Source organism: Commensalibacter melissae (genome assembly GCF_009734185.1).
GTDB lineage: Bacteria > Pseudomonadota > Alphaproteobacteria > Acetobacterales > Acetobacteraceae > Commensalibacter > Commensalibacter melissae.
On record NZ_CP046393.1, the window covers coordinates 302501 to 533186 of the forward strand.

Below are 230686 nucleotides of genomic sequence, written 5' to 3' on the forward strand. Positions count from 1 at the left end.
TTACTGCAACTTTGTAGTGGCATCAGGAAAACGCTGTGTAGGATAGGTGGGAGGCTTTGAAGCATGGGCGCCAGTCTGTGTGGAGCCATCCTTGAAATACCACCCTGAGTTTTTTTGATGTCTAACCAGATCCAGTTAGCCTGGATTGGGACCCTGCATGGTGGGCAGTTTGACTGGGGCGGTCGCCTCCCAAAAAGTAACGGAGGCGCGCGATGGTGGGCTCAAGCCGGTCGGACATCGGCTGTTGAGTGCAATGGCATAAGCCCGCCTGACTGCGAGAGTGACAGCTCGAGCAGAGACGAAAGTCGGCCATAGTGATCCGGTGGTTCCACGTGGAAGGGCCATCGCTCAACGGATAAAAGGTACTCTAGGGATAACAGGCTGATCTCCCCCAAGAGTCCACATCGACGGGGAGGTTTGGCACCTCGATGTCGGCTCATCACATCCTGGGGCTGGAGCAGGTCCCAAGGGTTCGGCTGTTCGCCGATTAAAGTGGTACGTGAGCTGGGTTTAGAACGTCGTGAGACAGTTCGGTCCCTATCTGCCGTGGATGTCGAGACTTGAGAGGATTTGCCCCTAGTACGAGAGGACCGGGGTGAACATACCTCTGGTGTACCAGTTGTTGCGCCAGCAGCACCGCTGGGTAGCTAAGTATGGACAGGATAATCGCTGAAAGCATCTAAGCGAGAAACCCCCCTCAAAACCAGGTCTCATTACGGGCCGTGATAGACCATCACGTCAATAGGTCGGGTGTGGAAGTGCAGAAATGCATGCAGCTAACCGATACTAATAGCCCTTGCACTTACTTGATATAACACATATACACTCATATCGGTCATGTTATGCGGTACTGTATGAAACAGGCCGAAATATCCGCTCTTAACCAACCAATCACATACCAATACAACCCTGCAGGGTATATTGGATGACCTGGTGGCAATGGCGGGGTATGAACCACCCGATCCCATCCCGAACTCGGCCGTGAAAAACCCCAGCGCCCATGATACTATGTCTTAAGGCATGGGAAAGTCGGTCGCCGCCAGGTCTTCCAATATACCCCCATGCAATCCCTTGCAATATTCGACAAAAAACTTTCAGTTCCCGCTGAAACATGCACCGCGAGGGAGCGTAGCCTCCAAGTCTGGTCACCACTTGTCATCCTGACATAAGTCCTGGCAGATCACCATACGCCTTGAATACCGTCAGAAAAAGGCATCCTTGTTATACTAGTGCGGGGTGGAGCAGCCCGGTAGCTCGTCAGGCTCATAACCTGAAGGTCAGAGGTTCAAATCCTCTCCCCGCTCCCAATAACTTCCACTCAAAATCGCTATATCATCACTTAAACGAATTTTACTCGTTATATCAGTTTAAAATTTAATTTGATATTTATATATTGCTTGTTAATTGCTTTTAATTTGCAGGTCTGGTTCATTAAAAGAAATATTATTTTTCTGCAATGTCAATTCTATGAAAGGAGATTATGACGCAAAAAAAAACTTACAATTCTATTAATCAGACTTGGTTTAAAATTCTTTTTTTGTTTCATTTTAGTTTTTTTTACAGTGTTTACTATTCTAAATGCGTTTTTTCACAGACTTATTCTGATCATGAAATTGATACATTAGACCAAAATGGTAAAAGTGTACCTTACGATTCAGATGGTGAATTATTTTTTCATAAATTAAATGAAAAGTTGGATCCTCATGGTGTGCAGTTTGCTTTAAGCTGGACAGGTGAAACAGCAGGTATTGTAAGGGGAGGACGTAGAAAGGGTGTCGATTATGCACATCAGATTGCTTTTTCAGTTGATATGGATTGGGAGAAAATTGCAGGTTTTAAAGGGTTTTCTACTCATGCGATGATTTTAAATCTAGCTGGGCGCAATGCCAGTTCCGATTATGTTGGGGATTCACAAATTCAGGCCCAGGAAATATATGGGGGTGGATATGACCGATTATTTCATATGAATTATATTTATATTGAACAACAGTTATGGAAAGATCAGGTTAATATTCGTGCAGGACGGTTAAGTGTTGGAAATGAATTTGCATCAAGTCCATTCGCATGTCAGTTTATGTTAATTGCAACTTGTGGTCAACCCAGGAGTATTCAGTCCCAACAAGGTTTCACACCCTGGCCTGGAACTGTTTGGGGGATTAGATTTTTATTTCATTTAACAAAACAAAGTTACTTCCAATTGGGTGCTTATGAAAGTTCTCCATGGGGAACCGGTAAAGGGGGTGTCGCAGGTTTTGACTGGAGTACGAATGCTGCAACAGGTGTTTTTATACCAATTGAATACAGTTATAACTCTGAATTTGGTAAAGATAATTTAACGGGATATTATCATATAGGTGCTGGTCTTGATACCAGTCGTTTTCAAACCTGGTCTGCACAGGCTGTAAAAGGAAATAAAAGAGATAATCGCAGTCAATTTTGGGTTATGATGGATCAGATGATTTTTCGTAATGACCCCAAGAAAGATCATGGATTATATTTAATTTTGAATTATGGACATGATTCAACAACAACTTCTACATTTAAGGATCTTTATAATGTAGGTTTTATTAATAAGGGATTTTGGAAGAAAAGACCCTATGACCAAATAGGTTTCATGTTTACCTATTATACAGTGCCTAAGAGTTTAAAACATGCACAAAAATATCAAATGACGCAATTGTCTTCCCCTTTTAATGCAAAGGTTTTGTCATTATTGAATGGTGCACCCGCAGCACAGACAAATTCTGCTTTGTTTGAATTGAATTATGGTATTTCTGCTTATCGTGGTGTTATGGTCATGCCAGTTGTCGAATATTTTCATCATGTTGCTGCCACTAAAGCCTACAAAGATGCTTTTGTTATTGGATTAAAAACCAATATTAATTTTTAGAAAATTTATTCAGAGGTTTTTGTTCAATCTATACTTAGTAAGATGTGAAATCCTTGTATCGTTTCATTATATTGTAAATTAATGAATAAATAGGTAATAATTTGTAGTGCGTATTTTTATTTTCCCTTTTATATAATGTATAATTAATACAATTTAAAAATTTATTGAAAAAAGGTGGTTTTTCTTTAATGAAACAAAAAGGAAATAGATTGATTTTGGGGATAATTGGGGGATTGATGGTAAATTCAATGATTCCGTTCTTATCTTGTTTCGCACGTCACCACCATCATCACCATGTTCCCCCTCCAAAGACGGTTGAAAAAAAAGAAGATGAAAACACGCCGCAACAAACGATTAAAGACGCGGATTCCATTCCTTCAACCATCAGGCAAAAAATGCAGGAGAATCAAAGGGTTGAACATTATCAATCTTTAAAACAGGAAAACAAGCCCGCCTTGTTACTTCCCAATCATTATACAAGGGGTGATAAAGGCCATTTAAATGCTGAACAAGGTTGGGTGAACAGTAAACGTCAACGTGGTCATCATGATATTGGTATTAATGCACCGCTTCCTCAAACAGCGGACCCAACTCAAAATAAAACACGTAACGTTTTTCGTAGAGCAATGCCGATATATGAACCAAATTATTAAACGTTCATGAAGCAATATTTAATTTTTTGGCAATTGCTTTTTTAGCCTGATTAATGGTTTCTTCAATGGGTTGTGTATTATTGTCAATATCAATAATGGGGGCACCATTATAGGTTAACTGTTGTAATGTTCCAATTTTTTTGATCATTGATTCAAGGCGATGATCAGGTTTTCTCTGTTGGGCTGTTTCAACGGTTACGTTTAGTCGTATAACCAGATCGGGTGTATGGTTGATCATCCAGTTATAAAGTGATCGTTCAAGCTTTGTGAGCAGGCGTGTTATGGACGACGCTGGGTTTTCTGTTGTCAGATCAGGTCCATCCAGTCCACCAATAATGGCAACTTGGGGAAATCGGTCAGTAAGGATGTAAAAGCCTTGCTTACGCAGTGAAAGCATCCTGTAAAAGCGGTAAACGCGACGCAGAGACATTATGAATATTCCCAATGCCAATAATGCGTTCGGTCCTTTTTTTGATTTAGCCTGTTTATTGGTCTTGGTAATATTTTTATCAAGTTTTTTCCCTAGAAACGGAAGTTTAATCAGACGTCTTCTTATATTTCCTGTTTGTCTGCCCAAGTGGCATAATTTTGTAGGATGAACTGAATTCAACCAGCGTTCCAATTCCAGACAGACTGTTGTTTTGCCAGATCCGTCGCACCCAATAATAGCAATAATCGGTGGCGTAGAAGATTGTGTCATAAATTATATATCTCTTGGTTATTTGAATGGGATATCGTAATCTTTCTATATTTCAATAGATTACGGTCAAATTTGATTTGTTAGTCAATGAAAACTGTATTATAAGACAACCTTTCCTAGTCTGTTAGGTTGGAAATTCCTTGGAATTTTTCAGTATAGAATCAGTAACTTAAAGCAAATCAGGCTTTAAGTTAAAACTTGTGTTCCAAAGATATCCATAATTATATACATAAATCTGTTATATTTTAGAAGATTATATATGCATAAAAAAAGATCAACTGAAAATCAGGGCCCATTAATTGCATTAGTCGGTTGTGATGGATCAGGAAAATCAACATTAAGTTTTGATCTTGCTGAAGCATTAAATCAAGGGCGACCTGCAAAGTGCTGTTATTTGGGCCAAGGATCAGGAAATATTGGTCGAAAGATCAGTCAATTCAGATTTGGGGGAAAAATACTTGGACGTATAATCGATAAGAAAGCGGGAACGGCTCGTACCAAGGGAAAAAAAATTCCTGGTGTTTTAACGGCCTTGGTTATTTTCTTTTTTTCCTGTGTTCGTTTTCTTAATTTTATAAAAATGTTGAAATTAAGAAAACAGGGGGTTTTGATTATTGCGGATCGCTATCCTCAGACAGATGTTGTAGGATTTTATGACGGACCCGGTTTGTCAGCTGCACATACGCAAAACCGTTTTATCCAGTTTCTTGTTAAAACAGAATACAGGCTTTATGATTACATGGCTTCCATAAAACCGGACTTGATAATTCGGTTGAACATTGATGTTGATACCGCATATCAACGTAAACAGGATCACGATTATAATTTGTTAAAAATCAAAGTGGAAGCCACTCAAAAATTAAAATTCAGAGGGGCACCAATTGTTGATATTGATGCTTCTTTGCCTTATAAAGAAGTTTATGAAACAGCTATGCGGGCAATTAGGAAAGTAGAAATTGCATATAGCGAAGGGAAAATAAGGAATTAATTATTGTTCAATCATAAAATGCTATTTTTAATAGGTTTTATTTTTCTTTTATTTGCTGTTTTTTTATTCCTTTGCACAGATCTGGATCAGAAACTCAATGGTGTTTTGCTTTCTGATCATGACAGTAGCTTGATTTATTGGAATAGACTTGTATCTAAATCGGGTTCATTTGCGGTTGTTCTTCCCTTAAGCTTAATATTCATATTATGGGTCTGGATTCATCGTTCGCATCGAGACGCGGTTTGGCTGTTTGTAATCTTGATTTCAGCGCGTCTGGTTTTTCTTTTAATGAAAAATATAATTGTTAGAGCGAGGCCCGCTTTTCCATTTTCTCATATTCATGCGACAACCGCCAGTTTTCCAAGTGGACATGCAGTCAATGGACTGATGTTTGTGTTGATTATATTATACTGTTTAAGAAATTACAGTTTGGTTTGTTGGATATCATTGATATGGGTTTTTTTAGTGGGATGGTCGCGTTTGGCATTGGGGGCACATTGGATAAGTGATATACTGGCAGGATGGGGATGTGCGATCATGTGGTTTGCTTTTATGATGGGGATTAGAAATACTGTATTTGTTCAAAAATTGCTAGATTATATTTTATAATCAGGTAGGTTTTTACTGTATTAATTTTATAGCGGAAATATCGTGAATTTTAAATTTTTTACCAAGCCACAGAATATTATACAATTTGAGGGTTTCCATTTTTCTCGTTTTCAATGTGATCAGCTATATGAAATGATTTTGGTGGATGATGAAATTCACCTCAATGTTTCATTACCTGACAAACTTGTATTTGATTATACACAGGATCAACTGATTGACGGTTTTATGATTAGTCGTCAATTATGGGTGGAAGGGGTTATGGAACCCGCATTTATGAATATTTTGCATTCCTTGAGATACTCTTGCCATTTATCCAAGGAAAATAAAGCCGTTTACAAGAAGGTAAGGGCCAAATTCAAACATTTGTGCTATGCATATAGGGCTTTTGATGAACGCCATTGTAGACCGTACTGGCTTGGCAAGATGACGGGTTTATTAGGCAAATTACAGGATGGCTTCAAAAACAGGAAATCTCTCATTGTAAAACCAAGGGCGGTATTTCTGGATTATATTTGGCATGAAAAAGGGTTGTATTTATTAAAACGGGAAGTAAATTGCTTTTTTCCCTGTAACCTGAAAAGCTTTGTAAAATATTTTCGAAAAAGACTGGAAATTATTAAGAAAGAGCTTGAAACACATGTAACTATAACAGCTCATGAGTTTCATAACATGAGAAAAACAATCAGTATGATTGCAGCCACCTATGGTACTTTTGATGTTTTGTTTCCATCAGATTATCATCATCAGACTTTTCAATATTTATCGACAATTAATGGTATGATGGGCGATTATCATGATGAATTGGTGGAAAAAAAATTGAATAAAATTCAAAATTACTATTTTGATCGATTTATGATACCTGAAGAAATTAAGAACAGGTTAAACACTTTTGCAGGTCGTTTTATAGACGATAGTAATGATTTTTATTGATCTTGTTTTACTTTATTGAATGGATAATCAATTTTAAAATGAACCACCAAGCGTAAATGGATGCTGATGATGATGCTTCATTATCATCTAGTAGTCCATGAGCGGTATTATTACGAAGATTAAAGCCTATTGGATCAATAAATAAACTTTTAAATTCAAAAAGTAAATTTACATCTAAAATTTTTTCTATTTCAGGTGATTTTAAAAGAGCATTCAGGCTATTATATGTTTCAATATTATTTTTATCCAAATTGCTGGTACGAACTTTAATTTTTTTAAGTTGATCTCTTATAATATTTTCGACTTGCGGGCAAAGTAGATAAATAGCAGCTATAAAATCCTTTTGAAAACCTGACCACAGGGCGTTTGCTATGATTTTTTCCCGATTTTTAGGAACAATAGGAGATTTATGACAGATATTTTCAAAAATTTCTTTTGAAAATTTATCTTCTTTATGAAGTTGGTTCAGCCCTTCATTTATCAATGTTATGTTTGTATAAATAATTAATCTATATTTTTCTTGTTTTTTTTCATTTAATTTATTTTCTTCATCGTCAGGCGAGATTTTTGCGATTATACGTCCATCATCACTTCTATAATCTTTTGTAAATAAATTAGAGAAAAAAAATTGATCTGATTCTTTTACAGCATTTTGAACAAGATCTTGATAATCAATACTTAAACCGGTAAAATATTTGAGAGTTTCAATAGGATCTGTTTTGTTTGAAATATGTTGTACAAATCCTTGCACTGAATTTGTAATATTAATGGGGCCTATATATATTTTACGCATATTTGCTAACACTATTTGGTTAGATTCTTTTAATTTAGCGTGAAGGTTGTGTATTTTATTATCTACATCGTAATCGTTTCGATTTTTTTTAGGTATTTTATTATATGTTTGTAAAGCTTCCTCATAAATATAATAAGCGCTACAATTATTATTTTTATATCTAAAATCCCCATCATATTCATGATATTCGGCTATGTTGAAAAGAGATTTTATTTCATTTTCTTTATCGTGAAACTGTTTATATTTATTGTTTAGAAATGTTAAAATAATTATTGCTAAATAAAAATTATTTTCATTTTTAAGTTGAATTGCCTCTTGATATAATTTAGGCATTACAATTTTTTTTAATACATCCTTATTTTTTGTTTTATCTATTAATTCTGCTAATATTAATATTAGTCCACTGTCATTTTCATTTTTAAAAACATCTGTCAATTTAGATAGTATTTTATCTAATCGATTATTGTCATTTATCTGTTGACACAAATAAATCGCACGTTCGTAGTATTTGTTCAAATCTTGGAACAGAAAACTTACATTTTTTTTGTTGTCAAAAGTGTAATAAGTGTATGAATCAATTGCGATTTGGGCATATTTATAATTTTTTGGTTCTTGAACAAGCCATAAAATATCGGCTATTCTTGCTTTTAACGATGGTTCAGGAATGTCATTTAATATAAGGCTTAAGAATTCAAGCTCTTCTTTTGTAAGATCTGAAGGTTCTTTAGTACGTCCTAGTATATTTGTATAAAAAGCCCTAAAAGGTTTATCTTTATTATCAGCATCTAAATACATTAAAGAAATTTCCGCTAACAATTCAAAAATTTCATATTGTTCTTGCTGTTTAATATCTAGCTTTTCTTCTGCAATTTTTTTTAAACTGGAGTTAAGTTCAACGTAAGAAACAGGATTTTGTTCTGGTTCATATTTCCAATTACATTCAAGAAATGCCTCTCGCGTTAGTTTTGGCGAACTTTTCATTGTTTTAAATTTCTTTCATGATTTTAAATTAAGGTTAAATTCGTTTCGAATAAAATATAATAAACGCAACGAAATTTAATGAAATTAAATTAAAATTGAAAAGAGATCAGTGTTTTGTGGCAAATCACTGCAAACTACTAAATAATATATTTATTATAATTAATTTTTATGGTGCCCAAGGGCGGAATCGAACCACCGACACAGCGATTTTCAGTCGCTTGCTCTACCGACTGAGCTACTTGGGCATCTTGATATTCGCTTTCGGTATTTGACGCGAATCAATGTATACAAAGCATTTACCCTACATTGGGATCAGGATCAAGTCTTTCTTTTATGGAATTTAGCAATTCTTTTTCTTCCTCTTCATTTTGTGGAGGGGATGCAATGCGATAATCCTCGTAAAACCAACGACCTAGATCAATATCGGCGCATCGTTTAGAACAAAATGGTTGGAATTTTTCTTGGGCCGGTTTTTTACAGATAGGACAATGTAACGCAGGTTTATTCATAAGAAAAATCCCATTCTTGAGGTTTAAATGTTAAATCCGCTTTTAGTTGTAGCGATATAGAACATCGTCGTTCAAAATCTTTAATGGCATATTCATCCTTTAGTAATGCCTGATATAAATGGGGGTGAAGTTTCAATTTTAAAAGATGATAACGGTAATGGTGATTGACTGAATTGAATTCCAGCATGACCTTCGCAAGGATCTTAACAGCTTTTCCGTGATCCGAGGTTAACAGTTCATGAAGGGGTGGGCGTTTTCTCATTCGAACGATTTCGGCCAATCCCAGGTGCGTAAATCCCAATAATCGGGGGGATAATGGATCATTGGCCAATGCGTCATTGATGTCCTGTTGTAATAAACGTCTTTTTTTGATTGGCAGACCTATTAGATCAATAAAAATTGCACCTGATAGATTACGCAATTTTATTTGATGCAATAATGGTGGCAAAGCGATTCGGTTTGCGTCAAATTGCGCCTTTATTTTTGTTTGATTTTCTTGGCTATGGCTTACACTATCCATATCAATAGCGACGAGAGCCGGGGTCGGGGTAATTGATGCTTGAATTCCTTTTGGTAATTTAACGGATGATTCCATTAATGTCTCAATCTGTTCCGATATAATGCTTGGACAGGAGGTCTGCGCAATTTGAACGCGATTATGCAACGAACTCGGTATGATATGAATAAGGTGCGGATCATCAATTATGATTGGTAAATTTTCCCAAAATCTTGAAAGATCTTCTAAAGGAGACGGTCCTTGTTGGATCAGATGTGTTTCAGTGCTTTTCTGGATATTGATAGATAGGTTTTTGGTATCCAAACGTACATTTTTTCCATTCTGGGCACTTCGTGAGACTTTGACAATTATTTTATCGCCATTGTGCAGATTTTTGGCACCTGCATTATCAGGCAAAAAACCGGATATGTTTTTACCCAGAAGAATAAAGGCTCCACCTAATGCAGGTAAATGGGCGGTAACCCGACCATAGTAAATGTCCCCGAAACCATCAGGAAATCCAGGATACCATAAGGCATAATCTAAGAGAGTGTCATGATGGGTAACGGCAATATGTATTAGACCAGGCGCTGAAATAACCCAGATTTGAGGCATCAGGGGATTAATCCTTGACCGCGTATAAGCTGGGCCGTCTCAAATAATGGAAGACCGACAACATTACTGTAGCTCCCATTTATGGATTTGATAAAACTGGCGGCATAACCCTGAATGGCATAGGATCCAGCCTTGTCTTTCCATTCATCGGTTTCTAAATAAGAAAAGAGTTGTTTATCAGTCAATCGTGAAAAATGCACGATAGTACAGACAAGACGTGAGGAGATCCGTTGTGTCTTTGCATTATACAATATAACAGCTGTATAAACTCTATGTCTTCGACCAGACAGTAAACGTAATTGTTTTTCCGCGATTTTTACATCTTTCGTTTTATTTAAAATACGTCGTCCTGCTGCCGCAACCGTATCAGCGGCTAAAATCATGGGTGATTCAAGAGAGAGTTCCCTGCCAGCCGATAGTTTTTCCTGTGCAAGGCGCTGAACATATTGTCTGGGCAATTCTTTTTTTTGGGGCGTTTCATTAATTCGAGGATGAACGATTTTTTCAGGATTAATGCCGATTTGTTCAAGCAGTTGTAAACGTCTTGGTGATGCGGAGGCCAGTGTAATTGGAAAATCAGAATTTTCCAGCAAGAAAGAGGAATGATGCATTATTATTTAAAGCGGAACGTGATGCGACCTTTGGTTAAATCATAAGGGGTCATTTCAACGCTTACGCGATCACCCGCCAAAACACGAATACGGTTCTTGCGCATTTTACCGCTGGTGTGGGCCAAAATAACATGTTCATTATCCAATTTTACACGAAACATTGCGTTCGGCAAAAGTTCAGTAACAGTTCCGTTGAATTCGATCATATCTTCTTTAGACATTTTTAGTATATATATCCTTCAAGTTAAAACAATTAATTTTGTTCTTACCATAACGATGAATATTGAAAAATGTCCAGTTTTATTTATGTAAACTGTCCAAACGGGAGGAAATACTTAAAGCATGTGCGGTTAAACCCTCAGTTTTTGCTATCGCCACTGCAGCAGGTCCCACTTTTTCAATACCCTTTTCATCGCTTTTAAGGAAAGTCGTTCGTTTAAGAAAATTAAAAACCGATAATCCGGATGAAAAACGTGCAGTACGACTGGTTGGCAAAACATGATTGGGACCGCCAACATAATCTCCAATTGCCTCAGGACACCATTTTCCAATGAATATTGTGCCGGCATGTTTGATTTTGCTGAATAGGTCATCTGGATTTTCAAGCATGAGCTCCAGATGTTCAGGGGCAATCCGGTTGATAAGAGGAATGGCTTCTTCCCAGAATTTTACAACAAGAATAGCACCATGATTTTTCCAGCTTGTTTCCGCTATTTCTTTTCGTGAAAGACTTTTCAATTGTTCATTAACAGCTAGCGAAACTTGATGGGCAAATTCCTCATTATCAGTAATAAAGATTGATTGTGCCATGGTATCATGTTCCGCTTGTGCCAAAAGATCCAGGGCGATATGCGTTGGATTATTATGCCGGTCAGCAACAACCACAACCTCGGAGGGGCCTGCGACGCTATCAATTCCGACCAAACCGAAAACCTGTCTTTTTGCTTCGGCGACATAGGCATTGCCAGGACCAACAATATAGTCAACGGATTCAATGGTTTGTGTCCCGAAGGTCAGGGCGGCAATGGCTTGTGCTCCACCAACACGGTAAATTTCGGTAACACCTGCCCTATAAGCCGCAGCCAAGACGAGAGGGTTTAAATGGCCATCCGGGGTCGGGACACACATTGCCAACCGTTTGACTCCAGCAACCTTGGCCGGGATAGCATTCATTAAAACGGATGAAGGATAGGCAGCGGTACCTCCTGGAACATATAATCCGGCGGAATCCATGGCATTCCAGCGATACCCAAGATTAAATCCACAATCATCCCGGTAATCAAGATCGGGAGGTAATTGTTTTTCATGGAATTTTTGAATTCGTTGGGCGGCTAGATCAAGTGCATCAAGCAATTCCGGATCAATTTTCTTGCAGGCTTGCTTTATTTCCTGTTCTGTGATCCGTAATTCCGTAGGAGACAGTAACAAACGGTCAAAGCGTTTGGTATATTCACAAAGTGCATCATCGCCATCATTTTTTACAGCCTGTAGAATCTCTGTTACGGGTTTTGTTGCTTGTGAAGTGTCTGCTGTTCGCGCGGCAAGAAGATTACAGAAAAATGTTTTAAAATCGGGTTGATTTGTTGATATGATTTTCATGATATATCTTCATTGTTTGGAAGGGTGACAAGTTGGCGAAACCGTTCAATTAATGCATTAACGTGGGCAGATTGTGTTTTTAAGGCGGTGCGATTGATGATGAGACGGCTGGAGATTTGTGTAATCGTTTTAATTTCCTGTAGACCATTGGCCCTTAGGGTTGATCCTGTATCGACAAGATCCACAATCAAGCTGGATAATTTCAAGACAGGCGCAAGTTCCATGGCACCATGCAAATTAATGATATCTGCTTGCACGCCTTTACTGGCAAAATAACGTTGGGTGATATTCGGATATTTGGTTGCAACACTTATCTGTGACCAACGCGCAGGGTCTTCCAGATTTTTATTTTTTGTATCCGCTAATTGCGCGATAGATAAACGACAGCGTCCTATATTGAGATCAAGAGGTGCATAAATATCCGAATAATCAAATTCCATCAGGACATCGGAACCACAAACACCCAGAGAAGCCGTGCCAAAAGCTACAAATGTTGCGACATCGAAAGAACGGACGCGGATAATGTCAAGCCCAGGGTCATTTGTCTTAAAGCGAAGAAGGCGGCTGTCTTTATCAAAGAAAGCGGGTTCTGGTATAATATTGGCTGTTTCAAGAAGAGGGAGACAATCCTTTAGTATCCTTCCTTTAGGAAGGGCTAAAATAAGAGGGTTTGATTTCACGCCAGGTACAGACATTTAAAGTGTAAGCAAAAGTGGAACTGATTATAATAAAATTGTTAAATAATTTAAGGTTTAACTATAATCAGATCATTGGTATAAAACAAGTTCTCTTCTATGAGGAATGAAAATATTATTTAGTCTTGATTCTTTCAATTTGAGCACCGCAGGCAGACAGTTTTTGATCAACTGCTTCATAACCGCGGTCTAGATGATAAATCCTGTTCAGGCTTGTTTCTCCGGCTGCGGCTAGACCGGCTAGAATTAACGAAAACGAAGCCCGTAGATCCGTTGCCATAACAGGCGCGCCGGATAGGGAATGAACACCACGAATAATTGCTGAAGAACCATGAACATTGATTCTTGCACCCATACGGTTCAGTTCTGGGACATGCATGAAACGGTTTTCAAAAATTGTTTCCGTAATCATGCTCGCTCCTTCAGAAATTGAGAGAAGGGCCATGAATTGGGCCTGCATATCCGTCGGAAAACCTGGATAGGGTTCTGTCATGATATCAATGCCTCTTAAATCACCCGTGCGCCGGACAAGAATGGCGTTTTTTTCCGGAAACACTTCTACCCCAGCCTCTTCCAACGCATGAATAACAGATCCCATGGCATGAATGTCGGCTCCGATCAGGCGCAGTTCTCCACCTGTAATACCGGCTGCACAGGCATAGGTACCGCATTCAATTCGATCAAACAGGATGGAATGTTCCGCGCCATGTAAATGATCCACGCCATCAATGATCAGATGACTTGTTCCTTTACCCTCTATTTTTGCACCCATCGCGATCAAGCAGTCGATAAGATCGCAGATTTCAGGTTCACGGGCTGCATTCAGCAGTTCCGTTCTGCCTTTGGCAAGGCAGGCAGCCATGATTGTATTTTCTGTAGCGCCAACAGAAACAAATGGAAATACAAAGCGACCACCACGTAATCCCTTGGGTGCAGTTGCAATAACATATCCCTGATTAATTTCGATTTCAGCGCCCAAGGCTTTGAGTGCATCCAGATGAAGATTAACAGGACGGGTTCCGATTGCACATCCTCCCGGCAGGGAGACCTTGGCCTTACCACAACGAGCTAGGATGGGCCCTAGAACAAGGATAGAAGCCCGCATTTTCGAAACGATATTGTAGGGAGCTTCGGTGTTTGCAATATCCCCTTGAAAAGTGATATGATGTGGATCCTTGTCATTATAAGTGATAGTAAGACCATGTTGTTGCAGAAGTGCGCACATGGTACGTATATCAACAATACTTGGAACATTTCTTAGTGATAAAGGTTCAGGGGTAAGCAAGGCACATGCCATGATTGGCAAAGCTGCGTTTTTTGCCCCCCCAATGACGATATCACCATATAAGGGTCTGCCCCCACGGATTAAAAAGCGATCCATTCTTTTTTTTTCATTTATAAGCGAGGGGTAGCGACACCCATCTGTTTCATGTATTTGCCATTTTTATCGGCATAACTGACTTCACAAGGTTCACTGCCCTTGAGAAAAAGAAGCTGGCAGATTCCTTCATTCGCGTAAATTTTGGCAGGAAGGGGAGTGGTATTACTGATTTCAATCGTAACCTGCCCCTCCCATTCAGGTTCCAGGGGAGTGACATTTACAATTATGCCACAGCGTGCATATGTTGATTTTCCCAGACAGATGACCAAGATATCTTTTGGAATACGAAAATATTCCACGGTTCTGGCCAGAGCAAAGCTGTTGGGCGGAATCACGCATACATCTGTTTTACGGGTTACAAAGCTGCTTGGCGTAAAATTTTTAGGATCTACAATGGCATTGTCGACATCTGTAAAGATTTTGAACTCATCTGCAACGCGGGCGTCATATCCGTAAGATGATACACCATAAGAAATTATTCCCTGACGATGCTGTTTATCAGCGAAAGGTTCAATCATTCCTTTTTCTTTAGCCATCTCTTTAATCCAGCGATCAGGCATAATTGGCATAAAGCTACTCCCTACCCTTAATATCTTTGCGTTTTAATTAAATAAATTTGAAATGATAAACAAGTATTTTGTAAACAAACCTTTACAAAAATTATTTTACGTCAGTGGTTCTCGCTCTTTTCTTTCACGCTGTTGCTGTTTTCTGCGTTTTAGATTCTCGCGTAACGCCGCGGCTTCCTTGTCGCGACGTTGAGTTATAGAATCTTTCAAAATTATTTTTTTTGGCTCATTATTCATAATGAATCAATTTACCTAATTTTTTGAAAGAATCAACAAAGCTTATTTTAAATGTTGGACTGCAAAAGCCGCAGCCGCTCCTAAAAGCCCTGGTTGTGGATAGGTAAGAATTTCAACAGGGATATCAGCCAGCATTCTTTCAAAGCGACCCTTATCAACAAACCGTTCTGCAAAACCCGAATGGGGAAGATAATCGGCTATAAGAAGACCGATGCCACCACTAATTACAACACGGTTGGCCAATTGTACCAGAGCCATGTCGGAGCAGAAAGTTCCCAAATTCAGACAAAACCGTTCCAGTGCAGCCGTGGCAAGATGGTCGGTACCCTTTAATGCGGCCTCCCATAGATTGCTATCGCTGTGATGGGTAACAGGCAGTCCGGCATTTGCGCCAAGCGCATCATAGATATTACCCAATCCGGGACCAGAAATGATCCGTTCTGCGGAAACCCTGCGATAATGTTGTTTCAGGTATCTTAAAATACTGATTTCGATATTGTCACAAGGGGCATAAGAGGAATGTCCGCCTTCACTTGGAATAACGGTATATTTGTCTGTATCGAATGCAAGAGAAGCAACTCCCAGTCCTGTTCCAGGACCGACAACTGTGGTTATTCCTTGAGGACTTTCTTTTCTTCTTGGTCCACAAACATGTTTAAGATGGTCCTCTTGACAGTTGGAGATCGCATGTCCGATTGCTTCAAAATCATTTATCAGAACAAGCTTTTCTAGATTTAGCTGTTGGGGAATAAGGGCGGGCCGAATGATCCATGGACTGTTTGAAAATTTGAGAATATCACCTCGAATCGGACAGGCAATTGCCATGGAGGCTTGTTTAGGCAAAGGACGGCCAACCTTTTGTCCAAAGGCATCCCATGCAAGTTGCAAAGTTGCATAATCTGCTGTTTTTAAAATGGTTTCGTTGTCAATGGTAACGACCTGTCCATTTTGTATCTTGGCAATTGCAAAACGTGCATTTGTCCCTCCGATATCTGCAACGACAATTTCAATGGGAGCATCAACAGGAGTGGAGTTATTCTTGGAGTTGGACATAATAAAAATCTCCATTTAAGAGGATTAAAACAAATAATATTAACAATATTTTTGTTCACATAAATTTGAATTTAATTTAAGGATTTTTAATATTTTTTTCAACTTTTTGTTAAATTCGTTAAGGCATTTTTTGGGTAAAGATTAAAAACAATCTCTTTAGACTATTGCGAAGCGGTTGTGCTCGGTAAGGTTAAGTTAATCTCTGGATGTGTTGTTATTATAAGCTGCATAGCTTGATTGACTTGTTTCAGGGATAGAGATTGCGATGAAATGGGTGTGATCAGACGAGCCTTACGTACAGTAACAAGATTATTCACAAATTTTTGTCGGTTTTCCAAATCTATTGTCGCGGAATAATAGCAGTTTTCCTGATCTCTTTTCTGAAGAATGAGATTGATGCCCTGTTTTTCTGTTTTATCATTTAGGTAGAAAATAATTCCCGTATTTGGCCAAAGTGGCGTTACGGCATTGAGTGTGATTTTTTCAGCTGAAAAGGAAATATATAAGATTGGTGCAGCTCGGGACATTCTCTCATTCCACCAGGCAAGTGTCGGTGGATTAGATTGGGGATAATATAACCATTCCCCAAATTTTATGTTTTCGCTGGTTTGCTGGGTTATTTTTTGTGTTTTCAGAGTTTTAGAATATGTTGTCACAGAATAGGATGTTGTAAATAAACTCACACCCAGAACAAATAATTGACATGTTTTTGATAAAGAAATCATGGAATACGTTACCCTTCATAAATTAATTCTAGAGTAAAGGTTTAAAACCGAAGTTTAAAGCAAAAACTATGATTTGTTCTGGTTTACATAAATTAAATTTGATCTTTCATCATGGATTGAGCCTTTTGCAAATCCTCTTGGACCTTTTCTTTCAACTTGGGAACGCTTCCTTTAGGACTCATGATGCATAGTCGCCAATTTTTATTTTTATCATGTTGGTCAGGGTCACCGCTTCCCCAGCACCAGCCTTTATCTTTCATCTTTTTTAAATAATCGTTACGTGTTGTACACACTGATTTTCTGGTTGGACTATTTAATGGTTCTGAGGCATGATCAATACATTTTTTGACATAATAATCAGCCTGTTGAAAAAGAGGTATTAAATCTGGAGACATCCCGTCAGGAGGGGTAACAGGTTCAGGATTTGTTTTTCTTGTGACTAGGGGAGGGGGGGCTTTCAGATTCTTTTCCTTGATTACATTCATGAAAGAATTCAATGCAGATCGTTCACCATTCATGTCAATTGGAATTGAGGTTGAAATCGAAAGATTCAAAATCATTGGTGAACTGTGTTGCAAAGCATTAATGAATTTTGTGATGTTATCTGTGTAGATAGCGGTAGAATAGGTTACCCAGCCATTATGATCCCTTGTCTTGTTTAGGGTCACGGAAACTTCCCTGATGTTCCAGGTTATATAAGAAAGCTTGAATTCCCGATAAGTATTTTTTTTGGCTGTTACATCAAGGGTTATTCTGTGTTCGAAAGGTGTAATATATAAATTTAAATTGGAAGTTGAATTTCTGTTCCAGTTAAGGGAGGCATGATTTTTACCGACAATCACATTCCAGTCATGAAAATCTTTTTCTTTAATGATGGAATGAATTTCCTCATTTTTTATTGTGGAAGGATAAGTTTTAGGATCAGGGGAGGATGAGGCCGTTGAAATATTGGCAAATGTTGAGAGTGGAAAAAAAGTTAAAAGGTAAAATAATTTACGCATTGGAATACCTGATTGCCTCGAAAAAGAATTAATTGCATTATAATATGAAAGTGGTAAAGCAAAGCAAAGAATATTTTTATTAAATAATGTTTTATAACTTCCATTATTTTATTACAAGTAAGGAACAGTAAGATATAATTCGTTTTTTTTCTAAATTGTATTCTGTAAGGATGGTATTGTTAAAGTGAAAGCAAAAAGTTTAAAAGATCTGGCGGCACGTTCCCCAGTGACTGAAAATTTATATAATCAGCATGGCTGTAATGATGTCATGACGGCATTTAATATCGCTAATCACTTACATTTATACGGTTTTTTAGAAGAGGCAGCAGCTTTTTATCAAGAGGCAATTAATTATCGTAAATTAGAAGCCGAAGCACATCCACGCGAAGCTATATTATTGCAGGTTAAACTGTTGTGTTTGGTAAAGGCCGGTATAGCTCTGGATGAAAAAGATTGCCAAAGGTTGCACGAGCTTTCCCCATCCTTGATGAATTATATTAGGGGTGTTGAAGAATATAGATGCGGAAAAATTGATGCTTTACAGGCGATAAAGAAAATTGATCATACTTTTGAACAATTTCATACAGGTGAAGAAATTGATGCTATTAACGTTGGTTTAATTCATGATGCATTGAAATCTGATATTTTCCCTGAGAGAATGGTTAAGAATAAGATTCCTCAATCTATTTTTTTTTACTGGGATCAGAATTTACCGGAGGATGTTAAGGAAAACATTCAGTATCATCAGAATTTTCAGCATTTTAAAGTAGAGGTTTTTGACAGGGATAGGGCTTGTGAATGGTTATATGGCTATTACGGACGTGATGCCAGGGAACTTTTTCTAAAATCCAGACATCCTGCAGAGGCTGCGGATATTTTGCGCGTTCATGTTATTAATCTATTGGGTGGGTTTTGGGTAGATGCGGATTTGAAAATTGTTTCTGAAAATCAGTTTATTGAAATGATTCCGGCAAATTATGATGCAGTTTTTTTTCTGACTGAGGGAAATTTTGTTCATAATGATCTTTTTGGAGCCCAACCGCATAACGTTTTTTTAGAAGATTGTTTGTTGTCTATCTATCACAATTGTTATAAATATGATGGCCTATTTATTTCTTATAAAACAGGTCCGGGTGTTTTTATGAGAGCATTAAATAGAATTTATTCGCGTTGTATAAAAGAAAGAAAATTGAAATATCCTTCTTTGAAAATTATGGATTCTTCATTTTTTTCCAAATTAACTGAACAATATCCAGTTGAATACAAACAAAAAGGGACCTGGAGTTCAGTTTGATAGTTAATAGTGGTCTCAAATTTGAAATATTAAGCAATTTTAGAATTGAATATATAATTAAGGTAAAGTTAAAATTATGACTGATAATATGAATTTGGATGTTGGTTATGAGGAGATTTTATCTGTTTGTCCCCAAGCTTTGGATGTTTTCAAACATCATGGGGCAAAAGATTTAAATCCCTTGTTTGATATTGCAAACATTCTCTCGACAAATCATTTTTATTCCGAGGCAGCTTTTTTCTATAAAATAGCGTTTGATACCCACTCCAAAAGTCCAACCCAATATCCATTGGCTCATGTTTTACTTATGGCCCGTCAGGTTGCTTTACTGAAAGCAAGTCTGCCTTTAAAGCAGGAAGAACTTGAACAGTTAAAAAATCTATGTATTCCTTTATATAATTTTGTGGTTGGATGGAAACAATATAGAGAAAACAATGATGCTTTTAATGCCATTCGAATTATGCAAAATTGTTATGAGGAATTTCATACCGGTGAGGAAGCCGATACAATCTATCTTACAATTATGATGAATATCTTTAATCCTGTATCATCGATAGGAATTAAAAATAGAGAAGTGGGTAGGGCCGATTTTAGTGTTATTCCCAATAATTTATTTTTATATTGGGATCAGAATCCTCCGGAGGAAATAAGTAATAATTTTAAATTTCTAAAAGAACTTGGTCATTTTAACCTAAAAATTTTTGATAAGGTGGAAGCAACAGAGTGGTTATATCAAAATTACGGTGTTGAAGCACGGCAAATCTTTCTTTCTGCTCGTCATCCAGCTGAAGCGGCGGATTTTTTAAGAGTTCACGTTATTAACTATTATGGTGGCTGGTGGCTGGATGCTGATATTCAGATTCAATCTGTTGAAAAATTTTACTCAATAACTCCTGCTATTTATGATCATGTATTCTTTCTAACGCATAATAATGTAGTTCATAATGACTTTTTTGGTTCTGTTGCGAAAAGTCCTATTCTAGAAGAATGTATGTTGAGTCTTTACCGGAATAGTTATTTGCATCAGGGTTTATTCATTGCCTACAAGACAGGCCCAGGAGTGTTCGCGCGTGCACTGAACCGTCATTTTTATCGTGCTTTGCGTGGAGAGGCAAAATATCCATCCTGTATATTATTGGATCATCAAAAATTTGCCGAGGTTATAAGGGAGTTTGATACACCTTATAAAGGAACAACTACAAGCTGGATGGCTGTTTGAAGAATAGTTGATTGTTTATTAAAATTCAATGACAATGGGGGCGTGGTCAGAAGGTTGGGTTTTGGCTCGTTCCTCTTTATCAATCCAGCAATTTTTTAATTGTTCAGTTATTTTTGCTGACAATAGAACATGGTCAATTCGAAGACCTGCATTTCGTTGCCATGCAGCTTTGGTGTAATCCCAAAAACTATATTCGATTGTATCAGGATGGAGAATGCGAAATGCATCCGACAAACCCAACCATAAAAGCGTATAAAAACCTTTTCGGCTTTCCGGACGGATCAATGCGTCATCGGAAGAAAGTATATTGGTGGTTAAATCACTGTCGGTGGGGCAAATGTTGAAATCACCTGCAAAAATACAGTTTTGTTTGTCGTTCAATAAGGATTGGGCATGTTTGATTAATGCATTGATAAAATCCATTTTGAATTGAAATCCCTCTTCGCCGCCGGAATTACCATTTGGCAAATATAGATTGCAGAGATGAATGTCTCGACTCTCAATCTCGAGATATCGAGCATGGTCTTTTGTATTCTGTAGATCAGGTAAATCCGTATGAAGCAATTTATAGGGATGGCGGCTTAAGGTGGCAACCCCGTTATAGGCTTTTTGTCCATGTACGATAACATGATAGCCTAAGGCTTTAAAACTTTCCGATGGAAACTGTGCGTTCTGGCATTTGATTTCCTGTAAAAAGAGCCAGTCAGGTTGTTCTTTTTGAAGCCATTTTTGAACATGGGAAAGTCTTTGGCGAATAGAGTTAACATTCCAGCTAGCAATCTTCATCAGGATAATCCTTGGTATGAAAAGATACAAATTGAATTCCAGTCAAATTAATCTCATTATATCTTGATGGCAAGGGTGGACAGATGATCCTTTTCGTCTCTAAGCTTTGATTTTTTGTGATTGGAAAAAATAAAATTCCGGATGATTGGATTATGTAAAATCGAGAGTGCTGTATTTTAATCTAACACATATATGATTGTAGTCATTGAATTTTGGTCGTATTTTAAAATAAATTGAGAGCTATATACCATTACAATTTTATAATGATATAATTAGAATAATAAATGATCAGGATAATTTAAATTGATTATGTTGGATAAATTTAGGCGTGGCAATCATGAATTTAGCACCTTATGCCGTTCAGGAAAAAACAGCTCGGGGACGATTTTATCCTGAAACGGAGGCACAAGGTCGTAACCCCTGGCAAAGAGATCGGGATCGTGTAATCCATTCTACAGCTTTTCGTGTATTGCAATATAAGACGCAGGTTTTTATCAATCACGAGGGTGATTTTTTTCGAACTCGTTTGACGCATTCGTTAGAGGTTGCGCAAATTGCCTGTTCTGTTGCTCGCGCTTTGAAATTAAATGTGGATTTGACAGAATGTTTGGCGCTGGCACATGATTTGGGACATTCACCTTTTGGACATGCTGGAGAAAGGGCTCTGGCAAAGATGATGCAGGATTATAACGGTTTCAGTCATAATGACCAGTCATTAAGACAGGTAACGTTATTGGAGCAACAATATATTGCCTTTAATGGACTCAATTTAACTTGGGAAAGTTTAGAGGGATTAGCCAAACATAATGGGCCGGTTGACAATCCCGACCCTTATTTAGAACGGATTAATCGGTCATATCCCTTGGATTTGTTCAATTATGCATCAGCGGAAGCCCAAATAGCATCAATTTCCGATGATATTGCCTATCATAGCCATGATTTGGATGATGGTTTACGTGCGGGATTGATAGAATTTAAAGATTTGGAAGATCTTCCCGTTGTTGGAGAGGCTTTATATGAAGCAAGAAAACAAATGGAGCAATGTAAATTTAAGGATAGTCTTCAAAAGCGTTTGAGATATGAAGTAATAAGACGGGTTATCGATTGTCTGGTTCGTGATTTGAAAAAACAGACTGCTGATAACTTAAGCGGTTTGAACCCGAAGACGCCAGAGGATATCAGAAATTGTACATATGGGATCGTGCAATTTAGTCCTAAAATTATGGAAGGCAATCAAAAAATTCGTAAATTCTTGTATCAGAATTTATATTCGCATTGGCGTGTCAATCGTATGAGTCGAAAGGGGGAATTGTTGGTTCAGCATTTATTCGAGATTTTATCTGAAAATGTTGATTTGTTACCCAAAAAATGGCAAATACGTGCCTTGGAGGCAGGAAAAAGAAAACAGAAATCAGGTATTTTACGGGTTATTACGGATTATATTGCTGGTATGACAGATCGTTATGCAATAGAAGAGTATCAAAGACTGACCGATTTATCTATTTTGTCGTAAAAATCTAAATAATTTGTTGGATGGTTCAAAGTCTTGTTTAGGGTATGGTCAATTTTATTTTCAGGATTGCTGAATAATTGGGTATGGATAAGGTGTTTATAAAGAAAGATAATTTTTGTATGGCTGAGCAGAATTTATATGTTTCCTTTTATCATTGTGTTATAAAGGCCTTGCGACAAATTTTACCTGATTTGTCAGAAGATTTGATAAAAAGAATTGAATTGACACCTACACGTGATGTTTCACATGGGGATATGGCGACGAATGCAGCCTTGATTACGGCAAAAATTGCCAAGTGTCGGCCACAGGAAATTGCCAAGGAATTGGCTGAACGCCTTCAATCTGTTTCTGGTATTGAAAAGGCTGAACCTGCTGGGCCGGGATTTGTGAATTTGAAATTGGCCCCTTCTGTTTTTCAAAATCTTGTTTCAACGATTTTGCAGATACAGGAAGCGTATGGAAACAGTCAAATTGGAAATAATATCAAAACCAACATTGAATATGTATCTGCCAATCCGACAGGGCCAATGCATGTAGGTCACTGTCGTGGCGCGGTCGTTGGGGATGTGTTGGCCAATTTGATGGCTAAGGCTGGTTTTGACGTTACCAAGGAATATTATATCAATGATGCAGGTAATCAGGTTGTTGCATTAACATGGGCAGCCTATTGGCGTTATGTTCAGGTTCTTGAAGGAGATTGTTCCCCGACTGATTTTGAAGAGCGTTACAAGACGTACATGCCAACTGGTTTACAATACCAAGGAGATTATCTTATTCCAGTTGGACAGGATCTTGCTCAGCAATATGGTAAGACATTATTAAAGGGCATAGAACAAAAACCGTTTCCAGCATGGTTTGAAAAAGTTAAACAGTGCGTTTTGACTCACATGATGCATGATATCCGCCAAGATCTGAAAGCTTTAGGTGTTTTGCAGGAAGAATTCATCTCAGAACGTGCAATTCTTGAATCTGGTAAAGCCGATCAGGCAATTCGGATATTGGAAAAAAAGGGACTGGTATATACAGGTATACTGGAGCCTCCCAAAGGGAAGTTGCCAGATGATTGGGAGGCTCGTCCACAAACACTTTTTAAATCAACGGCTTATGGTGACGACGTGGATCGTCCCTTACGGAAATCTGATGGCAGTGCAACATATTTTGCTAATGATATAGGTTATCATTATGATAAAATAAAAAGAGGTTATCAGATTCTATTGGATGTATGGGGTGCAGATCACGGTGGGTATGTTTCTCGTATGAATGCAGCAGTAAAAGCTCTAAGTCCAGTGGATGTGTCAACTGATTTTGAAGTTATTTTATGTCAGATCGTTCGAGTTGTTCGTAATGGTGAGGTTGTAAGGATGTCCAAACGGGCAGGCACTTTTGTAACATTACGCGATCTGATCGATGAAGTTGGAAAAGACGCGGTGCGGTTTACCATGTTAACACGTAAATCTGATGCGCAAATGAATTTCGATCTTGAACAGGTTGTTGCTCAAACCCGTGACAATCCTGTTTTTTATGTTCAATATGCGCATGCAAGATGCCGTTCCGTTTTGCGTTCTGCTGAAGAGATTTTTGGTCAAGAGCGATTAACGGCCTCCGATCTGGCAAAAGTGGATCTGTCCAATATCAGAAATGAAGAGGAATTAGCGGTTATGCGGCGACTTGCACAATGGCCCCGTACAGTTGAAAGTGCTGCCTTGATGCGTGAACCACATCGTATTGCCTATTATTTGATGGAGCTTGCATCAGATTTTCATGCATTGTGGAATGCCGGACGGGATGATGCGACTTTACGCTTTATCCAAAAAGGTGATGTTCATGGCACGTTGGCCAGAATGGCGTTGATTGAAGCTATTGCAAGTGTAATTCGTTCTGCTATGCAGGTCTTGGGAATAGAACCAGTTGAGGAAATGAGATGATGGATCAAAATTCACCTGAACCCCCTAGAAAAAGATCATTTTTTGATGATGATTCCATGGACGCCTCTCGTTCGGGTCAGGGTAGAGAGAATATGATACGTGGACAAGACCCGCGTATGAATCCTACCCGTGAAGATGATGGACGATTGTCTCCACGTCAAAATCGTCCTGATCCAAATGGTAGGGAAAGAATGGCATCACGTTATCATGAAGAAGACGATGAAGAAGACGAATATGATGAGGATTATGATCGTCGCGGACAGCCACGTTTCGCATTTATGCAGAATTTATTTCATGGAGATTCCTCGACACGTCGATTAGCCTATTCCGCAGCGGGAATTGGCGGTATTTTATTGCTTTTCATTGGAGGGTGGATGATGTCTCATGCAGGACATCAGGGTATTCCCGTTTTTGAACCGCCTCAAATTGCTGCCAAGGAAAAACCTTTACCGGAAAACAACACAGAAACTATTGGTATGGATAAGGCTGAAGGTCAAATGGAAGCGAATGGAAAACCTGTTCTTGCGCCTGGACCTGAACAGGCTGACCCATCGGCATTAGCTGCACAATATGGAACAGGCAATTCAACAGCCTCTAATAATCAGACTCCCGCAGTGACCAATGTGAATGGCAATGTTATGGATAATGGAGTATCGTCTCCCAATAATGTACCTTTGGTTGCAGCACCATCGACGGCAACGTCATCAATGGGTAATGACTTGCCAGAGAATAAAAACAATAGGCAGGCACAATCAAAGGAAGATGAGGGTAATGTCTCAGATGAACAATCGGATGAGGCAGAAAAATCTGTTGCGCCTGTTCCTTCAAAAAAACCTATTCGGCATCATCGTCAAGATAACGGTAAAAAAGTCCCTTCTGTAAAATTGGAAGAAAAACGCGTAGGAAATGGTCATTTTATTGTGCAGCTGGCTGCATTAGGGTCAAATGCTGCAGCACAAAAACAATGGCAGGTCATGCGCAAAAAAGCCCCAGAGTTATTGGGGCAATATTCTCCCACCATTCAAAAGGCTAATGTTAAGGGTAATACGATTTATCGAATAAGAATTAAGGGTTTTACCTCCAAGACTCAGGCAAATAGTTTTTGTAGCCAATTGAAAACGAAAAGTCTTTCTTGCACGTTGGCCAATTTTTAATCTGGTTTTCATAAATCTGGTATAATAATGCGGCAATCGGATCTTGTTCATGAGACGGAAATGGAAAATCATTCTTCTTCATGGAATGATGAGACTTTCATTGTTCGGCTTGATGGATTTGAAGGGCCGTTGGATATGTTGTTGCAATTGGCTAAAACCCAAAAAGTTGATTTAACTCAGATATCAATTTTGCCACTGGTTGAGCAATATCTACAAATTATTGAATCTGCAAAAAAAATAAGATTGGAGTTGGCAGCTGACTGGTTGGTTATGGCGAGTTGGTTGGCATGGTTGAAATCATGTCTGTTATTGCCGCAAAAAACTGATCATTTTGGCGATACTGAACAGGCGGTTGATTTACTTCAAGAACGTTTGCAAGGGCTGGAACAAATCAATAAAGCGGCATTGTGGATGCAGGAGCGACCTTTATTGGGGAGCGAGGTTTTTGCCAGGGGATATTATGAAGATCTTACTTCAGTGGATTCCTCTGGATTGATATTGGATAGTGCACGTTTTATTGACGCATATATTCGGATATTCCATCGTAAAAATAAAAAAAGGGAGTGGCGAATTCGATCGTTTCATTTTTGGACGGTCAAAGATGCTCTAAATCGTTTGAAACGTTTACTCAAATCTCATCATGTACCTGGATGGCATGCGTTGGATGCTTTTCTACCCTGTTGGGAGGCGGTTAATAAAAAGGATCAATCACCCGTCCAACAACAGCAACAATGGAAAGCTGCCTGGTGCGGAATGTTACTGGCCGGATTGGAACTGGCAAAGCTTGGTGAAATAAAGCTTGATCAGCAAGAGCAGTTTGGTCAAATTCGATTGCAATCACGAAATGAAAGTCAATCCTATCATAAAAATTTGGAAGCGGAATGAAAACGGACTTGGAAGATTTAAAAGGGTTGATCGAAGCATATATATTTTCGCAAACGGAACCTGTTTCAGAACAATCAATTGAATCTTTGCTGGAAAAAAATTCAATAAATTTAAATCCTGAAGGAAAGGCAACTGTTAGCATCCTTGACATTATTCATTCACTTCAAGAGGATTATGCGTATCGTGGCATTCGTTTATGTAAAGTTGCCGGTGGATGGCAATTTCGGACAGCTCAGGAATGGACGGCATATCTGGTAAAAATCATTGCCAGGCCAAAGCGTTTATCTCGTGCAACAATGGAAACCTTGGCCGTCGTTGCTTATCATCAGCCTTGCACTCGGACAGATATCGAAAAAATTCGAGGGGTCGGTTTAAGTCAAACTGTTTTGGAAACTTTATTGGAATATGGTCTTATCAAACCTTGTGGACATAAATCTGTACCAGGACGACCAACTTTATGGAAAACATCCAAAGAATTTTTAACTTATTTGGGGTTAAATGATTTAAATGATTTGCCAAAAAAAGAAGAGTTATTTGGAGATATTCCGTACCATTCTTTAAATGATGAATAAATAAGTGGGAATATCTTTGCTAAACAAATCATGATGCATATTATGGAAATAGAGGGGACAATATAAAGCATGTTTGATTTTTCTTGGGCAGAACTGATATTGATTGCGATTGTCAGCATGATATTTATAGGACCAAAAGATTTTCCAAAAATTGTCCATTGGTTTGGTGACATAGTGAAAAAATGCAGGGGCATGGCACGTGAATTCCATAGTCAGGTGGATGAGATGGTTAAGGATCCAGACCTTAAGGAAGCCAAAGATCAGTTGATGAAATTACGTCGTATGAATATTAAAAGTGCAATATTGGATGTAATCGATCGAGATAGAACACTTCAGGAGAATTTGAATTCCCCCCTAAATCAAACATCTATTCAATCTCCGAAACCTTATGAAATTCCTTTTTCAAATAAAGAGCCTGAGATTATTCCCGAATATTCAGCGTCAACCGATCATAAGGAACCTGATCTGGAAGCTTTGGCAAAAAAAGATCCAGCTCCAATTTTTTTTCCTCCTGCAATTGCGCAGCGTTTACAGGTTAAAAGATCAGCTCCACCTGTTCCAGCGATGATTCCACCACAAATTGTCAATTACAGGGAACAGGGATGGTCATGAATATTCCCGAAGAAGAGTTGATCAATGATAAATCAATGTCTCTGATGGAACATTTTATTGAGTTACGTCGTCGAATGATTGTCTGTCTGGCAACTTTTTTGATTGCTTTTGGGTTTTGTTATTACTATTCGGAACAAATCTATATGTTCTTGGCCCACCCCTTGGCGCAAGCCATGCGACAACAGGGAGAACAACCCCATCTTATTTATACGGCCTTATATGAGGCATTTTTCACTTATATCAAGTTGGCATTTTTCGGTGCAATTTTTTGTTCATTTCCTATGTTTGCCATTCAAGCATGGATATATATCGCCCCGGGATTATATCGAAATGAAAAAAGGATTTTTGCGCCTTTTTTGGTTGCAACACCGATTTTGTTTTTACTGGGTGCAGCGCTCGCTTATTTCTTTGTCTTTCCTTTTGCATGGAAATTCTTTTTATCATTTCAGGTTGGGGGGGATCATAATATGCATATTGAATTGCAAGCCAAGGTTTCCGAATATCTTTCGTTAGTTATGCGGTTAATCATGGCTTTTGGTATTGCATTTGAGCTTCCTGTCATGTTGACATTGATGGCAAAAATAGGTTTTGTGACTTCATTAAAGTTAAAGAAATTCAGAAGATATGCATATGTTATTGCTTTTGTAATTGCTGCAGTTCTTACACCTCCCGATGTAATTACACAAACTTCCTTGGCTATCCCTTTAATTATTTTATATGAGATTTCAATTTTATCTGCCCGAATGGTGGAACCCAAATCAGAAAAGGAATTATTATAATGCATGATTTTCGTGCTCTGCGTTCTGATCCTGTGGCTTTTGATAACGATTTGGCCCGTCGTGGATTATCCGCAGTTAGTCAGACATTATTATCGTATGATGAGGAACGGCGCTCATATTTGAATGAGCTGCATCAAAAACAAGCTGATCGAAATAATATTTCAAAACAAATTGGTCAGTTAAAACGGAATAAAGAAAACAGTTCCGTTTTGGAAGCGCAAGCCATAAGGTTGCGTCAGGAAATAGATTCATTGCAGACGCGTGCGGATAAATTGGATCAACAAATTTTTGAGGTTCTGGCAAGTTTGCCTAATCGTTTGGCTGTGGAAGTTCCGACGGGAAAAGATGAAACTGAAAATGTTGTTGTACATTATTGGGGAAAAATACGTGAATTTGGTTTTACTCCATTGCAGCATTTCGAGTTGGGCGAAAAATCAGGGTTGATGGATTTTAATGCAGCTACCAAATTAGCGGGCGCACGGTTCAGCATTTTACGTGGAGCGTTGGCAAGACTTGATCGTGCCCTGGGACAATTTATGCTGGATTTTCATACAACTGAACATGATTACGAGGAATATGTCGTTCCATTACTAGTTAATGAACAGACCATGTTTAACACGGATAAATTGCCTAAATTCGGGGATCAGTCTTTTTGTACAAAAGATGATCGTTGGCTAATTCCAACAGCAGAGGTCCCTCTGACAGGAATACAGGCAGGTGAAATAATCAATTATGATCAATTACCTGTTCGCAGAACTGCTTTAACCGCCTGCTTCCGAAGTGAAGCAGGAGCTGCTGGTCGTGATACAAGAGGATTAATTCGACAGCACCAATTTTATAAGGTTGAAATGGTCAGTGTGACCGCACCTGAAGAAAGTGAAAAAGAGCATGAGCGGATGACCCGTTGTGCCGAAATGGTTCTTGAAAAATTGGAATTACCCTATCGTCGTGTCTTGTTATGTTCTGGTGATACTGGATTTGGGGCAGCAAAAACCTGGGATCTGGAAGTTTGGCTGCCAGGCCAACAAGCCTGGCGCGAAATTTCATCTTGTTCCAATACACGTGATTTTCAGGCGCGTCGCATGAATGCTCGCTATCGCCCACAACCTGAAGAAGGTAGAAAAACGCCTCCGGTATTTTTGCATACTTTAAATGGATCTGGTGTTGCAGTTGGACGGGCTTTGGTTGCTGTTATGGAAAACTATCAAAATGAGGATGGTTCAATATCTATTCCTGAAGTGCTTCGATCTTATATGGGTGGTATTGAAAAAATCGGATAATGAAATATAACAAAAGGGGATAAAATTCACCCCCTTTTGTTTTTGGACTGTCAAATTGTAAAAAGAAAAAAGTATTATCCACTGGATAATTTGGCCGTTAAATCTTCAATAAATTGCCAGGCAACACGGCCATTTCTGGCACCACGAGTAACTGACCATTCGTTGGCCTGTGCTATGAGATCCTCTTTTGAAATGGGTAATTTTCTTGCTTTTGCATATTCTGTTACAATCTGATCAAATAAATCTTTGGAGCAATTATGAAATCCGATCCATAATCCAAAACGATCAGAAAGAGATACTTTTTCCTCAATGGCTTCAGAAGGATTAATGGCGGAAGAGGATTCATTTTCAATCATATTCCTTGGCATTAAATGTCTACGATTGCTTGTGGCGTAAAATAACACATTTTCTGGGCGTCCGGCAATTCCACCGTCTAATACAGATTTGAGCGCTTTATAATCACGGTCTTCTGATTCAAAGGAAAGATCATCTGAAAAAATGATGAATTTGTAAGACAGAGGTTTCAATAACCGTAAAAGAATGGGCAGGGAGTAGATATCATCCCTGGGAATTTCAATAATTTTCAAAAGAGGGCAAATGGTTGATAGTTTGCTGTTTACTTCATGATAAACCGATTTGATCAATGAAGATTTTCCTGTTCCCCTTGCCCCCCATAAAAGAACGTTATTGGCGGGAAGATTTTTGGCAAAATGATATGTATTCAGAAAAAGTGTTTCTTTTTGGTTTTCGATACCTTGTAACAGATGAAAGTCGATAAAAGACATGTTCTGAATGGGTGTCAATTCATTATTCTGGGCGGACCAGATAAAACAGTTATATTTATCAATATTTTCAATTTTTGGCTGAGGAGGGGCAAGTCTCTCTAGGGAAATCGCGATACGTTCCAGTAAGGGGATAAGGGATTGAGTCATCTTTTTTCCGGTTTTCATGATCTTGTAGTATGCGAGATACTTTATATAGTGTATGAAGGTGCCTATAATGATAGATGATCAATATACGTAATGTGAATAAGATAGGAAAGCAGTTTGATGATCAATTTTATGGATTTATTTATTACTCCTGCCTATGCACAAAGTGCAGGCGGTGGTGGAGGTGGTACTGCCACAATCATGAGTTTACTGCCTTTTATTGGAATATTTCTGGTATTTTATTTTATTGTTATTATGCCGCAGCAAAAAAAAGCCAAGCAAGTTCGTGAAAAAATGAAAGCATTGCGACGGGGTGATAAAATTGTAACCGCGGGTGGTATTGTTGGTAAAATTGTACGTAACCAGGAAGATTCAGATCAAATGGAAGTGGAAATTGCGTCAAATGTTCGAGTAATGGTTGTTCGTAGTACTGTTACGACTGTTTTGGAAAGTAAGGCCCAAACAGAAAATACCCAATCCAAGATAAAAAACCAAGGTAAAAAAGAAGCCAAAGAAAATAAGGCTGTTACATTGGATAAAGCTGATGAAACGGTAAAAGCGGAATAAAAAACCGGCGGAATGCCGGTTTCCTTGATACAGTTTATTTTGCGTTTATTTGGGCTTCTGCAAAATCATAATTTGCGAGGTTATTAAGGAAATTATCCACAAAATCAGGGCGGCGATTACGGAAATCAATATAATATGCATGTTCCCATACATCAATGGTTAATAGAGGTTTTCCCTGGCCCTCGGAAATCGGGTTTTTACCATTTGGTGTTTTGGTAACGATTAATTTATTGTCAGAAGTCAAAACCAGCCAAGCCCATCCCGAGCCAAATTGCGTGGTAGCGGCTTTTTTGAATTCAGCTTTGAAATTTTCAACTGAACCAAAATTTTTACGGATTAACTCTTCAAATGCAGGAGACATTGAACCACCATCAGGACTTAGGGAATTCCAGAATAAAGAATGGTTGTAATGTTGACCTGCATTATTCAAAACAGGTGTTAAGGATTCATCCTTTGCTGCCGTTACAATTAATTCCTCTAATGATTTCCCTTCAAGTGCAGGGTTTGCTTTGATAAGATCATTCAGGGTATTAACATAAGCTTGATGATGCTTGTCATGGTGAAATTGCATGGTTTCTTCGCTCATTCCTGAACGAGCCAGAGCATTATAGGGAAAGGGAAGTTGTGGTAATTCAAAAGACATTTGGTTCCTCGATATATTGCAATAATTTTAAAAAATTATATAAGACCTTTTTGGTTCTTAATTCTCTTATATAGAGATTATGCGGAATTTTACAGAGATTAATTGATAAATTTTTTAGGCACATCTCCTTCATAAATTATATATATCTTTTGAAAATGATTAAAGAAAAATCTAAACCCCTTTCTTTTTGCGGCCAATATATAAGGAAGTCTGATCCAGATCACTTCTTTTGCGCGCTTTTTATGCCTTCTGATTTACGAGAACAATATTTTCGTTTATTGGCATTTTATACCGAGATTACTCGGGCCGTGACCCTATCCTCTTCATGGGATGTGGCAGGGCCAATGGCGGGTTATATCCGTTTGCAATGGTGGCGGGACTTGTTGGCAAACAAATCCGACCGGGATCATGAAATTGCGCCTTATATCAAGGATTCTCTGGATCGAAATTTGTTTTCTGCTGAAGATCTTTTAAAAATCATTTCCGCTCGCGAAGAAGAATTGGAGGGTATAAAAAATTGGAATCATTGGGATTCGATAATGGTGCGGTCTGTTGGACAAATTCAGCGGATTCTTGCAAATCTTTTTAAAATAAGAGAATTACCGTTGGTTGAAGCGGTGATTGCAGCGGGTATTGCCAGTGAAACCGTTCATATTTCAAAAAATTTACCGAATATATTTAGAAAAGGGCGTTGTCCTTTGCCAGCAGAGATAATTCATGATTTCTCGTTACAGCGGTCAGAAAACGGAATTAGCGTAACATCATCAGAACTTAATGCAATCCGTGATATTTTAATAGAAAAGGCATATTTTTATTTGCGAAGAAGCGAGAAGGCTTGTTTGTTAGATCGTCATTACAGATCCGTTATTTTACCTGTTATTTTGGCCAAACGGGATCTACACAGGTTTGAACAATGGGATCATTTGTCCCGGAAACGTGGAATTGGAGACAAGTTGTCCGTTTTAAAGGCAAATTATTGGGTTAAATTGAAAATAAGCGAGACTTAGAAAGATAATTTTTTATAAAAAAGGTTCATTATAAAATTAATGAACCTTAAAAATAATGGATACTTAGAGATTATAAAGCAGAAAATAATAAGATTATCCAGGTTGTCCTGTTCCTCCCACAATTCCCCAGCTTTGCCCTGTTACATAAGATGATTCAGTAGAGGCAAGTGTAACATACAAGGGAGCGATTTCTGCAGGTTGCCCAGGTCGTTTAAATGGACTTTCACCACCAAAGTTGGGAATAGCTGATTGGGGCTGAGCCCCGCAAATTTGTAGGGGGGTCCAGAAAGGTCCTGGATCAACACAGTTGACACGTATTCCTTTGGGAAGAAGCTGTTTGGCCATTGATTTTGTAAAGTTGCTGATACCTGCTTTGGACATGCCATAATCCACCAGAATTTCTGGAGGCATATATGATACGAGTGAAGAGGTGGTGATGATGGAACTGCCAGGTGGCAAATGTGGAATGGCAGCTTTGGTGATCCAGAAAAGTGCATAAAGATTGGTTTTCATTGTCCAATCAAATTCTTCTGTTGTTATATCAGTCAGTTGTTCAGAATATTTTTGCCTTCCAGCCACATGGGCAAGAATATCTATTTGGCCCAATTTGGCTAAAGCATCTGCAACAAGTTTTTTACAGAAATCCTCATTCCGGATATCACCGGGTAATGCAACAGCCTTACGTCCGGCTTTTTGTATAAGATCGATGACCTCCTTTGCATCAGGTTCTTCTTGTGGTAGATAATTGATGGCAACATCCGCTCCTTCACGTGCAAAGGCTATAGCGGCAGCGCGTCCAATACCGGAATCACCTCCTGTAACTAGTGCGTGTCGTCCTTTTAAACGTCCGCTTCCCTGATATGTTTTTTCTCCGCAATCAGGAACAGGTTGCATCTTGGACTGTAAACCAGGCCAAGGTTGTGGCTGTTTAGAAAAGGGAGGCGTTGGGTATAGGGACATTGGGTTTTTTAGAGGAGGGACAGATTTATTTTCAACATGTTCAGGCATGGCATGAATACTCCTATTTGTCGCTAAAGCGGCAGCTCCAACAGCGACACCGGTAAGGACTTGGCGACGAGAGTTGGTATGAAATACGGAAGAATTCGCATTATTCTCAGACTTTTCTTTTTCAGACATATTTATCACCTAAAGAAATTTGAGAAATATAAAATAATAAATTAATAATTAAATTTTATTACTTGGATAAGTTTATTAATTATTATTGGCAAAATTATTTTATATTATATAACTCATTATAATTTCTATTCTATATTTTAAATATTTTAAATTCAATATATTTTAATTTATTACTTAATTATATAGCAAATAATGAAATGCTATGAGATATAGTTATTCTATGAATTTTAATGAAAAAAGATAACTGAAGAAAAGAGAGTTTCTCCAGTTATTAAATGTTATCTTTATTTGCTTAAAGATGCCGGTTTATTGGGTTGATCAGGCTGACTTTCGATTATATCTTTTATATGTTTCAGTTCCCGATATATATCGCTATTTTTGTCTTTGGCCTTTGTTTCTAATTCATTGAGTTTTTTATAAAGGTCACTGTTCTTATCATTAACTTGTGTTTTAAGATATTCAATTTCTTCATTTAAATCTTTCTTTTTATCATGTGTATAGGTTTTAAGTTGTTCCAGATTTTTGTGTAAATTGCTGTTTTTGTCTTGGATTTGCTTTTCCAGCGTATCTAGATCTTTATCGAAATCTTGGTTTTTTTCATGAGCGTAGGATTTTAGAAAATCAAATTTTTGATGCATCATGTTATCTCCCGTTGGGGAGTGATTAATGGTCGTTTTTGATTCGTCTGTGACTTGGGTAGTTTCAGCCAAGGCTGGACAAGATAAGAGTAATCCCAGAAAAGCGCTATAGGACAGTAAAAGTCTTTTTTTTATAATCCTCATAATTACCATACCCATTTTGATATAAGTTTATATTTTAATAATATTAATCCCGGTTGTGATGTTTTGGGTCAATCTTACCTAATAAAATGATCATTTTTAATTATATATCTTACCGGAATTATGATCAACCTTACCCAATAAATTGACAATACTTATCATATACCTTATCGAAATCAGAATTAAAGCCACCTATCGTGTTATAATCATTATCGTAAACCTAGCTGTCACTTGCATTGGCATAGGAAAAAGATAAATGGTTTAAAAAAATTACTGAAATAAAAATTTAGCTAATTTATAAATGAATGTTGGATTTCCAAAATTTTTAGGCTTAAATAAAATATTAAATGTTATTAATTGTTATTTGAATATAATTGTTCAAGAAAAGTTTTTTTGTCCGATCATTCGGATGCAAACCATAAAAAGATAATCAAAAAACATTCACCATTTGTCTAAAAAAATATTATAATCTAGGCGATTATTAAGGGATATGAACGAATTATGAAAAAATATCAACTTTTCTTATTCATGATTGGGATAAGTCTATATGATTCATCAAGTTATTCAATTTATGCCAAGCCTTCTGTGACAACTAAGGAAACCCCGAATGAAGAATGGAATATCCATCAATCGGAGAATAAGTATAATACTGATACTGGCATTTTTCCATCCTATCATAAAAAAAGAGGTTTATACCCTTCCAAACATCAGATGCATAATCCGCTACGTAAAAAAGGTTGGCATACTCATCCAGATCCCTATATTGAGGAGGGGGGTGTCTATACCAATTCTGAACATCCTGCCTTGACAGATGATCAATCGACTATGCGTGAATATACAAGTGGAACACCTAATCATTATGTTTCACCCCCGTCTATTTTGTTAGGGTTAAAACATTCACGCCAGTCTCAGCAAAAGGTCAGGATCACTGACCCGTCAAATGGGTATGCACCGCCCATTTCATTACCCCCTTCATAATTCATAAAAAGAGTCTCTTTAGTTTTGAGGAACATTTAAAGCGTGTTCTTTGATTTTAAACTAATTCATGATACATAGAAAAATCTGATTTGCCGAGTTCAAGTCAACGTTGATTAAATTTTTGACCAAATCTGATTTTGAGATAATATTATGACCCCAAAAAGTTCGTTTATACAGGAAGCACAGGCACGAGGATTTATTTTTCAGGCGACTGATCTGAAAAGCCTGGATGAGCGTATGGCAAAAGGTTCTATTTCTGGATATATCGGATTTGATCCAACAGCTGACAGTTTGCATGTCGGGTCTTTGGTACAGCTGATGCTGTTGCGTTTATTGCAAAAACATGGACATCAGCCCGTTGCTTTAGTTGGTGGTGGAACAGCCCAAATCGGAGACCCCTCTTTCCGGGAAGAGGCACGCAGCTTGATGAATCAGGGTACAATTGACCGGAATTTAGATGGGATTGTCCAGAATATTCATCAAATTTTACAATTTGGATCAGGCGAAAACAAAACAATTACGGTTGATAATGCAGAATGGCTGAAAAAGCTTTCCTACATTGACTTGCTAAGGGATGTTGGCATTCATTTTTCAGTTAACCGTATGTTATCCTTTGACAGTGTTAAAACACGTTTGGAAAGAGAACAAGGGTTATCATTTCTTGAATTTAACTATTCCATTTTGCAATCATATGATTTTCGCGAATTAAATCGTCGTTATGGAACTGTTTTACAGATGGGTGGTTCAGATCAATGGGGAAATATTGTATCTGGTGTAGAACTTGTACGTCGAATGGAGGGAAAACAGGTATTTGGATTAACAGCCCCCTTATTGACAACAAGTTCAGGGGCCAAGATGGGGAAAACAGCCAAAGGAGCCATTTGGCTTAACAAGGAGAAATGTTCGGTTTTTGATTTCTGGCAATTTTGGCGTAATACGGAAGACCAGGATGTTGGTCGTTTTCTTAAACTTTTCACAGATCTTTCCATTCAGGAATGTGAACGTTTAGCCGCTTTGCAAGGAGCGGAAATAAACGAGGCGAAAAAAATGCTGGCAACAGAAGTGACCGCAATTTGTCATGGTCGTAGTGAAGCAGAAGCTGCACAGAAGGCGGCTAGAGACATATTTGAGCAGGGTAAACTGGCTCAAGACGGATTACCCGAAATAGTCTTGCCCACCGAAATGCTACAACAGGGTGTTCCTGTTTTTCGTTTATTTGTTCTTGGAAAGTTAGTGAATAGTAATGCGGAAGCCAGAAGATTAATTCGAGGGGGTGGAGCAAGAATTAATGATGAAAAAATTAGTGATGAGGGACAAATTATTACTGATGATGCGTTATGTGATGGGGTTATTAAGCTGTCATCAGGTCGTAAAAATCATATATTGATACGTTGTCGATAGTATAAGGATGCTATTTTTAATATTACCGTTTAGAACAATCGTTTTTTGTCTTAACCTTTTAAAAACCAAATATCGGTTTTAAAAGATTTATTTTCATGATTTGGTTTTTATACAATTAAATAAATCATTTTCTATCAATGATTATAAAATAAATATACATCGCTGTATTATTATAGAATTAGATTAAAAAATTGATAATTTTATAGTGATTATCTTTTTTCGTTTACGGTTTTTATGAAATTACAGTTTGATTTTTTAAACTATCCTTACAATTTCGAAAATGTTTTGAGGATTATACAAACACGTCAGTTGGATAAGGTTTTATCCTGTATACAGGAAATAGAGGAATGGGTAGGAAAAGGATATTATGCAGCAGGATTTATAACGTATGAAGCCGCGTCTGCCTTTCGTTCTTATTTGATAACGCATCCTCCTGAAAAAATGCCATTGTTATGGTTTGGTATTTTTGAAAAACCGATAAAAAGAAAATTCAAACCACAATCTAAAAAAATTGATTTTGGATTAATGAATTGGCAACCTGATTGTTCATGGCATGAATATCAACAAGCTATTGCAGCTGTTAAAAATCATATCGCTGACGGTGATACCTATCAGGTGAATTATACACTGAGAATGGGAACGGATTTCCAGGAAGACCCATATGAGTTCTATCTGCATATGTTGCAGGCCCAACAATCAAGTTATAGTGCATATCTGGATATTGGATTGTTTCAAATTCTTTCGGCATCTCCGGAATTGTTTTTTCAGGTAAAAGAAAGGAAAATTACTGCTAAACCGATGAAAGGAACAGCCCCAAGGGGATTAATCTTAACGGAAGACCTTGAAAACGGGAAAATATTGAATAATGAAAAAAATCGTGCTGAAAATTTGATGATTGTTGACTTGCTGCGTAACGATTTGGGACAAATTGCAGAGCAGGGAAGTGTGAAGGTTTCATCTTTGTTCGATAAAGAAAAATATCCTACAGTTTGGCAACTCACTTCAGAAATAACTGCACGATTAAAGGAAAAAACAACATTATTGGATATTTTTAGGGCGTTATTTCCATGTGGTTCTATAACTGGTGCACCGAAAGCAAATACAATGAAAATTATTCGAAAGCTTGAAAAACAGCCGCGTGAAGTTTATTGTGGTGCTATTGGGATAGTAACCCCTGATCAAGAAGCGATATTTTCCGTTCCTATTCGAACGTTGGTTGTCCAAAATAAAAAAGCTGTATATGGTGTTGGAGGAGGAATAACTTGGGATTCCACTTCCAAGGATGAATATCGTGAGGTTATTCATAAAATACAGGTTTTGTATGATCGCCGGATACCCGATCATTTACTTGAATCAGTCTTGCTAGAGAATGGATGTTATTTTCTTTTACCTTTACATCTGGACCGGCTGAAAAAATCGGCTGAATATTTTGATTTTTCCTTTAACCAGGCAGAATTGTTAAAAAGCCTGCAACATCTCTCCTGTCAATATGAACGAGGATGCTGGAAGGTAAGAATATTGTTAGATCAAAAAGGGTTAATTCAGATAGAAATTAATGCTATTCAGTCTTTACATCACGATTTGATCGCAAGATGGGCGAAAGAACCTGTTTTGTCAGATAATATGTTTCTATACCACAAAACGACAAAAAGGGATTTTTATCCTTCTGTTACATTGGATTGTGAACAATTACTTTTTAATGAGAGAGATGAAGTTACAGAATTTGTCAATGGAAATATTCTTTTGTGTAAAGGGGGGAAATGGGTTACGCCACCTGTCTCTTCTGGCCTCTTGAGAGGAACGATGTGTCAATATCTGTTGGATCAGGGCATGGCGACAGAACAGGTGATTTATAAACAGGATATACAGGTAGGAAGTCAGATCGCTTTTATAAACAGTGTTCGTAAATGGCGTAAAGTGATCTGGAAAAATTCGTTAAACGATTAAAATACTACAGATAAGATATTAAGATATCGAAGATATATTTGGGTTAAAATAACCAGATTTTTTAATGAGATTATTAATGAAAAATTATTTTATCGCACAATTAATCAAGAGGTTAATATGCAACAACATATTATAGATTTTTTACAGCAACATGGTTTTAAATTTAATCAGTTTACTTTGTTTTTAACAGCTGTATCTATTATCATCCTTACGGCGGCCATTGTTCATGTGATTTTACATCGGATTGTGTTGGTCCGATTGGTTCAATTTGCACAAAAAAGCACGCGACTATGGAGCAAGGTCGTTACAGAGAATCAGTTATTTAGCCGTATGGCTTTTACTGTGCAGGGGTTGATTGTCATACTGCAGACCACTTTTTGGGTGCATCAGGGTGTGAAAACGCTAGTTTTTCTTATGATTGCCGCAAAAGTTTGGGTATTGGTCTGTGCACTTCTGTCAATATTTTCATTTCTGGATATTGTTTTAAAATTTGCAAGTAAGCTGGATATAGCGGCACGGCTTCCGCTTGGAGGTATATTTCAAGGATTTAAATTATTGGCCGCACTGCTTTTTGGTATTTTTATTCTTTCCGTACTAATTGACAAATCGCCACTTATCCTGATCAGTGGACTGGGAGCCATGGCAGCTGTCATCATGTTGGTTTTTAAGGATTCCATTCTGGGCTTATCAGCGGGAGTTCAGTTATCTGCAAATAATATGATGCGTGTAAATGACTGGATCCAAATGCCCAAATATGGTGCGGATGGAATTGTAATGGATATTGGTTTGACAACTGTCAAGGTTCGCAATTTTGATAATACAATTACGATGATTCCTACCTATGCGCTTGTTTCCGATTCTTTTACCAATTGGCGTGGAATGCAGGAATCTGGCGGTAGACGGATCAAACGTTCTGTGTATATTGATGTTACAACCGTTCATTATATAACACCTGAGGAAAAGGAAAAAATATTAGAAAGCAAGTTGCTTCAACCCTTTGCAAATTCAGAAAAATATAAGGACAGGGTTGATCATAAAGAATTCATTATGGATTTAGGCAAATATTTATCCAAAGGCCAGTCAATCACAAATCTGGGTCTTTACCGTATCTATTTGGATTTATATTTGAAAAATCATCCTCGTATTCTTAATCAGATGACCTATATGGTGCGACAGATGGCCCCCGATGCAACAGGATTGTTACCGTTGGAGATTTATGGATTTAGCAATACAGTTGTCTGGAAGGATTACGAAGCCATTCAATCGGAAATTTTTGAACATGCCTATGCGGTTATTGAGGAGTTTTCATTAAGTGCATATCAAAATCCATCTGGAAACAGTTCTTCTGTGACAGTTTATCAGGGAAATGCTGCATAATGATTGATATGTAATAAGACAAGAATTTGTTGAACAGATCAACATTTAGATATTGTTTAACAAATTTCTTTTTATTGTTTTATATGAAATTCTATAGGAATATCCAAATTAATTAGTAAACCTTGGATATCATCGGGTGGAGGAGGAAGTTTTTTAACGCGGTGGGATAAAGTAAGGACTTCTCGATCCAAAATCAAATATCCGGAACTTTTTGCAAGACTGCTTGTTAGGATGATTCCCTGGCGATTTATGGTAATGTGCAAAATGGCGGTTCCCTCTAGGTTATCAGCTTGAGCTTCGGGCGGGTAATGTTTGAAACGTTCGAATTTATTTAAAACCATTCCCTGCCAGTTAGCGGATGTTGAAGAAGTGTGTATGACTTGTGCGTTTTGATCCTTTTCTGGTGGATGATCGGTATTATTATTTTTTGATGTGGATGTTGAATTTGATCCAGATTGAGAAGTATGTTGTGGAATAATATGTTGGGAAGGTTGCTTTATTTTGAGTTTAGAGAATTTTTCTATTCTTGGTATATCAGGTAGAATATTTGAGACAGGAAATTTTGGCAATAATTTTTGAATGGGTGTCAAGGGTTCTGTTTTGGCAAGTGTTGTAGGTTTATTCAATAATGGTGAAGTCGGAGTTTCTGTTCGATTGGGGGATAAGTCAAGTACAAGAGCATTGCTTTCAGTAACAACGGGTTTGTTGGGAACTGAAGAATTATTGTAAAAAAGAAAAAAAGGAAAAATAAGAATTAATAAAGAGACGATAAAGGAAACAATTATTATATAACGGTTTTCTTTAGATCTGAGATCATTTCGATTGGCTTGCCATTCTGTAAAGGAAATTTTGTCAGTAATCGTGGAGGTTTTCATGCCATTATTGTTTGTTTTGTAAATTTACCAAAGAAATTTTATGATAACCCGCGGCACGGAGTTGATCCATTACCATAATGAAAGAGCCGTAATCAATTTTGGTATCCGCATAAAGAAAGATATGTTCTTCCTTATTGCCATTTGTTGCAGTGTTAATACTGGGATTGATATCTTTTAATAAAATAGTTTTATCATTTAAGGTTAGGGTATGGTCTGTTTTCAGTGTTAGATAAACAGGGTGGTTGGGTTGTTCCATGTTTTTTGAGGAAGAGTAAGGCAAAGTGACCGGAATTTTTACTGTTGTCAAAGGTGCGGTAATCATAAAGATAATTAGGAGAACCAAAACCACGTCAATAAATGGTGTGACATTGATATCGCATATTTCTTTTGAATCGTTATCAGCATGACGCATACGGATCATGATATTTTTTCTCCCATCATTTTTGGTTGAAAGGGTATGATCTGTGTATTCTTGTCTTTTATTTGCAACTTGCTTATGTCACGAGAAACCAGGCGCATGAAAATGGTACTTAAGTCTGCAATTTTTGATCTGCAATTAGCGTTTGAACGAAGAATCATATTATAGAATATTACGGCAGGAATAGCGGTAACCAGACCAACAGCCGTGGCAAGTAAGGCTTCTGCAATTCCCGGGGCAACAGCTGTTAGACTTGTTGTTTGGGTGGAAACGATCCCTGTGAACGATGTCATGATTCCCCATACTGTTCCAAATAAACCTATAAACGGTGAAATCGCACCAATGGTTGCCAAAAAACCGGTTCCTTTATTTAAATAATGACCTTCATTGCTTTCAATTCTTTCTAATAACAATACAATCCTTTCCTTCAGCCCTTCCGAATCATGTGTCAAAACATTGGAACACTGATATTCATCCGTGATAGCCAATAACATTGTCCTACCAATTCCTTTTTTGGAAAGATCAATGTCAGGCATCAATTCTTTGGCATTTTGTAAACGGAACTTATCAATCAAAAGGTTATGGTTGAGGCGGAAAATCTCTATATATTTCGCTATAAAAATTGTCCAGCTGATTAAACAGGCAAGTAAAAGCATGATCATGACAAACTGCACAACAGGATTTGCATTTTCAAATAGTTGCCAGGGTGAAAAAGATAAAGTGGTCATTAGTTATCTCCATATAGACGATGAGAGATAAAATATGATCCTATAAATGTATCTGACATGATGTTAATCCAATAAGATCCTGTATATTTAATAAATTTTTTAACAGGCAATTCAACTTAATGAATTTATCTTATATTAAGTGATATTAATTATCAATATTAAGTGATATTAATTATTATTATCAAATTATGGAGCTGGTATTAAACTGGTGAGAAATCCTAAGATTAAATATTTTTCTGTATCGTAAAAAATAGAAAATTTTTATGTAAAGATGGTAATAAGGATATTTGTATTTAAAACCGGGTTATTTAATAAATAACCCGTTTTATGTAATTAAAGTTATGTCGTTACAAATTTAGCATAGGCAAGGATTTGGCTAAATGCGGTGGTGGCACTTTTAATGGTAGTGTGAATATCCAATTTTGCCTGGTTAATTGAATTTTGAAATATTTTCCAGGATGCGCCTCTTCCATCTTGATCTGGTGCCATATGTCGTGCCCCATAATTTTCAGATAAACCAATTTTTTCCACGCGTTTCAAAAGCGTATTTGCCCCAAGTTTAGATCCTTCGACAACATAAAGAAAACCTACCGCCTCAGAAGCATTCGTTGTGTTTGGTGAAGTAAAGGTAGTGGAAGGGATATCAATTTTTAAATCTTTCAAATCCTCTTTCACTTTTTCAAAGCGGTTGCGATTGATGAGATCGGGGATAATGGCTGTTAATGTTTGGTCATGATAATAATTGTTGGCATCACGATGAATATAATATTGAAGTGAGAGAAATTTCTTGTAGAGTTCAATGTTGTTGAATAATCCAAGGTTGGTAAGATAATGATCCAATTTTTCGTGAGTTTCCCGTGTTTGTTGACGTAAAGCTTCTGTTAAAGTAAGGGTTCCTGAGTCTGTCATGGTTGTGTTTCCATTATTGCATGAAAATTAATTAGTTAAGTTGGCTAAATTTATTTAACACCATAATTTTTAGACATATACCAATTAATAGTAATTATCAATATCAATTGATATTAAGAATCATTATTAATTCATTGACATTAAAATTCAGTTGTGTCATCAAAAAGTTAATAATAATCATTCACAATAACGATTGATGAATTCCATGCAAACTATTCAAAAAAAACATTTTTTTTTTCCATTTTCATATAAATTTCCATGGTTTGTAATGTCCGGTTTTTTAGGTTTGACCAATATATCAGTCTGGGGGCAATCTTCTAATCCCATTAATCAGGATTTATTGCCGGACCTCAAAACGCAACAGAGAGATGAACAAAAAAGATCGGATAAATTTAACCAGAAAAACAATATTAAAGGAACTTCGCTAAAGCTTTCTCCGATCCAAGTCAAGGGAAAATCAGACCCGATATTGTCTTATACAAAAATTGATCCCGATAAAGATTATAGCTCCCAAGGAAAATCAAGAGTTTTAACGACAACAACAACCTTTAAAACTTTCAGGGATAAACAGATCGATAGTTTGGAGGATTATTCGCGTCGTGTGGATGCGGCAATTAACTATAATTCAAATAATTATAGTATTAATATGCGGGGTCTTGATCAAAGTCGTTTATTAACAACGATTGATGGTATTCGTATGATGTGGGCAAATGATGGTGCATTTGCAAGTGCATTTACGACTCAACAGGGTGGTTTATCAACCTTTGATTTTAATTCTTTGGGTGGAATGGATGTTATTAAAAGTGCAGATTCCAGCTTTTTTGGAACAGGTTCTTTGGGTGGAGTGGTTGCCTTACGAACTTTTAATCCAGAGGATATTCTAAAATCAGGACAAAAATTTGGCGGGATTACAAAAACTACCTATGATGGCGTCAGTGCAAGCGCTTTGTTAAACCAGATTTTTGCCACACGTTACAAAAATACACTATTTTTACTGGAAGGAGGCTATTCCAATGGTAGTGAAACCGGAAATATGGGACATACTGGTGGGTATGGAAATACACGTACAAAACATAATCCTGCCTCTTACGATCAGGGAAGTTTTGTTGGAAAGGTCATCCATTATTTTTCAGGCGGTCATCGGCTAGGAATTACAGGAGAATGGGTCGATCGCAATGTTGATGAACATACATTGACTTCCCAACGGGTAAAAGAGGAATTTTATCGTACACAAAGTAAAAATCAACGCTCCCGTTTTTCTGTTCATTATGATTACAAGGCAAAGGACCCAGCTAAGGATTTATTTGGCGAAGGGCAGTTTATTGCCTATTGGCAGGATAATAATGTTATAACGAATATCTCAGATCGTTATGATTTAATGCCGAAGCGTGATTCGTGGCAGAAACTGGACATGGATGTTCAATCTTATGGAGTGGTTGGACATGCAACAATGAACGTGTTTACAAGCTCGATACATCATGCAATTACATATGGGGGTGAAGCTTATCTAACAGATACAAGTCAGTATCAATCAGGATGGAACGCTACCAAGAATCCATTCCTGCATAATAATTTTTCGGATATGCCAAATGTGCACGGGACTGATTTGGGGGCCATTTTACAAGATCGTATTGGCATTGGAAAAAATGAGTGGCTGCATATCACATCAGGTGTAAGGTTTGATTATTTTAAACGGGATCCGCATAACACTTCGAAATATCAAAACAATCCAATTTACAATGGATTGCCCAAAGGGGCCAGTGGCTCTCGTTACTCTCCAAAGATTTTGGTCGAAGCCCGGATTATTCATCAATTGGTTGCTTATGCACAATATTCACAATCCTATCGTGCACCCAGTGCAAATGAAGAGTATTTAAGTTATGGAACGCCTCCCATGTATCAGGTCACTGGTAATCCCGATTTAAAGGCTGAAACAGGTCGTGGTTGGGAAGTTGGACTTAAATATGGCAATTCAAGACGGGGCTTCAATATTGCCTTTTATGATAATTACTATCGCAATTATATTGATATGATTGGTATCAATCCTTGCACCGGAACACAAATGTGTTTTGGCTATGATAACCTGTCTCGTGTTCGTATTTATGGAACAGAGGCCAGTATGAACTGGGAATTCGATCCCAACTGGCATACGTGGGCCTCTTTTGCATATGCCCATGGACGTAATACAGATATAAATTATGCTTTAAGTTCAATAGCGCCTTTCCGGGGAATCATTGGGTTTGGATATAAAACAGATAATTGGGGAACGGATTTATCAAGTACTTTTGCAATAGCCAGGGATAATGCCAAATTTTTGAATAACACGGGTGTTCTTTCCAAACAGTGGAATACGCCAGGTTATGTTGTTTTTGATTTGACCGGATGGTACAGACCTTCTTTTTATCGTCCCTTGCGGTTTCAATTTGGTATGTATAATATGTTTGACAAAAAATATTATAATGCATCTTCTTTGCCGGTTGGACAATCCTCTCGTAGTCTACAGAAGGCATATTTCTCTCAACCGGGACGTTATTTCAAGGTGACTGCACGTATAGATTTCTGATTTGATTTTTTTAAAATTTTAAATTTTTGCATAGTATTCAGGTCTTTATATTTTTGTAAGATCCTGATTTATTATGCATAAAAGAAAATTAAATAAAATTTTTGAAAATGAATTGACGAATTACACGGAATTATAGTAAAGACATTTCATCACACAATGGCGGATGTAGCTCAGTTGGTAGAGCGCCGGTTTGTGGTACCGGTTGTCGCGGGTTCGATCCCCGTCATTCGCCCCATCCGACAATTTATTGTGACAATAAAATTTTTCCGTAAAACATGGTTTAAATTTGGCATTTAGTCCCTTTTATTTGCAGGCAATTAAATCAATTAGGACTGGTTGTACCAATTATTATAATACTTTGATTAATATTCATTATAACAAGAAGATTAAGATACAGAAAAATTTAGCGGAAATAATTTTCCATTATTGTATTGCTTGTCTAATTAATGCTGGATCATTGTAGTATTGTAGTAAGTAATAAGAATTTATTTGGTTTTTTGTCAAAGAGAATAGAAAATAATGTGGTATTATAATACCACATATTTAAAGTCGTTGAAAAACAAATAAAAATTAGTAAATATTAAAAAAAAACTTGACGAAAATCATACTTGAGTTAATAAACAAAAGTCAAATTACAGTTTTGCTCAATTAACGGAATCTAGAGTTAATGAAAACAACCATTTCGCTTAAACCAGCGGAAGTAACCAAGAATTGGGTTCTGATCGATGCGAAAGACATCGTTTTGGGACGTTTGGCTGCTATCGTTGCTAATCGCCTTCGTGGCAAGCATAAACCACAATATACACCCCATGTCGATTGTGGTGACAATATTATTGTTATCAATGCTGATAAAGTCGCCTTAACAGGCAAAAAAGTAGAACAGAAGATGTTCTATTATCATACAGGTTATCCCGGTGGGATCAAAGAACGTACGATCAGACAACGTTTGACGGGTAAAAATCCGGAACATCTTGTCATTAAGGCAGTTGAACGTATGATTAGCCGTGGTCCATTGCAGCGTAAACAGATGAAACATTTATATGTTTACGCCAGTGATGCTCATCCACATGAAGCACAGCAACCGGTTAAGCTCGATATAGCTGCGTTGAACCGAAAAAATAGCGTTAATAAAACTACAAAAGTTGGAGCCTGAGGAATATGTCAGAGACTCAAGAACGTACAGGCAGTTTGGCTGATCTGAAAGAGGCAGTTGTTGATACTGTTTTGGCACAACAGGAAGTTATCGTTCGTGAACCAAAGCGTGACCAGTTTGGTCGTGCCTACGCAACCGGTCGTCGTAAGGATGCCATTGCACGTGTATGGGTAAAACCCGGTAAGGGAGAGATTATTGTTAACGGACGTCCGGTAACAAGTTATTTCGCTCGTCCAGTTTTGCAGATGTTGTTGAATCAACCTTTTCAGGTAACCAATCGTGAAGGTGAGTTTGATGTTTACTGCACTGTAACAGGGGGAGGTTTGTCAGGACAGGCTGGCGCGGTTCGTCACGGATTAAGTCGTGCTTTATGCAACTATGAACCTGAATTACGTGCTGCATTAAAAGCGGCAGGTTTCTTGACACGTGATGCGCGTGTTGTTGAACGTAAGAAGTATGGTAAGGCAAAAGCCCGCCGTTCCTTCCAGTTCAGTAAACGTTAAGCCTTACAGCTTTATGAAATCAGGGGCGAGGAAAGGCATTATGCTTTTCTTCGCCTTTTTTATTTAAGCATATGTTTAATTATTAAAAACCGATTTATTTGGAATGACAATCATGACAGAAATGCCTAAAATTTTTATTGATGGGGAATATGGAACTACGGGGTTGGGTATACGACAACGTTTGGCGGATTTGCCAATTGAATTATGTTCGGTCCCCATTGAGCATCGTCATGATATAGATAAACGTCTTCAAATGATGGCGGCAGTTGATTTGGCGGTTTTATGTCTTCCGGATGAGGCTTCACGTGAGGCTGTTGCTCTTGTTGAGATGATGGAAAGTAAAAGACCGCGTATTTTGGATGCCAGTACAGCATTTCGAACAGATCCGGAATGGGTTTATGGATTTGCTGAATTGGATCCAGGGCAAGAACGAAAAATTGCAAAAGCCGATAAGGTTGCCAATCCTGGATGTTATTCCAGTGGAGCAATTGCTTTGCTTCATCCCTTGGTAAAGGCGGGTATAATTCCCGTAGACTATCCATTAACCATTAATGCTGTAAGTGGTTATAGTGGAGGAGGGAAAAAGTTGATTGCAGTTTATGAACAGGAAAAGAATGCACCTCCTTTCGAATTATATGCTTTAGATTTGAATCATAAGCATTTACCGGAAATTTGTCATTATTGCGATCTGGTGCAGGAACCTGTATTTGTTCCATCCGTAGGAAATTTTGCACAGGGAATGATTGTTTCGATACCTTTGCATGTTAATTTGTTAAATGGTACGGTCAAACAGCTTAAAACATGTTTGAAGGAACATTACTTTCAACGAAAAAATATTGTTTTTGTTGAGGATGGTTTAACGCGTCTTCCCGCAAACCAGCTGGCCTTTACCGATCGTATGGAGCTGAGGGTTCATTCAAATAATAGAAATGATCAGGTAATATTGACTGCAAGTTTGGATAATCTTGGAAAAGGAGCATCAGGGGCGGCCATCCAGAATATCAAATTGATGTTCGGTATATGAGGTATTTATCAATCAATATCATTGGAACAATAACCATTTGTATATAAAATTTTAATTGAAATGTTGATAAATGCAGATAATGATAATTTTTCGATGAAATCGAGGATAAGAATTATTCTAGAAAGATGTCTGGCAAATTTTATAGTAAGATCAGGTTATGAAATACAGTATTGAAACGTATTAGATAACCTGATTCTGTAATAATCTGAAATATGCTGTTCAGTTTCTCAACTGATTTTTATGATCCAACTGGTTTTGTGAGATATACGGTCCAGCGGCGATGACCTTTACGGTAAGGATCTTCCGGCCCTTTTGCAGAACATGCTGGTCCAGGGGCAGGAGAGCATAGCCGTCCGTCCAGCGGCAGGGTATGTTTTCCTGATTATGCCACCCTTCAAGTTTCCTGGTTTCCAGGTGGGCTTTGACATAGTGGTTCTCCCTGTTGTCAAACAGGGTGATGGTTTCGATCAGTACGCCGAGACTGCGCCTGTCATCAACGAAGGGACCGATGGCATCGCATGGGCGACTGCTATTTGAAACGATATGGACATGATGAACGGGACTGGGGAGAACAAAGACATAATTTCCATTTCCCGTTACCGGCCATTGTGGATGGATAACCTCGCCTTTGTCAGTAATGATATGAAGATTTGTGGAATGGGTGATTGTTTCTGGCGCAACCATGTTCTTCATGCCCAGATGCAATGCCCTCTGTTTCAAATGGGCATGGACAGGTTCAACGGCCTCACGACTTGTTTCCAGAGGGGCTGCGGCATCCTGTGTCCAGTCTTTTGTCTCCTGTCTTAACTGAACCACCTTTTCAGGATTGTGGAAATTTTTATGGTTGTCCGTATTGAGGTAGCTTTCGGACAATACGCCATCCGCCTTGATAACGCCATGTTCCTCCAGTTCGAGATGATAATAGGTATATTCGGTTTTTGAATAATCGTAACGGATGGAGTGATGATTGACCAGCATGCGGGCGGGGATGAACTTTTCATCAATATAGAGACAATGTTCCGGCGTGATGCGCATATCCTTGTATGGGATATTGTCAGCCAGGGCGTCTTTGACGATATGGATGGCATAACCCGCCACATCATCGGGCCTGTTCCTGCGGACACTGTGGTGACCCGATCCGACCCAGGTCACGGGTTTGAGAACCCTCGCGGAGCCTTCATATGCATAAACCATGTCTCCGGCACGGATCTCTTCTATGGCCTTCAATCCGTCTCTTGTCTCTATCATCGTGCCACAAAGGTAACAGGGTTGGGGATTATCAGTGTTCAGTCCCGGCACATAATCTATGGAATAGTTGTGATTAGTGTTTATTGTTGGATTGATGAATTGTCCTGTAGTTCCGACAGTTACGCGAGTCAATCCGTTGGTTAACCAGATGGATTGATTGGGTGGAGGGTTGTTGTTAGTCTGATTATAGACAGGGGGGTTGTTTCCATTCAAGCAAATATTATTATTATTTGCGATATTTAATTTCCCACTTGCTGACCAGGATGTTTCATAAATCGTATCATTTTGAGACAAACCGTCGATATAATGGCCATTACTTGAAAATTCTGGCGAGAAATAAGTATTGTTTATTGACTTTCCACCTTGTTCGATCCCTATATAACCATCATAAAATTTTGAATTTTTTAGGGTGCCACCTTTTTGTATAAAAACGTTCTGCCAACTATTATTGGCAAAAATTTCAGCACCGTCTACAACCGCTCCATCTTGAATATAGATATTGTTAATGTTGAAAATATTTACTGGATCATTACCTCTGTAAATGATAATTCCGGCTCCATTTTTATAGACATTCTGTCTAATCATATTACCGGCAGGATCTGAAGCGATTTCAGAGCTGATATAAATTGAGGTGGTACCACCCGTACCGATGATATTGATATGATCGTTGGAAATGTTATAGTTTTTTACATAGTTTTCAATATCATCCCCGGTAATCTGTTCTTGAGAAAATTGGGCGGTTCTGCTGACTGATACGGTCAGCTTGTTTGATGAAGGGTTGTATCTGTAAAGATCCGGTATATTGGGATTTGTTACTTTACTGTTGTTATTGAGGGTAAGATTGGCAGTATTATTATCACTTGATTGAAAATAAGAGTTGGGTTGATTCTTGTAACTATTGCCACTTAAACTTTGACCTCCCAGATTATAACCGCTTCTTGTAGTATTTGGGTTAAGGAATGAGTCATTATCTGAAGTGGCGGAACCGTTCATGATAACGGGGCTGGAAATAAAAGTGTTGTTGGTTGAACTGCCACCATTCATCGTAACATTTTGATTGAATATATTTGAATCCTGGAGTGTTCCACCAGTATTGATTGTAATGGCTGAATTGTTAGAGGGGCTGTTTTTGATCAAAAGGAAATTTGAACCTGAAACAGTTGCACCATTTGTAATGGTTACAGTGCTGTCAACAAAATTGATGGGTCCTGAATAGGCTTGTGATGGATCAGATGTAAGATGATTATTTGTTGATAGGCTGAAATACTGCCCATTGGTTGAGTTTATTGTGTAGACAGTGCGGCCATCACTTAATTTAACGGCATACCAATTGCCACTATCAATGATCGGATTGTTATTTTGTAATATATAACTGTTTAGATCTGTATTTTCGACATTTTTTAATTGATTGGAAGCCGCATCATCTCTTGTAAGGCGATTATTTGAGAAAGTTTGAATAGAATCTTGACTGTTCTCTTCAATATAGGATGTATGATATTGATATGAATGGACAAATGAATGATTTATTTTGAATGTATCATCATCTTTTTCATCTTTACGCAAATAATCTTTTTTTTGGTTTGTCATCAGTGATTCTCATATAATTTTTATTATAAGCATGTCAGAAAGTAAGTATTTGTAATGTTTATTATTTAAGTAATACTTTCATGAGAATGCTATTTATTATTTAATAGATTTAATTATTATAATGTTACTAATTTATTTAGTAAATTAAATTTGATAATTGAAATGTAATATTTTGAATACATTTATTCTTTTTTAATAAATATTAGATTTTTATTAAAAAATAGTTAGATAGGGATTCACCTGATTTTATTTTCAATAAATATATGGAAAATGACATTATAAAGTAATAGCCTGATCGGGATATGGATTAAGTAATAAAATTTCTAGAATCAAACGGGTTTTATAAAAAAAGCTGGATCAATTTATCTGATCCAGCCTTATAAGTGATATAAAACGGTATCTGTAATTTTTATTATGATGACATTATTTTTTTATGATCCAACTGGTTTTGTGAGATATACGGTCCAGCGGCGATGACCTTTACGGTAAGGATCTTCCGGCCCTTTTGCAGAACATGCTGGTCCAGGGGCAGGAGAGCATAGCCGTCCGTCCAGCGGCAGGGTATGTTTTCCTGATTATGCCACCCTTCAAGTTTCCTGGTTTCCAGGTGGGCTTTGACATAGTGGTTCTCCCTGTTGTCAAACAGGGTGATGGTTTCGATCAGTACGCCGAGACTGCGCCTGTCATCAACGAAGGGACCGATGGCATCGCATGGGCGACTGCTATTTGAAACGATATGGACATGATGAACGGGACTGGGGAGAACAAAGACATAATTTCCATTTCCCGTTACCGGCCATTGTGGATGGATAACCTCGCCTTTGTCAGTAATGATATGAAGATTTGTGGAATGGGTGATTGTTTCTGGCGCAACCATGTTCTTCATGCCCAGATGCAATGCCCTCTGTTTCAAATGGGCATGGACAGGTTCAACGGCCTCACGACTTGTTTCCAGAGGGGCTGCGGCATCCTGTGTCCAGTCTTTTGTCTCCTGTCTTAACTGAACCACCTTTTCAGGATTGTGGAAATTTTTATGGTTGTCCGTATTGAGGTAGCTTTCGGACAATACGCCATCCGCCTTGATAACGCCATGTTCCTCCAGTTCGAGATGATAATAGGTATATTCGGTTTTTGAATAATCGTAACGGATGGAGTGATGATTGACCAGCATGCGGGCGGGGATGAACTTTTCATCAATATAGAGACAATGTTCCGGCGTGATGCGCATATCCTTGTATGGGATATTGTCAGCCAGGGCGTCTTTGACGATATGGATGGCATAACCCGCCACATCATCGGGCCTGTTCCTGCGGACACTGTGGTGACCCGATCCGACCCAGGTCACGGGTTTGAGAACCCTCGCGGAGCCTTCATATGCATAAACCATGTCTCCGGCACGGATCTCTTCTATGGCCTTCAATCCGTCTCTTGTCTCTATCATCGTGCCACAAAGGTAACAGGGTTCTTCCTGAGCATTATCCCTGTAATCCAAAATATATTTGCTATTACTTGATATCGTCGGATTAATTAGTTTTCCGTTACCCGCGACATGGATTTGGGTTGTACCACTGGCTACGGTAAATTGTGTATTGTTTGGAGGGTTATAGCTTTTGTCATTATAAACAACATTATTATTGCCATCAATATATCGACATTCATTATTTGCGATATTTACGAGACCTTTTACGGTTCCAGAACTCTCAAAGAATTTGTCGTCCTGTGAAGTGCCTTCCATTCGATGGTCGCCCAGATTGTCCCATTCGGAATACCAGAATTCCGGTGAATAATAAGTATTGTTTATTGACTGTCCACCTTGTTCAATGCCTACATAACCATCATAAAATTTTGAATTTTTTATGGTTCCGCCATTTTGGACAAGGAGTCTTGGGATATTGTTTCCCAAAATTTGCGCGCCGTCAAGAACTGCACCTTTGGTGACAATAACCTTGTATACATTGTAAAAATTAATTTTTTTATTACCACGGTAGATTTCATGTCCGGCACTATCCCGATAGACATTTACTGTTTGGGGTACACCTGATGAATCCAAAACAGGTTTTCCATTTTGGTCCAGAACGTTTTCTGTGTATACATAGACACAATTGTTACTGCTACCGTTATTTGGGCCAATAATGTTCAGGCTGTCATTTTGAATAACGGTACTGGCGAGGTATTTATCAAGTTCTGGACCAGTAGGCACCCCCTTTGTTTCAAATTGTGCTGTATTTACCACATTTATAGTCATGGTATTATTTGAGTTGTTCAATGGAACATTCGGTATATGGGGATTTCTGACAATACTTCTGTCATTTACGTTTACATCAGCAGATCCATTATCACTGGATAGAAAGGTGTTGTCATGTTTGGTATCAAGATAGCTTCTATTTGTATAACTGATTCCTTTTAAATCATAATATCCTGTTTTAGAGGAAAAATTGACGAAAGAATCCCCATCGGATATGGTTGTTCCACTTATGTTAACGGGGGAGGAAATAAAAGTGTTGTTGTTGGAATGACTATTGCCAGTAAAAATTACGTTTTGATTGAAAATATTGGAATCTTGCAGTGTTCCACCATTATTGTATAATGTTCTTGAATTGTCACTGGCAAGGAAATTCAATCCAGAGACAACAGCCCCATTTTCAATGTAAAAATCGGAATTTATGATATTAACAGGACCTGAATAGGCTTTATTGGGATCATTGGTTAGGTGATCCTTGTCGTGTAAACTGAAATAGGGGCCATTTGTGCCGGTTCCCCGTTGATAGACTGTTTTACCATTGTCAAGTTTAACGGCATGCCATGGAATGGTTCCATCCAGGATTGGATTACTGTTACGGACGGTATAATTTGCAAAATCGACATTGTTATCGAATTTCAATGGATTTTTACTGGTATCAGCAGATAGGTCAGGATCCACACCCGGATAATTATAGTTTGGCGAACTGTTTGGATCATTATTTTCCCCCCCGCCAAAATAATCCAGATAATAACTATTGTAGCTTGATATACTTGGATCAATGAATTGCCCTCCATAACCGATATGCAGTTGCATAAATCCATTGACAACCGAAAAGCGTTGGCTTTTGGATGGATTTTTAGTGGGATCGTTTACAGTAAAACCATTTTGATCGAAATAAACGTTGGCATTATCACTAATGTCTAAAAGATTCTGGTAAGAGTGTGCAGATTCATAGAATTTATCATTTTTGGAGATCCCTTCCATGCGGCTGGTGACATTATTTCTGCTGTACCAGAATTCGGGTGAATAATAGGTGTTATTGAGTGATTGACCCCCATTCTGAATCCCGATGTAGCTATCGAAAATATTGGAATTTTGAAGAATGCCTCCGTTTTCAACCAGGATACTGGGAATTGCTCCGCCAAAAATTTGTGCATGATCCAGTACCGCGCCTTTTCTGACAATTATTCTTGAGACATTATAGATATTGACAGGATCGTTTCCCCGATAGAGTACATTATTTTTTGAATCCCGGTATGTTGTTGCTGTTTGTGTTACTCCATTGGCGTCTGTAAATGTCTCGTTGGTGACATATACAACGTTATAATCACTGAAACTTCCGTCACCGATAATGGATTTATAATTATTTTTGATTATTATGTTGTTCAAATATTCATCAATGTTGTTTGCGGAATAAAAATCCTGTTTTCCGAATCTTGCTCCTTGATCAACATTGATCTGCGTACTTTTCGTGCCGGCTGGAATCTGCGTATCGGCGGTGACAGTGGGATTGGTGACGATGGTATAGTCTTTTATATTGATTGTTGTTGTTCCACCCTTACTAAAGAAAAAATTTCCTGATGAGGGGGTCTGTTGGGAGGCTATACCCGTTAAAGTCCAGCTACCCACTGATAGGATGTAGGCATTGGTAAATGAATCGTTGTCTGACTGAGTGTTGCCGGCCATTGTGGTGGGGCAGCTATAGTAATTGTTATTACTGGAAAAACCATTGTTGATGTAGACATTTTGATTGAAAATATTGGAATTTTGCAATTTACCATTTTGATCAACGGTAAGCGTATATTGATTCCCGTCAGTGGAAAAGTAATTGAGTTCTGATACTACGGCTCCATTCTCGATATGCAAATTGCTGTTGATAATGTTTACAGGGCCAGAATAGGCATAGTTTGGATCAGTGGTTGTGTGATCAGCCGTATACAGGCTAAAGTATGAATTTGTACCGTTCTGATTATATCCGCCCTTACTATATATAGTTTTTCCATTATAGTTAATGGCGTACCAATCACCGGTATTAAGGATGGGATTGTTATTGTGTATGGAATATCCTATCGAATCAAAAGTGCTTATTTGGTCTTCGGTGACGTTATTTTTATTTGCCAAATTAACAGGATAATAAATATAGTTTACAAAATGATTTGTTTTAAATTTATTTTCATCTGTTAAATCTTTGCGTTTGTCGTCTTTTACATGTTTAACCATAAGTAATCTCTTATTTTTACTTTATTTTTTCGTTCCTAAAATATTATTATTAGTATAATACAACATAATATACAAACATGTTATTTATTAATAAGTAATTTTTACTAATATAAAACGAAATTTATAGTAATAATCATTAAATTTATTTAATATCATTTAATGAACTATTGATTTTTATAATTTTTTAAATTTTGCTAAAGCAGTGAATATTTTTGGTTACTTTAAAAGTTTTGCAAGGTTTGTTTTTTATTGGAATTAATTTTTTTATTAAAAAAACTCTAAAAAAACTTAAATGAATATAAGTTAAATAAATGATGTATAAGTAACCAGTTTCATAATTTTTTGTATAAAATTTAATTATAATGTGAATATTATGTATTTTAAATGAAAAAATCTTTGAAAAACACTTGCAATTTTTTTAATTTTTTTTAAAAACAAGATTGTCTTTTGGTGGTGTTATCTGCTAAGAGAAAATAAGCAAGCGAGAGTGACGGAACGGTAGACGTAGTCGACTCAAAATCGACCGCCGCAAGGCGTGGGGGTTCAAATCCCCCCTTTCGCACCAATTCACGTTATCTGTTAACGTGCAATGAATGGTTATTAACGCTTATGTCAAGATTGTCCATATCTCCCAAACCCCAAAAAAAACCTGAAAATCCATGTTTTTCATCTGGTCCTTGCGCAAAACGTCCCGGATGGAATATCAATGTTTTGCAAAATGCTCTGGTAGGGCGGTCACATCGTTCCATGGAAGGGCGGGCCAGGTTACATGATGTCATTCACCGCTCTGCTGAAATACTTGATGTTCCTGAAGGATGGAAATTGGGTATTGTGCCCGCTTCAGATACCGGGGCTGTTGAAATGGTTTTGTGGGCTTTGCTAGGGTCTCGTCCTGTTGATGTGCTTTCTTATGACAGTTTTTCTGCGGAATGGGTTACCGATGTTGTTGAACAGTTAAAACTGTCCAATATTAATATTATTTATGCAGAGTATGGTGAATTGCCAAATCTGGATGAAATTCAGTGGGATAATGATGTTGTAATGGTGTGGAATGGAACGACTTCGGGTGTTAAAATTCCCAATGGAGATTTCATTCCTGACCATCATGATGGATTGGTTATTTGTGATGCGACCTCGGCTGTTTTTTCGATGGATCTACCATGGTCGAAACTTGATGTGGTAACGTGGTCCTGGCAAAAGGTTTTGGGTGGGGAAGCCGCGCATGGAATGCTTGCTCTATCACCACGTGCAGTGAGACGTCTAGAAAAAACAAAACAGTTAAGACCCTTGCCTAAAATCTTCCGTGTATTGAAACAGGGAAAATTGAACGAAAAAATTTTTGAGGGAGATACAATCAATACTCCGTCAATGCTTTGTGTTGAAGACGCGCTGGATGGTTTGAGATGGGCTCAATCTGTCGGGGGATTGGCAGGATTGAAACGTCTTAGTGAAAATAATCTGAGGATTGTCAGCCAATGGGTTGCTAAAACGGCATGGATTGAATTTCTTGCAAAAGATGAGAAGTATCGCTCACATACCTCTATTTGTTTAAAAATTGTGGACCCTTGGTTTGTTGCGTTGGATAATAAAAGTCAGAAAACGGTTTTATCGAAACTGACTGGTCTTTTGGCTGAGGAACAGGTCGCTTATGATATTGCCAGTTATCGTGATGCTCCTCTGGGATTGAGGTTATGGGGTGGGGCAACGGTGACTGCTGCATCTATGGAGGCCCTGTTACCTTGGCTTGATTGGGCGTTTGCGATGGTAAAGGCGGATGGCTGAATCATACGGGAAGATGATTAAAGGTAAAAAGCAACTATACATATGATTGATGATCTGGAAATAAGTAACGCATTGCTCCCCGTTGGTTTTTGCGATGTCTTGCCCTCTGATGCTGAGACAGAAGCGCGTGGTTTGCAAAAAATGATGAATATTTTTGCTAATTACGGTTATGATCGGGTCAATCCACCTTTATTGGAATTCGAGCAGAGTCTTCTTGCGCATGCGGGCAAAGGAATTGCAGAGCAAACTTTTCGGATAATGGATCCAGAAACACGTTATATGATGGGCTTGCGCGCAGACATTACACCTCAGATTGCCAGAATTGCTGCGACACGATTGATCAATTCACCACGTCCTTTGCGGTTGTCGTATGCTGGTCTCTGTATTTGGGTTAAAGGGGCAAGACATTCAGCAGCCCGTCAAATTTTACAGACTGGCATTGAATTAATTGGCATCGATAATGCACAGGCTGATGCCGAGGTGATTCTTGTGACTGCACAGGCATTGCAGGCGCTTGGGATTCAGGCCTTCAGTTTTGATTTAATGATGCCGCAGCTGGTGCAGGCAATTATTGGCCCGGAAAATTTTACCTCTGCACAATTGGGTGCGTTAATGCGTGCATTGGATCGTAAAGATGTTGCCGCCGTAAAATATTATGGCGGGGATTATTCGGATATTTTGACAGCTATGTTGCAGGCGGCAGGTCCTGCGGATCAGGCTATTGGCGCATTGCGAAAATTAGATTTCCCAGCAGAGGCCCAACGGTTGTTTGAACGGTTGTTGGCTTCTGTAAAAGCGGTGCGAAATCAAGATCCGGATATTGAATTGACTATTGATCCTGTTGAATTTAGAGGCTGGGATTATCATACAGGATTATGTATTTCCGTTTATGCTGATGGTATTAGTGGTGAAGTTGGTCGGGGTGGAAGATATCTTTCCAATAATCAGGAACCTGCTTGTGGTTTAACCCTTCGTCCAGATATTTTGTTGCAAAGAGCGGAAAGACCTTTGAGCAAATCAAGAGTTTTTGTTCCCTATGATTGTCATAGAATTGAGGAGTTGAGCAAACTGCATGAAGAGGGATATGTTACATTAATGAGTTGTGCGGTTGAAGGCGATCCTGAAGAAGAGGCTCATCATTTAAATTGTCAATATATATACAAAAAAGGAAAGTTGTTTCCTTTGTAATTGGTGTAAGCGCTTTAATCATTTAATATTTGTGTAATTTTATAAATAAGGTTGTTTAGATAAGGAAGTCTATATGTCCAGTGTTACCATTGTCGGTTCCCAATGGGGAGATGAGGGAAAAGGAAAGATTGTTGATTGGCTGGCCAGTCAGGCAGATGTTGTAGTAAGATTTCAGGGCGGACATAACGCTGGACATACCCTGGTTATTGATGGAAAAAGTTATAAATTATCATTATTGCCTTCCGGTGTAGTTAGGCAAAAAATTAGTATTATTGGCAATGGGGTTGTTGTTGATCCACAGGCCCTGTTAAATGAGATTGCCAAGTTTAAAGATCAGAATATCGAAATTACTCCAGATATTTTAAAAGTAGCCGAGAATTGCCCTTTGATTTTGCCTTCTCATGTGGCCTTGGATCAGGCTCGTGAAAAAGCACGTGGAGAACATAAAATTGGAACAACCGGTCGAGGTATCGGACCCGCTTATGAAGATAAAGTGGCGCGTCGTGCCATTCGCTTGTGTGATTTGACAGAACCGGAAACGCTAGATTGGCGTTTGGATGAGTTATTGGCTCATCATAATGCCTTATTGGTATCATTGGGTGAAAAAACATTTTCAAAAGATGAAATTCTATCCTATCTCAATACTATTGCTGTAAAGGTTTTACCTTTTATGGCACCCGTTTCAGAATTAATGGCAAGTTATATTAAAAATAATAAATTTGTGCTATTTGAAGGGGCACAGGCCATAATGTTGGATGTAGATCATGGAACCTATCCTTTTGTAACCAGTTCAAATACTGTGCCTGCTCAAACGGGGATTGGTAGCGGTACAGGTCCACGGACAGGCGGATACATACTTGGAATTGCCAAGGCCTATACGACAAGAGTTGGTGCAGGGCCATTTCCAACCGAGCTATTTGATGAAACTGGAAAATATTTAGGTGAAAAAGGTTATGAGTTCGGTACGGTAACAGGACGGCCAAGACGCTGTGGATGGTTCGATGCTGTACTGGTACGTCGTGCAGTTCAAGTTGGTGGATTGGATGGTTTGGCCTTGATGAAACTAGATGTTCTGGACGGCTTAAAAGAGGTCAAAATTTGTGTCGGGTATCAATTGGACGGTCAGAATATAGAGCGTTTTCCATATACTTTGGAAGCGCAAAAAAGATTGAAACCTATTTATGAAACGATGTTAGGATGGAATGAAAAGACCTCTGGTATTCGGTCAAAGAAAGAATTGCCGGCAGCAGCAAGAAATTATATTGAACGTATTGAAGCATTGATAGGGGTTAAGGTTGCTGTCATTTCAACCAGTCCTGAACGTGAAGATACAATATTATCCGAGAATTTTTTGCCAAACTAATTTTAAGATAATTTATTGTCTTTTTGTGACCCCTGACAAGGGGTCTTTTATAATTCTCATTTTACGTTTCTTAATTCGTTCTATAAATATTTATTTGTGAATAAAAGATTTTTATTAAGAAAATTTTAATGAATTTTATTCAAAAAAAGATTTGAAAATTAATATTTATATGAAAAAGAAACAAAAACCACCTTTTAATATATGTTCAAGAAATGATTTAAGGATATATTATAGATAATTTTATTTTATTGCTTAAATATAATGATCGAAAAGATAGATTGTAACTAAGAATCATTTGAAACAAATTTATCTGATCGTAAAATTAATAACAGTATGTTTTAAATTTTTTTATCTTTTGAAATTTGTTGTAGATTTAATATATTCCAAAAGAAAAATTTTAAAAAAAACTGTTTTATTAACAGCTTAATAGATAATTATCAAATATTATTTTGACCAATTCAATGTGATGCACATGGTTATCCAAATATTCAATAAAAAAAATAACGGGTTAACATCTGATTCCAATAAAGAAAAACGCGTAGGATCAAATATACGCAGGGAAATTCTGAGAGCTTTAAAGACAGCTTTTCCTTTAATGTTAAGTGTCATTCCTTTTGGTCTGTTATTGGGGGCGCAGGCAAAGATACATGGATTGTCAACGCTTGAGCTCTGGTTAATGTGCAGTTTAAATTTTGCTGGCGGATCTGAATTTGTCGCGATTAATTTATGGCAAAAAACACCGCCATTATTATTGATTGTTGCGATGACCTTACTGGTGAATTGCCGTCATATTTTAATGGGCGCCACCATGATACAGTTTTGCAAGCGTTTTTCATTAAAAAGGATTTTACCATCTTTTTTCTTTTTATGTGATGAATGTTGGGCATTGTCATTGCAGGACTGTTATCACAGGTTAAAAAAAGTCATTAGTCCATCTTTTAGTTATATATTTTATATGACTGTAGGAGTTTCTTTGTATCTTGTCTGGGTTACAAGTGCCGTGATAGGAATTTTATTGGGGCCTTTATTTGGTAATCTTTTGCATTATGGATTTGATATGGCGTTTGCAGCCATATTCATTGTTTTACTTCGTGGTATGTGGCTGGGATGGAGAAAAGGCATTATCTGGGCAAGTAGCCTTATAACTGCCTGTATAGTGTATATGTTTGTGCCTGGGGAATGGTATATTATTGCGGGTACTTTGACCGGAATAATATTTGTCTTTCTGGTTCCCAATCACATGCTGCAGGCATCAAAAAATGTTTAGTACCTACATTAATGAACACGCTTTTCTGACGATTATATTCATGGGGATGGTAACATATCTGACACGAATTGGTGGATACCTTGTTTTTAGTAAATATGATCATCCCCGATTAAAGAACATATTGGAAATTGTTCCTGGATGCGTAATGATTTCCTTGATCGCACCTTATTTTGTTACAGGACGGATGGCAGATATGATTGCATTAATCTTTACGGTAACGGCGGCTATTCGATGCTCTTTTTTGGTTACACTGATTATCGCGATAGGATCAGCTGGATTATTACGATATCTTCTAGGTTAAATACGCCATAATCCAGCTTGTTATGTTTTATATTTTTAGGCAATAGCTACCTGGTTTATTGAGTTTTTAAATCCAATATCTGAACCATGTGCTTTTTGAATAATTTCTTGCAATTTTTCAAAAGCACGGGTTTCAATCTGACGGATACGTTCTCTGGAAATTTTATAGACTTTTGAAAGTTCTTCCAAAGTTGCAGGTTTATCTTTTAACCTACGCTCCGTTAATATTTCACGTTCTCTGGGTTTTAAGCCTTCCATCGCTTTTTGTAGAATATTATGACGTTGGGATAGTTCTTCACGTTCGGCATAGCTCTCTTCCTAGTTAATGGCGTCATCAACCAGCATATTCTGCCATTCGTTATAATCACTGTCGTTTCCCATAGGGGTATTTAGGCTGTGATCTTGAGCGCTTAACCGTTGATTCATACTTTGAATCTCGGATGTAGTTACCCCAAGTTTCTCCGAGATTGTTTCCAATTGTTCCGGGGTTAGATCAGTGTCACTAAAGGCCTTAATCTGGCTTTTAACGCGACGTAAATTGAAAAAAAGCTTTTTTTGAGCAGCGGTTGTCCCTATTTTAACCAAAGACCAGTTGTGAAGAATATATTCCTGAATGGCCGCTTTAATCCACCAAATTGCATAGGTTGTAAACCGGAACCCACGGTCTGGATTAAAACGTTGGATGGCTTGAAGCATACCTATATTTCCCTCACTTATCAATTCATTCAGGGGCAAGGCATAGCGTTTGTATGTTGTGGCTATTTTAACGACTAATCTTAAATGTGCATTGATCAATTTATGTGCAGCCTGTATATTTCCCTCCTCTTTCCACTGTTTCGCATAGGTGAATTCCTCTTCAGCTGTTAAGAGGGGAAATTTGCGGATATTCTGGATATATTGTGTAATGTTGTTTTCTGGCGTGATATCTAACATTGAAGGAACCATTGATTTGTACCTTTATGATGTTATGGTCTGCGTAAAACAGAACACATGTCTTGTTGATCTTTATTGTATTTTTAATTAATGCAGTTGACCCACATTTATATTTTATGAAGTTTGTTTTGTTTACGAACATTGTTATATCAGACTAATTTAGTCCTGTCAAAAAAAATAACATAAAAATAAAGTATATTTTCATCGATAAATTCGATTATAGGTAATAAAAATTGAACTGGTTAATATTTATAGAGTTTAAAACATGTATTTTACAAAATTTTAATCTTTATAATTAATAATTTATTAATAAATTTTTAACAAGTTATTTTTTTCTTTGCAAGAGTGTTTATTTCGAATCGAAAAATAAGGATTTATTATATCTTTATTTTTCCGTAGTTATTTTCTTTATTAAACGTTCCATATCCTGGGGCAATGATGTTTCAAACTCATGATATTTATTGCTTATGGGATGATTAAATCCTAAAAGTGTCGCATGCAGGGCCTGTCTGGGAAAATCAAGAAGTTCATTTCTTTGATCTATGGGTAAGATTTTTGCAATGGCGGGAATCCGCTTAAGATATACGGGATCACCTATTAAGGGGTGACCTTGTTTCGATAAATGCACACGAATCTGGTGAGTGCGTCCTGTATCAAGTTTACACTGAATAAAGCTTACAGCTGGATTTATTATTTTTTGAATTTTATAATTTGTTTTGGCATATTTTCCACCTTTTTTGACAATTGTCATTTTTTTACGATCATAGGGGTCACGACCGATATTTCCTTCAATAGACCCTGGACTTGGGTTTGGTATTCCCCAACAGATGGCATGATATAACCGGTTTATGGTTCGATCTGCAAAATCAGCGGATAGTTTGCTTAAGGCTTGTTCAGATTTTGCGACAACCATTACTCCAGAAGTGTCTTTGTCCAGCCGATGAATGATTCCGGGACGTTTTTCTCCTCCTATTCCTGACAGGCTGTCTCCACAATGCGCCAAAAGAGCATTGACCAAGGTACCATTTTCATTTCCCGGGGCTGGATGTACAACTAATCCAGCCGGTTTATTGATTACGATAAGATGATTGTCTTCAAATAGAATTTCCAGGGAAATGTCCTGAGGTATCAATGAATACTCTTTTACTTCAGGGATTTGCAATTCAATTTTATCATTTGTTTTAATGGGAGTTGATGGATTTTTAACAGGGACATGATTACGTTTACAATGTCCTTGTTCAATGAGTGCTTTAATTCTTGATCGTGAATAATTTTGATAGGTTTTGCTTAAAAATCGATCAAGTCTTAAATTATTGTATTTTTCTTGAACTGAAGTTACAAGCAAAGTTGAGTCGATCGTGTTTGAACCATTCATACAGAAAGTACCTTAATGTCAATGAATATATCCCTTGAAAACAAAGATTCTTTATCACGAAAAAATAAAGGATTGTTAGCTTTAGTTGTATTTTTGGGAATTCTGATAATAATGGCCACAACGATACTGGTTTTCGCAATTATCAGTCGTATAACTCATAAGAAAAACGATTCTGTCATGATTTATGAAAATTCACTAAAAATTACACGTCCAATCAGTATATTGCAAGAACCTAAAGGGACACGGATAGAAAAGGTCACACGTCAGTCTGACAGGATGGTATTGATAACATTGAGAGGTGGAGGGCCTGATCGTTTGATTTTCTGGGACATTGATCAACAAAAAAAGGTGGCGGAAGTTAAAATTATCGATTCGGGGATTGATGATAAATAGTTTGTTAATTGAAAAAGAATTTTTATGAAACACCTTGCATATATTCGGATTTATAATATGAATAGTTATTGCAATTATCAAATAAAAAAACAAGAAATAATATATGTATGGATTTTTATACTTTGTTTTACTTTATAAAAAAATGTAATATTTTGATATTTTAATGACAATTGAGAAAAATAGTATATAATTGAATTATAACAATCATTTAAAGGAGAATTGTTATGAGTAAACATGAAGTATCAAAAAAAGAAGCTCACAAAGCTGCCGAAACGCTAAGGGATCCTAAAGCTAGTAAATGTGATAAATCCGAAGCAGGTTCTGAATTATCAAAGAAAAAAAATCAAGGTAAAAAATAGATAACTAGATAATTAATCCCATTTATTTTGATTTTTATATGCTAAACTCAAATAACGATTGCAGGTCTTTGAAAAGGGACTATTTAACAGTCGTTATTTTTTTGTGATTAATTTGGATTTTTTGGTGAGTTTTAGTTGCTTTTTAGGGCAGGATGACGTAGATAAAAGAAAAATATAGAAGGTTTCTGGTCCCGTTCGTCTAGAGGCCTAGGACACTGCCCTCTCACGGCAGCAACACGGGTTCAAATCCCGTACGGGACACCAAAAGAGAATATCAATCTAGCAATACGTTAAATAATTATTATCGTAAGATTATATAGATATTTAAAAAAGTACTAGAAGATTTGCTTCAAAAATAATTGAAAATATTTTCAATACGAAATTATCTGTTTTGTTTAAACAAAATCTTTTTTCGCATTATAATATAGACATAGTTTTTTCATATTGTGAAATGGAAAAATATTAGATTACTGAAAATAATTTTTGTAATAGATCCATATAATATTTTGGTAAAATTATGCAAAAAAAAATTATAAAGCCTAAAAGACCTTTTATAATCAAAATGGGGAAAAAACTTCGTCCTTATTTTAATAAAGTGCTTTCCCGTTATTCAGAAATTCCGGATCAACCCGTATATGATATTTCGGTTCTACCATGGATATCTGTAATTGAAGCTAATGCAGATATAATTCGTAAAGAATGGGAACAGCTTGTTCAGAAGTATCAAAATGAATCTGTTAACGCACCCTCACTGCGAGATATATCTCCTGACCATGCTAGAATTGCCGCGGATAAACGTTGGAAATCCTTTTTTTTGCAGGGTTACGGGTTACGGGTGATGGAAAACTGTAAGTTAATGCCTAAAACAGCAGCTTTGATAGATAAGATTCCGAATTTAAATTCAGCGTTTTTTTCTATTCTTGAACCGGGTGCCGTTATCCCCCCGCATTATGGTGTGACCAAAGGTTTGCTTACGTGTCATCTTGGGGTCGCTGTGCCGATAGATCAAAAAAAATGTTGGATTGATGTTGATACGCAACGTTTATACTGGGTCCAGGATAAATGCATTCTTTTCGATGATACCTATAGGCATAGTGTTGAAAATGATACGAATCAAACTCGGGTTGTTTTATTATTTCAGGTTTTAAGACCGGAAAGAGGATTTGGTAAGGTTGTTCAAGATCTGTTTATGATGGCGATCCGTCGTTCTGCCTTTGTTAAAGAAGCCTATGATAATTTTATGAAAATCAATAAACAACAAATATTACATTAGTTATTGATTGAGGTATTTGATTTTTTATTAATGTTTAATGTTTTAATCAATGAATTGGGGTTGCAGAAAGGATTATTGAATAATAAGTGAATTGTTATAATTTTTAATTAGGTTATAAATAATTACTGTAAATATTCTGGAGAAAGTGTAGATTTGTGAGAATCGGTTTTTTAGACTGTTTTGCTGGTATGAGTAGCAGCCGATTTATAGGGGCTTTGGCAAGTGCCGGTGTTCCTGAACAAATTTTACAAGATGCAGTTGACGCCCTTGATATAGGCGCACGTCTAGAATTAATGCATGTCAAGCGAAGCAATATTGCAACGATCAAAGCCTATATTAGTTTTGACATTTCAGAAAATGGCTTGAATTTTTCTCATGATTTCTTGCGTTCTTTTCAAGATGAAAAAGTCAATAATAAACAGTTGCTGGGAACAATTCAGGCCTTGATTTCCAATGCGTCTCTACCTGTAAAAGCGAAAAAGCTTATTTTGGAAACTTTTCAGAATTTGGCTGAAGCACAAGCCAAAATCTCAGGTCTGCCAATCGAAGAAATCAGTTTTCATGAGATTAAAGCGCTGAACACGATTGTTGGAGTAACAGTTTGTTGCGTTGCATGTGTCTGGCTGAAGATAGATCAATGGTATGTTTCTCCCTTGAATGTAGGATCGGGAATCAAAAAAGATTCCAAGGGATTTTTACCTATTCCAACCCCTGTAACGCTTGAGCTTTTGGGAAATGAGGTTCTTATTTATGCCTCGGGTCCACAAAAGGAATTGTTAACCCCAACCTGTGCCGCATTGTTGAAAGCGTTAAAGACCAGTTATCAGCCTTGCCCTCCAATCTTGATTTCTCGTATAGGGTATGGAGGGGGAAGAATGGAATATGATAATCTTCCAAATTTTTTAAGACTATGTGTGGGAACCACAACAAAAGGAAAAAATACACAATCAGTTATTGGGGAAATTGTTATTGTAGAGGCAGAATTTGCCAAATCATCGCAAGATGCATTAATTGAATTACAAACCCATCTTTATGCGAATGGGGCAAAATTTGTCTATACTGTGCCAATTTATTCAGTCTTTAATCAAATGACCGATAAGGTTGTTATTTTCTGTCTCCCGGAACATGCTGATGAGATGCGTCGTTTCTTATTTCAAAGATTAAAAACGGCATATGTGCATTGGCGTATTGAGAAATATGAAAATTTGATTCATTATGATGAAAACGTTAATACCCCATGGGGAAAAATAAAAGTTATTGTGGGACAACTGTTAAACAATCAAATTGTTTCAGTTGTTCCTGATAAAACAACATGCCGCTCTATTGCCAAAGCACATGATTTATCAACAGTTGAAATTGAGGAAACGGTTAAACGGTTGTTTTTTTCCGGGAAAAGTTGATTGAAATTATGAATAAAGATTTAAAAAACGTATAAAAATCTGTATAAGAAAACCTATTATTATTGTAATATTTCCGTTTTATTGATGTACAAAAGGCAAAATGCGAATAGGAATAAATTCACAAGCTGCCTTAATAATCATTGGAGAGGCTACATGACGAAGAATTTAATTGCTTCATTCTCTTTTTCCCGTTCTTTGGTAATGGTCAGTGCTTTAAGTCTGGGGCTTGTAGCTTGTTCCAGTCATAAAAAAGAACGGGATCTGATTTTGCCCGAAAACCATCTTGTTGGTGTGGATCGTTCAGCCACAGGTGGGGATGATAGTCTGGCAGGTGGTGTTAACGCTTATTTATGGCGTGCGGCATTGGATACGTTGGCTTTTATGCCCATGCTTTCAGCTGATGCTGTGGGGGGAAGCATTATAACGGATTGGTATCAGCCTGTTCCATCTAATCCTGAAAGATTTCAAGTTGTTTGCACTGTACTTGACCGACGGTTGAGATCGGATTCGATCAGTGTTGTTGTTCATCGTCAGATAAAGGAAAACGGACAGTGGGTCGATGCGCCTGTAACCTCTCATACAGCTTCAGATCTTACCAGTAAAATTCAGGTGCGCGCACGTCAGTTGCGTGCTGATAAACTTAAGTAAATTTAATATATTTGATAGACTAACATGAATAATTCCACTCCATCATCGTATGATTTTCAACGTGTAGAATTTTATTGGCAACAGCAATGGGCAAAACGTCATTTGTTTGATGTACCCAATGTACCTAATTCTGAATTGCCAAAATATTATGTCTTGGAAATGTTTCCATATCCATCTGGACAGTTGCATATGGGGCATGTAAGAAATTATACATTGGGGGATGTTGTCGCTCGATACAAGCGGGCAAGGGGCTATAGCGTATTACATCCTATGGGATGGGATGCTTTTGGTCTTCCAGCTGAAAATGCTGCCAAAAGCCACGGTGTTTCTCCTGTTAAATGGACTATGGAAAATATTGCCGCCATGCGGGAAGAACTCAAAAGATTGGGCTTCTCCCTAAACTGGGACAGAGAATTTGCTACGTGTCAGCCCGAATATTATGGTCAGCAACAAAAATTGTTTTTAAGCTTGCTGGAAGAAGGCCTGGTTGAGCGTCGCGAAAGTTGGGTGAATTGGGATCCTGTTGATCAAACTGTGTTGGCTAACGAACAGGTAATTGATGGCAAGGGATGGCGTTCTGGAGCTCCAATTGTAAAAAAACAGCTTTTCCAGTGGTTTTTGAAAATTACGGATTTTGCACAGCCTTTATTAGATGGATTGAATACACTAAATGACTGGCCTGATCGTGTGAAAGCGATGCAAGAGCGGTGGCTGGGAAGATCCGAAGGGGCAAAAGTGCGTTTTGAGGTTCTGAATTTGCCAGCAGATTTTGAATCTAGTTTGAACGTTTTGGAAATATTTACAACCCGTCCGGATACCCTGTTTGGTATGGCATTCGTTGCTATTTCACCTGATCACCCGATGGCGGCTAAATTGGCAAAGACAAATCGCGAAGTGGCTGATTTCATAGCCGAATGTCATCAGTTGGGCACTTCAGAAGAGGCGATTGAGAAAGCTGAAAAAAGAGGGGTCGATACTGGCCTGAAAATTCGGCACCCTTTTATGCCTGATCAGGAATTTCCAATCTGGATTGCCAATTTCGTATTGATGGACTATGGAACGGGTGCAATATTTGCGTGTCCCTGTGGTGATCAGCGGGATTTGGATTTTGCACGCAAATATAAAATTGATTTCAAGACAGTTGTTGTTCCTAAAGGAGAAACTTCTGAAACCTTTAAAGTTACCGAGACTGCATATACAGATCAGGGAATTGCTGTAAATTCTGGCTTCTTGGATGGATTGCCAACAGTCAAAGCCAAGGATGTGGCAATAGCGGAATTGGAAAAATTGGGCATTGGTGAAAAAGTGGTGAACTGGCGTTTAAGGGATTGGGGAATTTCCCGTCAGCGTTATTGGGGTTGTCCAATACCTGTTATTCATTGTCCAAAATGCGGAATAGTCCCTGTTCCTGAAGGCCAGTTGCCGGTTCAGTTACCAGAGGATGTTGATTTCTCTTTATCCGGAAATCCGTTGGATAATCATCCAAGCTGGAAACATGTTGAATGTCCCCATTGTCATGGAGCTGCTCAGAGAGAAACCGATACATGCGATACATTTGTAGATAGTTCCTGGTATTTTGCACGATTTACAGCACCTTATGCCGAAACCCCGACAGAAAAGGAGGCTGTTCATCGTTGGATGCCGGTAGATCAGTATATTGGTGGAATTGAGCATGCGATATTACATTTGCTATATGCGCGTTTCTTTACACGAGCCATGAAGCAAATGGGGTATGTAAGTGTTGATGAGCCTTTTAAAGCTTTATTTACTCAGGGTATGGTGATGCATGAAAGTTATCAAGATGCACAAGGCGAGTGGATTTTTCCTGACGAAGTAAAAAAAACAGGGAATAAAGCTGTTTTACGTGATACCGGTGAAACTGTTAAGATTGGTCGTGTTGAAAAAATGTCAAAGTCCAAGAAAAACACGATTCCACCATCTGCAATTATTGAACGTTTTGGTGCTGATACGGCACGTTGGTTCATATTGTCAGATAATCCTCCCGAAAGGGACATGGAATGGACAGAGGAAGGGGTAATGGCTACTTCCCGTTACCTGCAACGTTTATACCGTTTGGTTGTAACGGTATCGCAACAGGTTCCAGTGCTGGTTGTTTTGCCTGATACATTTTCGGAAAATGCGGATCAATTGCGACGCTTGGCCCATCACACTATTGTTGCGGTAACAGAATCATTGGATAATTTTGCTATGAATGTTGCGATTGCAAGATTGCGCGAATTAACCAATGCTCTGGCTGATGCAGAAAAAAAATCGGGTGAACCGGGAATGGATTTTGCCCGTCGTGAAGCTGCCATGATGTTAAGTCGACTTTCCAGTCCGTTAATTCCGCATATGGCGGAAGAAATGATGTCTCATCTTTTTGAAGATCACAAATTGTTGGCTGAAAGTGAATGGCCTAAAGCGGATGAAGCTTTGTTAACCGCGACAAAAGTGGTTATTGCTGTGCAAATAAAGGGCAAGTTACGGGGAACGATTGAGGTTGCTCCGGATATGGAAAAAGAAAAGATAATCCAATTGGCACAGCGGGAGAAAACAGTTTCTAAATTTTTGGAAGGAAAAACGGTTTTAAAGACAATTTATGTGCCTAATAAAATCGTTAATTTTGTGGTAAACTGATGAAATCATTAACTATATTCCTTAAAAAATCCAGTGTTCCCTTGTGGTTTGCAATTTTATTGGCAGGATGTGGTTTTCATCCTGTCTATAAAAAAACGGCTACATTGGATACCAATAAGGAATTGAAAAAAGTTTATATTCCTGTTTTGAATGATCGTTTTGGTCAGCAAATTCGGCAGTTTTTACAACAGAATATGGCAGGGGATGGGCCTGAAGATCCAAAAACATATGAGTTAGATGTAACCCCGTCTTTAAGTGAAGAAGCGATTGATATTCATTATGACAATTCTTCGGGTCGGGCAAGAATGACCGGGAATGCGCATTGGATATTGAAAACCATATCTGTTAATCCAGTCATTTTGGCACAGGGTGATGCGCAGACAATGGATGGTTATAATATTACTTTTGAACAATATTTTGCTCAGACGTTGAATGACGAAAACGCGCAAACTCGTGTTGCTCAGAATTTGGCGAATGAAGTTACACAACAAGTTGCTGTCTGGTTCAGGCATAATGATTCTTTTCAAGAAACAAGTAAAGTTCCGAATACACCCAAGGCGCAGTATATGTTACCAAGCATGATGCCTGGAACAAGCGGAGCACAGACTCAATCAGCGGGAAGTGATGGAATGCCAGCAATGGCTACCGGTCGAAATACCATGATTCCTGTTGGAATGGATAACATGACAGAAGATGAAATGCCTTCAGATAAGTAATGGATAAAAGATGAAATAAGGGTATCAATATTTCATGAAAATCGATGCACGAAAAATTACAAGTATTTTTCAAGATATCAATCAATTTCGTGTATATCTGATTTATGGAGAAAATACAGGATTGGTACGAGAACGTGCCAGCCGCTTGGTAAAAAAAATTGCCAATAGTTTGAACGATCCTTTTCTTGTTGCTGTTTTGGATAAGGAAAATCATGACCGTTTGGTTGAAGAGGCGACAGCCTTATCTTTGATGGGTGGGCAACGTGCTGTATGGGTAAGAGATGCATCGGATAATTTAGCTAAAAAACTTGAAATTTTTTGCGCTTCTTATTTGAACAAAGAAAATTTATCTCATTTGGACTCAGTGATTGTTATTGAAGCGGGCAGTCTTTCCACTCGTTCTCCCTTGCGGATCTTGGCTGAAAAACATCCATTAATGGCGGCAATTGCGTGTTATGCAGAGACTGGGCGCTCACTGGAAGAAACTGTTCATTCACTATTGGGGAAAAAGAAGATTTCCCCGGATGCATTCCGATATTTATTGGCAATGTTAGGTGGAGATCGAATTCTTATTCGTAATGAGATAGAAAAACTATTACTTTTTGTTGGAGATGAGGCAGAAATTACAATTGAAGCTGTTGAACAGGTCTTGGGGGATAGTAATGAATATTCTGTAGAGGATATTTTATATGCGGTTATGACAGGGCAAACAATTGTTGCAGATCGTACGTTAAATCGGGGACTTAAGGAAGGGATTACCTTGATTGCGCTTATTCGTGGAATTTTATATTTAAATGATCGTATGATGCAGGTTAGGATTATGATGGAAGAAGATGGATTGCCCCTGAAATCTGCAATGGGAAAATTAAATCCACCAATTTTTTTCAAGCGTGCCAATGATTTTCAAAGGGCAATGACCTATTGGAATAAAGAACGATTATTGGATCTTGCCAGACAAGTTCAGTATCTGGAACTTTTAAGCAAGCAAACTGCTGTGCCGGGTGAAACATTATGTCGACAGTTTATGTTGATGATTGCCCAGATGGTTAAGGATAAAAAAATGGTAATGAATTTAAAGGAACTCTTTTCAAATATATAAAGACAGGGTAAAAGAGGCATAGTGTCTGCGTAGCTCAGCAGGATAGAGCACAGGATTCCTAAATATTGGGCATCTTATTTGGAAACAGTAAGGTGAATCCACTCTAATTCGGGGAACGCTTCGATCAAGAACGGTCATGCCAATCCCGAGCCAAGTCTGTTTTGAATTTAACAGAAAGGTGTAGAGACTGTACGGGTGGTACCTACGGAAATATTTCTATGGTAAAGAGACAGTCCAGCTTACAAACATTGATTGTCAATTTCACAATCAATGGCGATGAAAATCGTGGTGAGATGAATCCTGGGGCCGTGGGTTCGAATCCCGCCGCGGACACCATTTGAATATGCCAGATGTTGCCAATTCCTGACAAATCCCTTGTTTTTCCTAAAAAATCCATATTTACCTATCATATTCTTGTCAGTTCATGACAGATTATGCGATAAAAAGTGGGTACAAATTCAAGGAAAGTGGGTACAAATTATCTTAACTGATTCAGAACGTTCAGTTGGATAGAATGGGAATTTATATCCTTGAATATTTTTTGGTTAAATAAAATTGGCAAGATTAGTTTGATGATAATAATTATTTGTTGCCTAATGACAGCCGGTTATTATATTTTTAAAGGAATCTGTTCTTATCTGGATCAAAAAAGATTTTCTTAATATTTAAATGGAATTAACGTATAATGTAATAGTTTGAAATCAATAAATTTATATTATGCTACTAAATTACAGAACGTTTTTAATAATCTTATTTTTTTATATAACTATAATAATAGCTATTGTTTTTTTGGGTAGTCGCAAAAAGATTGACAATGCTGATTTACTTGTGGTTTTTGGTACCAAAATTAATGAGGATGGTACTCCAAGTGCTGGATTGAAAGCACGTTTAGATGAGACGGTGTTTGTATATCGTAAACATGTGGCCTCTTTAATTTTTGTTAGCGGGGGATTGGGAAAAGAAGGATATAATGAGGCTAAGGTTATGGCCGATTACTTACTTACCTAGAATATACCCCGTGAAGCGGTTATTCTTGATGAAAAAGGGGTTAATACAAGAGCAACTGTCAAAAATGTGGTTGAATTATGCACTAAGCAACATTTTAAGTCAGTTATTGCAATATCTCAGTATTATCATCTACCCAGAATACAACTGGCTTTTAAACAGGCGGGCATGCCATTGAAAGGTCAATCTGCTCCGCGTTATAATTCATGGCGGGATATTTTTTCTTTGAATAGAGAGATAGTAGCCTATTTGTTTTACTGGTTAAAATTAAAATAATTTTTGAAAATTGCGGGTAGGCAATAATGATCATCTGAAAATTTTTATAATAATTGCATTACATTTCTTCCAAACCGTTTTCGGAAGGGAAAAATTACAATAGAGCTTGTATTGTCTTACCGTCCATGATAACGCATCCTCGTGAATTAACTCTCCAATAGTGTAAATCATTAATCCATTTTCATAGCCAATAAAAATGCAGACATCATGTTCTTTTACTGTTTTCCGTGGATGAATAACAATTACATCGCCAACACGGAATAGGGGGTACATAGCATGATTGCCGATTATAATTCCAAATGCATCTTTTTCAAGGTTAACCAGATGAGGTCGTGGAATATATTCTACAGGTGTATTTGTAATTAAGAAATAATTGTCAAGTTCCTTGATGGTGGCGAATATAGGAATGTCACTGTTTATTTTTTTCAAATAATTTGATGTCGATTTATGTTCATTTATGACATCATGAATATTTACCGTATTTATATCGCTATTGATATTTTCCTTGTGATTGTTGGAATGGGTCAATTCAAAGGCTCTTTTATTTTGATCTTTGTTAAGATCAGGATCCAGGTCAGCTATATTTACGCCCAATGCGCTGGCGATATATGGCAGATATTTGCTGCGTTTAATTCTGCCTTTTTCAATACTGTTAATTGTTTGCTGTTTACATCCTACAATATCAGCTAGGTTTTCTTGTGTATAGCTGTTTTTCAAACGATACCGTTCTACATTTTTACCTATAATATTTTTGTATCGTTTTTCATTATAATTGATCATAAAGATCAATTTATTTATTTTTCTCTAAAAATCTCTACTTTTTTTATTGTAAAAAACAATTTTATTTGTATTAATTACTATATTTACTATTTAATGTTTTGTAATAATGATAATTATAAATATATTAATAATTTAAAAGAAATATAATTATAAAAGGATATAAAATGACTGAAAAATTATTTTTAAAAAAAGTATGTATTGATTTTGACCCTTTCCAAAAAAATAACCGTTTGGCAATTGTTCCGTATATTGATGAGGATATTAACGAATTGCAAAAAGAGCTATGGATTGAATTAATGTTAGGATCCTCACCATTATATATTCATTTTAAAAATATATCTTTTTGTAATAATCAGGCTATTTATGAGGCTGATGCTTATACAAATAATCGTCCTAAGACACAGGTTTATTGTGCCTCAACGATTGGTGAATAAATTATAATATTCAAATAAACATTATTTGTATGTATAGCTGTTTTATATCAAAATCTTATATCATTCGTTGGTTGAAATAGTATATATAAAAGGTTTATTGAAAATTTATATATACTATTATTTTAATATAGTAATCTATTCTTTTTATTAAAGAATTATTAATTATAATAAACAAATAATTTATATTTTAATTTTTTTTTATTATTGATAATAATTATATTGAATATAATTTATTATTTATGTATTTCACTCTTATAATTATTGCCTCAATTAGTTTATTTACTTTTGTTAAATAATAATTAAATGCCTGAAATTATTGAGTGAATATTTTAATGAATAGACGATCGTTAGTTTTTAACGCTATATTGATCTATTGCTTAAGCTTTTTATGCTTACATAACAAGGCTTACGGTTTTGGTAATAACCAGTATTATAATTCATTGCAATATCAAGGATATCGTCAAAGGCAGGAATTAATGGATATGGAATTGCCTTTATCCAACGATATTTCTGTTAATCAGGGCGAGAAATTCATGCCTCAGATCAAGGATTGTGTAAAAATCAATAATATTGATATTGAAAATCCGTACAGTCTTTCAAAAGAAAAAATAGACCATATCATTAAAAAATGGAATCATCGTTGTTTAACTGTTTCGGATATAAATACAATCCTAAATATTTTAAATCAGGCTTATCTTAAAACCAATTTTTTGACGACAAGGGCATACCTGCCACAACAAGATTTATCTTCTGGTCATTTGCGTATTGTTATTATTGAAGGCAGGATTGAAAATTTCAATTTTACAGGAACTCCTGAACGATTTCATGAAATGACGGCTTTTCCATGGATTGCTGGTAATGTTTTGGATCTGAATGATTTGAAACAGGGACTGGATAACATGAATCGTTTACCTAATTGGAAAACCTCATTAAAAATCAATAAAGGTCATCAGGATAATACTTCTATTGTTGAGGTGAAAACTCCAAAAGCGGGTTTAATTCATGGCAAGGTGAGTACGGATAACAATGGGCAAAGCATTTCAGCCAGAACGATAGGTCGATCGAATTTTATTGTTACTGATCTTTTTGGTGTATTAGATATGTGGTCATTTGAATATGATCATTCGTTAAATAATCGACAGAGGTTGGGACATAACTCGTTTTTTTCCATGGAGGGTTCCGTTCCAATGGGTCCATGGTTATTATGGTGTGGATGGTGGCGTTCAGATGATATGTATCATGATGGACCAAAAATCGCGTTGCATCGTGAAGATGTAACACAGAAGGATTTTCATGTTGGAATTTCCAGGGTTTTAACCAGGGATTTAATTGGTGTAACTTCTTTAATTATTTCCTATCAAACAAAATCCTTCATGAATTATAGAAATCATATTCGTGAAAATTATAAAAGCGCACGTTTGTCGATGTTAAATATAACTTTAAGTGAATATACCAAATTGTGGGATCGGGTATGGTATATTAATCTGGGAACTAAAATTGGATTAAATGGATTAATGACCAAGACCTGGATAAATAATTCAGGAAAATATGCACCACATACGCGATTTGTTAAATTTATCCTGGATATACAGGGAGATCAGCCTATAATAAAATCGCTGACTTGGCACACTTTTGTGCATGGTGAATATAGCGACAAAAGTCAATATGATAACGAGCAGATGCAGATTGGGGGACCATATACAGTAAGGGGATTTATACGTCAGAATTTGGCTGGTAATGCCGGTGTTTATATTCGGAATGATCTTTCTTGGACTTTACCAACGGATGATATGCACTGTGGAGACTATCAGGCTTTTTGCGATTTTTTTCTGGATAAGTCAGAGTTCTACGGTTCTTTGGATGCAGGAATGACACGAGCCGTCTATGCTACCCCTTATCATGTTGACAAGCCAAAAGTCGGTAATATCGGGAGTGGAGGAATAGGGCTAAGAAAAAAAGATGGAATTTTTATGTGGGATGCATCGGTGACGCATGCCTTTACCCCTTCTATTCTTGCCCCAGAAGGATGGATTGCTGGTTTTGCGTTTGGTATAAGTTTTTAAATTTTTTTATAGATTAAGAATTTTCTTTAAAATATCATTATTATCAATGAATTTAACAAGATAAATGGATAAAGGAAATATATGCCTGCAGCCTTGACCCAGACCGAATTGATTGCTGTGTTGGTATCAATTATAGATTATATGCCTTATGTTATGACAATTAATAAGGGATCAACGCTTCCATCTGGTTCTTTTGAACCGGGACATCAAAGTTTACAAGCAGGATTACGTGCTTGGATTCATCAACAAACACGTTATCCTGTCGGTTTTTTGGAACAACTTTATACTTTTGCCGATCAAGACCGCATATACAATCAACCTCAAGTTCGAAGCATTTCGATTAGCTATCTTGGACTTGTGCGTCATCAAGATTTCAGTCTAAACGAAACGGAATGGCATGATTGGTATGAATATTTTCCATGGGAAAATGAGTTAAAACCAGCTGTAAAAAATATACGAGAAACAATGGTCGGGGCTTTATATGAATGGCAGAGCCGGAAAACGGAAGATACAGAACAAACAAAACGTCGTATTGAATTCTTATTTGGTCTGAATGGATATGCCTGGAATGAAGATCTTATTTTACAGCGCTATGAATTGTTATATGAGGCAGGCATGGTTCCGGAAGCAGGGAATAGATATCTAGAAAGGAAAGATTTTGCTGGTCAGGGTATGTTTGCTGATCATCGACGGATTTTAGCTACAGCAATTGCGCGGTTAAGGGCACAAATCAAATACAAGGCCCTGGTATTTGAACTAATGCCGACAGAATTCACTTTGTTGCAATTGCAAAAAACCATTGAACGTATTATAGGGCGTTCTTTGCACAAGTCTAATTTTAGGCGAATGATTGAACAACAGAATTTGATTGAGGAGACTGGTCATATTACTGACCAGTATCGTGGCAGACCAGCAAAACTTTTTAGGTACCAAAAGTCAATTGTTGATGCCAGAGCAATGTCTGGATCAAAATTGCCATTAGTAAGGAATTGACATTCTTTGTATTTTAAGGATAAAATGGCATATATATACTCAAGTTGAGTATAAAAGGAGAGTGACATGCAGCAGGGACTACCTGATTATTTAGAAAATAAACTGGGCAGAATTGCTGCTGCCCCGGAACGAATGAGCTTAACAAAAAAAATTCAACGTGTTAACCAGCTAAAAATAGAACGTAATGCGGTTATTCTAGCACATAATTATCAAATTCCCAAAATTTTCCATACGGTTGCTGATATCGTTGGTGATAGTCTTGCTTTGGCACGGGAGGCTGAAAAAATTGACGCGGATGTCATTGTTGTGGCAGGCGTACATTTTATGGCAGAAACGACAAAATTACTCAACCCTGATAAAACAGTTCTTATTCCCGACTTGAAGGCTGGTTGTTCTTTGGCTGAATCTATTACGGCAGAGGATGTCATGGGATTACGTAAAAAATATCCAGGTATTCCTATTATTACGTATGTGAATACTTCAGCGGCGGTTAAAGCGGCTTCGGATATTTGTTGTACATCAGGGAACGCCAAAAAGGTTGTTGAAGCGCTTGGAGTTCCGAGGGTCATCATGATTCCTGATGAGTATCTGGCACAAAATGTTGCAAAACAAACCAACGTCGAGATTCTGACATGGAAGGGGCATTGTGAAGTTCATGAACGATTTACACCACAGGAAATCAAGCAGTTGAAAGCTGAATATCCAGAGGCTGCAATCCTGGTGCATCCTGAATCCCCTCCTAAGGTGATTGAAGCGGCTGATTTTTCTGGATCTACGGCTGAGATGTCAGATTTCATCAAGCAAAAAAGATCTGATGAAGTGATTTTGCTGACTGAATGTTCAATGAGTGACAATCTGGCAGTAATACATCCAGATATCAAATTTATTCGTGTATGTAATCTATGTCCTCATATGCAGCGTATCACATTGGATAATATTTTGACGTCGTTGGAAGAAAATAAATATGAAATCACGATTGATCCATCTATTGCTGATAAGGCACGCCTTTCCATCAAAAGGATGTTAGAAATATGAAAAACATTATGCAGTCACCTGTTGTCGTGATTGGCAGTGGATTGGCTGGATTAATGACGGCATTACAACTTGCGCCATTGCCGGTTTTGCTTTTGACGCAGGGAAAGATAGGACAGGAGACATCCAGTATTTATGCGCAAGGTGGAATTGCGGCGGCCAGTCATGAAGAGAAAGATAGCTCCGCGCATATAGAGGATACTTTAAGGGCTGGAGCGGGATTATGTGATCAAAAAGCTGTCGCTACCATATTGGACGATGGAAGAAAGGCAATTGAAGTATTGGAGAAATATGGTGTTATTTTTGATCATGATCGCCATGGCAGGCCTAGGCTCGGGTTAGAGGGTGCACATAGTCATCGGAGAATTTTTCATATTGATGGAGACGCTTCCGGGCGGGGTATTATCAAAGTGTTGACAGAGGCGGTCTTGCGAACCCCCTCAATAACTGTAATGGAAAACACTATTGCGGTTCGTCTTCTAAAGGATAAAAATAAAATAAGGGGGGTAATAATCCAAATAGAAGGTCAATTCAGGTCAATCGTGACATCCACTATTGTGTTGGCCACCGGTGGTATTGGCGGGTTATTTGAGGAAAGTACAAATCCTTTGCAAAATTATGGTCAAGGTCTGATTTTGGCGGCTGATATTGGTGCTGTATTAGCTGATCTGGAATTTATTCAGTTTCATCCAACCGCACTTGATGCAAATATTTTTCCAAAGACTTTAATCAGCGAAGCGGTTCGTGGGGAAGGGGCTGTTTTGGTTAATAGTGATAACCAACGGTTTCTGGCCAATACAGAAGGACAGGAATTGGCATCCCGTGATGTTGTGGCAAGAGCAATTTATCATCAGACTATTCAGGGTAAAAAAGTTTATCTTGATGCCAGAAAGGCTTTAGGCAAAGGTTTCAAGACACGTTTTCCAACCATTGCACAGTTATGTCATCAAGTCGGTATTGACCCTTCAATGGATTTGATTCCTGTCAAACCCGTTGAACATTTTCATATGGGAGGCATTAAGACAAATTTGAATGGAGAAACAACGATAAAAGGTTTGTGGGCAGTGGGTGAGGTTGCTTCTACGGGTTTACATGGAGCAAATCGTTTGGCCAGTAATTCATTGCTGGAAGCTACAGTTATGGCCATGCGGGCAGCCAAGGCAATTTTGGATAATCATCCTTCCATTCAAAGTAATGATAATGAGATAGATGAAACTGGGATTGTGATTTCTGACCGTTTACCTTTTGTAAAAAAGATAATGCAGAAAGATTTAAATATCATTCGAGATGAGGATACTTTGAGATCGGCAATTCGGCAGTTTCTTACCCTGGTTAATGAACATGATGATCAATATGTCCTTAATCCAGAACAAATTGCCCTGATGATAGCAGTGAGTGCGTTCTTGCGGAAAGAATCTCGAGGGGCACATTATCGACAGGATTATCCTGCTACGCTTGAAAAAGCCAATCGATCTTTCATCAGTTTTGATCAGGCATATCAGTATGCCAAGACATTGTGATGTTATTATATGAAATTAATTTGTTTATTATAGATTTATCAGAATATAGAGGTGACTATGACGATTCCAGCTTTGCCCCATATCCTAATTGAACCCATTATTCGCAATGCGTTATTGGAAGATCTAGGGTTGGCTGGGGATGTAACCACTAATGCAGTTATTGATGAAAATCACCACTCCAAAGTGGCGATGGTTTCAAGAGAGACTGGTATATTGTCAGGAGTGGATATCGCTTCAATGGCTTTTACCTTAATTGATCCATTAGTTCATGTAGATTTAAAGAAAAAGGATGGAGATATATTAAAGCCGGGAGATGTGATAGCAATTATTGAAGGGTCATCCCGTGCAATTTTGACAGGTGAGAGAACAGCCTTGAATTTTATGAGCCATCTATCTGGAATTGCCTCGGCAACTCATAAGATTGTTAAATCTATTGAAGGAACCAAAACACAAGTTGTTTGTACGAGAAAAACAACACCAGGCTTACGCATGATGGAAAAATATGCCGTGCGGTGTGGTGGTGGAATGAATCATCGTTTTGCCTTATATGATGCCGTTTTGATTAAAGATAATCATATTGCAATCGCGGGTGGAATACGTAAGACGCTTGAACAGGCTAAAAAAAATGCAGGGCATATGGTTAAAATTGAAATAGAAGTAGATACGCTGGATCAATTAAAAGAAGTCATGGTATTGGGTGTTGATGCCGTTTTGTTAGATAATATGGATCCTGAAACTTTAAAAGAGGCGGTTGCGATTGTTAATCAACGTGCCATCACAGAAGCTTCTGGGCGTATCAATCCCGATACGGCTCGGACATTTGCTGAAAGCGGTGTTGACTTAATTTCTGTAGGTTGGATAACCCATAGTGCGCCTATTCTCGATATAGGACTTGATTTTATATCGTGATAGATGAACAAACAAAAGGTTTCCAGTAATGGAAAAGGATCATTTTATGCAAATGGAGGAATTCATTACATACTGTCAGGCTGGACGTTCCATTTCCACTAACGAAAAAGAATTGATGCAGCTGTTATACCAATGTGCCTTTGAAGCGCAAAAAATAATAATGGAATTAAACAAATAGTTTTCATACGCAAAAAGAAATCGTTGATATTTTCAGTAGTCTGACAGGAAAAACTGTAGATTCATCTTTTGTTTGATTTCCTCCTTTTATACTGATTTCGGTAAAAACATTCATATTGGTAAAAATATATTTTTTAATACAAATTGTTCTTTTCAGGATAGGGGAGGAATCCTTATTGGTGATCACAGTGCTATAGGCATGAATGTTACGATTGCTGCATTAAATCATGGTTTGTGGATATAAGAGATCGTGGTACGATATATCCATCTTCTGTTAAGATTGGAAAACATGTTTGGATGGCTCCAATGTCACAATTTTGTCTGGTGTTACTATTCATGATTTTTCAATAATCGGTGCCGGTGCTGTTGTAACTAAAAATGTACCCTCTCTAAAAGTGTTTATGCAGGTGGGCCGGCAAATTGGATAAAAAATATATAGAAAGATATATATGATGCATCTACTGCCATTGACCATAAAATTATTGAACAAATTCAAAATAACTGAAAATTACAATTTTGTATTATTGAACAGGAACACAATTCATTCTTTTTACTTTTAGCAAATTACAAGCTTGTAAGGCTGTTGCATAGCTTAATCCTCCTAATTTGGCTCGGTATAATGTTTTTCCGTTTTTCTGAACGGTTTCAATATTTGGGTACGCCAGGACCAGTAAACTGGCGGCTTTTTGTTTTGCGATTGCAATTGCGTGATTAGCTAAATCTGTGGATGTAAAAGCTCCAACTTGAATATTCCAGTTACCTTTTGTTGATATATAATAATGTCTACTGCTAGGGGAGGTTCGAATAATAGAGGGTGCTTTGGGTTTTGCTGAATAATAAGCATTGGATGAAGTTGAATTGTTATGGATATTTGCATCATATGCAGGATGATAATTGGATGGAACAATTATGATTGGAGGTTCATTGGCATTGTCTGATGCAATTGCATGTTCATTATCTTTGACAATAAATTTTTTAAGTTTGTTTTTACTTTCAGAAGGCATAACCTGTGCTGTTGTAACCATTTGAACGGGGATGTAGGTTTTCGGTGAATAATAAGCCTCGAGTGGTAATGGGGTACGAGTATTTTTTTTGGCGTAAGGTCCGCCAAAAATTGCAAAAGGTCCACTCATAGGTACTGAATTTCCCAGATTGGGAGTGACGGAAATCATGTAGTTTTTGGTTGCCTTTGGCAATGCGGTTCCTCTTTTTAGATAGGCATCCAAAGTTCCAGGTCCACCATGGTAAGCTGCAACAAAGCCGGGAGCACCGTATTTATTATACAAGGTGCGGATATATCCCGTTCCAGCCATGATATTATCATGCGGATCATATACGTCATTTCCCAAATTATAGCGTTTTGCTAAATCTTTATAAGTTGTTGACTTGATTTGCATCAATCCCTTTGCTCCATGAGGTGAAGTGACTGGTCGTTTGTTATAATATTGATATCCTCTCGTTTCCTGTAAAATGATGGCCCGTATCCATTGATCAGGAACATTGAAACGTTGTGAGGATTGATTGATATATGGACCCCAGGGATCAAGAGGGGGGCCTGGAGGGTTCCATTTTTTAGGATAGCCAGGCATGAAATTGCTATATCGTGAAGAAATGCCACCTTTTCCATTATAAGAATGCTTTCCTCCGCCACAGGCAGAGAGGCAAAGCAGGGAAAACAAAAGCAAAAATTGCATTGGAACATAAAAATTTTTGCGAATTGTTTCCTGCATGGTTTTTTGATTTCTTTGAAAAATACCGACTATAAAATTTAAGTTTCAGATGGTAACAGATATAATCATTTTTGTTAAAAGCTATTCTATGATATTTGGTCAGAAATTGGAGGTTATATAGTTTATTTTGAATATTTCAGGTTGACATTGGAAAGGATATTTGTTTTGATAGCTGAATAAAAGCATCAAGATAATTAGTTAATTGGTCGGCCTTGCGTATTCCAATAAATAACTGTTTTGGAATCCCTTTTTTTCCCAGTTTGACAGGAAAGATTTCAAAGCGTTCTTTATTTTCCTGTACCAACCAATGTGGTAGAGCCGTAACGCCTCGATTATTTTCAACCATTTGTAAAATTATATCCGTTGTTTCAATTGTTTTATGACGACGTGGCATTATACCCTTTGGTGCCATAAAGAGACTATATATGTCCAGTCGATTTGGTTCTACAGGATAAGTTAAAAGAGTTTCTGAGGACATTTGTTCTGGAGTGATATAAGGTAAATTTCTGAAAGGATGTGAAGGTCCAACAATTAAGATCTGTTCATAATTAAAGACAGGTTCAAAATGGAGGTCAGACTTAATAATCGGGTCAGGCGTTATTAAGATGTCTATTTCATAATTCAGTAGCGCCCCTAAACCACCGAATTTAAATTTTTGTTTGACATCGAGTTCAACCTGAGGCCATTGTTTCAAGTAGGGTGAGGTAACTTTAAGCAGCCATTGATAACAGGGATGACATTCCATGCCAATTTTTAGACTGCCAATACTCCCCTGCGCATATTGTTTCAATTTTGATTCATTATGTTCGATCTGAGGTAATATGCGATGGGCCAGCGTCAATAATTCCTGTCCCGCCTGAGTTAGCTGCATGTATTTTCCCTCCCGTCGCCATAGGCTGACCTGCAAATTTTGTTCGAGTTTCCGGATGGCGTGGCTTAAGGCGGATTGTGTCAAACACAAATTGACAGCCGCGGCAGTCATTGATTTTTGCGTTTCGATTTCCTGAATAATTTTTAAATGAATGATTTCAATCATGAATGCAAGATTATATCCTATGAATAAAGTTAATGGATCGATGAAATAATATCATTTTATTTTATGCTGTTATCTGAATAGGGTGTTTAGAGCAAAATCTGATGTTGAATAGGCAAGTAAGGAATAAAAAATGGTAACAGTACATAATCTAGGATTTCCTCGAATTGGTGTAAAGCGTGAATTGAAATTTGCGCTTGAAGCGTACTGGCAAGGAAATATTTCCTCAGGTGAATTGGAACAAACAGCCCAAAATTTACGGCAGTGTCATTGGCAGAATCAAAGTAAACTCGATCTTGTTCCTGTTGGGGATTTTTCCTATTATGACCATGTTTTGGATACAAGTTTTCTTTTTGGTAATATTCCATCACGTATTCAACAACAGCAAGGGGAGAAATTAGATCATTATTTTCAGGTTGCACGTGGACGTTCGGGTGGAAAAAATTCTTGCCTTTGTCACGTTGCGGCAGGTGAGATGACTAAATGGTTTGATACAAATTATCATTACATTGTACCGGAATTCACCAAGGATACACGGTTTGTTTTAAATAGCCAGATTTTACTAGATCAATTGAAGGAAGCGAAAAAGAAAGGTTTAAAAACAAAAATTGTATTGTTAGGGCCAGTAACCTATTTATGGTTGGGAAAAGAACAGGATAAAAGCGACAAACTAGCTTTGTTGCCTGCACTTTTGGAACAATATCAAGCATTATTGCAAGAGTTGGCAGAACAGGGGGAAAGCTGGGTTCAACTTGATGAACCAATTTTGGTGACAGAGCTTGCAGAAGAGTGGAAAAAGGCACTTGTTTCTGCCTACAAGGTTTTGAAACAGGCACCAATCTATATTTTGTTGGCAACCTATTTTGGAAAGTTAAAAGAAAATATAGCTTTATTGCCAGAATTGGGGGTGCAGGGGTTTCATATTGATGCCATAAATGCGCGTGATGAAATTCCTGCCATAATTAAACAGCTAAAAGATAAACAAGTCCTTTCATTGGGAGTTGTTAATGGGCGTAATATCTGGAAGACGGATTTGAATGCTACGCTTGAATGGCTAGAGCCTATCTATGCTATATTAAAAAAACGATTGTGGCTGGCCCCCTCATGTTCATTATTACATGTTCCTGTTGATCTGGAACGTGAAAGTAAAATGGATGCGGAAATTCGTTCATGGCTTTCTTTTGCGATACAAAAACTCGATGAAATTACTGTTTTGGCTAAGGCTCTAAATGAAGGAAGAGAGTCAGTAAAAGAGGCGTTATCTAGTAACCAGGCTTGTCTGGATAACAGACGTCAGTCAAATAGAGTTCATAATGATAAAATTAAAAAACTATGTCAGTCGATAACATCGGAATTGGGAAACCGGAAAGGTGCCTATGCCGATCGTATGGAATTACAGCAAAAAATCTTGAATTTGCCATTGTTGCCAACAACTACAATTGGTTCATTCCCACAAACTCAGAATATACGCCAGATTAGAAGTCAATTTCGTAAGGGTGAACTTTCCTTGAATGAATATGGCAATCGTATGAAAGAGGCGATTGCTTATTGTGTCGAACAGCAGGAATCACTGGGATTGGATGTTTTGGTTCATGGCGAGCCAGAACGGAATGATATGGTGGAATATTTTGGTGAATTGTTACAAGGATATGTTTTTAGCCAACAAGGTTGGGTTCAATCTTACGGTTCCAGATGTGTAAAACCCCCGATTATCTTTGGAGACATTAGTCGTCCTGAACCAATGACGGTTGAATGGATTACTTACGCCCAATCTTTAACGGCACAACCGATGAAGGGCATGTTGACGGGACCTGTAACCATGTTGAACTGGTCATTTGTAAGAGATGATCAACCACGTTCGGAAACCTGTTATCAATTGGCTATGGCGATACGTCAAGAAGTGTTGGATTTGGAAAAGGCAGGTATTCGCATTATTCAAATTGATGAGGCGGCTTTACGGGAAGGATTACCCCTGCGTCGTTCAGAATGGCAAAGATATCTGGACTGGGCAATTCGGTCTTTTAGAATAACAGCGAATGGAGTAAAGGATCAAACGCAGATTCATACCCATATGTGTTACTCGGAATTCAATGATATTATTGCTGCTATTGCCCAGATGGATGCTGATGTCATTACAATTGAAACCTCACGTTCTCACATGGAGCTGTTAAAAGCGTTTGAGGAATTTGAATATCCAAACAGCATCGGCCCAGGTGTTTATGATATTCATTCTCCCAATATTCCAACAGTAGAATCAATTGTTCATTTAATTCATCAGGCTGAAAAATATATTCCTGTTCAAAGGTTATGGATTAATCCAGATTGTGGCTTGAAAACACGTCAATGGTCAGAGGTTATTCCTTCATTGAAAAATATGGTACAGGCAGCGCAGATCTTGAGAGAGGAATATAAAAAAAAACACATTAAATAGTATCGAAAAGGACTGATCAATAAAAGATCAGTCCTTGATTTTTATTTAATATATTTCTAAAAATATATCGGAAGGATTGAAAGTAATTTTTTTGGCGAATTGAATAATAATAGATTTTGTTTTATGATTAACTATATTTAATGGTTCAATGTTATTTTCCTTTTTTAAGGAGGGGAGTAATTATGACTAAATTAACATCAAAACAACGTAAATCTTTACCAGATCAGGAATTTGCATTGCCTGATGAGCGTAAATATCCCTTGGATACAAAAAACAGAGCAAGGAATGCCAAAGCAAGGGCGTCTGAGGAATACCATAAAGGCAATTTAACAAAAGAACAGGAAGAAACCGTTGATCGTAAAGCTGATCAGGTTTTGAAAGAGAAATAATATACGGAAGAATAAACCATAAAGGGTTATAGATATTGGTTAATTATCGATTTCCTATCTAATAGGATTAATTAATCCTAGAGTTTCCAACTCTTTTCTCAGCTTTTTAGGTAATTCTGCTGATATATTTGTATGGCTTAATGGCAAATCCTTAGGCGCATCAGTGTTTTTAAGATATCGCCATCCCTGGAAAGGGCGAATTGGAATGGAAAAGGTACGAATTATTTCTGAATCAAGAATAATTTGAATGCAGGGATTTCCGTTTTCCCGTTGACCTGGAAGAAAATCAACAATTTTCTGTCGGCAACATAAAGTTCCGTTAATAACCCGGTATAGGGAACCATTTTTTAAGATTTCATCGGCCTGTTTCGGCATAAAACGTGTTAAAGTGTATGAATTTCCATTGTTATTCACGGCCATTTGTTCATTAATAATTTTCAAATGCGCAATATCTTGGATACCAACTGCAACCTTCATCATGTGTAACAAAATAATATTCCTATTTTACCAAGATATCTAAAATAGCATTTAACCGCATGCTTCCTGTCGGGGTTGTTTTCAACCGTTTTTGGTCCCACAAGATATAATCTTCTTCTACAAGCGCTTCTAAGATTTTCATATCGATTGCATTGGTTAAAGTCATATTGCATTTTTTTTGAAAGGCAATAGAATCAACACCCTCTTTCAAACGTAATCCCATTAATATCATTTCACGGGCTTTGTCGATTGAATTCAAGGCTTCCTTGATAATTAGAGCGTTACCATTTTTTTGCACTAATTCAAGCCAAATTTTAGGATTTTTCTTACGTTCTGTAGCATATAAAACAGCATTTTCTGTAATTCTGCCGTGTGCTCCTGGCCCAATACCAATATAATCTTGATAACGCCAATAGGCAAGATTGTGCCTGCTTTCCGCACCAATTTTAGCATAATTAGAAATTTCGTAATTATACATACCATATTGATGTGTCATTTCTTCCGTGGCAATTAATAATTCACTACTTAATTTTTCATCAGGGAGAGATAATTTCCCCTGTTTTTCATATTTGGCAAAAACTGTTCCTGGTTCTATTGTCAACTGGTAGAGTGATAAATGATCATGAGCCAAATCCAGTGCCATTTTTAATTCTTTCTGCCATTCGGAAAGGGTTTGTTCCTCACGTGCATAGATAAGATCAAAGGAAATTCTCGGAAATAGGCGTTTGGCAAGTGTTAAGGCGTCAATTGCCTGCTTTGCATCATGTTGACGACCTAACCTTTGTAGTGCTTGTTGGTTAAGACTTTGGATACCAAGGGAAATGCGGTTAACACCTGCCTGTTGAAAATCTTTTAACTTTTGGATTTCAACACTGGTTGGATTGGCTTCAAGGGTAATTTCAAGGTCCTCAGTAACAGGTAAATGCTTGATGGCATAATCAATCAATTTATGCACTGTTATAGGATCCATTAAAGAGGGGGTGCCACCACCAAAAAAAATTGAGGTTAACTTATAATTTTCAATATTTGAAATAGCATGACGTAATTCTTGAAGCAAAGCATGTGCATAAGTTTCCTGTGGAATGATTTGGGCAACATGGCTATTGAAATCGCAATAGGGACATTTGGACAGGCAAAAAGGCCAATGGATATAAAGAGCCAAGGGATCAGGCTTATGTTTTCTTGTCTTTTTTTCCAAATTTAATAATTTTATTTCATTCATCAAACAGCAATACGGACTGAAAGTTCAACAACCCGATCCACGGGAATTCTTAAGAAATCGGTAATCGGGCTGGCATTACGTAACATGAACATGAATATATTCATTCGCCATTTACTCATTTTAGAAATAGGTGCTCTTACAATTTGTTCCCTTGTTGTAAAATATGAAGCTTGTAAAGTATCAAAGAATTTCAGGTTGGGTTGAGTTTTCATCAGTTCAAGAGCGCGGGGTAAATTAGGCATTTCCATAAATCCGTATCGAATTATCACTTGATAAATATTGGGTGCGAGTTGTCGCATTGCAATACGGTGCCCACGTTCCGCCTCTGGTTGTTTCAGATTTTCAATAGTTACAAAAAATACATGTTCATGTAAAACTTTGTTGTGCCGAATGTTATGTAATAGGGAACTTGGAACAGAAAGAGGATCTGGTGTCATGAAAATGGCAATACCAGGAACCCTTGTTAAATGGGATTGAGGTAGGCGGTTTAAAAATGAGGCGATTGGTAAAGCACTTTGTGCCCGTTTATTATAAACCAGGGTGCGTCCTTTATTCCATGTTGTCATGAGGATGGTCAAACAAATTCCCAATAATAATGGGACCCACCCGCCTTGTGGAATCTTCAGGGCATTTGCCGAAAAGAAAGTGATATCAATGATAAAGAAAATTCCAAATGTACATGCGACTTTGTATATCGACCATTTGTAAGAACGGTTAAAAACCACAGAGGAAAGAATAGAGGTACAAGTAAAGGTTCCCGTAACTGCAATTCCGTATGCAGCGGCCAATGCATCAGAGGATTGGAAACTTAAAATCAATAAGAGGGACCCTATCATTAAGGCATTATTGACTTCAGGAATATAAATTTGTCCCTCTTCTCGTGCATTGGTATGTCGAATACGCAGCCTTGGAAAATATCCAAGTTGGGTTAATTGGCGTGCAAGTGAAAATCCTCCTGAAATTCCGGCCTGACTGGCGATAACAGTTGCAAATGTGGAAAGGATAACCAGAGGGATATTAAACCAATGAGGAGCCAAATAGAAAAACGGGTTTTCCAGAAATTTGGCATTGGAAAGAATGAGGGCACCTTGTCCAAGGTAATTTAAAGTCAGACAAGGAAGGACAAAACAGATCCAGCTGTAACGAATTGGACTTCTTCCAAAATGTCCCATATCAGCATATAAAGCTTCAGCACCTGTTACTGCCAAAACGACAGATCCAAGGGCAATAAACGCCATCCAACCGTGATGGATAATAAATAAAATCGCATGATGTGGAGAAAGAGCCAAAAGGATATAGGGATATTTCAGAACCTCATAGGCACCCAGAAAACCTATAGTCGCAAACCATATAAGCATGATTGGACCGAAAATTTTACCTATATGTTCAGTTCCCTTGCTTTGAAAACTGAATAATGCAACCAGGATTATAAGAGCAAGGGGGATGATGAAATTTTTTGTCTCTGGAAGAGAAACTTCCAGACCTTCAATTGCTGACAAAACTGAAATTGCCGGGGTAATCATTCCATCTCCAAAAAAAAGACAGGTTCCTGCAATACCGACAATTCCCAGAAATATTTTTCCTCTGGTTGTTTTTGATACACGTTGAGCCAAGGACATCAAGGCAAGGATTCCACCCTCTCCATTATGATCAGCGCGCATAACCAGCGTTACATATTTAATTGTAACGATTAATATTAATGCCCAGAAAATTAAGCTGACAACACCGAAAACCTCCCAGGACTTAATATTGCTGTGATGATTGGATACAACTAAAATTGTGGAACGTAGGGCGTAAATAGGGCTTGTCCCGATATCACCATAGACAACGCCCAGAACAGTCAACAAAATAGCAAAACTTAATGGTCTGATTTTATGTTCTGGTTGATCGGTTCCGAATTCTGTAACTTGGTTTTCCTGATCCAGTGATGGTAATACCGCAATCGTATCTTGTTTATAAAGTGTATCTGATGGAGATTCATTATCATTTTCTATTTTGGAAGGGGTTTTTCCCTCGATGATATTGATATCATCCGTACTTACGCTATCATTCTCTTCTTGGTTTGCTTCATTATCAGGGTTGATGTTTTCCTCATGAGAAGAAAGCATGATATATTACTCCACCTAGGTTGCAATTGCGGTAAATATTAAATTTGCAGCTGTTCATTATTGGAATGAATTATTTTTAGGATTTAAAGGGCGTGTTCCAAATATTCCAGTTCCCACCCTAACATACGTTGCTCCACATGCAATGGCTGTTTCAAAATCATTTGACATTCCCATTGATATTTCATTCAGACCAAATTTTCTGGAAAAATTGGCAAGTTTTCTAAAATGAGGAACAGGGTCTTCATGAACGGGGGGAATACCCATTACACCCTGAATTGATGATCCAAACCGTTTTTTGCATAATGAAATAAAATGATCCGCATCTTCGGGAAAAATTCCTGCCTTTTGCGGTTCTCTTCCTGTATTGATTTGGATGAAAAGAGTGGGGGACCGTCCTGTTTTCTGAATGGCTTTTTCAAGCGGGTCGAGAATTGACAGGCGGTCAACAGTTTCAATAGTATCGGCAATTTTAACGGCATCCAATAATTTATTGCTCTGGATGGGACCTATAATGTGCAGCTTAATATCTGGCTGTTCCGATAAAATGGGTGCAAATTTCTTTTTTGCCTCTTGAATACGGTTTTCACCAAATATCAACTGTTTATCATTGAAAGCTGCATATATTGATTCCACGGGATGAAATTTTGAAACGGCAACAAGTCGAATATCATTTGGTCTACGTCCAGCTTTACAAGCAGCCTGTTGAATTTTATCCCGTATAGAATTTAAATTTCGGCTTATATTTTTTTGGATTGAATCATGCATTTAATAAATTATATAAAATTAGAAATACATTTTATCATACAGTATCGGTAAGTTATTTCAAATAGGATTATTTTCACTGAAGTATTCAAATTAATCTTCACGAATTGGATTTTATTCCCATTCCCGTTGTCTAAGCTGAAGAATGGAAGTGTTTTTCTTAATATACCTGTTTTTTAAGAAAGAATAAAAGTACCAATCCTTGAGAAAAAAAGGGGTGTATTCATATAGAAACTTTTCCATGCGGCTCCAGCGAATATTTTTATGTTTTGTGCGTCTTTCCGATGGAATACACCAATGTTTTGGAGAGTAATAAACTTTACCAATTTTCAAAAGTCTATGAATAACCTCATGATCTTCAAAGACATAAGGCCATAATTTTTGATCAAATCCCCCAATTTGCTTTAAACTTTTAGTACGAAAAGTCTGTGCATATCCTCCAGCATGACATTGCTTGGGCATTAATTTTGATTTCAAATATATTTTCCGACATCGTTTTTGACTTTTGCGATTTTTAAAGGGCTGATAAATATCACAAGCCATCACGGCAGAATATTCTGGGTGACTTTCAAAGATCTGATTACAAAATTCCAAATAATGTTGAGGATAGTAAGTATCAGCATCCATGGTTGCCACAAAAGGAGTGGTGACATGATTTAATCCAGTATGTAAGGCATTTGTTTTGCCAGGAAGTTTTTCATTAATAAACTGCACTTCAATTGCAGGATAAAAATTCATAAATTTTCTGGCTATCTTTTCAGAATTATCTGTGGAATGATTATTGATTAGAATAAGTTTAAATTTTTGATAATTTTGTAATGCTATGCTTTCAAGAGTACCTGGAAGAAAGGTTGCTTCATTATAATACGGTAAAAGAATAGTCCAATTTTTCATTTAAATATAATTTCTAGGTTTATGTTGATAAAGTTTTTAAATATGAATTTAAATTCATTCGGGATTAAATTCTTTTATATTGGATTTATTTCTTTGGATAATTTATAATATTTTACTGTTAGAGTCTAAAGATAAATAATTAGTTAAGGTGAAATCTCGCAATTCTGGTAAAAATTGATTATCAGAAAAATGGAGCAGACAATGTAGTAATTTTATTTATTGAAAGTGAATATATTTACTATTTAATTCATTTAAAACTATAATGATTTTAAGTAAGAAAAGTTATAATTTTTTGAAAAAAGATATATCAATTAAGAATCATCTGTCATCGAAAGAAAATATCCGATCTGACAGAAATAATGATCCTACTCGACAAATTGCTTTTGATACTGTTTGTCAGATTTTTGATTGGAAACATCTTCCGTTAGAAACAGCATTAAAAAATGCTTTACCTGTTGATGTTGATCAAAGGGATAAGGCAGCAGCATATCGATTAATTGTCTGTATCTTGAGAAAAAAAGGAACATTAGAGGCGCTTGTAGAACCTTTTTTGAAACGATCGCCACCACAGCAAGTATCATGGATTATTTTGCTAGGAGTGGCTCAAATTCTTTTTTTGGAAACACCTGTACATGCCGCTATCTATACATCTGTAGAACTTGCGCGTCATAATGGATTTGCGAAGTTTACGGGTCTAGTCAATGCTGTTCTCAGGAGGATTTCTGAAAATGGACCAAGCATACTGAAGGATCTTGATCAAAATCGCTTGAATATCCCTGCATGGCTATGGAAGTCATGGAATCAGGCAGGATTTAATCCTCGTCAGTTGGCAACCCTGTTGGATAGTGAACCCCCTTTGGATATGCATTTTAAAACGAATGCTACTGTTCCAGAAGGAGGTGTGCAATTAATGAATAATCATTGGCGTTATTCTTGTCATGTAAAGGTTGAACAGCTTGACGGTTATCAGGAGGGGCAGTTCTGGATTCAGGATATAGCGGCATCTCTACCTGCCTATCTTTTGAATGTGAAGGAAAATGAAAAAGTTGCTGATTTATGTGCGGCACCCGGTGGTAAGACAGCACAATTAATTCAAGCAGGGGGAAATGTTGTTGCGGTTGAAAAAAAATCAATACGGTTAAAACGGTTGAAAGAAAATCTGAACCGGTTACAGATGGATGCAGTGTTGGTTCTTGGTGATGCTGGAAGTTTAAATTATCAAAATGAATTTGATGCGATATTACTGGATGCCCCCTGTTCTGCCACGGGTATTTTTAGACGACATCCAGATGTTTTGCATTTAAAAAAAGAAAATGAAATTCAAAGTCTTGTTAAGATTCAACGAAAGTTGATTGGTGCAGCGATCGGTTATCTAAAAAAAGGAGGACGATTAGTTTACAGTGTTTGCTCCCTACAGCGCTCCGAGGCAGAAGAACAGGCAGAATTTTTTAGAAATTTACCTGGTGTTAGGGCTCTACCATTTACACAAAAAGAAATTCCATTTTTAACTGAAGCATTAACAGAAGAGGGATGGATTAGGACGCTTCCTTCTATGTGGCAAGAAAAAGGCGGAATGGATGGTTTTTTTATCGCACGTTTTGTAAAAGAAGACTAATTAAACATTATTTCAAGTGAAATATATCTTTGTATTGGTGGACACGATAAAATCAAATCGTGTTTTTTCTGTTCAATTCATAAATTTTATCATAAACTGCAGTTAATAGTTTGACATAATATTTGAAAATTTTAGAAAGGCTGTAAATTGGATATAAGGGTTCCCTTGATTGCTCCCAGTGTTCTTTCGGCAGATTTTGCCTGTTTGGGAGAGGAAATTAGGGCGGTTGACAAACATGGTGCTGACTGGATACATCTTGATGTTATGGATGGTCATTTTGTTCCCAATATGACTTTTGGCCCAGTAGTTCTCAAATCTTTGCGATCTTATAGCAAGTTGTTTTTTGATGTGCATTTTATGATTGAACCTGTCGATCCTTTTATCGAACCGTTTGTTCAGGCGGGTGCCGATCAAATTTCTTTTCATATCGAGGCGGGGCCTCATGCGCATCGTTCCTTGCAACATATCAAATCGTTTGGAATAAAAGCCGGGATAGTATTATGTCCGGCCACACCTGCCAATGCAATTTCCGAGGTTATAGATCTTGTAGATAATATTCTAATTATGACTGTAAATCCTGGTTTTGGTGGACAGAAATTTTTATCCAGTCAATTAGCGAAAATTCGTGCAATACATGAAATGGTTCAAAAGTCGGGTCGTTCCATTCATATCAGTGTTGATGGCGGGATTAATGTTCAAACTGCACCCCTGGTGATAGAAGCGGGAGCCAATGTTTTGATAGCTGGAACTTCAATTTATGGTCAACCTGATTATGGTCAGGCAATAGATGCATTGCGGGGAACTAAAAAGTAAAAAATTTGCTAAATTATGACTTTCACCCATTAGGAGAAATGATTCAGAGAAATAGGGAGGCTTAGGATGGCTTTTCAAGAAATGGTAAAAAAAATCCGACTTTCTCTGGTACGATTACCTGCCATTGGTTATGGACAGATTCCCGAAGTTCCAGTATATATTTTGCGAGATTTATGGACCGGAAATTCTGTTTATGGTATGCATCTTGTAAAAGGGGAATTTATTTACCAGGATTATGTTATTTCCCTATATCCCGGTCAATGGGGTGGTAAAAACCTCTCCTGTGAAATTATTGGCAAACTGCATGGTTTTTCGTGGTTACGGGATATGCGAGAGCTAGGGACAGAAAATGCGCGTCTTGCAGCAAGAAATTTGGTGACGGATTGGATTGGCAATTCACCTTCATCTTATGATTCTGTTGTTTACAGACCGATTACCCTTGCAGATCGTATAGTGAATTGGTTGGGGTTCTATGATTTTTTTGCGGCATCAGCAGAAAAATATTTTCATCAACAATTTATGCGTCGAATTATGAAAGAAGGAAGATATGTTGTTGCCATGCTTCCTTTGGACAATCATACACATGAAAATTTTACGTTATTAAAGGCCGCTCTGGCTCTTGCATTATGTATGCCGGAACAATTTGATTTAATACCAAAAATCAGTAAATTCCTGCAAAGTGAACTGGCTGAACAGATTCTTGAAGATGGAATACATATTGAACGAAACCCTGAAATACAACTGTATGTATTGAGAGATCTGACCGAAATTCGTTTGATGTACCAGTTGATCAATATGCGTCCCCCTTCCGAACTTATTCTAGTGCTTGATAATGTCAGTCGTGCTTTAAGGGCATTGAGACATGGTGATGGCAGGCTTGCACTATTTAATGGTTCCAGTGAGAATGAGGCACATTTTATTGATCGTGTTCTGAGTAATTCCACACAAAAACGTGTCGCCATGACGGATATGAAAGCGGGTGGATATATTCGTTGTTTTGCCAATCGTTCAACTCTGTTAATTGACAGTGGTGTTCCACCGAAAAAGGTAGATATAAAATATCTTGGTGCTTTATCCTTTGAATTTTCTGCTGGTAAACAGAGATTAATTGTTAATTGTGGAGCTGGAGGATCATCAGCCTGGCGATCTGCATTGGCGGGAACCGCGGCTCATTCTGTTCTAAAATTATCCAATACAGAAAGTGTTTTACTGGAGGATAATCAATTAAAAGATTTAAATTTTAAAGTTGAATCAATTCATGAAATGACTGAGGGTGCCCATTGGGTGGAATTAAGTCATAATGGCTGGCAAAAAGCATATGGTGCAATTTATCATCGTAAATTTTATCTTTCAGCGGATGGTCAGGATTTAAGAGGGGAGGAAACGCTCGATTTTGATCAGTCTTATCCTTTTACTATTCGTTTTCATCTACATCCTTCGGTTAAAGTTGAAGAAAAATTGGTTGAAATTCGGAAAAATGAGAAGGAAAAAATTTTTGTTTTATCGTTTCAACATCCTCAAGAAGGTAAACAAATTTGGTGGTTCCGTTTTTCCGATGCAGAGGGAAAAGTTGAAAATAGCGTCTACTTTGGTGAAAAAGTTCGACTTGCGACTAAACAGATTGTTTTATATAATCTGCATCAATCAAAAAAAAATGATGTTGAAGAGAATAAAGCTTCTATAACTACTAAATTTGAGAAACAAGACAAACAATCGGTTTTAAACGAAGAGCAAAAAGAAGAAGGGTCTGATTATGTGGCTATTTTCCATAATCAAAACGATGATGCAAAAATATGGCAAAGAAACACTGCGGATCATGTTTCTGTTGGAATGCCTGAAGATTTTCCGGAAAAAACTTCAGAAATTCAGAGGCAATCAGAAATAAATAGTTCTCTAAATCATTCAAATATTAAGAATATTCAAAATGATAAAGAAAAAATAACTAAAATTCGATGGGCTCTGCGTCGTAAGGTATAAATGAATTTATGAAAATTTTGGAAATTGCACATGTTGATTTTGCCTTATATCAATTTCTACTTCCCTTAATGCGTAGGTTGCGTTCCTGTCACCATCAAGTCATTGGTGTTTGTGCAGAAGGAAGGTTATTGGAGAAAGTGAGACAAGAGGGATTTCAGATCCGAACCGTTCCTTTTGTCCGTTCTTTTTCGATCATAGGTCAGTTAAAAGCTTTTTGGATCCTTTACCGTATAATCAAGCTTGAAAAACCAGACATCGTTCATGCCCATATGTCCATAAGTGGCGTATTGGCACGTATAGCCGCTTTTTTATGTGGAACGCCTGTAATTATTTATACTTGTCACGGATATCTTTTTAATCAACCCGGGAAAGGTATAAAATCATGGATAAGACGTCTGTTATCCTTTGTTCTTGAATGGTGTTGTGGAAAAATTACGAATTTTTACATGACTGTCTCTCAGGAAGAGGCTCGAGATGCTAAAAGGTTGGGCATTCATTCCAATCCTATTTTTATAGGTAACGGTCGGGATCCAGCAAAATTCTTTTCTGATATTGCCCTGAAACAGAAATTTAGACAGGCAAACAAGATTCCACAGAATCATATAGTTTTTATGATAGTTTCCCGTCTTGTTCAACATAAAGGTTATCCAGAGTTAATCGTCGCTTTTTCTGCAATTGCAGAAAAGCTTCCAGAAGTTGAATTATGGATTGTAGGCGAAAGATTGCCTTCTGATTATGGTTTGGTATTGGATAAACTTTTTAATAAAGCACAAAAAAAATTGGGTAATCAAATACGTTTTTGGGGATATCGTCAAGACATAGATCAGTTGATGAAAGCTGCTGATGTTTTTGTTTTACCCAGTCATTTTGAAGGGTTACCAATGTCCATTATCGAGGCAATGTTAAGTGGTTTACCTGTTATAGGCACTTCAATACGGGGTCCCCGAGAACAAGTGCAGCATTCAGAAACAGGGCTATTGATCCCGCCAGGTTCTATATCTTTGCTATCCAGGGCAATGGCCTGGCTTGCCTTTCATCCAGAACAAAGAAAAAAAATGGGAGAAAATGGGCGGGCCAGGGCTTTATCAATGTATACCGAAGCTATCTGTCTGGATCGTGTTATGAATGTTTTTTCACAGATTGATGGGTTTGATAATCCCTTTTTATCCAAGCCTTGATCAAATCGAGGATAAAATCTTTTTCTGTCTGTGTTAAGGCCTGCCCCTTTTGAATATTATACCATTTTTCAAGGCAGCTGCGACAACAAGTTGCTGTGGCATGTTGGGCGATAAAAACAGGATGTCCTTTCCATGGCGTTTGTTTTCTATCATTTTTTGGAAAAGCAGGAGCCAGACGTTGATTGATGAAATCCGTAGCATGTTCAATTATTTTATCAAGGCCTTTATCGATTAGATATTTTCGTTCTTTTTCATGTAATGTAAATCTAGACCGGAATTTTGAATGATTAAGCCGATCCAAGATTAATTCTGTGGAAGAAGGAACCATTCTTGTGACTTTTTAATAAATAATTATTTCTGTGATTATCATAAATCAAACAAAATGTATATTATAATATTTGACAAAACTGTAAAATACGCATGATGTCATGACAATTAAAAAAAATACACGCAAAAAACGTGAACTCTTGTAAATAACCAAGGATGCACCAATTTGTCCGCCTATAAAAGAACCAACACCCATTATAAATGCACTAAAATAGTTGATTTGTCCGCCTGATATGAAGATACTGAGCGCGGTAATATTTCCAGCGATATTTAATGGTTTTGTAATTATTGTCGCAGTGTTAATACGTAATTTGTAAATCTGCATTAATGAAATTGTCCAGATCGCTCCTGTTCCAGGTCCAAAAAAGCCATTATAAAATCCAATTACAGTCCCCATCCATGGCAGTATTTTCGGTTTTATGGGCAACTGTCTTTTTTCAAGATTGAAATGTAGGTTTGGAAATAAATAATAATAAAGCAATATTGCCAATAAAAGCCATGGGACTATTTTGTTGAGGGCCTGATCAGCGCTGTATTGTAATGTAATTGTACCTATGGCAGATCCGATTACAGTGAAAAACAGAGGGATGGCAAGCCCATGAAAACTTAGTTGTCCGCTTTTCCAAAATCGTAATGTGGCTGATAATTCACCAATTGCTGATTGCAATTTATTTGTACCTAATGCAGGAATTATATTAATACCGGTAAAAAGTAGAGCGGGTACGGTTATTAAACCTCCACCACCTGCAAGGGTATCAATTGTCCCGGCTATTAAACCGATGAAAAATAGAAAACAATCATAAAAATAAAAATGCATTTAGAGATGTCTGTTTAATTGATTATAAAAAATCAATAAACTCATGGGGAATATCAAGATAGAGTGAATCAGCGTTATCAGGATCAGGATTAGTGATCAAATAGTCATCCAAGGTTCCTGTGCCAATTTTTGATCTCTGCGATTTTAGAAACTTGATTAGAACATTGTCGGATATTAAATGTGAGGTTCCCAATCCATTTTTAATATCTTCTGGGTTTCTTGGAATTCTGCGTCTGAGTTTTGAACGTTCTAGGAGGTGGTTCTGATCAGCATATTTCAAATGAAACAGCCATAAATCGTGCGCAAAAAGGGTTTCATTTTGACATCGATGAAAACCGGGTTCCCATCGCGTCGGAACTGATGAAACTGAGGGTTTGCATGACCAACTTTTAATGGTGCCCTTGGAACGTTGTTTTAAAATGGGTCTTGACCAATCAACAGGTTTTCCAATCAAAGGATCAATGATTTCCACACCTACACATCGACATGTTTTGGCAGAACATTGTGCAAGATATTCATGTAAGGAAGTCCAACGAGATGGACGGGGGATTATAAATTCATCTGTGTCAATACAAAGAACCCAGTCATAAAGTTTTAAAAGTTTATGCTGCCATTCGCTCATTATATTGACGCTATCTTGTTCATCCAAATACTTGCGACGTGGAATGTGCTCAACATAAATGTATTGTTCAGCTTTGACAGGCGGATCGCTGCCATCATCAAGTATGAATAAGTTATCTTTTCCTACTAGTCTGGCATAATGCCTGATCCATATGGGAAGCATGGTTGTTTCTTTATAGCATTTTGTAATGGCGGCAATGCGAAGGGGTGATGGAAAATTCATAATAAAATCATATTTAAAAAAAACTATTTTTTTAAAATATCATTTTTCTTTTGAATTGGACAGAATTGAATGTTTGCGTCCGTAATAATAATAGCCAAATACACCGATTACACTATAAATAAACATTAAGAGCAGTGGAAGTGGATTGTGATTAATTAGGGAATAAATCATGTCAATGATCAAGGGAAAAATCATGGTCAGGCAACATAGGATGCCGCAAACGGGAATATAGCCAATCCAGATATTTCTAATCTTGAATCCACCAAAGGGTACTTGAAAAGGTCGATGAATATTGGGATGAACATTCCGCTGCCATATAACCGTGAAACAGACAATACCAAATGCCAGAGAGGTTCCAAGGCTGATTAGGTCACTTATGATATCAATAGGTAAAAAAGCTGTCGTAATGGCGATGCTGAGGCTGAGGATAATGGTTCCTATCCAAGGTGTACAATGTTTAGGATGAAGTTTGCTAAAAATTGGTGGAAGCAATCCGTCCTGTGCCATGATGTAGAAAATGCGGCTTTGAGCATATAGCAAAACGAGCATTACTGAGCAAAGTCCGATAACTGCGCTAGATTTCAAAATCCAGGCCAGGTTTGGCATGTTCATATAATCAATTGCCAGGGCCAGTGGATCAGAAATGTTTAATTTTCTATAAGGAACAACCCCGACTAAAATTAGCGCTACACCAATATAGATCATGGTTGAAACAAACAAGGAAGCTATGATTCCAAAGGGGACGTCCTTTTTAGGATTTTTGGCTTCTGATGCGGCTGTGGAAACAGCTTCAAAGCCTATATAGGCAAAAAAAATTGTTGAGGCTGCCCGAAAAATGCCCCTGATTCCAAAATTCATCGGACCTGTTGAGGAGGGGATAAAAGGTGTCAGGTTTTCCAGTTTAATATAGTGAAATCCCAAAATTATAAAAAGAATTAATACTCCGATTTTTAAACTGACGATTATTGCATTAATTGTTGTTGATTCGGAAACCCCATATAAGAGGAAGATGGCTGCGATCAGAACAGATCCTGCTCCAATAAGGTCAAGGGACTTAACAAATACAATTCCTTTTCCATATCCACCAATTGCAGGTTGAATCATGGGATTATGTAGCCATGAAGCGATATGAATATGGAAATCTTTTAGTAGGGATACACTATAACTCGAAAATCCTGAGGCAACTGATACAGCCGATATTCCATATTCCAACAACAGTAACCATCCAACAATCCAAGCGAATTTTTCACCAAGTGATGTATAGGCATAACTGTAGGCCGATCCTGCAGTCGGCATAGTGGATGCCAGTTCACCATAGGAAAGGGCAGTAAATAAACATGCTATTGAAGCAATAATGAAGGATAAAAGAATTGCTGGTCCAGCAAAATTAGCCGCAGCTGTTCCTGTCATGACAAAAATGCCTGCGCCAATGGTAGAGCCGACCCCAATCATTGTTAAACGCCATGGGCCCAAACATTGTTTTAGACCATGTTTTTTTGAATCAAGTGTAAGTTGTTCCAGTGATTTGCGTTTAGAGAAAAAGGCCATATTTTTTGTGTAAAGGGTTAGGTAATAAACCAAAAGAAAGACAACATTTTATGATAAAATAAAATTCAGATATTTTACCTAACATAAAATGTATCTAATTCGGGAAAATTAAAGAGATATAAAAGAACAACGTTAATCTAAGGTTGATCAGATCTGTTCTTTAAAATTTTCTTAACGTAATTGGTAATTGTTTTTTCGATCTGCTCAGTTTGATCGGCAAAAATATGATCGGCATTAGGGATTGTATTATAGGCAACTTTGATGCCTTTTTGAGTGTTAAGTTTTTCAACAAGTTTGTCAATTTCCTGCAATGGGACAATGCTGTCGGATTCTCCTGCGATCATCAAACCACTGCATGGACAAGGTGCAAGAAAATTAAAATCATAGTGGTTTGCCAATGGCGCGATGCTGATCCATCCTTGTATTTCAGGACGACGCATCAAGAGCTGCATTCCAATAAAGGCTCCAAACGAATACCCCGCGATCCATAATTCCCTGGAATTTGTATTCGCCATCTGTAACCAGTCCAGGGCCGCTGCCGCATCGGATATTTCACCAATACCACCATCATATTGTCCCTGAGACCGTCCAACACCACGAGAATTATAACGTAGTACAGAAAAATTCATTTTTTGGAATGCACAATACATTGTATAGGCAATTCGGTTATTCATTGTCCCACCTTGCAGAGGATGGGGATGTAGGATTAAGGCAAGGGGGGCGTTAGGTTGACTGGAATGGTGATAGCGTCCTTCAAGACGACCTGCTGGGCCTGCAAACATTACCTCTGGCATAGAACGATCCGTTTATCTATTAAAACTGGCACAATTTGTAAGATTTAACAATAATATAAGTGAGTGTAGGAAAACAATAAAAACAGTTTATCTCTATAAAGATATTTCTTATAAAGTGAAAGTGTTTTTGTCTTATCTATAAAATATAAATGAAAAATCAATAGCGATATGGTGATCGGACAAGGTTAACATATCCTTTATCTTTGCTTATTTACCAGTAAATCTGTGAAAATATTTCTATTATAAGGTAACAGGGTTCATATTTGTATTTATATATTGTAAATTAAATACAGATTTAATTAAATTATTGTTGTAATGCAATAAATTATGCAGGTTATATTTGGAATTCATGGTTTAATATAATAAATTGGATTATAAATGAAATGATACGACAATCTATATATCTAGATGCGAATGCCAGTGAGCCCATGCGCTCTTCAGTTATATCTGCAATGGTGGATATCATGCAGCAGACTGGTAATCCAACGTCTGTTCATCAAATGGGACGCAAGATTTATAATCAAATGGAAGATGCAAGAGAAACCTTGGTCGAATTATTCGGGGGGAGCGTTCAAAATTGTATTTTTACCTCTGGTGGGACAGAGGCAGATGTACTGGCTGTACATGGTCAGATTGGTGAAGGCAATCAACAACGTCCTCTTTGGGTGGGAGCTACGGAACATCCTGCAATCATGCAGATTGACCTTTCAAAAAAAATTTTACCTGTAACACGGCAGGGCATTGTCGATCTTAACTTTTTAGAAGATGCCCTAAAAAAAACGTCAATACCTCCATTAGTGTGTTTAATGCTGGCCAATAATGAGACAGGTGTATTACATCCCATTCAACAGGCAGCAAAAATTTGTCATGATTATGGTGCAATTCTTCATGTAGACGCAGCTCAGGCTGCTGGACGTATAATGTTCAATTTGGAAGATATCGGAGCAGACAGCCTGATTCTTTCAGCTCACAAAATGGGAGGTCCAAAAGGGGTAGGCGCATTGTTATTGGCTGGTCATGAAAGAAATGCGAAAAAGATAAATCCTCTTTTTAGTGGAGGAGGACAGGAACAGGGAAGAAGGGGAGGAACTCTGGCTGTTCCGGCAATTATAGGGTTGATGACTGCCGCAAAAGAGGCCTGTAAAGAAGATCGTTCCAATATTTTAAAATTACGTAATTATTTGGAAAAAGAAGTGAAAAAATATGGAGCCGTCATTTGTGGCGAGGAAGCTGAACGTTTAGATAATACATCCTCTATAGCTTATGCTGGAGTTTCAGCGCAAAAATTATTTATGGCTTTGGATATGGCTGGTTTCTGTGTCTCAACGGGATCGGCATGTTTTTCAGGAAAATTATCGCGTTCACCTGTTTTATCAGCAATGGGGTTGGAAGAATTGGCTGATTGTACGATCCGTGTATCTTTACCATGGAATATCCAGCAAAAAGATGTTGAAACTTTTATTCATGTTTATGGCCAGTTGATTCAAAAGTTAAAGGATTCATAATCTATAGAAAATGGATTTTTCAGGAAAAAACAAGATAAAAGAAAAGGTGATTTACCTTGATTATCAATCGACCACACCGTGTGACGAACGTGTTGTTGAAGCGATGCTACCCTATTTTGTGCATAATTTTGCAAATGCTAATTCAGAGCATATATTGGGTAAATATGTTGCTGAAACTATTGATAAGATTCGTGCCGACATTGCCGAAATGCTCGGGGTGGTTTCTCAAGAAATTATTTTTACCTCTGGTGCGACTGAAGCCAATAATATTGCCTTGCAGGGTAGTGTGCGTTATCTAATTGATCATTATCCCAAGACCAAACGGGTTATCACGATTGCGACTGAACATAAATCTGTTCTTGAAACAGTCCAGAATTTACAGTCCATTGGTGCTGATCCTTTTATTTTGCCAGTTCAATCCGATGGATTGATTGATCCTGATAGTTTGAAAGCGGCATTGCAGGTTCCAACAATATTAGTCAGTGTCATGGCCGCTAATAATGAAACAGGAGTTATCCAGAACATTCCTTATTTGTCGGCATTGTCTCATGAATATGGCGCTCTTTTTCATTGTGATTTGTCTCAGGCTTGTGGAAAAGTATCTGAAAAAATCCAGTTGCGTTCCTGGGGAATTGATCTTGCCTCAATTTCCGGGCATAAAATTTATGGGCCCAAAGGAATTGGCATTTTATATGTAAAACGTAAACCTCGGGTAAGGGTGGAACCTTTATTTTATGGAGGATATCAGGAACGAGGAATTCGATCAGGAACTTTGCCAGTTCCCTTGATTGTTGGTTTGGGTAAGGCATTTTCGCTATTCCAGAATGAGGGAAATGAAGAGATCAGGCGTTTGGCGTCTTATAAACGTTTTTTGATAAATGAATTGCAGGCAAGAATTCCACAAGTTAAAATTAATGGATCAATCGAATATGCCTTGTCAAATTGTGTTAATCTACAATTTCCAGAGGTTAAGGCCCTTGATCTTTTGGCAAGAATTCCACATTTATGTTTATCAACAGGTTCAGCGTGCAATCATGTTTCTATGCCATCCTATGTTTTACAATCCATGGGATTGTCAGAACAAGAAGTTTTATCTAGTATCCGTCTTTCTTTTGGTCGGATGACAACAAAACAAGAAGTCGTTGAAACCGTTCATGACCTTTATTCAGCATGGTATGATGTAAGAAAAGGGACATGAGTTAAAATCAGAATATTAATTGGTTTTTAAATAAGGAATTCTATAAAATGCCACACATAGTTTTTATTGAACAAGATGGAACACGTCGTGAGGTGGATGCTCCTGTAGGGCTTTCAGTATTGGAAATAGCGCATAAGCATGGAATTGATCTTGAAGGTGCTTGTGAGGGATCATTGGCTTGTGCGACCTGTCATGTAATTGTTGATGAATCATGGTGGGATAAATTAAAGCCTGCCGCAGAAGAGGAGGAGGAGATGCTGGATATGGCTTTTGGGTTGGAAAGGACCTCTCGATTGGGTTGTCAGATTATTATGACAGAAGAATTGGATGGTTTAGTTGTTCGCTTGCCAAAGTTATCCTGAACCAATGCGTATTATGATTGCAATGTCGGGCGGAGTGGACAGTTCCGTTACGGCTGCTCTTCTAAAAGAACAAGGCCATGAGGTTTTTGGTGCCACCTTGCAGCTTTATGATGCGCGAGGTGTGGTTAAAAAAGGTGCCTGTTGTGCAGGTCAGGACATCAGGGATGCACGTAGGGTATCAGAAAAGCTGGGTATCCCGCATTACGTTATCGATGCGGAAGACCGTTTTCAAACAACGGTAATTGAACGTTTCGCACAATCTTACCAAAAGGGAGAAACGCCTGTTCCATGTATTGCCTGTAATCAGGGAGTCAAATTTACGGATTTATTGACAATGGCGCGAGAGCTTGGGGCAGAAGCGATGGCAACAGGTCATTATGTGCGTCGAATTGTGGGAAAAAATGGTCCAGAGTTGCACCGTCCAGTTGATTTAAGTCGAGACCAATCATGGTTTTTATTCGCCACCACCCTCGAACAGCTTGAATATTTGCGTTTTCCTTTAGGGGACATGCCAAATAAAGATAAAGTTCGGGAAGAAGCCGAACGTTTTCATTTGGCTGTTGCTCAGAAGTCGGATAGCCAGGACATATGTTTCGTTACAGATAATTCTTATATAAAAATTGTTGAGAAATTGGCACCAGAAGGTGTTATGCCAGGCGAGATAGTTGATGAGCAGGGCGTTGTGATTGGTCATCATGAAGGTATTGCTAAATATACCATTGGTCAAACAAAACGGTTGGGTAATCTTGCCATGCGGGATGGGCAGCGACAAATGGTGTTACGAATTGAATCCGAAAAAAGAAGAATCGTTATTGGTCCAAAACAAAACAATATTTGTCAAACATTCTATTTACGCGATTTGAACTGGCTTATTCCTGTGCCTACTGAATTTTTATATTGTAATGTTCAGATTCGTGCGCGGGATCAGGAACGACCTGCTAAAGTTATAATTGAAAAAAAGGATAAGGTAAGAGTAGAATTGGAAACGGCTGCTAACCCAGCACCTGGTCAGGCATGTGTTTTTTATCAAGGGACACGTGTTTTAGGAGGTGGATTTATTCTGTAAAAATTTAATTTGATATTACTTTAGGTTAAACTTTACTTTTAAAGTGAATTTCAGTTATTAAATCAAATATTATTTTAGTAAGTTAATAAATTATTTAACGTAGCGAGATTTTCCGTTGATGCACTGTTTTTATGTAGGTTCCAAACGATTTTCTTTCATTGTATGGCTGATAGCAATTTTTGCTTTGATATGTTTTTTCAACTTACGAAGTGCTAATGCGGAATTTCGAATTGGATGGAAAAATCAAGCTGATATCGCTAATTTTATTCAATTGGATGAAAAACATCAAAAAGTTGCCAGGGAAACAATAGCCTGGAAAAAATATGACGATGATTTTAAAGCCTTACATAATTTGTCTATTAGTCAGGTTGATGCCGTTCCAGTAGATATGGTTACTTTTTTGTCAGTTATAACGGTTGGTTTGCAGGGACGTGTAATCGCGATTGATCGGCAATATGGTAAAGAAAGCGCCTTAATCGTAAAAAGCCAGAAACATATAGATACTCCTCAAGATCTGGTTGGTAAAAATATTGCGGTACCTTTCATGACAAGCAGTTATTATAGTCTGTTACGTTATTTGCAGCATAATGATATTCCTGTTGAAAAAATTCATCTAGTAAATATGAATTATAATGAAATTACACAAGCTTGGCAGAAAAATGAAATTGATGGGGCCTACGCTGACGGAACTACAGTTTTACCATTCGTCAAGGATGGACATGTATTAGTAGATTCATCACAGTTGGCAAAATGGGGGTATCCAACATATCAGGTATGGGTTGTGATGGATGAGATTATTTCAGATCAACCTTTTTGGATGGAAAGTTTTGTAAAAAAAATATTGAAAAATATCGATGATAATAGGCGAAATATAGCCTATTTCACTCCTCAGTCTTCGAAGGTTGGCCAGCTTGCCCAATTATTAAATAAATCACCGGAAGTAGTTTGCAGCTTGTTAAAACAGCAGACTTATCTTGATAAAACTCAGCAATCTTTAATATTATCACGTTATTTGTCAAAGGAGTTTGATGAAATAGGTTTGTTTATGAAAGCTCAGAAAATTATGCCTGATATTTTACCTGATTACCTGATTTATGTTTATGACAGTTTTATAAAAAATAACAAAAATAATTAATTGATTTTATATTTTTTTTTACATTAAATTGAAAAATATAAAGAAATTAATGTAGGATTAAAAAATTTATTAACTGTTCCAAGTGTAATATTTTAATAATAATTATCTTATTTTTGTTTTTTATCTAAATAAAATTAATAGATTACTAATTTGAATTTCATGTTTAAAAAAAGAATATGTTGAGATTTAATGTTTTAAATAATATGAAATCTTTTATTATTGATGTATTTGATTTACGTTGTGATTTCCAGACTGTTATTTCATTGCGTAATGTTTTCTAATTAATTCCTGTTCTTAAACCGGAGAGCCTTTGGGTTATGGAATCTGTCCGTAAGTTTCTCGATAAGTCGACACTGTTCGCTGTTTTAATTTTGCCTGTTTTTTTAACGCACTTACGGGGTATAGCGGATGGGTTAATCAGTTATATAGCAATATGTTTTGTAATTTACTCTTTTATCAACAAACAATGGGACTGGGGAAAACAAAATTGGGTGATTATTGCATTTCTCTGGTGGGGGTGGATTTTATTGTGTACTATTCCCTTTGGATTGTTTCAATATAACATAATGATGATCCAGGCTTTAGTGTTAATTCGTTTTATTTTTTTTGCTGCGGCACTTCAGGTCTGGGTTTTAACTGATGAGAAATACAGGCGATGGCTATCTTATGTTTTGATTGCCTGTGCGATTTATATTATTTTGAATATGCTTTGCCAGCTTATTACAGGATATAATATTTTAGGAGCGCCACGTTATTTCGATGGTACACTGACAGGTCCATATCATCATCCTAGAGCGGCCGGGCCATTGGCTAGGTTACTGTTGCCAATTACTTTAAGTTTGAGTATTTATTGCATTTGTCGTTTAAAAGGATGGCGGGGAAATCTGGTCGCTTTATTCATTATCTTATTTGTTACACTGATGATGGCTTTTGCCGGTCAAAGAATGCCATTTATTCTTTTTGTTTTCGGAATAGTTGTATCCTTGTATTGGTTACGTCCCTTACGGACAATCGTTTTGTCAATGTTAATTTGTATTCCATTGATACTGGGTGCAACATCATTTTTATCGCCTAAGAGCTATCATCATTTGGTGACTTTATTTATCCATCAAATGGCACATTTTTCCTCTGATAATTATGGATTGATCTATACACGGGCGATGATTATGGGATTGTCAAATCCCTGGACGGGTTTGGGATATGATGCCTATCGTCATTTTTGTGCCAATCCGATTTATTTTCATGGATTATCCTTTTGGGGAATTGCAATTGGACATGGGGATGGGAAAGGGGCAGAGATTTGTTTGCCCCATCCTCATAATCATTATATTGAAATGTTTGTAAATGCAGGAATTCCCGGATTAATCTTGTTTTGTTATATGGTATTTTTATGGTGGGTTAATTTGGTAAAGGGATTAACGTCCAAATTGCTATCATTGAAAGATGCGGTTAAAAATTCCTGGCGTGTTGGATTATTTGCTGCGGTTTTAGTTCACGAATGGCCATTTGCGGCTGGAGGAAGTTTCGGAAATTTACCCTTGGGAGGATGGTTTTTTCTACTTTTGGGACTAGGTTTATCTTATAGTTGGGATTATGGTAATCATAAGGCAGCATTGAAGGTTTATAATGGAATTGGATCATAAAGAAAAAAATAAAATACCTGTAACTGTTCTGACGGGTTATTTAGGAGCGGGGAAGACAACTTTACTAAACCGTATTCTAACGGAACAGCAAGATAAAAAATATGCCGTTATTGTTAATGAATATGGTGAATTAGGTATTGATAATGATTTAATAGTCGATGCGGATGAAGAAATATTTGAGATGAGCAACGGATGTGTCTGTTGTACAATTCGAGGCGATTTGGTTCGTATTCTTAACAAGCTTATTCAAAGACAAAGAAGTTTCGATGGAATAATTATTGAAACCACAGGGTTAGCTGATCCTGCGCCCGTAGCACAGACTTTTTTTGTTGATGAGGATATTCGTAACAAAACTCGTCTTGACGCGGTGATTGCCGTAATTGATGCGTTTCATGTGATGAAGACATTGGATGAAAGTAAGGAGGCAGTTAATCAAATTGCTTTTGCGGATGTAATTTTGTTGAATAAAGTTGATCTGGTTGATAGGGGATCATTAATTGCTATAAAAAAAAGAATTCGTACAATCAATCCGATGGTTGCTTTATATGAAATGGAAAAAGGGAATATTTCCCTTATGAAAATTCTGGATCTTGGGGGGTTTGATTTAAATAGAGCCTTGACGTTAGAGCCCAAATTCTTATCATCCCATGACCATGACCATGACCATGACCATGACCATGACCATGACCATGACCATGACCATGACCATGACCATGTACAACATTCTCATGGTGATGGTGTGACGAGTATTTCACTTATGGAAGATAAACCATTAGATGGAAAACGTTTTAATTTATGGATGTCCATGGTTCTTCAGAAATTTGGAAAGGATATATTGAGAACCAAAGGAATTATGAATTTTAAGCATGACGATCGATGTTTTGCATTTCAAGCTGTTCATATGATGGCAGAGGGAAATTTCATCCGTTCTTGGAAGACAAAAGAGGATCGTTGTTCCAGATTGGTTTTTATTGGCCGGAATTTAGATGAGAAATCTCTACGTGAGGGATTTTTTAAATGTATAGATTAACAAATCTGTGACTGGAAAGTATGGAATGAATCAGCCGTTACAATTAATCGAAAGTCGGGGTTCTTTTAAAAAAGTGGAAGGCACGATTATCGCCTGTGCTACATCTTGGGATGAACAGTATAGTGCTTTTGCAACGGCAGATGGAGATTTGTGGATTATTCCTTTGATTCACAATAATGATCCAGATTATTGGTATAAAGTTCAACCTCATGATGGAGGGATTTTATCTTTATCACAAGATTTGACCTTTTCAGGTTTTGTTACTTCTGGTGATGATAATAAACTAATAAGAATCATTCCCGGGAAGGAACCTCAACAATTATTAAAATCCAGACGTTGGATTGATAAAATCGTTTCTTGGACTGATAAGGAAAGGAAACAAAATAAAATCGCTTTTATTACAGGAAAAGAAATTCATTTATATAAAGATAATTTTACAGAGCCATATAGAATTTTTGAACATTCTTCAGGAGTTAGTGATTTGGTTTTCAGTTTGGATGGTGCAAAAATAGCCAGTTCTTATTATAATGGTGCCACTTTATGGTCTGCTGATTATAAAAATCCTGTAAAAATTAAGGATTTTACATGGAAAGGTAGTCATACAGGGATCACTTTACATCCTAAAGAAGAGGCGTTGGTAACATCAATGCAAGATCATGATTTACATGGTTGGCGTATTTCAGACGGACACAATATGCGAATGAGTGGATACCCAACCAAAGTAAAATCTCTAAATTTTTCATCTGATGGAAAATGGTTGGCAACCAGTGGAGCTGAACCGGTGGTTTTATGGCAGTTTTTTGAAGGCGGTCCAATGGGAAAACCTCCTGTGGAATTGCCTGGTATTCCTGGAAGTTGTTGTATGGTAGTGGCATGTCATCCGACCTATGATATGGTTGCTGCTGGATTTTTGGATGGTAGTATATTATTAATCGGAATCAGCGACGAGAAAGTTATTCCGGTAAATTTAGGATCTAAAAAATCCATTGGAGAAATTACGGCTTTACAATTTAATAAAGAAGGCAGTTTATTAAATATTGGCACTGATGATGGCTATATTATTCTAATTGATTTATCTGAAAAAAAAAGTTGTAAAAAATAATCAGCCATATCCTTTTTTCTGTCCAGGATTTATTTATATGGATGAGATATCATGTTTCAGAACAAGTAGTTGATCAGAATTTAAAAAAATTATTCTGGTTCCACATGAATGTTTATTGAAACATTTCCAATTACTTTTTGTAAAGCGTGTTCAATACGATCACATATTTTATGGGCTTCTTTCACTCTCATTTCTCCAGACACAACCAAATGAAAATCAATAAAAATCAAATTGCCAACCTGACGAAAACGGACCATATGGAATTCTTTTGCTTCAGGGGCATTTGCCTGAATTATTTTATAAATACTAGAAATGGTTTGAGGGTCAGGAGCTTTATCCATCAAGCCATTAATAGAATTTTTTATGATGCCAAAGCCTATACGTAAAATATTAATAGCAATGAAAAAGCCCATCAGGGCATCAAGTGCAGCCCATTGGAACATTGGAATAAGTGTAAAACCTACAATTAATCCGATAGTTGTCCATACATCGGAAAGAACATGCTGTCCACCTGCTATAAGGACTGCAGAAAAATATTTTTTACCTACACGAATAAGTGTTATTGCCCAGAATAGATTAACAAGTCCAGCTGTTCCATTTAGAATAATTCCTTTTAAAGGCGCCATGGGAAATTGGGGATTTTTCCATCCTTGCCAGGCTTCGTAAAAAATTAAAATTGATGTTACTATTACTAATAAACCTTCGGCGGCGGCAGAAATATATTCGGCTTTATAGTGTCCATAAGTATGGTTTTTATCAGCTGGTTGGGTCGAAATGGTGATTGCGAATATTTCAAAAATAGCGGCTAACACATTGATTGTTGTTTCAAGCATGTCAGAATAAAAAGCAACACTGAGTGTTGTTTTCCATGCCAGATATTTAAGAAAAAAAACTACAAGACTAACCAGAAAACTCCCAAGACTAAATAGGATTTTCTTATTCTTTATTATTTTAAAGATCATAAAGTAATTATAAGTTTAAGGTTAAACAGTATTAATGTCCGCCAGATTGCAAAAACTGGCTTCATTTTTTTGTTCGATCTGGAAAGTTGAATGATTAATTCTAAATTTTTCCTTGAGGCGTTGTGCAACCATATTCAGAAACTGGTCAGAATGTTGATTGGTATTACTGACCAAATGAACAGTTAGGGCGGTTTCTGTTGTACTTAAAGCCCAGATGTGTAGATCATGTAAATCAATGATATTGGGAAGGGAGCGTAAATAGGTTTCCACGGCGAAAGCGTCAACATTGCTTGGGACACCGTCCATGGCAAGTGTAACTGAATCTTTCAATAAAGACCAAGTTCCCCAAATAATTATTGCAGCGACAATCAAGCTGGTAATGGGATCAAGCATATTCCAATGGGTGAAAAAAATAATAATCCCTGCCCCGGCAACACTCAACGATAAAAGGGCGTCATAGGCCATGTGCAAAAAGGCGCCCTTAATATTAAGATCCTCTTTTTGTCCGGAATGGAACATTAATGCGGTTATTCCATTTATAACAACACCGAGTAAGGCGACTAAAATTATTGTTTTACCTGTAACAGTTGCAGGTTTGTAAAAGCGTTCAATTGATTCCCAGATAATTCCTCCCGTAACAATAAGCAATAAAATTGCATTACTTAAAGAAGCCAAGATAGAGGTTCGACGATATCCGTAGGTAAAATTGGGAGAGGGTTTTTTTTTGCTTAAATATGAGGCCCCCCAAGCGGTGGCCAAGGCAAAAACATCTGATAGATTATGACCGGCATCAGCAATTAAGGCTAGGGAATTGGCAAAAATGCCCCATATGGTTTCGGCGCAAATATAAATTAAGTTAAGGCTAATTCCTAGAGCAAAGGCCTTGCCAAAAGATTGTGGAATATGATGGTGATGACCGTGGATATGTTCATGTGCATGATCATGCAAGTGGGAATGATTGAATTGATGCATGTCATGCGTGGAATGATCCAAATTGCTCAAGATTAAATCCTTATAATTTTTTAGTTATAAAATAAGATTAACCATATTGTTAAACGCTTATTATAAAAAATTTAATTTGATTAGCCTAATTTTATTTTTAAAAATTTATCTAAATCATATCAAATCTGACAATCAAGTTTTAAATTGGTTTTATATGTAAATACTGTGTTTTGTTTATTATAAAAAAATCCAAATATTAATCGGGAATGAATGTTAAGAAAATTTGTGCTTCTTCGTTAACGTAACCACGATGATAGTATTCCTTATCACTATTATTTATAAAAGATTGAACAACGCAATTACCCGCCTCGATGTGAACAGGTAGTTGATTATTATCAGAAATTTGTTGAATGGCAGAATCTTTTCCATGAGCGGTTATCAAGGTCTGGGCTATTACTTGTGAGGTTGGTCATAAGGAACTTTATTAGGAATCTTGTCATTAAAAAATTTGACCATTATGATTAGGAAAAGCTATTGTACGACATTGTTGTTTATAAACTGCGATTATACTTCTCATAGACTAGTTTTTCATCTCAGGGAAAAAAAGATTTACAGTTGCAATATTTCCATAAACAGAAATTATCTTTCTCTTTGGTAGAATTATATAACTGTTACCATCAGGAAATTGGTTTGGTACAAAAAATGATAATAATATTTATAGGCTTAGATGCTCCCTTTGGATTTATTTTTGTGATTTTCAAATGGATGGGAAATATCTGAAAATCAGTAATAATGTTATTAACGTTTTTGAAAGAAAGATATAAGATATGGTTCCAGCTTAAGAAAATGTTACTTGTAATAGGTTGCTTTTGAAATTATATGATGTTTTATCATTTAAGTTTTTGATACCTCTCCTTAAATGTTGTAAACTTCCTGAAAGACTAACTTTATTAAAGACTGAAAATAAATTATTTTCAGTCTTTTTTTAATAGTTTTATATTGAATAAATCATGTATATCAATTTTTTTAGTGCCAATAATGGTTTATATTAGCGAGGATAATTAAATAAAATAAAATTCTTTATGTTATAATATTGAGCCTCACGAAAAGTTTTATAAAAATAACAAAATCACTGATTTTATATGGTTTACCAATTCATTAATTTGATTTAAAAAATACAGTTTGGTTTGTTTTTTCTAAATTAAAGACTTCGACAACGTTAATAATATGCAAGTTTAGAAAAAACAAACCGAAACAATATGAAAATAAATTAAAGAATGTTACTTTTCAGGCTTCCTTATTTCTAAAAATGCAGAAGCAAATTATAATTGATTAATATAAAATATTTTTTCTATTCTCCTTTTAAACTAAAATGTAAAACTGGACAGTCAAAATAAAATATTTAAAATGAAGCTAATAAAATATTTTACTATATAGAAGATTTATGTTGAATCAATTAAAAGATAAATGTTTTATATTACATTTTATTATCATGGTTAAATCACTACATTTACGAATTAACTGTCAAATAGCATTCAACAGATAAATGTTTCCACCCTTTGTACAAGTAATCATTACCAAAACAAAGCTGACTTTTTTCCACATGGTAATAAAAACCATAGTCTTATCATATAAAATATGATAAATATCACAGACAGTCATTGCAGAAATTCCTCTTCTGTTATGATTAGGTCGGGTCAGTATGTTGCAGCATCTGATCCGGCCGCTTCGACACTATCTGTCGAATGCTGATTACAAATATACAAAGAAAATTGGATTTATGAAACTTATTTTTTTTGTCCATGTAAAAATAAGATCATTAAATTTATTCAATGTAATTAACAATTTCATATATAAAATATTATATTTGAACAATATTCATTAAAATCAAGGTTTTTTAAAGTTGGTTTTTCCGAAGTTTATTATTCCTTTATTGAAATGTAATTTTTGCATAAAGAATTGGTAAAATAATATTCGATTCGAGATTTTGGTTTTATCTTATTTTTTTCTAACCTATATACATAATTATTTATTATTTACATATATGTTACTTGATGATAGTGAATTTATTCTAGGTTATATTAAAAAAATGTACAAGAAATTTTAAATAACTGGAATGATAACGTGATTTTTATAAAAACTTCATGATTAATTTTCATAAAACAATAACTACATATTATGTATACTCAATTAAAGTCAAGAAATATTGCGAATTTTATTCCATAAATAAAATGGAAGTCTTTTTTATAAATAGAAAAGAATTTTATTCTTTCATTTATATATTTTATAGAAAAATTATAATTAAACTATAGTGATAATAAGATTTATTATTTGTAAAAATAAAGCATTTCTATAATTTTTATTTTGTGTATTTGGTATGGAGAATTAACGGGGATTATAAAATTTCATTTTTAAAAACTTTTTTATTATTATGTTTATATAGCTATTGACTTAATTACAATTTAATTAAGTCAATTAATCATTATTTATATGACAAGATTGTTGATATGTATAATGAATTATTATTATGGACAGCATAAATATTTCGATACATTATGACATAATGTTTGATGTAAAGTGTGGATGGAGGACTTTGTGTCTTTGATTGGTCATTTCCCTGTTTTGTCAATCTATGGAAATTGTATTGAATATGGGTATTTGAATCCTATTTTAATGATTGTCTTTTAGGGATTGTTCAGGATATAAACAGCGACATCCTGCAATCAGGGATTTAAGAAGATAAGAACCATTAGGATGAAAAGAAAATCTGGTTTTAAAGATGATTAGAGTTACAGAAGTGAAACTGCCCTTGGATCATGATGAAGCAGATTTGAAACAGGCCTTGTATAATCGTCTAAAACAATTTCCCAGCGAGTATAAGGTAATAAGGCGGGGATATGATGCACGCCGACGGGGGGACATTCAACTGGTGTATACCATTGACTGTTCCATTGATAATGAAGAGGAATTTTTACGCAATCATTCCCTGGATCGCAATTTATCAAAAACACCAGAGGTTCGGTATCAGTTCGTGATGTCCCGGCAGACTGGTGAAAAAATTGCTAGTCAGGCCAGCTATGTTCGTCCTATCGTTATTGGTGCGGGGCCTTGCGGGTTTATGGCGGGATTGTTACTGGCACAGATGGGTTTGCGTCCTTTGATTCTTGAACGTGGGAAAGCGGTCAGGGAAAGAACGGTCGACACTTTTGCATTTTGGCGTCAGTCAAAATTCAATCCTGACAGCAATGTCCAATATGGAGAGGGAGGTGCGGGAACCTTTTCCGATGGCAAACTTCATACGCAGATCAGTGATCCGTATCATTATGGTCACAAGGTCTTGACAGAATTTGTCAGGGCAGGTGCGCCAGAGGAAATTCTTTATGTATCCAAACCCCATATTGGTACGTTTCGGTTGGTCAGTATGGTTGAGAAAATTCGTCAGGAAATAGAATCTTTTGGTGGTCAGTACCGGTTTAATACTTATGTACAAAAGATTTTGATGAATAAAAATCGCCAGATTGTCGGGGTTCGATTGGTGGATGGGCAGGAAATACAGACAAATCACATTATTCTTGCGACTGGACACAGTGCGCGGGAGATGATGCATGCCCTTTATGAGGATGGCGTGGAGATTCAGGCAAAACCTTTTTCTGTTGGTGTCAGAATTGAGCATCCGCAAACCCTGATTGATAAGGCCCGTTTTGGTTCACAGGCGGGACATCAGCTGTTGGGGGCGGCCGATTATAAATTGGTGCATCATGATGCAGACAAACGGGGGGTTTATTCCTTTTGTATGTGTCCGGGGGGAACGGTGATTGCGGCGGCCTCGGAAGAGGGGGGGATAGTGACAAACGGAATGAGCCAGTATTCCAGGGCGGAAAGAAATGCCAATGCTGCAATCGTGGTGGGTGTTAAGCCTGAACGGGATTATGCAGGCCATCCCCTGGCGGGTATCGCCTTCCAGAGAGATCTGGAGCGGAAAGCCTTTCAGCTGGGGGGTGCGAATTACAAAGCGCCGGTTCAGCGGGTGGAGGATTTTTTGCTTGGAAGGGCAACCCGGACATTGGGTTTGGTTGTTCCCTCTTATAAACCGGGGGTGGAACCCGATGATCTTGCGGAGATATTGCCTTCATTTGTTATCAATGGAATACGGGAGGCATTACCGGCATTTAATCGTAAATTGTCCGGATTCAATTTTGCTGATGCTGTAATGACTGGTGTGGAAACGCGAACATCCTCGCCAGTTCGTATTCCAAGAATGGATGATGGGCAAAGTGTCAATACTTCCGGACTTTATCCTGCGGGAGAGGGGGCTGGATATGCGGGCGGTATCATGTCTGCGGCCATTGACGGGATAAAGATTGCCGAAAAAGTTGCCCAGAATATCCACGACAATCATCAGTAGATCCGGGGATTACATCCCTACAGACAAACTGTTGGTTTGGGATGTGATCCGGATTCATCTTTGCAACCTTCATAATTAATGTTTCAATGTTCACTTTGATGATTTTTGAATATTGGGTTAAAGTCGGACGATGGAAATGATAAGACAATAAAGGAAAGAAATCTGCATAATGAAAATTCATGCCGCTCAATTGGCTGATCTTGATCAGATAATGGCCATTCAAATGTTATGTTATTATGCGATTGAGCCTGAATCACGGCTTTCTATGGCTTCAAAAATCATTGCCAGTCCTGATACCTGTTTTGTGGTGAAAGAGCGAGATATGGTCAGGGGGTATTTGCTGGCCATTCCCGTCATGTCGGGTGAAACTCCCGCCCTGGATAGCGAAGCTTGCGATTTGGCAGGAGGGGCGGATTGCCTTTATCTGCATGATTTGGCCGTTCATCCAGAATCAAGAGGGCTGGGAGTTGGATGTATTTTGGTGCGGCAATTCATGAATATTGCTCATAAGAAAAAATTCCGTCATGCATCCCTTGTTTCCATTCAGGATTCCTTCCGTTTTTGGCAGAAACAGGGATTTGAGGCAATTGTTCCCCCCGAAAAGTTGCAGAGTAAATTGATGACCTATGGTCAGGATGCAGTTTATATGGAAAAACTTCTGATTGGCATTCCTCAGGAGTAGGATAATTTTATGAAATCCCTGTTTTTTTATTGTATTGCGGCTTTTGCCGAGATTGCCGGTTGCTTTTCTTTTTGGGTATGGGCACGGTTGGGGAAGTCGCCCTTGTGGCTCGTGCCCGGAATGGCCAGTTTGGCATTTTTTGCCCTGATGCTGACGTTGGTGGAGGTTGATCTGGCGGGGCGTGCCTATGCTGTATATGGTGGAATTTATATTTTATGTTCCCTGTTCTGGTTATGGATTGTTGAAAATACACGACCGGATCGGTGGGATATTCTGGGAATGCTGATTTGTTTGGCTGGAGTATCCATTATCTTGTTCATGCCCAGGGGGTGATCAACCGTAGAGATCAATGGAATGTAGTTTTGGGACAAAGCGGGTTGAATATCTAAACTTAAAAAAAACCCAGGCAAATAATAATAAAATGCCTGGGTAAAAAAGTGCTTAAAATAAATATCAACGTAATAAAAGATATTTCACAAAAGGTTATTAATGAATTCAGTTATAAGAAATTTCTCGATGAAAAAATCAGCCTATAAATTTGAACTCAAACAATGAAATACCAACTACTATGAGCTAATATATGAAATCACATGACTTTTATACAATTTATGACCGGTTGCGTCAATATTGATACCCACGATTTTCCTATAAAAGATAGTAAAATAAAAGAGATAATGCTTGGAAAACAAAGGTTTTTTTTATAAAGTGGCAAAATTTCAAAAAAAATTGATCGTTTTTGAAACAATAATAAATATTTCGGAATCGAAAAATAACAGGGTCTTTTATACCATAAGATTTTATTGAAAAATGATGGGAACTGATATCCAGATTTTCAATTTTATCCAGTGACAGGATCATGTCGGATTTATCAAAATAAATTCCTTGAAAAAAAGATTTTATGAAATGAAAAGGGAAAATCTGGAGACAAAATTCTGTTCAATACAACATTTGCATGAATGAAAATAACACTGTTTATAAAAATACGGAAATAACCTGAAAATTATTGAAATATCTCATATATTCCCCCGGTAGAAAATGGCTTCTTCAGGGTCATGAAACCGGGGGAAATAAAATTTTTGTATTTTAAAAACAATTAAGCAAGGGAACGGCCATTTACGTGAATCCTGATGGAAATGGTAAATATACAAGTAAATTCATTCGTTGGTTCTCCTTAACAATTTAATGGAAATTAAATAAATGCGACATCCAGCGAACAAACGGCCCTGTTCCCCAAATGTGCAGTAAACCGCAGAATGAGAGGGTTGGTTTCTGAATAAAATTTATTTTTGGTGATAGCGAAAGGGCTAACAGTGTGATATAAATTCAAATCAGTCATTGCAGATTCCGTTCAAAACTTGGTCTGTGATGATTAGGTTGGGTAAGATGTTGTAGCATCTTATTCAACCGCATCAAGGCATTATTCGCCGGATGCTCCTGTTACTATACGTGTAAAATTCCCTTTTGCAAATAATTTTTTAAACGAATTAAAATTTGTCCCGTTCCCTTTATTGCGGATAAAAAGGTTATTCGTATCGGAATGGATTCTATATCTGAAATTCGATTTAATGAGTTATTTCAAATATATATTAAAATCCGTTTATTATTGTCCATTCAGTTTAATGGCGCAAATGTTATTTCTCCTAACAAAAATTTGATAATTTCGTGATTTGATCGTTTCATGTAGTTAATATATTGTTAAAGATCGTTATATTTATGGAGTATTTTATGATGAATAAATGGGTGGATTACGTAATTACCGAAGTAAGATACAATAATGAACGTTCACATATCGTTGCATTCAAGTGCTGGCGACATATCGGGGCCGAACTGATCGGCCCGGATATACGGTCAAGGGCTGATATCATTAATGCCATTGACAATGAGAACCTGGTTTTTATCACCGAATATAAGGGTGAGGATGGGAAATGGGAAAAGGGTGGTGATGTCGGTATTGTAATGGTTGGAAATGAAAAATTCCTGCGAACCGATGCCAATCCGGAAACCCGTGACAATCTGGGAAATTTGCCCGAATTGTAATGTTCACGTAAATATGTCCAATACATCCAGTTTATCCATTATCGGTTATTTTCATTTAAGCAAATTTTATTAATTTTACCTAGTTATAATGTTAAACAGTTGTGATTAGATCGTTGCGGTGAAATAATGTATTATTTAATATCATTAATTTAAGGAGTATTTATTATGAGTAAATGCACGAACTAAATTTTTACAGCATTAAGTTACAATATTGATCATTCTCATATTGTCAAATTACAAATCTGGGAATGTGATAAAAACTTTGTAACTAAAAGATAATTTAGGTAATTTACCTGAATTTTGATTTGATTTTAATGTAATTGTAATTTATTACTTTAATTTCTTAGGTTATTTAACGTTAATTTTATATTTATAGATTCAATATTATCATTGATACAAGGGATTTGTACCTAGCATTAATGGAAATATTTTTATCAATAAATTTCAGGCTGGATGATTTTGCTTATTAGGTATTTCTGAATCAGATTCTGGAATATCGAGTGAAAAAATCATTCAGTTTTTTTTATCCTTTTTGCATGGTCTGGTTTCCGCAAACCGTTATTCTTTTGCCCCCTTTAATATTGTAATCCCATCCGGCCAATTTAAATAGCTAATATGAATATTTGGGAAAAAGGTTTGTTTTGATCTTTTGATATAGATGGATTAAAATTGATTTTTTCATTTTGAAATTTTATTACTATTGTGAGGGAAGAATTGACTGATAAGCAAAAGGATGATTCCTTGGACATGAAGATTGTCCAACGGGTCGCTAAATTATCTGCACTTGCCGTCAAGGAAAAAGAAGTGGCAACCTATGCCCGGGATTTGGGGGGTATAATACACTGGGTTGAGCAGTTGAACGAGCTGGATGTTTCTGCGGTTGAACCAATGGTTGGGGCAGAAAATGCACAATTGAGAATGCGTGAGGATGAGGTCACTGATGGCAATTGCCGTGAGGCTGTTTTATCCAATGCTCCAGAACGTATCGCCGATTTTTATGCTGTTCCGAAAGTGGTTGAATAATGCTGACAGAAATGACGATTACAGACGCGGTCGAGGGCCTGCGTCAAAAGAAATTCAGCGCGGAGGAATTGACACGGGATCATCTGAAAGCGGTTGGTCAGTTAAACAGCCGGATCAATGCCTATATCACGGTAACGGAAGAGGTCGCCCTTGGTCAGGCTAGGGTGGCAGATGAAAAACTGGCTTCGGGGGATGCGCCGGTACTGACCGGTATTCCTTTGGCGATCAAGGATCTTTTTTGTACAAGGGATATTCCAACAACCGCCGCCAGCCGTATCTTGGAAAATTTTGTTCCACCCTATGAAAGTACGGTGACCTCGAATTTATTGAGGAATGGAGCCGTTTTTTTGGGCAAGACCAATCTTGATGAATTCGCAATGGGATCCGGCAACCTGAATTCGGCATTCGGTGCCGTTGAAAATCCATGGAAACGCAAAAATGATGATGCGTTTCTGGTTCCCGGCGGCTCTTCTGGTGGTTCCGCGGCTGCCGTGGCGGCGCGGATGGCTCTGGGGGCAACTGGAACGGATACGGGTGGCTCCATTCGTCAGCCGGCAGCATATTGCGGTATCACCGGAATCAAGCCAACCTATGGGCGATGCAGTCGTTGGGGCATTATTGCCTTTGCCAGCTCGCTTGATCAGGCTGGGCCCATGGCAAAAACCGTTGAGGATTGTGCAATCTTGTTGCAATCAATGGCCGGTTTTGATCCAAAAGACAGCACAAGCGTGGACAGGGCGGTTCCGGATTATCGTGCAGCCTGTAACCGTTCATTGAAGGGGTTGCGTGTGGGTATTCCAGAAGAATATCGCGCTCCTGGCATGTCATCTGAAATAGAGGCAATCTGGCAGCAGGGAATTGACTGGTTGAAAGAGGCCGGTTGCGAGATCGTGGATGTTTCCCTGCCTCATACTAAATACGGATTGGCCACCTATTATATCATTGCCCCTGCTGAAGCCTCATCTAATCTGGCCCGTTATGACGGGGTGCGCTATGGTCGCCGTGTCAGTGGAAAAAGTCTTGAGGAACTCTATGCGAATACACGCGGAGAGGGTTTTGGTACAGAGGTGAAACGCCGTATTTTGATGGGTACTTATGTGTTGTCGGCCGGTTATTACGATGCCTATTATCTCCGGGCGCAGAAGGTTCGCAAACTTATCTATCAGGATTTCATGAATGCCTATGAAAAGGTGGATGTTCTCTTGACACCAACGGCACCATCAGCCGCTTTTGCCAAAGGTGAACATCAGGATGATCCCGTACAAATGTATCTGAATGATATTTTCACCGTTCCCGCCAGTATGGCCGGAGTGCCTGGTCTGGCCTTGCCGGCCGGGTTAAATGACCAGGGTCTTCCCCTGGGTTTGCAGTTGCTGGGTCGTCCATTTGATGAGGAGACCCTGATTGCTGTTGGGTCAGCAATGGAAAAAGCTGCCAATTTCACATATAAACCCGCCATTCGTTCTGGAGTTTCCCTATGAGTTATGTGATTGAAGGGTCAACAGGATCCTGGGAAGTTGTTATTGGTCTTGAAGTCCATGCCCAGGTTATCAGTAAGGCCAAATTGTTTTCAGGTGCCTCCACGCATTTTGGTGGTGAACCCAATACGCAGGTCAGTCTTGTTGATGCCGCTTTTCCCGGTATGTTGCCCGTCATCAATCGTGAATGTGTTGATCAGGCCATTCGTACAGGATTTGGGTTAAATGCCCAGATTAATCTGGTAAGTCGTTTTGACCGCAAGAATTATTTTTATGCCGATTTGCCACAGGGATACCAGATTTCTCAATTTACGCATCCTATTGTTGGCAAGGGTGAAATCGAGATCGAACTGGATGACGGTACGGTCAAGAAGATTGGTATTACCCGTTTGCATCTTGAACAGGATGCTGGAAAATCCATTCATGACCTTGCCCCAAAAGAGACCTGTATTGATTTAAATCGCTCTGGTGTGGCTTTGATGGAGATTGTCAGTGAGCCGGATATGCGCTCACCGGAAGAGGCAGGTGCCTACTTACGCAAAATCCGTGCGATTGTGCGCTATTTGGGTACTTGTGATGGAAATATGGAGGAGGGATCAATGCGTGCGGATGTGAATGTGTCTGTCCGTAAGCACGGTGAGGAATATCGTACGCGTTGCGAATTGAAAAATATCAACTCCATTCGGTATGTCATGCAGGCAATTGAAATTGAAGCCAAAAGACATGTGGAAATTTATGAAAATGGGGGAGAGGTGGATCAGGAAACCCGTTTATTCGATGTTGCCAGGGGGGAAACCCGTACGATGCGTAGCAAGGAAGACGCCCATGATTACCGTTATTTCCCAGATCCGGATTTGCTGCCTCTGGTCGTTGAGCAATCCCACGTTGACCATCTCAAGGCAACCCTGACTGAATTGCCGGATGCAAAACGAGACCGTTTCCAGAATGAGTATGGATTGCCCCGTTATGATGCCAATGTTCTGGTAGCTGAAAAAGACATTGCCGATTTTTTTGAAATTGTTGCAAAGGGTCGGGATGGGCGTTTGGCCGCTAATTGGGTCACAGGTGAACTGTTTGCCGTACTGAATAAAAAGGGTCTGTCAATCCAAGAAAGTCCTGTAAAGGCTGAGGCAATTGGTGTTTTGCTGGACTTGATCGCTGATAAAACCATCAATGGTAAGATTGCCAAGGAGGTTTTTGAGGATATGGTTGAAACAGGTGATATGCCTGCGGATATCGTGGAACGCAAAGGTTTGAGACAGGTAACGGATACTACGGCAATTGATAAAGTGATTGCCGATATTCTGTCAGTCAATGCAGATAAGGTTGAACAATATAAATCAGGTAAAGACAAGCTTTTTGGTTTCTTTGTCGGACAGGTTATGAAGGAAATGAAGGGGAAAGCCAATCCCGCAATAGTCAATGAGCTTTTAAAAAAGCATTTATCTTGATAAAAATTGAAAAAGGAAATTGACAGTTCTCGAATAAATGATTAGAAACGGTAAAAGCAAACGTCGTGTTATAGGCAGGCTCTTCTTGCGGAGGGGTGGCCGAGTGGCTGAAGGCGACGGTTTGCTAAACCGTTGTACGGTGTAAGCCGTACCGTGGGTTCGAATCCCATCCCCTCCGCCAGTTACATATGTTGAATATTGCCAATTACTGACAAATACCTTGTTTTTCCTAAAAAATCCATATTTACCTATCATATTCTTGCCAGTTCATGACAGATTATGCGATAAAAAGTGGGTACAAAAGTGGGTACAAATTCAAGGAAAGTGGGTACAAATCGTGTTGACAGATTCAAAGGTTAATTCTGACAGTTAAAAAACATTATCCCACATTACCTTATATTTTCCGCAGAAAACCCTCATTTTTTAGTAAACTTCCAAACATTATCCCACATTATAAAACATTTGAACGCATTTAATATTGGGGTATATGATTTTTCATCTTGGGGTATATCGATGTTAACGGATAAAGCCATAAAAACAGCCAAATATCAGGAAAAGGGTAGAAACAAGCTTTATGAACGCGGTTTATACCTGGTTATCACAAAAACCAATTCTTAAATATGGTGTTTAAAATATAATTTAATAAAAAAGATAAACTCTTTTGTTTGAAGATGTGAAAATCTTTTATTCATTACCCATAATAATTAAACATTTGAATGCATTTAATATTAAGGTATATTTTTTCTATCTTGGGGTATATCAATTTTAATGGATAAAGTTAAAAATATAGCTAGATATTGAGAAAAGTCTATATTTGAAATAAATCATTAAAAACACTTATGTGTTTTGGCGTTAAGAAGAAAGTAGCAAAAATTTCTTTAGAGGTTTTTCTATGAGATTATTTTAGAAAACTTGACCGTTAAATAAAAAAAAGTGTCAAATACAATAACAACATCTTATTAAGTTGCTCAATCACTCGTGTTTTTATCTAAAGAAAAAGTTTAAATAAAGAACCTGATCTCATTTTATATAGTTGTATTTTAAGATACTTGATATGAACTGTAGTCATCCTGTGGGTAATGATGGTGGATATGACGTCAAGATTGCGACAGAAGACAGTTATTTGAGAAGCGCTGACAGTAAGAATTAATTTAAAAACAGTAGCTTGTTGTGAATCTGTAATTTATTGATCAAAATTTAATTTAATAGGATATTTGAATGGTTAATCATTCTCCAAAGGATCTGGATCTCTCCGCATGTACTGTTTGTACTGATGGAAAGAACACATCACAAAAGTTATCAACTTTGGCTAAATCTCTTGATGAAATAACTAGCCAGATTGTTGGAATTTCCAAAACATCTGTTGATACCAAGCATTCAGTTGAAAAGGTTGCCGAAAAAATAAAAGATATTGACACAGAAGTTTATTTTAATAAAAAAGATGCGTTTACGGCGGGTAATCCTACAATATTGGATAAAAATAAATCAAATATATTCGGTATTCAGGATGATGGTATCGTTAATCTGTTTTTTAGTCATAAAATTGACGAGAACGGCAATACATTTGTTGCACCAGTCAATTCAATTTATTTTAATTATGTTCTGAATAATACGATTATTGGGAGAGAAGCCATATGGACCACTGAAGATAAATTTTATAAAGCCTTTATGGGGCATGCATTTCATGCGGATAGTGATGGAAGTAGTGATCTTGGCATGAATGACCATGCCTGGAACAACATTTATTCAAAAACCGCGGTAAGTGTCACATCTGATGCGAGTGAAAAGAAGGTTCTTGCCAACCTTGGCGATGACAGGTATGCAGACAATCAAAAATTGCTGGATGCAATCTATAATCTGAATATCCATACCTACAAACTGAATGATTCCATCAATGAGAAAGGTGAGGACAAGGCGCGTCTGCATAACGGTTTTATTGCCCAGGATGTCGAAAGGGTTCTGACAGATGCGGGGCTGAAGCCATCTGATTACGGTATGTGGATTCAGGACAGGGTTTTCAGGAGCATTGAGGTCGATACCGGAAAAAAGGATGCCAGCGGGAAAGCTGTAACCAGAAGCGAGTACCAACCTGTTCTGGATGAGAATGGGAAACAGGCATATCGTCAATCCCTGCGATATGAAGAAGTACTTTGCGTATTGATACAATCCATGAAACAGAAGATCGACAGACTGGAAAAACAGGTCGCATCATTACAGGTAAAGAACGGTAAATAATAACAACCATCTACAATATTTTCGGTAGGGAACCAGACATCAGTCTGGATTATCCCGATTAGGATGATATTGCCTATCATGTCCAGGTGTAAAACATATACGTGATTTCTTTTGCAAGTCAGCAAACAAGCCAGATGCAGCGTATGACTATCGTGTTGCTACAATTCGGTGACGGAAATTGTATTGTTGAATTTGATACACCCATTTACGGGCAGGACAGGCAACCTTTTATCGACACAAGGGCATCAATAATGACCATCATGGAAATTATGTTCGATGCTACATCTCAATTTTATGGAAGACTGATTTATGGCTGATCTAGCTAAACAACCCACAACAGGATTTGTCAATAACGGCAGCCTTGTCCAGTATGGAAATGACAATACGGCGGGTGACTGGGACTATATCGTGATATCGAAACCGAACAGGCCATGGAGGGTTTCTATCAGGGGAGATATTCCAACAAGCAAGGACGGTGTGGACATGAGTGTATCCGTTTTCGAGGGAACAATACCCCTGTTTTCTTCCACAGGAACATGGAAACTGCAGGGACAGACAAGCCTGAACGCCACCAAGAAAAACTTCAAGATAAAGTTCAGGAATGTGGAGACAGGTAAAAAACTAAAGGTAAAAATAGGGGACTGGACACCTTTGAATGGTCTGGTTCTGAAGGGTTATGCGGCAGACAGAACCCTGTTGAGAGACACAATCACCACGGAAATATGGAGAAATCTTCATAGGGATGAAAAAGGCTACCTTGCCCCTGAATCCGCCTATTCCTATTATGACAGGGACAATCTCGGAATGAGAACATCAGTGCTGTTTTCAACGGCCGGTTTTCCATGCGAGCTGTATCATGACGGGGAATTCCTTGGGATGTATATAATAAGGTCTGACAATGACAATGATCAGTACCTGATTGATTCATCAAACCCGGGGCATTTTCTTGCCCAGCCCGATCATGCCAACACGTTCTGGACAGACGGAAACTATAATCCTCCAGAATGGGAAATAAACTCGCCCGATCCGAATACGGATGATAGTGTCAGTTTCCTGAAAAGATTCCTGCGATGGTCTTCGGACTGTATCGCGGGTAGGGTGAACATGAAGGAGACATATCGGGAATATATCGATCTTGAATGTTTCATTGACTATATCCTGCTCTGCGAGGTCTGTTTTTCCCCTGACAGTCTGGTGAACAATTTCATGCTATGCAGCTGGAATGCCACGTCGGTATCGGGTGTCATGTATATATATCCCTACGATGAAGATCAGACATTCGGTATTGTCGATCGATACCTGAGTGCCAGGGATACTGATCCTTTCAAGATGGGCTGGGTGACGAAACGGGACAGGATGTTTGACCGGCAGGATCCGATATTCTTTGAAACCATCCATAACAGTTTCACACCGGAAATACGGGCGAGATGGCGTTATCTGAGAGACACGGGAAAGATATCGGCTGAAACCTTCAACAGGATCATAAAGGATACAACCGATCTCATCAATCCTGACATGATGAGGAAAGACCTTGAATTATGGGCAATGGATGCAGATGTCGGAATAGGAAATGGCAAGGTTATTTCAGATGATGGAAAGAAATGGTCGGTCAGTTTCATCATGAATTTTGCCAAACGCCGTATCCAATGGCTGGATCAGCAATTCAAGTACTATAATTGATTATTCTTATTGAGAAGCCACCTTAACGGGTGGTTTTTTTATGTCTGGAAAAGGAAAGACAGATGGAAAATATCATACTCATTATCAAGTCCGTATGCTCTTTTTTATGGAAAGGGAAAGGGAAAGGGTGGATCATGGCGGGACTGCTTTACCTGACAGGTCGAAGGGCCGCGAATAGGAACAACCTGATCAGGACACAGGATGAAGTCATCAAAAATGACCGGCAGACCCTTCGGACTGTTCAGGCAATGCAGCAGGCAGCCAATCATTCACCTGGAAACATGGAGGAATTGGAAGATGTGCTGGAGAAAGGGAAATTCTGATGAAACCTATTATTTTACTCGCGGCGGTTTTTCTTGCGGCATGCTCGTCATCGCCACGCGTTGTCTACCGGATTGAATGCCCGCCGTTGAGGGATTACACGCCCCAGTCACAGGAAAAGCTTTCCAGCGAGATCAAGGCGTTAAAACCTGACAGCGAGATCGGCCGTTACCTGCTGGATTACAAAAGACAGCGTGACATGATCATGGCCTGCCAGAACACCAGAGATACCAGCCACCGCTAGGGTGGTTTTTTTATATCCATAATAGAAAAGGAAAAAACAAATGGATTTTTTTACCGAGCTTCTACAATATATCATCAATGTCCTGCCCAGCAATACGGCGGGTGACGTTGTCGCGGTTGTCACTTTCATCGTGACCCTGTGCACCCTTGTCATACGGTTCTGGAAAGAACCTGATCCAAAAAGCGGATTGCACGGGCTGTGGTCTATCATTCATCTGCTGGCCTCTTTCAGGCTGCCAGACAGGCAGGCGGGAAAAGATGGAAAGAACGGGGATGACACCAATGGAAAACAGGCGGCACCAAAAACATCGTAACCATTGCCCGGGTGAGTGGTGGAGCTCGATACTGCTGGTCATGACGGGAATATATGCCCTTGCATATTTCATGGCCGGCAACATCTTTCACTATTCATTCATTAATGGATTCAGGGCTATCCTTCCGGCCTATATATGGGAAGGATCATTCATACTTACAGGGACACTGCAGTTTGTTTCATTGATGTGCGGAAGTTTCAGGTGGAGGGGTGTGGCCTCTTTTCTGGCGGCATCCCTTTTCATATGGGGGATGCTGAACATGCTTGTCTACGAGAGGCACTGGCATTTTGGCATTGTTGCCTGGGGAACATTCGCTCTGGTGAACCTTTACACCCTGGCAAGGATACTGGCGGGGGTCATAAGGGATTATGAATACAGTCTATGAGTTTTGCAAATGGTGGTGGCTGAACAATTGTGAGTGGATCAAGATTCATGACCCATGGGTCATTCCGATCATAGCCATTACTTAATTCTAGAAGTAGGTATAAGATTAATATCATCAAAATTGTTTGATTTTTGAAATAATATTTTCATATTATTATTAATGAATAATAATAATTTGATTATAAATGTGGAAAAAAAATGGATGAATTACAAAAAGAAATTGATGCAGCAAGGTTGAAAGTAAGAACTGATTCCTATCCTATGTCTATTGGTGAAATTGTAAATATGTATGATGATGGTGATCTAAAAATTAGACCAGAATTTCAACGTTTATATCGATGGACAATCTTCCAAAAAAGTAGATTTATAGAATCTATTTTATTAGGAATACCTCTTCCTTCTATTTTTGTTGCACAGAATGAGGAAGGGATTTGGGAGCTGGTAGATGGATTACAACGTATATCTACTATTTTAGAATTTATGGGAAAATTGAAAAAAGAAGATGAAACTTCAGAACTTTATCCTCCCTTAAAACTTATTTCGACGGATTATCTTAAAAAATTACAGGATAAAGTTTGGGAAGGACAGGAAGGTGATAATAATGTTATACACAAAAATATAAAAAGAATATTTAAAAGGGAAAAAATTGATATAAAAATATTACAGCGTGAAAGTGAAACGGATACAAAATTTGAGATTTTCCAAAGATTAAATACGGGTGGTTCTAAATTAAGTGATCAAGAAGTAAGAAACGTTTTATTATTAATGGTAAATGCAAATGCACAGCATTGGATTGAAAATTTTGCTAAAAACAAAGATTTTATAGAAACTTTACCTATTTCTGAAAGACAGAAAAATGAAAGTTATGATAATGAATTGGTGGTTCGTTATCTCTGTTTACGAAATATCCCCTCCAATTCTTTGAATCCTTCTTTGCAAGATGTTGCTCCTTATTTAAATCAGTTTGTTACAACTATATTAAATAATGATTACGATTACGAAAATGAGAAAAAATTATTTGATAAAACATTCGAATATCTAAATAAATATTTTGGAGAGAAAGCGTTTAAAAAATATAATAGTGAGAAAAAAGATTATACAGGTGCTATTTCAATGCCCATTTTTGAAATGGTATCTTATGGTGTTTCTTATGCATTCGACAAAAATAAAGTAGTTAAACCAGAAGAGTTAGAAGAAAAAATTATAAAAGCAAAAAAAGATAGAGCTACTAAGTTATCTGAAGATCCTGCATTAGAAAGAAATATAAGACCTATAGATAGAATGAAGAATATGGTCAAACAAGGAAAAGAATTGATTGGATCTTAATTGCCTGTTTACTAATATAGAATATTAAAATGAAATATGAGACATTAGAAAAAAAAATTGATAAAGATTTAAACTGGAGACGAAGAGAATTCATAGAATTATCATTTATTTTTAATGAGATGGCTAGTGAATATCGTAAGAAAATTATTTTAAAATCTATTATTACTTTAGCTTATGCTAATTGGGAAGGATATATTAAATATTGTGTTGAGCAATATTTAGAATATATAAATAAAAAAAATCTTTTGTTTAATCAACTTAAGAATAATTTTAAACAAATTTCTTTAGGGAAACATTTTAAAAATAATAATAAATATAACTTTGAAGATATAAAAACTCAAAAAAAATTTTATGAATTTTTTATGGAAAATAATGAAGTATTTAAGATTAATCAAGAAAGGATATGTAAAAATATAGGAAATTTAGATTATGATGCTATAAAAAAAATTTTGATGCAATTAGGATTTCCAGAAAATTTATATTTTAACGAATTAGGCTTTATCAATGAACAATTGTTACAACATAGGAATAATATTGCTCATGGAGATAAGAAAAATGAGGATAATATTGATTTTGAAATGATTTACGAACAAATTAAAGATAGATTATTAAATATGATGCAACTTTTTCATGATAAAATTCTTGAATATGCAAAAAATGAAAAATTTTTAATCGGCAATTAAAGAGGAATAGATTTAATGGCATTGACGGTCAAATGTCTCGTTCTAATTTGATCATTTAAAAAATCGTTGGTTTGTTGCGTGGATAATATTTTAAATAAATATTGGCAACTTTTAAAAGTATGATCTTTAGGCGTAACAACTATTAAATGATTTTCAACGGCAATAGGTTCTTTTAAATTAATTAGAACTGCTGCTGCTCTGAACTTATCTGAAGGACTAGACGTCCTTTTAATCAAAATACAAGGTGGTTGAATAACTTTACCTTTAAACGCTCGTCTTTCTGTAATTTTGGTAATTATCGTCCAATTTTTACAGTTTTTAGAATGAAAATAAGGGTAATCTTTGCCTTCACATTTATCTCGATACGCTACGAGGGGGCCAATTCTTACATTATATTTTTCTGATAACGATAATGTATTTTTTTTAATAGGTTTTGTCCATTGAATATGTTTAGTTGAATAGTTTTTTTTCCCAGAAAGTATAAAAACATCTATATCTGCAGTGTTAGAGAAACGACCCCAAATATGACAGTTACCTATAAGGTGGCTGGAAACAAAACTACGAAATAATTGATAACGGGAACCGGAACGTAGTATATCAGGAAGAATGGCAACTATCTCACAGTTTTTCGGTAAAATACGTAAATAATGATCTAAAAATATTCCAGCAGAATTGACTTTACCTTTTTTCCAATAGTTTTTTTGTGGCGAATTGATTTGTAAAAAAGGGGGATTCATTAATAAATGTGTAACTTTTTTAACCTGTATATCTGAAATCTGCATTGCATCAATCAGTAGAATATTGTGTAAAAAATTACAACCTTGATGAATACTGCAGTCTAATATGGCACCTCTTCTTAATGCTTCTATAATTAAATTTAATTTTGTGATTTCTATAAATTCTGAATGGATATCATAGCCCCAAAGAGTTTCCCCCCATTGTTTTAATGTAGAGGATAAATGAGATGTGATTTGTAGGCATCGGGAGGCTTCTATTAGTAGATTACCAGTACCACATGTTGGATCAAGGATAATTGAATTATGTGTAATTTGTTTAGAAAATGTGTTAACTGTTACGGTTGCAAGCTTTTGTTCAGTAAAATATGCTCCTAATTTTTTTACAAATGAGGTTATTTTTTTTTGTTGAATAATATAATTGATATTATCAAGGGTTATTATATTATTTTTTATATCTAATGATTCTATTGATTGAATTAATTTTTGAATATAATATTTCATCATTAATTTAGTTTTTTATAAATTATAACCATTAAAAGCTTATAGTTTAGTTTTTAAAATTATAATAAATTTGAAATTCTTTTTAATAAAGGAAAAATTTTATGTTAATCAGTGATTGTTATAAATGAAATTATACAACCTGAGTTAAATAATTTACATTATTTGATGTGAAAGAATGATGAATGATTACATTTATTACATACAATTTGATAATAAATGATATGCTATAACAAAACTTATTATCTATAATATTATATTAAAAACAATTTATAAATAACAAAAGCATTGATTATGATCAATATTAAATACAAATAAAGGGAATTAAACAAGACGACTTTATTTGTATTTAATTAGGTTTATTTATTTTTTTTGTTGATTTTGTCAACCAAAGGTTTATCAGGAATCAGCTTATCATTTTTATTATTATTGGGCATGTTGTCGGTTTTTTTTGAGGGGGCAATTTTATCTACTTTAGTTTTTTTATTTTTGGTCATGATTTGAACTTTCCCAACGAATTAATAGATCAAGAGTTTATTTCTGAACTAATGGATGTGTTTTAAAATCAATATCAAAGGACCAGCCATTCTCCTTTTGTGACAATGTAATTGTGGCCTTGCCCAGTCGGTAAACCAATAGAACAAATAAAGTAAATAAAATAAGTTTTTCCAGTTTTCTTAGCATAATTGAATTCCTTATATTATGATACAGTTACATTATAATGCTATTTCGTTAAATTAATAAGTGTTTTATCATTTATATCAAATGAATTACGGTTTTTATTGTGATCAATCAGATTTCTGGATTTATCAGTTTGTTGAATGAAAAATTAACATATAGCTCAAGAAAAACATAAGCAATGCAATAAATCCCTCAAGCAATTTCCAGGTCAGGGGATTTTGAAAAAAAGGTTGTAAAAACTTTGCGCCATATCCAAGCAATGTAAACCAGGTGACACTTGCCATACAGGCCCCCATACCAAAGAACCATTTGCCAATACCTGCAAAACGTGTTGAAATGCTGCCGATCAGAATCATTGTATCTAAATAAACATGCGGATTTAAAAAGGTAAACGCCAAACAGGTCAATATTATTTTATTTCTGCTTGCCGTTTTTTCTTTTGTCGGATTTAGGGTTTCAACGGTTGACAGAGCTCTTTTGGCTGCCATTAAACCATAGGCAGCCAAAAACAATGCCCCTCCATAACGGAAGAATTGAAGCAATTGAGGGCAGGTTTGAACAATCTTGCCAATTCCTGCAATGCCTGATGAAATCAGTAAAATATCGGACAGGGAACAGATAATGATGATTAAGCCAACAAAATTCTGTTGCAATCCCTGTCGCAGTATAAAGGCATTTTGCGCACCAATTGCCATAATCAGACTGGCGGTTGTAAGGAAACCAGATATGACAGCTGATAAATTCATGAACGGTCTCTTAAGGATAATAATCAATAGATATAATGATGTATAAAATGAGGTTGGATCTGGCCAGGATTATATATATTTGGAAAATTTTATCCATGTGTCTAGGTCAAATGAATGAATAAATTTTCAATATTTAGTCGCTCTGGCAGAGGTTTCAAATAGATCAGATGGATAGGATAAAATGAAATTCAACAGTCAAGTAAAAATAGATAATTTAATAAAAAATATCTATAAATAGTTCTTTAAAAATTTTTACATACAATATATAGTATTAAAGAAAGGTTTCGAAAATATTTATATAAAATGGTTCAATTGTTTTTTGAGTTATTTTTCTGGTGAATTCGGTAGACTTGAATATGCAAAGTAAGCCTGTTTGAATTTTTAGTTTCGATCCCACAAAATAGGAATTGATTAACTGTAGAGTAAAATAAATACCAGGGAGTTGTTTGGAATATGTTAACGCGTGATGAAGATGTCAAAATTGCGATGAAGCCTGTTCTAAGCACTCAGAAACCTGATCCGGTGTTCTCAAATGAAACTGGATTGATGGATATTTACAAGAAATTGACTTTTACAGCGGCCCAGGATGAAGATATTAAGCGGGAAAATGCAAATATTGATGGGGATACCGCCATGGGCACAATGTTGAAATACGGTTCCGAAGGATCAAAATTCTTTATAGATCAATACATATTGCCTGAAAAAATTGCACATGCCCATCAGAATGGTGACATTCATATTCATGACAAGGATTTTTACATGTTGACCGAAACATGTTGTCAGATTGATTTGATTAAATTGTTCAAAAAAGGCTTTTCAACGGGGCATGGTTATTTAAGGGAACCTAATTCAATCGAGAGTTATTCAGCGCTTGCCTGTATTGCCATTCAGGCCAATCAAAATGAAATGCATGGAGGGCAAAGTGTTCCCAACTTTGATTATGCAATGGCGGATGGAGTTAAAAAGACATTCAGACAAGAATTTTGGAAGGTTTTTTCAATTTTTTTGCAAATCGAAACACAATTGGGAAATGTGGAAATTGATGTTTTTCAAGATCAGGTTGAGCATCGGATAGGTGTTATTGGCCTTCAATTTTTAGAATCTTATGGAGAAAAATTATATCAATTTGAGAATTTGGGTGTTGATTTAGAAATAATAAGGAAAGCTTATAACTTTGCATGTAAAAAAGCGCTCGGTACAACAGAGAGACGCACTTATCAGGCGATGGAAGCGTTTATACATAATCTGAACACAATGAATTCACGTGCTGGGGCACAGGTTCCCTTTAGTTCAATTAATTATGGATCGGATACTTCTGAAGAAGGTCGCATGGCTATTCGAAATCTTCTGCTGGCAACAAAAGCGGGGCTCGGTAATGGTGAGACGCCTATTTTCCCTGTCCAGATTTTTAAAGTAAAGGAAGGAATTAATTTTAATCCAATAGATAAAAACTATGATCTATTCAAATTGGCGATGGAAACGTCCGCTTTACGTCTTTTTCCAAATTTCAGTTTTATCGATGCTCCTTTTAATAAAGTGTTTTATAAACAGGGTGATTATAAAACGGAAGTTGCATATATGGGATGTCGTACACGTGTTTTGGGAAATGTTTATGATCCGGACAGACAAACAATATGTGGCCGCGGAAATTTAAGCTTTACGTCAATCAATTTGCCACGGTTAGCTCTGAAGGCAAAAGGTAATACAGATTTATTTTTTCAGTTGCTTGATGAAATGATTCATCTATCTTTTCGTCAACTTATACATCGGTTTCAAATTCAATGTCGTAAGAAAGTGAAAAATTACCCTTTTTTAATGGGACAAGGGATATGGATAGATTCAGAAAATTTATCAGAAAATGATGAAGTTGCTGAAGTTCTAAAGCATGGCACTTTAACGATTGGTTTTATTGGTTTGGCTGAAACCCTGAAAGCTTTGGTGGGTTTTCATCACGGGGAAAGTGAGATTGCGCAGGAATTAGGGCTAAAAATTGTCAGTCATATGCGTAAAAAAACAGATGAGGTGGCAAAAAGAACAAAACTTAATTTTTCATTGATTGCCACGCCTGCCGAGGGTCTAAGTGGCCGTTTTGTCCTTATGGATCGTGAAAAATATGGTGTCATATCTGGAGTGACAGATCGGGATTATTATACGAATTCTTTTCATGTTCCTGTTTATTATCCAGTAAAAGCGCATGAAAAAATTCGACTTGAAGCGCCCTATCATGAATTAACCAATGGTGGTCACATAACTTATATCGAACTTGATGGTGATATATATAAAAATTTGGATGCGTTTGAAATAATTATCCGTTACATGAAACAATCTGGAATTGGTTATGGGGCGATTAATCATCCTTTAGATAGAGATCCTGTCTGTGGGTATGTTGGTGTTATTGATAATGAATGCCCACGTTGCGGGCGTAAAGATGGTGAGGCGGTCAGTATCGCGAAATTGAACGAATTAAGACAGATTTATTCGAATGTTCCAGATTATAATTAGAAAGGGTTAATAATGGGCAAATGCAATATGGTTAAACCTAAAGAACATGTTCAAAAAAAATTCAAAATGGTGGGAAAAGATATAAGTTTTGCTAGGACACGCCGTATAACGGGATATTTGGTTGGTACATTGGACCGTTTTAATAATGCCAAACGTGCAGAAGAAAAAGATCGTGTCAAGCATGGCTGTAGCTAAACTGCGTATCAGTGGTATAGAAGCAGAATCTATCGTGGATGGGCCTGGGTTGAGGTATGTTGTTTTCACCCAGGGTTGCCCTCATCAATGTATCGGATGCCATAATCCTGAAACACATGCACTAAACAGTGGTTATGAAATTTCTATTCAAGAAATTATCAATGACTTTTTGAATAATCCACTTTTATCAGGCATGACGTTTTCGGGTGGGGAACCGTTTTTGCAGGCGGAAAGTCTTGTTTTACTTGCCAATATTGTAAAGAAAACAGGAAAAACGCTGGTTACCTATACGGGTTATACGTATGAACGATTATTGGAACTGGGAAAATGTAATCCTTCAATTATCCATTTATTGGAATTGATTGATATTTTGATTGACGGTCCATTTCAGATCAGTCAACGGGATTTGCAATTGTCTTTTCGAGGCAGTGCCAATCAAAGAATTCTATATAGAATGGATCGGCAACGAATAAAAGATCAATTAAAATATTGATTTAAATTAATGAAAAATGATCCTCGATAGATGGATAAAGGATCATTTATAGTACAATACTGATATTTTTGAAAAATCTAGTATTTTTTATAAGGTAAGAATTTACCGCTAAGTTGAATATTAACACGATCTCCATTGGGATTAGGTTCTCTGGTTATATTCATTGAAAAATCAATGGCGCTCATTATACCATCTCCAAATTCTTCGTGAATAAGTTCCTTGATGGCTGATCCATATACATTAATTAGTTCATAAAAACGATATATTGTTGGATCAGAAGGAATGGCAGTTGGAAGGCTTCCTCTATTAGGTGGAACGGTTAACCAATTGGTTTCCTCCTCTGTCAAATCAAAAATAGAAGCGATCAGAACGGCCTGTTCTTTATTTAAAGGCATTTGGCCGAGACAAGCGGCTGTAACATATTCCTTACTTAATCCTAAGGTTTCGGCAACAAAAGACCATTTGATGTCTTTACTAATTTTGGTTTGAATTATTTTTTCTGTGATTTGTAGACGGTTCATGATAATTTCCAAATAAAAAATGTTACATTGAGTTGAATATTCTTAAATTTGATAATTTAATGACATGTGATATTTGGATATTTTAATTTTACTATCAATAGTTTTAAAGTATATATTTTATTTTTTGTTATAATTATGTGTTATAATTTTCAATTTATAATTATTTAATTAATATTAAATTTTATTTATTTATTGTTCATATTCACTTTCTTGTTCCTTTTCTATTTATCCATTTCATATGATAATCAGTTGAATATTGATTATGAGATCAATTTATATAAGGTAGGATAAATGGCTTATTGGTCTATTCTTGGTAGTGGTGTTACAGGATTGTGTATTGCAACAGCTTTATATGAAAAGGGTGAAAAAATAGAGGTTGTTGAAAATCCAAATATTCAAGCCGCATCATATTTTGCCGGCGGTATGTTGGCACCATTTTGTGAAGGGGAAAGTGCACCAGATATTGTCGTAAAAAATGGACAATTATCTGTTGAGTGGTGGGATAATCATGTCAGCAATGTAAAAAAAACCGGAACTATTGTCATTGCGCCGCCTCGAGATATGTCTGAATTAAGACGGTTTGCCAATATGACCATTTGTCATGAATGGGTTGATCCAGGTAAGATAGAAAAAGATTTGAAGGGTCGTTTTTCTGAGGGGCTGTTTTTTCCTTCTGAGGCTTTTATCGATCCTCGCTTGGCCTTGCAGGAACTAAAAGAAAATTTAAAAAATAAGGGCGTTAGTTTTCATACGGGTTCGCCCAAAGGAAAGATCATTGATTGTACTGGTATGGCGGCAACCAGTTCGTTAAAAAATTTACGGGCTGTTCGTGGTGAAATGCTGATTTTTGAATGCCACGAAGTTAATTTTTTACGTCCAATTCGTTTATTGCATCCGCGATTTCCCTGTTATCTTGTACCTCGTGCAAATGGCCGATTTATGGTAGGGGCAACAATGGTGGAAAGCAATGATGATAGTCCCATAAGTGCTAGGGCCCTGATAGAAATGCTGAGTTCAGTATATGCAATTCATCCTGCCTTTGCTGAAGCAAGAATTGTAGAAACAGGAACAGGATGCAGACCCTCCTTTCCTGATAATATTCCACAAATTATTGAACAGGATGGTAAATTTTATATCAATGGCATGTATCGACATGGCTTTTTACTTGCTCCGGTTCTGGCATTAGATTTCGTGAGGAAAATTTTGGGATAATGAAAATGAAGTTATATTTAAATGGCGAATTCATTACAACACAGGTAAAGACTTTGGCAGATTTGCTGAAGGAAAAAAATATAGAGGTATCTTGTGTTGCCAGTGCGATCGACGGAAATTTTATTCCTCGGGCACGTTATGAGGAGACCCAGCTACAGGAAAATATGAAAATCGAAGTTGTATCACCAATGCAGGGAGGTTAGTTGTGCAATTTTATAACCAAAATCTTCATTCAAGATTGTTATTGGGTACTGCCGGTTACCCTTCGCCAGATATCTTGATACAAGCCATTCATGCTTCCGAGGCAGAAATTATAACTGTCAGTTTACGCAGGGAAGGAGTGGGAGGTTCTGAATTTCGTCAGTTAATAGCAAAAACAAAAAAAAGGTTTTTGCCAAACACGGCAGGATGCCATACCGTGAAAGAGGCCGTGACAACAGCGCAGATGGCACGTGAAGTTTTTGAAACAAACTGGATTAAGCTGGAAATTATCGGTCATGCGGATACTTTACAACCAGATCCTTTTGCAACAGTTGAAGCTGCCAGGATTTTGTCAAAGGAAGGGTTTGAGGTTTTTCCTTATACGACCGAGGATTTAATTGTTGGTGAAAAGTTATTAGAGGCAGGTTGTCAACTTTTGATGCCATGGGGGGCACCGATTGGATCTGGACAAGGTTTGCGTAATATTGAAGGTTTAAAAACAATGCGTCAATATTTTAAAAATATTCCTCTTATTATTGATGCGGGGATTGGAGCGCCAAGTCAAGCAATCCAAGCGATGGAAATAGGTTTTGATGCAATTTTACTAAATACGGCAATTGCGAAATCAAAAAATCCTATTCTAATGGCAGATGCTTTTAACAAAGCTATTTTAGCGGGACGGATAGCATATAAAGCGGGATTAATGGAAAAGCGTAATATGGCCTATGCCTCAACACCAGCATATGGATTGGCGGATCTATCATTATAATGGAAAAATTTTATTTAGTCACAGAATCTGTCTCATTAATTAAAAAATTATTGCCTGTTGGGGTTAAATTGATTCAATTACGAATTAAAAACATGTCTCAGCCGGATTTGAGGCAAAATATTATGGAAGCAAAAATCTGTTGTGAACGTTATGGTGCGCGATTGATTTTGAACGATTACTGGGAATTGGCTTTAGAATTGGGCATAAATTTTGTTCATTTAGGACAAGAAGATTTATTAAAAGCAGATTTTAACAGGATACGAAATGCAGGAATTCAATATGGGATTTCCACACATGATAGATCTGAGTTGGAAATTGCGTTGAAGCTTTACCCTGACTATATTGCATTGGGACCAATTTATCCGACTGTATTGAAGAAAATGAAATGGCACCCGCAAGGGTTATCAAAACTGAACAGATGGAAACAGAGAATAAGAAATATTCCTTTGGTTGCTATTGGGGGATTAACAGTTGAACGGATTCCTTATGTTTTGAAAGCGGGTGCAGATAGTTTGGCAGTAGTAACAGATATTAAGACTGCGTCAGATCCAATCAATCGTTATAATGCTTGGCAAAGACAGATTAAAAAGGTCATCAATTAATGGAAAAACAGTTTAAAAAACAGATAATGTTATCTGAGGTTGGTATCGAAGGTCAGGAGAGATTAAGAAAGGCCCGTCTATTAGTTGTAGGATGTGGTGGATTGGGTAATACGGTTTTACCATTACTTAGTGCAGCGGGGATAGGTTTTATAAGGGTTTATGACCATGATATTGTAGAAGTATCTAATTTACATCGACAATATATGTACTCTAAATCTGATCTTGGCAAACATAAAGTTTTGGTAATGCAGAATATTTTATATCGTCAAAATCCAGAGTGTCATATCGAGGCTTATGCTCAAAAATTAAGTTTTTCATATATTTCTGATGCAATGCGTGGAATTGATCTGGTTATAGATGCGGCTGATAATTTTATGGTGACATATCTTCTTTCTGACAAATGTTATGAAATGAATATTCCTTTTATAAGTGCTTCTGTTCTGGAATTTCAGGGATATGTAGGGGCTTTTTGTGGTGGTGGGCCAAGCTATCGCTCGGTTTTTCCAAAACCTTCGTTTTCGAATAATAATTGTAATAATATTGGAGTAATGGGACCTGTTGTTGCGATTATGGGATCTATTCAGGCAGAAATGGCTATAAATATAATAATAAAGCTTTCCAAACCGACATTAGGAAACTTGTTTCATATAGATTGCATTAACTGGAGAGTTGGTCAGATTTGTTTTGATGATGCGGAAGAACCTGAACAAAAAACAATTATTTCATTATTGGATAGGGACAGTCTCAAAGTTGATGATTATTTGGTTGAATTACGGGATGAAATTGAAGCTCCAATCAGTGTTAATTCTCATGTTGTTCGGATGAAACCTGAAAATATAGAAAATAGTAATTTTCCGATCGATCGACGAATAGTATTTATTTGTAAGACTGGGATAAGAGCTATTAAAGCAGCATATCAGTTACAATTTAAGGGTTATACAAATTTAGGTATCATAGCTGATTAACTTTTTTAAAATATTATTTATATTAAATTCTAATAAATTATAATTTAATAATACAAAAAACGTTATATTTTAATTCAATTAACAAAAATTTTCAGCAAATTTAACGATTATTGTTTGTAAATATAATTGTAATGATATTCTTGAATATATCGAATGTTTTTAATAATAATAAATAATAATATATCATTTTCAGTTAAATATAAGATTTGATTAATTAAATATTAAGATTTAAATATGCGTTTATAAAATATTTTATTTAAGTATAAAGGGGAAATATTTTACGGTAATGTATTTTTTTATAAAAGATAAAGAAGATGCGTTTAAAATTATATAGTTAAATGTTTAAGGATTAACAGGCATGATACATAGAATAGGGTATAGTTTGAATTTGTTGAATATAATTCTGACCAATTAATGTTGATGAAACGATTACTTTACGTCCATCTTGTGTATCTGGTTTACGTTTAACGAGTTTTAATTCTTCTAAACGGTTAATTGCCTTGGTTACAGCAGGTTTAGAAAGATTTAATGTTTTAGAATAATAATCGACACTCGCTTCAATCGCTTCGTTATAAACCAAGGATAAGATTGCAAGTTGACGAACGGTAAGTGCAAAATGACTACTGGCAGAATTTTTAATAATTTGAAAAGAAAGATTCATTTTAATTAATATCCTTTTTGAAAACAAATAAATAAGGTTTTTCAATTAAGTATTGATATAACAATGATTTTTTGTGTTATGCTTATATTTTATAGGGAAAAAAACCGTCGTCAACAATTTTTGGTAAAAATCCCGCAAATGCAATGAAACGAATCGTTAACAAAAATAAATCTTTTAATTCTGTAATTTTATTCTTTGTATAGTGTTATGATAACAACCAATGACAAGACTTTGAATTGTTACAGATGGTGTAATATTATTTTTTGAGTGAAAAGAATTTGAGCGTGGTAAAATTATAGGGTGTGTAAAATTAGGATTGTTACTATAAGGCCAGAGAAAAATTTTACCATTTTCTTTTATTTCAACTATTTTAAGGGTTTGCTCATAACAATTTGTTAATTTATCATAACGAATGGTAACAACACATTCACCATCTTTAGGGGCTCTTTCTAAATCAGAAAAATTGACAGCAATGATGATAGAGCCTTTAGGATATAACAAATTCATTGATTCATCCCTGATATTCAAGGCAAAGCTTTTTGCATTTTTAAATTCCGGATTCTCAGGAATGGGAAAAATAATCCATTCGGATTGTGGCCATTCTACTTTCTGAATCCATTGAGAGGCTTCTATGTTTCCTTTGATATAGATTATTTTTAGAGAAATGAAAGGGTTTTTTAAAGTTAAAGATGGAGGGAAAGATTGTGGGTTTAGGGCGTTCAGAAAATAGTCAATACTGACATTTAATGAATTTGCTAACTTGATTAACTTGTCAACTTTGGGAAAATTACCATTTCTCCGCATATCTCTAATAAAATCTGGACTTATACCAGCATTAATACATGCCTTGCGTTCACTAATATTTTTTTCTTTTATGATGTTTTCAATGTTAAATAAAAGCTTTTTTATGTTCATTTTTAAAGAATAATACCATACTAATTAATTAATTATATGTGGTATTTTAACCGGAATATAAATTATAAAGGTTAAAATACCGTACGTTTATTCATTATTGCAATTTAAATTGATGAAGGATAGCAATTTTTTATAGAGAAATTTTAATTATTCAAATTATAGGATATGATCAACATAACTTATTGATATTAATATTTTTAATGAATGAATCAAATAGAAGCTAAATTATGATCTTTCATGATATTAATATAATTTATTTTATATCTAATATTTTTGAAGTTGAGCAAAAATTTCTATCATAATAAACGAGATTATCGTTTTTATTGTTAATATTAATTATATTAATATTTGTGAAAAAAAGCGAATGTGTACCGTATTCTTTAATTTCATTTATTTGACCTTTCAAATAAACCAATGCATCTTTAAGATATGGTGGGTTTTTGTCAGTTTTTTGCCATTCATCTTGTAAAAATCTATCTTGCATACTAACTTTTGTAATTCCGGCAAAATGTTTTGCTGCATCCAGATGTTTGGAAGAAAGAATATTGATACAAATATTTTGATTATCTTTAAATATTTGATTTACTTTACTTTTTTTATTGATACAGACTAATATTGTTGGAGGGGTGTCGGTTATGGAACAAACTGATGTTGCGGTAATCCCGTGTGGACCTGTATTTCCATTGGTAGTTATAATGCAAACACCTGCAGCTAATTGCGACATAGCATCACGGAAATTTTTCTGCTCTTGATTTAAAATAGATAAGTTCATTTAATATCCTTTATATAAAACAATAATTAATTATTTCATTTATAAAAAATTAATAAAATATCTATTTAAAGGCAAATTAAATTATATATACATTTAAAATTTTAGTTAGTGTAATAAATATAATTGCATAAAAAATTTTAAAAAATAGATTGTTAATAGATTAAAAAATTAATAAATTATCAAAATATTATTTATGCTTGATTTTTTTTTAAACAGTGTTAATTCATTGAAAAGATAAGGAAGGTGCTGTTTTAAATAATGAATATTAATAAAAATTTATGAATATGGAAAAGCAGTTATTTCTTAAAAGATGGTTTAGTATTATATATCTAAAATAATTTTAATATATAATAACAATTAACATTTTATTTGGATTAATTATTATTAGAATAAAGGAACAGTAGTAGAATTAATAAAAGGTTTAATTACAATATATAGCCAGTCATCAATTTAAATAAAATTTATGAGAATATGTCATTAATGGCAGAATTAATATGAATAGGAACTGAAATGAGTGGCTTTATAAATAAAGTTGTTTTGATTGGTATTTTAGCCAAGGATCCAGAAATAAAAATGATTCAATCTGGTGATAACATAGCGACTTTAGTCTTAATGGTAAATGATAGCTGGGAAAATCGACGTACAGCTCAACAAATTAACAAAGTTGAGTATTTTAAAGTTGTCGTTTTTAGTAAAAATTTGATTAAACAAATTGAAACTGTCATCAAAAAAGGGGATCAGTTATACATTGAAGGACAATTAAGAGTTCGGAAATGGTACGATGAACAGAAAAATAATCATTATAGCGCAGAAATTGTTCTTTTCTCTCATAACGGAATATTAGTATTGTTGAATGATAATAATATAAAAGAGGAATTATTAATTAATCAAGAGGCTTCATCATAATTAAAGAAGGCCTTTTATGAAAAAAAGTATAAAAAAACGGATTAATAAAAAAAAATTACCTTTTATTGTACGTAAACATCATCTGGAAGCGCAATATAATTCAGGAAAACTAATAATTGATGTTGGTATTGATCCTCAAAATATAAATGAAAAAGTTACACGATTACGACGTAAATGTGTTTATGATGAGATGATGAATCGTGGTAGTATAAGTATTACCCAACGTAATTGTGCTGAACGATATGCCATTTTGTGTGAAAAAGCTTTCGGACAGAGCAGTTCAATTTACGCACGTATAAGTCATTGGTTGAAAGAGGGAAAAATAAGTGGCAGAAATTGGGAACCAATACCTTCACAACATGATGCATACAGTAAATTATTATCTATATGGCAAGAAATTGGGCGTTATCATCTTGATATTTTGAATATGATTATTTTGGGAAATATGAAATGTAAAGAAATATCCCAATTACTTAAATTGAATTTGAATTATACTATGGGTCAGGTTCTATCAGCTTTTATTTTATTAGAAGAAGCTTTGGAAAAAAATAATTTTACGATAAAATTATAACATATATAATTAGTAATTTAATCAGATGGAAAAGTTTTAATAATTCTTTATTAAGCAGCCTTTAGGCTGCTTTTTTATGCCCAGGTATAATGATACGTGTTACAAGTATCTATATAATTATCATACGTGGGATAAGCTCTAATTCAATTTCTTGTCAAAGTATATTTTTATATATTTCCGAAATGATATTGAGCTCATCTTGACTATGTAGGAAAAACATCTGGTGTTTATATATTGTCCAAGATGAATGTAACCTTCATGTAAAGGATGGGCTGAAATAAAATGTTTTTTTCAAATTGATGGTTGGACATCAATTGGATCTGATAGTTAGTAATGATAGTTTGTATCCGGATGGAAGAAATTCTTGTTTAAGCTAGGATATTAATAAGGAAGATGCTTTTAATGAAAATTTAAAAAAACTATTCGTAAAATGCAAAATTCAAGAGCTTTTTATGATGATAAGGTTATCATTAAAACATTCCCTAGAGTTGAAGAGAAAATTCCCAATCCTGAAGCTTTATCTATTCAAGTATTTTTTTATAAGGATAATGATTTGGCTGATGTGCAATATTTTCAATAGTATTATAATATAATAGATATTTCGATTTCGATTGTAAATATGGTGCAAGATACAGAAGTAGGCAATACAGAATTTTATTATAATTCACATGACCAATTGATCGCAGGTTGTTCAAAATAAAGTTTTTCAACTTAATTCGTAAAAATTTTATTTTATTTATTTTGTAAAGAAATTTTGAATGAAATTATGATATCATACAAATAATCTTAAAATTTCTGTTACGGAATTATCGATTTATAGATAAATCTTGTTAGATCGTCTATTTAACTAAATAATATTGGCATTCATATTTAGAATGGAAATCATTATGAGATCTTTAAGTTCAGCTGATAATTTTGTTAAAGAAGCGATGAAGAAAAGGGGTGATAATTATTACCCAAAATTTCATATTGCCGCTCAATATGGTTGGATTAATGATCCAAATGGTTTAATTTATATTAACGGGAAATATCATTTTTTCTTTCAACATTATCCTTATAAACCTATATGGGGGCCTATGCATTGGGGGCACGTTGTCAGTGATGATATGGTTCATTGGGAGCATATGCCAATTGCTCTATATCCTGATCAGGAATATGATCGGGATGGTTGTTATTCAGGTTCAGCTGTAAATAATAATGGTATACTAACCTTATTTTATACAGGTCATAGATTTTTTGAGAAAACCGGTGAAGATTCACGAATTTGTCAAGTTCAATGCATGGCGACCAGTATAGATGGAATTCATTTTACCAAACATGGACCTGTTTTATATCCTCCAGAAGGTATAGTTGATTTTCGAGATCCCAAAGTATGGCGAGCTCGGGAAAAATGGTGGATGGTTGTGGGGGCAAAAGTAAATGATTTGGGTCAAGTGAGGTTATATCAATCTGATAATTTAAAAGAATGGCAATTTAGATGTATCCTACATCAGGCAAAAGATAGCGTAGATGGTTATATGTGGGAATGTCCTGATTTTTTTAGTGTTAATAATAAAGATGTGTTAATTACTTCACCTCAAGGTATGCCTGCTCAGGAATATGATTACCGTAATTTACATCAAAGTGGTTATTGTATAGGTCAATGGGAAAAGAATGGAACTTTTTCTATTGAAACTTCATTTAGAGAAATTGATCATGGTCATGATTTTTATGCCCCCCAGACATTTGAAGCTGCTGATGGGCGTAGAATTATGGTCGGATGGATGGAGATGTGGGATGCGCCTCTTCCTAATCAATCCGAGGGTTGGAGCGGCGCGTTAACCTTGCCTAGAGAAATTTCATGTAATGAGATTGGTAAATTATATTGTAAACCAATTGTAGAATTGGAATTACTTAGAACAGATTATAAAAATTTTGAATTGATTGCTTTAAATAATGAGGTTTATTCATTAGATGAAACATATCAAGAGCTGAAGCTATCGATTGATTTGACTGCTAGTTCATGTAGGTGTTTTGGTTTAAATATTGAAAGTGCTGGAAGAATTAGTGTTGATTCAGCTTTGAAGCGGTTAATATTTGACCGACATAGTTCTGATTATGAATTACAATCCTGTCGAAGTATTTCTTTAAAGGGAATGTTACGAATAGACTTACATATTTTTATTGATGCCTCTTCTATAGAAATTTTTGTTAATGAAGGTGAATATAGTTTAACTAGCAAGATTTATCCGATTTCTGACCAAAAAAAGTTAACGTTATTTGCTGAGAAAGGAACCGCAATTTTTAAAAATATAAAAGAATGGAAATTGGATTCAATTTTTAAATAATCTGAAAGTTATAATTTTGATGATGAGAATAATTTTTCAAACTATCTTCTCATCATCATGTTAAATAAAATTTATCAAAAAACTATTATCTAATATTTTAATTTGGGTCCTGCTTGATAGATAGTTTCAGAGACGTTAAATTTCTTGAAATTATCAATAAATTGTTGTGCTAAATTTTGTGCAGCTTGATCATAAGCTTGTGGATCTTTCCAACAGTTGCGTGGATTTAGAATTTTATTTTCAACATTAGGTATTGCAGTGGGAATATCCAGATTCATAATTTCAAGATGCTCTGTTTTTGTTTCGTTAATAAGGTCATTTTGTATCGCATGGATAATTGCTCTCGTTGTTGGAATTTTGAACCTTTTACCTACACCATAACCACCCCCTGTCCATCCTGTATTAACCAAATAAACATGCGAATGAAAATTCTTAATGCGTTTGATTAAAAGTTCTGCATAGACTTGTGGTGGACGTGGAAAAAAAGGTGCACCAAAACATGTTGAAAATGTGGATTTGATTCCTGAACCGGATCCTATTTCCGTTGATCCAACCAATGCGGTATATCCAGAAAGAAAATGGTATGCAGCTTGTTCATGATTTAGAATGGCAATAGGTGGCAAGACGCCAGTTAAATCACAAGTCAAAAAGATAATTGCATTAGGTTCGCCCCCTTTGTTATTTTTTGCCCGTTTCACAATGAAATCACGAGGGTAGCAAGCTCTTGTATTCTGAGTGAATTGTTCATCATTGTAATCAGGCTCACGTGTCACTTTATCTAATACGACATTTTCAAGAACACTTCCAAAACGGATAGCTCGCCAGATAACGGGCTCATTTTTTTCACTAAGATGAATACATTTTGCATAGCATCCTCCTTCAATATTAAAAACTGTTCCTGCACCCCAACCATGTTCATCATCTCCAATCAGGTAACGGTGTTCATCGGCTGAAAGTGTTGTTTTACCTGTTCCTGACAATCCAAAAAACAAGGTTACATCACCTTTTTCGCCAATATTTGCTGCACAATGCATGGGTAAAACGTCTTGCTCAGGCAAAAGAAAATTTTGCACAGAGAACATGGCTTTTTTCATTTCCCCAGCATAAGGCATTCCTGCAAGTAAAACTTTTTTTTGAGAAATGTTAATGATGACAGTTCCCTCAGAATTGGTACCGTCTCGTTCAGGATTGCACTTGAAACCGGGAGCGTTGATAATTTGCCATTCAGATAGTTGTTTTGGATTATAAATATCAGGATTGATGAAAAGACATCTTCCAAACACGTTATGCCAAGCGGTTTCGGTAATCATTTTGACGGGTAGATAATAATTTTGGTCAGACCCGACATGAACATGAGAAATGAAACATGCTTGTCGATTGATATAATCCTCGACATGTTTCCATAAGGTGTCAAATTTATTTTCGGAATAAGGTTGGTTAATTTTACCCCAATTAATCGCATTTTCTGTTATGGCTTCTTTAACAATAAAACGATCAGTCGGGGACCGTCCGGTTCGTTTGCCCGTTTTTACTGTTAACGCACCATTAGCGGCCAATTTTCCCTCATTGCGTTGAATGGCTAACTCAACAAGTTCTGCGATGCTAATATCTGTATAATGTTTAACGTGATTCATTCAATAATTTCCAACGGCATTATCAGGTTTAAAGATAAAATTATGAATTATATGCAGTCGGTTGTTTAATCACATATATGCTATTATTTATCTATTTAAATTATCAAAAAGGGTTTGTCATGATTATAATTGTTAAAATTCTTGATCAGGATCGTTATTTTTGGAAAAAGCATATGAATGTATTCAAGGGTTATTGAAGAACGATATAAATAGATCCTTTTATCTGTTTAAATCAATTTTTATTTAAAAAAATATTATTCTGATTTTACTATCACTAAAATTTGAATATAATTACGAAATTATATCGATTTTTTTAAAAAAATTTTCGATTATTCGATTCGATATTTAATAATGATTGTTGATATTTTTGAATTGTATTACATTTATTTCGTAATTTTCGATAAACAGATAATTTAACGAAAAACAAATCATCATAAATGATGATTTGGCATCATTTTTCATTTTTATATCGGATCATAAATAATGAGTAAAAACACCAATTTTGAAACCTTGGCTATTCATGCGGGGGCAACACCTGATCCAGTAACAGGGGCAAGAATAACACCGATTTATCAGACTACAGCTTATGTTTTTAAAGATGTTGATCAGGCAGCCAATCGCTTTGCCTTGACAGATGCGGGAAATATTTATGGTCGGATTACGAACCCAACCCAGTCTGTATTGGAAGAACGGGTGACAGCACTGGAGGGAGGAAGTGCAGCATTGGCAACTGCTTCTGGACATGCTGCAGAGTTTTTAACCTTTCATACCCTGATGGAGGCAGGGGATAATTTCATCGCCGCTCGTCAATTATATGGTGGTTCAATTAACCAGTTTACTCAGTCTTTCAAATCATTTGACTGGCATGTTCGTTTTGCTGATATTGACGATTTATCCACTTTTGAAAAAGCAATTGATGGTCGGACAAAGGCGATTTTTATTGAAAGCTTTGCAAACCCTGGTGGTATAATTGTTGATATAGAGGCCATTGCAAAAATTGCTTATGCCAATCATATCCCTTTGATTGTGGATAACACCATGGCGACGCCTTATCTGGTTCGCCCTTTTGCACATGGTGCTGATATCGTGATTCATTCCCTGACTAAATTTATGGGGGGACATGGAAATTCGATGGGCGGCATTATTGTTGATGGTGGTAAATTTGATTGGAAAAAAGATAACAAATATAAAAAAATTACAGAGCCACGACATGATTATGCAGAGTTGGTTATTGCGGATGCGGCAGGTTCATCGGCTTTTGCAATTGCTGCGCGTGTATTGGGTATGCGTGATTTTGGTCCAACAATTTCTCCTTTTAATGCATTTTTGATCTTAACGGGAATTGAAACCTTACCTTTGCGTATGCAGCGTCATTGTGACAATGCAAATGTGGTAGCTCATTATCTGGCTAATCATGAAAAGGTTGCGTGGGTTTCGTATGCTGGATTGCCTGATAATAAATATAATGATTTGCAGAAGAAATATGCGCCTAAAGGGGCTGGATCAGTATTTACCTTTGGAATAAAAGGAGGATATGATTCAGCTGTTCGGTTTGTCTCTTCGTTAAAAATGTTTTCTTTATTGGCTAATATTGGAGACACGCGTTCCTTAGTTATTCATCCTGCATCGACTACACATCGTCAATTAAGTTATGAACAAAAAATTGCTGCAGGAGCGGGACCCGATGTGATTCGTCTATCGATTGGTATCGAAAATGTAAATGATATTATTCAGGATCTTGAACAGGCCTTGGCACTAAGTTAAGATAAAATATAGAGTAAGAGTTATTGATTTTTAAAAATACCCCTTGTTTGATTCAGGGGTTTTCAATATATCGTGCAATCTCGATTAAATTCAGATCAGGGTCACGTAGATAAATGGATTCAATGGATCCCTGTGCCCCTGTTCGGTTGACAGGACCCTCAAGCGGTTTAATTCCATATTTTTGTAAATGAGCTAGAATTGTTGCTGGTTTTTCTTGAGTAACAAAACAGATATCTAAAGAGCCTGGTACGGGTAAATGTGCTTTTGGTTCAATTTCCTTACCATATTCATGAACATTGATTTTTTGATTGCCGAATTTAAAAGCTATTCGATCTTGTCCAAAATGTTGCAGGGAAAATTGTAAAACCTGAGTGTAAAAATGGATACACGCATCAAGCCTGTATGTTGTCAGCACAATATGATCAATGGAATTAATCATAATTTATATTCCTTTCGAAATATAACGAAAATGAAACCGAGATTATTTGAATATGGATTGTTTTGCAAGTAAAAATTGTTTTTCGTTACGGTTTTGCAAACGCTTATTATTATTTTTTGTTTTTTGGTGGATTAATTTTATAAAACTACAAAAAAGATTTAACGATGAATTGATTTTTTTGAAATAAATAAAAGATGAGAATTCAATTATTTAATGTGGTGGAGGGGGTTGGATTCGAACCAACGTAGACGCACGTCAGCGGATTTACAGTCCGCCCCCTTTAGCCACTCGGGCACCCCTCCATCGGAAGATGGAAAACAAATAACAGGTTCTTTTGATAGATGTCAACAGAGTTTTTAACTTTTCTTTGTAGATTTTTTTGATTTTCTCTATAATCATTTGATTTTTAAATATATAGAAAAGATTGAATTATATATGAGTAAAAAACCTGTTTCTAATTCTCATCAAAAAGAGGGTGGATATTGGTTGTATGGTTTGCATGCTGTGCAAGCGGCTTTGAAAAATCCATTACGTCAAAAAAATCGTTTGTTGGCTACACAAGAGATATTTGACACTTTAATGACCAAATTGGAACGGCCTTTAAATATATCTTATGAAATTGTTGATCGTATGATGTTGAATAGGTTTTGTGGTCGGGATGCTGTACATCAGGGCGTTGCATTACAGGTTATGCCACTTCCCGACCCAGATTTAGAGGATATAGTGAAACGGCATGGACCCGTGCTCATCCTTGATCAAGTTACAGATCCTCGCAATATTGGTGCTATTTTACGTTCGGCAATGGCATTTGGGGCAGCTGGAATTATTATGCAGGATCGTCATTCCCCAGAAGAAAGCGGGGTTTTGGCCAAGGCGGCATCGGGTGCTCTTGATTCTGTATTGGTAATGAAAGTGGTTAATCTTTCACGTATTATGAAGCAGTTAAAGGAAAAAGGTTTTTGGGTTCTTGGAATGGATGCGCAGGGTGAGGTTCTAAATGGTCAAAATTATAAGAAAAGAAAAGTGGCATTGGTGTTGGGTGCCGAAGGTAAGGGACTGCGACAGCTTGTCCGTCAAAATTGTGATGAAATTGTTTCATTATATATGGCCGGGGATATTGACAGTTTAAACGTATCAGTTGCGGGTGCCATTGCCTTGTACGAAATAATCCATTCTAATTTAATCTAGAAATTTTATGTTAGTTTATTTAAAATTGTTCTTTTTATGCAATATTAAAGGTAAAGATCAGCTTGTTTAGATTGTCTGTATCAACGCGTGAAAAAATAAAAGATTTAGTTTTTCATCAGCAAAATCGTATAAATCACCATTCTATTGAAACTGTTAAGATTGAAAAAACGATTGGATGTTATGGCAGCCCGCGATGGAAGAATATTCAGGAATTTGCAAACAATCAATCATATCCTTTTTTGCACTGGAAACATCCAGCCGAGACAATTTACCGTTATCATCTGAAAGATATAACCCTTGATGTTTATCATATGGTATATTTCAAACAAAACCGGGTTATCACCAACAGTAATTATTACTTATCGGAAAATTTGCTCAATTCCATCCACATTCAATTGGATAAACTGATTGATGCGCGAGATCAGGGAGCTGTATTCTGTTGTTCTGATCATTGGGAAAACAATTATTTTCATTGGATGATGCATGCCATTCCAGCTTATTATGCGGCAATGCAATCAGGAATAAAAGCCAAATTTCTTTTGCCTTACCCATTGATGTTATGGCGTAAACGCAGTTTGGAATTGCTGGGACTTGACTTATCCATGTGTTATCCCATTGAAAAGGAAAAACAATATAGATTTTCAGAATTTTATTATTTTGATTATCTCTCACAAAAATTTGGCTATTCCTGTTCAAAGCTTTCTGAGCAGGCATATGTCAAAATGAAACAGAATGCTGTTGTATCTATTCAGTCAATAGCGAAATATGACAAGATATATATTAGTCGCGTAAATAAGAATAATCGGCATTTACCTAACGAGGAAAAGCTTGTTGAAGCATTGGAGAAAAGAGGATATTTTATTTTAAATCCTGAATTATACAGTCTAGATGAACAAATCATGCTTTTTCATTATGCAAAAATTGTGGTTGGTTTGTTGGGTGCAGGTTTATCAAATATCGTTTTCTGTCAAAAAGACACATTGATTTATGAATTGATTCCAAGTCATCATATCAATCCATGTTTTCTGGTCTTGTCTTTACAAAGCGGATTGCGTTATTGGGCCGATCAATTTGACAGTGGTGTTGATCATGGGGCGCCAGATCATCTTAGTGCCTGGGAAAAACCAATTGATGTAGCATTTGTCATGAAGAGGCTTGATGAACTTGAACCTTATATGCGTTCTGTTGATAATGCAGTTGTTAAATAACGTAATCAATAGGGGGAAGACTTAAATCCATTGATACTCCAGGTAAATCTTTATGACGTACCCCGATTTGTCGGGCAGGATTGCCAACTACGGTTGTGTAAGGTTTGACTGCTTCTAAAACAATTGACCCTGCACCAATCTTGGCTCCTTCTCCAATTTCCACATTTCCTAATACTTTTGCACCTGCACCGATTAAGACTCCCCGACGGATTTTGGGATGACGGTCTTTTTCATCTTTGCCCGTTCCCCCAAGGGTAACTTCTTGTAATATTGAAACGTCATCTTCTACAACAGCGGTTTCCCCAATAATAACAGAAGTGGCGTGATCTATCATGATTCGCTGTCCCAGACGGGCGGCAGGATGTATATCAACCCCAAACACTTCCGAAATACGGCTTTGTAAATGAAGTGCCAGATAGCGTCTTTGATTATGCCATAGCCAATGGGAAATGCGATGGGCCTGAATGGAGTGGAATCCCTTGAAAAATAGAAATGGTGTAATTAAATCGGAGCATGCTGCGTCTCTCATCATAACCGCGATCAAATCGGCTGCAGCTATGGAAATGAGAGGCGGATTGGTTCTGTACACTTGTTTGATTAAATCAGTTAATGCCTGATAGGGGATGGAGGCATCCTCTAATTTGCGTCCTATCATACAAGTCAGGGCGGTTTTGAAATCATGATGGCTGTGAATGCATGTATCAAAAAAACTGGATAACAAAGGATCACAACATCCATTGCTTTCTTGAACCATTTTTTCCCACAAGGCTTGAAGGTTTATTTCGTGGCTGTCGGGGCCGCTCGCTAATAGGTTATTCGGATCATTCATTGCGTTTTGAGTAGGTGCAATTGGATGAAGAGATTGACCAAATTTTTTTTTCATCATGCCCTCATGCAAATTTATCAGTATCCTTAGGGAGAAATGTGACTTAGGTTAACATGACATATAAGGAAACTATATTTTTATTCAAATGACCAGATTTTTTTTACATGTGGAAAAATTTACATAATTTTTTTGCAAAGGATTGTGCTTTGTCTAACAATGTTTAATAGTTGAATAAGGACTTATACAATAATATTTCATTCTATGTATCATAAGCATAAACTATTGATTTGATAGAATAAAGTGGGTTTTACTTGGATTGTACGGGAATAGTTTCCAATGAAATGTAAAAATAAAAATTTTCTGAATATTCAAAAAATTTTTCTGTATCTGATGTGTATAGTTGGATTAATTCCAGACTCTGCATTAGGGGCTTTGCCAGTGATGCCTGTTTTGGATAGTGGTGATACGGCATGGATGTTAATCAGCAGTGCGTTGGTTTTATTAATGACAATCCCAGGATTGGCCTTATTTTATGCAGGGATGGTTCGCAAGAAAAATGTTCTTGCAACAATGATGCAATCTTTTGCTATATGTTGTCTTGTTACTTTAATATGGATAACAGTGGGATACAGTCTTGTATTTACGACAGGGAATTCTTTCATTGGTAATTTATCACAATTTATGTTGAATGGAATTCTTGGCAACTATCACATGGGTGTTGATAAGGGGTTCATATTAGGAGCCAATGGAAACAATCCTGTTATTATGACTATCCCACAAAGTGTTTATGTTATGTTTCAAATGACATTTATCATTATTTCTGTGGCAATTTTGGTTGGATCGGTTGCAGAACGTATAAAATTTTCTGCCCTATGTATATTTTGTATATTATGGGCGTTATTTTCCTACGTGCCTGTTGCATATTGGGTTTGGAATCCGACAGGCTGGTTAGCCAATCTAGGAGCAATTGATTTTGCAGGTGGAGCAGTTGTTCATATTAATGCCGGTATTGCGGGTTTAATATGTGCTCTGGTTGCAGGAAAACGGTTAGGGTATGGTCGAAGTGATTTGGCACCGCATAATGTAGGTTATGCTGTTATGGGCGCTTCCCTATTATGGATTGGGTGGTTTGGTTTTAATGGGGGATCAGCCTTGGGAGCAAATGGTCGTGCAGCCATGGCGGTACTTGTAACACAGATTGCTGCCGCTTCTGGTGGTATTGGCTGGATGTTGATTGAATGGACTATTCGAAAAAAACCAACAGTACTTGGTATTGTATCTGGAGCAGTGGCTGGCTTGGTAGTCATTACCCCAGCAGCTGGTTTTGTAATGCCTGGCCCGGCCTTATTAATGGGATTTCTAGGCGGGTTGATTTGTTTTTGGAGTTGTTCTTATTTAAAACGAAAATTGGGATATGATGATTCTCTTGATGCTTTTGGTATTCATGGAATGGGGGGAATTATCGGGGCAATTTTAACCGGTGTTTTTGCCTTTGGTCCATTGTCCGCTACAGAGACAGATCCAGTGGGTATTAGTGCATCTTTGCATCTTGTTATTGCCCAGATTGAGGCAGTTGCTGTCACAATAATCTGGAGCAGTCTTGTTTCATTTGTTTTATTGAAAATTATTGATTGTTTGATTGGATTGCGTGTAGATACAGATTCAGAAAGGCAAGGGTTGGATATGGTTTTACATAATGAACAGATAAATTGAATATTAGCAATTATTTTTGTTTACAATTTTTAACAAAAAGCGCTTTAATACTATTGGTTTAAGAATATTAAACCTTTTATTTATGTAAGGGTATTATAAATGATAAAATCCATAGTTGCGCGCTTTCCTGTTATAGGTGCCGGTTTAGCTATTACCTCTTTTGTCGGAACCTCTTTGCTGGTAAATAATGCTGTCCATGCTGTTACATCCAAAGAATGTCATCAGCAGTTTACGGCAGCTAAAAAAGCTGGAACCGTCAAAGAAAAAACGTTTAGAGAATTCAAGGCAGCTAATTGTAAAGATGAAAGATCTGTCAAAGATGAAATGCATCAGCAAGATGCGAAAAAATCTGATACATCCCAGAATAATGCTTCTTCTAAATCTCCAGCTAAACAAGATGCTACAGCATCAAGTATAGCAGCAGGTGATGCAGTTTTTCCAAACGCGGTTGATAGTAAATATTCAAATGAGAAAGAAGGTACTGCTCGGATGCATACCTGTTTGGATCAATATAAAGCGAACAAAGCCGATAATAAGAATGGCAATTTGAAATGGATTCAAAAAGGCGGCGGTTATTATAGTGATTGTATGAAACATTTTAAATCTGGTTCAGCACAATAATTTTTCCACAGTTTATAAAAGCCTGTTTTTTTAATTAGAACAGGCTTTTTATATTTAAATAAAAAATATTCCTACTGATAAATTGAAACTTAGGGTTATCTGGTAATATTTAAATTATTGAAATAAATTGTAACAGGGTTAATTTCCTGGTTTTCTGATTGTATTATGACCAAACTGATTAATATATAAAATTATGTTCTTTTAAAAAACCGTATCCGGAATTATCTTTTGAATTGAAGGTTTATGATGTTTTATGCTGTTGGTGTCTGTGGATAAGCTCTTGTCTTTCAACAATTTCAATTTTTCCAGATTGTGCATTTTCAACATCCATTACAATAACATAATCACAATGCGCAACTGTTGCAGGCCGGTGTGCCACAATAATGCGTGTTATATTCATTTCATCTAGTATTGTCGCAATATGGGCTTCTGTTGGTTCATCCAGACTGCTGGTTGCTTCATCTAAAAATAGGATTGCTGGTTGGCGATATAAAGCTCTGGCTAAAATAACCCTTTGTTTTTGTCCTCCTGACAAGGAACTTCCCATATCACCAACAAATGTTTCAAATTTCATGGGCATTGCCATTATATCTTGTAAAATTGCAGCTTTCTGTGCACATTCAATAATTTTTTCCTGATCAGGTTTATCATCAAACCCGCAAATATTATCTGCAATTGAACCAGAAAACAGTCCATCATCCTGTAAAACACCAGCAATTTCTTGTCGGTAATTGTCTAGAGATTCTTTTAATATATTTCGACCGTTAAAGTAGATATCACCTTCCTCTGGATGGGTTAAACCCATCATTGTTTTTAAAATTGTTGACTTTCCACATCCTGATGCGCCTACAATAGCAATACTTTTACCCTTTGGAATTTTCAGGTTTATATTACGAAATACCCAAGGTTCAGCAGGAGAGTATCTAAAACCCAAATTTTTACACACAAGATGGTTTTGATCATTAATATGAAGTTGTTCCGTCAATCTGTTATTATTCGATATAGATATTATAGCATTTTCTTCACTTTCTGTAGGTGTTAAGACTATATCTGAAATACGATCGCTTTGGATAGAAAGCATTTTTAGTTTGAAGGCGGCACCGATAAGATTGCCTATGCGTCCGGTGAATTGGTCTTTGTAAGATAGAAAGGCAACCAGCATTCCAACTGTCATTTTATTATCCATGACGTAATGTGCCCCGATTACCAACATTATTAACCTGTCAATAGCGAAGATGGAATCATTTATACGTCCAAAAATAAGGTCATAACGTTGTGTTTTTAATCCGACATTGATTGCATCAACCAATAAATTTAACCAGCGTGCACGTCTTCGCTCCCGCAATCCAAGTAACTTGATACTTGCCATACCTCTCAAAGTTTCAATAAGATGTGAATCCTTTTTAGCATTATAGACAATACCCTCTTCAGAGGCTTGCTTGTAAGGGCGATAAGCCATAAGACGGCTTATACCGTCAAGGATTACAGCAATTAATGTTACAAGTGCCAGCCATTTACCATAGATGATTAGCATTACAAACATACCAATTGCCATTAAACCATCCATGATTGCTTGTACCATATCAGTTGTAATGGTTTGTTGAATAATACCTAATGAACCGAAACGGGATAATATATCTCCAACATGTCTTTTCAAGAAATAATCCAGCGGTAATTTGGATAAATGTTCAAAAAGGCTGGCATTCCATTGAACAGATACACGGGTGCTGAAAAGCATGACCATCCATGTTCGGGCTGTGGAAATAAGCATTTGCAGCAAAATAAGAATGGCAATTCCAACTGTGATTGTTGTTAGCAAGCCGTTATCCAAAGTCACAATGACTTCATCAATAATGACTTGCGAGGCCATAGGCATGACAATTGAAATAGCTTCCAACCCAAGAGAAGTTAATAAAAGATAAAACAGGGTTGTTTTAAGACCGTCTGTTTTTCTGAAAAGATCACGTAAATGAAGATTGTTGCGCTCATCTTTTCGGGTAAAATTTTGGTCGGGAGCAATCTCAAGCGCCACTCCTGTAAATTCATTATTGATTTCACCCCAAAGTACCTTACGTTTTCCACGGGCGGGATCATTAATCATAATTCCATTGGTTTTTACATCTGTTAACACGACAAAATGGTTTAAACTCCAATGAAGAATGCAAGGTAAGCGTAATTTGTTTAGTTCTTCCATTTCCAAACGCAAAGGACGTGTTGTCAAGTTATTCCGTTGCGCAATATCAATAATATTCTGTAGAGTAATTCCTTTGATAGAAATAGATTCTCTTTGTCTAAATGTTGTTAGATCAATATAATTTCCATAATAACTCATAATCATGGCAAGGCATGCCAAGCCACATTCGGAAGCTTCCACTTGCAAAATTACGGGAACAGTTTGGCGAAAAGCAAAATTTAGTCTTTTCAAGGTATTAATCATGAGTTCGGTTTCGTTAATCTTGTTTTAATAGTATCGTTAACCTCAATAATGGGTTGGAACATCCATTGATAAAGGCGACGATAATCAACGGCAATATCAGCTTCAACTTGCATTCCGGGCTGCAAAAAATATTTTTTATTGGGATAAGCTGCAATGAAGTTTTTTTCAGGTTTTACCCGAATTCTATAAAAGTTACGATCAATCTTACTGTTGGGACCAATTATTTCATTTTTTAAATTTGGATTGCTGTCTTTACCCATTATATCCGATGTAACTGGTGTATAAGTAATTTCGGTAACAGTCCCGTTGTATAGACCAAATTTTTGATATGGAAATGCTGCATAACGTAAGATAACATTGCTATTTTTCTTTAAAAGTCCCACGGCTGAACTAGGAATATAAAGTTCGGCTTCGATTGTTTGACCTTCTGGAACTATACTTGTTAAGGCGGAATCTTGTGAAACTTGCTGACCGATATATCCCCGAAGCGCTGTTATTGTTCCATTTATGGGGGCTGTAACGAAAATAATTTGATTACGTTCTCCCAGTATGATTTTCTGATCAATATCATTTATGCTTTTTTTAATTTCATTGAGATCACGTTGATAATTGTTATCGTACAGTTGATATTTTGATGCATTTTCTAATATTTGGCCTTCAATCGAAGTTTGATTTTGTAAGAACTGTGCATGAGTACCTAAAATTTGGGCATATGTGTATAATTGATTCTGATATTCCTGATTTGTTGCCAAAGACATTTTCTTGGCTTTTTCAATCATCAGTAACGATTGTTGGACCAAGGGGATTATTTGATTGTCATTTTCGATTTGCTGGGTAACTTTGTCATGCTGTTTGTAAAGATTAGAGAGTGTTTCCTTAATATTGTTTTTTTCAATGGGAGCGGCCTTTTCTTTGAGTGCAAGCTGTTTTTCAAGAATATTTTTTTGTTTTTTCAACAAGTTATTAGTTAATTGTTGTGTGGGTCCATTGATAGAGGTGTTTTCGAGACTTATCGTGAATAATTTATCGCCTTTATGAACAAATTGGCCCTCTATAACGTTTTTTTCAATAACAATGCCATTTGTTCTTGATCCTATAGTGATTAACCCTTCTGTAGGCATAATGCTGCCGGAAGCATGTATACGACGCGTATAACCACCGAAAATAGTATATAATATGATAATAATGACACAAATGAATGAGGTAACCGCGATGATTTTTATAGGAATAGGTTGTACATCCTGTACGCGACCTAACCATGTATCTCGTTTTGCTTCTAAAACTTCATGCCTGAAAAGAGAATTCATGGATAATAATTTTGATAGATTAAATAAATTTTGTAAGAAAATTGAGAAATAATATTTCAATCATAAATGTTTATGATTGAAATATTATATATTCTCTAAAGATTTTTTATATTTATATTAATTTTAGGTGCATCAATTTACACGATAAAAACAACTTATTTTAAATATTATAATGATTAGTTGCAGGAAAATATCATTATGTATGTTGATGTATGTTGAAACTAATGGAAGAGATTAGCAATTCCCTGCGATATTCCATTAATAATTCCAACTGTACCCAATCCTATCCCAGAAATTGCATTGTTAACATTGCTACTTATATCGGCGGCATTTTTTGATTTGGCTGCGTCAACAATAGATCCAATACCACTGCCAAGTTTACTTCCGGCATTTGCTTCATTGTTGGTTTTAATTCCTGTTAAGCTACTATAAAGATTATCGACAATTCCTCCAATTGAAGCGCCTATGAAAGAGCCTATTAAAGCGGAAGAAACAGGAAGTGTAATATTGCCCCCAATAATATCACCCAAAAAAGATCCACCTGATACGCTATTGATTTCATGTGATGTAATTTCTCGCATTTTAATATTCCTGAATAGAAGGGGTTACAATTTATTTCAATAACCTATCATCAAATTATTAACATATCAAATCAAATATACAATTGTATTTTATTAATAATACTTAATCTTTGAAAAAGTTAAACTATAATTGCATTCTTATTAGAAGTTTGTTAATTTTTATTAAAATGGATTTCCCGTGACTTTTTGAGGAGTTCCTGTTTAACTTTTTTAAGTTTTTTTCTGAATTCTTGATTTGCATGTAAACGAGCGACGACTTCAGCTCCGATCAATCGGCCTGCGTCTACATCGCTTTGCCAGTGCGCACCACAAATAACGCGACTTTGTCCGAATTCATAACCTTCTTTCAATATCTGGTCTTGTTTATCTGGAAAAATTTCAGATAGAAATAAGGCGGCGGACCATCCAAAAGCTGCGTGACCTGAGGGGTATGAACCATCTTTGCTAAGTAGCTCCTCATCCTCTGGAGTGCAGCTGTGCGTGTGATAATACATAAAGGGACGAATTCTTTGATAGTGTTTTTTCGCTTTATCAGTTCCAAAATTACCGCTCATGATTAACAGATCCTCTAAAAAATCTTGAGTGATAGGGGTATTTTTCTTGGATATTTCAATACCGATGGTTTTAGAAAAGTTCTTTCCGATTGTTCCGTTAAAAATAGCGGCTTCTTCAATGGCTTGGTTCCATCGAGATGTGTTTATAAGTTTGCGTGTATTGAGATATATTTCTTTATCAATTGCGAATAGTTGACTATTTCTATCTGGTGGAGACGGTAAAAGTTTCAAACTATTTGCGAATTGATCAGTATGCAAGGGTAATTTTTTTGATTTAGTAAATAGTCTTTTTATTTCATCTTTTTGTAAATTGCTGGATTGTCCAGTTAAGGGGGATATTAGGATATTTATTAATAATGTAAAAATAATTGTTTTTTTATAATTCATTGGTCTCTATTTATTTGTCATAAAAAAATTAAAGGTAATAGATTAAGTAAATTTATCACATGTTTTATGTTTTTATTATATTTATTATTCATGATAGTTTTGATGAATATGTATGGTATTTAAAATTATGAATTGCTTTGTTATAAAAATTAAATATTATTAATATTTTTGTTTTGAAATGATTATAAGGGAAACGTTTTTTTAAAATAAATATTCGTAGAGTTGAATATCGTTACTTATTTTTATAAATAATATATTTTTATTTTAGTCAGTATATTTTTTAAGGAATAGTTAATATAAAAAATTTTCAAAGCTCACCATAATCAATTAGTTTATGATGTTTAATTTAAATTAATAAATTTAAGACTTCAAATACATTTTACGTAAAAAATTTTAAACAGTTTTTATCGCTTGCTTATGTAATAAAAACAGTATGGATAATGATATATGAAAAAAATAGATCTTATTAATATTGGTCTTTTAATGTACCCTAATGTTCAACAAGGAGCCATTTTCGGTTTAATTGATTTTTTTTCTGTAGCAAATCAGTTGGTCAAGGAGAAATGGAATACTAATCTTCCCATACCTCAAATTAAAATTGTAAAAATTGATAAGCCAACAGTAAATTTTAACCTGCCTTCATTTATTGTTAAGAAAAATGACTTAAATTTTTCTGTGATCATTGTCCCTCCTTGTACAGAAGAATTTCCATCTGGAAGAAAATATAATACGCATATTAATTTTTTAAAACATTCCTTTAAACAACCTTGTACAATTGCCTCTATTGGTAATGGCATTTTTTTATTGGCAGAGACTGGACTATTGGATGGTTATACAGTTACGACTCATTGGCAGTTAAAACATCAATTTAGAAACCAGTTTCCAAATATCTATACTGATTTTGATTCTATGGTCATTGAGGAAAGAAATATTATTACGACGGCAGGTTCATTATCTTGGATAGATCTTGGGTTGGAATTGGTTAAAAAATTTTTCGGTTCTATAGTGATGGCTGAGGTTGCACGGTTTTTTTTGGTCCAACCGGCAAGACGTGCACAGAGTTATTTTAATATTTTTTCACCTAATTTAACGCATGGAGATATTCCAATAATTAAGGGACAAAAATGGATATCTAATCAAAAGAATATGAATATTTCATTGAAACAGCTATCAAAAGTAACAGGATTGGAAATACGGACATTGCAGAGGCGTTTTATTAAAGCTACGGGAATGACTGTTACAGAATATATTCAACATCATCGAATTTGCCGTGCTCAATTTTTATTACAATTTTCAAAAAAATTGATTGATGAGATAGGAATTGAATGTGGCTATAAAGATTTAAATGCGTTTCGGAAGATATTTACAAAAATAGTAGGATTATCTCCCAGTCTTTATCGTCGGAATTTTACTGTTTAAAAAATTTTTAATATTATGTTGAGAGTAAAATTGTTTTAAGTACAACAACAATTAATTTGATTAAATATAAATAAAAGTCAAGTAGATGTATAACAATAGGTAACATTTTAATGAGGTGACGAAATAATCATTGAAATAACTTAAAAAAAATTATAAATATATTTTATTAGAAAATTAATAAGCACATTCTTTTTTTAGTTAATATATTTTTACAATAATTTTTAATAATACTTTTAATTACTGGTTTTCCCTTAATTATGTGAACTCATAATTAAGGGAATATAAAAAAGAATTAATAATATTAAATTAATATTAATTTAATGGTTAATTTGAAAAAAACTATTTCATAATTTTGTAATATTTTACTTCTATTACATGGTTTAATATTACTAATCATTATTTTAAAATAATGATTTTTTTATTCTATAAAAATTTAATTGATATTATTAGATAATATTTTAAGCAAATAATTATGGAAAATCCTCGAGCTAGAAAAATTAAATTTTTAAAAAAACATAAGTTGCCATTGGAAATAATGATTTTAATAATGAACAAAGCTTTGGAGGAAAAAAAATATGAAACAGCTTTGGAAATTGCCTATAAGACAGCACCGTATTGTCATCCAAAATTGAATGATGCAAAAGTAGAAATGACACAAATCAAAACATTAGAAGATATGTCTGAAGAGGAACTAAAAAACTTTATTGGCAAGGTCGCGTTAAAATAGTTTTATTATAAAATTATTAAAATTAATAATGATGTAACCTTGATGAAGCAATTCTATCAAGGTTACATAAAGGCTCTTATCTGCCAAAATGATCAACAAAACTATATTTTTCAGCAAAATAGTTGTGAATATTTTTTCCGATTGTGGCCCAATTATCACCGTTTTCTAATCCGGTTTTAATGATATTAAGTTTTGCCAAGCCATCAGCTTTATCATTATGAGGAGGGTTAATAACTCTATCGTGGTGATTATTATGCTGTTGATTATTGTTATGATGTTGATGGTTATTATTGTGACCATGACCGCCAGCAACTTTTGACAATTCGTTTGTTTGTAAAATTTTCATTTGTCTATACCTTTATAAAAAATTAATAACTTCAAAACCTTAAGGTAATTTTTAATATAATACTTTTTTCTGAATGAATCAAATTTCGGTTAGATAATAATTTCGATTATATGATAAAATTTTTGTTAGGTGTAAAAATATAATTTATGATTTTGCTAAAAAAAGCAAAAAAATTAGCCATTGAAGAACTAAAAAAACGTCATGATGCGCGTCATTATCTTTCGGCATTTACAATTTATACAAAACCGGATTATCGTGCTGGTCTTCATTTGAATTTATTATGTAAAAAACTTGAAGCAGTTGAACGTGGTGAAGTTAAAAGACTGATGGTTTTTATGCCGCCGCGCCATGGAAAAAGTGAATTAATTTCAAAACGTTTTCCTGCCTGGTTTTTAGGGCGCAATCCTACAAAACAAGTCATTACAGCCAGCTATTCAGCTAAACTAGCAGATAAATTTGGTCGTGATGTTCGTAATTTAGTGACATCAAAATATTATCGAAATATTTTTTCTGATGTTGCTCTTTCAATTGATAGCAAAGCAAAGGATTTATGGGAAACCAATCATGGGGGTGTGTTTTTAACAGCCGGTATTGGTGGAAGTATGACAGGTTATGGAGGACATCTTGCTATCATTGATGATCCTGTAAAAGATAGACATGAAGCTGAAAGTCAAATAATGCGTGATAATGTCTGGGATTGGTATAAGTCTGTATTGAGAACACGAATTATGCCCGGTGGGGCCATTATTATTGTTCAGACTCGTTGGCATGTTGATGATTTGGCGGGAAGGTTATTATCACAGATGAAAAATGATACAGGTGAAAAATGGGAGGTTATTAATTTACCAGCTATTGCAAATGAAAATGATGTTTTAGGACGGAAAAAAGGTGAGCCTTTATGGCCTGAAGCGTATGATAGAAATGAGCTTGAACAGATTCGAAAGGCAGTGGGTGAACGAGACTGGTTTGCTTTGTATCAAGGTGAACCAACGCTATCAACTGGATCAATTTTCAAAGTTAATATGCTAAATATTATTGATGCAGCACCAAAACCAGTCCAGGTTGTCAGACGTTGGGATTTTGCTGCTTCCAGAGATATTGGCAAATATGATCCTGATTGGACCGTGGGGGTAAAGATGCAACGGAATGTAGATAGTGGATATACAGTGCTTGATGTTGTGCGACTTCGTGGTTTGCCAGATGAAGTTATTAAGACTGTCAAGGCTGTCGCCAGTCAGGATGGTTTTGATGTTAAAATTGTAATTCCACAGGATCCTGGACAGGCGGGTGTGGCTCAGGTGCAATATTACCTCAAAATGCTTGCCGGGTATAAAATAAAAGCGATACGGGAAACGGGGAATAAAATTGCCAGAGCTGACCCATTTGCATCACAGGTTAACATAGGAAATGTATCTTTATTAAGAGCTAATTGGAACAGATCATATTTAGATGAACTTTCTGACTTTCCTAATGGTTCACATGATGATCAGGTTGATGCTTCTTCTGGCGCTTTTGAAGCTATTTCATTACAAAGAAAATTACCGAAAATGCCAAATTGGCAAGGAATTATGAATATTTAATTAAATTTCGTATTGATAATTAAATAAAAAGCGGAATAGCCTATAAAGCTAATCCGCTTTGATGAACTAAAATATTTAAATGATTTAAATAACTATGATTAATAAAATTATAAAATAATCTTAATTGAAATAGTCAATGATTTTAATAACATATAATTAAACATTACTGATTGCAATTATTTTAAGATCTTAAAAAATCACAATTTTGTTATAAGCGGTAATATAATGTTAAATTTTTAAAACCAATTTAGCGTAGTTACATTTTAAATAAATTAGATTTAATTTTTTAAAAACAACAAAACCGATAGTTGAACAGCGTATTAAACTTTCAATCGAGATATTTAATAATGAAAGATGAATTCGGTTATGGTGAAAAAAACCAAATTAAGGGATATTAATATTCCTAGACAAAATCCAGAATTTTTTGGAAACAAACAGGATATATATATACCATATCAAGCTCCAGTGGGAGTGGTTGGCGATTCTTATAATTCTGTAACTGTTAACGACAGCTTGTTTTTTAATCAATTTCATAATTTCAATGTTGGAAATTGTCCGACGACGACATTATTTGAAGAGGGAATTGGATTTCCCGGATATCCATATCTGGCACAATTATCCTTACGTGGTGAATATAGAATAATTATTGAAACGAGAGCAGAAGAGGCTACAAGAGAATGGATAAGGTTTAAACATATCAAAAAGGAAGGGTATGATTCGTCCATTATAAATAAAATAAAAGCGGAATTTAAGCGTTTAAATATTCAAGATTTAATTAAAAAATCATTATGTACGGAAGGTTATTTTGGGCTGGTACATCTTTATATTGATTTAGAAACGGCTAATCATGATGATGAGGAAAAACAGGCTCCTTTATATCTAACTTCAAAAAAAATTAGAAAAGGTGAGCTGCGTGGATTCAAGCTTATTGACCCGACCTGGGCAACCCCTGTTTCATATGATACAATAGATCCTTTTACAGAAGATTTTTATAAGCCTTCAATGTGGTGGGTATTGGGAAAAAAAATTCATGCCAGCAGGTTGATTACAATCATTTCTCAACCAGTTCCTGATATTTTGAAACCAGCTTATAATTTTGGTGGGGTTCCATTTGCTTTTATGGCCAAACCTTATGTTGATAACTGGTTAAGGACGCGACAATCAGTATCGGATTTAATCAAGTCTTTTTCAACTATGGTTTTGAAAACGGATTTATCTCAGTTATTAAGTCCTGGTTGCGAAGAATTGACGCAAAGAGCTGCCTTAATGGCGGCTTACCGTGACAATCGTGGTTTGCAGATTGTAGATAAAGAAACAGAAGAACTTACAAATGTTGCTACACCCTTGACTGGATTGGCACAATTACAAGCTCAGGCTCAGGAACACATGGCCGCAATTTCAGGTATTCCTTTGGTAAAATTATTAGGTATAACACCATCAGGTTTGAATGCATCTTCCGATGGAGAAATACGTTGTTTTTACGATAGAATTGCCGCTTTTCAGGAAACGGTTTTACGTCAACCATTGCAGAAAATTCTTGAAATTATTCAACTGCATTTATTTGGAAAAATAGATCCAGATATCACTTTTGATTTTAATTCCTTGTGGCAATTGGACGAATTGCAGCAATCACAAGTTAATATGAACATAGCAAAAACGATGTGTGATTATGTTTCCAATAATATTTTAAGCCTTTCTCAAATAAAAGACTTATTAGAAAATGAAGATCAATCTGCTTTGTTTTCATTTATAAATTTAAAAAAATAGGTTTTATACAAAAAATATTAGGTGCAGTAAAATGTTTATGAATATCAAAATTTGTATAAATCTACATTTTTTTATAAGTTTTTAACCAAAAAACCCTTTTGATATCAAATATATAGGTAAAATTATGGGTAATTTATGGAACCGAACCTTGACTTTTGATGCAAAAACAATGCGTTTTGAGGACTGGAACGGACATTTACGTGTAAAAAAAACAAATTTAACCAAGGCTAATATATGTGAGTATTATGGATTCGAGATAAAAAATCATATGAAATATGGTTTGGAACCAGAACGTAAATATCGTTTTCTTCGATCACCAGATGCTTTAAAAAAAGCAGTCTTTTCTTTTAAAGAACGTCCCATTCTTTACGTGCATAAAGCTGCAGATGCGGATCAGCTTGATAATTCAAAAGTCATTGGAACGACGGGTTCAGACCCGTCTTTTTCTTATCCTTATATTCAGGCTTCAATTACGATTTGGGACGGGGATTATATACAGGCAATTAAAAACAATACACAGGCTGAATTATCTGCTTCTTACGCTTTTACACCTGTAATGGAGACCGGAATGTTTGAAAATGAGCCTTATGACGGAATAATGACGGATATTAATGTGGATCATATTGCTTTGGTTGAACAAGGTCGTGCAGGACATGATGTTAGAGTTGCAGATGAAAGGTTGAACATACAAATGTCAAAACTTAATAATTTAGGGCAGAAATTAGCTTTAGTCCTTGCTGATTTTTTAAATCAGTCAAAATCTGATAGAGCCAATTATACACAAATTACAGATGCGGTTGCTTCTGTTAGTGGTGCACGTCGCAAATATATTGGAAAGTTATTGAGAGCGGTCCTTTCTGATTGTTCTATGGCAAAAGATTGTAAAGATGGGCAACAGGCAGAAAAAATTGTTGGTCTTGTTCATAAGGTATTATCTGAAAATGATCAGAATGCACCGGTAAATGATGATGATTCAATTGATACTATATCGACCTCAGATGATGATATGAATGCATCAGGTGGTTTTGATGTTGAGGATAGCTTAATTAAAAAAACAGGACTTAAACCCCAAGCTTATGATGCAGTTTCCCTAGAACGATTAATAGAACGTCGGATCATGACAAAAGCTAAACAGGCCCAAGAAGCCAGAATTCTGGTAAAACCCCTAGTTGGTGAATGGGCTGGTACAGAAGATAGCGGGGAGGTAATTCTACGAACGGTGTTGAGTGAAGTTACAGGAAAAAATCCTCCAGAAAACATGGGATACGACCAGTTAAAATATACTGTTGATATGATGCTTGCACATAAACAACAAATCAGGGCCAATGATGCTGGATATATTCGTTCCAAAGAACAGCATCGTTTTGGTGTTACACGATTACGGAGTATTTAATTATGTCTTTTCAAAATAAAGTTAACTTGAACCCTGCCCAAGGTTGGCATGGTGATTTTTCGTCTGTAAATCCACGGATCAGTTTATTGGGTAAAGACGGGGCGTTTCAGGTTGGAGAAACAGCAATTGAGGCTGGTTCCTTTGTATGGACTGATGAACGGGAAGGATTGATTAGCAATAAAGGAAATGCAAGTCCAATTGGTTTTGTCGGGCGCGAATGGGCAGGAATCAATCTTCCAGATGCACGAGAGGGGAATATGGAAATTTCTCCGGGAACAATGGTGACTGTTTTCAGTAAGGGGGAATTTATTATTGAATTACCTGAAATGATGTCCCAAGTTCAACAAGGTGAAATGGTCTATGCGTCGAAGGAAACAGGTAAAGTTGTTGTATCAGATGACAAAAATGCTGTCGCAACAAATTATAAATATGCTGAAAATGCAAAGGGCGGGGATATTGTCAAAATCTCTGCATGGATTTAAGAGGAACAATTATGACCATTCAAACAAAATCATGGGTACGTGATCGAGCAATTTTGGAAAACCAATTTGGAATTCACTTACCCAATGTTGTTGATTATACAGACAATATAAGGGTAGGGGATAGTTCGACTTCACCTGTAACAAAGGCAAATAATTCCATTCCAGGTCAATTTACGACTTATATAGATCCAAATATTATTGATGTCTTAACGGCCCCATGTAAGGCAGCTTCTATATACGGGGAAGCGAAAAAGGGGGATTGGCTACATGATACAATGATGTTTACAGTCGTTGAACCAGCTGGTGATATTGCCGCTTATGGAGATTTTAACCAAGCAGGATATAGTGTCCTTAATACCTCATTTCCCCAGCGTCAACAATTTCTGGTCCAAACTTTTGCAGAATGGGGAGATCGTGAAGAAGGTCGGGCTGCTTTATCTAATATTGATATTGCATCACGTAAAAGAATGGCGGCCGCTTTATTATTAAATCATTGGCAGAACCAGTCTTATTTTTTTGGAGTTTCCAACCTGCAAAATTATGGTGCCTTGAATGATCCCGCTTTACTACCTCCGATTGCGCCCACAATAAAAGGTTCTGGCGGTACGGTTTGGGGGAAGGCTTCAGCTAATGAAATTTATGAAGATATTCAGAAGCTGTACAGACAATTACAGGCGCAAACAAAAGGGATGATTAATCTGGACAATGCCGTTAATATGGATAGTCCATTAAAATTGGTCGTATCTAATGAGATTCAACCCTATCTGTTAAAAACAAATGAACATGGGATAGGGGTTATGGATTTGTTGAAGAAAAATTTTCCTAATCTTACACAAGTCAGTGCACCTCAATTATCGTTAGAAGGTGGTGAATTGATTCAGCTTTTTGTAGAGAATTATCAAGGTATTGACACTATAACCTGTGCTTTTTCTGAAAAATTAAGAAGTCATGGTATTGTTCGTAAAACTTCTTCTATGGAAGAAAAATTGACACAGGGATCATGGGGGGCAATCATAACACGTCCTATCCTGATTGCGCAAATGATTGGGGTTTAAAATGGCGGAAACAGTCATAGTAGCCTGTAAATTACCTCATGGGATTATTTTAGAAGTAGGAAAAGAAAAAGTTGAGTTAAAAGGCAGCATGCACTTGGGGCGTCCACAGACTCCTTTTTATATGGCATCCCAAATTGTAGGGTTAACAAAAGTTTCAAGAGATTTCTGGGAGGCATGGGTCAAACAACATGAAAATTTTGCGCCCTACCAAAAAGGCTTCATATTTGCTGCAGATAAAAAGAAAAAAGTTTTAGATGAAGCCAAAGAAAAAGAAACTTTGATGCATGGTCTTGAACCGATTGATTCTGCTAAAATGCCAAAGTCGCTGGAACAGGTGAAAGCAGGACAGGCAATATGAATTTACAATCTGATCTGAAACATCAGGAATGTGTGTTTGATTGGTCAGATTGGGCGGCAAGCTTTCCGGAATTGGAGAGTTTTTTTCGTCCTGAAACCATTTATAAAATCGCTGAACGAGCTGCCATTTATTTCAATCCAGGAAAATATAGCGTGGTTTGTTGTTTAAAGGAAAAGCGTATTTTAATGAATTTGCTGGTTTCTCATCTGGTTTGTTTGCAAAAAAAAACTGAAAATGGGGATCAGCTTATAGGATCAATTTCATCGGTGACAGAAGGAAGTGTTTCTCTTCATGTAGATACCAAATCTCATGCAAAAAATAAAATTGATCCTTGGTTGGCACAAACACGTTATGGATATGAATTTTGGGCTTTAACAAAAAAATATCGTAGTACTTTTTATACTAAACCCATTCCTGATCCTCGTCTGCGTATCTTTCCATAAGAGGGAATTATGACAAGGGCTAAAAATAACAATTTTGATAACAAGGAAATAAAATCCAATTTAAAATATTATTTGCCATTATTAGACTTTAATCATTCAGAATATGAAAAGGAAAATCTTCAATTTTATTCTCTAGATCAAGACAATGCTGAAATTGATGAATCGATAGATTTAAGCAAATTTAAATTCAATGATTGCAATGCTGCTGATGATTATATGGATAAATTCTTGGACGATGCCATAGATATTAATGCTCAATCTATAATCGCTTATGATAATACTAAAGAACATAATCTAGATTATATTATTATTGGCTGTAGAATACCCAACGGTTTAGTTATTAAGGTTGATGGTCAAAACATCCTGTTACGAGGTATTCGGGATATGCCAGGTAAAGATAGCAGACGTTTTTTTGGAAATATTGGCTTTACACGTTTGCCAAGGGATTTATGGAATGAATTTTTAAAATGTCATTCTAAATGGTCTCCATTAGTAAATGGGTCTGTTTTTATTGCCAGTTGTCAGGATGATTGTTCAGATGCATAGTTTCTAAGTAATTTTAATTGTATTTTGCAATAAAATGAAGATTGATTATCAATTTTACATAAAAATAATAATTATTTATAGATAAAATCTATAATTTAATTAAGTATATAATTTTTAAATCATAAACATTAGTCTATATAAATCTAAAGGAATAAGATTCTATGAAGCTTCATAATATGGTGCGAAGTATGATTGGAATTGTAAATCCCTCTATTACAGGATCGTTATTTCGTTCAAAAGGTTATATTCTAAAAGGAACTCGACAAGAGGCTGTTTATGAAGATCCTGAATCTATTGAATTGCAAGTTCAATCCTTAAAAGGAGATAAGTTGATTCATGGTCATTATGCCAGTGAACAAAATGAAAAACGTGTGGTTTATGCTAATGGACAACTTTACGGCATAGATCGTGTAAGAGGTGTCGGTGGTGATCTTTTGGAATTTCTGGGGCGACGCTGGTTGGTTGTTCAAAGATTAGAAGAGTGGGAAATGTCTGGCTGGTGTAAGGTTTTGGTCGTAGCTCAACTTGATCAACCTGAAAACGATCAAGGAGAACTGGTTATCTATGCTGATGAATAAAATTTATTTTTTTCAATACCATATACTTATAATTGCTTTCTAAAATAAAGTTTAATAACCTTGATTATAAAACAATTTAAGCAAGGGGCAATAACATGGATGTAATTGCATTATTTAAAGCGGTTATGGTCGGTTTTTTTAGTTTTATGATAGCTGTCGGTGCTGTTTTATCTGTGGTCTCGGCGATTACGAAACAATCTATTACAATGCCTAAGCATGTAAGAAAATTACCGGCTTTTTTAATGTTTGCTGTTATTTTATTGGGAGGTTGGATATTTATTTATTTGGGATTTGTCTCCCTGCCGGCAGATAATAGTGTAACGACACAACAAATGATGATGATTTATGCCTATTTGTTTGCCTTAATTCCTTCTGTTGCCTTGATGCTTGCATCTTTCGTTTATTATCTTGATGTAAGAAGTGCGGCAAAAAAAGAAGGAAAATCTTAAAATAATAACAAGTTTTCCAATCTTCATGCAAACAATTGAACCACCTTTTTAGGTGGTTTTTTTTATTCTTAAACACATTCCAAATTAAAAATTAATTATTTTTCATAAATCATTCAAACATTCGAAATCCAGGCATGCTTGAACCAAGCCTAAATTGCCTGAAACAGGGAATACTAAAATTGGTGTTCGATAATTTTATAAACCAATCCACTATGATAAGGATTACAAATTAATGTCTATACCATTAAATAATATTGTAAGAATTAATCCAAAGGTTTTATCCGTAGGGAACAAGGGAAATGACTTATTTGGTTTAATGCTTACAAGAAAAGAGAATGTTATTCCTGCGGGGATTACATCCATATTTGAAAATGCTGAAGAAATTGGAAAATTATTTGGTTATGATTCAATGGAATATAACCTTGCAACAGTTTATTTTGCTGGATTTACAGATTCTGATCGTGTTGCAACTCAGCTTTATATGGCTTTATACGCTGAAAACAATACAAGCGCTGGTTTGATTGGCGCAACAATGTCGGCTGTCACTTTGGAAGAGTTAAGATCTTTTAAGGGTGATTTACAGATTGTGGTTGATAATAATGAAAAAAATATAGTTGATCCAGATTTTAGCTTTATCAATAGCTTTAGTGAAGCGGCAACAATTTTGGAAAATTTGTTGGGAGTTTCTGTTGTTTATTCATCTGGAAATCAATCCTTTATTATCACATCCGGATTAACCGGACACAATTCTTATGTTAGTTTTGCAACAGGGCAATTGGCTGATCTATTGAGACTTTCAGAAAATCAAGGGGCCAGTTTATCACCCGCAATTGAATCTCCTACACCATCAAGTGTTATTAATACTTTGAGAAAAGAAAACCTAACTTTTTGTTCCGTTTTTCTGACTTGGGAACCTGATGAGGCAGAAGCTCTAACTTTTGCAAAATGGGCTGATTCTATGAAGGATGATGTATGTGTCATTCTTTCTGATAGTTCAAATAAAGCGATAACGGCCAATACCGGAACTTCATTTGCCGAAAAGGTATATTCAGCAAATTACGAGGGTGTTGTATGTGTTTATAACAGTCTTGAACTTTGTGCTTTTATCGCAGGTTATCCTGCGGCATGGGATCTTGAAAAAACCGATGGACGATATAATGCCGCTTTTCGTCGTAGCAGCTTATTAAAAGCCAATGTAACGAATGAAGACATTGCCTTGGCACTTAAAGCGAATGGTTATAATTTCTATGGCGTGTGGGCATCAGCGTCAAATGATTTTGTCTTTATGATGGAAGGTAAAATTTCAGGACAGTATTTATGGTTGGATAGCTGGTATTGTCAGGTATGGATGCGTCGTTATTTTCAAAATTGTTTTATAAAAACCCTATTAGCCAAAGGACAGATTCCATATAATAATGAAGGTAAGGGAATTTTAAGTGCGGCAATCAAACCCGCAATTGATGATTTTATTAAGTTTGGCGCAATACGTTCTGGTATTTATTTATCTGAAGATCAAACACAAAGTCTTAAACAGGCTGGTCTTAATTTATCTCAAATCAATAATATAACGGCTGTGGGTTATTATCTGAAAATTGATATGGGTAATGTAACACCACAAACCCGCGTTCGTCGTGGTTCGCCTCCCATTAATTTTTGGTATACCGATGGTCAATCCGTTCAACAAATCAACATGAACAGCATAGAGTTACAATAAAATGGCAATAAATAGAACAATTACATCAATCAATACAAAATTAACGCTCATTGCAAGTAATCCATGGGTAAATAATAATATAGCGGATAAAGTTGGTTTGGGATCAACAGCATCAGGTTTTGTTTCACCCTTGATAGGCGTACCATTAAGCTTGGAGGGGTTGACGTCAGATTCACCGTTCAAATTTTCCTCGAAAAGTTTAGTTGAAACAGTAACATCTTTTGAAGGTACTGTTTATGGAGGTTATTTGCCTGATGCGCATCAAGTTGAGCTGGAAATTAATTTTGTCGCAGCTTCCAGTTCTTTGGCAATTTTGCAATCACTGGCAAAAGTAATGCAGGTTCAAAGGGAAGCTTTGAAATTTAATGGAACAATGATTATTCCTTCTTTAGGTAAAAATTATAATTTGAATAATGGCTATCTGACTCAGTGGCAGGCTATACCCAATCATCAAAAAACATTAAGTGCCGTTCCTTGTAAATTTATTTTTGAATCTGTTGATGAAACTGTAGAGGTCTAAGTTTATGGCACGTCGCTCAGTTGAATTAAAAATCCAAGAACCTGGTCGTGATCAAGGTAAATTATTTAAAATCACCGAAATGTCTGCTTTTGATACAGAAGAATGGGCTGAACGCTCGATTAATGCGATTTTAAGAAATGCTAATAAAGAGGATATATCGTTTTTAATACCTTTAGTTTACACTTATGTGCAAGAAGCAACAATAGAATCAAGTTATGAAAAGTTAATGGAGAAAAATGATGAAGGAATGGTAAAAATTCAACAAGCTACTGAAAAATTAGCTGTATATTTGTCTTCATTGTTTTTCAGTTTGCCTTATGATGATTTAAAAATTGTAGTTAAACCCTTGTTTGATTGCTGTAGTATTTATTTGAATCCTGGTCAAAATGATTTGGTAGAGCCAATTTTGAATAATCCTAATCATTATATTGAAGAAGTTTCTACTATTATCGCTTTAAAACGGGAGGCATTTAAGTTACATACGGATTTTTTTACGAGAGACGCCAAGCGGTACTTAGACCTTTTCATAGTTTCGATGGAGCAATTACAGAGCAAAAAGGATATCGATACTACCCAAACATCCCTCAATCAATCGGAGAGGTGATTACTTCAGGTTTTGCTACGCTAAAAGAATTACAATCTGTTTATAGCGTGCGAGATTTGTACCAATTTTTAGAAATAATTTTAATTAATCAATATAATGAAATGATAGCTTCCGAATATATTAAACGGAAGAGTGAACTTGATGAAGTTCTATAGCCATTGCTATAATTTAAGGAAAAATAGGTATGGATAATTCTAATCAACCAGATAATCAGATACAACAATCCTTGTTGGATTCAGTTGCAAAGATGGATCAGGCATTAGAAAAATTTTCTTTAGCTTTTTCTACACATTCATCAGATAATCCGGAATCTTCATCAATCCTTTCAACAAATTTACAAATCATAATTGATAATCAAAATTCTGCGAATGAAAAACTTGATAACTTAAATCAGTTGAATAATTTGTCTAAATTAGGAAAGCTAGATAAACTTGATGATTTAGATATTTTGAAAAATTCATTATATGAAAAGTCCGATCATGATGGAAAGGGAGAATCATTTCTTGCTGCGGTAAGCAAATTAGAAAATTCTTTTGATAGTTTTAAGGGGGCAATTTCCGAACTGGCAGATCGTTTCTTGACGATAAGGGACATAAGTAATATTACAGATGATAATAGTGCAATGCAACAAATGGCTAGCATGACAAATTCATCTGTATCGGATGTTTATCAAGCTGTAAATGTTGGTAATCGTTATGGGGCGAATAAATCTGAAAGTTTGATGTTTTATAAAGAAATGGCGAATATAAATTCTGCCATTTCCACCAATAAAACAAATAGTTTACTTAATTATCCAGAATTACAAGAATTAGATAAGGTAGCTCCCAGTCAGCGAGTTTTACAAAGGGGTGATGACAAGGGGCATAATTTTACTGTACTTGAGCGCTTGGAAAATATTCGTAAGGCTTTAGCCACTTTACAAAAAGTTAATCCGGATCGTGCAAATATTATTGCTAGAAAATTGGCTCATGACAATGTTCATATTTATGATCAATTGACTGCGCCTGAACATGATATTATTGATGCTAAATCAAAAAGAGTTCAAACCTATGGATATCAAAATATATTTTTAGAAGAACAAAAAAATTCTAATTTAGAAGGAAATAACGAAACCAATCAAATTTTATCAGAAGCGTCAAACGCTAGTGCAAAATTAGATAATATTAAAAATCAAAATAACTTATTAGCAGCTGAAAAATCCGCCGGTTACATTATAAATAAATCGAATTTGGAAAGTGATTTATTAAAAAGGCATGGAGATACAATCGCTTCTGCAAAATCAAAGATAGCTATTACAAATGATGTTAATGATAAGATTGATCTATTAAAAACTGTTTTTACCGCGGTTATAAGTTTTGTAGCAACAATTGCGACATTTAAAGGAGTTTTAGGAAAGGGTGGTTCAGGATTGGCAAATATTGCCAAATCCTTACTGAAAAATGGTAGTAAAGCTGATAAATTTATTTCTAAAATACCTGAAATTGGTGCTATAGGTAAAAAAGCTAGTGGATTAGGTAAAATATGGAATAAAGTTTCTGGTATAAGTGCTGTCAAAAAGGGAACTGGTTCCGTTATAGGGAGTATTGGTCATACAGCTTTGAAAATTTCAGGAATATTCGGATTAACTGGAGGAGTAAAGGCTGTTGGGGATGAGTTAGAGCATGTTGTAACTAAGATTCCTCATTTTGGTAATGCTGATCGCATGATGGGAAAAGTTGCAGCTTTTGGTGCACGTCATATATTACCTAAAATAGCAGGTTTATTTGCTGGACCTGCTGGGTGGGCTTTTGATGCGATGTCATTAGGTTATGATTTGTATAGTTTGTATAACTACATGACAAGTAAAGATAGTAAGGCTGCATCTCCTCCTTTGAAAAAACCAATACTCGCTTCTTCTATGGTTAATCAGTCGGGCAATACCATCGCGGCGGGTGTGGGTGGTACAGCTGTTGGAATCGAAGCATATAAAGCCTATCAAGGTACGATTGGTAATTCACAAAAACATTCTTTATCATCAGGTAATGATAATGTTCAAATGAGTAAACTACTGGCAAATGATGGACAAATAAATAAGGTTAATCCTTCTTTTAATAAGATAATGAATTGCATGACTAATAATAATCAGCAATATCGAATTAACATTATTGTACAACCCTCAAGTGCTGATCCCATGATGATAGCACAACAGGTAAAACAGCAATTGAGCCTTAGTTTTCCATTTTCTAACGCGGTACAATCTTATAAAGCTATCAATTGTTAAAAATTTACTTATTAAAAAACGAAAAATATAATCTTAATTTTTATTTATTTAAGATAATTTTATAATATTTATAAATATTCTTTTAAATTTAAATAATTTATTTGTTGGTTCTAATTTAAAAGAGCCTCGATATTGGAGGATGTTATGGCTATAAAAATAGGGGCTGATAATATTTTGTCCTCTTATGCCCAGAGTGCTGGGTGGAAGCTATTAAATCAATTGGTTAATACAGATTCCAAATTCGGTTTTTTCGATAAAAATGGAAATCCATTTTATGAAACCGGATTAAAAAAAAATGAAATAAAAATCTTAAATAAAACATTAAGTTTTTCTATGGGCAATAATGTAGCCGAGGCAGGGGTTATTTATTTAAAGTATAAAAAAGAATATAAAACTTCAACTGCACCTGTCGAAGGTGGAAAAGTTGTCGCATATAATCTGGTAGAGCAACCCAGAACGGGACAAGTCACTTATGTTTCAACAGGAACTCAAAAACAACGGAAATTATTTGAGGATGTTTTGGAACATGCGGAAAATTCTACAAATGTATACATTTTACATACAGCGGAACGTTTGATTAACAATGTTAAAATAAATGCTCATTCTGTTGAACGAAATTCATCAAAAGGTTTTCAACTTGTACGATACTTAATTGATTTTCAGGAAATTATATCCACACCAAAGAATATTACCATTAAAAATGCGCGAGCCTATTCTAACGACAGTGTAAGTCAGGGAACAACTCAACCTCATGCTTTAAATGGTAATCAGAAACAAGCGGCTAACAAAAGCCAAAAACCTTATTAGTCAGATTGATAGGTAATAATACGAAATGCAACTTATACAGATTTCACCTATTGAGGCTCAGCAGTTTATTCTTACTCTTGAGGGAATGGATTATCGTTTTCGCCTGTTGGATAGAGGAAATGTTGGTGTGTTCCTTGATGTTTATTATGGTGCAGTACCATTATTAACAGGAATTTTATGTCTGGATCGGGTTCGATTAATCCGTTCTGCTTATCTTGAATTTCCTGGAGATTTAATGTTTGTTGATCAGCAAGGATTTAATCATCCATCTTATAAAGATTTTGGTAATCGTTATTTGCTTTATTATCTCGAAAGTGGAATTGATGATGGGATAGGTATATAATGCTATCATCCTATGAAGAGAAAATTACTGTTATTGGTCATCGTCCTACTTTTACTACCTTTCATAAACGTTATTTAAAATTTGAATTTGTAATGGGAGTGGATGAAAATAAACGACAAAAAACGTTTGCAGATGGAAAATTAATTCTTTCGGTCGAACATCTTAAAGCGAAAGTTTCTATTAATTATCAGGGAGGGGAGAGTCTTCCAGAATGTCAATGCACGATTTATAATATGGATGAGCATTGGATCAATCAATTATCAACATTGGGTCAATATAAAAAAGAGTCAAATGGGTTTGGCAATTATTTGATCATATATGCAAGTCTGGAAAACAGTTCCGATAAAAAAATTATATATAATAAAATATTTGAAGGCGGTATAACAGTTGCTTATGCAGATTATGGCAGTGCACCTGATCTTGCTTTCCATGTGAATGCAATGGTTGCAGCAGGATTAAATCTGACTCCAGCTAAATCCATTTCATTCAAAAATAAAACACCTGTCGCAACTGTTGTGCAAACAATTATTGATAAATATAATGCATCTCTACCCTATTCTAATGGGATAGGAAGATTGAGTTTTAAAAATTATGGTGTTAATGCCGTTTTAAACAATCCCAATTATCATGATGATTTAATTGAACAAATTCGATTATGTACAAGAGATACGAAAACCCGTTTTACATTTCAGGATCAGATTTGCAAAATCTTTCCTGAAAATATGACATTAAATGATTATGAACGTAGACTAGAAACTAATGATAGTAATAATGATAAGATAGAAGCTGTAGAAATTTCTTCCAGGAATATTTCTGTCAATAATGGAATGATCGGTTATCCTGCCTATTCAGATAGAGGTATCACTGTTCGAAGTATTTTTAATCATTCAATTCGATTTGGAGAGGAAATAGCTCTTAAATCAGAATATATTAAAAATATTAATGGAGTATGGCGATATATGGTTTCATTAAAACATGAATTATCCTGTTATACACCTGATGGGCCATGGTTTACAAATATTGAATTGCAAAAAGATTTTTCTAAAAAAGATAAAAAAGGACATATTGGCTAATGATGAATCCCAACAAAGGAAATAGCGTTCTTAATACGTTATGGACTATGATGGATAATGCAATCAGTCGTGTTTTTACTGCTATGCCGGTACAAGTATTATCTGTTGATACCGAAAAACGGCTTCTTGATGTAATTCCGATGCTCGCAATGTTGGATAATGAAGGAAAGGCAGTAGATCATGCGCAAATCAGTAATATTCCTTATGCAAGACAACAGGCTGGAGATTATGGAATCATTATTGATCCTAAAATAGGTGATAAGGGCATTGTTGTTTTTGCTGCTAGGGATATTTCAAATGTTGTTTCTAGTCGTAAAAAACATATTCCGGCAAGTTATCGTAAACATTCTATATCAGATGCCATTTATATAGGATCCCTTTTAAATGAAGAACCAAGAACATGGTTAAAAATCACTGATGGTAATCTGGAGATGGCCATTGCGCCTGTGTCAAAACAATCCCCCACTACTTTCGTGAATATAAGGGATCAGGACGTAGAAATATTTTTATCTAATGGTACCGATGTAAAAATAAAAGATGATAAACTTCATATCAAAGCTTCGGATATTAATATAGAAGGTAATGTCAATATAAATGGTCAGGTCAATATTTTGGGAGAAACATCCATTATTGGTGAGACTTCAATTATAGGGAACACTTTAATTACAGGTGCCGCTCAAACGACAGGAGATACTGTTATTGATGGAATTTCTTTTCTTGAACATGTTCATGGAAATGGTAATAAGGGTCAAGATACTACCCAACCTAAAAATTAGATTTAAAATTTTTAATATATTCAAAAGGTTATTTTTTATTATTAATTATCATAAATCATATTCTATTAAAAAATTAATTTGAAATATCAAGAACTTTATTAACCACTCTTTTGAGTGGTTTTTTTTGAGGTTGAAAATGGAATTATTATTAACTGAGGATTGGGATTTGCTGGTTGATAGAAATGGAAATATAGCAACTGTAAATGATGGGTTTGCCATTGCTCAACAGGTTGCTAACGAAATAAAATTGGAAGAGGGTGAGGGATGGTATGATGTGAACCAGGGAACACCATATTTTGCTAAAATATTGGGGGTTAATCCAAATTGGGGATTAATTAAGAATATTTTATTGGATCGTGCTGAAAATGTTGATGGTGTTATCCGTGCTGACATGGATTTGTATGTTGATAAACAAAGGGCCTTGCATGGAAACATTTATTTAATCATTGATACAAAGAGCGGGGAACAATTAAATGTCGTTTTCTGACGATGACAATATTAATGCAAGAAATATCTCACCAGTTCAGCTGAGAAATTTACCGATTGTTAAAGATGTCGACACGAACATCCCTTCATTAAAATGGGGGGGACAATCCACATCAGACCATGACAAAGAATGGGGTAATACAGGTATCATATTGCCTGAAGAGCAGGATATTCTTGCAGGCGTTATTGAAGATTTTCAGAATGCCTTTAATAATCAATTAAAGTTCTTCAATAATCAAAATGAATTTTTATTATCAACCCCACAGGGCCAACTTGCAACCTCTATGGCCGCGATAATTTCAGATCGTAACCGTTTATTGGCATATTATGTAAATCAGGTTGATCCATCTTATGCTACGGGTCGAATGCAAGATGGTATTGGTCGGATTTATTTTATTGAACGTATAAAAGCCAAAGCGACTACTGTTACCGGTATCTGTCGAGGTCAAAAAGATGTTTTGATTTCGGCAGGAACTAAAGTGCAGGATGGTGATGGAAATTTATATGAAGCGGATCAAAATTATATAATTGGTGAAGATGGCACAGTAGCTGTAAATTTTGTTTGTTTGCAAAAAGGTCCAATCAATTGTCCAGCGCATAGTTTACAAATGTATCAGCTTATTCCCGGGTGGGATAATGTTGATAATCCTACAGAAGGTATCATTGGTAATAATGTTGAAAGCCAAGCACAGTTTGAACAAAGGCGGCGACAATCCGTAGCTTTAAATTCTGTAAATAGTGTGGATAGTATTATGGCAGCTTTACTGAATTTAAAAAATGGCAATGGTAGCAGTGTTTGTGAAGATGTTTATGTTATTGATAATGATTCGGGAGGAGGTGTGAATAAAAACGGTGTTTTTTTAAAACCGCATAGTCTTTTTGTTTGTGTCTCTGCACCAGATGATGATTGGAGTAAACAATTAATTGCACAAACTATATGGAAGAAAAAACCACCGGGTTGTGATATGAATGGCGATCAAATAGTCGTCATTCAGGACCAGAGTGGGTTATATTCAACACCTCCGAAATATACTATTTGTTACGCTAATGCAAAAAGAATTCCGATCAGGTTAAAAATTACTTTAGCAAGACCACAGTTCTTACCAAAAAATGCGGTTGATCAAATAAAAACGGCAATTATAAAAGCTTTTACAGGTAATGATGGATCGAAAAAACCTAGAATTGGAAGTGAAATTCTAGCATCCAGTTTTTATGCACCTGTGCAGAGATTGGGGAGTTGGATCAGCATCATAACCTTATTTATTGGACGAGAAATTGCCAGTTTTTCGTTGGTTCAAATGAATATTGATGAAATGCCTACATTGAATAAAGATGATGTAGAGGTAGTGTTTAATGGATGAATCGGTATTTTTTGATGAAAATAAACCCCCTTTATGTCTTGATTATCATGAAACAGTTATTGCGCAATATGCTAATTCACCCCGTTTACTTGCGTTAATAAGATCATTTAGTGAAGCGATGAAAATCTGTGTTTTTTTTAGTGATTTTTATGAAAATATTTGGGATTTGAATACTGCCACAGGTAAAGGACTAGATATTTGGGGGCAGGTGGTTGGTGTTAATCGTACTGTAAAAACCCTTACGGGTTTCTTTTGGGGATTTAATGAGGAAACTTTATTATTAGCACGTCCGTATCACGATTTAACAGGTTTTAATGACTCCTTATCTTCAATAGAAGATCGTCGTACGGCTTGGGGTATGTTTCGTGATTACCAAGAGTTAGAGGGTGAAATCACATTTACAGATAAAAACTTTAAAAAGTTAATTTTCGCAAAGGCTCATGCGAACGTGAGTAATTACAATACATCAGATCTCAATTTTATTTTGATGTATATTTTTGGATACAATGAAAATGGGGAAAAAAATAATCATGAAATATATGTTCGAGATAATTTTGATATGTCGATAACTCTTATTTTAAATTGGCTGCCTAGTACTGATGAAGTGGCTATTATCATGAATGCAGGTTTATTGTTCAAACCAGCTGGGGTCTCGTTGAAGGTTGATATTCAGCCTAAATAATTAACAAATAAATATTAAAGGACAAAAAATGTCTATTCAAAGACCTGGAAAGCTTTTCTCCTCTAAATGGGCAGAATATGGTGATCGCTTTAATATCGAAGATACTGGGGCTGATTATCAAAATGGACGTGCTGATATAGAAACGGGTTTCCCACCACAAACAATGAAATCAGTCTTACAGGGAGGAGTTCCGCCCTGGGGACAGGATCATAATGGAATTTTATATAAAATTACAGAAGCTATACAATGGACACAAGGAGGGGGATTAGCCTTTTTCAATCAGGAATGGTCGAATAAAGTAGGAGGATATGCCCTTGGATCAGTTTTGAGATCGCAACGTTTTATTTATGTATTTTATATAAATATGATGGATGGTAATTTAATTGATCCAGACACAGGAAAGATAACTAGTGATTACTGGGTCAACTATGATAAACCTGGAAATAATTGGGCTGTTTTATCCATACTTTCTGATAATTCCGATAATATTTCTTTCTTGGATAGCGATACTTTTAGAATTACTACTAAAGTTGCAGGGCCATTAGCTAATGTTTATGTAAGGCCTTCGACAAAAGAGGTTAAATTCTTAGGTACACCAGATTTTCCATTTAGAACGGTGCAAGATGCTATTAATGCTGTGCCTAATGGTGGGACAGCAACTATCTATTTGTGGTATCAAGATGAATATACCTTAATGCAGGATAATACCATGAATTTGCCTGGATTGTTGGCAAATGGATGGGATATTGGTCATCGAAATTTAAACTTTGTTCCATGGGGACAAGATGAAAGGGATAAATTTGGTAATTATAATGATGAAACAGGAGCCTTGATTGATCAATTAAAGCATGATCTAGTCTCTTCTCACAGTGAAGAGGGGATTTGGCATTTTTCCATAATGAAAAAACCTATTATTCATATTCCTGTTGGAGTTGATAATGTTAGTAATATGACTATTCATGGTTATATTAGAGGAGATCTTGGAGCTTCTGTAGTTTTTGAACATTTTGAATTTGTCGTTCAAAGAGGTACACAATTAGGTAATCATCAGGATGGATCTCCTTTTCATCCTTTTTTAAGTTACGTTTTTAATGGTTGTAGTTTTGTTAATTTAGATGTTTTAAATCAATTATATGGGGGTTGGGAAGGTGCAAGTAATACGATTAAATTTACTAGATGTCATACAGCTGATGAAAATGGTAATCTTGTAACAGAAGGAAAATTTATTTGTTTAGGTCCAGCTACGACGACTTTAACCGTTGATTTTACTAGATTATCATCTGATACTGAAACATTAAATGGGCATTCATATGAACGTTATGAAGCAAATGCTGAAGCATTTTTTAAACGTATACGTAATTATCAATCTGCACAAATGCGTCCTGTAGCTTACCGGATGAAAGGTTCTCAACCTGTGGAAACTTTTTATTATCCCCAAGGTTTGAAAACAAGCTTAGATTTGGACTTTTCTTAAATATTTTATATATTTTCAAATAGATATGGATAGTTAGCGATGTATTTAATGCGAACGTTTTTTTTGAACAGCTATTGTGTATACCAGGTACTGAGACGCCCGAAGAGGGAACTGTCTGTATTTCCCCCGAAGAACGTCACATCTTATCAGGATTACAGCGTTGATTTTTTTCATCGTTTGTCTGATGGGGAAAGGGTTGTATCCGGGACGGTTTTAGTGCATGGCCTGGGATTGAAGGTGGAGAGTGTTCTGGCGCATGACAGGTTTTTAACGGCGTTTATTTCTGGTGGCTGGGCTAGTCATTCTTATTGTCTGACCTATACAGCGCAGACAGACCGGGGCAGGAGCGTAATCCAGGAGATGATTTTGTCCACTTTTGGACATGCCGCAACAGAGCGGAGGGAGGAGAGGTTCATAAGTATGGCTTCCCAGACAAGACCGCCTGACATACGACCGCCATTGAATGGAATAAAGCTTATTGACCGTTATCTTCTTGATGATAACGGTTTTTTTATATGTATCTAAGGGGAAGGAATAGGGATGAGTAACAGAAAGAGCGATTGTCAGTGTGAGGGTGTCTGCAATCTGGAGTTTTGCGAGCAGGAAACAATCGTGGCATCAGATCAGGTGACTATGTTAAATTCTACGAATGAAATAGGGTTGCAAGATGAGCTGTTGGTTATTCGCAAGGATGGGGAACAGACGCAATTTTATCGTGCCAGGGTTGAAGAGTTTAGTTCAGGGGCAGCTTTATATTTATTGGAGAAGGCTGTTCAGTCAATGTCCAGGACAGATCCGGCAGATGGCCGTTCCCTATGGCTGAATGAGGGATTTGTCTGTCTGGCCAGCGGGGATGTATCACGATTTGGTACGGTTTCCCCGCAGGGATTAAGCAGTGCATTAAAAGAGATGTTTGCGATGCTTCCCACCCAGGATCCAGGAGATGGAAGTCCCTGGATTAACGGAGGTTTTTTAATGAAGGGTTCCGTTAAACAGGTATGTGAATAATAAAGATGGAAATAATAAATTAATTTTACATATAAATTTCAGTAATCAATAAGGATTAAAAAATGAACTGTGATCAAGGCAGTCGAATTATTATCGTTCCAGCTGGATGTTTGGGACATCGTGAGATTGATCTGCAATGTAAATCACCATTGGAAAGTGTCTATTACCAGTTTTCAATGGTCAATCGCCTTTCTCCCTCTGATGCAATCAGCTGTGTAAGTGCCCAACCTTCAGATGAGACACTTAGTGTTGATCGGATTACGGTATCTGGGCAGACCTTTAAGGCACGTATCAGTGGAGGGACAATGAATACCAAAATCGGTATTCGTTTTTTGGTAACCACACGTGCAAATGAGGAACGTGAGTTTGTTGTGACATTGCCAATTATGCCGGAAGGAATCATGGGCAGTGGCGAGGCTGGCAATTATGTATTGGGGGATACGGGTCCCCAGGGTCCTCAAGGATGTGCTGCAACGGTTACGGTTGGCAAGGTTTTGCCTACAGAACCTGATGGGGATCCAAAGATTGTCAATTCGGGAACCGAGGTGGATGCCGTTCTGGATTTCACCTTGCCCCGTGGTCAGGTTGGGCCTCAGGGTGAGCAGGGCCAGGCCGCGACGGTAAAGATTGGAAACGTTGTGACAGGTGCGGCAGGGAGTGATGCTGCTGTTGAGAACAGGGGTGATGAGCATAACGTTGTTCTTGATTTTACCATTCCTGAAGGTAGGCAAGGCATACAGGGGATACAGGGGAAGGCAGGCACGCAAATTCTGTTGTCCAATCGTGATCCTGTTGCCCGTGATGCCAAGGAAAATATTGTCTGGCTCAATGATGTCACAGGAGATTTGTTTGAAACTGTCTCCCGGGGCGGGGATGCATATAGCTGGCACAAGTCTGGGAATCTGAAGGGGGAGGCTGGAAGTATCATATATACTGGTACTGTGGATCCCGTTTACAATGAGGTTTATAAAAAGAGTGATCTCTATTTCAATATTACCAACAGCAACCTGTTCACATTTAATGATAATCAATGGGTCAGGCTGGCCAATTTGAAAGGAGATCAGGGAGAGAGAGGTTCTTTATGGTTTTTTGCCCAGGAGGATCCTGTAACCTCTTCAAGCTATAGGGTCGGGGATAGTTTCCTGAATACAGCTTCCAATGATCTGTTTGTTTTCAATGGCACGAATTGGCAAAAGGTTGGAAACCTTCAAGGTAAACAAGGTGATATCGGCCCGCAGGGATTGCAGGGTGATACTGGCCCGCAGGGACTGCAGGGCATTCAGGGAGAGAAAGGGGAAGCAGGCAAGGACGGCAGGGACGGTTTTGATGGAACCCGCATCATCACCAGCCAGCAGGATCCGGATCAGGGAAGCGCCCCCCTAAACCCGAATGTTGTATGGATCAACACGACGAGCTGGGAGGTCAAGCGCACCATTCCGCATGGAGATAGCTGGGATTGGGTCAGTCTTGGCAGCATCAGGGGTCCCCGTGGTGATACCGGCCCGCAGGGATTGCAGGGTGATACTGGCCCGCAGGGACTGCAGGGTATTCAGGGAGAGAAAGGGGAAGCAGGCAAGGACGGCAGGGACGGTTTTGATGGAACCCGCATCATCACCAGCCAGCAGGATCCGGATCAGGGAAGCGCCCCCCTAAACCCGAATGTTGTATGGATCAACACGACGAGCTGGGAGGTCAAGCGCACCATTCCGCATGGAGATAGCTGGGATTGGGTCAGTCTTGGCAGCATCAGGGGTCCCCGTGGTGATACCGGCCCGCAGGGATTGCAGGGATTGCAGGGTGAGAAAGGTGCAAAAGGGGATGATGGCTCACGCTGGTATAGTGGTCATAACTTGCCTGATGCGACAATTGGTCTTAATGATCCCCGTGGTATGCCAAGAGCGGGGGATCAATATCTTTATCTTGATGAAAAGACTGGTGAGGCCAGCGCCTATATATACACCAATGACAAGACCTGGGGCGGACCTTTAGGAAAAGTTGCGGGACCCCAGGGAAAAGCGGCAACTGTCAGGGTTGTTGAGCAGGTGCAGCCTTTAAGACCCGATGAGGCGGCAACCATCAAAAATATTGGCGATGAACATGATGCGATCCTGCAGTTCAGCATTCCAAAAGGGGAGAAGGGGGATGTGGGCCCGATCGGAAAAGAGGGGGCCGCAGCTACCATACGTATAGGAACCGTGACCACCACAGATCCGGATGTCCAGGCATCCGTTCGCAATTCAGGATCAGAAAATACCGCCGTGCTCGAGTTCTCCATTCCCAAGGGAGAAAAGGGGGACAGCTATACGAATGACGGATCAACTGAACTCAACGTCAAGTCAATTCAGTCAGATGGCGGAAAGGTCGGAACAGATGGCGCGGGTAAATTATCCGCTGAAATGTTGGATTATACCATAAAAGTCCCAACTCCATCCCATCAGGATGCCTCTTTGGGTAAAGTCGTCGATAAAGTTTTAAATAATGTATCCTTTTCAACATTTACAAATATTTATCAAGAAAAAAAAGAAAATAATGATTTAGATGTTAAATGTGTTGCAATTGGATCTGATCGTGAGAAAGCAATTGATAATTGGACACCTCTTTTTGATAAAAATAGTAGAATTGATGGAAACGGGATTAAGTGTTTCGATAAAGAAACTGGTGAATGGGTCGTTCCTGAAGACGGGATTTTGGATATTAATTATGATATTGCTTTTAGTGATATGTCAGGAAAAAAATATGTTCCTATAGTAGAAGCGGAAAATTTTTTTAACATTGATATGGCAATCAACAATGAGCTGAATAAAGTTAATGAAATTATAGAAGTGGTTGATCAGCAGGAAATCACTTCTTACATTAAACCTCTTAAAGAAAATTTAGACTTAGTTTCTGAAGAAACAAAAAATAATCAAATAAAGGTGGATAATAAAACAGATTTAAAATCATTTTTTCTTAAATGTGAATATCCAATTATAGATTCAGGAAATTGGAAGACTGTTAAAATCACGCAAGGTATCAATAAAGGTAAAATTGCCTGGTTTGATACAATTTCTAATAAGTATTTAAAAAAAGCTATTGATCATAATGATTACGTTTTTACAGAAGAAATTGTGGAAGCTTATGCAGGGCCAGTAATTTTGATTGATGTAGATGTGACAATATCATCGGGTACCGAAGTGTCTGGGATCAGTTTATTAACGAATGTAAATAATAAAAGACAAGATCCATATGTTTTGGTCATTGAGGAAAATGCAAAAATTTCATATTCAAATATATTTTATAGAAATGTGATATCAAGAGGCAAATCATATCATAACACGTATTCAAGTAGCATGGTTGAATTGTATAATAATGCAATATCCTTAAAAGATACCTTGATAATTGTGGGAGAAGTGAAAGCTAAATTTTGTTCAACAAGCAAAACGTGTACAAGCACAAAGGATTATTCCTCGCGAGATAATTTGTTTTGGTTTGGAACTGATGGGTATCCTATAGGATTAAAAGGTTACAATAACGCTGAATTTATTTGTCCAATTGTTCCATTATTGTCAGAAGATAGTCCAGTATCTCATCCATCTTACTGGTTATTTAAAGATAAAAGTAAATGTTTATATAATAATGCAATGAATACAGATGAAATAATTTCATGGGTTAAGGAACATAGTAAACAAAGATTTATTTCCAATAAAACATTGATGTATTTAGGAGACTCAACCAACAACAATTTAGTAATAGATGTTGAGGAAGTGAAAGATAGCTCTGAAAATATTGTTCTTGATAAAGAAGGATATCCTGTCTTGGTTAATGTTTATCGTGTGGATAACGGTGACGAGATATACAGAGGAAATGAACCCTTAAATTTAGTCAATTGGAATGAGATAAGATTAAAAAACGGAGCGGTCTTAGATAATATAATTATTTTTAGAACTTATCAATATGATGAAAATAATAGCATGGGATTGTATCTAGAAACAAATTGTGGAATAAAAAATTCTGAAATATATGGATACAGTCTAATTGATTCTACAACGAGTCGATCAAGTAATAATTATTATATCTCTGCAGGAGATGTTTCTTATGATATAAAATTAATTTCTGAAAATGATTGTTTTTATGATATAAACGAAACAAAATTTCCAATTTCGTTATTTGATCGTGATATAATCTATTATGACAGCAACGTGAAAAAAATAACGCAAGGTAAAAGTGATAATAGTAAAATTTTCCATATTACAATAGGTAGCAGTGGTGATGGATCACAAGAAATACATATTAGTTTACAAGGGGGTAAACTAATAAATCCTTCTATTTCAATTTTTCACCAACATACGATATTTGTTCTTGATGAATTATCATATAATTTTAAGGAGATAGTTATTGAACCAGAACCCGTTATTGCAACTAATAATATTAAAGGTCAATTAAAAAGAATTGTAAAAAAGGGGGACAGAATAAAATTGTTAGGTTATTGGTCTTCACAAATTCAGGAATTTTCATCTTTTCCTTTAGGATTAAATAAAGTTAGAACTACATTAAATTTAATATAAAATTATAAATTTTTTTATATTCTTATGTATTGGGTGATAAAAACAATTAGTAACAATTTAAAAACATAAAGATTAGTAAAACATTATATGTCAATCTGAATAACTTGCACATTATCTTCGATAGAATATCAGGTTATTTGCCAGATAAGATATTTATAATGTTAAATTGTTTTTTATCAATTCTAATTCGAAATTTCTGACTGCTGATAATCTTTTTTAAATTAATAGCTAAATCCTTCGTTATTTGTTGGACCTTTATGTCAGCAAGAAATGTTAGAAGCAAGTTGAAAACTTAATTTTATTCAATAATCACCTGAATAAGGTGATTATCAAATTTTCAAGGTTTGAACAAATGGTTGCAACCGATTTTTTATCACAAGCATTACAATATTTCTTGAATATTTTACCGGGAAATGTAACTTTCAACTTGATAGCGTTACTTACGTTTAGTGTAACGTTATGCACATTGATTACTAGATTTTGGAAAGAGCCAGATAACAAGAATAGATCACATAAATTATGGTCATTTATCAATTTTCTGGCATCTTTTAAATTTCCTAAAAAACATGCGAATATCAGGAAAAAATGATGAAAAGAAAATTATATAGATCTCTTTATCATCATGAACATTGGTTTGCAGAATGGTGGAGTGCGACCTTACTTTTAAGTGCCGGTATTTATGTGATTATAATACCGGAAAATGAAATTTTTCATCCATTTTTTATCCAGGATTATTTAAAAATTATATCCAACCAAGTTTGGTATAGTTTATTTATTTTTATAGGATTTGTCCAATTTGCGGTTTTATCATATGAAAGCCTGTTGGGACGGGTCACTGCAGCTTTTTTTGCATCAACCTTGATTATTTGGGAAACATTAAACAATTTTGTTTATGGATCACAATCGCATTTTTGTTTATTTGCCTGGGGAATATTTGCTTTGATTAACCTTTACGCTCTGGCACGTATATTGTCAGGAGTAGAGCGGGTTTATGAATACAATTTATGAATTAATTAAATGGTGGTGGCAAAATAATGTTGAATGGATTAGATTACATGATCCATGGGTTATTCCTGTAATAGCTATATCTATTCCATTAAGTATGATTATACGGATGATATGTGTTATTATAAAAATTTTGTGTAAGAAATATTAATTTATTAAAATTATTTCTTAAATAAAATTAATATTGAATGTATCATTCTTAAATAATAATATATTAAATGTGTAGAGATTTTACAGTAAATATTTGAAATTATTTAATTTCTATCATTTATTTTATGTAAAATTTTAAACATTACAAAATAATAACATCACAAAAAATTATTTATTAATATATTACAAAGTCAAAAAAATGAATTTAAAATTTCTTTTAATGCTGGGGGTTGTATCTTCCCCTATTATAAATTTTTCTCATATTACATATGCAGAAGATTATGTGGCTAAATCTCAAATAAATGTAGCCAATGGAGTGGCTGGTTTAAACAAGAATGGAGAAATAACGGCCAATGTAAATAATGATAGAATAAATAATAATTCAATAAATAGTAATTTTATTCAGTTAAATAAAAAAAATGATCGTTTACGTTTTATTACCAACAGTCCTGATACTAATAATAATGAGATTGATATGTTTTATAATGCGGATGGTGATAATAAGGATGATTTTGGTAATCCATTAGAGGGGAATACATTTTATTTCACGAATAATAAATATGGCAATAATTACCGATTTAACGGGACAGTCAAGGCTTCATCGTTCAACAGTGGACATTTTGAACTCCCAAGACATGGTGATCGTTTGCGTTTTATTACCAACAGTCCTGATACCAACAATAACATGATTGATATGTTTTATAATCTGGATGGTAATAATAAGGATGATTTTGGTAATCCATTAGAGGGGAATACATTTTATTTCACGAATAATAAATATGGTAATAATTACCGATTCAATGGAACGGTTAAAGCTGGTGGTATTGAGATTAATGGACATGTATTAAATAAACCAATTCCAGGGGGGATTGAACCAGTTGATCCGTATAATGATGATAGAAATAATGCCAATTTAATATTTTTGAGTCAACCAGGGTATGATTGGGGAAATATTAAACCAAATACGTTAATGGTTGGAGGGCGTAGTCGCAATTCTGTAGTTGGAATAAAAGCTACCTGCCAAAATACCGGACAAGGAGATCAAGGTGGGTCTTGCTATCAATTTACAAATATGAGCGGTCCACAAGCATACCATCGTAGCGGTTCTGGAGTGACTGATGGTATTAATATGGATATGCGAACAATGGATAATTCTCCTATGGATTCAATAGGCGGGAATACATTGGTTAAAAATAGCGATGGTTCATATATTGTTAAAGGTAATGAATATTCGGTAATATCGAATGTTCCGGCTGGTGCAACAAAATTTGTTATCAAAGGAACCTTTGGATGTGGGTTGGGTGAAAGCAGATCACGTTGTGAATTGAGGGGTATCAATTTTGTAAACAATGCAGGGAAAATATCTAATTCTGTAAAAGTTACCCCCGGTTTTTATAACCCTTCAAACAATACGACAGAAGTAAATATTAATGATGGTTATGCTTTGAAGGATATTTTAACTCCAGATAAAAAATTAGAAATTATATATTATGCTTCTGATGGTACAGCATATGCTATTGATTTTTCTGAAGATGATAATGGTTCTCAATATGCGGCAATTTATCCATCTTTATCAGAAAAAGAAAGAAATCTTACGCACGCGCGTATGGCTGTATGGACTAATATCGCCAATGGGATGGCCAGTGTTGAAAATGGAACCAATGAAGACAGTGGTAATACAGACATGCCCGGTTATTATTATGGATATGCTGATGGGTTTGGCGATACTGTTTTAAATCAAGCCAATATTGACGCTATTCAAGCAGATAAAACAAAAACAGATGAAGAAAAAGATCTTGCCATAAGACAAAATAAAGTAACCAAGATATTTATGAGATCTTTTAGTTATCCAGGTTTAGCTGGTGACTTAGTAAAATGGAAGAATAACAAGCATCCGCTTAATGATGATCCCAATATAAAATCTCCAGGCTTAAATGCTTACGATCAGTTGGATTATAAACTTTCCTACGCTTGTTTAACAAAAAACCAGTTAAATGATAATGAAGAACTACAAAAGAGATTGCATATTGGTAATCGACCAAATTGTTTTGATAAAGTTAATATTCCTGCAGTTGTAAGACCGGAACAAATAAATAATATAAATTATATTTATAATAGTAATTATCATCGCTATCAAAAACCAGCCCTGTTTTTAGGAATGGTTCAAAAGAATTTTAATCTTTACACTCAACAATCATTCAATAAAAGTCCTGATTCAATTACCCGTGAATTTGATAATGAATGGGATTTTCCTATGAATCAAGATCATGATGGACAAGCATCTGTGCGTGGACTTACCATGGTCTTTTCCGGAGGTGGACACCCATTGGCTCAAGGAAGCTATATGTTGCGTATGGCTGGATTCAATCATATGCCATTGGGGTTGAAAATTGATGGTATTTGGCCATATGGTGGTAAGTCTCTTGAAACTGATGCAGGTTTCTTTTTGTATAAATGGACTATGTTAGGAGCATCTCCCTATCTGCAAAATATTAATGATGTTATGAGCATATCTGGTTTGGGACAAATAAAAACCAATCAGGCTTCATACCAACTTATGACATTTATGTCTAATGATGGTAATGTAGATAACAAGCGAAATAATTCATTGCATTTGGGGTTAACGAAGCAAAATTCTACTGATCCCCTTCAGAACCTAGCCTGGAATCAATCACCAACTTGTAACGAGAATAAAGAGTGTGCTGTTTTAGGTCAGATATTTTTTGATCCGTTGGGTTATATAGGTGGTATAGGATTAGGTTCTGGTTATGGAGATAAAGCTAAATTAGGATTGGTTGTAGACAAGGATGCTAATGTTTTTATAAATAAAAATTTATCGGTAACTGGTCAATCTAATAACAATAGTATTAATACTAATTTTCTTCAGCTTAATCATAAAAACAATATTTTACGTTTCGTAACTAATAGCCCTGATACGAACAATAACATGATTGATATGTTTTATAATCGGGATGGTGATAATAGAGATGATTTTGGTAACTTATTGGAATCAAACACTTTCTATTTTACAAATAATAGATATGGTAATAATTATAGATTTAATGGCACGGTTAAGGCAAATAGTATGGAAAGTGATCAATTTACTGCTAGGGGTTCCATTTCATCACGAAGATTTATTGGTTTATTGTCAACACCATCTTCATCATCAGCGTCTTGTACAACAGGAGAGTTTACAGATGATGCTAATTATCATTATGTATGTGTTTCTACAAACAAATGGAAACGTGTCGCTTTGTCAGATTTTTAGACAATCAATTAATTATGATTTTATTTTATAAAATCATACATTAAATTTTTATAATAATTTTATGCCCACCTTAATGGTGGGCTTTTTTTATTTTTAAAGGTAAATTTTTATTTAAAAACAACGGGGGTATTTGTTTAAATCACCTTAAATATTGTGTTGTTATGTCAATTTTAAATTATTTTGGTCTTTGGAAATAACGCACTGATAATCATTAGGTTACGAGTAATTGTTTGGTTGAAGGATATTCAGGTAATTTTACTTATTTAAAACAAATGGGTAATGGACCAGCATTAAGTATTTGTCAGATGGAAGCAGCAACTTATTATGACATTTGCAATATTTTTTTAACAATACTAAACGCCAATCTTTAATATATGTATTAATATACATTGCAGAAAATTTTAATTTAGATAGTTAGGGATTACCGAAACCTGATATATTAATAGGTAATCATTTTTTGTTGTGGCAATATGTCGTATTTTATATTTGAATTAAGGAATTACTGTAGCAATGGCTCAGTATCATAAAAAATACTATAGTATCAATTTAGGTAAAGTAATTTGAAGAATTATGACCATTTTCAATAAGTTATAAACTGTTAAAATAGATCAAAAATAATCTATGAATATAAAACATAAAATATGTAATATTAATTAAATAATATAAAAGAAATTATTAGATTAATAATTTAAAAATAATTATTTTATGTATGATTTTTATAGATTTTTTTATATAAAATGTATATAATCAATAAGGTAAGGTAAAAAAAGAATTACCTCCTTTATTATTGACACAACATCTAACTAAAAATTTCAAAAGGTTTTAAATAATTTTTATTTAGAAATAAAGGCCTTTTTTACCTTACCTAAATCAATCTAGCAAAATTAATTGTGAATATCAATACTAATAGTCAATAATTTATATATCGTTATATTTATTACTTAATAATAATTAATTTTTATGACAATAATAAAGAATAAATATATATTTATTTGAATAAATAATAATTCTAATTCATGTTAAATGAAATTATAATTTTTTGATAGAATATTGTCTTGAACAATGGATAAAATGTTCACAAAACATGTAAATATAACTGTAAATTATGATTAATCAATTATACAATGCTTATTGATTATTATTAAATTTGGTAGCGAATAAAAGATATACAAAATTATTGGCTGTTTATATTGATCAATAATTTTTTACACGTTGAAATAATAACTTATTTCTATAATAAATTGTTAGGTGAACTATAATTGATCACACTATATTAAATTTCCACATATCGATTTTGTTATGTTTGTGGTGCCGGATGAGGGATTTGAACCCCCGACCTTCGGTTTACAAAACCGCTGCACTACCACTGTGCTAATCCGGCAATATACAATCAACACGTGCAGTTCTATGCCTGATTTTAGATTTAATTTCAAGAAAAAAATACAAAAAAGTTAATATTTTTAATTTTTATAATAAAAATCAATTTTTTTTGATTGCTTGAAATTAAATTGATAATCATGAAGTGAAGGGGGATTATATGAAAACAGTTTTGTTTTCCAATTATTTTCCATGGATATACAATATATGCCTCATAAAATTGCAATAGGTCTTGATTTTGGTAGCGATTCCGTTCGCGCTCTGGCTGTAGATTGTCAAAATGGTGAAGAGCTTGCAGCAAGTATCACATATTATCCACGCTGGAAAAAGGGGTTGTTCTGTAATCCTATTCTAAATCAATTTCGGCAACATCCTCTGGATTTTATGGAATCATTAACAGAGGTTGTTTGCTCAGTCGTAAAACAATTGGGTAGTGTTGCTAAAAATATTGTTGCAATTGGAGTTGATGCGACAGGATCCAGTCCTGCACCATTAGATAGGCATGGTCAAATTCTTGCGTTACGGCCTGATTTTTCAGAAAATCCAAATGCAATGTTTATTTTATGGAAAGATCATACCGCTATTGAAGAGGCGGAAGAAATTAATCGATTATGTCAAAAACCAGCATATTCTGTTTTTTTAAAAGGATGTGGAGGGGTTTATTCATCAGAATGGTTTTGGTCAAAAATTTTGCATAGTTTCAGAAATGACGAGGCTGTTAAAAAAGCCACAGTATCTTGGGTTGAATGTTCAGATTGGATTCCCGCGTTGCTGACAGGCACAACCTTACCCCATATAATTAAAAGAAACAGATGTGCGGCTGGTCATAAATGCCTTTGGAATGAACAATGGGGCGGTTTGCCTTCCTATGAGTTTTTTAAAGACCTAGATCCTGTACTGGTTGAAGAATTACCCTATCCGTTATTTAAAGAGACTTATACTGCTGATATGGCTGTTGGCAAGTTAACAAAGGAGTGGGCGGAAAAACTTGGTTTAAACGAAAATGTGACGGTTTCAGGCGGGGCAATTGATTCCCATGTCGGTGCAATAGGTGCGGGTGTTAAACCCTATAGTCTGGTAAAGGTCATAGGAACTTCAACTTGTGATATGTTAACGGCTGAAAATGAGCAGGTAAAAGGTAGGTTTATCAAGGGGATATGCGGACAGGTTAATGGTAGTATTGTCCCGGGATATATCGGTTTCGAGGCGGGACAATCCGCTTTTGGTGATATTTTTGCGTGGTTTCAACGTTTTTTAGGCTGGCCCTTGCAATTCTATGCACGTAATAATTTTACACATTTGCAAGAATTTTATGAAATTGAGCATGATTTGCTAAATAATCTAGCTGAAGAATGGTATAAAAATAAGAATCTAGAATATTTACCGATTGCAGTTGACTGGTTTAATGGGCGTCGAACACCTTATGCCAATCAGCGTTTAAAAGGAACAATTACAGGATTAACATTGGCCACTGATGCAGTTGCGGTTTTTGGAAGCTTGATAGTTTCCACTGCTTGTGGTGCAAGGGCTATTATGGAATGTTTTGTAGAACAGGATATACCTATTAACACAATTATTGCAATTGGCGGAATTGCTAAAAAATCATCAATCATAATGCAGACATGTGCCGATATTATGAAACGTGAAATAAAAGTGTCAGACTCTGAACAGTGTTGCGCTTTGGGGGGCGCCATTTTAGGGGCCGTAGCTGCAAAGGTGTATTCTTCAGTTTTGGAAGCTCAGCACCATATGTCCAGTCCTATATCCAAGATCTATAAACCTGATTTGCATTTATCTGAACAATACGAACGGATATACGGTCAGTATCAACAATGGGCTAGGGTTTCGGAAAGACAATATGTATAAAATTAAGTATCAAAAAATATTTATCATTGAGGAAATGGGTGTTTATCCTGAAAAAACTTGATTACAAGAATGAAAATGCTTATCTTAATGATGTCCAGTAAATGGATGATAATTAAATAACGACGTTCTTGGGGCGAGGTGTAATTCCTCACCGACGGTAAGAGAATATCTTGTTCTTAAGCCCGTGAGCGCCTGTATTGTAATAATGCAGGGTCAAGCAGATTTTGGTGCGATTCCAAAGCCGACGGTTACAGTCCGGATGAGAAAGAACGATATAATTTACCTTTTACGTTTCGTTAATAACGTGAAGAAGGTATGTTATGGAGTGCCCGCGTGCGTCTAGAGATAGGAACTAGAAATGCAAGCACGCTTAGGTTCGGTTTCACAGGCTGAACAATTAAAAATGAATGAGGGAATTGATTTACCCGAAGCAATCTCTAATGCTTTTTCATATGCTATACGCGAAGCTTTACTTTATGTTGGGCAGACAGCGCCTAATCCTCCTGTTGGATGTGTAATTTTAGATCAACAGGGTAAAATCCTTGCTACTGCAGCCCATCATGAGGCAGGTAAGCTACATGCCGAGGCGTTGGCATTGCGGCAATGTCGTGTTGCAGGTGTTTGGAATAAAATTCATGATGTTATAGTAACGTTAGAACCCTGCAATCATATAGGGCGTACGCCACCTTGTTCTGAATCATTATTGCGAACTCCGGCTCGTCGTATATGGGTGGGAGTTGCTGATCCCAATCCTAATGTTTGTGGTGCTGGTAATGAACGGTTAAGACAAGGCGGCAAAGAAGTTTTTTTGTTAAGAGATCTTTGCGGTAAAAAATCTCTTTACTGGCAAAAAAAATGTGAGGATCTTATTGCTCCGTTTATTCAATCTGTGACAAGAGGGAAAGCCTGGATAACGGTTAAACAAGCTCTTGATGTTGCAGGCTCCATGATCCCACCAATAGGGAAAAAGACATTCACCTCTTTTACATCCCTATGTCAGGCTCATCAATTGCGGCGTGGAACTGAGGCGATTATAACAGGTGTGAATACAATTAAAGAGGATAATCCCTCTTTCACCGTGCGCTATGTCCCTGATCACCCGGATCGAAAACGCTTGTTGATTATTTGCACTAAACAGCAAAAGCCTCTAGAGGAAATTGTCCCCGTAAATTATATCAAAAATGCTGAAAAAAATAATTTTTCTCTTGTTACATGTTCAAAAATTGATGATCTACCATATTTATTACATAATCATAATATATTGTGGGGGATGGTTGAAGGAGGGCCACAGTTATTGCAAGTCATTCGTCAAAAGAAACTTTGGGATGAATGGCTTATATTTCGAAAACAAAATAAAGGGGATGATCAGTTAAAGTTAATTTCTAACCACCTTGCTTCACCTACGCGATTACTTTTATCCCACTTCAATTTTGTTGACTTTTCGAAAAGAAAGGAGGGCACATTATGTTCTCTGGTATCATAGAGTTTCTTGGTGTTGTTTCAGCTGTTAAATATGAAAAGCAGGATTTAAAAATTCAAGCTATGGAAATTAAGATTAAAACTGGTATACCAGATTTGATTCTTGGTGAAAGTGTTGCCGTAAATGGTGTATGTTTGACGGTGACAAAACTAGGTACGAATGATGAAGCTTCCTTTTTTATCAGTTCAGAAACTTTAGATCGTACAAATCTATATGTTTTAATTGAAAATATGAAAGTAAATCTGGAACGGGCCGTAACACCTTCCACCCGGCTTTCTGGTCACATTGTTCAGGGGCATGTAGATGCAACTGGCCGTATTTTCAAAATTGAACAGAAAGGTGAGGCACATCAATTATTTGTCGCTTTACCTTCTTCATTACGTAAGTATGTTGTGGAAAAAGGTTCAATAGCCATAGATGGTGTCAGTTTAACTATTAACGGGATAAAAGAAACAGCCGAAGAAAATCACGGAATAAATGAGTTCTTGATTGATTTGATGATTATTCCGCATACTTGGAATCATACACGGCTCGGTTTGTTAAAGGTTGATGACATTGTCAATATTGAGGTTGATATCATTTCAAAATACGTGGAAAATCTATGTCAAGTTCAAAAGTGAATCAAACTTTAAGTGCGGAATTGAAACGTGCTGTTTCTGCCTTGCAAAATGGGCAGATGGTTTTGTTGGTTGATGATGAGGGACGTGAAAACGAAGGTGACCTAGTTGCTGCCGGGCAATTTGTAACGCCTGAGATCGTTAATTTTATGATTACGAATGCCAAAGGTTTACTTTGTATGCCTTTACAACGTGAGCTGGCGCAGAAACTTCGTTTACCATTAATGGTTCAACACAATACCTCACCACATGAGACAGCTTTTACAGTCTCTATAGAAGCAAAAAAGGGCATTACAACAGGTATTTCTGCTTCGGATCGTGCAAAGACCTTTGAAGTGGTTGCAAGGGATGACGTCACTGCGCAGGATATTATTTGTCCCGGTCATGTTTTTCCCTTAATTGCCGATCCTAATGGTGTTTTATCCAGAAATGGACATACGGAAGGCTCAATTGATTTATTAAAAATCGCTGGATTGAAGCCTATTGCCGCAATTTGTGAGATTGTCAAAGATGATGGATCAATGGCAAGAATGCCGGAGCTTCGTCAGTTTGCTGAAAAATATGGTATTCCAATCGTTACAATTGCTGAAATTATACGTTGGCGTGGACTGTATGACGCGAAAAAATTGGATTCCGTATCTTCATTGGTGAAAGCGGGAACAAAAGCCTATTTACCCAATTGTTATGGTGGAGAGGATTTTAAGGTTCAGGCATTCATAGATTTGAAGGGTAATGAACATCTGGCCGTTATGAAAGGGGACTTTCCATTTCATCAAACCAATGAACAAATTCCCTTGGTTCGTCTGCATTCAGAATGTTTGACAGGGGATGTGTTTGGTTCTTTGCGATGTGATTGCGGTCCCCAATTACATCAGGCCTTGAAAATGATTGGTGAATCCGAATGTGGTGTTCTGTTATATTTATGCGGTCATGAAGGCCGTGGAATAGGGCTTTTTAATAAGATTGAGGCTTACGCATTACAGGAAAAAGGGTTTGATACGGTCGAAGCGAATCATCAATTGGGTTTTTTGACTGATATGCGTGACTGGAAAGTTGCTGGTGCCATCTTAAGAAAACTTGGTATCAAATCTTTAAATTTAATGACGAATAACAAGAGCAAGGTTGAAATGATAAAAAAACAGGGTTTTGAAATTCGTCATCGTGTTTCATTGGAAATTGATGCTAATCCTTTTAACAGTCAGTATTTAAAAACAAAACGAGATCGTATGGGGCATCTTTTAACCCATTTATCTGAAATATAAATTTCAGTTAGAGTTTATAACTAGTGAATAAAGGTTTTTACATGATAAAACAAGCTCCTCAATCAATACAGAAATTTTCATTTTCCAAGCCACCACGGATTGCAATAGTGGTTAGTCGGTTTAATCAAATAGTAACGAATGGATTGTGTCAAGGGGCACAGGAATGGTTGTCTGAACATCAAATTCTTTTTTATCAAGAAGATTTATATTATGCACCTGGAGCTTTTGAATTGCCTTTAATCGCACAAAAACTGGCCAAGTCAGGTAAATATGATGGTGTTGTATGTTTGGGGTGTGTCATTAAGGGAGATACAGCGCATTTTGAATTTATCAGTCTGGGTGCAACTATCGGATTGATGCAGGCCAGTTTGCATACAGAAGTTCCTATCAGTTTTGGTGTTTTAACCACTTATACTTCGGAACAGGCACAAATCCGTTCTGAAGAAAATAAGGAGAATAAGGGTCGCGAGGCTGTGGCAGCCTGTATTGAAAGTTTGGCTTTATTACAAAAAATTTAATTTTTTCAATCATTTAATTTTTTCTCGGTAATTGGCATGATACAATTATCGAGAAAGAAAAAAGCTGCACTTTTTATATATCAATTAAGAATAATTATTAATTGCATAACATTGATTATATTTTGAATGAATTTTTATTATTTTTGGGATTTAAATATATAAAAAAAAGGAGTAGTTATGTTTTTCAGTTTTAAAAAAAATAAACTGCCAGAAGAATTTGTCATATGGAAGAGTTAATAATTTAAAATTCAGAATATTGAAATCGAATCATAATGAAAATTTCTGAATTGTTATTCCTTTTTTATAAGTTGTTACAAAATTGATTTATATAATGGATGTTGAATGCTTTTAGATGAAAGCTATTTTCTTCTATTGTATCAATTAAAAGATATAACATATTTATAAATCTATAGAGTTTTGAATTCTTCTGTATTGTACGAAAAGGATGTGTTGCCGGAATGGTTTCTGCATTGATTAGACGGATTGTTGAATTTTGCTCACGTCATGCATGGCTTGTTTTTATAGTTTATCTGTTGCTGGCAATTGTATCTATTTTTGTAACAAGTAAGAAACTGGATATAACTACTGATACTACCAAGATGTTTTCCACGAAAATGCCTTGGAAGCAGCGATCGGACTGGATGGGAAAGAATTTCCCAAATCGAGAGGGAATTTTAGTTGCGATTATTGAGGCCAAAATTCCGGAAGAAAGGGAATTAAGTGCAGAAATCCTTGTTAATCAGTTAAATCAGGATAAAAAACATTTTTATTTTGCTAGTTCACCAGAAAATAATCCTTTTCTTGTTAAAAACGGATTGATGTTCCTTGATCCTCCAGTGTTGGATCAAACATTGAATACAATAATTCGTGCACAACCTTTTTTGAGTAGTCTTGCCGCGGATACTTCTGCACGAGGATTATTTGATACGTTGGGTATGGTTGTAGAAGGTATTAAGGAAAATCAGGTTGATCTGGAACAGTATAAAAATGAATTAAATGGATTTGCTAAAACATTAGAGAAAGCATCACAAAGAGATTTTGAACCTTTTTCATGGGAGAAAAGTCTTTCTGGAGAACTTTCAAGTTTGGCTGGTCGATATCAAATCGTAGTGGCAAAACCAAAAATGGATTTAACCTCCTTGCAACCTTCAGGGGAGGCTGTTGCGTCATTAAAAAAAGCAATTTCTTCCATATCATATGTTCAAAGAGGAGATGTGAAGATTCATATTACAGGAGATGCAAAAATCAATGACGAGGAATTTTCCACGGTCATGGATGGCATGGTTCTCGGTCTTTTTGCCTCTTTTGTATTGGTTGCGGGCTGGTTATTCCTTGCAGTAAAAACCTGGCGTATTATTTTACCCATACTATATGTGTTATTGATCGGTTTGATTCTTACAACAGGTTTTGCTTCAATTGCGGTGGGCACGTTAAACCTTATATCCGTTTCTTTCGCAATTTTGTTTGTCAGTATTGCTGTTGATTTCGCAATCCAGTTTTCTGTTCGTTTCAGGGGGCAAGATATTCAAGCGGATGACAATACCAATAAAAGGCAATCAACTTTATTGGCATTGTCTAAAACAGGATATGATACAGGTCATCAGATATTTACAGCTTCTGTTGCGGCAGCAGCAGGTTTTTTGGCGTTTACTCCGACAAATTTTGTTGGGGTTAAGCAGCTTGGCTTAATTGCTGGCACGGGTATGATTATTGCCTTGATCTGCACGTTAACACTTTTGCCAGCCATGTTAACAATTTTACAGCCAAAAATAGTTCAAGCTATGGCTGGTTTTCCCAGATTGAAAAGTGTGGATAATAAATTTCGACATTATCGTTGGTATATCCTTGCTGTTTATGCAGTGATTGCTGTTATCGGCATTTTCTTTCTGGTTGATCAAAAGGTCAGCTTTGATGCAGACCCATTTCATACCAAGGATACCCATTCTGAAGGGATGAAGGCTTTACAGCTATTGATGAATGATCCGAATACTAATCCTTATACAGCAGATGTAATGGCTAAATCTCCTGAAGAGGCAAAAAAACTCGTAGATCAGATTGGTCAGCTTTCTTCAGTGCAAAATGTTATTTGGCTTGGATCTTTTGTTCCGGAGGATCAAAAAATTAAAATTCCAATGATCAGGGATGCAGCGTCGGTCTTGTTAAACACTTTGTCAAACACATCAATCAAATCCAGACCATCAGCATTGGAATTACGTCAGTCTATGCAGAAAATGTTGGATAAACTCAATTCGGTGCAAAATATACTGACGTCTGATAGTCCATTGGAAAGAATACGTCTTGCATTGCAAAAAATTGTCAGTATGTCTGATAATGACCTCATGAAAATCAATGATGATCTGGTTCGTTTTCTTGGTTTTCAATTGCACCATCTGGAAATTATGTTAACGCCATCAGCCGTTTCTTTAACTGATGTTCCCAAAGATTTGGCAAATGAATATCGAACAAAAGATGGATTATACAGGATAGAGATTTATCCAAAAGGCACAAATCTTGATAATGAACAAATTGCAACGTTTGTTAAACAAATTCGTTCCGTTGCTCCTGAAGCGGCCGGAACTTCCGTTGATATCATAGAAAGTGCAAATACAGTGGTTCATGCTTTTATTATCGCGGCGGTTATGGCGATAATAACTTTGGCCATCATTATATTTATCGCATTACGTCGAATATTGGATATGTGTCTTGTATTAATGCCTTTGATATTGTCAGGACTTATGACAATTATTGTGATTGTCTTAATCGATCAGCCTTTGAATTTTGCCAATATCATTACATTACCGCTTTTACTTGGAGTTGGTGTATCCTTTAATATCTATTTTGTAATGAATTGGCGTGAAGGACTATCGAATCCCTTATCATCGCCAACTGCTAGAGCGGTTCTATTTTCAGCTTTAACAACTGGAACGGCTTTTGGATCTTTGGCAGCTTCAGCCCATCCTGGAACAGCGAGTATGGGGTTATTACTATTGATATCTCTAGGATGTACATTGGTGGCGACATTAATATTTGTTCCTGCGTTATTACCCAAACGGGATATCGATAGGGAATAAATCTATTGGGATGTTTCATTCCAATAGATTATATAGAGGTAAGGGTTAGAAACAGGCCTGAATGAATTTTTGAAAAGCTAGAGCACGGTGACTAATTGAATTTTTTTTCGAATCAGTCATTTCTGCAAAAGTTAACGGGTTATTTAATGGTTGAAAAACGGGATCATATCCATGACCGTATTGTCCACGTGGAGGCCAAATAAAATTACCGTCAACTTTTCCTTCAAATTCATATGTTTTACCGTTTGGATATGCAAGGGATAACACACAGATAAAATAAGCCGATTTATCAGGAATGGACTGTAATTTATCATGCATTTTTTGCATGGCCATAGAATAATTCTTATGGGGTCCCGCCCAACGAGCAGAATATAAACCAGGATCCCCATTCAATCCATTAAGGCAAAAACCGGAATCATCTGCCAATGCAATCATGTTTGAGGCATAACTGGCTTGTAAAGCTTTCAAACGGGCATTTTCATGAAAGGTTGTCCCTGTTTCTTCAGGTTCTGTCAGATTAAGTTCACCTGCCGAATGAATTCTTAATGAAAAATTGGAAAGTAATTGATGAATTTCCTTTACCTTGCCTGGATTATGGGTGGCGAGAACAAGTTCTGTATCAGGAATAATTTTAGGTGGAAGCGAAAACATTTAAATTCTTTCATCATTCAAAAATTAAATATGTTTAAATGAGAATTATCTCTGATTAAATTATAATGCCATAATAATTTGTTTAAAATTAGAATAAATATAAGGTTATGATTTAATGTACAATAAAATAATATCTCAAGATTTATTGCGACAATTATTTTTAATATGATCTAATAAAATTTCATACTGAATAGATAAAATTCATTATTAAAAATATTACTTTATATCATTCTGATAGATAATTTATTTTTCTAAAGTGGTATTTATTTTATAAATCATTTATTTTTAATAATTAATGAATGATCTATGATAGGAAAAAAGAATGCAGTCAATTGATGCGGCTTTAGCGGGTAATTTTCAATTTGATCACCAAATCAAGATCAATCGAATGGGATTTGGTGCGATGCGTATTGTTGGTAAAGGTGTATGGGGGGAACCTGAAAATCGTAAGGAAGTTATTGCAACTTTATATCGTACGTTAGAATTGGGGATTAATTTTATCGATACGGCAGATAGCTATGGTCCTTTTATCAGCGAAGAATTAATTTGCGAAGCACTTTATCCTTATCCGAAAAATTTATTGATTGGCACAAAAGGGGGGCACACTCGGCATGGGCCGGATATTTGGCGACCCATTGGCAGTCCAGATTATTTACGTCAATGTGTTTTAATGAGTATGCGTCGTCTAAAACTGGATCAAATCCGTTTATGGCAATTGCATCGTGTGGGGGAAGATACTTTTCCGGAATTACAGTTTGAAGCTATCGCCAAAATGCAGCAGGAGGGATTAATCGGTCATATTGGGTTATCTGCCGTATCTGTAGGGATGATTAAACGTGCGTCAAAATTTTTCAAGGTTGCTTCCGTTCAGAACAAATATAATCTGGTTAATCGGGAATCAGAAGCCGTTGTTGATTTTTGTGATGAAAATAATATCGCTTTCATACCTTATGCACCTTTGGAACAGGGGGTGAAATTCACTGGTCCTGTTCTTGAAGAAATTATGAACAAAAAACACGCCTCAGCCCGTCAGATAGCGTTGGCCTGGCTATTAAAACGTTCAAAAATCATTGTTCCCATTCCCGGAACGGGTTCCGTTCAACATTTAGAGGAAAATACAGCAGCGGTGAATGTTAATTTGACGGATGATGAATGGACAAAACTTGATTTGGAGGGGAAAAAGATTTGGGATAAACAAAAAAAATCTGCAAAATTATATTTGTAAACTGAATAAAAGATCGACATATTCTTGGAATAACAACATAGTTGTTTTTTACTCATATTAAAAATGTTATATAAGAATAACTCCTAATAATCGAGTTTTCACAATTGATGTAGAGTTTTTTTTATGTCTTCGAAAAATTCTGATCCGTCTAATACTGGTAATAAATATAGTAATTCAATTATAAAACGCCCCAGATACCGTATATGGCGGATGTTGGTTGGAATACTTGCAGGCTTGTTCCTTTTTATTCTTGCGGGAGGTGGATTATTTGCCTGGATAAAATATGAGGGAGCCGTACAGGATTTGCCTACTGTTGAGGGGTTGAAAAATTATGCCCCGCCTGTTATGAGCCGGATATATGCCAATAATGATCGTGTCATGGCAGAATTGGCATCAGAGCGGAGATTATTTGTTCCTATTACCCTTATTCCGGATCGGGTCAAGAACGCTTTTATCTCGACAGAGGACAAGAATTTTTATTCTCATGGCGGGATAGACCCCTTGGCAATTGTACGTGCGGTTGTACAAGATATGTTCCGTAAAACGTCAGGTAAGCGTCTGGTGGGGGCCTCAACGATTACGCAACAGGTTGCGCGTAATATGTTGCTTAACAATAAGCGGAATTTGAATCGCAAGATTAAGGAAGCTATCTTGGCAATTCGAATTGAACAATCCCTGACCAAAGATCAAATTCTGGAAATTTATTTAAATGAAATTTATCTTGGTGATGGTGCCTACGGGGTTGCTGCGGCCGCACAAACTTATTTTCATAAAAATCTTGATCAGCTGACCGTGGCAGAAGCGGCCTATCTCGGTGGATTGCCGAAGTCTCCTTATAATTATGATCTTTATCATCATCCAAAAGCAGGGCTGGAACGTCGTAATTTCGTTTTGAGCCGTATGCTAGAAACTGGTGCAATCAGCAAAGAAGTCTTGAAACAGGCAATGGATGAACCTCTGCAAGTGACACAATCTGTTATAAGACGTGGACCTTTGGCAGGAACACAATGGTTTTCCGAGGCTGTAAGGCGTGATCTGATAGATCGCTATGGAATGGATAAAACAATGCAGGGTGGTTTGGAAGTTCATACGAGTTTGGATCTGAAAAATCAAAATCTAGCAACAAGGTTAATGCAGCAGGCATTAATGAAATATGATCGGCAACATGGTTGGCGAGGTGCAATAAATCATTTAAATATTGAAGATGGAAAAGAATGGAGTGATTTGCTAGCCAGACAAAAAAATCCTGCCGGGATATTGGATGCATGGCGTGTTGCCATTGTTTTGAATAGTAGTACGGGAAAAGTTGGATGGTTGGAGAATAAGAATGAGAAATTGGCTTTATTAGAAAATAAGGATGTAAGTTGGACAAAGCGTTCTTCTCATCCATTAAAAATGGGAGATGTTGTTTTAATTGAGCCTTTGGCTAATAATGGTAAAGTCGCCTTGCGTCAGGTTCCTCTGATAGAAGGTGCGTTAATTTCTGTTGATGTTCAGACAGGCCGCGTTTTATCCATGTTTGGTGGATGGTCATTTGCTGAGTCACAGTTTAATCGAGCAACACAAGCTCAACGACAACCAGGCTCTTCTTTCAAACCCATAGCTTATCTGGCGGGGATGGAACAAAATATTCCGCCATCTCAGATTTTTATGGATTCCCCTTTTTCAGCAGGTAGCTGGCATCCAAACAACTATGAAAAAACATTCTGGGGACCAACAGCGTTACATAATGGCTTACGTTATTCAAGGAATTTGGTCACCATTCGTTTGGCCGCTCAAGTCGGGATGAATGCTATTTCAAATTTGGCAATTGCATTAGGTGAAGTAGATTCAATGCCTAAGGTTTTACCTGCCGTTTTGGGTGCTGTGGAGACAACGGTTTTCCGTCATGCTGGTGCCTATGCAAGTATTGCGGCAGAGGGGTTGTTAACAAAACCAACCTTAATTGACTATATTCAGGATCGGAATGGAAAGGTAATCTGGCATTCAGATGTCTTGAAGTTGGAACATTCGGAAGATCCAGATAGGCTTCCCCTTATTATTGATCATCGTAAACGTGTTGCATCAGCTCAAAGTTCCTATCAAATTATAACCATGATGGAAGACGTGATGAAACGTGGAACCGGTATGTCGGCAGCGCGTGGGATAGATCGTCCACTTGCCGGCAAGACAGGAACTAGTCAGGATTTTAATGATGCGTGGTTTGCAGGATTTTCACCGGATGTCGTGACAGTAGTATGGTTTGGGTTTGATCAGCCAAAAACATTGGGAAAAGGTATGTCTGGCGCTGTTGTTGCCGCGCCAGTTTGGAATGAATTCATGAAAAACATTCTGGCTAATCGTCCCAAACTTGATTTTGCAAAACCAGAAGGTGTTTTTCTAGCAAGTTATGATACGAGTAAAGGAAGTGTAACCGATGCTTTCAAGGAAGGACAAACCCCGGGAATTAGCATCAATTTGAATAAGGGGGCAGCAACGGGTGAGTTGACAGCCCAGGATACAGGAGCTGAAAATATACCTGATTCTGAAGAGTCCATGGATAGTAATGAGGGGATTGTATCTCCATCTAATGAAGGAAGTGAAAAAAAGATTGGTGAAAAAACAGGTCAATCTTCATCTTCAGGTGAAGGGGAAGATATAGGTATGGGTGGATTATATTAAGGTTGACCTTGTATTTTTATTAAAATCTTGTTAATTGGATTAATAATTAATTGCATTTAAGGTAAATAAAGGAAACGAGTATGTCTGCGGAGAGTGATACACTCCAACAAACAATAGAGCAGTCTTTAGAACTGCTGAGGAGGCATCTTTGACTGGGATACAGCTAAAGATCGTCTAGCCGAGTTAAATAACCGCATTGAAGATCCCAATCTATGGGATGATGCGGAAAATGCGCAAAAGATTATGCAGGAAAGAACAGGGCTTGCCAATCAAATTGAGCGGGTTGAACGGTTGGAGCAGGATTGCAAGGAAAATCTTGACCTAATTGCGTTGGCTGAACAGGACAATGACATGGAAATTGTTCAGGATGCCTTGCAACAATTGCAATCAATGGAAAAAGAAGTTAAACGTCTTGAATTGGAAAGTTTACTTTCTGGTGAAGCCGATCGGAATGACTGTTATCTGGAAGTGAATTCCGGGGCAGGAGGCACGGAAGCGCAGGATTGGGCTGAGATGATGTTAAGAATGTATACACGTTGGGCTGAACAACATGGTTATAAGGTAACCATGTTGGAAAGTACTGAAGGGGAACAGGCGGGTATAAAATCGGCAACATTGCAAATAAGCGGGATAAATGCCTATGGGTGGCTGAAAACTGAAGCAGGAGTTCATCGCTTGGTTCGTATTTCGCCTTTTGATTCCGCTAAAAGGCGTCATACATCTTTTGCTTCTGTTTGGGTTTATCCAGTTATAGATGATTCAATTGATATTGAAGTAAATGAATCAGATTTGAAAATCGATACGTATCGTGCATCGGGTGCTGGCGGACAGCATATCAATAAAACGGAATCAGCCATAAGAATTACCCATGTTCCAACAGGAATTATTGTCGCTTGTCAAACGGATCGATCACAACATCGTAATCGGGCAACAGCAATGGAAATGTTGAAGGCCCGTCTATATGAATTGGAATTAAAAAAACGCGAGGAAGAGGCGGCACAGACAGAAGCCAATAAAACTGATATAGGTTGGGGTCATCAAATCCGTTCTTATGTTTTGGCACCCTATCAATTGGTGAAAGATTTGCGAACGGATGTGGAAAAAACCAATCCAGATGCTGTTCTGGACGGTGATCTGGATGATTTCATGGCAGCGGCACTGGCTTTAAGGGTGGGGGCAACACGTTCAGAAGCAAGTGCGAAAGCAACATAATAAAAAGGCTTTGTTAAAAACTTTGACTAATAATGATTTATCAGTGGATAAGTATTGAAGATGAGTAATTTCACAGGAAATGGAAAATGATTCATGGTTAATCTTAATCAACGTCATCCTATTGAATCTATTGGTATTTTAATTCTTGTTATTTTGTTTCATATTTTTGGAATTCTTGGATTATTGTTTCTGATGCATTCCAATAAAAAAGAAGATATGCCTGCTCCATTAGAAATAAGGGTTGTAGATGTATCTTCCGCCGCATCCTCAGCTTCCGCACAGGTTTCACAACCACCTGCACCGGAAATGATTGTTCCACCTCCACCAGAGATTGAGCCCCCCCCAATTAATACAGAAGCCCCTGTACAACCTAAACCGCCTAAAATTGTAAAAAAACAAATCAAAAAAAGGGAACCGGCTGCCCAACCTGCAAAAAGCTCGGCATCCGATAGTCAAAATCAAGGGAATATGAATGGTACATCTGGTGAGGGGATGTCGAATACTCCAAATGATGGTCCTCCTGACAGAAGTGCTGGCAGTCGTGCACTTAATGGTGTTAAAATGAATTATCCTCCTGATATGGAAGCAGCGGGTAAGGAAGGTCGGGTTATATTATCCTGTGATATTGAAGCGGATGGCCATACCAATAATTGTAATGTAATTGAAGCCAAGGGAGGAAACTCGTTTAAAGAAGAGGCTCTACGCTATGTGGCTTCTGCCCGTTATCGTCCAGCCACACGCAACGGTATGCCAGTAAAAGAGAAAAATCATCGTCTTACAATCAGTTTTAAATTAGGTGCTGGATAAATGGTTCATTTATTTTGGATTGGATATGTCAATTAATCATCTTAAATGCAAATAAAGTTAAAATTTCTTTAAATTTAGTTACGTTAATGTCGAAAAATATGAATAAATTTACCAAACAATATATTGGGCAGACCAACATTGATAATCTATGCTTTCATGATATGAATTTTTATGACAAAAATTTTAGGGATGGTTTAGTTGATGCTTTAAATATTTGTAAAAATATATTTAAGGAACATGATCGTTACGTTATTGGGTTATCAAAAATCAATCCCAGAGCGTCACCAATTCGATAACAGATATGGTATATAGGTTTGAAATGAACCTATAATCAATTATAAGTTGATGGTTATTCATATCAATATAAAAATAAATAACAATGAATATGTTTATATTGTCTGAGGTTGTTTAAAGAAATTACTGCCCAGTAAAATTAACGAAGGAATGTGTTAAATATGGATAAAAATAAAAGTTTATTTCGATTGATTCGTTTTAAATTCACTGTGATTGCCGCATTTTCTGGAATGCTTTGCCTGTCAGGTATAAACAATGGTTTTGCACAGCAGCCTCAGCAAAATATACCAACATCAACTGCACATGATAACTCCGCTTCTCAACCAATGCAAAATTCAGCGGGTAGCAACGTAAATCCAGTCGTTTCTTCGACCATAGACAACCCAGTAAAACCGGAAGCTGTTCCTCAATCATCAGAAAATCCATATGGTTTAAAAGCTTTGTGGAAAGCGGGTGATATTGTTTCAAGGATAACATTGCTTGTGTTGGCAATAATGTCAGTAGGGAGTTGGTATGTAATCGTTGCAAAAATTGTTGTCCAAAATCGTGTAACGCGTGCTGGAAAAGAAGTGCGTGAAAAACAGTTCTGGCAACAAAACACTTTAAAAAAGGGTACGGAGAGTTTAGGTAGTAACTCTTCCTATCGATATATTTCTGAAAATGGTATTGATGCACTGATGCATTATGAAGGCTCCTTGCAGGAAACGATTGATTTATACAGCTGGGTGTCCATGGCCTTACATAGAGCGCTTGACACGATACAGGGACAATTGCAAGGCGGTCTGGCTTTTTTGGGAACGGTTGGATCCACTGCCCCTTTTGTAGGATTGTTCGGAACAGTCTGGGGTATTCATCATGCCTTGACCGCCATTAGTATCGCTGGACAGGCTACCTTGGATAAAGTCGCCGGTCCTGTAGGCGAGGCTTTAATTATGACAGCAATTGGTTTGGCTACGGCTGTTCCAGCTGTTCTGGGATATAATTTCCTGGTTCGTCGCAATAAAGTGATTATGGATCAAACTCGCAATTTTGCTGCAGATGTTCAAACAGTTTTACTTGGGGGAAACCTGAATAATAAAAAAGTGATCTCTGAGTAAGGAAAGAAAGGCACATGAGCTTTAATTTGAATGGTAATCGTGGTGTGGGGGATTTTATCAGCGCGGAAGGGGATAATGATGAGGTGGTATCCGAAATCAATACAACCCCCTTGGTTGACATCATGCTTGTACTACTGATTATCTTTTTAATCACTATTCCTGTTGCCACACACGCTGTAAAGGTTGATATACCAGAACGTAATAGTCATTTAACTCAAACCAAGGTAGGAAATATAGCCCTTGTCATTAAGGCGGATGGTCAAATATTTTGGAATGAACAGCTATTACCTGACGATAATGCATTAAAGGCAAAATTGGCTTCGGTAGCATCTTTACATCCTCAGCCCCAAATTCAAGTTTGGGGAGACATACAGGCAAAATTTGAGAAAGTTGGTCAGGTTATCCAGGATTGTCAGCAAGCCGGGATCAGTAGGGTTGATTTTATTACGAAACCCATTAGGAAATAGTAATACGGTATAGGGTTAAGCCAGATTATATGATTGAAAAGGATATAGTATAATGCGTTCATTACGTTCTGGACATGCTCGCAGAATCATGATTCAGCAAGGTGAAAAGGAAGAAGAGGTAATGGTAAATATTAACACGACTCCCTTGATTGATGTAATGCTGGTTTTATTGGTAATGTTGATCATAACTATTCCCCTACAGACGCAATCCGTACAATTGGCCTTGGGAAGAGCAGTTCCAGTAAATGAAACAGAACTTCCAAAAACGGTGACAATCGGTATTGATTTTGATAATAGTTTGTCGATTGATGATACTGCTATATCCAATGAGGATGCGTTACTTGATCGTTTTCGTGAAATAGCTGCTAACTCTGACCAGCCAGTTGTTATCGTAAAGCCCAATCGATTGGCAAATTATAAAAATGTTGCCATTGTTTTGGCAGATGCCCAACGGTTAGGAGTAAAAAAGATAACAATTGCCAATCAACAGTAATGAATGAGGATAGATCGGGATATTAAACTATGAAACCTGTTTCTTTATTGCGAAATTTATGGATGGTGGCTTTATTGGGAATTGCTGGAGGTTTATATTCAGTTTCTATTGAATCCAAAGAAGTGGTAAGCCAAAAAATGGCTGCTCCTTTAAAAAATATAGAACATCTTATGAAACAGGGAAAGATTGCCCAGGCCAATGCGGCGCTTAAGGAAGTTCAGACAATTCCAAATCCTTCCGCCTATGAAAAAAATATTATTGAACATTTGCGGATTGCTTTGGCAATCAAGCAGAATAATCTTGATGCAGCCTTTACCGGATATGATGAATTGATTAATTCCACACGTACGTCTGCATCTGAAAAAATTCAAATAAGAATGGCGCAGGCCAGCCTTGCCTATCGAGCTCGACAATATGTGAAGGCAATAGAATATATTAAACAGTATTTTTTGGTTGGTGGTACCAATACACACATGAAAACATTGTTGATCCAGTCATATTTTCTTAACAATAACTATAAGGAAGCAATGACAGCTCAGCAAAAACAAATAGATGAAGAAATAAAAAATGGTCAGGTACCAGCTGAATCCCAGTGGCAAATTATGGCTAATTGCCAAGAAAAACTTGGAGATCAGGATGGTTTGCGACATAGTTACACGCAATTGGCTATGCATTATCCCAAAGCCGAATATTGGGGACATATTATGGCGGCACTATCATCCAGCCGTGATTTATCATCCTCTGTCAAACTTGAAATACTCAATTTGCGTTTTAACATGAATTTAATGAGGACCAGTGAAGAATATATGGAAATGGCGGAAGTGGCAATGCAAGCCAATATGCCGCATTTCGCATTGAAAATCCTCGCGGCTGGTTATGGCAAGGGATTATTGGGTACGGATCATAACTCGACACGTGTTATGAGACTTAGGAAATTTATTCGGGATAAAATTAACGAGAATAAATCAGCGTTGCCTGCAAAATTGGAAGCTTTCGAAAAGGCACCAAATGGTGATGATATGTTGATGCTTGGATATGATCAGGTTATGGACGGTAAAGGTCAGTCAGGTCTACTATTGATGAAGGAAGCACTGAAAAAAACGTTGAAAGATTCTAATGAGGCGTTGCTTCATTATGCTATGGCACAACTACAAGTTAACCAGAAAAATCAATCAATTCAAAATCTAAAATCTATCCAAGCACAGGGAGTTATAAAAGAAATTGCTGATTTATGGCTGATTAAATTACAGACAAAAACCTAAATCTTGAAATAGGATATATTGAAATACTAAGTAATTAATAATAATATGCTTTTTCGTGAAGAGGATAGTTTTCGATATTTTTTAAAAATTGTTTATTTATTTGCCTATTTTGATAAATCCACTTAAAAGACATATTTCTTGATAGGTTTTTTATTTGGGTAAAATCTGTTTATTTAAGGTGGAGGGATTAAGGAACTGGGAATGCTTATTCATACGGAAGAAACACCAAACAATCATGCATTGAAATTCATTTTGGGTAAACCGATCCTTGATTCGAACCAGACAATTGATTTTACGAATAAAGAGGCTGCATATAAGTCGCCACTCGCCTTGAGCCTGTTTGATGTTGAGGGTGTGAAACGTGTTTTTTTTGGTCACAATTTTATTGTTGTAACCAAAGACAAGAAAGTTTCCTGGTATGGGCTGAAATCAGCGTTAAGTGCTATCATTATGGATTTTCTCTTGATGAAAAGACCCCTTCTCGATAAAACTTCAAAAGTCAATGTGATCGAGATGGAAGTTGCACCTGAGGATCAAGCAGTTGTTGAGCAAATAAAATGGATATTAGATACGGAAATTCGTCCCTCTGTAGCCAAAGATGGTGGCGATATCATATTTTACGGTTATAAGGATGGATGTGTTTATTTAAGAATGCAGGGATCCTGTCAGGGATGTCCCTCTTCAGCAATTACTTTGAAACATGGGGTGGAAGTGATTCTGCAGCGACATCTTTCTGAGGTTATTACTGTGGAGCAAGTAAGAATTTAATTTTATTTGCTAAAGAAAATATTAAAGATATCTACGTCTCGAATCAATTCGGATGAATGAATTGGAAAAAGAAATGGATGAAAAATCTTTCTTGCCTATGGAATGTCTGGATCGTCTTTTTAATTTGGCACGGACTCCTAGGTCTTGGTTAAATAGGGATGTGGAATCTTCCGTCTTGTATCAGCTTTATGATTTGGTAAAAATGGGTCCAACTTCTGCAAATTGCCAGCCGGCTCGGTTTACTTTTCTTAGTCATCCAGTAAGTAAGGAAAAATTGAGACCCGCCCTTACAGACGGGAATATTGATCTGGCACTATCCGCTCCTGTTATTGTTATTGTAGCATATGATCCAATATTTTATGAAAAATTACCGATTTTATATCCAACGGTTGAATTGAGATCATGGTATGCGGGAGACATGCCATTTGCTGAAGAGACGGCTTTGCGCAATTCTACTTTGCAGGGAGGATATATGATTGTTGCAGCTCGCTCATTGGGGCTTGATGTTGCTCCCCTATCGGGTTTTGACAATACAATGGTGGATCGACTGTTTTTTGAAGAACAGGGTTGGCATTCCAATTTTTTGATATGTTTGGGATACGGGAATAAAGAAAATATTGGGGAACGAAATGAAAGGCTTGCGTTTGAGGAAGCCTGCTTAATGTTGTAAATCTATGAAAAACGATAAAACAATTTTAGTCATTAATGGTGCCTCTGCATCTGAGCAGGCACCTAATTTTATTTCTGTTGTTGTTAAGGATCAAATATATAGGTTGGAATGTGAAAAAAAATCCTTTGAACGAGGTGCCCCAGAACGATTTCCAATCTATTTCAATGAATTTGTACGGAACGGTTATTTAGTCGCTAATAAGATTGATCTTATTTCTATTATTATTGGACCTGGATCTTTTACGGGATTGAGGGCTTCCATTGCATTCTCATTGGGATTGCAAACAGGGTTACATTGTCCGGTTGTCCCTTTACGCCGTGGTGAGGCGATTTTTCCATATATCGAAAAAGACTATTCTGGTAAATTAGTTTGGCATATGACCTTGGCCCGAAGAAATAGGGTATTTATTGAAACCAATCAAAAATCTGAAATAAAAGCTTTCGATTTTGTTGATATACCATGGCCGGAAGAAGAAGTTATTTTGTCAGGTGAAGCGTTTCCAATTATAAAACCTCTTATTCCAACAAAAGTCAATTGGCGTAAATCCTCTATAAATGAGGCGGATGCAGTTATGATGGCCAAGATTGCGGATCATTATGATCAGGGTGATAAAGTTACGAATAAACTCTATCCTTTATATATAGATCCTCCCAAAGCGAGTTTACCTGCTGGTGGACTGCGAAAAGCACCAAAATAAAAATGCCGAGAGAATGAAGTGATGCTGATACAATTTATTACAGAGGGAAATGGTTTAGAATATCCATTGGCATTATTACATCAATCCGCTTTTCCAGAACATGAATATTGGAAACCTGAAGATTTCAAAACACTGATGGCTTTACCTACACATTCTGCATGTGTCTATATGGATAAAGAAAATGTAATGCTGGGTTTTCTATTTTACTCCAAAATTATTGATGAAGCGGAAATAGTTACTTTTGCTGTTTCCCCCCCCTTTCAGGGAAGAGGGATAGGCAAGGCCATTCTTGAGCAATTTATAAAAAAAATGAAAATGGAAAACATCAAATCAGTTTTTTTAGAAGTTGCTGAAGATAATAAAAAGGCATATCAGCTTTATTGTAATTATAATTTTGAAGTTCAAACAAAAAGGGTTGATTATTATGGTAAAAATAAGAATGCTTATCTTATGCTGAAGTCTTTGTCCTAGAACGACTCTTGGTAAATAGAGAAATATATCTTTTTTAATGATTTGAATTAAGTTATAAATAGTTTGAAGAAAGCTATCTTTTGAAGTTATAATTTTTGTTGAAAATTGACTTGGCAATTGTCCGTATTCCAGTTAGGGCGCATATAGGCTTCTTTGTAATAATTGAATGAATTGTATGACACGTGAAAAAATGAATAATTTATCTCATATAGAACGGTTATGTATTAAGAAAGGTCTGAAAATGACCGGGCAGCGACGTGTTATTGCCCATGTTCTTTCGCATGCCCATGATCATCCCGATGTTGAAGAGTTATATCGACGGGCCTCAAAATTGGATAATAATATCTCTGTAGCCACGGTCTATCGTACTGTTCGTTTGTTGGAAGAAAAGGGTATTCTGGAAAAACATGATTTTGGTGGGGGACGTGCCCGTTATGAAGTGACTGAACAGGGAACGCATTATCATTTAATCGATGTTGATACTGGAAAAGTGATTGAATTTGAAGATCCTGAGCATATCAAGATGATTGAGATCATGGCGAAAAAATTAGGGTTCGAACTGGTTCAGCATCGGTTGGAACTGTTTGGGCGCCGTATTAAGACAGAACAAGATTCGTAATTTTTACAAGATATATATAAATTATTTTGGTTTATGATTTATATAGAAAGAAAATATGCATAGGGAAAAGAGAAGCGGTTCTTTATCAACTTTAGAATTGAGAAGAGATAAATTTGTTGAATTACGTTCAGGTAGCCTAGGAGTCAGGTTGGCCGAGACAGAATCGGAAAAGGATGCAGCCCGAGCTTTACGTTATCGAGTGTTTTATGAAGAGATGGGAGCGATTCCTAACGAGAGTATTCGTAATCTTAAAAGAGATTTTGATGAATATGATGACTTTTCAGATTATTTACTGGTAATTGACTATAATAAAATATCTGATCATGAGCGGGTCGTGGGAACCTATCGATTAATTCGAAAGGAAAATGCCGACAAGGCGGGTGGTTTTTACAGTCGTGCAGAATATGATCTTTCCGTATTACAGGAATATCCTGGCAATCTTTTGGAGGTCGGTCGCTCTTGTGTCCATCCGCAATATCGTAATCGATCCGCAATGCAGTTATTGTGGGAGGGAATTGCTGCCTATATTTTTTATTATCGAATAGATATCTTATTTGGTTGTGCAAGTTTCCCGGGAACAGACCCCGATCAATATGCCGAAATCTTAACCTATCTTTATCAAACTCAATTGGCACCCCCAGCTTTGTTAGTCAAGGCTTTGCCAGAGCGTCGTGTGGAAATGTTGCGTGTCGATCCGCATCATTTGGATCATTTTCGTTGCCGATTGGAACTTCCTCCTTTAATTAAGGGTTATTTAAGACTGGGAGGATATGTTGGGGATGGTGCTGTTATCGATCAGCAATTTAATACCACGGATGTTGCAATAATTCTTAAAACTGAACTCATTGCAGATAAATACTATCGTCATTATGAACGTCGTTTGAGAGACGCATTGGAATTTTGAATTATTCATGAAGTTTGAAAATTTATAAACTATTTTATAAAGTTATTTCATACATTAAGAAAATGGATTTTCATTTGGATAAATGGCATGACTTAAAAGGATGGCAAGGGGCATTATATCTCACAGGTTTGGGAGGAATATCTGCCTTGGCTTTTCCACCCACCTATTTTATATTTATTTTATTTTTGTCATTTCCGTTACTTCTGCATTCAATTGATCATTCCAAAAATTGGAAATGTGCCCTGATGAAAGGGTACTGGTTTGGTTTTGGTTTGCATACAATCGGATTATCGTGGCTTGTAAATGCTATACTGATACGGGCACAGGACTTTTGGTGGCTTGTTCCAATTGTATCTCCATTATGTGCGATATTACTTGCATTATGGACGGGTTTGCCTACGCTTTTCTATTATTGGATAAAACCTTCAAAAAAATTAAAAATTTTTGTTTTCGCTGGTTTATGGACCGTTTGTGATATGTCCAGAGCGGTGATGTTGCCGCCTAATTGGTGGAATCCTGTTTTGACAGGTTTCCCATGGAATCCTTTGGCCAGTACCTGGGAGATCCCTGGCAGGATAGGGGATATTTTTATCCAGACCGCTTCCCTTATTGGAGTGGATGGATTGACATTGATAACGGTTATTCTCGTCTTGCTTCCATTATATGGAAAAAAAGGATGGATGATTATCGCTGGAACTATTTGTGGTTTGGCTTTATTTGGTTCTTACCGTTTGGTAGAAAAACCGCCTATTACAGATAATAATACACCCATTGTTGCCTTAATTCAGGGAAATATAGCTGAAGATGACAAGATAGCGAATACAGATCCTCGCCGAATTTTCCAGAAATACATGCAACTTACCTCGGATGCGGTTGTTCAGGCGGTAACCTTGCGTCAAGAATTGGGGCAGTTTGAAAGACCTATCATTTATGCCTGGCCTGAAAGCTCTTTTCCGGGAAGTATTCAATATGATGACGCAGCCAGAAAAGTTATGATGCAAAATAATCCAGATGCCTCTTTCGGTATTATAGGGGCCATCACCCAGCAAGAACCAAATATTCTTTACAATAGTTTGGTAGTTTTAAGGCAACCGGATGGAGCGATTGATCATGTATATAATAAAGTGAAATTGGTACCTTTTGGTGAATCCCAACCTTGGTATATTCCATTTCATGTTGTACCTGGACAGGTTTTAACACCAGGTGAGGGAAATGTCACATTGAATTTATCAAGAGTAAGTTCTTTTGCACCATTAATATGTTATGAAGTTATTTTTTCGGGACAGATTCTTGATTATAAAAATAGACCAAAATGGATATTGAATTTAACAAATGATGCGTGGTATGGAAATTCTGCCGGTCCTAGACAACATCTTGCTGCGGCGAGATTGCGTGCCGTGGAGGAAGGAATTCCAGTTGTGCGTGTAGCAAATACGGGAATATCAGCAGTTTATGATTCTTATGGAAGAAAAATAAGCCAGATTGACTGGGGCGTCAAAGGAGTAAGGGCGGTTGCGTTACCAGGAGCTTTGTCTTTTACGTTGTTTTCGTTGGGACATCGTTTTATTCCTTTTTGTTTGTCACTTATTTGTATTTTTACAGGAGTAGCAGGCAAATTCCTCTCGAGGGGGAAATAATTAACTAAAGGGCTAAAGAACAAGGTTGTATGGATGGAGAATATTCGTTTAAAGTTGAATTGGTTTAAATTCAACGTTTTTTTACCAAATATACAATCTTTTAAATGGTTATACGCTCCTAAAAAAGAAGCCATTTTTTTCTCATTGCGAACAATCATTGCCTCTTTTCTTGCTTTGGCAATTTCCTTATGGATGGAAATGGATAGCCCCAAATGGGCTGTTATGACAGTATGGATTATTTCTCAAACCTCTCGGGGAGAGACGATAACCAAATCAAAATGGCGTATTGTGGGAACCATAGTCGGAGTTGTTGTTTCGGTTTTGATTGTTGCCGCATTCCCTCAGCAACCATTTTTATTTGAAATATGTCTGGCTTGCTGGATAGGGGGCTGCTGTTTTTTTGCAAGCCTAATCCGTAGCTCCAGTTCCTATAGCGTTGTCTTGGCAGGATATACCTGTACAATTATCGCTTTTACAGCAAGTTCTGATCCTGAAAATGTGTTTATGCTGGCAATGTCCAGGGGCACTTATATTATTTTAGCTGTATTGTGTCAGGATTTAGTTGAACGTATTTTTGCTTATAATCAGGAGAAACAGGCTCGATCTAATATTGAGAAGAATATTTTAATGGCCATAACAGGAGCCCTTAATGTTATCAAGGATGTTTTTAATGGTGATTATCAGGCTGTCTACCGGGTAAGGGAAACCTTTTCTGCTATTGCTGCAACAAGAAATACCCTAGAATTCAGAAAAGCTGAAATGACTGGTAACGATCATATGATTGACCATGTTCATGCCACTTTGTTTTCTGTAGTCATTGTTTTGACTAGATTAATGAATCTAGTGCTTTACATGCGGGAATTCAAAGAGGCAGGAAATGATTTCCATAGTATTTTTTCGCAAGTTCATACTTATGTTCAATCTCTGATTCAATTTATAAATAAGAATATGGATTTTAGAGCGCATATGCAAAAGCTTGCCGATCTTCGTTGGGAATGTCGACAGATTATTGCCAATCATATTTTTCATGATACGGCTTTAAATTATTCAGATCGTGAATCTATTGAAAAACAGTCTTTTCTACATCAAAGAATTTTATATCGGGCTTTAAGTGAATTATTGGGCGAGTTGGAAGTGGTTTTAAGGGAATACAGAATGGTTCACAATCCTCCCCTGCATGACCGTTTTACATTTAGAATGCCTCCACTGCTTAATTTCAGATTGGCCTGGTCGAATGGATTGCGTGTTTTTTTGGTGGTGATTTTGTGTTGTCTGATTTGGGAAGTTACTGCCTGGCCTAATTTTACAAATGCTCTCGGATTTTCCTGTATGATTTGTGGTCGCCTATGCCTTTTTGAAAATAGTTATAAATTTTCATTGGATTTTCTAAAAGGCACAGTTTTGGCCATGATTGTCAGTGGTATTATGAATGTTACCTTAATTGCGTCAGCAAATACGATTGAGTTGCTCTGTATCGCTTTTTTCATTCCAGCTTTTATCGGGGGATTGGCGATTTATAATTTGCCAACCCGTGGTATAGGGATGAGTTTCACAATCTTTTTATCATTGATGCTGGTTGTTGATAATCAGGATAAAATGAACGAACTGACTTTTTTCAATACGGCTTTTGCCACTGTGGCAGTGGCAGCGATTGCTATTTTTTCATTCCGATATATCGCACCATATTCACCAATTCAGGTGCGAAAATCAATTCGTCAAAGAATGATAAAAGATATTCATACCCTGCCAGTATTATTGACCATTCCTCCGGCAAGAAAATGGCTTGCGGTAACGACGGACTGGTTTGTTTCATTGATGAGGCAGTTTGACCCCGCTAAGGAGCTAACACTGATTAGACGGTATAATCAAGGTGCATTGGCGGTAATGGTTATCGGGATTAATATTATTGAAATGAGAAAAATGATCATTCATGACATTTTACCTGAGGATGTCAAAAATCAATTGCGTGTTGTTATTAGAAGAATAAGTCATTTTAAAGGAGGACATCATGTCAGGACTGTCTTGATCATTAAAAGTGCTATTCGACGTTTACAGTACAGGGAAAGTCATGAAAAGAACCTTGCACAAAGACTTGAAATCGGTACGGCAATTGCATGTTTAATACCAATACATTATGCATTGGAAAAAAATCTTACATTTTTCAATTTATCATACAGTGATAATTAATGTGCCCCTGTTATGATTAATAATTTTAATTATTGAATAGAATAAATAAAATTATTTGAATGGTATAATTTATGTTTATTGTTTCCAATCTTTTATTTTTAATGATTATTACCGTAATTTTACTGTTTTACAGTTATGTTGTCGGATATCCATTTGCCAGAAAAGTAAATAAATATGGATCTTTTGAATTATCTTTCCCTTTAGGTATCGCTATTTTGGGAATAACTGCATTATGGATCAATAATTTATTTAATATTGGAACATTTCAGGCCGCTATAATATTTTTATTTCCTCTGGGTCTGACGTTTTGGATCAATAAACCGAGTATTGAGTGTTATAAAAAAGGTTTTTCTGACAAACCGATTATTATTTTACCTCTGATTTTGTCATTTATAGCAGTATCAGGTGTTTTTATCAAAATAAATGGATCTGATGTTGGGATTTCTACACCCTTATTTGACCATATTAAAATAGCCTTGGTTAATTCAATTGTTAGGGATGGCTTTCCTATAATAAATCCTTTCTGTATTGATCCATCTGCAGGGGAATTGTTTCATTATTATTATCTTTTTTATTTATTGTCAGCAAATATTGTTGTATTTTTCCATTGTTCAGGTTTAAATGCCGATATTATTCTTGCTTTTATTTCTGCATTTATTTCTATATTTACTTGTTTCTATTTATTAAGTAAATTATTTTCGAAATCTATTAATAAAAAAAAAGGCCAATACTTATTTTGTTTTTTTTTATTTTCTGGTTCGATTGTTTCTTTTGTCGATTTATTGACTGGTTATAAACTTTTTAAAATTCTATCAAATGTTCATCCCCTAGAATCATGGATTGTTCAAGCCGCTTGGGTGCCACAACATCTTTTGGCTGCATCATGTTCAGTTTTGGCCTTATTTTTGATTGGCGCAAGAAATTTAAATAATAAAATAATTTTATTTTCAATTATTATTTTGGTTGGTGCCGGATTCAGCTTTTCGGTATGGGTTGGGGGGCTTACGTTTGCGGTAGTATCATTAATGATTTTTGTTGAACAAATAGTTGGGAAAAAAAATAAAAAAAATGTGTTAATTAACTGGTTATGGCTGGTTCTTGGATCTTTTATAATCATTTTACCGATTATGTATAATGTCATTACCGTCCCTGTAAGGGAATCCGGTTTTCCAATACGTATATTTATTTATAATTCATCAGTTTATAAACAGTTTATAGATTTTATTTTCTTTTTCACTGGGGCAGTGATTTTATGGTTTCCGGTAATAATAATTGGATTATATTGTTTGATATTTGAGATTTTATTAAAAAGAATAAAGATTGATCCATCTTTTAGGGTAATATTATTTATCTGTTTAGCGTCAATTTTTGTTTCTTTATTCATTCACAGTAGTATATATAATGACGATTTGGGTTGGCGTGCAATTTTATTATTTGTTTTGACAGGAACAACGATTGTCACTTTTTATGTCAATGAATATTGTTCCAGTTTCAAAAAAGTAATTTTTATATTTATTGCTCTAATTGGTATTATTGAACCATTAAATTTCAGTAAAATGTTGATATTCGGTGCGGATTATTATAGACCCAGACCAAGTTTAAAAGAATTAAACAAAATAACTCACCAAACCCATAAACAGGACAGATTACTAATTAATATTCATCAAAACGAGACTTTTGAACCATGGGGGGGCAATCTATTGCCACCTGTAATGGTTAACAGAAAATTTTGTTTTCAAAATATTAGCTATGTCAAAACTTTTGGGCCTAACTGGGGTGACAAGGTTGAATTGATGGATCATGCGATCAGACAGTTTTATAACGGTAAGGCCAATGATAAGGATCTGGCCTTGATTAAACAGTTTCAGTGTAATGCAATAATTGTTACACGTTATGATCCGGTTTGGAGCTATATGCCTTATACAGATTTAACCAGTGTTTATTCTGATAAAAATTTGAGAATTTATAATTTTAATCGGTGAGGGAATATTTTTAAAGTTAAATCATGATGTTTTTTTCCTATTATAACAAAGTCAAGTAAATGTTATCATGGCGTTTATGAATATTTAATTGATGCTATTTGTTCTGATCTCTGATATATCCCTTTTCTAAAGCTGTATATTGAAGATCAGGCATTCAGATGCGTCTTAGCGATTTTACATTACCGTCATTTAGCTGGTTATTTGCCCCACAAAAAACAGCCTTGATATTTGCGCTTAGAACCATCATTGCCTCTTATATTGTATTGGTCATTGCTTTATGGATGGAATTGGATAGTCCGCGTTGGGCAATTATGGCCGTATGGATTGTAGCCCAGAATTCATCCCGTGGGGAAATCCTTTCCAAAGCTTATTGGATTATTACCGGAAATGTCATTGGTATTATCATGGCATTGGTTATTGCGGGCTGTTTTCCACAACAGCCTTTTATTTTTGAAATTTCAGTTGCCATTTGGGTGTCATTTTGTTGCTGGATTGGCAGTTGCACAAGAAATTTCAGGGCTCTGGGTATGGTGATGGCAGGATATAGTTGTGCCATTGTTTTATATGGTGCCGTTGATAATTTAAATAATGTTTTCATGCTCGCAATGGCACGGGGAAGTTATTTTATTTTGGGTATACTCGCAGAAAATTTTACCGCTCGCCTATTTGATCTCAATTTGCATCATCAGGCCCATAGAAAATTGACAGAGGATTTACAATTGTCAATTGAAGAGGCTGTTAAATCCGTTATTAATATGATGAATGGAGATGATTGGGCGGTTCAACGATCAGATCAATTTTTGGCATCCGTTATTTCATTAAATAATAATATTGAGTTTCGTGAAAAGGAGATGCAGGGTACAGGTCATACAGGGGATCATGCCAGGGCTGTATTATCTTCAGTTTTGAGTTTGATTATCAAAGCTTCGGGTTTATCCATTTTAATGAAACAGACAGAAGGGAAAAATTTACAATTTTCAAGTATTTTACCCCTTACACAAATCTATTTGCAGGAACTGCTAAATCATCTTAAGTCGGGTGTTTCCATTGATGCATCCTTAAAAGCTTTGAATTCACTAAGATGGGAATGCCGACAACGTATTGCTGATAGTTTTTACCGTGTATTAAAAGAAAAAAAAATTTCGGATGATGAATATGCAGAAAAAACTTTAAATGATCGTATATTATATCAAGGTTTACGTGAAATTTTGGCAGAATTAGAAGTTACTCTGAAAGAATTTGCTAAAAGTCGAGATATGACCTTGAAAGACCACTTTCGTTTTATTGTCAAAAATAGTTATGATTTCAAAAGGGCTTGGAGAAATGCGATCAGGGCTTTTGTGGCAATAACATTTGGTTGTATTGCCTGGGAAATTACTGGTTGGAGCTACGGTCCGCTTTTTCTTGCATTTTTATGTATGGGATGTGCACGGTTCTGTATATTTGAGAATGCTTCGCTTGCCTGTAAGGGTTGGTTCAAGGGGGCGTGTTGGGCTATATTTGGTGGATTTATTTATAATTTTCTTTTCTTGCCTATTATTACGAATATAGAGGTTCTCTATTTTGTGCTTTTGATTCCGTTCATGATCGGGGGATTAGCAATGGCGGTGCCAAAATATGCTGCGATCGCTTCGGCATGCATGTTTTTTTTCTGTTATATGATTGGATTTACTAATGTTGGTAGAATGGATGAAGTAACCTTTTTTAATGATTCAATGGCCATTTTCATGAGTGGATTATTCGCCTTTACCGCATATCGGTTGGTTTTTCCTTACCAACCTCGTAAATTGAGGTTTCAGTTAAGACAGAAATTGCTTCATGGTATGCATCATTTGGCGAATGCTATTGTTGTTCCATTACCTAGAGAGTGGATTAGTTATGTAATTGAAGCTTTTGTCGTGTTAATGCGTCAGCTTGATGAGGACCGAAATACGACACTGGTGCAAACCTATCGTCATGGAACGATGGCCGTGACATTGATTGGTGTCAATATCATTCGGTTGAGAGCGATGGCTGCCCATGACATCATGACGGAAGATATTAAAAATATTCTAAAAGTTGTTTTAAGACGTATTGCGAAATTTGATGGCCGTCATGCCAAATATGGTCCACATGCAAGAACTGTTGTGATTGCCCATCGTGCCATTTCTAGGTTTCGGGAAAGGGAAAGTCATGAAAAAAATCTGGCAATCCGTATAGAAATCAGTGCCGCTATTTCTTCCCTAATAATTATTTCATATGCCTTGGATAAAAACGGATCTTTCTTACGGTTGTAGCTATTGAACATTATCAAATTGCCAGTAATCCCTTTTCATTTTTCAAAAAAAAGAATAGTTTGGAAACTGTCATCATATTTATGTGATTAAAAAATAAAAAGGTTTTTGTGAGTAGGTGATCGGATCCGCCAATGTGCCGTGGTATAAAAAATATTCATGGTCCAGAAAAAATTTCTTAGAAAATTACCGTTGGATTTATGCCCCAGGCTGGTCAGCATTTATTTTTGCCCTTAGAACTACCATTGCTTCTTTTTTGGCATTGGCAATCGCTTTGTGGCTGGAATTGGATAGTCCAAAATGGGCTCCCATGACAGTTTGGGTTTGTGCAAGGAACACATCACGTGGGGAAACGATATCAAAGGCATATTGGCGTGGTGTTGGAACCGTTTTTGGAGCTATTGCCGCTGTTGTTTTTGTTGCGGTTTTTCCTCAACAGCCATGGTTATTTAACATTACAGTTGCCTCTTTTGTTGCCCTTTGTGTTTGGTGTGGAACATGCATGCAGAGTTTCAAGGCGTATGCCATGGTTTTATCAGGTTATACCTGTGCGATAATTGCCTTTAGTTCCATAAACGATCCACATGGAACATTTATGATGGCAATGGCCAGAACCACTTATATTCTTCTCGGGGTTTGGTGTGATAGTTTCGTGGGTCGTTTTTTTGATGTTAATATCGATAAAAATGCTCGAATCCAATTAAACAATAATCTTAAATTTGCAATCTGTGAAACGATTCAGTCTGTTGTCAATATGCTGTCAAAAGATGAAAAGATGGTTTTGCATTCACAGGAATTGCTGACTTCGGTTATAAGTTTTGATAATTCAATTGAATTCAGGCAGATTGAAATGAATGGTAATGATCATACAGGGGATCATGCACATGCGGCTTTATTTTCAGTGACAGCTGTTTTGGCGCGAAGTATGGGTCTATCCATACGAATGCAGCATTTCAAGAATGTAACAGCTGATTTTGCTAGTATCATTCCCAATGTTCAGGAATGTTTAAAAAGAATTTTAGATTCCATTGAAAATGATCATGATTTTAATTTGGACCAATCTTATTTGAATAAACTGAGATGGGAATGTCGACAGCATATTACAGATAGTTTTTACAAGAAAATTGATACTGAAACTCCCGATAAGGGGGCAAAACAGAGGGAAATTGTTTTTAACGACCGTATTCTTTTTCGTAAGTTAAGTGAATTACTGGGTGAGATAGAAGTTACTTTAGAGGAATATCATAAAAGCAGTCATCCTATTAAAAATGATCATTTTAAGTTTTATGTTTCTGCACCTTTAAATTTTGATCTGGCTTGGAAAAATGGTTTGCGAACTTTTGTCGCAATGATATCTGCCAGTTTGATGTGGTATATGACAGGCTGGAATATGGGGGGAACCATGGTCTCCCTGACTGGAATGGGATGTGCACGTTTCTGTTTGTTTGAAAATCCTGCACAAGTTACTTTTGGATGGTTTAAAGGTACATTTTGGGCATTATTGGCAGGAAGTATTTTGACGCTTTATCTCATTCCACCGTTGGGAAATTTCGAATCTCTTTGTATGGCACTTTTTATTCCTACAATGTT

Annotated in this window: 207 protein-coding genes, 8 tRNA genes, 2 rRNA genes, 2 pseudogenes and 1 riboswitch (2 of these 220 cut by a window edge); of the genes and pseudogenes, 155 read left to right on the forward strand and 64 right to left on the reverse strand. The window is 36.4% G+C overall.

Annotation, left to right across the window (positions count from 1 at the left end; translation table 11 throughout):
• The 5 genes from GN303_RS01335 to GN303_RS01355 form a co-directional block, all read left to right on the forward strand.
• A 23S ribosomal RNA gene (locus GN303_RS01335) occupies positions 1-809 on the forward strand; it begins 1931 nt to the left of the window's first position.
• A gap of 120 nt (positions 810-929) precedes the next feature.
• Positions 930-1045 (forward strand): 5S ribosomal RNA (gene rrf, locus GN303_RS01340).
• Between the two features lie 185 nt (positions 1046-1230).
• Positions 1231-1307, forward strand: a tRNA-Met gene (locus GN303_RS01345).
• Positions 1308-1480: 173 nt separating this feature from the next.
• Positions 1481-2890: a carbohydrate porin gene (locus GN303_RS01350; RefSeq protein ID WP_110439337.1), complete on the forward strand. Its 1410-nt coding sequence runs from the start codon at positions 1481-1483 to the stop codon at positions 2888-2890.
• A gap of 188 nt (positions 2891-3078) precedes the next feature.
• Positions 3079-3543, forward strand: coding sequence for a hypothetical protein (locus tag GN303_RS01355; RefSeq protein WP_110439338.1), 465 nt, complete (start codon positions 3079-3081; stop codon positions 3541-3543).
• 4 nt (positions 3544-3547) lie between these two features.
• On the opposite strand, the gene GN303_RS01360 is transcribed toward GN303_RS01355, so the two are convergent.
• Positions 3548-4243, reverse strand: a complete 696-nt coding sequence (locus GN303_RS01360; RefSeq protein WP_110439339.1) for a nucleoside/nucleotide kinase family protein — start codon at positions 4241-4243, stop codon at positions 3548-3550.
• A 259-nt stretch (positions 4244-4502) separates the two neighbouring features.
• On the opposite strand from GN303_RS01360, the gene GN303_RS01365 reads away from it, so the two are divergent.
• From GN303_RS01365 to GN303_RS01375, 3 genes are read left to right on the forward strand one after another with little or no spacing between them, the layout of a single operon-like run.
• Positions 4503-5231 carry a nucleoside/nucleotide kinase family protein gene (locus GN303_RS01365; RefSeq protein WP_196424200.1) on the forward strand — a complete coding sequence of 243 codons (729 nt, stop codon included), beginning with the start codon at positions 4503-4505 and terminating at the stop codon, positions 5229-5231.
• A gap of 3 nt (positions 5232-5234) precedes the next feature.
• A complete protein-coding gene (locus GN303_RS01370) occupies positions 5235-5840 on the forward strand; it encodes a phosphatase PAP2 family protein (protein WP_110439340.1) in 606 nt (201 codons plus the stop codon).
• A gap of 42 nt (positions 5841-5882) precedes the next feature.
• Positions 5883-6770, forward strand: a complete 888-nt coding sequence (locus tag GN303_RS01375) for a hypothetical protein (protein WP_110439341.1) — start codon at positions 5883-5885, stop codon at positions 6768-6770.
• A gap of 7 nt (positions 6771-6777) precedes the next feature.
• Here the strand turns inward: GN303_RS01375 and GN303_RS01380 are convergent, their stop codons facing one another.
• The 14 genes from GN303_RS01380 to GN303_RS01440 form a co-directional block, all read right to left on the reverse strand.
• On the reverse strand, positions 6778-8544 hold the full coding sequence (locus GN303_RS01380) for a DUF4209 domain-containing protein (RefSeq protein ID WP_110439342.1): 1767 nt from the start codon (positions 8542-8544) through the stop codon (positions 6778-6780).
• 169 nt (positions 8545-8713) lie between these two features.
• Positions 8714-8789, reverse strand: a tRNA-Phe gene (locus GN303_RS01385).
• A gap of 51 nt (positions 8790-8840) precedes the next feature.
• Positions 8841-9053: a DNA gyrase inhibitor YacG gene (locus GN303_RS01390; RefSeq protein ID WP_110439343.1), complete on the reverse strand. Its 213-nt coding sequence runs from the start codon at positions 9051-9053 to the stop codon at positions 8841-8843.
• On the reverse strand, positions 9046-10164 hold the full coding sequence (locus GN303_RS01395; RefSeq protein ID WP_110439344.1) for a ribonuclease E/G: 1119 nt from the start codon (positions 10162-10164) through the stop codon (positions 9046-9048). Before GN303_RS01395 ends, GN303_RS01390 begins: the two co-directional genes overlap by 8 nt.
• Entirely contained in the window at positions 10164-10775 is a 612-nt protein-coding gene (locus tag GN303_RS01400) for a Maf family protein (RefSeq protein ID WP_110439345.1), read from the reverse strand. The genes GN303_RS01395 and GN303_RS01400 overlap by 1 nt, the downstream gene beginning before the upstream one ends.
• Before the next feature lie 2 nt (positions 10776-10777).
• Positions 10778-10996, reverse strand: coding sequence for a translation initiation factor IF-1 (gene infA, locus GN303_RS01405; protein ID WP_110439346.1), 219 nt, complete (start codon positions 10994-10996; stop codon positions 10778-10780).
• A 79-nt stretch (positions 10997-11075) separates the two neighbouring features.
• Complete coding sequence (gene hisD / locus GN303_RS01410; protein WP_110439347.1) at positions 11076-12374, reverse strand: histidinol dehydrogenase; 1299 nt, start codon at positions 12372-12374, stop codon at positions 11076-11078.
• Positions 12371-13069, reverse strand: coding sequence for an ATP phosphoribosyltransferase (hisG, locus tag GN303_RS01415; RefSeq protein ID WP_110439348.1), 699 nt, complete (start codon positions 13067-13069; stop codon positions 12371-12373). Before hisG ends, hisD begins: the two co-directional genes overlap by 4 nt.
• 115 nt (positions 13070-13184) lie before the next feature.
• Positions 13185-14450 (reverse strand): UDP-N-acetylglucosamine 1-carboxyvinyltransferase, encoded by a 1266-nt coding sequence (gene murA / locus GN303_RS01420; RefSeq protein WP_110439349.1) that lies wholly within the window; start codon positions 14448-14450, stop codon positions 13185-13187.
• A 14-nt stretch (positions 14451-14464) separates the two neighbouring features.
• Positions 14465-15019, reverse strand: coding sequence for a dCTP deaminase (gene dcd / locus GN303_RS01425; RefSeq protein ID WP_110439350.1), 555 nt, complete (start codon positions 15017-15019; stop codon positions 14465-14467).
• Between the two features lie 96 nt (positions 15020-15115).
• Positions 15116-15256 (reverse strand): hypothetical protein, encoded by a 141-nt coding sequence (locus tag GN303_RS08800; RefSeq protein WP_197037461.1) that lies wholly within the window; start codon positions 15254-15256, stop codon positions 15116-15118.
• Positions 15257-15298: 42 nt separating this feature from the next.
• Complete coding sequence (gene glk, locus GN303_RS01430; RefSeq protein ID WP_110439351.1) at positions 15299-16309, reverse strand: glucokinase; 1011 nt, start codon at positions 16307-16309, stop codon at positions 15299-15301.
• A 161-nt stretch (positions 16310-16470) separates the two neighbouring features.
• Positions 16471-17034 (reverse strand): hypothetical protein, encoded by a 564-nt coding sequence (locus GN303_RS01435; RefSeq protein ID WP_110439352.1) that lies wholly within the window; start codon positions 17032-17034, stop codon positions 16471-16473.
• Between the two features lie 92 nt (positions 17035-17126).
• Positions 17127-18035 carry a hypothetical protein gene (locus GN303_RS01440; protein ID WP_110439353.1) on the reverse strand — a complete coding sequence of 303 codons (909 nt, stop codon included), beginning with the start codon at positions 18033-18035 and terminating at the stop codon, positions 17127-17129.
• A 184-nt stretch (positions 18036-18219) separates the two neighbouring features.
• On the opposite strand from GN303_RS01440, the gene GN303_RS01445 reads away from it, so the two are divergent.
• Together GN303_RS01445 and GN303_RS01450 are read left to right on the forward strand one after the other, a co-directional pair.
• Positions 18220-19329: a glycosyltransferase family 32 protein gene (locus tag GN303_RS01445; RefSeq protein ID WP_110439354.1), complete on the forward strand. Its 1110-nt coding sequence runs from the start codon at positions 18220-18222 to the stop codon at positions 19327-19329.
• Between the two features lie 76 nt (positions 19330-19405).
• Positions 19406-20548 (forward strand): glycosyltransferase family 32 protein, encoded by a 1143-nt coding sequence (locus GN303_RS01450; RefSeq protein ID WP_110439355.1) that lies wholly within the window; start codon positions 19406-19408, stop codon positions 20546-20548.
• 18 nt (positions 20549-20566) lie between these two features.
• Here the strand turns inward: GN303_RS01450 and xth are convergent, their stop codons facing one another.
• Positions 20567-21334, reverse strand: coding sequence for an exodeoxyribonuclease III (xth, locus tag GN303_RS01455; protein WP_110439356.1), 768 nt, complete (start codon positions 21332-21334; stop codon positions 20567-20569).
• A gap of 337 nt (positions 21335-21671) precedes the next feature.
• Here xth and GN303_RS01460 point away from each other — a divergent pair, with 337 nt between their 5' ends.
• The 8 genes from GN303_RS01460 (at position 21672) to serS (ending at position 30054) form a co-directional block, all read left to right on the forward strand.
• The gene (locus GN303_RS01460) at positions 21672-22847 is read left to right on the forward strand and encodes a deoxyguanosinetriphosphate triphosphohydrolase (RefSeq protein ID WP_110439357.1); all 1176 of its coding nucleotides are present in this window, start codon (positions 21672-21674) and stop codon (positions 22845-22847) included.
• A 119-nt stretch (positions 22848-22966) separates the two neighbouring features.
• Positions 22967-24772: an arginine--tRNA ligase gene (gene argS, locus GN303_RS01465; protein ID WP_110439358.1), complete on the forward strand. Its 1806-nt coding sequence runs from the start codon at positions 22967-22969 to the stop codon at positions 24770-24772.
• Positions 24769-25926, forward strand: coding sequence for an SPOR domain-containing protein (locus GN303_RS01470; protein ID WP_110439359.1), 1158 nt, complete (start codon positions 24769-24771; stop codon positions 25924-25926). The genes argS and GN303_RS01470 overlap by 4 nt, the downstream gene beginning before the upstream one ends.
• Before the next feature lie 27 nt (positions 25927-25953).
• Positions 25954-26811 carry a segregation and condensation protein A gene (locus tag GN303_RS01475; RefSeq protein ID WP_231504047.1) on the forward strand — a complete coding sequence of 286 codons (858 nt, stop codon included), beginning with the start codon at positions 25954-25956 and terminating at the stop codon, positions 26809-26811.
• Entirely contained in the window at positions 26808-27383 is a 576-nt protein-coding gene (scpB, locus tag GN303_RS01480) for an SMC-Scp complex subunit ScpB (RefSeq protein WP_110439360.1), read from the forward strand. The genes GN303_RS01475 and scpB overlap by 4 nt, the downstream gene beginning before the upstream one ends.
• Before the next feature lie 69 nt (positions 27384-27452).
• Positions 27453-27995 (forward strand): Sec-independent protein translocase protein TatB, encoded by a 543-nt coding sequence (gene tatB / locus GN303_RS01485; RefSeq protein ID WP_110439361.1) that lies wholly within the window; start codon positions 27453-27455, stop codon positions 27993-27995.
• Positions 27992-28774, forward strand: a complete 783-nt coding sequence (tatC, locus tag GN303_RS01490; protein WP_110439362.1) for a twin-arginine translocase subunit TatC — start codon at positions 27992-27994, stop codon at positions 28772-28774. Before tatB ends, tatC begins: the two co-directional genes overlap by 4 nt.
• The gene (gene serS / locus GN303_RS01495) at positions 28774-30054 is read left to right on the forward strand and encodes a serine--tRNA ligase (protein WP_110439363.1); all 1281 of its coding nucleotides are present in this window, start codon (positions 28774-28776) and stop codon (positions 30052-30054) included. Before tatC ends, serS begins: the two co-directional genes overlap by 1 nt.
• Before the next feature lie 74 nt (positions 30055-30128).
• On the opposite strand, the gene GN303_RS01500 is transcribed toward serS, so the two are convergent.
• Positions 30129-30986 (reverse strand): ATP-binding protein, encoded by an 858-nt coding sequence (locus GN303_RS01500; protein WP_110439495.1) that lies wholly within the window; start codon positions 30984-30986, stop codon positions 30129-30131.
• 117 nt (positions 30987-31103) lie between these two features.
• On the opposite strand from GN303_RS01500, the gene yajC reads away from it, so the two are divergent.
• Complete coding sequence (yajC, locus tag GN303_RS01505; protein WP_110439364.1) at positions 31104-31550, forward strand: preprotein translocase subunit YajC; 447 nt, start codon at positions 31104-31106, stop codon at positions 31548-31550.
• Positions 31551-31584: 34 nt separating this feature from the next.
• Here yajC and GN303_RS01510 read toward each other — a convergent pair whose 3' ends face one another.
• Positions 31585-32193 (reverse strand): superoxide dismutase, encoded by a 609-nt coding sequence (locus GN303_RS01510; protein WP_110439365.1) that lies wholly within the window; start codon positions 32191-32193, stop codon positions 31585-31587.
• A 155-nt stretch (positions 32194-32348) separates the two neighbouring features.
• Here GN303_RS01510 and GN303_RS01515 point away from each other — a divergent pair, with 155 nt between their 5' ends.
• Complete coding sequence (locus GN303_RS01515) at positions 32349-33200, forward strand: squalene/phytoene synthase family protein (protein WP_110439366.1); 852 nt, start codon at positions 32349-32351, stop codon at positions 33198-33200.
• A gap of 93 nt (positions 33201-33293) precedes the next feature.
• Here GN303_RS01515 and GN303_RS01520 read toward each other — a convergent pair whose 3' ends face one another.
• Positions 33294-34337 carry an SDR family oxidoreductase gene (locus GN303_RS01520; RefSeq protein ID WP_110439367.1) on the reverse strand — a complete coding sequence of 348 codons (1044 nt, stop codon included), beginning with the start codon at positions 34335-34337 and terminating at the stop codon, positions 33294-33296.
• 284 nt (positions 34338-34621) lie between these two features.
• Positions 34622-35119 (reverse strand): hypothetical protein, encoded by a 498-nt coding sequence (locus tag GN303_RS01525; protein ID WP_110439368.1) that lies wholly within the window; start codon positions 35117-35119, stop codon positions 34622-34624.
• Positions 35120-35617: 498 nt separating this feature from the next.
• Between GN303_RS01525 and GN303_RS01530 the strand changes: the two genes are divergently transcribed.
• The 4 genes from GN303_RS01530 to GN303_RS01545 all read left to right on the forward strand — a co-directional run bounded on the left by GN303_RS01530 (position 35618) and on the right by GN303_RS01545 (position 40819).
• Positions 35618-36094 carry a hypothetical protein gene (locus GN303_RS01530; RefSeq protein ID WP_110439369.1) on the forward strand — a complete coding sequence of 159 codons (477 nt, stop codon included), beginning with the start codon at positions 35618-35620 and terminating at the stop codon, positions 36092-36094.
• A gap of 150 nt (positions 36095-36244) precedes the next feature.
• Entirely contained in the window at positions 36245-37495 is a 1251-nt protein-coding gene (gene tyrS / locus GN303_RS01535; protein ID WP_110439370.1) for a tyrosine--tRNA ligase, read from the forward strand.
• 234 nt (positions 37496-37729) lie between these two features.
• Positions 37730-39442 carry an aminodeoxychorismate synthase component I gene (pabB, locus tag GN303_RS01540; protein ID WP_110439371.1) on the forward strand — a complete coding sequence of 571 codons (1713 nt, stop codon included), beginning with the start codon at positions 37730-37732 and terminating at the stop codon, positions 39440-39442.
• Between the two features lie 117 nt (positions 39443-39559).
• Positions 39560-40819, forward strand: a complete 1260-nt coding sequence (locus tag GN303_RS01545) for a mechanosensitive ion channel family protein (protein ID WP_110439372.1) — start codon at positions 39560-39562, stop codon at positions 40817-40819.
• Between the two features lie 71 nt (positions 40820-40890).
• On the opposite strand, the gene GN303_RS01550 is transcribed toward GN303_RS01545, so the two are convergent.
• The 4 genes from GN303_RS01550 to GN303_RS01565 all read right to left on the reverse strand — a co-directional run bounded on the left by GN303_RS01550 (position 40891) and on the right by GN303_RS01565 (position 43749).
• A complete protein-coding gene (locus GN303_RS01550; protein WP_110439373.1) occupies positions 40891-41694 on the reverse strand; it encodes an energy transducer TonB family protein in 804 nt (267 codons plus the stop codon).
• A gap of 4 nt (positions 41695-41698) precedes the next feature.
• Positions 41699-42115: a biopolymer transporter ExbD gene (locus tag GN303_RS01555; protein WP_110439374.1), complete on the reverse strand. Its 417-nt coding sequence runs from the start codon at positions 42113-42115 to the stop codon at positions 41699-41701.
• Positions 42112-42840: a tonB-system energizer ExbB gene (exbB, locus tag GN303_RS01560; protein WP_110439375.1), complete on the reverse strand. Its 729-nt coding sequence runs from the start codon at positions 42838-42840 to the stop codon at positions 42112-42114. The genes GN303_RS01555 and exbB overlap by 4 nt, the downstream gene beginning before the upstream one ends.
• A 339-nt stretch (positions 42841-43179) precedes the next feature.
• Positions 43180-43749 (reverse strand): biliverdin-producing heme oxygenase, encoded by a 570-nt coding sequence (locus GN303_RS01565; protein WP_110439376.1) that lies wholly within the window; start codon positions 43747-43749, stop codon positions 43180-43182.
• 268 nt (positions 43750-44017) lie between these two features.
• On the opposite strand from GN303_RS01565, the gene GN303_RS01570 reads away from it, so the two are divergent.
• The 5 genes from GN303_RS01570 (at position 44018) to argC (ending at position 48992) form a co-directional block, all read left to right on the forward strand.
• Positions 44018-46312 (forward strand): TonB-dependent hemoglobin/transferrin/lactoferrin family receptor, encoded by a 2295-nt coding sequence (locus tag GN303_RS01570; RefSeq protein ID WP_110439496.1) that lies wholly within the window; start codon positions 44018-44020, stop codon positions 46310-46312.
• Between the two features lie 159 nt (positions 46313-46471).
• Positions 46472-46547: transfer RNA gene (locus GN303_RS01575), tRNA-His, on the forward strand.
• A 432-nt stretch (positions 46548-46979) separates the two neighbouring features.
• Positions 46980-47465, forward strand: a complete 486-nt coding sequence (gene rplM, locus GN303_RS01580; protein WP_110439377.1) for a 50S ribosomal protein L13 — start codon at positions 46980-46982, stop codon at positions 47463-47465.
• A 5-nt stretch (positions 47466-47470) separates the two neighbouring features.
• Entirely contained in the window at positions 47471-47968 is a 498-nt protein-coding gene (rpsI, locus tag GN303_RS01585; protein WP_110439378.1) for a 30S ribosomal protein S9, read from the forward strand.
• Positions 47969-48080: 112 nt separating this feature from the next.
• Entirely contained in the window at positions 48081-48992 is a 912-nt protein-coding gene (argC, locus tag GN303_RS01590; protein ID WP_110439379.1) for an N-acetyl-gamma-glutamyl-phosphate reductase, read from the forward strand.
• Positions 48993-49211: 219 nt separating this feature from the next.
• On the opposite strand, the gene GN303_RS01595 is transcribed toward argC, so the two are convergent.
• Complete coding sequence (locus GN303_RS01595; RefSeq protein WP_110439380.1) at positions 49212-51827, reverse strand: Hint domain-containing protein; 2616 nt, start codon at positions 51825-51827, stop codon at positions 49212-49214.
• A gap of 412 nt (positions 51828-52239) precedes the next feature.
• Positions 52240-56289 (reverse strand): Hint domain-containing protein, encoded by a 4050-nt coding sequence (locus tag GN303_RS01600; RefSeq protein ID WP_110439381.1) that lies wholly within the window; start codon positions 56287-56289, stop codon positions 52240-52242.
• A 481-nt stretch (positions 56290-56770) separates the two neighbouring features.
• On the opposite strand from GN303_RS01600, the gene GN303_RS01605 reads away from it, so the two are divergent.
• From GN303_RS01605 to GN303_RS01630, 6 genes are all read left to right on the forward strand, one after another.
• Positions 56771-56854, forward strand: a tRNA-Leu gene (locus GN303_RS01605).
• Positions 56855-56898: 44 nt separating this feature from the next.
• Positions 56899-58071, forward strand: coding sequence for a phosphoserine transaminase (locus GN303_RS01610; RefSeq protein ID WP_110439382.1), 1173 nt, complete (start codon positions 56899-56901; stop codon positions 58069-58071).
• 42 nt (positions 58072-58113) lie between these two features.
• Positions 58114-59259, forward strand: a complete 1146-nt coding sequence (locus GN303_RS01615) for an ATP phosphoribosyltransferase regulatory subunit (protein ID WP_110439383.1) — start codon at positions 58114-58116, stop codon at positions 59257-59259.
• Positions 59260-59332: 73 nt separating this feature from the next.
• A complete protein-coding gene (locus tag GN303_RS01620; protein ID WP_110439384.1) occupies positions 59333-60622 on the forward strand; it encodes an adenylosuccinate synthase in 1290 nt (429 codons plus the stop codon).
• A gap of 472 nt (positions 60623-61094) precedes the next feature.
• Positions 61095-61889, forward strand: a complete 795-nt coding sequence (locus GN303_RS01625) for an AzlC family ABC transporter permease (protein ID WP_110439385.1) — start codon at positions 61095-61097, stop codon at positions 61887-61889.
• Positions 61882-62190 carry an AzlD family protein gene (locus tag GN303_RS01630; RefSeq protein ID WP_110439386.1) on the forward strand — a complete coding sequence of 103 codons (309 nt, stop codon included), beginning with the start codon at positions 61882-61884 and terminating at the stop codon, positions 62188-62190. Before GN303_RS01625 ends, GN303_RS01630 begins: the two co-directional genes overlap by 8 nt.
• A gap of 35 nt (positions 62191-62225) precedes the next feature.
• Here GN303_RS01630 and rpoH read toward each other — a convergent pair.
• Positions 62226-63134 (reverse strand): annotated as a pseudogene (gene rpoH, locus GN303_RS01635) (RNA polymerase sigma factor RpoH).
• A 373-nt stretch (positions 63135-63507) separates the two neighbouring features.
• Complete coding sequence (locus GN303_RS01640; RefSeq protein WP_110439387.1) at positions 63508-64497, reverse strand: RluA family pseudouridine synthase; 990 nt, start codon at positions 64495-64497, stop codon at positions 63508-63510.
• 21 nt (positions 64498-64518) lie between these two features.
• On the opposite strand from GN303_RS01640, the gene GN303_RS01645 reads away from it, so the two are divergent.
• The 11 genes and pseudogenes from GN303_RS01645 (at position 64519) to GN303_RS08850 (ending at position 74303) form a co-directional block, all read left to right on the forward strand.
• On the forward strand, positions 64519-64890 hold the full coding sequence (locus GN303_RS01645; RefSeq protein WP_146206668.1) for a hypothetical protein: 372 nt from the start codon (positions 64519-64521) through the stop codon (positions 64888-64890).
• Between the two features lie 224 nt (positions 64891-65114).
• Positions 65115-65249: a hypothetical protein gene (locus tag GN303_RS08870; RefSeq protein WP_255412382.1), complete on the forward strand. Its 135-nt coding sequence runs from the start codon at positions 65115-65117 to the stop codon at positions 65247-65249.
• Positions 65250-65437: 188 nt separating this feature from the next.
• Positions 65438-65513, forward strand: a tRNA-Glu gene (locus tag GN303_RS01650).
• Positions 65514-65766: 253 nt separating this feature from the next.
• Positions 65767-66522, forward strand: a complete 756-nt coding sequence (locus tag GN303_RS01655; RefSeq protein ID WP_110439389.1) for an aspartyl/asparaginyl beta-hydroxylase domain-containing protein — start codon at positions 65767-65769, stop codon at positions 66520-66522.
• A 155-nt stretch (positions 66523-66677) separates the two neighbouring features.
• The gene (gene larC / locus GN303_RS01660) at positions 66678-67922 is read left to right on the forward strand and encodes a nickel pincer cofactor biosynthesis protein LarC (protein ID WP_110439390.1); all 1245 of its coding nucleotides are present in this window, start codon (positions 66678-66680) and stop codon (positions 67920-67922) included.
• A gap of 153 nt (positions 67923-68075) precedes the next feature.
• Complete coding sequence (locus GN303_RS01665; protein WP_110439391.1) at positions 68076-68570, forward strand: DUF3576 domain-containing protein; 495 nt, start codon at positions 68076-68078, stop codon at positions 68568-68570.
• 24 nt (positions 68571-68594) lie between these two features.
• Positions 68595-71207, forward strand: a complete 2613-nt coding sequence (leuS, locus tag GN303_RS01670) for a leucine--tRNA ligase (RefSeq protein WP_110439392.1) — start codon at positions 68595-68597, stop codon at positions 71205-71207.
• Entirely contained in the window at positions 71207-71923 is a 717-nt protein-coding gene (locus GN303_RS01675) for a hypothetical protein (protein WP_110439393.1), read from the forward strand. The genes leuS and GN303_RS01675 overlap by 1 nt, the downstream gene beginning before the upstream one ends.
• 34 nt (positions 71924-71957) lie before the next feature.
• A complete protein-coding gene (holA, locus tag GN303_RS01680; RefSeq protein ID WP_110439394.1) occupies positions 71958-73022 on the forward strand; it encodes a DNA polymerase III subunit delta in 1065 nt (354 codons plus the stop codon).
• 218 nt (positions 73023-73240) lie between these two features.
• Positions 73241-73363 carry a hypothetical protein gene (locus GN303_RS08875; RefSeq protein WP_255412383.1) on the forward strand — a complete coding sequence of 41 codons (123 nt, stop codon included), beginning with the start codon at positions 73241-73243 and terminating at the stop codon, positions 73361-73363.
• A gap of 487 nt (positions 73364-73850) precedes the next feature.
• Positions 73851-74303, forward strand: a pseudogene (locus tag GN303_RS08850) (YdcF family protein).
• 30 nt (positions 74304-74333) lie between these two features.
• Here GN303_RS08850 and GN303_RS01695 read toward each other — a convergent pair.
• Positions 74334-75083 carry a helix-turn-helix domain-containing protein gene (locus GN303_RS01695; protein ID WP_110439397.1) on the reverse strand — a complete coding sequence of 250 codons (750 nt, stop codon included), beginning with the start codon at positions 75081-75083 and terminating at the stop codon, positions 74334-74336.
• Positions 75084-75247: 164 nt separating this feature from the next.
• Between GN303_RS01695 and GN303_RS01700 the strand changes: the two genes are divergently transcribed.
• The 8 genes from GN303_RS01700 to GN303_RS08855 all read left to right on the forward strand — a co-directional run bounded on the left by GN303_RS01700 (position 75248) and on the right by GN303_RS08855 (position 82639).
• Positions 75248-75517, forward strand: coding sequence for a hypothetical protein (locus tag GN303_RS01700; RefSeq protein ID WP_110439398.1), 270 nt, complete (start codon positions 75248-75250; stop codon positions 75515-75517).
• Positions 75518-75849: 332 nt separating this feature from the next.
• Complete coding sequence (locus GN303_RS01705) at positions 75850-77580, forward strand: ShlB/FhaC/HecB family hemolysin secretion/activation protein (protein WP_110439399.1); 1731 nt, start codon at positions 75850-75852, stop codon at positions 77578-77580.
• Positions 77581-77661: 81 nt separating this feature from the next.
• Positions 77662-78573, forward strand: a complete 912-nt coding sequence (locus GN303_RS01710) for an NUDIX hydrolase (RefSeq protein WP_110439400.1) — start codon at positions 77662-77664, stop codon at positions 78571-78573.
• A gap of 132 nt (positions 78574-78705) precedes the next feature.
• Complete coding sequence (gene nadA / locus GN303_RS01715) at positions 78706-79608, forward strand: quinolinate synthase NadA (protein ID WP_231504072.1); 903 nt, start codon at positions 78706-78708, stop codon at positions 79606-79608.
• A complete protein-coding gene (locus GN303_RS01720) occupies positions 79605-81125 on the forward strand; it encodes an L-aspartate oxidase (protein ID WP_110439402.1) in 1521 nt (506 codons plus the stop codon). Before nadA ends, GN303_RS01720 begins: the two co-directional genes overlap by 4 nt.
• A gap of 57 nt (positions 81126-81182) precedes the next feature.
• The gene (nadC, locus tag GN303_RS01725) at positions 81183-82034 is read left to right on the forward strand and encodes a carboxylating nicotinate-nucleotide diphosphorylase (protein ID WP_110439403.1); all 852 of its coding nucleotides are present in this window, start codon (positions 81183-81185) and stop codon (positions 82032-82034) included.
• 28 nt (positions 82035-82062) lie between these two features.
• Positions 82063-82212 carry a hypothetical protein gene (locus GN303_RS08805; protein WP_197037463.1) on the forward strand — a complete coding sequence of 50 codons (150 nt, stop codon included), beginning with the start codon at positions 82063-82065 and terminating at the stop codon, positions 82210-82212.
• A 292-nt stretch (positions 82213-82504) separates the two neighbouring features.
• Positions 82505-82639, forward strand: coding sequence for a hypothetical protein (locus tag GN303_RS08855; protein ID WP_231504048.1), 135 nt, complete (start codon positions 82505-82507; stop codon positions 82637-82639).
• 93 nt (positions 82640-82732) lie between these two features.
• On the opposite strand, the gene GN303_RS01735 is transcribed toward GN303_RS08855, so the two are convergent.
• Together GN303_RS01735 and GN303_RS01740 are read right to left on the reverse strand one after the other, a co-directional pair.
• On the reverse strand, positions 82733-83941 hold the full coding sequence (locus GN303_RS01735) for a lytic transglycosylase domain-containing protein (RefSeq protein WP_110439404.1): 1209 nt from the start codon (positions 83939-83941) through the stop codon (positions 82733-82735).
• Positions 83942-84077: 136 nt separating this feature from the next.
• Positions 84078-84977: a LysR family transcriptional regulator gene (locus GN303_RS01740; protein ID WP_110439405.1), complete on the reverse strand. Its 900-nt coding sequence runs from the start codon at positions 84975-84977 to the stop codon at positions 84078-84080.
• Positions 84978-85107: 130 nt separating this feature from the next.
• Between GN303_RS01740 and metE the strand changes: the two genes are divergently transcribed.
• Positions 85108-87405 (forward strand): 5-methyltetrahydropteroyltriglutamate--homocysteine S-methyltransferase, encoded by a 2298-nt coding sequence (gene metE / locus GN303_RS01745; protein WP_110439406.1) that lies wholly within the window; start codon positions 85108-85110, stop codon positions 87403-87405.
• Between the two features lie 182 nt (positions 87406-87587).
• On the forward strand, positions 87588-87794 hold the full coding sequence (locus tag GN303_RS01750; RefSeq protein WP_110439407.1) for a hypothetical protein: 207 nt from the start codon (positions 87588-87590) through the stop codon (positions 87792-87794).
• A gap of 54 nt (positions 87795-87848) precedes the next feature.
• Here the strand turns inward: GN303_RS01750 and GN303_RS01755 are convergent, their stop codons facing one another.
• From GN303_RS01755 to GN303_RS01775, 5 genes are all read right to left on the reverse strand, one after another.
• Positions 87849-88274, reverse strand: a complete 426-nt coding sequence (locus GN303_RS01755) for a DUF1489 family protein (protein ID WP_110439408.1) — start codon at positions 88272-88274, stop codon at positions 87849-87851.
• A 19-nt stretch (positions 88275-88293) separates the two neighbouring features.
• The gene (hemW, locus tag GN303_RS01760) at positions 88294-89493 is read right to left on the reverse strand and encodes a radical SAM family heme chaperone HemW (protein ID WP_110439409.1); all 1200 of its coding nucleotides are present in this window, start codon (positions 89491-89493) and stop codon (positions 88294-88296) included.
• A complete protein-coding gene (locus GN303_RS01765; protein ID WP_110439410.1) occupies positions 89493-91601 on the reverse strand; it encodes a potassium transporter Kup in 2109 nt (702 codons plus the stop codon). Before GN303_RS01765 ends, hemW begins: the two co-directional genes overlap by 1 nt.
• Before the next feature lie 57 nt (positions 91602-91658).
• Entirely contained in the window at positions 91659-92366 is a 708-nt protein-coding gene (locus GN303_RS01770; RefSeq protein ID WP_110439411.1) for a YggS family pyridoxal phosphate-dependent enzyme, read from the reverse strand.
• Positions 92367-92477: 111 nt separating this feature from the next.
• Complete coding sequence (locus GN303_RS01775) at positions 92478-93257, reverse strand: glycosyltransferase family 2 protein (protein ID WP_110439412.1); 780 nt, start codon at positions 93255-93257, stop codon at positions 92478-92480.
• Between the two features lie 292 nt (positions 93258-93549).
• Between GN303_RS01775 and GN303_RS01780 the strand changes: the two genes are divergently transcribed.
• From GN303_RS01780 to GN303_RS01795, 4 genes are all read left to right on the forward strand, one after another.
• Positions 93550-94872, forward strand: coding sequence for an RsmB/NOP family class I SAM-dependent RNA methyltransferase (locus GN303_RS01780; RefSeq protein ID WP_231504049.1), 1323 nt, complete (start codon positions 93550-93552; stop codon positions 94870-94872).
• 147 nt (positions 94873-95019) lie between these two features.
• Entirely contained in the window at positions 95020-95685 is a 666-nt protein-coding gene (gene rpe, locus GN303_RS01785; protein WP_110439414.1) for a ribulose-phosphate 3-epimerase, read from the forward strand.
• Between the two features lie 66 nt (positions 95686-95751).
• The gene (locus GN303_RS01790; RefSeq protein WP_110439415.1) at positions 95752-97662 is read left to right on the forward strand and encodes a heparinase II/III family protein; all 1911 of its coding nucleotides are present in this window, start codon (positions 95752-95754) and stop codon (positions 97660-97662) included.
• A gap of 8 nt (positions 97663-97670) precedes the next feature.
• Positions 97671-98840: a glycosyltransferase family 4 protein gene (locus GN303_RS01795; RefSeq protein ID WP_110439416.1), complete on the forward strand. Its 1170-nt coding sequence runs from the start codon at positions 97671-97673 to the stop codon at positions 98838-98840.
• Here the strand turns inward: GN303_RS01795 and GN303_RS01800 are convergent.
• The 5 genes from GN303_RS01800 to GN303_RS01820 form a co-directional block, all read right to left on the reverse strand.
• Entirely contained in the window at positions 98782-99168 is a 387-nt protein-coding gene (locus tag GN303_RS01800) for a DUF4186 domain-containing protein (RefSeq protein WP_110439417.1), read from the reverse strand. The genes GN303_RS01795 and GN303_RS01800 overlap by 59 nt on opposite strands.
• Before the next feature lie 45 nt (positions 99169-99213).
• Positions 99214-99984, reverse strand: coding sequence for a sulfite exporter TauE/SafE family protein (locus GN303_RS01805; protein WP_110439418.1), 771 nt, complete (start codon positions 99982-99984; stop codon positions 99214-99216).
• A gap of 22 nt (positions 99985-100006) precedes the next feature.
• Entirely contained in the window at positions 100007-100828 is an 822-nt protein-coding gene (locus GN303_RS01810) for a glycosyltransferase family 2 protein (protein WP_110439419.1), read from the reverse strand.
• 39 nt (positions 100829-100867) lie between these two features.
• On the reverse strand, positions 100868-102376 hold the full coding sequence (locus GN303_RS01815) for an APC family permease (protein WP_110439420.1): 1509 nt from the start codon (positions 102374-102376) through the stop codon (positions 100868-100870).
• 137 nt (positions 102377-102513) lie between these two features.
• On the reverse strand, positions 102514-103170 hold the full coding sequence (locus GN303_RS01820; protein ID WP_110439421.1) for an alpha/beta hydrolase: 657 nt from the start codon (positions 103168-103170) through the stop codon (positions 102514-102516).
• A 383-nt stretch (positions 103171-103553) separates the two neighbouring features.
• Here GN303_RS01820 and GN303_RS01825 point away from each other — a divergent pair, with 383 nt between their 5' ends.
• From GN303_RS01825 to GN303_RS01860, 8 genes are all read left to right on the forward strand, one after another.
• Positions 103554-104675, forward strand: coding sequence for a cysteine desulfurase family protein (locus tag GN303_RS01825; protein WP_110439422.1), 1122 nt, complete (start codon positions 103554-103556; stop codon positions 104673-104675).
• Positions 104676-104721: 46 nt separating this feature from the next.
• Positions 104722-105873, forward strand: a complete 1152-nt coding sequence (locus GN303_RS01830) for a cysteine desulfurase family protein (protein ID WP_231504050.1) — start codon at positions 104722-104724, stop codon at positions 105871-105873.
• A 47-nt stretch (positions 105874-105920) separates the two neighbouring features.
• A complete protein-coding gene (locus GN303_RS01835) occupies positions 105921-106235 on the forward strand; it encodes a ferredoxin family 2Fe-2S iron-sulfur cluster binding protein (RefSeq protein ID WP_110439424.1) in 315 nt (104 codons plus the stop codon).
• A 4-nt stretch (positions 106236-106239) separates the two neighbouring features.
• The gene (mnmA, locus tag GN303_RS01840; protein WP_110439425.1) at positions 106240-107301 is read left to right on the forward strand and encodes a tRNA 2-thiouridine(34) synthase MnmA; all 1062 of its coding nucleotides are present in this window, start codon (positions 106240-106242) and stop codon (positions 107299-107301) included.
• Positions 107302-107419: 118 nt separating this feature from the next.
• Positions 107420-108436, forward strand: a complete 1017-nt coding sequence (locus tag GN303_RS01845; RefSeq protein WP_110439426.1) for a taurine ABC transporter substrate-binding protein — start codon at positions 107420-107422, stop codon at positions 108434-108436.
• 317 nt (positions 108437-108753) lie between these two features.
• A complete protein-coding gene (locus tag GN303_RS01850; RefSeq protein WP_110439427.1) occupies positions 108754-110079 on the forward strand; it encodes an O-antigen ligase family protein in 1326 nt (441 codons plus the stop codon).
• Positions 110063-111109, forward strand: coding sequence for a CobW family GTP-binding protein (locus tag GN303_RS01855; protein ID WP_110439428.1), 1047 nt, complete (start codon positions 110063-110065; stop codon positions 111107-111109). The genes GN303_RS01850 and GN303_RS01855 overlap by 17 nt, the downstream gene beginning before the upstream one ends.
• Positions 111110-111134: 25 nt before the next feature.
• On the forward strand, positions 111135-112211 hold the full coding sequence (locus GN303_RS01860; protein ID WP_110439429.1) for a WD40 repeat domain-containing protein: 1077 nt from the start codon (positions 111135-111137) through the stop codon (positions 112209-112211).
• Positions 112212-112300: 89 nt separating this feature from the next.
• Here GN303_RS01860 and GN303_RS01865 read toward each other — a convergent pair whose 3' ends face one another.
• The 3 genes from GN303_RS01865 to GN303_RS01875 form a co-directional block, all read right to left on the reverse strand.
• The gene (locus GN303_RS01865; RefSeq protein ID WP_110439430.1) at positions 112301-113173 is read right to left on the reverse strand and encodes a cation diffusion facilitator family transporter; all 873 of its coding nucleotides are present in this window, start codon (positions 113171-113173) and stop codon (positions 112301-112303) included.
• Positions 113174-113194: 21 nt separating this feature from the next.
• A complete protein-coding gene (locus GN303_RS01870) occupies positions 113195-114175 on the reverse strand; it encodes a cation diffusion facilitator family transporter (protein WP_231504051.1) in 981 nt (326 codons plus the stop codon).
• Positions 114176-114371: 196 nt separating this feature from the next.
• Positions 114372-114557: a hypothetical protein gene (locus GN303_RS01875; RefSeq protein ID WP_110439431.1), complete on the reverse strand. Its 186-nt coding sequence runs from the start codon at positions 114555-114557 to the stop codon at positions 114372-114374.
• A 2337-nt stretch (positions 114558-116894) separates the two neighbouring features.
• Here GN303_RS01875 and GN303_RS01880 point away from each other — a divergent pair.
• The 12 genes from GN303_RS01880 to GN303_RS01935 all read left to right on the forward strand — a co-directional run bounded on the left by GN303_RS01880 (position 116895) and on the right by GN303_RS01935 (position 129429).
• Entirely contained in the window at positions 116895-118520 is a 1626-nt protein-coding gene (locus GN303_RS01880; RefSeq protein WP_110439432.1) for an NAD(P)/FAD-dependent oxidoreductase, read from the forward strand.
• Positions 118521-118689: 169 nt separating this feature from the next.
• The gene (locus GN303_RS01885; RefSeq protein WP_110439433.1) at positions 118690-119202 is read left to right on the forward strand and encodes a GNAT family N-acetyltransferase; all 513 of its coding nucleotides are present in this window, start codon (positions 118690-118692) and stop codon (positions 119200-119202) included.
• A gap of 9 nt (positions 119203-119211) precedes the next feature.
• Complete coding sequence (locus tag GN303_RS01890) at positions 119212-119535, forward strand: YnfA family protein (RefSeq protein WP_110439434.1); 324 nt, start codon at positions 119212-119214, stop codon at positions 119533-119535.
• A 1392-nt stretch (positions 119536-120927) separates the two neighbouring features.
• Positions 120928-121239, forward strand: a complete 312-nt coding sequence (locus GN303_RS01895; protein WP_158523895.1) for a DUF3892 domain-containing protein — start codon at positions 120928-120930, stop codon at positions 121237-121239.
• A 747-nt stretch (positions 121240-121986) separates the two neighbouring features.
• The gene (gene gatC / locus GN303_RS01900; RefSeq protein ID WP_110439498.1) at positions 121987-122262 is read left to right on the forward strand and encodes an Asp-tRNA(Asn)/Glu-tRNA(Gln) amidotransferase subunit GatC; all 276 of its coding nucleotides are present in this window, start codon (positions 121987-121989) and stop codon (positions 122260-122262) included.
• A complete protein-coding gene (gene gatA / locus GN303_RS01905) occupies positions 122262-123743 on the forward strand; it encodes an Asp-tRNA(Asn)/Glu-tRNA(Gln) amidotransferase subunit GatA (RefSeq protein ID WP_110439437.1) in 1482 nt (493 codons plus the stop codon). The genes gatC and gatA overlap by 1 nt, the downstream gene beginning before the upstream one ends.
• Positions 123740-125191 carry an Asp-tRNA(Asn)/Glu-tRNA(Gln) amidotransferase subunit GatB gene (gatB, locus tag GN303_RS01910; RefSeq protein WP_110439438.1) on the forward strand — a complete coding sequence of 484 codons (1452 nt, stop codon included), beginning with the start codon at positions 123740-123742 and terminating at the stop codon, positions 125189-125191. The genes gatA and gatB overlap by 4 nt, the downstream gene beginning before the upstream one ends.
• An 89-nt stretch (positions 125192-125280) precedes the next feature.
• Positions 125281-125372 (forward strand) — tRNA-Ser (locus GN303_RS01915).
• A 1037-nt stretch (positions 125373-126409) separates the two neighbouring features.
• The gene (locus tag GN303_RS01920; RefSeq protein ID WP_110439439.1) at positions 126410-127426 is read left to right on the forward strand and encodes a tail fiber domain-containing protein; all 1017 of its coding nucleotides are present in this window, start codon (positions 126410-126412) and stop codon (positions 127424-127426) included.
• 101 nt (positions 127427-127527) lie between these two features.
• Positions 127528-127743: a hypothetical protein gene (locus tag GN303_RS01925; protein WP_110439440.1), complete on the forward strand. Its 216-nt coding sequence runs from the start codon at positions 127528-127530 to the stop codon at positions 127741-127743.
• 166 nt (positions 127744-127909) lie between these two features.
• Positions 127910-129106, forward strand: coding sequence for a CotH kinase family protein (locus tag GN303_RS01930; protein ID WP_158523896.1), 1197 nt, complete (start codon positions 127910-127912; stop codon positions 129104-129106).
• A 62-nt stretch (positions 129107-129168) separates the two neighbouring features.
• Complete coding sequence (locus GN303_RS01935) at positions 129169-129429, forward strand: hypothetical protein (protein WP_110439442.1); 261 nt, start codon at positions 129169-129171, stop codon at positions 129427-129429.
• A gap of 140 nt (positions 129430-129569) precedes the next feature.
• Here the strand turns inward: GN303_RS01935 and GN303_RS08815 are convergent, their stop codons facing one another.
• Complete coding sequence (locus GN303_RS08815; protein WP_197037464.1) at positions 129570-129800, reverse strand: hypothetical protein; 231 nt, start codon at positions 129798-129800, stop codon at positions 129570-129572.
• 1 nt (position 129801) lies between these two features.
• Here GN303_RS08815 and GN303_RS08820 point away from each other — a divergent pair, with 1 nt between their 5' ends.
• The 4 genes from GN303_RS08820 (at position 129802) to GN303_RS01960 (ending at position 132377) form a co-directional block, all read left to right on the forward strand.
• Positions 129802-129984: a hypothetical protein gene (locus GN303_RS08820; RefSeq protein ID WP_197037465.1), complete on the forward strand. Its 183-nt coding sequence runs from the start codon at positions 129802-129804 to the stop codon at positions 129982-129984.
• A gap of 135 nt (positions 129985-130119) precedes the next feature.
• Positions 130120-130356, forward strand: a complete 237-nt coding sequence (locus tag GN303_RS01950; protein WP_156188441.1) for a hypothetical protein — start codon at positions 130120-130122, stop codon at positions 130354-130356.
• A 210-nt stretch (positions 130357-130566) separates the two neighbouring features.
• Positions 130567-131694, forward strand: a complete 1128-nt coding sequence (locus tag GN303_RS01955; RefSeq protein WP_110439444.1) for a DUF262 domain-containing protein — start codon at positions 130567-130569, stop codon at positions 131692-131694.
• A gap of 29 nt (positions 131695-131723) precedes the next feature.
• Entirely contained in the window at positions 131724-132377 is a 654-nt protein-coding gene (locus GN303_RS01960) for an MAE_28990/MAE_18760 family HEPN-like nuclease (RefSeq protein WP_110439445.1), read from the forward strand.
• Here the strand turns inward: GN303_RS01960 and GN303_RS01965 are convergent.
• From GN303_RS01965 to GN303_RS01980, 4 genes are all read right to left on the reverse strand, one after another.
• Complete coding sequence (locus tag GN303_RS01965) at positions 132374-133618, reverse strand: N-6 DNA methylase (RefSeq protein ID WP_197037466.1); 1245 nt, start codon at positions 133616-133618, stop codon at positions 132374-132376. The two genes, GN303_RS01960 and GN303_RS01965, sit on opposite strands and share 4 nt — an antisense overlap.
• A 353-nt stretch (positions 133619-133971) precedes the next feature.
• Complete coding sequence (locus tag GN303_RS01970; protein WP_156188442.1) at positions 133972-134109, reverse strand: hypothetical protein; 138 nt, start codon at positions 134107-134109, stop codon at positions 133972-133974.
• A 37-nt stretch (positions 134110-134146) separates the two neighbouring features.
• A complete protein-coding gene (locus GN303_RS01975) occupies positions 134147-134296 on the reverse strand; it encodes a hypothetical protein (RefSeq protein WP_155566442.1) in 150 nt (49 codons plus the stop codon).
• 125 nt (positions 134297-134421) lie between these two features.
• On the reverse strand, positions 134422-135039 hold the full coding sequence (locus tag GN303_RS01980; RefSeq protein WP_110439447.1) for a LysE/ArgO family amino acid transporter: 618 nt from the start codon (positions 135037-135039) through the stop codon (positions 134422-134424).
• 453 nt (positions 135040-135492) lie between these two features.
• On the opposite strand from GN303_RS01980, the gene GN303_RS01985 reads away from it, so the two are divergent.
• The 3 genes from GN303_RS01985 to nrdG are packed head-to-tail and all read left to right on the forward strand — an operon-like array spanning position 135493 to position 138229.
• Positions 135493-137541 carry an anaerobic ribonucleoside triphosphate reductase gene (locus tag GN303_RS01985; RefSeq protein WP_110439448.1) on the forward strand — a complete coding sequence of 683 codons (2049 nt, stop codon included), beginning with the start codon at positions 135493-135495 and terminating at the stop codon, positions 137539-137541.
• Between the two features lie 27 nt (positions 137542-137568).
• The gene (nrdD, locus tag GN303_RS01990) at positions 137569-137736 is read left to right on the forward strand and encodes an anaerobic ribonucleoside-triphosphate reductase (protein ID WP_110439499.1); all 168 of its coding nucleotides are present in this window, start codon (positions 137569-137571) and stop codon (positions 137734-137736) included.
• Positions 137723-138229: an anaerobic ribonucleoside-triphosphate reductase activating protein gene (gene nrdG, locus GN303_RS01995; RefSeq protein ID WP_110439449.1), complete on the forward strand. Its 507-nt coding sequence runs from the start codon at positions 137723-137725 to the stop codon at positions 138227-138229. Before nrdD ends, nrdG begins: the two co-directional genes overlap by 14 nt.
• 77 nt (positions 138230-138306) lie before the next feature.
• Here the strand turns inward: nrdG and cynS are convergent, their stop codons facing one another.
• Positions 138307-138750 carry a cyanase gene (gene cynS / locus GN303_RS02000; RefSeq protein WP_110439450.1) on the reverse strand — a complete coding sequence of 148 codons (444 nt, stop codon included), beginning with the start codon at positions 138748-138750 and terminating at the stop codon, positions 138307-138309.
• Positions 138751-139041: 291 nt separating this feature from the next.
• On the opposite strand from cynS, the gene GN303_RS02005 reads away from it, so the two are divergent.
• From GN303_RS02005 to GN303_RS02025, 5 genes are read left to right on the forward strand one after another with little or no spacing between them, the layout of a single operon-like run.
• The gene (locus GN303_RS02005) at positions 139042-139962 is read left to right on the forward strand and encodes an FAD-dependent oxidoreductase (protein ID WP_110439451.1); all 921 of its coding nucleotides are present in this window, start codon (positions 139042-139044) and stop codon (positions 139960-139962) included.
• Between the two features lie 5 nt (positions 139963-139967).
• Positions 139968-140165, forward strand: a complete 198-nt coding sequence (gene thiS / locus GN303_RS02010) for a sulfur carrier protein ThiS (RefSeq protein WP_110439500.1) — start codon at positions 139968-139970, stop codon at positions 140163-140165.
• A 2-nt stretch (positions 140166-140167) separates the two neighbouring features.
• Positions 140168-140932: a thiazole synthase gene (locus GN303_RS02015; protein WP_110439452.1), complete on the forward strand. Its 765-nt coding sequence runs from the start codon at positions 140168-140170 to the stop codon at positions 140930-140932.
• A complete protein-coding gene (locus GN303_RS02020; RefSeq protein ID WP_231504052.1) occupies positions 140932-141534 on the forward strand; it encodes a thiamine phosphate synthase in 603 nt (200 codons plus the stop codon). Before GN303_RS02015 ends, GN303_RS02020 begins: the two co-directional genes overlap by 1 nt.
• Positions 141534-142499 carry a HesA/MoeB/ThiF family protein gene (locus GN303_RS02025; RefSeq protein ID WP_110439454.1) on the forward strand — a complete coding sequence of 322 codons (966 nt, stop codon included), beginning with the start codon at positions 141534-141536 and terminating at the stop codon, positions 142497-142499. The genes GN303_RS02020 and GN303_RS02025 overlap by 1 nt, the downstream gene beginning before the upstream one ends.
• Positions 142500-142848: 349 nt before the next feature.
• On the opposite strand, the gene GN303_RS02030 is transcribed toward GN303_RS02025, so the two are convergent.
• The 3 genes from GN303_RS02030 to GN303_RS02040 all read right to left on the reverse strand — a co-directional run bounded on the left by GN303_RS02030 (position 142849) and on the right by GN303_RS02040 (position 144847).
• Complete coding sequence (locus GN303_RS02030; protein ID WP_110439455.1) at positions 142849-143160, reverse strand: MarR family winged helix-turn-helix transcriptional regulator; 312 nt, start codon at positions 143158-143160, stop codon at positions 142849-142851.
• Positions 143161-143334: 174 nt separating this feature from the next.
• The gene (locus tag GN303_RS02035) at positions 143335-144075 is read right to left on the reverse strand and encodes a LexA family protein (protein WP_110439456.1); all 741 of its coding nucleotides are present in this window, start codon (positions 144073-144075) and stop codon (positions 143335-143337) included.
• Positions 144076-144328: 253 nt separating this feature from the next.
• Positions 144329-144847 (reverse strand): flavin reductase, encoded by a 519-nt coding sequence (locus GN303_RS02040; RefSeq protein WP_110439457.1) that lies wholly within the window; start codon positions 144845-144847, stop codon positions 144329-144331.
• Between the two features lie 510 nt (positions 144848-145357).
• Between GN303_RS02040 and ssb the strand changes: the two genes are divergently transcribed.
• From ssb to GN303_RS02060, 4 genes are all read left to right on the forward strand, one after another.
• Positions 145358-145753: a single-stranded DNA-binding protein gene (gene ssb / locus GN303_RS02045; protein WP_110439458.1), complete on the forward strand. Its 396-nt coding sequence runs from the start codon at positions 145358-145360 to the stop codon at positions 145751-145753.
• 16 nt (positions 145754-145769) lie between these two features.
• Positions 145770-146324, forward strand: a complete 555-nt coding sequence (locus GN303_RS02050; protein WP_110439459.1) for a hypothetical protein — start codon at positions 145770-145772, stop codon at positions 146322-146324.
• Positions 146325-146754: 430 nt separating this feature from the next.
• Positions 146755-146904 carry a hypothetical protein gene (locus tag GN303_RS02055; RefSeq protein ID WP_156188443.1) on the forward strand — a complete coding sequence of 50 codons (150 nt, stop codon included), beginning with the start codon at positions 146755-146757 and terminating at the stop codon, positions 146902-146904.
• Positions 146905-147211: 307 nt separating this feature from the next.
• Positions 147212-148651, forward strand: a complete 1440-nt coding sequence (locus GN303_RS02060) for a glycoside hydrolase family 32 protein (RefSeq protein ID WP_197037467.1) — start codon at positions 147212-147214, stop codon at positions 148649-148651.
• 89 nt (positions 148652-148740) lie between these two features.
• Here the strand turns inward: GN303_RS02060 and GN303_RS02065 are convergent, their stop codons facing one another.
• Positions 148741-150285 carry a phosphoenolpyruvate carboxykinase gene (locus GN303_RS02065; RefSeq protein ID WP_110439460.1) on the reverse strand — a complete coding sequence of 515 codons (1545 nt, stop codon included), beginning with the start codon at positions 150283-150285 and terminating at the stop codon, positions 148741-148743.
• Positions 150286-150768: 483 nt separating this feature from the next.
• Here GN303_RS02065 and GN303_RS02070 point away from each other — a divergent pair, with 483 nt between their 5' ends.
• Entirely contained in the window at positions 150769-152049 is a 1281-nt protein-coding gene (locus GN303_RS02070; RefSeq protein WP_110439461.1) for an O-acetylhomoserine aminocarboxypropyltransferase, read from the forward strand.
• Positions 152050-152101: 52 nt separating this feature from the next.
• Here GN303_RS02070 and GN303_RS02075 read toward each other — a convergent pair whose 3' ends face one another.
• Together GN303_RS02075 and GN303_RS02080 are read right to left on the reverse strand one after the other, a co-directional pair.
• The gene (locus GN303_RS02075) at positions 152102-152488 is read right to left on the reverse strand and encodes a VOC family protein (RefSeq protein WP_110439462.1); all 387 of its coding nucleotides are present in this window, start codon (positions 152486-152488) and stop codon (positions 152102-152104) included.
• A 216-nt stretch (positions 152489-152704) separates the two neighbouring features.
• Positions 152705-152790: transfer RNA gene (locus GN303_RS02080), tRNA-Tyr, on the reverse strand.
• A gap of 133 nt (positions 152791-152923) precedes the next feature.
• On the opposite strand from GN303_RS02080, the gene rlmB reads away from it, so the two are divergent.
• Together rlmB and GN303_RS02090 are read left to right on the forward strand one after the other, a co-directional pair.
• Positions 152924-153676, forward strand: a complete 753-nt coding sequence (gene rlmB, locus GN303_RS02085; RefSeq protein WP_110439463.1) for a 23S rRNA (guanosine(2251)-2'-O)-methyltransferase RlmB — start codon at positions 152924-152926, stop codon at positions 153674-153676.
• Positions 153677-153747: 71 nt separating this feature from the next.
• Complete coding sequence (locus GN303_RS02090) at positions 153748-154884, forward strand: glycosyltransferase family 61 protein (protein ID WP_110439464.1); 1137 nt, start codon at positions 153748-153750, stop codon at positions 154882-154884.
• On the opposite strand, the gene cysE is transcribed toward GN303_RS02090, so the two are convergent.
• Positions 154877-155713 (reverse strand): serine O-acetyltransferase, encoded by an 837-nt coding sequence (gene cysE, locus GN303_RS02095; protein ID WP_110439502.1) that lies wholly within the window; start codon positions 155711-155713, stop codon positions 154877-154879. The genes GN303_RS02090 and cysE overlap by 8 nt on opposite strands.
• A 387-nt stretch (positions 155714-156100) precedes the next feature.
• Between cysE and GN303_RS02100 the strand changes: the two genes are divergently transcribed.
• Positions 156101-157423 carry an ammonium transporter gene (locus GN303_RS02100; RefSeq protein WP_110439503.1) on the forward strand — a complete coding sequence of 441 codons (1323 nt, stop codon included), beginning with the start codon at positions 156101-156103 and terminating at the stop codon, positions 157421-157423.
• Between the two features lie 99 nt (positions 157424-157522).
• Positions 157523-158044, forward strand: a complete 522-nt coding sequence (locus GN303_RS02105; protein WP_196424913.1) for a hypothetical protein — start codon at positions 157523-157525, stop codon at positions 158042-158044.
• Between the two features lie 241 nt (positions 158045-158285).
• Here GN303_RS02105 and GN303_RS02110 read toward each other — a convergent pair whose 3' ends face one another.
• The 4 genes from GN303_RS02110 to GN303_RS02125 form a co-directional block, all read right to left on the reverse strand.
• Positions 158286-160481: a peptidase domain-containing ABC transporter gene (locus tag GN303_RS02110; RefSeq protein WP_110439465.1), complete on the reverse strand. Its 2196-nt coding sequence runs from the start codon at positions 160479-160481 to the stop codon at positions 158286-158288.
• Positions 160478-161788 (reverse strand): HlyD family efflux transporter periplasmic adaptor subunit, encoded by a 1311-nt coding sequence (locus tag GN303_RS02115; protein WP_110439466.1) that lies wholly within the window; start codon positions 161786-161788, stop codon positions 160478-160480. The genes GN303_RS02110 and GN303_RS02115 overlap by 4 nt, the downstream gene beginning before the upstream one ends.
• 221 nt (positions 161789-162009) lie before the next feature.
• Positions 162010-162369 (reverse strand): hypothetical protein, encoded by a 360-nt coding sequence (locus tag GN303_RS02120; RefSeq protein ID WP_110439467.1) that lies wholly within the window; start codon positions 162367-162369, stop codon positions 162010-162012.
• A gap of 152 nt (positions 162370-162521) precedes the next feature.
• Positions 162522-163310, reverse strand: a complete 789-nt coding sequence (locus GN303_RS02125; protein ID WP_110439468.1) for an acid phosphatase — start codon at positions 163308-163310, stop codon at positions 162522-162524.
• Positions 163311-163757: 447 nt separating this feature from the next.
• Here GN303_RS02125 and GN303_RS02130 point away from each other — a divergent pair, with 447 nt between their 5' ends.
• Positions 163758-164729, forward strand: coding sequence for a GlxA family transcriptional regulator (locus GN303_RS02130; RefSeq protein ID WP_110439469.1), 972 nt, complete (start codon positions 163758-163760; stop codon positions 164727-164729).
• A gap of 472 nt (positions 164730-165201) precedes the next feature.
• On the forward strand, positions 165202-165456 hold the full coding sequence (locus tag GN303_RS02135; protein WP_110439470.1) for a hypothetical protein: 255 nt from the start codon (positions 165202-165204) through the stop codon (positions 165454-165456).
• 76 nt (positions 165457-165532) lie between these two features.
• On the opposite strand, the gene GN303_RS02140 is transcribed toward GN303_RS02135, so the two are convergent.
• Positions 165533-165802 carry a hypothetical protein gene (locus GN303_RS02140; protein WP_110439471.1) on the reverse strand — a complete coding sequence of 90 codons (270 nt, stop codon included), beginning with the start codon at positions 165800-165802 and terminating at the stop codon, positions 165533-165535.
• Positions 165803-165948: 146 nt separating this feature from the next.
• Between GN303_RS02140 and terL the strand changes: the two genes are divergently transcribed.
• From terL to GN303_RS02275, 27 genes are all read left to right on the forward strand, one after another.
• Complete coding sequence (gene terL / locus GN303_RS02145) at positions 165949-167382, forward strand: phage terminase large subunit (protein WP_110439472.1); 1434 nt, start codon at positions 165949-165951, stop codon at positions 167380-167382.
• Between the two features lie 366 nt (positions 167383-167748).
• Positions 167749-169149 (forward strand): DUF1073 domain-containing protein, encoded by a 1401-nt coding sequence (locus GN303_RS02150; protein WP_158523899.1) that lies wholly within the window; start codon positions 167749-167751, stop codon positions 169147-169149.
• Positions 169150-169273: 124 nt separating this feature from the next.
• Positions 169274-170542, forward strand: coding sequence for a DUF2213 domain-containing protein (locus tag GN303_RS02155; protein ID WP_110439474.1), 1269 nt, complete (start codon positions 169274-169276; stop codon positions 170540-170542).
• Positions 170543-170544: 2 nt separating this feature from the next.
• Positions 170545-171024: a structural cement protein Gp24 gene (locus tag GN303_RS02160; RefSeq protein ID WP_110439475.1), complete on the forward strand. Its 480-nt coding sequence runs from the start codon at positions 170545-170547 to the stop codon at positions 171022-171024.
• An 11-nt stretch (positions 171025-171035) separates the two neighbouring features.
• Positions 171036-172079, forward strand: coding sequence for a major capsid family protein (locus tag GN303_RS02165; protein ID WP_146206669.1), 1044 nt, complete (start codon positions 171036-171038; stop codon positions 172077-172079).
• A gap of 1 nt (position 172080) precedes the next feature.
• A complete protein-coding gene (locus tag GN303_RS02170) occupies positions 172081-172437 on the forward strand; it encodes a hypothetical protein (protein WP_110439477.1) in 357 nt (118 codons plus the stop codon).
• Complete coding sequence (locus GN303_RS02175; RefSeq protein WP_110439478.1) at positions 172434-172880, forward strand: DUF4054 domain-containing protein; 447 nt, start codon at positions 172434-172436, stop codon at positions 172878-172880. Before GN303_RS02170 ends, GN303_RS02175 begins: the two co-directional genes overlap by 4 nt.
• Positions 172881-172889: 9 nt before the next feature.
• Entirely contained in the window at positions 172890-173426 is a 537-nt protein-coding gene (locus GN303_RS02180) for a hypothetical protein (RefSeq protein WP_110439479.1), read from the forward strand.
• Between the two features lie 161 nt (positions 173427-173587).
• Complete coding sequence (locus tag GN303_RS02185; protein ID WP_110439480.1) at positions 173588-174004, forward strand: hypothetical protein; 417 nt, start codon at positions 173588-173590, stop codon at positions 174002-174004.
• Between the two features lie 95 nt (positions 174005-174099).
• The gene (locus GN303_RS02190) at positions 174100-174453 is read left to right on the forward strand and encodes a hypothetical protein (RefSeq protein ID WP_110439481.1); all 354 of its coding nucleotides are present in this window, start codon (positions 174100-174102) and stop codon (positions 174451-174453) included.
• A gap of 232 nt (positions 174454-174685) precedes the next feature.
• Positions 174686-176167, forward strand: coding sequence for a DUF3383 family protein (locus GN303_RS02195; protein ID WP_110439482.1), 1482 nt, complete (start codon positions 174686-174688; stop codon positions 176165-176167).
• Between the two features lies 1 nt (position 176168).
• The gene (locus GN303_RS02200) at positions 176169-176687 is read left to right on the forward strand and encodes a phage tail fiber protein (RefSeq protein WP_110439483.1); all 519 of its coding nucleotides are present in this window, start codon (positions 176169-176171) and stop codon (positions 176685-176687) included.
• Between the two features lie 4 nt (positions 176688-176691).
• Complete coding sequence (locus tag GN303_RS02205; RefSeq protein ID WP_110439484.1) at positions 176692-177291, forward strand: hypothetical protein; 600 nt, start codon at positions 176692-176694, stop codon at positions 177289-177291.
• Positions 177292-177475: 184 nt separating this feature from the next.
• Entirely contained in the window at positions 177476-179551 is a 2076-nt protein-coding gene (locus GN303_RS02210) for a hypothetical protein (RefSeq protein ID WP_110439485.1), read from the forward strand.
• A 144-nt stretch (positions 179552-179695) separates the two neighbouring features.
• Complete coding sequence (locus tag GN303_RS02215; RefSeq protein ID WP_146206670.1) at positions 179696-180358, forward strand: phage baseplate protein; 663 nt, start codon at positions 179696-179698, stop codon at positions 180356-180358.
• A gap of 25 nt (positions 180359-180383) precedes the next feature.
• Positions 180384-180701: a phage baseplate plug family protein gene (locus GN303_RS02220; protein ID WP_110439487.1), complete on the forward strand. Its 318-nt coding sequence runs from the start codon at positions 180384-180386 to the stop codon at positions 180699-180701.
• Entirely contained in the window at positions 180701-181774 is a 1074-nt protein-coding gene (locus GN303_RS02225) for a hypothetical protein (protein WP_110439488.1), read from the forward strand. Before GN303_RS02220 ends, GN303_RS02225 begins: the two co-directional genes overlap by 1 nt.
• Positions 181774-182550 (forward strand): Gp138 family membrane-puncturing spike protein, encoded by a 777-nt coding sequence (locus GN303_RS02230; protein ID WP_110439489.1) that lies wholly within the window; start codon positions 181774-181776, stop codon positions 182548-182550. Before GN303_RS02225 ends, GN303_RS02230 begins: the two co-directional genes overlap by 1 nt.
• A 136-nt stretch (positions 182551-182686) precedes the next feature.
• Entirely contained in the window at positions 182687-183037 is a 351-nt protein-coding gene (locus GN303_RS02235; protein ID WP_110439490.1) for a hypothetical protein, read from the forward strand.
• Positions 183024-184397 (forward strand): baseplate J/gp47 family protein, encoded by a 1374-nt coding sequence (locus GN303_RS02240; protein ID WP_110439491.1) that lies wholly within the window; start codon positions 183024-183026, stop codon positions 184395-184397. Before GN303_RS02235 ends, GN303_RS02240 begins: the two co-directional genes overlap by 14 nt.
• A complete protein-coding gene (locus GN303_RS02245; RefSeq protein WP_110439492.1) occupies positions 184390-185079 on the forward strand; it encodes a DUF2612 domain-containing protein in 690 nt (229 codons plus the stop codon). Before GN303_RS02240 ends, GN303_RS02245 begins: the two co-directional genes overlap by 8 nt.
• A 28-nt stretch (positions 185080-185107) precedes the next feature.
• Positions 185108-186553 carry a hypothetical protein gene (locus tag GN303_RS02250; protein WP_110439493.1) on the forward strand — a complete coding sequence of 482 codons (1446 nt, stop codon included), beginning with the start codon at positions 185108-185110 and terminating at the stop codon, positions 186551-186553.
• A gap of 48 nt (positions 186554-186601) precedes the next feature.
• The gene (locus GN303_RS02255) at positions 186602-187078 is read left to right on the forward strand and encodes a phage fiber-tail adaptor protein (RefSeq protein ID WP_156188437.1); all 477 of its coding nucleotides are present in this window, start codon (positions 186602-186604) and stop codon (positions 187076-187078) included.
• A 15-nt stretch (positions 187079-187093) separates the two neighbouring features.
• Positions 187094-187561, forward strand: coding sequence for a hypothetical protein (locus GN303_RS02260; RefSeq protein WP_146206680.1), 468 nt, complete (start codon positions 187094-187096; stop codon positions 187559-187561).
• A 62-nt stretch (positions 187562-187623) separates the two neighbouring features.
• Positions 187624-192105, forward strand: coding sequence for a phage fiber-tail adaptor protein (locus GN303_RS02265; RefSeq protein WP_156188444.1), 4482 nt, complete (start codon positions 187624-187626; stop codon positions 192103-192105).
• A 585-nt stretch (positions 192106-192690) separates the two neighbouring features.
• Positions 192691-193113, forward strand: a complete 423-nt coding sequence (locus GN303_RS02270) for a hypothetical protein (protein ID WP_231504053.1) — start codon at positions 192691-192693, stop codon at positions 193111-193113.
• Positions 193114-193459: 346 nt separating this feature from the next.
• On the forward strand, positions 193460-196528 hold the full coding sequence (locus GN303_RS02275; protein WP_146206656.1) for a hypothetical protein: 3069 nt from the start codon (positions 193460-193462) through the stop codon (positions 196526-196528).
• 1306 nt (positions 196529-197834) lie between these two features.
• Here the strand turns inward: GN303_RS02275 and GN303_RS02280 are convergent.
• Positions 197835-197909, reverse strand: a tRNA-Thr gene (locus GN303_RS02280).
• Positions 197910-198112: 203 nt separating this feature from the next.
• Between GN303_RS02280 and GN303_RS02285 the strand changes: the two genes are divergently transcribed.
• The 6 genes from GN303_RS02285 to GN303_RS02310 all read left to right on the forward strand — a co-directional run bounded on the left by GN303_RS02285 (position 198113) and on the right by GN303_RS02310 (position 206719).
• Positions 198113-199771, forward strand: coding sequence for a ribulokinase (locus GN303_RS02285; RefSeq protein ID WP_110438988.1), 1659 nt, complete (start codon positions 198113-198115; stop codon positions 199769-199771).
• A gap of 120 nt (positions 199772-199891) precedes the next feature.
• Positions 199892-200046: riboswitch (FMN riboswitch) on the forward strand.
• 83 nt (positions 200047-200129) lie between these two features.
• Positions 200130-201254: a bifunctional diaminohydroxyphosphoribosylaminopyrimidine deaminase/5-amino-6-(5-phosphoribosylamino)uracil reductase RibD gene (gene ribD, locus GN303_RS02290; protein WP_230882825.1), complete on the forward strand. Its 1125-nt coding sequence runs from the start codon at positions 200130-200132 to the stop codon at positions 201252-201254.
• Positions 201236-201871, forward strand: a complete 636-nt coding sequence (locus GN303_RS02295; protein WP_110438635.1) for a riboflavin synthase — start codon at positions 201236-201238, stop codon at positions 201869-201871. Before ribD ends, GN303_RS02295 begins: the two co-directional genes overlap by 19 nt.
• Positions 201853-203130, forward strand: a complete 1278-nt coding sequence (ribB, locus tag GN303_RS02300; RefSeq protein WP_110438636.1) for a 3,4-dihydroxy-2-butanone-4-phosphate synthase — start codon at positions 201853-201855, stop codon at positions 203128-203130. The genes GN303_RS02295 and ribB overlap by 19 nt, the downstream gene beginning before the upstream one ends.
• Positions 203131-203171: 41 nt before the next feature.
• The gene (gene ribH, locus GN303_RS02305; protein WP_110438637.1) at positions 203172-203648 is read left to right on the forward strand and encodes a 6,7-dimethyl-8-ribityllumazine synthase; all 477 of its coding nucleotides are present in this window, start codon (positions 203172-203174) and stop codon (positions 203646-203648) included.
• 458 nt (positions 203649-204106) lie between these two features.
• On the forward strand, positions 204107-206719 hold the full coding sequence (locus tag GN303_RS02310; RefSeq protein WP_110438638.1) for an MMPL family transporter: 2613 nt from the start codon (positions 204107-204109) through the stop codon (positions 206717-206719).
• A gap of 45 nt (positions 206720-206764) precedes the next feature.
• Here GN303_RS02310 and rdgB read toward each other — a convergent pair whose 3' ends face one another.
• Positions 206765-207370: an RdgB/HAM1 family non-canonical purine NTP pyrophosphatase gene (rdgB, locus tag GN303_RS02315; protein WP_110438639.1), complete on the reverse strand. Its 606-nt coding sequence runs from the start codon at positions 207368-207370 to the stop codon at positions 206765-206767.
• A 322-nt stretch (positions 207371-207692) separates the two neighbouring features.
• Here rdgB and GN303_RS02320 point away from each other — a divergent pair, with 322 nt between their 5' ends.
• The 19 genes from GN303_RS02320 to GN303_RS02410 form a co-directional block, all read left to right on the forward strand.
• Positions 207693-208595: an aldo/keto reductase gene (locus GN303_RS02320; protein ID WP_110438640.1), complete on the forward strand. Its 903-nt coding sequence runs from the start codon at positions 207693-207695 to the stop codon at positions 208593-208595.
• Between the two features lie 123 nt (positions 208596-208718).
• A complete protein-coding gene (locus GN303_RS02325; RefSeq protein WP_197037468.1) occupies positions 208719-211256 on the forward strand; it encodes a penicillin-binding protein 1A in 2538 nt (845 codons plus the stop codon).
• An 80-nt stretch (positions 211257-211336) separates the two neighbouring features.
• A protein-coding gene (gene prfB / locus GN303_RS02330) for a peptide chain release factor 2 (protein ID WP_110438641.1) occupies positions 211337-212468 on the forward strand; the annotation gives its coding sequence in 2 pieces (ribosomal slippage) (positions 211337-211405 and positions 211407-212468; 1131 coding nt in all).
• 93 nt (positions 212469-212561) lie between these two features.
• Positions 212562-213275 (forward strand): energy transducer TonB, encoded by a 714-nt coding sequence (locus GN303_RS02335; RefSeq protein ID WP_110438642.1) that lies wholly within the window; start codon positions 212562-212564, stop codon positions 213273-213275.
• A gap of 455 nt (positions 213276-213730) precedes the next feature.
• Entirely contained in the window at positions 213731-214666 is a 936-nt protein-coding gene (locus GN303_RS02340; protein WP_230873026.1) for a MotA/TolQ/ExbB proton channel family protein, read from the forward strand.
• Between the two features lie 44 nt (positions 214667-214710).
• A complete protein-coding gene (locus GN303_RS02345; protein WP_370552732.1) occupies positions 214711-215133 on the forward strand; it encodes an ExbD/TolR family protein in 423 nt (140 codons plus the stop codon).
• A gap of 52 nt (positions 215134-215185) precedes the next feature.
• Positions 215186-215626 carry an ExbD/TolR family protein gene (locus tag GN303_RS02350; protein WP_230873027.1) on the forward strand — a complete coding sequence of 147 codons (441 nt, stop codon included), beginning with the start codon at positions 215186-215188 and terminating at the stop codon, positions 215624-215626.
• A 29-nt stretch (positions 215627-215655) separates the two neighbouring features.
• Positions 215656-216888: a tetratricopeptide repeat protein gene (locus tag GN303_RS02355; protein WP_110438645.1), complete on the forward strand. Its 1233-nt coding sequence runs from the start codon at positions 215656-215658 to the stop codon at positions 216886-216888.
• Between the two features lie 201 nt (positions 216889-217089).
• On the forward strand, positions 217090-217656 hold the full coding sequence (locus GN303_RS02360) for a NifU family protein (RefSeq protein ID WP_110438646.1): 567 nt from the start codon (positions 217090-217092) through the stop codon (positions 217654-217656).
• Positions 217657-217708: 52 nt separating this feature from the next.
• A complete protein-coding gene (locus GN303_RS02365) occupies positions 217709-218326 on the forward strand; it encodes a malonic semialdehyde reductase (protein WP_231504054.1) in 618 nt (205 codons plus the stop codon).
• A 4-nt stretch (positions 218327-218330) separates the two neighbouring features.
• Complete coding sequence (locus GN303_RS02370) at positions 218331-219023, forward strand: tRNA threonylcarbamoyladenosine biosynthesis protein TsaB (protein ID WP_110438647.1); 693 nt, start codon at positions 218331-218333, stop codon at positions 219021-219023.
• A gap of 21 nt (positions 219024-219044) precedes the next feature.
• On the forward strand, positions 219045-219494 hold the full coding sequence (gene rimI, locus GN303_RS02375; RefSeq protein ID WP_110438648.1) for a ribosomal protein S18-alanine N-acetyltransferase: 450 nt from the start codon (positions 219045-219047) through the stop codon (positions 219492-219494).
• A 175-nt stretch (positions 219495-219669) separates the two neighbouring features.
• Positions 219670-220113 (forward strand): Fur family transcriptional regulator, encoded by a 444-nt coding sequence (locus tag GN303_RS02380; protein WP_110438649.1) that lies wholly within the window; start codon positions 219670-219672, stop codon positions 220111-220113.
• Positions 220114-220168: 55 nt separating this feature from the next.
• Positions 220169-221017 carry a GNAT family N-acetyltransferase gene (locus GN303_RS02385; protein ID WP_110438650.1) on the forward strand — a complete coding sequence of 283 codons (849 nt, stop codon included), beginning with the start codon at positions 220169-220171 and terminating at the stop codon, positions 221015-221017.
• A 62-nt stretch (positions 221018-221079) separates the two neighbouring features.
• Positions 221080-222654, forward strand: coding sequence for an apolipoprotein N-acyltransferase (gene lnt / locus GN303_RS02390; protein WP_110438651.1), 1575 nt, complete (start codon positions 221080-221082; stop codon positions 222652-222654).
• 33 nt (positions 222655-222687) lie between these two features.
• On the forward strand, positions 222688-224841 hold the full coding sequence (locus GN303_RS02395) for an FUSC family protein (RefSeq protein WP_110438652.1): 2154 nt from the start codon (positions 222688-222690) through the stop codon (positions 224839-224841).
• 71 nt (positions 224842-224912) lie between these two features.
• Positions 224913-226823 (forward strand): hypothetical protein, encoded by a 1911-nt coding sequence (locus GN303_RS02400; RefSeq protein WP_110438653.1) that lies wholly within the window; start codon positions 224913-224915, stop codon positions 226821-226823.
• Between the two features lie 158 nt (positions 226824-226981).
• Positions 226982-229099: an FUSC family protein gene (locus tag GN303_RS02405; protein ID WP_110438654.1), complete on the forward strand. Its 2118-nt coding sequence runs from the start codon at positions 226982-226984 to the stop codon at positions 229097-229099.
• Positions 229100-229214: 115 nt separating this feature from the next.
• Positions 229215-230686, forward strand: the 5' portion of a protein-coding gene (locus tag GN303_RS02410) for an FUSC family protein (RefSeq protein ID WP_110438655.1). Its footprint extends 709 nt past the window's final position; 1472 of the gene's 2181 nt are visible here — the first part of the coding sequence; it begins with the start codon at positions 229215-229217; its stop codon lies beyond the right edge, outside the window.

Bases quoted from the DNA above. Each gene is read 5' to 3' on its own strand.
- GN303_RS02050 (WP_110439459.1), top strand. From the start codon at position 145,770: ATGAAAAAAAGTATAAAAAAACGGATTAATAAAAAAAAATTACCTTTT.
- GN303_RS02255 (WP_156188437.1), top strand. From the start codon at position 186,602: ATGCGAACGTTTTTTTTGAACAGCTATTGTGTATACCAGGTACTGAGA.
- GN303_RS01500 (WP_110439495.1), bottom strand. From the start codon at position 30,986: ATGACTCAATCCCTTATCCCCTTACTGGAACGTATCGCGATTTCCCTA.
- GN303_RS01645 (WP_146206668.1), top strand. From the start codon at position 64,519: ATGAATATATCCCTTGAAAACAAAGATTCTTTATCACGAAAAAATAAA.
- GN303_RS01380 (WP_110439342.1), bottom strand. From the start codon at position 8,544: ATGAAAAGTTCGCCAAAACTAACGCGAGAGGCATTTCTTGAATGTAAT.
- GN303_RS02225 (WP_110439488.1), top strand. From the start codon at position 180,701: ATGCTATCATCCTATGAAGAGAAAATTACTGTTATTGGTCATCGTCCT.
- rlmB (WP_110439463.1), top strand. From the start codon at position 152,924: ATGAGTAAAAAACCTGTTTCTAATTCTCATCAAAAAGAGGGTGGATAT.
- GN303_RS02365 (WP_231504054.1), top strand. From the start codon at position 217,709: ATGAATGAATTGGAAAAAGAAATGGATGAAAAATCTTTCTTGCCTATG.
- GN303_RS01750 (WP_110439407.1), top strand. From the start codon at position 87,588: ATGACTAAATTAACATCAAAACAACGTAAATCTTTACCAGATCAGGAA.
- GN303_RS01365 (WP_196424200.1), top strand. From the start codon at position 4,503: ATGCATAAAAAAAGATCAACTGAAAATCAGGGCCCATTAATTGCATTA.
- GN303_RS02110 (WP_110439465.1), bottom strand. From the start codon at position 160,481: ATGATTAATACCTTGAAAAGACTAAATTTTGCTTTTCGCCAAACTGTT.
- GN303_RS01935 (WP_110439442.1), top strand. From the start codon at position 129,169: ATGGAAAATATCATACTCATTATCAAGTCCGTATGCTCTTTTTTATGG.
- ssb (WP_110439458.1), top strand. From the start codon at position 145,358: ATGAGTGGCTTTATAAATAAAGTTGTTTTGATTGGTATTTTAGCCAAG.
- gatC (WP_110439498.1), top strand. From the start codon at position 121,987: ATGAAGATTGTCCAACGGGTCGCTAAATTATCTGCACTTGCCGTCAAG.
- infA (WP_110439346.1), bottom strand. From the start codon at position 10,996: ATGTCTAAAGAAGATATGATCGAATTCAACGGAACTGTTACTGAACTT.
- GN303_RS01775 (WP_110439412.1), bottom strand. From the start codon at position 93,257: ATGAAAAATTGGACTATTCTTTTACCGTATTATAATGAAGCAACCTTT.
- GN303_RS02405 (WP_110438654.1), top strand. From the start codon at position 226,982: ATGCGTCTTAGCGATTTTACATTACCGTCATTTAGCTGGTTATTTGCC.
- holA (WP_110439394.1), top strand. From the start codon at position 71,958: ATGAAAATCGATGCACGAAAAATTACAAGTATTTTTCAAGATATCAAT.
- GN303_RS02190 (WP_110439481.1), top strand. From the start codon at position 174,100: ATGGATGTAATTGCATTATTTAAAGCGGTTATGGTCGGTTTTTTTAGT.
- GN303_RS01515 (WP_110439366.1), top strand. From the start codon at position 32,349: ATGATTAAAGAAAAATCTAAACCCCTTTCTTTTTGCGGCCAATATATA.
- GN303_RS08870 (WP_255412382.1), top strand. From the start codon at position 65,115: ATGAGTAAACATGAAGTATCAAAAAAAGAAGCTCACAAAGCTGCCGAA.
- GN303_RS02395 (WP_110438652.1), top strand. From the start codon at position 222,688: ATGGAGAATATTCGTTTAAAGTTGAATTGGTTTAAATTCAACGTTTTT.
- GN303_RS02360 (WP_110438646.1), top strand. From the start codon at position 217,090: ATGCTTATTCATACGGAAGAAACACCAAACAATCATGCATTGAAATTC.
- GN303_RS01850 (WP_110439427.1), top strand. From the start codon at position 108,754: ATGGAATCTGTCCGTAAGTTTCTCGATAAGTCGACACTGTTCGCTGTT.
- GN303_RS02380 (WP_110438649.1), top strand. From the start codon at position 219,670: ATGACACGTGAAAAAATGAATAATTTATCTCATATAGAACGGTTATGT.
- mnmA (WP_110439425.1), top strand. From the start codon at position 106,240: ATGCGTATTATGATTGCAATGTCGGGCGGAGTGGACAGTTCCGTTACG.
- GN303_RS02105 (WP_196424913.1), top strand. From the start codon at position 157,523: ATGATAAAATCCATAGTTGCGCGCTTTCCTGTTATAGGTGCCGGTTTA.
- GN303_RS01880 (WP_110439432.1), top strand. From the start codon at position 116,895: ATGATTAGAGTTACAGAAGTGAAACTGCCCTTGGATCATGATGAAGCA.
- GN303_RS01640 (WP_110439387.1), bottom strand. From the start codon at position 64,497: ATGAATGGTTCAAACACGATCGACTCAACTTTGCTTGTAACTTCAGTT.
- GN303_RS02240 (WP_110439491.1), top strand. From the start codon at position 183,024: ATGTCGTTTTCTGACGATGACAATATTAATGCAAGAAATATCTCACCA.
- hisG (WP_110439348.1), bottom strand. From the start codon at position 13,069: ATGTCTGTACCTGGCGTGAAATCAAACCCTCTTATTTTAGCCCTTCCT.
- tatB (WP_110439361.1), top strand. From the start codon at position 27,453: ATGTTTGATTTTTCTTGGGCAGAACTGATATTGATTGCGATTGTCAGC.
- gatA (WP_110439437.1), top strand. From the start codon at position 122,262: ATGCTGACAGAAATGACGATTACAGACGCGGTCGAGGGCCTGCGTCAA.
- xth (WP_110439356.1), bottom strand. From the start codon at position 21,334: ATGAAGATTGCTAGCTGGAATGTTAACTCTATTCGCCAAAGACTTTCC.
- GN303_RS01510 (WP_110439365.1), bottom strand. From the start codon at position 32,193: ATGTCTTTTGAATTACCACAACTTCCCTTTCCCTATAATGCTCTGGCT.
- GN303_RS08805 (WP_197037463.1), top strand. From the start codon at position 82,063: ATGGAAAAGGATCATTTTATGCAAATGGAGGAATTCATTACATACTGT.
- GN303_RS01610 (WP_110439382.1), top strand. From the start codon at position 56,899: ATGTCAAGATTGTCCATATCTCCCAAACCCCAAAAAAAACCTGAAAAT.
- GN303_RS01960 (WP_110439445.1), top strand. From the start codon at position 131,724: ATGAAATATGAGACATTAGAAAAAAAAATTGATAAAGATTTAAACTGG.
- GN303_RS01740 (WP_110439405.1), bottom strand. From the start codon at position 84,977: ATGATTGAAATCATTCATTTAAAAATTATTCAGGAAATCGAAACGCAA.
- rimI (WP_110438648.1), top strand. From the start codon at position 219,045: ATGCTGATACAATTTATTACAGAGGGAAATGGTTTAGAATATCCATTG.
- hemW (WP_110439409.1), bottom strand. From the start codon at position 89,493: ATGAATGAAATAAAATTATTAAATTTGGAAAAAAAGACAAGAAAACAT.
- GN303_RS01460 (WP_110439357.1), top strand. From the start codon at position 21,672: ATGAATTTAGCACCTTATGCCGTTCAGGAAAAAACAGCTCGGGGACGA.
- GN303_RS01520 (WP_110439367.1), bottom strand. From the start codon at position 34,337: ATGTCTGAAAAAGAAAAGTCTGAGAATAATGCGAATTCTTCCGTATTT.
- GN303_RS02170 (WP_110439477.1), top strand. From the start codon at position 172,081: ATGGCGGAAACAGTCATAGTAGCCTGTAAATTACCTCATGGGATTATT.
- GN303_RS01450 (WP_110439355.1), top strand. From the start codon at position 19,406: ATGACTGATAATATGAATTTGGATGTTGGTTATGAGGAGATTTTATCT.
- GN303_RS02055 (WP_156188443.1), top strand. From the start codon at position 146,755: ATGCAAAATTCAAGAGCTTTTTATGATGATAAGGTTATCATTAAAACA.
- GN303_RS01795 (WP_110439416.1), top strand. From the start codon at position 97,671: ATGAAAATTTTGGAAATTGCACATGTTGATTTTGCCTTATATCAATTT.
- GN303_RS02310 (WP_110438638.1), top strand. From the start codon at position 204,107: ATGGTTTCTGCATTGATTAGACGGATTGTTGAATTTTGCTCACGTCAT.
- GN303_RS08815 (WP_197037464.1), bottom strand. From the start codon at position 129,800: ATGAAAGTGACAACCGCGACAACGTCACCCGCCGTATTGCTGGGCAGG.
- GN303_RS01350 (WP_110439337.1), top strand. From the start codon at position 1,481: ATGACGCAAAAAAAAACTTACAATTCTATTAATCAGACTTGGTTTAAA.
- GN303_RS01360 (WP_110439339.1), bottom strand. From the start codon at position 4,243: ATGACACAATCTTCTACGCCACCGATTATTGCTATTATTGGGTGCGAC.
- GN303_RS02235 (WP_110439490.1), top strand. From the start codon at position 182,687: ATGGAATTATTATTAACTGAGGATTGGGATTTGCTGGTTGATAGAAAT.
- GN303_RS02135 (WP_110439470.1), top strand. From the start codon at position 165,202: ATGGAAAATCCTCGAGCTAGAAAAATTAAATTTTTAAAAAAACATAAG.
- GN303_RS01600 (WP_110439381.1), bottom strand. From the start codon at position 56,289: ATGGTTAAACATGTAAAAGACGACAAACGCAAAGATTTAACAGATGAA.
- GN303_RS01965 (WP_197037466.1), bottom strand. From the start codon at position 133,618: ATGATGAAATATTATATTCAAAAATTAATTCAATCAATAGAATCATTA.
- GN303_RS01825 (WP_110439422.1), top strand. From the start codon at position 103,554: ATGATACGACAATCTATATATCTAGATGCGAATGCCAGTGAGCCCATG.
- GN303_RS01975 (WP_155566442.1), bottom strand. From the start codon at position 134,296: ATGCTAAGAAAACTGGAAAAACTTATTTTATTTACTTTATTTGTTCTA.
- GN303_RS01530 (WP_110439369.1), top strand. From the start codon at position 35,618: ATGAAAAAATATCAACTTTTCTTATTCATGATTGGGATAAGTCTATAT.
- GN303_RS02165 (WP_146206669.1), top strand. From the start codon at position 171,036: ATGACCATTCAAACAAAATCATGGGTACGTGATCGAGCAATTTTGGAA.
- ribD (WP_230882825.1), top strand. From the start codon at position 200,130: ATGCAAGCACGCTTAGGTTCGGTTTCACAGGCTGAACAATTAAAAATG.
- scpB (WP_110439360.1), top strand. From the start codon at position 26,808: ATGAAAACGGACTTGGAAGATTTAAAAGGGTTGATCGAAGCATATATA.
- argC (WP_110439379.1), top strand. From the start codon at position 48,081: ATGACAGAAATGCCTAAAATTTTTATTGATGGGGAATATGGAACTACG.
- GN303_RS02275 (WP_146206656.1), top strand. From the start codon at position 193,460: ATGAATTTAAAATTTCTTTTAATGCTGGGGGTTGTATCTTCCCCTATT.
- GN303_RS01475 (WP_231504047.1), top strand. From the start codon at position 25,954: ATGCGGCAATCGGATCTTGTTCATGAGACGGAAATGGAAAATCATTCT.
- GN303_RS01620 (WP_110439384.1), top strand. From the start codon at position 59,333: ATGTCCAGTGTTACCATTGTCGGTTCCCAATGGGGAGATGAGGGAAAA.
- GN303_RS02400 (WP_110438653.1), top strand. From the start codon at position 224,913: ATGTTTATTGTTTCCAATCTTTTATTTTTAATGATTATTACCGTAATT.
- GN303_RS02340 (WP_230873026.1), top strand. From the start codon at position 213,731: ATGGATAAAAATAAAAGTTTATTTCGATTGATTCGTTTTAAATTCACT.
- GN303_RS02175 (WP_110439478.1), top strand. From the start codon at position 172,434: ATGAATTTACAATCTGATCTGAAACATCAGGAATGTGTGTTTGATTGG.
- GN303_RS01390 (WP_110439343.1), bottom strand. From the start codon at position 9,053: ATGAATAAACCTGCGTTACATTGTCCTATCTGTAAAAAACCGGCCCAA.
- GN303_RS01895 (WP_158523895.1), top strand. From the start codon at position 120,928: ATGATGAATAAATGGGTGGATTACGTAATTACCGAAGTAAGATACAAT.
- GN303_RS01950 (WP_156188441.1), top strand. From the start codon at position 130,120: ATGGGAAGGATCATTCATACTTACAGGGACACTGCAGTTTGTTTCATT.
- GN303_RS01705 (WP_110439399.1), top strand. From the start codon at position 75,850: ATGAATAGACGATCGTTAGTTTTTAACGCTATATTGATCTATTGCTTA.
- rdgB (WP_110438639.1), bottom strand. From the start codon at position 207,370: ATGTTTTCGCTTCCACCTAAAATTATTCCTGATACAGAACTTGTTCTC.
- GN303_RS02065 (WP_110439460.1), bottom strand. From the start codon at position 150,285: ATGAATCACGTTAAACATTATACAGATATTAGCATCGCAGAACTTGTT.
- GN303_RS01820 (WP_110439421.1), bottom strand. From the start codon at position 103,170: ATGCCAGAGGTAATGTTTGCAGGCCCAGCAGGTCGTCTTGAAGGACGC.
- GN303_RS01525 (WP_110439368.1), bottom strand. From the start codon at position 35,119: ATGAGGATTATAAAAAAAAGACTTTTACTGTCCTATAGCGCTTTTCTG.
- lnt (WP_110438651.1), top strand. From the start codon at position 221,080: ATGGATTTTCATTTGGATAAATGGCATGACTTAAAAGGATGGCAAGGG.
- GN303_RS02160 (WP_110439475.1), top strand. From the start codon at position 170,545: ATGTCTTTTCAAAATAAAGTTAACTTGAACCCTGCCCAAGGTTGGCAT.
- GN303_RS01920 (WP_110439439.1), top strand. From the start codon at position 126,410: ATGGTTAATCATTCTCCAAAGGATCTGGATCTCTCCGCATGTACTGTT.
- GN303_RS01555 (WP_110439374.1), bottom strand. From the start codon at position 42,115: ATGATCCGTATGCGTCATGCTGATAACGATTCAAAAGAAATATGCGAT.
- GN303_RS02230 (WP_110439489.1), top strand. From the start codon at position 181,774: ATGATGAATCCCAACAAAGGAAATAGCGTTCTTAATACGTTATGGACT.
- GN303_RS01720 (WP_110439402.1), top strand. From the start codon at position 79,605: ATGAAAAACATTATGCAGTCACCTGTTGTCGTGATTGGCAGTGGATTG.
- GN303_RS01800 (WP_110439417.1), bottom strand. From the start codon at position 99,168: ATGGTTCCTTCTTCCACAGAATTAATCTTGGATCGGCTTAATCATTCA.
- GN303_RS01770 (WP_110439411.1), bottom strand. From the start codon at position 92,366: ATGCATGATTCAATCCAAAAAAATATAAGCCGAAATTTAAATTCTATA.
- GN303_RS01810 (WP_110439419.1), bottom strand. From the start codon at position 100,828: ATGAATTTTCCATCACCCCTTCGCATTGCCGCCATTACAAAATGCTAT.
- GN303_RS01545 (WP_110439372.1), top strand. From the start codon at position 39,560: ATGCAACAACATATTATAGATTTTTTACAGCAACATGGTTTTAAATTT.
- leuS (WP_110439392.1), top strand. From the start codon at position 68,595: ATGAATAATTCCACTCCATCATCGTATGATTTTCAACGTGTAGAATTT.
- GN303_RS08800 (WP_197037461.1), bottom strand. From the start codon at position 15,256: ATGAATAATGAGCCAAAAAAAATAATTTTGAAAGATTCTATAACTCAA.
- GN303_RS02180 (WP_110439479.1), top strand. From the start codon at position 172,890: ATGACAAGGGCTAAAAATAACAATTTTGATAACAAGGAAATAAAATCC.
- nrdD (WP_110439499.1), top strand. From the start codon at position 137,569: ATGGTTAAACCTAAAGAACATGTTCAAAAAAAATTCAAAATGGTGGGA.
- GN303_RS02250 (WP_110439493.1), top strand. From the start codon at position 185,108: ATGTCTATTCAAAGACCTGGAAAGCTTTTCTCCTCTAAATGGGCAGAA.
- GN303_RS01595 (WP_110439380.1), bottom strand. From the start codon at position 51,827: ATGACAAACCAAAAAAAAGATTATTTGCGTAAAGATGAAAAAGATGAT.
- nadA (WP_231504072.1), top strand. From the start codon at position 78,706: ATGAGCTTAACAAAAAAAATTCAACGTGTTAACCAGCTAAAAATAGAA.
- GN303_RS02220 (WP_110439487.1), top strand. From the start codon at position 180,384: ATGCAACTTATACAGATTTCACCTATTGAGGCTCAGCAGTTTATTCTT.
- GN303_RS02325 (WP_197037468.1), top strand. From the start codon at position 208,719: ATGTCTTCGAAAAATTCTGATCCGTCTAATACTGGTAATAAATATAGT.
- GN303_RS01855 (WP_110439428.1), top strand. From the start codon at position 110,063: ATGGAATTGGATCATAAAGAAAAAAATAAAATACCTGTAACTGTTCTG.
- GN303_RS01985 (WP_110439448.1), top strand. From the start codon at position 135,493: ATGTTAACGCGTGATGAAGATGTCAAAATTGCGATGAAGCCTGTTCTA.
- murA (WP_110439349.1), bottom strand. From the start codon at position 14,450: ATGGATCGCTTTTTAATCCGTGGGGGCAGACCCTTATATGGTGATATC.
- GN303_RS02100 (WP_110439503.1), top strand. From the start codon at position 156,101: ATGTGTATAGTTGGATTAATTCCAGACTCTGCATTAGGGGCTTTGCCA.
- GN303_RS01570 (WP_110439496.1), top strand. From the start codon at position 44,018: ATGTCCGGTTTTTTAGGTTTGACCAATATATCAGTCTGGGGGCAATCT.
- GN303_RS01565 (WP_110439376.1), bottom strand. From the start codon at position 43,749: ATGACAGACTCAGGAACCCTTACTTTAACAGAAGCTTTACGTCAACAA.
- GN303_RS02205 (WP_110439484.1), top strand. From the start codon at position 176,692: ATGGCACGTCGCTCAGTTGAATTAAAAATCCAAGAACCTGGTCGTGAT.
- GN303_RS01435 (WP_110439352.1), bottom strand. From the start codon at position 17,034: ATGATTTCTTTATCAAAAACATGTCAATTATTTGTTCTGGGTGTGAGT.
- GN303_RS01805 (WP_110439418.1), bottom strand. From the start codon at position 99,984: ATGCATTTTTATTTTTATGATTGTTTTCTATTTTTCATCGGTTTAATA.
- GN303_RS02370 (WP_110438647.1), top strand. From the start codon at position 218,331: ATGAAAAACGATAAAACAATTTTAGTCATTAATGGTGCCTCTGCATCT.
- GN303_RS02120 (WP_110439467.1), bottom strand. From the start codon at position 162,369: ATGCGAGAAATTACATCACATGAAATCAATAGCGTATCAGGTGGATCT.
- GN303_RS01615 (WP_110439383.1), top strand. From the start codon at position 58,114: ATGATTGATGATCTGGAAATAAGTAACGCATTGCTCCCCGTTGGTTTT.
- GN303_RS02020 (WP_231504052.1), top strand. From the start codon at position 140,932: ATGGAAAAATTTTATTTAGTCACAGAATCTGTCTCATTAATTAAAAAA.
- GN303_RS01400 (WP_110439345.1), bottom strand. From the start codon at position 10,775: ATGCATCATTCCTCTTTCTTGCTGGAAAATTCTGATTTTCCAATTACA.
- tatC (WP_110439362.1), top strand. From the start codon at position 27,992: ATGAATATTCCCGAAGAAGAGTTGATCAATGATAAATCAATGTCTCTG.
- GN303_RS02350 (WP_230873027.1), top strand. From the start codon at position 215,186: ATGCGTTCATTACGTTCTGGACATGCTCGCAGAATCATGATTCAGCAA.
- GN303_RS02185 (WP_110439480.1), top strand. From the start codon at position 173,588: ATGAAGCTTCATAATATGGTGCGAAGTATGATTGGAATTGTAAATCCC.
- GN303_RS02115 (WP_110439466.1), bottom strand. From the start codon at position 161,788: ATGAATTCTCTTTTCAGGCATGAAGTTTTAGAAGCAAAACGAGATACA.
- GN303_RS01710 (WP_110439400.1), top strand. From the start codon at position 77,662: ATGCCTGCAGCCTTGACCCAGACCGAATTGATTGCTGTGTTGGTATCA.
- GN303_RS08875 (WP_255412383.1), top strand. From the start codon at position 73,241: ATGGTAAAGAGACAGTCCAGCTTACAAACATTGATTGTCAATTTCACA.
- GN303_RS02155 (WP_110439474.1), top strand. From the start codon at position 169,274: ATGGGTAATTTATGGAACCGAACCTTGACTTTTGATGCAAAAACAATG.
- GN303_RS02030 (WP_110439455.1), bottom strand. From the start codon at position 143,160: ATGAATCTTTCTTTTCAAATTATTAAAAATTCTGCCAGTAGTCATTTT.
- yajC (WP_110439364.1), top strand. From the start codon at position 31,104: ATGATCAATTTTATGGATTTATTTATTACTCCTGCCTATGCACAAAGT.
- tyrS (WP_110439370.1), top strand. From the start codon at position 36,245: ATGACCCCAAAAAGTTCGTTTATACAGGAAGCACAGGCACGAGGATTT.
- GN303_RS01980 (WP_110439447.1), bottom strand. From the start codon at position 135,039: ATGAATTTATCAGCTGTCATATCTGGTTTCCTTACAACCGCCAGTCTG.
- GN303_RS02060 (WP_197037467.1), top strand. From the start codon at position 147,212: ATGAGATCTTTAAGTTCAGCTGATAATTTTGTTAAAGAAGCGATGAAG.
- GN303_RS02245 (WP_110439492.1), top strand. From the start codon at position 184,390: ATGGATGAATCGGTATTTTTTGATGAAAATAAACCCCCTTTATGTCTT.
- GN303_RS02195 (WP_110439482.1), top strand. From the start codon at position 174,686: ATGTCTATACCATTAAATAATATTGTAAGAATTAATCCAAAGGTTTTA.
- GN303_RS01735 (WP_110439404.1), bottom strand. From the start codon at position 83,941: ATGCAGGAAACAATTCGCAAAAATTTTTATGTTCCAATGCAATTTTTG.
- GN303_RS01755 (WP_110439408.1), bottom strand. From the start codon at position 88,274: ATGATGAAGGTTGCAGTTGGTATCCAAGATATTGCGCATTTGAAAATT.
- cysE (WP_110439502.1), bottom strand. From the start codon at position 155,713: ATGAATGATCCGAATAACCTATTAGCGAGCGGCCCCGACAGCCACGAA.
- GN303_RS02005 (WP_110439451.1), top strand. From the start codon at position 139,042: ATGGCTTATTGGTCTATTCTTGGTAGTGGTGTTACAGGATTGTGTATT.
- terL (WP_110439472.1), top strand. From the start codon at position 165,949: ATGATTTTGCTAAAAAAAGCAAAAAAATTAGCCATTGAAGAACTAAAA.
- GN303_RS01845 (WP_110439426.1), top strand. From the start codon at position 107,420: ATGCACTGTTTTTATGTAGGTTCCAAACGATTTTCTTTCATTGTATGG.
- GN303_RS01815 (WP_110439420.1), bottom strand. From the start codon at position 102,376: ATGGCCTTTTTCTCTAAACGCAAATCACTGGAACAACTTACACTTGAT.
- GN303_RS01700 (WP_110439398.1), top strand. From the start codon at position 75,248: ATGACTGAAAAATTATTTTTAAAAAAAGTATGTATTGATTTTGACCCT.
- GN303_RS02215 (WP_146206670.1), top strand. From the start codon at position 179,696: ATGGCTATAAAAATAGGGGCTGATAATATTTTGTCCTCTTATGCCCAG.
- GN303_RS01355 (WP_110439338.1), top strand. From the start codon at position 3,079: ATGAAACAAAAAGGAAATAGATTGATTTTGGGGATAATTGGGGGATTG.
- nadC (WP_110439403.1), top strand. From the start codon at position 81,183: ATGACGATTCCAGCTTTGCCCCATATCCTAATTGAACCCATTATTCGC.
- GN303_RS02130 (WP_110439469.1), top strand. From the start codon at position 163,758: ATGAAAAAAATAGATCTTATTAATATTGGTCTTTTAATGTACCCTAAT.
- GN303_RS02200 (WP_110439483.1), top strand. From the start codon at position 176,169: ATGGCAATAAATAGAACAATTACATCAATCAATACAAAATTAACGCTC.
- GN303_RS01550 (WP_110439373.1), bottom strand. From the start codon at position 41,694: ATGAAAACCTCCACGATTACTGACAAAATTTCCTTTACAGAATGGCAA.
- GN303_RS01835 (WP_110439424.1), top strand. From the start codon at position 105,921: ATGCCACACATAGTTTTTATTGAACAAGATGGAACACGTCGTGAGGTG.
- GN303_RS01655 (WP_110439389.1), top strand. From the start codon at position 65,767: ATGCAAAAAAAAATTATAAAGCCTAAAAGACCTTTTATAATCAAAATG.
- cynS (WP_110439450.1), bottom strand. From the start codon at position 138,750: ATGAACCGTCTACAAATCACAGAAAAAATAATTCAAACCAAAATTAGT.
- thiS (WP_110439500.1), top strand. From the start codon at position 139,968: ATGAAGTTATATTTAAATGGCGAATTCATTACAACACAGGTAAAGACT.
- GN303_RS01970 (WP_156188442.1), bottom strand. From the start codon at position 134,109: ATGACCAAAAATAAAAAAACTAAAGTAGATAAAATTGCCCCCTCAAAA.
- GN303_RS02295 (WP_110438635.1), top strand. From the start codon at position 201,236: ATGTTCTCTGGTATCATAGAGTTTCTTGGTGTTGTTTCAGCTGTTAAA.
- GN303_RS01865 (WP_110439430.1), bottom strand. From the start codon at position 113,173: ATGATCTTTAAAATAATAAAGAATAAGAAAATCCTATTTAGTCTTGGG.
- GN303_RS01630 (WP_110439386.1), top strand. From the start codon at position 61,882: ATGTTTAGTACCTACATTAATGAACACGCTTTTCTGACGATTATATTC.
- serS (WP_110439363.1), top strand. From the start codon at position 28,774: ATGCATGATTTTCGTGCTCTGCGTTCTGATCCTGTGGCTTTTGATAAC.
- GN303_RS01695 (WP_110439397.1), bottom strand. From the start codon at position 75,083: ATGATCAATTATAATGAAAAACGATACAAAAATATTATAGGTAAAAAT.
- GN303_RS02075 (WP_110439462.1), bottom strand. From the start codon at position 152,488: ATGATTAATTCCATTGATCATATTGTGCTGACAACATACAGGCTTGAT.
- GN303_RS02035 (WP_110439456.1), bottom strand. From the start codon at position 144,075: ATGAACATAAAAAAGCTTTTATTTAACATTGAAAACATCATAAAAGAA.
- GN303_RS02040 (WP_110439457.1), bottom strand. From the start codon at position 144,847: ATGAACTTATCTATTTTAAATCAAGAGCAGAAAAATTTCCGTGATGCT.
- hisD (WP_110439347.1), bottom strand. From the start codon at position 12,374: ATGAAAATCATATCAACAAATCAACCCGATTTTAAAACATTTTTCTGT.
- GN303_RS01675 (WP_110439393.1), top strand. From the start codon at position 71,207: ATGAAATCATTAACTATATTCCTTAAAAAATCCAGTGTTCCCTTGTGG.
- GN303_RS02355 (WP_110438645.1), top strand. From the start codon at position 215,656: ATGAAACCTGTTTCTTTATTGCGAAATTTATGGATGGTGGCTTTATTG.
- GN303_RS01765 (WP_110439410.1), bottom strand. From the start codon at position 91,601: ATGCTTTCTTCTCATGAGGAAAACATCAACCCTGATAATGAAGCAAAC.
- dcd (WP_110439350.1), bottom strand. From the start codon at position 15,019: ATGCCAATTATGCCTGATCGCTGGATTAAAGAGATGGCTAAAGAAAAA.
- GN303_RS02125 (WP_110439468.1), bottom strand. From the start codon at position 163,310: ATGAATTATAAAAAAACAATTATTTTTACATTATTAATAAATATCCTA.
- GN303_RS01930 (WP_158523896.1), top strand. From the start codon at position 127,910: ATGAGTGTATCCGTTTTCGAGGGAACAATACCCCTGTTTTCTTCCACA.
- GN303_RS02025 (WP_110439454.1), top strand. From the start codon at position 141,534: ATGGAAAAACAGTTTAAAAAACAGATAATGTTATCTGAGGTTGGTATC.
- nrdG (WP_110439449.1), top strand. From the start codon at position 137,723: ATGGCTGTAGCTAAACTGCGTATCAGTGGTATAGAAGCAGAATCTATC.
- GN303_RS01860 (WP_110439429.1), top strand. From the start codon at position 111,135: ATGAATCAGCCGTTACAATTAATCGAAAGTCGGGGTTCTTTTAAAAAA.
- GN303_RS01470 (WP_110439359.1), top strand. From the start codon at position 24,769: ATGATGGATCAAAATTCACCTGAACCCCCTAGAAAAAGATCATTTTTT.
- GN303_RS02140 (WP_110439471.1), bottom strand. From the start codon at position 165,802: ATGAAAATTTTACAAACAAACGAATTGTCAAAAGTTGCTGGCGGTCAT.
- pabB (WP_110439371.1), top strand. From the start codon at position 37,730: ATGAAATTACAGTTTGATTTTTTAAACTATCCTTACAATTTCGAAAAT.
- rpsI (WP_110439378.1), top strand. From the start codon at position 47,471: ATGTCAGAGACTCAAGAACGTACAGGCAGTTTGGCTGATCTGAAAGAG.
- gatB (WP_110439438.1), top strand. From the start codon at position 123,740: ATGAGTTATGTGATTGAAGGGTCAACAGGATCCTGGGAAGTTGTTATT.
- GN303_RS01885 (WP_110439433.1), top strand. From the start codon at position 118,690: ATGAAAATTCATGCCGCTCAATTGGCTGATCTTGATCAGATAATGGCC.
- GN303_RS02285 (WP_110438988.1), top strand. From the start codon at position 198,113: ATGCCTCATAAAATTGCAATAGGTCTTGATTTTGGTAGCGATTCCGTT.
- glk (WP_110439351.1), bottom strand. From the start codon at position 16,309: ATGTCCAACTCCAAGAATAACTCCACTCCTGTTGATGCTCCCATTGAA.
- GN303_RS02150 (WP_158523899.1), top strand. From the start codon at position 167,749: ATGGTGAAAAAAACCAAATTAAGGGATATTAATATTCCTAGACAAAAT.
- ribB (WP_110438636.1), top strand. From the start codon at position 201,853: ATGTCAAGTTCAAAAGTGAATCAAACTTTAAGTGCGGAATTGAAACGT.
- GN303_RS02270 (WP_231504053.1), top strand. From the start codon at position 192,691: ATGATGAAAAGAAAATTATATAGATCTCTTTATCATCATGAACATTGG.
- GN303_RS01955 (WP_110439444.1), top strand. From the start codon at position 130,567: ATGGATGAATTACAAAAAGAAATTGATGCAGCAAGGTTGAAAGTAAGA.
- GN303_RS02070 (WP_110439461.1), top strand. From the start codon at position 150,769: ATGAGTAAAAACACCAATTTTGAAACCTTGGCTATTCATGCGGGGGCA.
- GN303_RS02265 (WP_156188444.1), top strand. From the start codon at position 187,624: ATGAACTGTGATCAAGGCAGTCGAATTATTATCGTTCCAGCTGGATGT.
- GN303_RS02335 (WP_110438642.1), top strand. From the start codon at position 212,562: ATGGTTAATCTTAATCAACGTCATCCTATTGAATCTATTGGTATTTTA.
- ribH (WP_110438637.1), top strand. From the start codon at position 203,172: ATGATAAAACAAGCTCCTCAATCAATACAGAAATTTTCATTTTCCAAG.
- GN303_RS01790 (WP_110439415.1), top strand. From the start codon at position 95,752: ATGGCTTTTCAAGAAATGGTAAAAAAAATCCGACTTTCTCTGGTACGA.
- GN303_RS01890 (WP_110439434.1), top strand. From the start codon at position 119,212: ATGAAATCCCTGTTTTTTTATTGTATTGCGGCTTTTGCCGAGATTGCC.
- GN303_RS01395 (WP_110439344.1), bottom strand. From the start codon at position 10,164: ATGCCTCAAATCTGGGTTATTTCAGCGCCTGGTCTAATACATATTGCC.
- GN303_RS01665 (WP_110439391.1), top strand. From the start codon at position 68,076: ATGACGAAGAATTTAATTGCTTCATTCTCTTTTTCCCGTTCTTTGGTA.
- GN303_RS01440 (WP_110439353.1), bottom strand. From the start codon at position 18,035: ATGCGTAAATTATTTTACCTTTTAACTTTTTTTCCACTCTCAACATTT.
- GN303_RS02260 (WP_146206680.1), top strand. From the start codon at position 187,094: ATGAGTAACAGAAAGAGCGATTGTCAGTGTGAGGGTGTCTGCAATCTG.
- GN303_RS02210 (WP_110439485.1), top strand. From the start codon at position 177,476: ATGGATAATTCTAATCAACCAGATAATCAGATACAACAATCCTTGTTG.
- GN303_RS01625 (WP_110439385.1), top strand. From the start codon at position 61,095: ATGGTTATCCAAATATTCAATAAAAAAAATAACGGGTTAACATCTGAT.
- argS (WP_110439358.1), top strand. From the start codon at position 22,967: ATGGCTGAGCAGAATTTATATGTTTCCTTTTATCATTGTGTTATAAAG.
- metE (WP_110439406.1), top strand. From the start codon at position 85,108: ATGGTAACAGTACATAATCTAGGATTTCCTCGAATTGGTGTAAAGCGT.
- rplM (WP_110439377.1), top strand. From the start codon at position 46,980: ATGAAAACAACCATTTCGCTTAAACCAGCGGAAGTAACCAAGAATTGG.
- GN303_RS02385 (WP_110438650.1), top strand. From the start codon at position 220,169: ATGCATAGGGAAAAGAGAAGCGGTTCTTTATCAACTTTAGAATTGAGA.
- exbB (WP_110439375.1), bottom strand. From the start codon at position 42,840: ATGACCACTTTATCTTTTTCACCCTGGCAACTATTTGAAAATGCAAAT.
- GN303_RS02320 (WP_110438640.1), top strand. From the start codon at position 207,693: ATGCAGTCAATTGATGCGGCTTTAGCGGGTAATTTTCAATTTGATCAC.